Source organism: Pantoea sp. JZ29 (assembly GCF_035190385.1).
In the GTDB taxonomy this organism is placed as follows: domain Bacteria; phylum Pseudomonadota; class Gammaproteobacteria; order Enterobacterales; family Enterobacteriaceae; genus Pantoea; species Pantoea stewartii.
This window is the reverse complement of record NZ_CP045241.1, coordinates 1,267,320-1,498,005: the sequence shown is the minus strand read 5'-3', so window position 1 is coordinate 1,498,005 and position 230,686 is coordinate 1,267,320. Positions and strand designations below refer to the sequence as shown.

At 55.0% G+C, this 230,686-nt stretch carries 196 protein-coding genes, 8 tRNA genes, 3 other RNA genes and 2 pseudogenes (2 of these 209 only partly in view); 77 read left to right on the top strand and 132 right to left on the bottom strand.

Annotated features, from left to right (window positions below):
- From yeiB to GC090_RS07055, 3 genes are all read right to left on the bottom strand, one after another.
- Positions 1-620, bottom strand: partial view of a DUF418 domain-containing protein YeiB gene (gene yeiB / locus GC090_RS07065; RefSeq protein ID WP_324021200.1) — the 5' portion only. It extends 541 nt beyond the left edge of the window; the window shows 620 of its 1,161 coding nt (coding positions 1-620); the start codon lies at positions 618-620; its stop codon lies off the left edge, out of view.
- Between the two features lie 49 nt (positions 621-669).
- Entirely contained in the window at positions 670-1,335 is a 666-nt protein-coding gene (folE, locus tag GC090_RS07060) for a GTP cyclohydrolase I FolE (protein ID WP_006119934.1), read from the bottom strand.
- Positions 1,336-1,460: 125 nt separating this feature from the next.
- Positions 1,461-2,588: a YbfB/YjiJ family MFS transporter gene (locus GC090_RS07055; protein ID WP_324021198.1), complete on the bottom strand. Its 1,128-nt coding sequence runs from the start codon at positions 2,586-2,588 to the stop codon at positions 1,461-1,463.
- Between the two features lie 105 nt (positions 2,589-2,693).
- On the opposite strand from GC090_RS07055, the gene ptrR reads away from it, so the two are divergent.
- The 3 genes from ptrR (at position 2,694) to fghA (ending at position 5,665) form a co-directional block, all read left to right on the top strand.
- Positions 2,694-3,605: a putrescine utilization regulator PtrR gene (gene ptrR, locus GC090_RS07050; RefSeq protein ID WP_039338161.1), complete on the top strand. Its 912-nt coding sequence runs from the start codon at positions 2,694-2,696 to the stop codon at positions 3,603-3,605.
- A gap of 78 nt (positions 3,606-3,683) precedes the next feature.
- On the top strand, positions 3,684-4,808 hold the full coding sequence (locus GC090_RS07045) for an S-(hydroxymethyl)glutathione dehydrogenase/class III alcohol dehydrogenase (RefSeq protein WP_033740561.1): 1,125 nt from the start codon (positions 3,684-3,686) through the stop codon (positions 4,806-4,808).
- Positions 4,809-4,819: 11 nt separating this feature from the next.
- Positions 4,820-5,665 (top strand): S-formylglutathione hydrolase, encoded by an 846-nt coding sequence (gene fghA, locus GC090_RS07040; protein WP_006119939.1) that lies wholly within the window; start codon positions 4,820-4,822, stop codon positions 5,663-5,665.
- Positions 5,666-5,700: 35 nt separating this feature from the next.
- On the opposite strand, the gene GC090_RS07035 is transcribed toward fghA, so the two are convergent.
- From GC090_RS07035 to GC090_RS07015, 5 genes are all read right to left on the bottom strand, one after another.
- Positions 5,701-6,489: an ABC transporter ATP-binding protein gene (locus GC090_RS07035; protein WP_205950531.1), complete on the bottom strand. Its 789-nt coding sequence runs from the start codon at positions 6,487-6,489 to the stop codon at positions 5,701-5,703.
- Positions 6,489-7,565: a FecCD family ABC transporter permease gene (locus tag GC090_RS07030; protein ID WP_054633448.1), complete on the bottom strand. Its 1,077-nt coding sequence runs from the start codon at positions 7,563-7,565 to the stop codon at positions 6,489-6,491. The genes GC090_RS07035 and GC090_RS07030 overlap by 1 nt, the downstream gene beginning before the upstream one ends.
- Before the next feature lie 137 nt (positions 7,566-7,702).
- Positions 7,703-9,163, bottom strand: coding sequence for an amino acid permease (locus GC090_RS07025; protein ID WP_033740564.1), 1,461 nt, complete (start codon positions 9,161-9,163; stop codon positions 7,703-7,705).
- Between the two features lie 181 nt (positions 9,164-9,344).
- Positions 9,345-10,214, bottom strand: coding sequence for a DNA-binding transcriptional regulator YeiE (gene yieE, locus GC090_RS07020; RefSeq protein WP_039338163.1), 870 nt, complete (start codon positions 10,212-10,214; stop codon positions 9,345-9,347).
- A gap of 17 nt (positions 10,215-10,231) precedes the next feature.
- Positions 10,232-10,597 (bottom strand): YkvA family protein, encoded by a 366-nt coding sequence (locus tag GC090_RS07015; protein WP_172912923.1) that lies wholly within the window; start codon positions 10,595-10,597, stop codon positions 10,232-10,234.
- A gap of 102 nt (positions 10,598-10,699) precedes the next feature.
- Between GC090_RS07015 and GC090_RS07010 the strand changes: the two genes are divergently transcribed.
- The 3 genes from GC090_RS07010 to nfo all read left to right on the top strand — a co-directional run bounded on the left by GC090_RS07010 (position 10,700) and on the right by nfo (position 13,907).
- Positions 10,700-11,752 carry a YeiH family protein gene (locus GC090_RS07010; RefSeq protein ID WP_324021195.1) on the top strand — a complete coding sequence of 351 codons (1,053 nt, stop codon included), beginning with the start codon at positions 10,700-10,702 and terminating at the stop codon, positions 11,750-11,752.
- A 178-nt stretch (positions 11,753-11,930) separates the two neighbouring features.
- Positions 11,931-12,824: an Rpn family recombination-promoting nuclease/putative transposase gene (locus GC090_RS07005; RefSeq protein WP_324021193.1), complete on the top strand. Its 894-nt coding sequence runs from the start codon at positions 11,931-11,933 to the stop codon at positions 12,822-12,824.
- A gap of 240 nt (positions 12,825-13,064) precedes the next feature.
- Positions 13,065-13,907, top strand: a complete 843-nt coding sequence (gene nfo, locus GC090_RS07000) for a deoxyribonuclease IV (RefSeq protein ID WP_033740573.1) — start codon at positions 13,065-13,067, stop codon at positions 13,905-13,907.
- Positions 13,908-13,943: 36 nt separating this feature from the next.
- Here the strand turns inward: nfo and fruA are convergent, their stop codons facing one another.
- The 4 genes from fruA to GC090_RS06980 all read right to left on the bottom strand — a co-directional run bounded on the left by fruA (position 13,944) and on the right by GC090_RS06980 (position 18,468).
- Positions 13,944-15,641: a PTS fructose transporter subunit IIBC gene (gene fruA, locus GC090_RS06995; RefSeq protein WP_006119954.1), complete on the bottom strand. Its 1,698-nt coding sequence runs from the start codon at positions 15,639-15,641 to the stop codon at positions 13,944-13,946.
- 16 nt (positions 15,642-15,657) lie between these two features.
- Positions 15,658-16,596, bottom strand: a complete 939-nt coding sequence (fruK, locus tag GC090_RS06990) for a 1-phosphofructokinase (protein WP_006119955.1) — start codon at positions 16,594-16,596, stop codon at positions 15,658-15,660.
- Entirely contained in the window at positions 16,593-17,723 is a 1,131-nt protein-coding gene (fruB, locus tag GC090_RS06985; RefSeq protein WP_006119956.1) for a fused PTS fructose transporter subunit IIA/HPr protein, read from the bottom strand. The genes fruK and fruB overlap by 4 nt, the downstream gene beginning before the upstream one ends.
- Before the next feature lie 490 nt (positions 17,724-18,213).
- Positions 18,214-18,468, bottom strand: coding sequence for a YkgJ family cysteine cluster protein (locus tag GC090_RS06980; RefSeq protein ID WP_006119957.1), 255 nt, complete (start codon positions 18,466-18,468; stop codon positions 18,214-18,216).
- Between the two features lie 272 nt (positions 18,469-18,740).
- Between GC090_RS06980 and yeiP the strand changes: the two genes are divergently transcribed.
- From yeiP to yejF, 9 genes are all read left to right on the top strand, one after another.
- A complete protein-coding gene (yeiP, locus tag GC090_RS06975) occupies positions 18,741-19,313 on the top strand; it encodes an elongation factor P-like protein YeiP (protein ID WP_006119958.1) in 573 nt (190 codons plus the stop codon).
- Positions 19,314-19,391: 78 nt separating this feature from the next.
- Positions 19,392-20,369 (top strand): CobW family GTP-binding protein, encoded by a 978-nt coding sequence (locus tag GC090_RS06970; protein ID WP_324021190.1) that lies wholly within the window; start codon positions 19,392-19,394, stop codon positions 20,367-20,369.
- 42 nt (positions 20,370-20,411) lie between these two features.
- Positions 20,412-21,119 (top strand): phosphatase PAP2 family protein, encoded by a 708-nt coding sequence (locus GC090_RS06965; protein ID WP_006119960.1) that lies wholly within the window; start codon positions 20,412-20,414, stop codon positions 21,117-21,119.
- Positions 21,120-21,628: 509 nt separating this feature from the next.
- Positions 21,629-22,195: a bifunctional murein DD-endopeptidase/murein LD-carboxypeptidase gene (gene mepS / locus GC090_RS06960; protein WP_006119961.1), complete on the top strand. Its 567-nt coding sequence runs from the start codon at positions 21,629-21,631 to the stop codon at positions 22,193-22,195.
- A 208-nt stretch (positions 22,196-22,403) separates the two neighbouring features.
- On the top strand, positions 22,404-23,981 hold the full coding sequence (locus tag GC090_RS06955) for a cyclic di-3',5'-guanosine monophosphate phosphodiesterase PdeN (RefSeq protein WP_033740578.1): 1,578 nt from the start codon (positions 22,404-22,406) through the stop codon (positions 23,979-23,981).
- Positions 23,982-24,022: 41 nt separating this feature from the next.
- A complete protein-coding gene (locus GC090_RS06950) occupies positions 24,023-25,831 on the top strand; it encodes an extracellular solute-binding protein (protein WP_324021188.1) in 1,809 nt (602 codons plus the stop codon).
- Positions 25,832-25,840: 9 nt separating this feature from the next.
- Positions 25,841-26,935: a microcin C ABC transporter permease YejB gene (locus GC090_RS06945; RefSeq protein WP_205958641.1), complete on the top strand. Its 1,095-nt coding sequence runs from the start codon at positions 25,841-25,843 to the stop codon at positions 26,933-26,935.
- Positions 26,935-27,957 carry an ABC transporter permease gene (locus GC090_RS06940; RefSeq protein ID WP_039338172.1) on the top strand — a complete coding sequence of 341 codons (1,023 nt, stop codon included), beginning with the start codon at positions 26,935-26,937 and terminating at the stop codon, positions 27,955-27,957. The genes GC090_RS06945 and GC090_RS06940 overlap by 1 nt, the downstream gene beginning before the upstream one ends.
- Complete coding sequence (gene yejF, locus GC090_RS06935) at positions 27,958-29,562, top strand: microcin C ABC transporter ATP-binding protein YejF (protein WP_324021186.1); 1,605 nt, start codon at positions 27,958-27,960, stop codon at positions 29,560-29,562.
- Here the strand turns inward: yejF and GC090_RS06930 are convergent.
- The 3 genes from GC090_RS06930 to rsuA all read right to left on the bottom strand — a co-directional run bounded on the left by GC090_RS06930 (position 29,549) and on the right by rsuA (position 32,050).
- Positions 29,549-29,869: a YejG family protein gene (locus GC090_RS06930; protein WP_033740957.1), complete on the bottom strand. Its 321-nt coding sequence runs from the start codon at positions 29,867-29,869 to the stop codon at positions 29,549-29,551. The two genes, yejF and GC090_RS06930, sit on opposite strands and share 14 nt — an antisense overlap.
- A 253-nt stretch (positions 29,870-30,122) precedes the next feature.
- Entirely contained in the window at positions 30,123-31,319 is a 1,197-nt protein-coding gene (locus tag GC090_RS06925; RefSeq protein WP_006119971.1) for a Bcr/CflA family multidrug efflux MFS transporter, read from the bottom strand.
- An 11-nt stretch (positions 31,320-31,330) separates the two neighbouring features.
- Entirely contained in the window at positions 31,331-32,050 is a 720-nt protein-coding gene (gene rsuA, locus GC090_RS06920; RefSeq protein ID WP_033740587.1) for a 16S rRNA pseudouridine(516) synthase RsuA, read from the bottom strand.
- 155 nt (positions 32,051-32,205) lie between these two features.
- Between rsuA and GC090_RS06915 the strand changes: the two genes are divergently transcribed.
- On the top strand, positions 32,206-33,960 hold the full coding sequence (locus tag GC090_RS06915) for a DNA repair helicase RadD (RefSeq protein ID WP_324021184.1): 1,755 nt from the start codon (positions 32,206-32,208) through the stop codon (positions 33,958-33,960).
- Between the two features lie 131 nt (positions 33,961-34,091).
- On the top strand, positions 34,092-34,376 hold the full coding sequence (gene rplY, locus GC090_RS06910) for a 50S ribosomal protein L25 (RefSeq protein WP_006119974.1): 285 nt from the start codon (positions 34,092-34,094) through the stop codon (positions 34,374-34,376).
- Between the two features lie 92 nt (positions 34,377-34,468).
- Here the strand turns inward: rplY and yejK are convergent, their stop codons facing one another.
- Positions 34,469-35,473: a nucleoid-associated protein YejK gene (gene yejK / locus GC090_RS06905; protein ID WP_033740589.1), complete on the bottom strand. Its 1,005-nt coding sequence runs from the start codon at positions 35,471-35,473 to the stop codon at positions 34,469-34,471.
- A gap of 159 nt (positions 35,474-35,632) precedes the next feature.
- On the opposite strand from yejK, the gene GC090_RS06900 reads away from it, so the two are divergent.
- The 3 genes from GC090_RS06900 to GC090_RS06890 all read left to right on the top strand — a co-directional run bounded on the left by GC090_RS06900 (position 35,633) and on the right by GC090_RS06890 (position 37,784).
- Positions 35,633-35,857, top strand: a complete 225-nt coding sequence (locus tag GC090_RS06900; RefSeq protein WP_006119976.1) for a YejL family protein — start codon at positions 35,633-35,635, stop codon at positions 35,855-35,857.
- Between the two features lie 22 nt (positions 35,858-35,879).
- Positions 35,880-37,634, top strand: a complete 1,755-nt coding sequence (gene yejM, locus GC090_RS06895) for an LPS biosynthesis-modulating metalloenzyme YejM (protein WP_058708435.1) — start codon at positions 35,880-35,882, stop codon at positions 37,632-37,634.
- 73 nt (positions 37,635-37,707) lie between these two features.
- Positions 37,708-37,784, top strand: a tRNA-Pro gene (locus GC090_RS06890).
- Positions 37,785-37,868: 84 nt separating this feature from the next.
- On the opposite strand, the gene GC090_RS06885 is transcribed toward GC090_RS06890, so the two are convergent.
- The 3 genes from GC090_RS06885 to GC090_RS06875 all read right to left on the bottom strand — a co-directional run bounded on the left by GC090_RS06885 (position 37,869) and on the right by GC090_RS06875 (position 41,386).
- Positions 37,869-39,383 (bottom strand): arabinosylfuranosidase ArfA, encoded by a 1,515-nt coding sequence (locus GC090_RS06885; protein ID WP_324021182.1) that lies wholly within the window; start codon positions 39,381-39,383, stop codon positions 37,869-37,871.
- Positions 39,384-39,424: 41 nt separating this feature from the next.
- Positions 39,425-40,828, bottom strand: coding sequence for a glycoside-pentoside-hexuronide (GPH):cation symporter (locus tag GC090_RS06880; RefSeq protein ID WP_324021181.1), 1,404 nt, complete (start codon positions 40,826-40,828; stop codon positions 39,425-39,427).
- Positions 40,829-41,170: 342 nt separating this feature from the next.
- On the bottom strand, positions 41,171-41,386 hold the full coding sequence (locus GC090_RS06875) for a hypothetical protein (protein WP_324021179.1): 216 nt from the start codon (positions 41,384-41,386) through the stop codon (positions 41,171-41,173).
- On the opposite strand from GC090_RS06875, the gene GC090_RS06870 reads away from it, so the two are divergent.
- Positions 41,385-42,638: a mechanosensitive ion channel family protein gene (locus tag GC090_RS06870; RefSeq protein WP_039338178.1), complete on the top strand. Its 1,254-nt coding sequence runs from the start codon at positions 41,385-41,387 to the stop codon at positions 42,636-42,638. The genes GC090_RS06875 and GC090_RS06870 overlap by 2 nt on opposite strands.
- Positions 42,639-42,891: 253 nt before the next feature.
- A complete protein-coding gene (locus GC090_RS06865) occupies positions 42,892-43,095 on the top strand; it encodes a hypothetical protein (RefSeq protein ID WP_006119987.1) in 204 nt (67 codons plus the stop codon).
- A 162-nt stretch (positions 43,096-43,257) separates the two neighbouring features.
- Here the strand turns inward: GC090_RS06865 and GC090_RS06860 are convergent, their stop codons facing one another.
- The 3 genes from GC090_RS06860 to apbE all read right to left on the bottom strand — a co-directional run bounded on the left by GC090_RS06860 (position 43,258) and on the right by apbE (position 46,691).
- The gene (locus GC090_RS06860) at positions 43,258-44,910 is read right to left on the bottom strand and encodes a multidrug ABC transporter permease/ATP-binding protein (protein WP_054687467.1); all 1,653 of its coding nucleotides are present in this window, start codon (positions 44,908-44,910) and stop codon (positions 43,258-43,260) included.
- Positions 44,911-44,995: 85 nt separating this feature from the next.
- Positions 44,996-45,637, bottom strand: coding sequence for a DNA oxidative demethylase AlkB (gene alkB, locus GC090_RS06855; RefSeq protein WP_110268202.1), 642 nt, complete (start codon positions 45,635-45,637; stop codon positions 44,996-44,998).
- Positions 45,638-45,650: 13 nt separating this feature from the next.
- Entirely contained in the window at positions 45,651-46,691 is a 1,041-nt protein-coding gene (gene apbE, locus GC090_RS06850; protein WP_033740598.1) for an FAD:protein FMN transferase ApbE, read from the bottom strand.
- Positions 46,692-46,836: 145 nt separating this feature from the next.
- Between apbE and GC090_RS06845 the strand changes: the two genes are divergently transcribed.
- Positions 46,837-46,950, top strand: a complete 114-nt coding sequence (locus tag GC090_RS06845; protein WP_006119983.1) for a hypothetical protein — start codon at positions 46,837-46,839, stop codon at positions 46,948-46,950.
- Positions 46,951-47,097: 147 nt separating this feature from the next.
- Positions 47,098-47,253, top strand: coding sequence for a hypothetical protein (locus GC090_RS06840; protein WP_006119982.1), 156 nt, complete (start codon positions 47,098-47,100; stop codon positions 47,251-47,253).
- Positions 47,254-47,284: 31 nt separating this feature from the next.
- On the opposite strand, the gene ompC is transcribed toward GC090_RS06840, so the two are convergent.
- The 6 genes from ompC to GC090_RS06810 form a co-directional block, all read right to left on the bottom strand.
- The gene (gene ompC / locus GC090_RS06835) at positions 47,285-48,412 is read right to left on the bottom strand and encodes a porin OmpC (RefSeq protein WP_006119981.1); all 1,128 of its coding nucleotides are present in this window, start codon (positions 48,410-48,412) and stop codon (positions 47,285-47,287) included.
- 583 nt (positions 48,413-48,995) lie between these two features.
- Entirely contained in the window at positions 48,996-50,165 is a 1,170-nt protein-coding gene (locus GC090_RS06830) for a beta-barrel domain-containing protein (protein ID WP_033740600.1), read from the bottom strand.
- Positions 50,162-52,300, bottom strand: coding sequence for a type I secretion system permease/ATPase (locus tag GC090_RS06825; RefSeq protein ID WP_033740601.1), 2,139 nt, complete (start codon positions 52,298-52,300; stop codon positions 50,162-50,164). The genes GC090_RS06830 and GC090_RS06825 overlap by 4 nt, the downstream gene beginning before the upstream one ends.
- A gap of 26 nt (positions 52,301-52,326) precedes the next feature.
- Positions 52,327-53,682 (bottom strand): TolC family outer membrane protein, encoded by a 1,356-nt coding sequence (locus tag GC090_RS06820; RefSeq protein WP_110268200.1) that lies wholly within the window; start codon positions 53,680-53,682, stop codon positions 52,327-52,329.
- A gap of 502 nt (positions 53,683-54,184) precedes the next feature.
- On the bottom strand, positions 54,185-58,000 hold the full coding sequence (locus GC090_RS06815) for a beta strand repeat-containing protein (RefSeq protein WP_324021176.1): 3,816 nt from the start codon (positions 57,998-58,000) through the stop codon (positions 54,185-54,187).
- Between the two features lies 1 nt (position 58,001).
- Positions 58,002-69,215 carry an Ig-like domain-containing protein gene (locus GC090_RS06810; protein WP_324021174.1) on the bottom strand — a complete coding sequence of 3,738 codons (11,214 nt, stop codon included), beginning with the start codon at positions 69,213-69,215 and terminating at the stop codon, positions 58,002-58,004.
- 680 nt (positions 69,216-69,895) lie between these two features.
- On the opposite strand from GC090_RS06810, the gene GC090_RS06805 reads away from it, so the two are divergent.
- Genes GC090_RS06805 through rcsB form a run of 3 tightly spaced genes read left to right on the top strand, consistent with a single transcriptional unit; the run spans position 69,896 to position 74,385 of the window.
- Entirely contained in the window at positions 69,896-71,050 is a 1,155-nt protein-coding gene (locus GC090_RS06805) for an MFS transporter (protein WP_033740605.1), read from the top strand.
- A gap of 19 nt (positions 71,051-71,069) precedes the next feature.
- Positions 71,070-73,733 carry a phosphotransferase RcsD gene (gene rcsD, locus GC090_RS06800; RefSeq protein ID WP_033740607.1) on the top strand — a complete coding sequence of 888 codons (2,664 nt, stop codon included), beginning with the start codon at positions 71,070-71,072 and terminating at the stop codon, positions 73,731-73,733.
- Between the two features lies 1 nt (position 73,734).
- Positions 73,735-74,385: a response regulator transcription factor RcsB gene (gene rcsB, locus GC090_RS06795; protein WP_006120001.1), complete on the top strand. Its 651-nt coding sequence runs from the start codon at positions 73,735-73,737 to the stop codon at positions 74,383-74,385.
- A 43-nt stretch (positions 74,386-74,428) separates the two neighbouring features.
- Here the strand turns inward: rcsB and rcsC are convergent, their stop codons facing one another.
- Both rcsC and gyrA read right to left on the bottom strand, forming a co-directional pair.
- Complete coding sequence (gene rcsC / locus GC090_RS06790) at positions 74,429-77,275, bottom strand: two-component system sensor histidine kinase RcsC (protein WP_033740958.1); 2,847 nt, start codon at positions 77,273-77,275, stop codon at positions 74,429-74,431.
- Between the two features lie 221 nt (positions 77,276-77,496).
- Positions 77,497-80,139: a DNA topoisomerase (ATP-hydrolyzing) subunit A gene (gyrA, locus tag GC090_RS06785; protein WP_033740609.1), complete on the bottom strand. Its 2,643-nt coding sequence runs from the start codon at positions 80,137-80,139 to the stop codon at positions 77,497-77,499.
- Positions 80,140-80,315: 176 nt separating this feature from the next.
- Here gyrA and ubiG point away from each other — a divergent pair, with 176 nt between their 5' ends.
- The 4 genes from ubiG to yfaE all read left to right on the top strand — a co-directional run bounded on the left by ubiG (position 80,316) and on the right by yfaE (position 85,258).
- A complete protein-coding gene (ubiG, locus tag GC090_RS06780) occupies positions 80,316-81,044 on the top strand; it encodes a bifunctional 2-polyprenyl-6-hydroxyphenol methylase/3-demethylubiquinol 3-O-methyltransferase UbiG (protein WP_033740611.1) in 729 nt (242 codons plus the stop codon).
- Between the two features lie 456 nt (positions 81,045-81,500).
- Complete coding sequence (gene nrdA, locus GC090_RS06775; protein ID WP_033740614.1) at positions 81,501-83,786, top strand: class 1a ribonucleoside-diphosphate reductase subunit alpha; 2,286 nt, start codon at positions 81,501-81,503, stop codon at positions 83,784-83,786.
- A 78-nt stretch (positions 83,787-83,864) separates the two neighbouring features.
- The gene (gene nrdB / locus GC090_RS06770; protein ID WP_006120006.1) at positions 83,865-84,995 is read left to right on the top strand and encodes a class Ia ribonucleoside-diphosphate reductase subunit beta; all 1,131 of its coding nucleotides are present in this window, start codon (positions 83,865-83,867) and stop codon (positions 84,993-84,995) included.
- 2 nt (positions 84,996-84,997) lie between these two features.
- A complete protein-coding gene (gene yfaE / locus GC090_RS06765; RefSeq protein ID WP_006120007.1) occupies positions 84,998-85,258 on the top strand; it encodes a class I ribonucleotide reductase maintenance protein YfaE in 261 nt (86 codons plus the stop codon).
- Between the two features lie 71 nt (positions 85,259-85,329).
- On the opposite strand, the gene GC090_RS06760 is transcribed toward yfaE, so the two are convergent.
- Complete coding sequence (locus tag GC090_RS06760) at positions 85,330-85,719, bottom strand: RidA family protein (protein WP_039339659.1); 390 nt, start codon at positions 85,717-85,719, stop codon at positions 85,330-85,332.
- A 145-nt stretch (positions 85,720-85,864) separates the two neighbouring features.
- Here GC090_RS06760 and GC090_RS06755 point away from each other — a divergent pair, with 145 nt between their 5' ends.
- Positions 85,865-86,452, top strand: a complete 588-nt coding sequence (locus GC090_RS06755) for a TetR/AcrR family transcriptional regulator (protein ID WP_110268198.1) — start codon at positions 85,865-85,867, stop codon at positions 86,450-86,452.
- 74 nt (positions 86,453-86,526) lie between these two features.
- On the opposite strand, the gene GC090_RS06750 is transcribed toward GC090_RS06755, so the two are convergent.
- On the bottom strand, positions 86,527-87,723 hold the full coding sequence (locus GC090_RS06750; protein WP_324021171.1) for a nicotinamide mononucleotide deamidase-related protein YfaY: 1,197 nt from the start codon (positions 87,721-87,723) through the stop codon (positions 86,527-86,529).
- A 170-nt stretch (positions 87,724-87,893) separates the two neighbouring features.
- Positions 87,894-88,205, bottom strand: a complete 312-nt coding sequence (gene elaB, locus GC090_RS06745; RefSeq protein ID WP_033740963.1) for a stress response protein ElaB — start codon at positions 88,203-88,205, stop codon at positions 87,894-87,896.
- A gap of 332 nt (positions 88,206-88,537) precedes the next feature.
- Between elaB and GC090_RS06740 the strand changes: the two genes are divergently transcribed.
- Entirely contained in the window at positions 88,538-90,196 is a 1,659-nt protein-coding gene (locus GC090_RS06740) for a glucan biosynthesis protein D (RefSeq protein ID WP_006120012.1), read from the top strand.
- A 122-nt stretch (positions 90,197-90,318) separates the two neighbouring features.
- On the opposite strand, the gene GC090_RS06735 is transcribed toward GC090_RS06740, so the two are convergent.
- The 16 genes from GC090_RS06735 to lrhA form a co-directional block, all read right to left on the bottom strand.
- On the bottom strand, positions 90,319-90,780 hold the full coding sequence (locus GC090_RS06735; protein WP_039339662.1) for a GNAT family N-acetyltransferase: 462 nt from the start codon (positions 90,778-90,780) through the stop codon (positions 90,319-90,321).
- Between the two features lie 41 nt (positions 90,781-90,821).
- Complete coding sequence (locus GC090_RS06730; protein WP_058707802.1) at positions 90,822-91,727, bottom strand: alpha/beta hydrolase; 906 nt, start codon at positions 91,725-91,727, stop codon at positions 90,822-90,824.
- 193 nt (positions 91,728-91,920) lie between these two features.
- The gene (nuoN, locus tag GC090_RS06725; RefSeq protein ID WP_006120015.1) at positions 91,921-93,378 is read right to left on the bottom strand and encodes an NADH-quinone oxidoreductase subunit NuoN; all 1,458 of its coding nucleotides are present in this window, start codon (positions 93,376-93,378) and stop codon (positions 91,921-91,923) included.
- 6 nt (positions 93,379-93,384) lie between these two features.
- Entirely contained in the window at positions 93,385-94,905 is a 1,521-nt protein-coding gene (gene nuoM / locus GC090_RS06720; RefSeq protein WP_033740623.1) for an NADH-quinone oxidoreductase subunit M, read from the bottom strand.
- 209 nt (positions 94,906-95,114) lie between these two features.
- Positions 95,115-96,950 (bottom strand): NADH-quinone oxidoreductase subunit L, encoded by a 1,836-nt coding sequence (nuoL, locus tag GC090_RS06715; RefSeq protein WP_033740625.1) that lies wholly within the window; start codon positions 96,948-96,950, stop codon positions 95,115-95,117.
- On the bottom strand, positions 96,947-97,249 hold the full coding sequence (nuoK, locus tag GC090_RS06710) for an NADH-quinone oxidoreductase subunit NuoK (protein ID WP_028724970.1): 303 nt from the start codon (positions 97,247-97,249) through the stop codon (positions 96,947-96,949). The genes nuoL and nuoK overlap by 4 nt, the downstream gene beginning before the upstream one ends.
- Positions 97,246-97,797, bottom strand: coding sequence for an NADH-quinone oxidoreductase subunit J (gene nuoJ, locus GC090_RS06705; protein WP_006120019.1), 552 nt, complete (start codon positions 97,795-97,797; stop codon positions 97,246-97,248). Before nuoJ ends, nuoK begins: the two co-directional genes overlap by 4 nt.
- Positions 97,798-97,807: 10 nt before the next feature.
- A complete protein-coding gene (gene nuoI, locus GC090_RS06700) occupies positions 97,808-98,350 on the bottom strand; it encodes an NADH-quinone oxidoreductase subunit NuoI (RefSeq protein WP_006120020.1) in 543 nt (180 codons plus the stop codon).
- A 10-nt stretch (positions 98,351-98,360) separates the two neighbouring features.
- On the bottom strand, positions 98,361-99,338 hold the full coding sequence (gene nuoH / locus GC090_RS06695) for an NADH-quinone oxidoreductase subunit NuoH (RefSeq protein ID WP_033740629.1): 978 nt from the start codon (positions 99,336-99,338) through the stop codon (positions 98,361-98,363).
- Complete coding sequence (gene nuoG, locus GC090_RS06690) at positions 99,335-102,058, bottom strand: NADH-quinone oxidoreductase subunit NuoG (RefSeq protein ID WP_324021169.1); 2,724 nt, start codon at positions 102,056-102,058, stop codon at positions 99,335-99,337. Before nuoG ends, nuoH begins: the two co-directional genes overlap by 4 nt.
- Before the next feature lie 111 nt (positions 102,059-102,169).
- Entirely contained in the window at positions 102,170-103,510 is a 1,341-nt protein-coding gene (gene nuoF, locus GC090_RS06685) for an NADH-quinone oxidoreductase subunit NuoF (RefSeq protein WP_170317973.1), read from the bottom strand.
- A 2-nt stretch (positions 103,511-103,512) separates the two neighbouring features.
- Entirely contained in the window at positions 103,513-104,028 is a 516-nt protein-coding gene (gene nuoE, locus GC090_RS06680) for an NADH-quinone oxidoreductase subunit NuoE (protein WP_006120024.1), read from the bottom strand.
- Between the two features lie 2 nt (positions 104,029-104,030).
- Positions 104,031-105,830, bottom strand: coding sequence for an NADH-quinone oxidoreductase subunit C/D (nuoC, locus tag GC090_RS06675; protein WP_324021167.1), 1,800 nt, complete (start codon positions 105,828-105,830; stop codon positions 104,031-104,033).
- A gap of 115 nt (positions 105,831-105,945) precedes the next feature.
- Complete coding sequence (locus GC090_RS06670; protein ID WP_006120026.1) at positions 105,946-106,623, bottom strand: NuoB/complex I 20 kDa subunit family protein; 678 nt, start codon at positions 106,621-106,623, stop codon at positions 105,946-105,948.
- A gap of 15 nt (positions 106,624-106,638) precedes the next feature.
- Positions 106,639-107,082 carry an NADH-quinone oxidoreductase subunit A gene (locus GC090_RS06665; RefSeq protein ID WP_006120027.1) on the bottom strand — a complete coding sequence of 148 codons (444 nt, stop codon included), beginning with the start codon at positions 107,080-107,082 and terminating at the stop codon, positions 106,639-106,641.
- Between the two features lie 638 nt (positions 107,083-107,720).
- Entirely contained in the window at positions 107,721-108,644 is a 924-nt protein-coding gene (gene lrhA, locus GC090_RS06660) for a transcriptional regulator LrhA (RefSeq protein ID WP_033740635.1), read from the bottom strand.
- 961 nt (positions 108,645-109,605) lie between these two features.
- Here lrhA and GC090_RS06655 point away from each other — a divergent pair.
- Both GC090_RS06655 and yfbR read left to right on the top strand, forming a co-directional pair.
- Positions 109,606-110,823 carry a pyridoxal phosphate-dependent aminotransferase gene (locus GC090_RS06655; protein WP_033740636.1) on the top strand — a complete coding sequence of 406 codons (1,218 nt, stop codon included), beginning with the start codon at positions 109,606-109,608 and terminating at the stop codon, positions 110,821-110,823.
- A 70-nt stretch (positions 110,824-110,893) separates the two neighbouring features.
- Positions 110,894-111,493: a 5'-deoxynucleotidase gene (yfbR, locus tag GC090_RS06650; protein ID WP_006120030.1), complete on the top strand. Its 600-nt coding sequence runs from the start codon at positions 110,894-110,896 to the stop codon at positions 111,491-111,493.
- Between the two features lie 30 nt (positions 111,494-111,523).
- On the opposite strand, the gene GC090_RS06645 is transcribed toward yfbR, so the two are convergent.
- The 3 genes from GC090_RS06645 to yfbV all read right to left on the bottom strand — a co-directional run bounded on the left by GC090_RS06645 (position 111,524) and on the right by yfbV (position 113,283).
- A complete protein-coding gene (locus GC090_RS06645; protein WP_033740639.1) occupies positions 111,524-112,183 on the bottom strand; it encodes a sugar phosphatase in 660 nt (219 codons plus the stop codon).
- 13 nt (positions 112,184-112,196) lie between these two features.
- Positions 112,197-112,691 carry a YfbU family protein gene (locus tag GC090_RS06640; protein ID WP_006120032.1) on the bottom strand — a complete coding sequence of 165 codons (495 nt, stop codon included), beginning with the start codon at positions 112,689-112,691 and terminating at the stop codon, positions 112,197-112,199.
- A 142-nt stretch (positions 112,692-112,833) separates the two neighbouring features.
- On the bottom strand, positions 112,834-113,283 hold the full coding sequence (gene yfbV / locus GC090_RS06635) for a terminus macrodomain insulation protein YfbV (RefSeq protein WP_054633417.1): 450 nt from the start codon (positions 113,281-113,283) through the stop codon (positions 112,834-112,836).
- A 333-nt stretch (positions 113,284-113,616) separates the two neighbouring features.
- Between yfbV and ackA the strand changes: the two genes are divergently transcribed.
- A complete protein-coding gene (ackA, locus tag GC090_RS06630; protein ID WP_033740641.1) occupies positions 113,617-114,819 on the top strand; it encodes an acetate kinase in 1,203 nt (400 codons plus the stop codon).
- A 69-nt stretch (positions 114,820-114,888) separates the two neighbouring features.
- On the top strand, positions 114,889-117,036 hold the full coding sequence (gene pta / locus GC090_RS06625) for a phosphate acetyltransferase (RefSeq protein ID WP_006120035.1): 2,148 nt from the start codon (positions 114,889-114,891) through the stop codon (positions 117,034-117,036).
- Between the two features lie 55 nt (positions 117,037-117,091).
- Here pta and GC090_RS06620 read toward each other — a convergent pair whose 3' ends face one another.
- Positions 117,092-118,177 (bottom strand): ABC transporter ATP-binding protein, encoded by a 1,086-nt coding sequence (locus tag GC090_RS06620; RefSeq protein WP_033740644.1) that lies wholly within the window; start codon positions 118,175-118,177, stop codon positions 117,092-117,094.
- Between the two features lie 265 nt (positions 118,178-118,442).
- The gene (locus GC090_RS06615) at positions 118,443-119,936 is read right to left on the bottom strand and encodes a MocR-like pyridoxine biosynthesis transcription factor PdxR (protein ID WP_054633416.1); all 1,494 of its coding nucleotides are present in this window, start codon (positions 119,934-119,936) and stop codon (positions 118,443-118,445) included.
- Positions 119,937-120,053: 117 nt separating this feature from the next.
- Between GC090_RS06615 and GC090_RS06610 the strand changes: the two genes are divergently transcribed.
- The 4 genes from GC090_RS06610 to GC090_RS06595 all read left to right on the top strand — a co-directional run bounded on the left by GC090_RS06610 (position 120,054) and on the right by GC090_RS06595 (position 124,601).
- Positions 120,054-121,316 (top strand): 4-aminobutyrate--2-oxoglutarate transaminase, encoded by a 1,263-nt coding sequence (locus tag GC090_RS06610; RefSeq protein ID WP_039339696.1) that lies wholly within the window; start codon positions 120,054-120,056, stop codon positions 121,314-121,316.
- 113 nt (positions 121,317-121,429) lie between these two features.
- Entirely contained in the window at positions 121,430-122,455 is a 1,026-nt protein-coding gene (locus GC090_RS06605; RefSeq protein ID WP_324021161.1) for an ABC transporter substrate-binding protein, read from the top strand.
- Positions 122,456-122,500: 45 nt separating this feature from the next.
- Positions 122,501-123,766, top strand: a complete 1,266-nt coding sequence (locus GC090_RS06600) for an ABC transporter permease (protein WP_162286770.1) — start codon at positions 122,501-122,503, stop codon at positions 123,764-123,766.
- 10 nt (positions 123,767-123,776) lie between these two features.
- Complete coding sequence (locus GC090_RS06595) at positions 123,777-124,601, top strand: ABC transporter permease (protein WP_033740651.1); 825 nt, start codon at positions 123,777-123,779, stop codon at positions 124,599-124,601.
- A 317-nt stretch (positions 124,602-124,918) separates the two neighbouring features.
- On the opposite strand, the gene yfcD is transcribed toward GC090_RS06595, so the two are convergent.
- Both yfcD and yfcF read right to left on the bottom strand, forming a co-directional pair.
- A complete protein-coding gene (yfcD, locus tag GC090_RS06590) occupies positions 124,919-125,443 on the bottom strand; it encodes an NUDIX hydrolase YfcD (RefSeq protein ID WP_033740653.1) in 525 nt (174 codons plus the stop codon).
- Between the two features lie 110 nt (positions 125,444-125,553).
- Entirely contained in the window at positions 125,554-126,195 is a 642-nt protein-coding gene (yfcF, locus tag GC090_RS06585; protein ID WP_006120042.1) for a glutathione transferase, read from the bottom strand.
- Positions 126,196-126,378: 183 nt separating this feature from the next.
- Between yfcF and GC090_RS06580 the strand changes: the two genes are divergently transcribed.
- Positions 126,379-127,278, top strand: coding sequence for a TIGR01777 family oxidoreductase (locus tag GC090_RS06580; protein ID WP_324021159.1), 900 nt, complete (start codon positions 126,379-126,381; stop codon positions 127,276-127,278).
- Positions 127,279-127,307: 29 nt separating this feature from the next.
- On the opposite strand, the gene GC090_RS06575 is transcribed toward GC090_RS06580, so the two are convergent.
- Genes GC090_RS06575 through dalD form a run of 3 tightly spaced genes read right to left on the bottom strand, consistent with a single transcriptional unit; the run spans position 127,308 to position 131,487 of the window.
- Positions 127,308-128,588, bottom strand: coding sequence for an MFS transporter (locus GC090_RS06575; protein WP_033740658.1), 1,281 nt, complete (start codon positions 128,586-128,588; stop codon positions 127,308-127,310).
- Between the two features lie 34 nt (positions 128,589-128,622).
- Positions 128,623-130,086 (bottom strand): xylulokinase, encoded by a 1,464-nt coding sequence (gene xylB / locus GC090_RS06570; RefSeq protein WP_324021158.1) that lies wholly within the window; start codon positions 130,084-130,086, stop codon positions 128,623-128,625.
- Between the two features lie 9 nt (positions 130,087-130,095).
- Positions 130,096-131,487: a D-arabinitol 4-dehydrogenase gene (gene dalD / locus GC090_RS06565; protein WP_039339704.1), complete on the bottom strand. Its 1,392-nt coding sequence runs from the start codon at positions 131,485-131,487 to the stop codon at positions 130,096-130,098.
- A gap of 192 nt (positions 131,488-131,679) precedes the next feature.
- Between dalD and GC090_RS06560 the strand changes: the two genes are divergently transcribed.
- Positions 131,680-132,654, top strand: a complete 975-nt coding sequence (locus tag GC090_RS06560) for a sugar-binding transcriptional regulator (RefSeq protein ID WP_006120048.1) — start codon at positions 131,680-131,682, stop codon at positions 132,652-132,654.
- On the opposite strand, the gene hisP is transcribed toward GC090_RS06560, so the two are convergent.
- The 14 genes from hisP to pdxB all read right to left on the bottom strand — a co-directional run bounded on the left by hisP (position 132,647) and on the right by pdxB (position 145,944).
- Positions 132,647-133,420: a histidine ABC transporter ATP-binding protein HisP gene (hisP, locus tag GC090_RS06555; RefSeq protein WP_033740666.1), complete on the bottom strand. Its 774-nt coding sequence runs from the start codon at positions 133,418-133,420 to the stop codon at positions 132,647-132,649. The genes GC090_RS06560 and hisP overlap by 8 nt on opposite strands.
- 8 nt (positions 133,421-133,428) lie before the next feature.
- Positions 133,429-134,145, bottom strand: coding sequence for an ABC transporter permease (locus GC090_RS06550; protein WP_033740667.1), 717 nt, complete (start codon positions 134,143-134,145; stop codon positions 133,429-133,431).
- Complete coding sequence (locus GC090_RS06545) at positions 134,142-134,828, bottom strand: histidine ABC transporter permease HisQ (protein WP_033740669.1); 687 nt, start codon at positions 134,826-134,828, stop codon at positions 134,142-134,144. Before GC090_RS06545 ends, GC090_RS06550 begins: the two co-directional genes overlap by 4 nt.
- Before the next feature lie 167 nt (positions 134,829-134,995).
- Positions 134,996-135,778 carry a lysine/arginine/ornithine ABC transporter substrate-binding protein ArgT gene (gene argT / locus GC090_RS06540; protein ID WP_006120054.1) on the bottom strand — a complete coding sequence of 261 codons (783 nt, stop codon included), beginning with the start codon at positions 135,776-135,778 and terminating at the stop codon, positions 134,996-134,998.
- Between the two features lie 267 nt (positions 135,779-136,045).
- The gene (locus GC090_RS06535; protein WP_006120055.1) at positions 136,046-136,615 is read right to left on the bottom strand and encodes a UbiX family flavin prenyltransferase; all 570 of its coding nucleotides are present in this window, start codon (positions 136,613-136,615) and stop codon (positions 136,046-136,048) included.
- Positions 136,616-136,716: 101 nt separating this feature from the next.
- Positions 136,717-138,234: an amidophosphoribosyltransferase gene (gene purF, locus GC090_RS06530; protein WP_033740671.1), complete on the bottom strand. Its 1,518-nt coding sequence runs from the start codon at positions 138,232-138,234 to the stop codon at positions 136,717-136,719.
- A 37-nt stretch (positions 138,235-138,271) separates the two neighbouring features.
- Positions 138,272-138,757, bottom strand: coding sequence for a colicin V production protein (gene cvpA / locus GC090_RS06525; protein WP_026021019.1), 486 nt, complete (start codon positions 138,755-138,757; stop codon positions 138,272-138,274).
- Between the two features lie 252 nt (positions 138,758-139,009).
- Positions 139,010-139,789, bottom strand: coding sequence for a cell division protein DedD (gene dedD, locus GC090_RS06520; RefSeq protein ID WP_110268191.1), 780 nt, complete (start codon positions 139,787-139,789; stop codon positions 139,010-139,012).
- Entirely contained in the window at positions 139,779-141,047 is a 1,269-nt protein-coding gene (gene folC / locus GC090_RS06515) for a bifunctional tetrahydrofolate synthase/dihydrofolate synthase (RefSeq protein WP_039339708.1), read from the bottom strand. The genes dedD and folC overlap by 11 nt, the downstream gene beginning before the upstream one ends.
- Positions 141,048-141,138: 91 nt before the next feature.
- Positions 141,139-142,053: an acetyl-CoA carboxylase, carboxyltransferase subunit beta gene (gene accD, locus GC090_RS06510; RefSeq protein ID WP_033740674.1), complete on the bottom strand. Its 915-nt coding sequence runs from the start codon at positions 142,051-142,053 to the stop codon at positions 141,139-141,141.
- A gap of 155 nt (positions 142,054-142,208) precedes the next feature.
- A complete protein-coding gene (locus tag GC090_RS06505) occupies positions 142,209-142,865 on the bottom strand; it encodes a DedA family protein (RefSeq protein WP_205955521.1) in 657 nt (218 codons plus the stop codon).
- A 24-nt stretch (positions 142,866-142,889) separates the two neighbouring features.
- Complete coding sequence (gene truA, locus GC090_RS06500; RefSeq protein ID WP_006120062.1) at positions 142,890-143,693, bottom strand: tRNA pseudouridine(38-40) synthase TruA; 804 nt, start codon at positions 143,691-143,693, stop codon at positions 142,890-142,892.
- Positions 143,693-144,703 carry an aspartate-semialdehyde dehydrogenase gene (locus GC090_RS06495; RefSeq protein ID WP_039339710.1) on the bottom strand — a complete coding sequence of 337 codons (1,011 nt, stop codon included), beginning with the start codon at positions 144,701-144,703 and terminating at the stop codon, positions 143,693-143,695. The genes truA and GC090_RS06495 overlap by 1 nt, the downstream gene beginning before the upstream one ends.
- Positions 144,704-144,810: 107 nt before the next feature.
- Positions 144,811-145,944 (bottom strand): 4-phosphoerythronate dehydrogenase PdxB, encoded by a 1,134-nt coding sequence (pdxB, locus tag GC090_RS06490; protein ID WP_324021154.1) that lies wholly within the window; start codon positions 145,942-145,944, stop codon positions 144,811-144,813.
- Positions 145,945-146,092: 148 nt separating this feature from the next.
- On the opposite strand from pdxB, the gene GC090_RS06485 reads away from it, so the two are divergent.
- On the top strand, positions 146,093-146,992 hold the full coding sequence (locus tag GC090_RS06485; protein ID WP_039339713.1) for a DMT family transporter: 900 nt from the start codon (positions 146,093-146,095) through the stop codon (positions 146,990-146,992).
- Here GC090_RS06485 and GC090_RS06480 read toward each other — a convergent pair.
- Positions 146,973-148,361 carry a sensor histidine kinase gene (locus GC090_RS06480; protein ID WP_033740683.1) on the bottom strand — a complete coding sequence of 463 codons (1,389 nt, stop codon included), beginning with the start codon at positions 148,359-148,361 and terminating at the stop codon, positions 146,973-146,975. The two genes, GC090_RS06485 and GC090_RS06480, sit on opposite strands and share 20 nt — an antisense overlap.
- Complete coding sequence (tctD, locus tag GC090_RS06475; RefSeq protein ID WP_033740685.1) at positions 148,352-149,023, bottom strand: transcriptional regulator TctD; 672 nt, start codon at positions 149,021-149,023, stop codon at positions 148,352-148,354. The genes GC090_RS06480 and tctD overlap by 10 nt, the downstream gene beginning before the upstream one ends.
- A gap of 119 nt (positions 149,024-149,142) precedes the next feature.
- On the opposite strand from tctD, the gene GC090_RS06470 reads away from it, so the two are divergent.
- The 4 genes from GC090_RS06470 to flk all read left to right on the top strand — a co-directional run bounded on the left by GC090_RS06470 (position 149,143) and on the right by flk (position 153,235).
- Positions 149,143-150,123: a Bug family tripartite tricarboxylate transporter substrate binding protein gene (locus GC090_RS06470; RefSeq protein WP_415911237.1), complete on the top strand. Its 981-nt coding sequence runs from the start codon at positions 149,143-149,145 to the stop codon at positions 150,121-150,123.
- Positions 150,124-150,135: 12 nt separating this feature from the next.
- Positions 150,136-150,567 (top strand): tripartite tricarboxylate transporter TctB family protein, encoded by a 432-nt coding sequence (locus tag GC090_RS06465; RefSeq protein WP_324021152.1) that lies wholly within the window; start codon positions 150,136-150,138, stop codon positions 150,565-150,567.
- A 10-nt stretch (positions 150,568-150,577) separates the two neighbouring features.
- Positions 150,578-152,080, top strand: coding sequence for a tripartite tricarboxylate transporter permease (locus GC090_RS06460; protein WP_033740688.1), 1,503 nt, complete (start codon positions 150,578-150,580; stop codon positions 152,078-152,080).
- Between the two features lie 114 nt (positions 152,081-152,194).
- On the top strand, positions 152,195-153,235 hold the full coding sequence (flk, locus tag GC090_RS06455) for a flagella biosynthesis regulator Flk (protein ID WP_033740689.1): 1,041 nt from the start codon (positions 152,195-152,197) through the stop codon (positions 153,233-153,235).
- Between the two features lies 1 nt (position 153,236).
- Here the strand turns inward: flk and GC090_RS06450 are convergent, their stop codons facing one another.
- The gene (locus GC090_RS06450; protein ID WP_006120072.1) at positions 153,237-153,680 is read right to left on the bottom strand and encodes a rhodanese-like domain-containing protein; all 444 of its coding nucleotides are present in this window, start codon (positions 153,678-153,680) and stop codon (positions 153,237-153,239) included.
- Positions 153,681-153,768: 88 nt separating this feature from the next.
- Between GC090_RS06450 and GC090_RS06445 the strand changes: the two genes are divergently transcribed.
- Complete coding sequence (locus GC090_RS06445; protein ID WP_110268187.1) at positions 153,769-155,208, top strand: MocR-like pyridoxine biosynthesis transcription factor PdxR; 1,440 nt, start codon at positions 153,769-153,771, stop codon at positions 155,206-155,208.
- Positions 155,209-155,293: 85 nt separating this feature from the next.
- Here the strand turns inward: GC090_RS06445 and fabB are convergent, their stop codons facing one another.
- The gene (fabB, locus tag GC090_RS06440; protein ID WP_033740697.1) at positions 155,294-156,514 is read right to left on the bottom strand and encodes a beta-ketoacyl-ACP synthase I; all 1,221 of its coding nucleotides are present in this window, start codon (positions 156,512-156,514) and stop codon (positions 155,294-155,296) included.
- 151 nt (positions 156,515-156,665) lie between these two features.
- Between fabB and mnmC the strand changes: the two genes are divergently transcribed.
- Positions 156,666-158,678 carry a bifunctional tRNA (5-methylaminomethyl-2-thiouridine)(34)-methyltransferase MnmC2/FAD-dependent 5-carboxymethylaminomethyl-2-thiouridine(34) oxidoreductase MnmC1 gene (gene mnmC / locus GC090_RS06435; RefSeq protein ID WP_324021149.1) on the top strand — a complete coding sequence of 671 codons (2,013 nt, stop codon included), beginning with the start codon at positions 156,666-156,668 and terminating at the stop codon, positions 158,676-158,678.
- 28 nt (positions 158,679-158,706) lie between these two features.
- Here mnmC and GC090_RS06430 read toward each other — a convergent pair whose 3' ends face one another.
- The 6 genes from GC090_RS06430 to prmB are packed head-to-tail and all read right to left on the bottom strand — an operon-like array spanning position 158,707 to position 163,285.
- Positions 158,707-158,991 (bottom strand): YfcL family protein, encoded by a 285-nt coding sequence (locus tag GC090_RS06430; RefSeq protein WP_006120077.1) that lies wholly within the window; start codon positions 158,989-158,991, stop codon positions 158,707-158,709.
- A gap of 32 nt (positions 158,992-159,023) precedes the next feature.
- Positions 159,024-159,566 (bottom strand): elongation factor P hydroxylase, encoded by a 543-nt coding sequence (locus tag GC090_RS06425; RefSeq protein ID WP_039339723.1) that lies wholly within the window; start codon positions 159,564-159,566, stop codon positions 159,024-159,026.
- Positions 159,567-159,585: 19 nt separating this feature from the next.
- The gene (locus tag GC090_RS06420; RefSeq protein ID WP_006120080.1) at positions 159,586-160,389 is read right to left on the bottom strand and encodes a sulfite exporter TauE/SafE family protein; all 804 of its coding nucleotides are present in this window, start codon (positions 160,387-160,389) and stop codon (positions 159,586-159,588) included.
- Between the two features lie 8 nt (positions 160,390-160,397).
- Positions 160,398-161,216: a penicillin-insensitive murein endopeptidase gene (gene mepA / locus GC090_RS06415; protein ID WP_416381883.1), complete on the bottom strand. Its 819-nt coding sequence runs from the start codon at positions 161,214-161,216 to the stop codon at positions 160,398-160,400.
- Between the two features lie 4 nt (positions 161,217-161,220).
- Positions 161,221-162,306, bottom strand: coding sequence for a chorismate synthase (aroC, locus tag GC090_RS06410; protein WP_033740703.1), 1,086 nt, complete (start codon positions 162,304-162,306; stop codon positions 161,221-161,223).
- 46 nt (positions 162,307-162,352) lie between these two features.
- Positions 162,353-163,285, bottom strand: coding sequence for a 50S ribosomal protein L3 N(5)-glutamine methyltransferase (prmB, locus tag GC090_RS06405; protein ID WP_006120083.1), 933 nt, complete (start codon positions 163,283-163,285; stop codon positions 162,353-162,355).
- 160 nt (positions 163,286-163,445) lie between these two features.
- On the opposite strand from prmB, the gene smrB reads away from it, so the two are divergent.
- Together smrB and GC090_RS06395 are read left to right on the top strand one after the other, a co-directional pair.
- Entirely contained in the window at positions 163,446-163,994 is a 549-nt protein-coding gene (gene smrB / locus GC090_RS06400; RefSeq protein WP_324021145.1) for an endonuclease SmrB, read from the top strand.
- A gap of 274 nt (positions 163,995-164,268) precedes the next feature.
- Positions 164,269-166,089 carry a methyl-accepting chemotaxis protein gene (locus GC090_RS06395; RefSeq protein ID WP_039339725.1) on the top strand — a complete coding sequence of 607 codons (1,821 nt, stop codon included), beginning with the start codon at positions 164,269-164,271 and terminating at the stop codon, positions 166,087-166,089.
- Positions 166,090-166,160: 71 nt separating this feature from the next.
- Here the strand turns inward: GC090_RS06395 and sixA are convergent, their stop codons facing one another.
- The 4 genes from sixA to GC090_RS06375 form a co-directional block, all read right to left on the bottom strand.
- Positions 166,161-166,643 (bottom strand): phosphohistidine phosphatase SixA, encoded by a 483-nt coding sequence (gene sixA, locus GC090_RS06390; protein WP_006120087.1) that lies wholly within the window; start codon positions 166,641-166,643, stop codon positions 166,161-166,163.
- A gap of 201 nt (positions 166,644-166,844) precedes the next feature.
- Positions 166,845-168,965: a fatty acid oxidation complex subunit alpha FadJ gene (fadJ, locus tag GC090_RS06385; protein ID WP_205955525.1), complete on the bottom strand. Its 2,121-nt coding sequence runs from the start codon at positions 168,963-168,965 to the stop codon at positions 166,845-166,847.
- Positions 168,965-170,275: an acetyl-CoA C-acyltransferase FadI gene (fadI, locus tag GC090_RS06380; RefSeq protein WP_033740711.1), complete on the bottom strand. Its 1,311-nt coding sequence runs from the start codon at positions 170,273-170,275 to the stop codon at positions 168,965-168,967. Before fadI ends, fadJ begins: the two co-directional genes overlap by 1 nt.
- A 162-nt stretch (positions 170,276-170,437) precedes the next feature.
- Complete coding sequence (locus tag GC090_RS06375) at positions 170,438-170,734, bottom strand: YfcZ/YiiS family protein (protein WP_006120091.1); 297 nt, start codon at positions 170,732-170,734, stop codon at positions 170,438-170,440.
- A gap of 358 nt (positions 170,735-171,092) precedes the next feature.
- Here GC090_RS06375 and fadL point away from each other — a divergent pair, with 358 nt between their 5' ends.
- The gene (gene fadL / locus GC090_RS06370) at positions 171,093-172,367 is read left to right on the top strand and encodes a long-chain fatty acid transporter FadL (protein WP_205955526.1); all 1,275 of its coding nucleotides are present in this window, start codon (positions 171,093-171,095) and stop codon (positions 172,365-172,367) included.
- 125 nt (positions 172,368-172,492) lie between these two features.
- On the opposite strand, the gene mlaA is transcribed toward fadL, so the two are convergent.
- The 10 genes from mlaA to ccmA all read right to left on the bottom strand — a co-directional run bounded on the left by mlaA (position 172,493) and on the right by ccmA (position 180,339).
- On the bottom strand, positions 172,493-173,257 hold the full coding sequence (mlaA, locus tag GC090_RS06365; protein ID WP_033740717.1) for a phospholipid-binding lipoprotein MlaA: 765 nt from the start codon (positions 173,255-173,257) through the stop codon (positions 172,493-172,495).
- A 129-nt stretch (positions 173,258-173,386) separates the two neighbouring features.
- The gene (ccmI, locus tag GC090_RS06360; RefSeq protein WP_205955527.1) at positions 173,387-174,598 is read right to left on the bottom strand and encodes a c-type cytochrome biogenesis protein CcmI; all 1,212 of its coding nucleotides are present in this window, start codon (positions 174,596-174,598) and stop codon (positions 173,387-173,389) included.
- On the bottom strand, positions 174,598-175,053 hold the full coding sequence (locus GC090_RS06355) for a cytochrome c-type biogenesis protein (RefSeq protein ID WP_039339742.1): 456 nt from the start codon (positions 175,051-175,053) through the stop codon (positions 174,598-174,600). Before GC090_RS06355 ends, ccmI begins: the two co-directional genes overlap by 1 nt.
- The gene (locus GC090_RS06350) at positions 175,050-175,604 is read right to left on the bottom strand and encodes a DsbE family thiol:disulfide interchange protein (RefSeq protein ID WP_006120096.1); all 555 of its coding nucleotides are present in this window, start codon (positions 175,602-175,604) and stop codon (positions 175,050-175,052) included. Before GC090_RS06350 ends, GC090_RS06355 begins: the two co-directional genes overlap by 4 nt.
- On the bottom strand, positions 175,601-177,559 hold the full coding sequence (locus GC090_RS06345; protein WP_110268181.1) for a heme lyase CcmF/NrfE family subunit: 1,959 nt from the start codon (positions 177,557-177,559) through the stop codon (positions 175,601-175,603). Before GC090_RS06345 ends, GC090_RS06350 begins: the two co-directional genes overlap by 4 nt.
- Entirely contained in the window at positions 177,556-178,041 is a 486-nt protein-coding gene (gene ccmE, locus GC090_RS06340; protein WP_205955528.1) for a cytochrome c maturation protein CcmE, read from the bottom strand. The genes GC090_RS06345 and ccmE overlap by 4 nt, the downstream gene beginning before the upstream one ends.
- Positions 178,038-178,271, bottom strand: coding sequence for a heme exporter protein CcmD (gene ccmD / locus GC090_RS06335; protein WP_006120099.1), 234 nt, complete (start codon positions 178,269-178,271; stop codon positions 178,038-178,040). The genes ccmE and ccmD overlap by 4 nt, the downstream gene beginning before the upstream one ends.
- Positions 178,268-179,008, bottom strand: a complete 741-nt coding sequence (locus GC090_RS06330; RefSeq protein ID WP_039339751.1) for a heme ABC transporter permease — start codon at positions 179,006-179,008, stop codon at positions 178,268-178,270. The genes ccmD and GC090_RS06330 overlap by 4 nt, the downstream gene beginning before the upstream one ends.
- A gap of 54 nt (positions 179,009-179,062) precedes the next feature.
- On the bottom strand, positions 179,063-179,722 hold the full coding sequence (gene ccmB / locus GC090_RS06325) for a heme exporter protein CcmB (protein WP_033740735.1): 660 nt from the start codon (positions 179,720-179,722) through the stop codon (positions 179,063-179,065).
- Complete coding sequence (gene ccmA, locus GC090_RS06320) at positions 179,722-180,339, bottom strand: cytochrome c biogenesis heme-transporting ATPase CcmA (protein WP_205952095.1); 618 nt, start codon at positions 180,337-180,339, stop codon at positions 179,722-179,724. Before ccmA ends, ccmB begins: the two co-directional genes overlap by 1 nt.
- 243 nt (positions 180,340-180,582) lie before the next feature.
- On the opposite strand from ccmA, the gene GC090_RS06315 reads away from it, so the two are divergent.
- Together GC090_RS06315 and GC090_RS06310 are read left to right on the top strand one after the other, a co-directional pair.
- Positions 180,583-181,515 (top strand): formate/nitrite transporter family protein, encoded by a 933-nt coding sequence (locus GC090_RS06315; RefSeq protein ID WP_039339756.1) that lies wholly within the window; start codon positions 180,583-180,585, stop codon positions 181,513-181,515.
- Positions 181,516-181,588: 73 nt separating this feature from the next.
- Positions 181,589-181,663 (top strand) — tRNA-Arg (locus tag GC090_RS06310).
- 419 nt (positions 181,664-182,082) lie between these two features.
- Here the strand turns inward: GC090_RS06310 and tssJ are convergent.
- The 11 genes and pseudogenes from tssJ to GC090_RS06255 form a co-directional block, all read right to left on the bottom strand.
- The gene (gene tssJ / locus GC090_RS06305) at positions 182,083-183,357 is read right to left on the bottom strand and encodes a type VI secretion system lipoprotein TssJ (protein WP_324021140.1); all 1,275 of its coding nucleotides are present in this window, start codon (positions 183,355-183,357) and stop codon (positions 182,083-182,085) included.
- Between the two features lie 76 nt (positions 183,358-183,433).
- Positions 183,434-184,588 (bottom strand): type VI secretion system baseplate subunit TssF, encoded by a 1,155-nt coding sequence (locus GC090_RS06300; protein WP_324021139.1) that lies wholly within the window; start codon positions 184,586-184,588, stop codon positions 183,434-183,436.
- A gap of 12 nt (positions 184,589-184,600) precedes the next feature.
- On the bottom strand, positions 184,601-185,278 hold the full coding sequence (locus GC090_RS06295) for a DUF2726 domain-containing protein (RefSeq protein ID WP_324021137.1): 678 nt from the start codon (positions 185,276-185,278) through the stop codon (positions 184,601-184,603).
- Positions 185,279-185,291: 13 nt separating this feature from the next.
- A pseudogene (locus tag GC090_RS06290) lies at positions 185,292-185,957 on the bottom strand (type VI secretion system domain-containing protein); the annotation flags it as partial.
- A 90-nt stretch (positions 185,958-186,047) separates the two neighbouring features.
- Positions 186,048-187,592 carry a type VI secretion system contractile sheath large subunit gene (gene tssC / locus GC090_RS06285; protein ID WP_205955539.1) on the bottom strand — a complete coding sequence of 515 codons (1,545 nt, stop codon included), beginning with the start codon at positions 187,590-187,592 and terminating at the stop codon, positions 186,048-186,050.
- Positions 187,593-187,635: 43 nt separating this feature from the next.
- Complete coding sequence (tssB, locus tag GC090_RS06280; protein WP_205958697.1) at positions 187,636-188,136, bottom strand: type VI secretion system contractile sheath small subunit; 501 nt, start codon at positions 188,134-188,136, stop codon at positions 187,636-187,638.
- Between the two features lie 995 nt (positions 188,137-189,131).
- Positions 189,132-189,833, bottom strand: a complete 702-nt coding sequence (ugpQ, locus tag GC090_RS06275; RefSeq protein WP_324021133.1) for a glycerophosphodiester phosphodiesterase — start codon at positions 189,831-189,833, stop codon at positions 189,132-189,134.
- A gap of 19 nt (positions 189,834-189,852) precedes the next feature.
- Complete coding sequence (locus tag GC090_RS06270; RefSeq protein WP_205952101.1) at positions 189,853-190,959, bottom strand: ABC transporter ATP-binding protein; 1,107 nt, start codon at positions 190,957-190,959, stop codon at positions 189,853-189,855.
- Between the two features lie 5 nt (positions 190,960-190,964).
- Positions 190,965-192,029 carry a carbohydrate ABC transporter permease gene (locus GC090_RS06265; RefSeq protein ID WP_054633394.1) on the bottom strand — a complete coding sequence of 355 codons (1,065 nt, stop codon included), beginning with the start codon at positions 192,027-192,029 and terminating at the stop codon, positions 190,965-190,967.
- Entirely contained in the window at positions 192,029-192,940 is a 912-nt protein-coding gene (locus GC090_RS06260) for a carbohydrate ABC transporter permease (protein ID WP_058707745.1), read from the bottom strand. Before GC090_RS06260 ends, GC090_RS06265 begins: the two co-directional genes overlap by 1 nt.
- 45 nt (positions 192,941-192,985) lie before the next feature.
- A complete protein-coding gene (locus GC090_RS06255; protein ID WP_006120344.1) occupies positions 192,986-194,362 on the bottom strand; it encodes an ABC transporter substrate-binding protein in 1,377 nt (458 codons plus the stop codon).
- 93 nt (positions 194,363-194,455) lie between these two features.
- Here GC090_RS06255 and GC090_RS06250 point away from each other — a divergent pair, with 93 nt between their 5' ends.
- Positions 194,456-195,613 (top strand): ROK family transcriptional regulator, encoded by a 1,158-nt coding sequence (locus GC090_RS06250; protein WP_172912886.1) that lies wholly within the window; start codon positions 194,456-194,458, stop codon positions 195,611-195,613.
- A gap of 170 nt (positions 195,614-195,783) precedes the next feature.
- On the opposite strand, the gene GC090_RS06245 is transcribed toward GC090_RS06250, so the two are convergent.
- The 3 genes from GC090_RS06245 to GC090_RS06235 form a co-directional block, all read right to left on the bottom strand.
- Complete coding sequence (locus tag GC090_RS06245) at positions 195,784-196,314, bottom strand: RES family NAD+ phosphorylase (RefSeq protein WP_324021130.1); 531 nt, start codon at positions 196,312-196,314, stop codon at positions 195,784-195,786.
- Positions 196,315-196,811: 497 nt separating this feature from the next.
- A complete protein-coding gene (locus GC090_RS06240) occupies positions 196,812-197,141 on the bottom strand; it encodes an STN domain-containing protein (RefSeq protein WP_033740761.1) in 330 nt (109 codons plus the stop codon).
- A 331-nt stretch (positions 197,142-197,472) separates the two neighbouring features.
- Positions 197,473-197,712: a hypothetical protein gene (locus tag GC090_RS06235; protein ID WP_006120349.1), complete on the bottom strand. Its 240-nt coding sequence runs from the start codon at positions 197,710-197,712 to the stop codon at positions 197,473-197,475.
- Positions 197,713-197,978: 266 nt separating this feature from the next.
- Here GC090_RS06235 and GC090_RS06230 point away from each other — a divergent pair, with 266 nt between their 5' ends.
- Entirely contained in the window at positions 197,979-199,199 is a 1,221-nt protein-coding gene (locus GC090_RS06230) for an L-lactate MFS transporter (protein WP_324021128.1), read from the top strand.
- 33 nt (positions 199,200-199,232) lie between these two features.
- Here GC090_RS06230 and GC090_RS06225 read toward each other — a convergent pair whose 3' ends face one another.
- The 5 genes from GC090_RS06225 to GC090_RS06205 all read right to left on the bottom strand — a co-directional run bounded on the left by GC090_RS06225 (position 199,233) and on the right by GC090_RS06205 (position 203,157).
- Positions 199,233-200,108 (bottom strand): SMP-30/gluconolactonase/LRE family protein, encoded by an 876-nt coding sequence (locus GC090_RS06225; protein WP_039339825.1) that lies wholly within the window; start codon positions 200,106-200,108, stop codon positions 199,233-199,235.
- Between the two features lie 458 nt (positions 200,109-200,566).
- Positions 200,567-200,848: a hypothetical protein gene (locus GC090_RS06220; RefSeq protein WP_006120355.1), complete on the bottom strand. Its 282-nt coding sequence runs from the start codon at positions 200,846-200,848 to the stop codon at positions 200,567-200,569.
- A 244-nt stretch (positions 200,849-201,092) separates the two neighbouring features.
- A complete protein-coding gene (locus GC090_RS06215) occupies positions 201,093-201,902 on the bottom strand; it encodes a hypothetical protein (protein ID WP_033740770.1) in 810 nt (269 codons plus the stop codon).
- Between the two features lie 9 nt (positions 201,903-201,911).
- The gene (locus GC090_RS06210) at positions 201,912-202,364 is read right to left on the bottom strand and encodes a universal stress protein (protein ID WP_324021126.1); all 453 of its coding nucleotides are present in this window, start codon (positions 202,362-202,364) and stop codon (positions 201,912-201,914) included.
- A 7-nt stretch (positions 202,365-202,371) separates the two neighbouring features.
- Positions 202,372-203,157 (bottom strand): IclR family transcriptional regulator, encoded by a 786-nt coding sequence (locus tag GC090_RS06205; protein WP_006120359.1) that lies wholly within the window; start codon positions 203,155-203,157, stop codon positions 202,372-202,374.
- Positions 203,158-203,310: 153 nt separating this feature from the next.
- On the opposite strand from GC090_RS06205, the gene GC090_RS06200 reads away from it, so the two are divergent.
- From GC090_RS06200 to ypdK, 3 genes are all read left to right on the top strand, one after another.
- Positions 203,311-204,912, top strand: coding sequence for an MFS transporter (locus GC090_RS06200; protein WP_054687349.1), 1,602 nt, complete (start codon positions 203,311-203,313; stop codon positions 204,910-204,912).
- Positions 204,913-204,918: 6 nt separating this feature from the next.
- On the top strand, positions 204,919-205,947 hold the full coding sequence (locus tag GC090_RS06195) for an HlyD family secretion protein (RefSeq protein WP_324021124.1): 1,029 nt from the start codon (positions 204,919-204,921) through the stop codon (positions 205,945-205,947).
- 196 nt (positions 205,948-206,143) lie between these two features.
- The gene (ypdK, locus tag GC090_RS06190; protein WP_006120362.1) at positions 206,144-206,215 is read left to right on the top strand and encodes a membrane protein YpdK; all 72 of its coding nucleotides are present in this window, start codon (positions 206,144-206,146) and stop codon (positions 206,213-206,215) included.
- Between the two features lie 49 nt (positions 206,216-206,264).
- Here ypdK and alaC read toward each other — a convergent pair whose 3' ends face one another.
- Together alaC and GC090_RS06180 are read right to left on the bottom strand one after the other, a co-directional pair.
- Entirely contained in the window at positions 206,265-207,500 is a 1,236-nt protein-coding gene (alaC, locus tag GC090_RS06185) for an alanine transaminase (RefSeq protein ID WP_006120363.1), read from the bottom strand.
- 116 nt (positions 207,501-207,616) lie between these two features.
- Positions 207,617-208,141: a GNAT family N-acetyltransferase gene (locus GC090_RS06180; RefSeq protein ID WP_039339839.1), complete on the bottom strand. Its 525-nt coding sequence runs from the start codon at positions 208,139-208,141 to the stop codon at positions 207,617-207,619.
- A gap of 250 nt (positions 208,142-208,391) precedes the next feature.
- Between GC090_RS06180 and GC090_RS06175 the strand changes: the two genes are divergently transcribed.
- Together GC090_RS06175 and GC090_RS06170 are read left to right on the top strand one after the other, a co-directional pair.
- Complete coding sequence (locus GC090_RS06175; protein WP_039340149.1) at positions 208,392-210,062, top strand: sensor histidine kinase; 1,671 nt, start codon at positions 208,392-208,394, stop codon at positions 210,060-210,062.
- The gene (locus GC090_RS06170) at positions 210,059-210,787 is read left to right on the top strand and encodes a LytR/AlgR family response regulator transcription factor (protein WP_324021122.1); all 729 of its coding nucleotides are present in this window, start codon (positions 210,059-210,061) and stop codon (positions 210,785-210,787) included. The genes GC090_RS06175 and GC090_RS06170 overlap by 4 nt, the downstream gene beginning before the upstream one ends.
- 49 nt (positions 210,788-210,836) lie before the next feature.
- Here the strand turns inward: GC090_RS06170 and glk are convergent, their stop codons facing one another.
- Entirely contained in the window at positions 210,837-211,802 is a 966-nt protein-coding gene (gene glk, locus GC090_RS06165; protein ID WP_324021121.1) for a glucokinase, read from the bottom strand.
- A 162-nt stretch (positions 211,803-211,964) separates the two neighbouring features.
- Positions 211,965-213,617, bottom strand: a complete 1,653-nt coding sequence (locus GC090_RS06160; RefSeq protein ID WP_324021119.1) for a thiamine pyrophosphate-binding protein — start codon at positions 213,615-213,617, stop codon at positions 211,965-211,967.
- Positions 213,618-213,834: 217 nt separating this feature from the next.
- On the opposite strand from GC090_RS06160, the gene mgrA reads away from it, so the two are divergent.
- Complete coding sequence (gene mgrA / locus GC090_RS06155; RefSeq protein WP_006120370.1) at positions 213,835-214,824, top strand: L-glyceraldehyde 3-phosphate reductase; 990 nt, start codon at positions 213,835-213,837, stop codon at positions 214,822-214,824.
- A gap of 151 nt (positions 214,825-214,975) precedes the next feature.
- The gene (locus tag GC090_RS06150; protein ID WP_033740783.1) at positions 214,976-215,326 is read left to right on the top strand and encodes a DUF2502 domain-containing protein; all 351 of its coding nucleotides are present in this window, start codon (positions 214,976-214,978) and stop codon (positions 215,324-215,326) included.
- Positions 215,327-215,366: 40 nt separating this feature from the next.
- Here the strand turns inward: GC090_RS06150 and GC090_RS06145 are convergent.
- Together GC090_RS06145 and GC090_RS06140 are read right to left on the bottom strand one after the other, a co-directional pair.
- A pseudogene (locus GC090_RS06145) lies at positions 215,367-216,052 on the bottom strand (O-methyltransferase).
- 87 nt (positions 216,053-216,139) lie between these two features.
- A complete protein-coding gene (locus GC090_RS06140) occupies positions 216,140-217,381 on the bottom strand; it encodes an Nramp family divalent metal transporter (RefSeq protein WP_033740787.1) in 1,242 nt (413 codons plus the stop codon).
- Positions 217,382-217,741: 360 nt separating this feature from the next.
- Here GC090_RS06140 and GC090_RS06135 point away from each other — a divergent pair, with 360 nt between their 5' ends.
- Positions 217,742-218,932, top strand: a complete 1,191-nt coding sequence (locus tag GC090_RS06135; protein WP_006120376.1) for a NupC/NupG family nucleoside CNT transporter — start codon at positions 217,742-217,744, stop codon at positions 218,930-218,932.
- Positions 218,933-219,107: 175 nt separating this feature from the next.
- Entirely contained in the window at positions 219,108-219,869 is a 762-nt protein-coding gene (locus tag GC090_RS06130; protein ID WP_164482381.1) for a nucleotidyltransferase domain-containing protein, read from the top strand.
- 223 nt (positions 219,870-220,092) lie between these two features.
- Here the strand turns inward: GC090_RS06130 and GC090_RS06125 are convergent, their stop codons facing one another.
- From GC090_RS06125 to GC090_RS06100, 6 genes are all read right to left on the bottom strand, one after another.
- A complete protein-coding gene (locus GC090_RS06125) occupies positions 220,093-220,212 on the bottom strand; it encodes a DUF1493 family protein (RefSeq protein ID WP_080577421.1) in 120 nt (39 codons plus the stop codon).
- A gap of 732 nt (positions 220,213-220,944) precedes the next feature.
- A complete protein-coding gene (locus GC090_RS06120) occupies positions 220,945-221,601 on the bottom strand; it encodes a hypothetical protein (RefSeq protein WP_324021115.1) in 657 nt (218 codons plus the stop codon).
- A 30-nt stretch (positions 221,602-221,631) separates the two neighbouring features.
- Entirely contained in the window at positions 221,632-221,958 is a 327-nt protein-coding gene (locus GC090_RS06115; protein ID WP_185199120.1) for a DUF1493 family protein, read from the bottom strand.
- Positions 221,952-222,404: an STM2901 family protein gene (locus tag GC090_RS06110; protein WP_185199119.1), complete on the bottom strand. Its 453-nt coding sequence runs from the start codon at positions 222,402-222,404 to the stop codon at positions 221,952-221,954. The genes GC090_RS06115 and GC090_RS06110 overlap by 7 nt, the downstream gene beginning before the upstream one ends.
- 494 nt (positions 222,405-222,898) lie before the next feature.
- A tRNA-Ala gene (locus tag GC090_RS06105) sits at positions 222,899-222,974 on the bottom strand.
- Between the two features lie 45 nt (positions 222,975-223,019).
- Positions 223,020-223,095 (bottom strand) — tRNA-Ala (locus GC090_RS06100).
- 361 nt (positions 223,096-223,456) lie between these two features.
- Between GC090_RS06100 and GC090_RS06095 the strand changes: the two genes are divergently transcribed.
- Both GC090_RS06095 and GC090_RS06090 read left to right on the top strand, forming a co-directional pair.
- Positions 223,457-224,245, top strand: coding sequence for a formate/nitrite transporter family protein (locus GC090_RS06095; RefSeq protein WP_006120379.1), 789 nt, complete (start codon positions 223,457-223,459; stop codon positions 224,243-224,245).
- Positions 224,246-224,356: 111 nt separating this feature from the next.
- Positions 224,357-224,710, top strand: coding sequence for a YfeC-like transcriptional regulator (locus GC090_RS06090; protein ID WP_033740792.1), 354 nt, complete (start codon positions 224,357-224,359; stop codon positions 224,708-224,710).
- Positions 224,711-224,838: 128 nt separating this feature from the next.
- Here GC090_RS06090 and gltX read toward each other — a convergent pair whose 3' ends face one another.
- Positions 224,839-226,257, bottom strand: coding sequence for a glutamate--tRNA ligase (gene gltX, locus GC090_RS06085; protein WP_324021112.1), 1,419 nt, complete (start codon positions 226,255-226,257; stop codon positions 224,839-224,841).
- A gap of 269 nt (positions 226,258-226,526) precedes the next feature.
- Here gltX and GC090_RS06080 point away from each other — a divergent pair.
- The 8 genes from GC090_RS06080 to GC090_RS06045 all read left to right on the top strand — a co-directional run bounded on the left by GC090_RS06080 (position 226,527) and on the right by GC090_RS06045 (position 228,053).
- Positions 226,527-226,602, top strand: a tRNA-Val gene (locus tag GC090_RS06080).
- 47 nt (positions 226,603-226,649) lie between these two features.
- Positions 226,650-226,725: transfer RNA gene (locus tag GC090_RS06075), tRNA-Val, on the top strand.
- A 41-nt stretch (positions 226,726-226,766) separates the two neighbouring features.
- Positions 226,767-226,842, top strand: a tRNA-Val gene (locus tag GC090_RS06070).
- 4 nt (positions 226,843-226,846) lie between these two features.
- Positions 226,847-226,922 (top strand) — tRNA-Lys (locus GC090_RS06065).
- Positions 226,923-226,953: 31 nt separating this feature from the next.
- A non-coding RNA gene (locus GC090_RS06060) (RtT sRNA) lies at positions 226,954-227,086 on the top strand.
- A gap of 31 nt (positions 227,087-227,117) precedes the next feature.
- A non-coding RNA gene (locus GC090_RS06055) (RtT sRNA) lies at positions 227,118-227,250 on the top strand.
- 31 nt (positions 227,251-227,281) lie between these two features.
- Positions 227,282-227,414, top strand: a non-coding RNA gene (locus GC090_RS06050) — RtT sRNA.
- 285 nt (positions 227,415-227,699) lie between these two features.
- On the top strand, positions 227,700-228,053 hold the full coding sequence (locus GC090_RS06045) for a FlxA-like family protein (protein ID WP_006117791.1): 354 nt from the start codon (positions 227,700-227,702) through the stop codon (positions 228,051-228,053).
- On the opposite strand, the gene GC090_RS06040 is transcribed toward GC090_RS06045, so the two are convergent.
- On the bottom strand, positions 228,050-228,970 hold the full coding sequence (locus GC090_RS06040; RefSeq protein ID WP_033740794.1) for a LysR family transcriptional regulator: 921 nt from the start codon (positions 228,968-228,970) through the stop codon (positions 228,050-228,052). The two genes, GC090_RS06045 and GC090_RS06040, sit on opposite strands and share 4 nt — an antisense overlap.
- Before the next feature lie 95 nt (positions 228,971-229,065).
- Here GC090_RS06040 and GC090_RS06035 point away from each other — a divergent pair, with 95 nt between their 5' ends.
- Positions 229,066-230,073: a bile acid:sodium symporter family protein gene (locus tag GC090_RS06035; protein WP_006117793.1), complete on the top strand. Its 1,008-nt coding sequence runs from the start codon at positions 229,066-229,068 to the stop codon at positions 230,071-230,073.
- Between the two features lie 43 nt (positions 230,074-230,116).
- On the opposite strand, the gene GC090_RS06030 is transcribed toward GC090_RS06035, so the two are convergent.
- Positions 230,117-230,335 carry a DUF3820 family protein gene (locus tag GC090_RS06030; RefSeq protein WP_039339860.1) on the bottom strand — a complete coding sequence of 73 codons (219 nt, stop codon included), beginning with the start codon at positions 230,333-230,335 and terminating at the stop codon, positions 230,117-230,119.
- Position 230,336: 1 nt separating this feature from the next.
- Positions 230,337-230,686: the final stretch of an NAD-dependent DNA ligase LigA gene (gene ligA / locus GC090_RS06025; RefSeq protein ID WP_324021110.1), read on the bottom strand. 1,669 nt of this gene lie beyond the right edge of the window; only the last 350 of its 2,019 coding nucleotides appear in the window; the start codon falls outside the window, past its right edge; the stop codon is at positions 230,337-230,339.

The window sequence follows — 230,686 nt, the reverse complement described above, 5'->3', positions numbered from 1 at the left end:
CCGGCCAGTTGCCAGCCATACTGCGCCACCAGCGCCATTAAACTGGAGGAGAGGTTATCCAGGCGGATGCGTACCGCCGCCAGCCCGCCGTTGACCTTCCAGAACTGTTCATACTGAATGTCTGCGGCGCCGGGCAACCACGAGCGTGACGGCTCGGCGCTGCTAATCAGGGCAAAGATCAGCAACAGCGCACAGCCCACCAGATAAAGTAAAATCCCGGTATTGATTAGCCCACGCGTGGACGGCGCATGGCGCAGCATCCGCCAGACGATCAGGCCGATAATGCCGTAATCCAGCAGGATATCGCCTTCCCAGATAAAAATGCTGTGAAGAAACCCCAGCAGCACCAGTAATGACAGACGGGCGGACAGCCAGCGACTTCCGCGCGGCAGCTGCAGTTGCAACCCCGCGCCAAACAGCAGCGCAAAGAGCGTCAGAAATTTAAGCTGCGCGAAGATATCGGACAGCGCCCATGTCCAGGCATCAGACAAGGTGACGCTGCCCTGCCAGGCAGGATTGAGATAGGCCGCAGAAGGTAAGCCAAAACCAATAATATTCAGCAACAGGATGCCGAGAATGGCACAGCCGCGAATAAAATCCAGCGCAAGGTAGCGTTGCATAGCGGCTCCTGACGGACCCGGCAGGCGCATCTGCGCCCACCTGTCGATATTAACTGTGACGCACCGCGCGCAGAAATTCCTGACGGGTATTCTGGCTGGATTTAAACAGACCGCCCAGGGAAGTGGTCGTGGTGGCACTGGTGGCATCCTTCACACCGCGTGCTTTTACACAGTAGTGGACGGCATCAATGGAAACAGCAACGTTATTGGTGCCTAACAATGTTTGCAGCGCCAGCAGCACCTGCTGAGTCAGACGCTCCTGCACCTGAGGTCGCTGGGCAAAAAACTGCACGATGCGGTTAATTTTGGACAAACCAATCACTTTGTCTTTGGGAATATAGGCGACGGTGGCTTTGCCATCGATAATCACAAAGTGATGTTCACAGGTGCTGGTCAGCGTAATGTCGCGTACCGTGACCATCTCGTCCACCTTCATCTTGTTTTCGATAAGGGTGATTTTGGGGAAATTGGCGTAATCGAGACCGGAAAAGACCTCATCGACATACATTTTGGCAATGCGGTGCGGGGTTTCCATCAGGCTGTCATCTTCAAGATCCAGATTCAGCAGCTGCATGATTTCCGTCATATGGCCTGCAATCAGGCTTTTGCGCGTTTCATCGTCCATTTCACGCGTAGGTGCACGCAGCGGCGTTTCCAGCCCACGCGCCAGCAGCGCTTCGTGAACCAGTGCAGCTTCCTGACTTAAGGTACTCATCTTACTCTTCTCCGGCAGGTGTTGCGCCCGCAGTCTGTTACCTGCGGGTCATATTACTGAGCGCGTATTGTGAGACTTTCTGTGCAGGGAATCCAGCAATCAATCTGATTGGAGATGAAAGCTTTTCACGCGCCCCGCCGCCACACTAACAGGCCCGCCCAGACCAGACTGGCGCCTGCTACCCATAACGCAGGCTCAAGGTGGTGCAGAAACAGGGTTGAAAGTGAGGAAAGTAAGGGGCCAGCCAGTTGCCCAATCGCATAGCCGGTGGTCAGTAAGCCCGCCATATAGCGCGTATGCTGCGGAGCCAGTTCACGCGCGCAAAGCAGCGACAACTGCACGACACTCAAAAAGCCCCCGCCCACCAGCAGCGCACCAAGTAACAAACCACCGAACCCCGGCAACAAGGCGGCCGCCAGCACGCCCAGCGCCTGGGCCCAGAGCGTGATGGCCAGGCGGACATGCGCCTGCCCCATTCGACGCGTCACAATACCGATGACGATGCCCAGCATCGCCGCCCCGCCAAATACCGGCCAGACCAGCTGCGCCAGCGCACTGCCCGGAAAACGGGCTGCCGCCATTTGCGACAAAAAGGTGGCAGGCAAAATATAGCCAAACCCCGCCAGGCTGTAGCTCAGGACCAGCCGCCGCAGGTTGGGCGTCAGCGTCAGCGGCGCTGGTACCTGCCCTGCCCGGTGCAGCGCCCCCGTACGCGGCAGGTTGCGGCAGATGGCCGCCACCAGCACGGCGGCCAGCGCAGCGTAAATGCCCCACGCCAGCGTCACAGAGACCTGTAAACTGTGTAAGATGACCGCCAGCAGGCCGCTGATGAAAATGCCAGCGCCGGGACCGGCAAAGACCGCCGCCGACAGACCAGGACGACCGTGATGATGCAGTTGCTCGTTGCTCCACGCGGCCACCAGCACCATGGCCCAGCCGCTGGCCCAGCCAATCACAAAACGAATGATCCCGTGCAGCCAGGGGCCCCCGGCACAGGCTGACAACGCGGTTAACACCACCGCGCCCCAAACCCCCAGATGCAGCCGCCACTCCACACGCTGCTGCGCGCGCATCGCGTCAAAGGAGCCGCACAGGTAACCCAGGTAGTTTAATGCTGCGACCACACTGGCACTGGTCAGGGTTAACTGATCAGCCTGAATCAGTAAAGGCACCTGGGGCGTAAACGCAAAACGGCCGATGCCCATGACGACAAACAAAGTCAAAAACGCACTTATCGCGACGCGAAATGCCATTGGGCACCTCAGTTTTTTAAATTGAAACTTGCGTACAGCATGAACGATGCTTAGAATCACGAAAAGTGAATAATCTTAACTAACTTGTTTACAGGAAGAGAACACATGGATTTAGTCCAGCTACGTATGTTCTGTTCCGTGGCAGAGAGCGGTTCTCTTGCCCGTGCTGCGGAACAACTGCATCGGGTGCCTTCTAACCTCACCACGCGCCTGCGCCAGTTGGAAGAGGAACTGGGTGCCGATCTGTTCATTCGGGAAAAACAGCGCATTCGCTTATCCCCGATGGGCCATAACTTTCTTAACTATGCGCAGCGCATTCTGGCCCTGAGCGATGAAGCCTTAAGTATGGCGCGCACCGGTAAGCCTGGCGGGAATTTTGCGCTGGGCTCGATGGAAAGTACGGCGGCAACGCGCCTGCCTGGCCTGCTGGCTGCCTATCATCAGCGTTTTCCGGCGGTCGCCTTATCGCTGATCACCGGCACCTCCGGTGAAATTATCGATCGGGTTCGCGAAGGAACACTGGCCGCGGCGTTGGTCGACGGGCCGGTTCAGCACGACGATCTGAATGGCTGTATTGCGTTCCGTGAAGAGATGGTGCTCATCACTGACCTTGACCACATCCCGGTGACGAGCGCACGCGATACTCAGGAAGATACGTTGTTTGCGTTCCGCAACAGCTGCTCTTACCGGGTGAAACTGGAAGCCTGGTATCGCGACAGCCAGGCCGCGCCAGACAGCGTCATGGAGATTCAGTCTTATCATGCCATGCTGGCCTGTGTCGCAGGCGGTGCAGGCGTGGCGATGATTCCGGCGTCGGTCCTGAAACAGATGCCAGAGCGCGCACGGGTTCAGGTACACAGCCTGCCGGCGAAGTATCGTGATACTGCGACCTGGCTGATGTGGCGACGGGACGCCTTTACGCCCAATGTTGAGGCACTCAAGTACCTCATTATCGAACAATTTCACGATCGTCCGCTCAACGATGAGCTGATGCATCCTTTACAGGCGGCGGAATAAGATTTCCGCGCTATTTTTAATGAATCACGACCATCCAGACGCCATAACGCGTCACAATCTGACTGGAAGAGGGATTGCATGAACATGATCAAAACCCGTGCCGCTGTCGCCTGGGCCGCTGGCGAACCACTGAAAATTGAAGAAGTGGATTTAATGCCGCCGCAAAAAGGGGAAGTGCTGGTCCGTATCGTTGCCACTGGCGTTTGTCATACGGATGCTTATACGCTGTCAGGTAGCGATCCGGAAGGCGTGTTCCCGGCGATTCTGGGTCACGAAGGCGGCGGTATCGTTGAAGCGGTCGGCGAAGGCGTCACCAGCGTGGAAGTGGGCGATCATGTTATCCCGCTTTACACGCCGGAATGTGGTAAATGTAAGTTCTGTCTGTCAGGCAAAACCAATCTGTGCCAGGCCATCCGCACCACACAAGGTAAAGGCCTGATGCCTGACGGCACGACGCGTTTCTTTAAAGACGGTAAACCCATTTTTCACTATATGGGCACGTCAACCTTCTCCGAATACACCGTCGTCCCGGAAATCTCTCTGGCGAAAATCAGTAAAGAAGCGCCACTGGAAGAAGTGTGCCTGCTGGGCTGCGGCGTAACCACCGGTATGGGCGCGGTGATGAACACCGCTAAAGTTAAAGAAGGCGATACCGTTGCCATCTTTGGTCTGGGCGGCATTGGTTTGTCAGCGATTATCGGCGCGAAAATGGCGAAGGCCGGCCGCATCATTGGTATTGATATCAATACCAGCAAATTCGACCTGGCCCGTAAACTTGGTGCGACCGATCTGATCAACCCTAAGGATTACGATAAACCTATCCAGGACGTGATTGTTGAACTCACCGACGGCGGCGTGGATTTCTCCTTTGAATGTATCGGTAACGTCAACGTGATGCGTTCTGCCCTGGAGTGCTGCCATAAAGGCTGGGGCGAGTCGGTGATCATCGGCGTTGCCGGTGCAGGCCAGGAAATCTCTACGCGTCCGTTCCAGTTAGTCACAGGGCGCGTCTGGCGTGGCTCTGCGTTTGGTGGCGTAAAAGGTCGCTCGCAGCTGCCTGGGATTGTGCAGGATTACCTCGATGGTAAATTTGCGTTGAACGACTTCATTACGCATACCATGCCGCTGGAAGAGATAAACGACGCCTTTGATTTGATGCACGAAGGGAAGTCGATCCGCTCCGTCGTTCACTTCAATAAGTAATCGGGGGCGCTATGACATCTTCTCTTGAGTTACTGGAAGAACACCGTATTTTTGGCGGCTGGCAGCAGCGCTGGCGTCATCCCTCTCAGGTGCTGAACTGCCCGATGACGTTCAGCATCTATTTGCCCCGTCCGCGCGGGGATTCGCCCCCACCGGTGGTGTGGTTTCTGGCAGGCCTGACCTGCAATGATGAAAACTTTACCACCAAAGCGGGTGCGCAGCGCGTCGCCGCTGAACTGGGGCTGGTGCTGATCATGCCCGATACCAGCCCGCGCGGTGAGGCGGTGGCCAATGACGAGGGCTATGATCTGGGCCAGGGCGCGGGCTTTTATCTCAATGCGACGCAGCAGCCCTGGGCGAGCCACTATCGGATGTTCGACTACCTTAGTGAGGAGCTGCCTGCGCTGATTGCCGATAACTTTAAGGTCAGTGAACGTCAGTCGATCATGGGGCACTCTATGGGCGGACACGGCGCGCTGATGCTGGCGTTACGCCTGGCAAACCGCTTTGCCTCCGCCTCCGCCTTTGCGCCCATTGTGAATCCCGCCGATGTGCCCTGGGGACAAAAGGCGTTCACCGCTTATCTGGGAGAGGATCGCCAGGCCTGGCGGGCATACGACAGCTGTCAGCTGATGCGCGAGGTTCAGCATCGCCTGCCGTTATTGATCGATCAGGGCGACAGCGATCAGTTTTTGGCGGATCAGCTTCAGCCGGAGCGATTAGAGGCAGTGGCGCAGGAGATGGATTTCCCGTTAACTCTGCGTATTCAGCCAGGCTACGATCACAGTTACTTCTTTATCGCCAGCTTCGTGGAAGATCATCTGCGCTTTCATGCGCAGCACTTGTTGGTGGGATAACACAACCGGGGATGGCGTGCGCCATCCCCGTTTTTTTACATCAGCCCTTCCCGGACTAATCCGTCAATCATGACCTGCGGCATTCCGCGGGAACAGTGCTCAATGCGGCCCTGCACGCCATAAACCTGCGCCAGCGTAGTGGGCGTGATCACGCTATCCGGTGCGCCTTCTGCGATTAACCGTCCCGCTTTGAGCATCAGCGCATGCTGCGCGTGACGTAAAGCGATATTGATATCGTGGACCACGACCACCGTCACCATATTGCGTAGCGCCGTCTCACGCCGCACTAAATCCATAACGTGGAACTGGTAGTTTAAATCCAGCGCACTCAGCGGTTCATCCAGCAGTAACAGCGCAGGCCGGCGAATCAACGACTGGGCCAGGCCAACAAGCTGCTTTTGTCCACCCGAGAGCTGATCCAGATACCGCATTGCCAGATGGGCAATGCCCAGTTGATCCAGCAGTCTCATGACATCGGCTTCACTGGCGGGACTGTGCAGGCCCGATGACGCACGCTGCGCGACGATAATGGACTCCAGCACATGCAGATGCACCCCCGCGGGCAACGATTGCGGCAGGTACACAACCTGTCTGGCCCGGCGGGCAAAGGGCTGAGTCATCAGATCTTCGCCGTTTAACCACAGTTCGCCCTGCCCTTTATTCAGCCCGGCCAGCGCACGCAGTAAGGTGGATTTACCGCAGCCGTTCGGTCCCAGCAGGACCGTGATTTCGCCACGCGGTAACGGCTCGACGTGAAGGTTATCAATGACCTGACGTTTAGGATAACCGGTGGTGAAGCCGCGCAGGCATAATCCCTGTTCCATTACACATGCCCTCGGTGACGCAAAATGATACTCAGGAAAAACGGCACCCCAATGAGCGAGGTCACAATCCCGACCGGGATAATGGCTCCGGGAATCAGGTTTTTGGAAGCCACTGAAGCCAGCGACAGCACAAGGGCACCGGTCAGCGCACTGGCCGGTAGATAGAAGCGATGATCTTCGCCGAACATCATACGGGCGATGTGCGGTGCGACCAGGCCAATAAAACCAATCGGGCCGACAAAGGCGACCGCTAAGGCGGATAGCACACTAATACGCAGCAAAGTCGCCAGGCGCAGACGGCGCACGTCGATACCAAAACTCACGGCCCGGTCTTCCCCCAGGCGCAGTGCGGTCAGTTTCCAGCTACTGAGCAGGGAAAACGGCACCAACAGCACAAAAGCCGCGCTCAGTACGCCCAGTTTTTCCCAGGACGCACGCGCCAGGCTGCCCATGGTCCAGAACACCAGCCCCTGTAACGTATCTTCACTGGCGATAAACTGCATCATCGACACCAGCGCATTAAAGGTAAACACCAGGGCAATACCAAATAATACCACGCCAGATGACGAGACCTGCGTCCAGCGCGTAATGCCGTCCAGCATTAAGGCGGCCAGCAGAGCAAAGATAAACGCATTGGCTGAGATAAACCACTGACCGGAGATCCCCGGAATCCCCACGCCTAAAATAATGGCCAGTGCGGCACCGAACGCCGCCGCCGAGGAAACGCCCAGCGTAAACGGACTGGCAAGCGGGTTATTAAGGATGGTTTGCATTTCTGCGCCGGCAAGGCCCAGTGCAAGGCCGACCACGATGGCCATGAGCGCATAAGGCAGGCGGATATCCCAGACAATGACGCGCGTGCCTGCATCAACGCTCTCGGGTGAGAGCAGCGTGTGCCACAACGTCGATAGCGAAAGTCCGGCCGGGCCGAGCGTAAAGTCCAGAACCAGTGACGCAAGGATCGCCACCAGCAACGCCCCTATCCAGAACAGGCGGCGGCGCAAAACCTGATGATAATTTTTCAGTATGGGCTGATGGCCTGCTTCAGCACCAATCAACGAGGATTCCGTTGTCATGGTTCAATCCAGTAATGGCTCCAAAATTAAAAACGCAGCCACAATAGTGCAGGTGATAATAATTATCAATTCATGGAATGTTAATAGTGATGACGTAACGTAAAAGCGCACGGCGTTTACCGTGCGCTTTTAACCCGTTATGAGCGGGGAAATTCCATCTCACTGTATTTCACAATGCGTCCGCCCCGCACCAGCCTGTAACCCAGCCAGATCAGCAGGAACAAGGGCAGGCCAATATAGGTCGCTGCAACGCTGTACCAGTCAATGGTGTCCTGCAGGAAGGCCTGGTAATTCTGACCGAGCGTAATAATCAGACAGAGTACAAAGGCAAAAATGGGCCCCAGTGGGAAGAAGCCTGAGCGGTACGGCAAGTCGCTCAGATCGCGCCCCTGAGCCACATAACCGCGACGGAAACGATAGTGACTGATGGCAATCCCTAACCAGGCGATAAAGCCTGTCATACCGGAGGTATTCAGCAGCCAGAGATAGACTTCCTGATTACCAAATTTTGAGGTTAAAAAGCACAAACCCGCGACGACGGTGGTGGCCCATAACGCATTACGCGGTACGCCGCCTTTTGACAGCCGGGCAAAAATGCGCGGCGCTTTACCTTCACACGCCAGGTTATACAACATGCGCGTTGAGGCATACATCCCGGAGTTACCCGCCGACAGTACCGCCGTTAAAATCACCGCGTTCATGACCGCCGCCGCAGACAGCAGGCCGGCATTCTGGAACACCAGGGTAAACGGACTCACGCTGATATCTTTAATATCATTGTGCAGCAGTTGCGGATCGGTATAGGGCAGAATCAGACTGATAATCAGAATGGCCAGCACATAAAACAGCAGGATGCGCCAGAACACCTGACGCACGGCGCGCGGAATGTTTTTCGCCGGATCTTCAGATTCACCCGCCGCTATGCCGATGAGTTCAGTCCCCTGGAAAGAAAAGCCGACAATCATTGCAACACCGATCATCGCCGCGAAGCCTCCGGCAAACGGCGCATCGCCTACCTGCCAGTTATGCCAGCCTGCATTTTCCGCGCCACGCATAATGCCCACAATCATCAACACGCCCACCACGATAAAGATCACGACGGTGGCGACTTTGATCAAGGAGAACCAGTATTCGGTCTCGCCAAAGCCTTTGACTGAAATGTAATTGATCAGGAACATCAGGCTCAGGAACAGTGCGCTCCAGATCCAGCCCGGCGTGTCGGGGAACCAGTAATTCATAACCAGTTGCGATGCCACCAGGTCGACAGCAATGGTGACCGCCCAGTTGTACCAGTAATTCCAGCCCAGGGCGAAACCAAAGCCCTCTTCCACATATTTGGCACCGTAGGTGGCGAAGGAGCCGGAAACCGGCATAAAGGCGGCCAGTTCGCCGAGGCTGGTCATCAGGAAATAGACCATTAAGCCAATTAAGGCATATGAGAGTAATGCCCCGCCGGGGCCAGCTTGAGAGATGGTGGCACCGGATGCCACAAACAGACCTGTACCGATTGATCCGCCAATAGCGATCATGGTGAGGTGGCGTGCTTTTAGATCGCGTCGTAACGCAGGTTGTTGTGTTGTATTTGTGTCATTATGCATGTGTAAACATTACGCTGGGTAAAAATAAGGCGCGATTGTAGCAGCAAAGGCCACGCTGTATAGCGAATGCTACGCTGTTATTAGTTACCTTCATGATTGGCGCGAAATTATTAGCGGCGCCGCCTGTTTCCCTGAAATTCAAGGGGTTGAACCGCTGATTAAACCACCATTCATCGGGCGTTTACGTTTCCCGGCAGTACGATAAAAACCGCGACAGGGCCTTTGAGATGTGTTTTTGTCGATGGTGGATGCGATAAAGCGTGCGCGTCAGATTCGGCAAAGGCGTTTTCAGCTCAATCAGCGTCCCGGCGCTCAACTGCTCGGCAATCACCCGACGTGATAAGCAACTGATGCCCATCCCGTGCCGCACGGCATGCTTTATCGCTTCGGAGTTGCCCAGCTCCATGCCCAACTGAAATGTCGGCAAATGGGACAACAGCAGATAATCGACAATCTCGCGCGTACCTGAGCCGCGCTCGCGGAGAATCCAGGTGGCCTCAGCCAGCGAGGTCAGCGTGACGGGATGCTGCAAAATGGCGGCGTCCGGTGCGGCAAAGACCACCAGTTCATCTTCCAGCCAGGGCTCGCTGACCAGTTCTGTCATATGGCACGGCCCCTCAATTAATCCCACATCGACGCGAAAATCGGAAACGGCTGTGATCACGTCCTGACTGTTTCCCACGCTCAGCTCTAAAGGCAACGTGGGGAAATCACGGCGGTAACCGGCAATCATCCCCGGCAGCAGATAATTCCCGATGGTGCTGCTGGCATAAATACGAATAGCCCCGTTATCTTCTTTGAATAACTGTTCGATTTCTGTGGCCTGTTCGAGCAGGCCAACGGCACGGGGATAAAGTAACCGGCCATGTTCGTTGAGCACTAGCCGCTTTCCTACCCGATCGAAAAGCTGCACACCTAACTGGTTTTCCAGGTCAGCCAGGGCGGCACTGACAGCAGACTGGGAGAGCGCCAGCACCTGAGAAGCCTGGGTGGTAGAGCCGCTTTTAAGCACCTCGGTAAACACTTCAATTTGTCGCAGGGTAATATGCATGAAAACTCCGGAATCACTTAGCGCGCGACAAGGTAAACGATCAGGGCGATCCACAGCAGAAAAATCACACCCAGTACACCCAATACTTTTTTACCGCGTGCACGCTGTTGCTGCGCACGCGCGACGCTGCGGGCCCGAACCTCGCGCGGCAGCATTTTCAGCAGTAACATGACACCGGCAGGGATAATGACGGCATCGTCTACTAGTCCCACAACCGGGATAACATCCGGAATCAAATCGATCGGACTTATGCCGTACGCCAGCAACCCGGCGGCCAGGCCTTTACACCACAGCGGTGTTTGAGGATCGCGACAGGCAAAGGCGAGCGTCAGCACATCGCGTTTGATGAGCGCGATTAAGCGTTTCAGTCGTGCAAACAGCATAGTTCCTGCCTTATCACTTATAGCGGTAGATTATAAATATATAATCAATTTCACTTTTAACAAGCCCCGCATGATGATGAGCGCTCAACCAGGAGCGTAATCATGGCAGACATCACCCTCTCAAAAAATCCTTTCGTTCAGCAGTGGCTCCCCGGCCTGTTGTTATGCGGCCTGATCGCCAGCGTGACTGCCGCTGTGGCCCAGGTGCCAGGCATCGCTCGTCTGGGTCTGGGATCATTAACTCTGGCGATTATGCTGGGCATCATCGTCGGTAACAGCGTTTACTCGCCTCTTGCCGGCCAGTGTGACGCGGGCGTACAGCTGGCAAAACAAAAACTGCTCAGGCTCGGTGTGATTCTGTTTGGCTTTCGCATCACCTTGCAGCAAATCACCGACGTGGGATTAAGCGGCCTGCTGATTGATGTGCTGACCCTGAGCAGTACGTTCTTTGTGACCTGCCTGCTGGGCCGACGTCTGCTGAAGCTTGACCGCGAAACTGTATGGTTAATTGGTGCAGGCAGCAGCATCTGTGGCGCCGCGGCGGTGCTGGCCACGGAACCGGTGGTCAAAGCGGCGCCGTCAAAAGTGGCCGTTGCCGTCGCTACGGTGGTGCTGTTTGGTACCCTGGCGATTTTTATTTATCCCGTTTTGTGGCCACTGGTGCATGACTTTTTTCCCCGTGTCACGCTGACGCAGTTTGGCATTTTTACCGGTTCAACCATTCATGAGGTGGCGCAGGTCGTTGCTGCCGGCCACAGCATTGCGCCCGAAACCGAAAACAGCGCCGTTATCGCGAAAATGCTGCGCGTCATGCTGCTGGCGCCGTTTTTACTGTTGCTGAGCGGCGTCCTGCGACGTGAGCAGGCAGAACAGCAGAGCGCAAAGCCGGTGACGTTTCCATGGTTTGCCCTGATGTTTGTCGTTGTCGCCTTGTTCAACTCGCTGCACTGGCTGCCGGCCGGATGGGTGAATATGTTCAACACGCTGGGAGGAATATTGCTGACCATGGCAATGGCGGCACTGGGTCTGACCACCCGTTTCACTGCCCTGCGTGCAGCGGGCTATAAACCTGTCCTGTTGGGGGCACTGGTCTTTGGCTGGCTGGTGCTGGGCGGCGGCACGATTAACCTGCTGGTTCAGCGTTTTATCGCGTAAGGCACGTTCATGTCTTTATTAAACCGGCCGCATGCAGGCCGGTTAGCCCTTTGCTCGCGTGCTGAAGGTGTTCATCTCATCCAGCGTTGCGAGAAGCGTCGTAAATTAAACCATTGCTATTAGGTAAGATCCTCCCGTAGCTCTATTGTAGACCGGTGATTTTTACGAGCCGGAACTGATGAAGAGAACGTCCCCAATACCGACACCTCACGACGCGCTGTTCCGACAGTTTCTGACCGAGCCGGACGTGGCGCGGGATTTTATGGCGATCCACCTGCCACAAGCGTTGCGCGCCCTGTGCGATCTGACCACGCTTAAGCTGGAATCGGGTTCTTTTGTCGAGGACGACCTGCGGCAGTACTATAGCGATGTGCTGTACAGCGTGAAAACCGCGTCCGGCGAAGGCTATATCCACGTCCTTATTGAACACCAGTCTGGTCCGGATAAACACATGGCCTTCAGGTTAATGCGCTATGCGGTGGCCGCCATGCATCGCCATCTGCAAGCCGGACATCAAACGCTGCCGTTAGTCATTCCCGTCTTGTTCTACACCGGTAAACGTAGCCCCTATCCCTATTCTCTCTGCTGGCTGGATGGCTTTGCGTTACCGGATCAGGCGGGCAAACTTTACACGGCGGCTTTCCCTTTGGTTGACGTAACGCGTATTCCTGACGACGAGATCCTGCACCACCGCCGTATGGCCGCCTTAACGTTACTTCAGAAGCACATCCATCAGCGTAATCTGACCGTGATGCTTGACAGGCTGGTGGCTATTCTCACAAATGAATATCTCTCTTCATCACAGGTTATCTCGCTGGTAAACTACATGGTGCAGGCGGGCGAGGTGTCGGATGCGCACGCCTTAATCCATAAGCTGGCACAGCGGGTGCCGCAACACGGAGACGCACTGATGACCATTGCAGAACAGCTGGAACAAAGAGGGATTGAGAAAGGCAGAAAGGAAGAAGCGCTGAAGATTGCCCGGGTCATGTTAACTAACGGCTTTGACCGCCCTACCGTCATCAAAATGACCGGCCTGAGCGAAAAAGATATCGCGCAACTCCGCCACTGACAGGTTTGCCCAACCTTTTTAGTCCCCGCATCATTCTGTTGCAGACGCTTGCCAGCTCGCCATGCTGGCAGCCTGTCCTTTCTGACGCCGCTCTGTTCTGCGGGGCAGCAAATATTATCCTGTCGCGCTGCTGTTTGCCTGCCTAATCCGGGTGTAAAAATTTCCGCCGCGCTGCGTTTTGCCCCAGTGTCATCGTGTATCATGCCGTTCAGACTGAGTTGAACCCTTCAGGAGAACGGCATGAAGTATATTGGCGCGCACGTCAGCGCATCGGGTGGTGTGGATCAGGCAGTGATCCGCGCGCATGAACTGGAAGCCACGGCGTTTGCGCTGTTCACCAAAAATCAGCGCCAGTGGAAAGCCGCCCCGCTCTCGGATGAGACTATTGCTGCCTTTCGCGCTGCCTGCGAGAAATACCACTTTTCATCAGATCAGATTCTGCCTCATGACAGCTATCTGATTAATCTGGGGCATCCGGTTATGGAAGCCCTGCAGAAATCCCGCGATGCCTTCGTGGATGAAATGCAGCGTGCAGAGCAACTGGGCCTGACACTGTTGAATTTTCATCCGGGTAGCCATTTACAGCAGATTGACGAGCTGACCTGTTTAAAACGTATCGCTGAGTCCATCAATATCGCACTGGATCAGACCCGCAACGTCACCGCCGTGATTGAAAACACTGCCGGACAGGGCAGTAATCTGGGCTTTCGCTTTGAGCATCTCGCGACCATTATCGAACACGTTGAAGATAAATCTCGCGTAGGTGTTTGTATTGATACCTGCCATGCTTTCGCCGGCGGATATGACCTGTGCAGCGAAGCAGCCTGTACTGAAACCTTTGCCGAGTTTGATCGCATAGTCGGATTTAATTATCTGCGTGGCATGCACCTGAATGATGCCAAAAGTACGCTGGGCAGCCGGGTTGACCGTCACCACAGCCTGGGAGAAGGCAATATCGGTAAAACCGTATTTAGCTGGATAATGAAGGATTCGCGCTTCGATGGTATTCCGCTGATTCTGGAGACCATCAATCCGGATATCTGGAAAGATGAAATAGCCTGGCTCAAATCAGAGCAACGTTAAAAAAAGGAGCCTGGCGGCTCCTTTTTCCTTTTAAGATCAGGCTTTCGCCAGTTCTTCTTCCGGGCGTTTCAGCACCGCATACCCTAATCCGGCAATAGCTGTGCCGATAACAATCGACAGCAGGTAACCCAGTACCGGGGTAATTGCACCTGGAATCAACAGCACGAACAGGCCGCCGTGCGGTGCCATCAGTTTGGCACCAATCGCCATAGAAGTGGCACCGGTCACCGCACCGCCGACGATACAGCATGGCAGGACGCGCATGGGGTCACGAGCGGCAAACGGAATCGCACCTTCTGAGATAAAGCACAGGCCCAGAACCAGCGCGGCTTTACCTCCTTCCTGCTGACCTTTATTGAATTTACGACGGGCAACCAGCGTCGCCAGCCCCATTGCCAGCGGTGGCACCATACCCGCAGCCATAATGGCGGCCATCGGTGCATAGGTTTGTGAACTCAGCAGACCGACACCGAAAGCGTAGGCAACTTTGTTAACAGGACCACCCATGTCGGTACACATCATACCGCCGAGGATAGCACCCAGCAGGATAGCGTTAGCCGTTCCCATGTGAGCCAGCCAGCTGGTCAAACCGCTCATGATGCCCGCGACGGGTTTACCGACCACATAAATCATCAGCAAGCCGGTGATCAGGCTGGCAAACAGCGGAATGATCAGGATAGGTTTTAACGCTTCCATACTTTGTGGCAGCTTCACTTTGCCGCTAATGAGTTTGGCTGCATACCCCGCAATAAAGCCCGCGATGATGCCGCCAAGGAAGCCCGCGTTGATGCTGGTGGCGATCATCCCGCCAATCAGGCCCGGCGTCAGGCCCGGACGGTCCGCGATAGAGAACGCGATAAAACCCGCCAGTACCGGCACCATCAGGGCAAACGCGCTGCCGCCACCGATTTGCATCAGCGCAGCCGCCAGCGTACCCGGCTCTTTAAACGCCGTAATACCAAACGCAAACGACAGCGCGATACTCAGACCACCAGCCACCACCATCGGCAGCATGTAAGACACGCCTGTTAACAGATGACGGTAAGCGCCTGCACCGCCCTCTTTTTTCTCTTCCTGATTGCTGTTTTGCGCGCCGGACGGTTTAAACGGCTTCGCTTCAGCAACGGCTTTATCCAGTTCCTGAGCGGTCTTCTTCAGCGCCAGGCCGGTTGAGGTACGGTACATCGGCTTACCCGCAAACTTCGCCAGGTCCACTTCGATATCCGCCGCCACGATCACCAGATCGGCCGCCGCCACTTCTTCTGGCGTAATCGCGTTACCTGCACCAACAGAGCCACGGGTTTCAACTTTTACCCACCAGCCGCGTTTGGTCGCTTCAGCCTGAATAGCTTCAGCCGCCATAAACGTATGTGCTACGCCCGTTGGACAGGCCGTTACGGCAACCACGCGTTTTGGTCCGTTAGCTGACGCTGTTGCAGGGGTTGCAGCCGGAGCGGCTGCGCGGGCCTGCCAGGGTTTCGCTTCGGCTTTCGCACGGTTCAGGAACTGTTCTGGCTCACTGACCGCCTGTTGAACATCGCCCAGCCAGACGGATTTTCCGTTCAGCGCAGCATCGTCAGGCACATGTTGACCGGTGACAATCACCAGTTCGGCTTCCGCCGGGTTTTCTGTTAGCGTCAAACCCGCCTGCGCAGCCGCAGCAGCCAGACGTTGTTTTGCCATGTAGGCAGAGGCCAGTCCTGTTGAAGGATCTTTTATCAGCAGCGTTTTCACTATCGCTCTCCTGCTGTTAGTTAACGGGTTGTAAGTCGACGCGCGCCATCATTGCGGCCAACTGGGTACGATCGGTAACGCCAACGTTGCTCTGGCTCACGGCCATCGCGGCTACCGCAGTAGCCAGACGTAACGTATGTTCACTGGATTCACGCATTAACAGGCCATAAATCAGGCCACCTACCATGGAGTCACCTGCCCCAACGGTGCTGACAACCTCGCACACCGGCGGTTTAGCAATCCATTCACCTGAGGCATTGACCCAAAGTGCGCCTTCTGCACCCAGAGAAATCACCACATGTGCAATGCCCTGCTCACGCAACTCGTGCGCTGCGTTAATCACATCCTGCAACGTAGGGAGTTTACGTCCCGCCCAGATTTCCAGCTCGCGACGGTTGGGTTTGACCAGCCATGGTGCGGCCTTCAGGCCTGCGACCAGCGCTTCACGGCTGCTGTCGAAGATAATGCATGGGCAATGGGTGCGCAGTTCGGTCATCCAGCGGGTAAAGGCGTCAGGATCGACACCTTCCGGCAGGCTGCCACTAACGCAAACCATGTCGAACTGACCCAGCCAGGTTAATGAATCGCTGGTAAAACGATCCCAGTCCTGCGCGGTCACCCTGAAGCCGGAAAAGTTGAGATCGGTGACGTCCCCGTTTTGCTCGGTGAGCTTGACGTTGATGCGGGTACGGCCATTGACCACCTGAAAGCGGTTAGCAATCCCCAGTTCACTGAACAGCTGTTGGAAACCATCCTGGTTATCTTTCCCCAGAAAGCCCCCTACGGTGACATCAATCCCCAGATCTTTCAGCACTTTGGCAACATTGATGCCTTTACCGGCAGCATGCAATCCGGTGGTCTTCACCAGGTTCACTTCACCGCGCTCAATTTCAGGCGTATAGCCGACCAGGTCGTACGCAGGATTCAACGTGATAGTTGCCACACGTCTGGTCATGCTGCCCCCTCACCTAATCCGCTGTTGATTGCTTCTTCGATGGCGTCTAATGCCTGCTGTGCATCATCACCACTGGCAGTGAAACGCAGGCGATGGCCTTTTTTCACGCCCAGCGCGACCACTTTCATCAGGCTGCGTCCGTTCGCCGGTTTGCCGCTGCCGTCGAGGTTCGTAATCGTGATCTCACTGTTAAACTGCTTGATAACGCTCACCAGTGCCGTACCCGGACGCGCATGTAAGCCATGCTCGTTTCGGATCGTGAATTCTGCAGTCAGTTGGTCCGCCTGCTCGTCGACTTCGCTGGTCAGCAGGGCATAAACACCTGCCGCATCCGCTTTTAATAAACGATCGGCCTTATTACTCTGCAGCAGAGCGCTGAGGTAGCCCAGCACGTCCAGAGGACGCTCATCAACGGCTGCCACGCTTATCAGCATGTTGACCGGTTCGCCCTGGTGCTCAAACGCGCTCGCTGCGCGGCTGACGGCTACGCCGCTTTGCAGATTGCCTTTACCGCTGTCACTGAGCCAGATGCCCTGTCCCAGACTCAGAGGATGGCGGGACACCACATCCGCGACATAGCTGGCATCAACCACGCCCGCCGCCTGTAAACGCCCGGCATTTAAGGCCTGCAACGTCATCAAATCACGTGCATTGACGTCGAGGGTAATCAGGGAGGTGTCAAAGCTGAACGCCGCGGGCTGCTTCTCACCCATCAGCAGCGCACGCAGATCTTCCGCTGAGGCCGTTTTAAGCTGTTCGGCAACAGAGTCATCACTCAGCACATGCGTAAGCTGACGTAACAAGGCCAGGTGTTCATCGGATTTGGCCGCAATACCAATCGCGACATAGGCGGTCTGATCGTCGCCCCAGGCAATGCCCTGCGGAAACTGAAAGACCTGCACGCCGGTTTTCAGCACCAGATCGCGTGTGTCGGTGGTGCCGTGAGGAATGGCAATACCATTACCCAAAAAGGTAGAGGTCTGCTGCTCACGTGCCAGCATACCGTTGACATAACCTTCCGCCACGTTACCTGCAGCAGTAAGTGCCGCCGCAACCTGACGAATCGCATCTTCTTTATTTTGGGCGCTGGCTCCGGTATGGATGGCCTGCAATTCGAGCTGGAACATAATTCTCCTCGCTTGCTGATTGAATCGTTTCAGCTTACTGGTGTCGAATCTTGCTGTTCGTGCCAGTAAAGGCCGCTACAGCAACGCTGAAACGTTTCAAGAATTGTGCTGAACATGCGTGTCACTGGCAAGAAAATGCGTCAACGACGTAGCAGATCTTTGACGTTACGCACAATTCAGTGAGATCAGAGGATAATCTTAAAAAGCGTGCTGAAGTCTGGGTGACATGAGGTCGATTAACAGGAGGGGAATTTCAGCAACGTCAGCTCCTTGCCATTAATCGCATGCCTCTGCTCTGCTTCAGCGTCAGCAAACACTTTCACAAAGATACGAACAAATTCAGGACGCCATGCAGGCAGGGAGCGATTAACATGCACCAGAGGATAAATTATGCCGTCGACAATACAGCCAGAAATGCGGCGTTTTTAAACAGTGATGATGTCTCAAAAGACAACGAACGCAGCGAAGACGGGAACCTGCACCGGGGAAATCAGGGGGCGGTACTTTGCTCAAGGTGAATCAGATAATCCATCGCATAATGACGGTTACTACCGCACATCTCAACCGATGGCTGTAGTCCGGCGCACACTTTCGGACGCAGAGGCGATCCAAAAATTTTACAGAGGTTATTATCCGCAAGCTGAACGCACCGGGTATTAGCGGGTTTGCCCTGTGGCATTCCCGGAATGGGCGAGGAAATGCTCGGGGCAATACAACATGCGCCACAGTCTGTACGACATTCCATCTTTTACCTCCCCCGAACCGCTAAAGCGCGCACGATAACAGAACGTGCCTTACCCTGACATCACCTTTACAGAGAAACAGGCCAGGCACCGATCGCCGGTCAGGCTGTGATGTCGCGTTTGCAACGCCAATGACGTCATGATCCATGATGTATACTGAGGTGGCTTTATCCTGTTAGTCGCCATCAGGCACAAAATTTTTCGCGCTGTCTTGCCTGTTCACGTCCGCGCGAGTAACGTTGCGCGCACGATCACTCTGTCAGCGAGAACCGCAATGCCAAAAGCGAACGAAATCAAAAAAGGAATGGCCGTCACCCATAACGGCAAACTGCTGCTGGTGAAAGACATTGATGTCCAGAGCCCAAGCGCCCGGGGCGCGGCAACGCTGTATAAAATGCGCTTTACCGATGTGCGCACCGGCATGAAAGTAGAAGAACGCTTCAAAGGCGATGAAATTATTGATGCCATTTCGCTGAGCCGCCGCAGCGTCACCTTCTCTTATATTGATGGTGATGAATACGTCTTCATGGACGATGAAGATTACACGCCTTACGCCTTCAAAAAAGAGCAAATAGAAGAAGAACTGCTGTTTATCCCTGAAGGGGGCATTCCCGGTATCCAGGTGCTCACCATGGACGGACAGGTGCTGGCGCTTGAACTGCCTCAGACGGTTGACATGGAAATTGTGGACACCTCGCCCGGAATTAAAGGCGCGTCGGCCAGCGCACGCACAAAGCCTGCCGGGATGAGTACAGGCCTGGTCGTGCAGGTGCCCGAATATCTCAGTAACGGTGAGCGCATTCGCATCCATGTGGCAGAGCGCCGCTATATGGGACGCGCCGACTGATCCAGTCTGGCGCGTGCGGCAGGCGAATATTGTTATACTATAACAATATTCGCATAATGCTTTGCAGGAGCCTCAGGCATGACACGTGTTAACCTCCTTACCGGATTTTTAGGCAGTGGAAAGACCACTACGCTGCTTCACCTGTTAGCGCATAAGCCCGCCGGGGAAAACTGGGCTGTACTGGTCAATGAATTCGGTGAGATTGGTATTGATGGCGCATTACTTGCCAACCGCGGCGCCACGCTAAAAGAGATTCCCGGCGGCTGTATGTGTTGCGTTAACGGACTGCCCATGCAAATTGGGTTGAACAGGCTGTTAAAGCAGAATAAACCCGACCGTTTATTAATCGAACCCACTGGACTCGGCCATCCCCGCCAGCTCCTGACCATGCTGACCTCGCCTGCCTATGAGCCCTGGCTCACGCTTCAGGCGACGCTGACGCTGCTGGATGCGCGCCAGCTTGCCGACCCACGTATCCTCAATAATGAAAACTTTCGCGATCAACTCCTCGCCGCCGACATCATCATTGGCAATAAACGCGATCGCTGGAGTGACCATGATAAGCAGCGCCTGGCACAATGGCGGACAGCGCATCAGGCCGATCGCCCGTTTGTGGCCACGGAATTTGGCCGTATCCCTCCGGCCTTACTGGACAAACCGCGAGGTGCGCCGCGTGACATTCCGCATCCTGCACATCACTCTCATTCAACGCCCCCGGGCAGTGGTATTGCGGCAATGCGTCTTGACGGGCAGAGCGCGTGGCGTCGGGCGCTCAATCAGGGCCAGGGTTATGTCGCCTGCGGCTGGCTTTTTGACAATGAAACGGTGTTTGACGCTCAGCCTCTGCTTGAATGGGCGAGGCTTGCCCCTGTAGATCGGGTCAAAGGCTTCCTGCGAATAAAGGAAGGCTCAGTCAGTATCAATCGTCAGGGGGAGGATTTTCATTATGAATTGCTGGACACAACGTCGCCAGACAGCCGTGTTGAGATGATTCATTCCGCACCTGCCGACTGGAATAGTTTACAATCCGCCTTGTTGAAGATTCGTTTAAGCTGACATGGTTATGGTCGGCGGTTATTTTTTTACTGGGGCAGATTTATGCACGCAACACGTCTTGTCACCATCCTCCTGCTTAATGCACTGGGGATGATGCTGTTTTTTTCTTGGTACTTACCGCCTCATCACGGGTTTTGGTTTGAAATTGATAAAGGGATTTTTTTCGCCTTCAATAATGAGATGGTTGCTCACCCGGCGTTTGCCCTGCTGGTTGCCATCACTAATTTTCGCGGCTTTGATGCCGTGTCCTTGCTGGCAATGGGCTTGCTCTATCTGTGGCTGTGGTACCGCGAAACGCCCACCGGTCGACGTCGTATGCTGGCCATTGGCATTACCATGCTTGTGACTGCGGTCGTTCTGAATCAGGCCGGCCATCTGTTGCCGGTCAAACACGCCAGCCCGACGCTGTTTTTTGACGGCGTGCATCGTGTCAGTGAGCTGACCGGCATTCCCGCTAAAGATGCGTCAAAGGACAGTTTTCCCGGCGATCATGGCATGATGCTGATGATCTTTGCGGCATTTATGTGGCGTTATTTTGGCTTTCGCCCGTTTTTAGTCGGCGTGGTTATTGTCGTTTTATTCGCTTTGCCGCGCGTGATGGCTGGCGCACACTGGTTTACGGATATTACGGTAGGTTCGCTTTCTGTGGTTCTGGTGGGATTGAGCTGGTGGTTATTAACACCGGCAAGTGATTATCTGGTTAATTGGTTTTATCACAAATTACCGGGCAAAAATAAACCCCAAGGGTAATTAATTAGCGAGGGCGGGTTAATGATTAAATTTTAAACCGCCCTTACTTATAAAAAACTTAAAGTAACAATTAGCACGCTAACAAAAAATCACGCTGAAGCCGATGATATTACTGGATTTATCCTGTCTGATGAAAGCCAGCCGCGCCGCCGCCCTCCCCGTAACCCGCACTATGCCTGGAATTAGCGTGTGTTTTCCCCTTTCATCCTGTTATTACACTTGCATTCCTGTTGATAAAGTGAACAAGTCATTTAAGTTTGATAAGTATCAAAAAAACCTATCAGAATTTGATTAAAAGCACTCGCCACGGCCTCGGGAATCGGTTAATCTCGGTCGCAGTGAGAAAAAAGTCGCGGTATTAAGCATTCTTTAACAGATAAATTGTGGTGATTTACACATTTTTATAATTAAAGCGTTGTCTTGTTCTGGCTGGCTTATTAATCTCATTCCGTTTTGTCATCTGGCTGGCGACAATCTTGTCGTAAGGACTTCGAAGGAAAACCCGAATAATGGTCAAGTCTCAACCAATACTGAGATATATCTGGCGGATAGCGCCCGCTCTGGCGCTGGCAACACTCCTCTCAGCTTGTAGCAGTACCCATAACGCAAAAATCGAGAATCATGAAGTTAACAACCAGAATGGTTTTTTACTTCAAGCGTCTCAGGATGAGTTCGAAGAGATGGTGCGTAATGTCGATGTTAAGACACGCATCATGGATCAATACGCGAGCTGGAAAGGTGTACGTTACCGTCTTGGCGGTGATACTAAACGCGGCATTGATTGTTCCGCTTTCGTACAGCGTACTTTTCGTGAACAATTTGGATTAGATCTTCCTCGTTCGACCTCCGAACAGCAGGGAACAGGGAAAGAAATCGCACGCAGCAGACTGCGCCCGGGTGACTTAGTCCTCTTCCGTGCAGGTTCCACCGGCCGTCATGTTGGTATCTATCTTGGCAACGACAACTTTGTTCATGCCTCGACCAGCAACGGCGTGATGATCTCCAGCCTTAATGAAGATTACTGGAAAAAACGTTATCGCGAAGCACGTCGGGTATTAAGTCGAAATCCGAGCTAGTGTAGAACGAACGTCCTCTCAGCCAGAGAAAAAAGAACGCTGCCTATGCAGCGTTTTTTTTTCTGAATCCAGCGAATCAACGTAAAAAAATACTTGTTTATCAAAATAATAACGAGACATTACTAACTGACTCGTTATATTCTCAAACGCGAAAATGTGTGCGATTGTGCATCATTTAGTTTTGTATTTTGATCAGGGGAAGCACTTCATGCCATTGTCGCGGGCGCTGATACGCCAGGCAACTTATCCTCGTCGCATCGCGTGGAAGAGCGCGATTGTTGGTAGTTTGTTTTTCTTGTTGTTAACGTCTGTTTTGCTTATTCAGACCCAGCACCATCGCAAGCAACAACACAAGCAGTTGCTCATCGACAGCAGCACCGATTTTCAGCACAGCGTGAACGCCCTTATTTCAGATACCCTTATTCCGCTGCTTCCCTTAGTTAAGTCTGAATGCTACATCGTTAATCACGAATTAACCGCGCGTGCAGCCTTTGCGGGTGACATACGCGCCATTATCCTGGTTAAAGACGGTAATGCCTTTTGCTCCTCGGCGACGGGCAGTTTCTTTCAGCCGCTCAGCGCGCTCTCACCGCGCACCGATCCTACACGTGAACGGGATATTCGTTTACTGCCCGGAACGCCAATGCAGCCAACAAAACCGGCGCTGGCGATCTGGATCAAACAACCTGGCACCCAGCAGTCAGGCCTGTTTGTCACGCTGAATGTCAGCCTGTCACCTTATCAACTCAAAGCGTCATCTCACCCCGAAATTACCGGTATCGCGTTACTTGCGCATAATACTGCCCTGACAAGCTGGCAGCCCACGCTGGTGCGAAATCACCTGATCCCCTCACCCCTTATGCAGACGCCAATGGACGGATTGCCGTTTCAGTTTGCACTTTATGGTTCAACCTTATCGGCGAGCGACTACCAAACGATCATGCTGATTAGCCTGTTGTTTGCGTTAATTGTCAGCGGGATGAGCTGGGTGTTACTGTCCCGGGTGCGCCGTCCCGGTAAAGAAATCACGATGGGCATTCGACGTGGCGAGTTTCATGTTGAATATCAGCCCATCATCACAGCAGCAGACAGGCAATCGTACGGCATTGAGGCGCTGCTTCGCTGGACGCACCCTTCAGGCGAAGCAATCTCACCCGACATTTTTATCAGTTATGCCGAAGCGCAAAACCAAATCATTCCCCTGACCCGGCACCTTTTTGAGCTGGTTGCACGTGATGCACATCTACTGCGCCACACGCTGCCGAAAGGAACCTGCATCAGTCTTAATATTTCGCCGCTGCATCTGGGTGCCTGTAGCTTTCGCGATGATGTGCTGTACTGGCAAGACAGCATGCCGCACGATCACTTTCAGTACGTTTTTGAGATTACTGAACGTGCTGTGGTGGAAAACAGTAACGCGGCCGCACTGTTTAACTGGCTTCATCAGCGCGGAATTAAAATTGCGGTAGATGATTTCGGTACCGGGCACAGTGCATTAATCTATCTTGAAAAGTATGCGTTTGATTATCTGAAGATTGACCGTGGGTTTGTTCAAAGTATTGGCACCGAAACGATTACCTCGCCTGTACTGGATACAGTCTTACAGCTGTCAAAGAAACTGAATCTGATGAGCGTGGCGGAAGGCGTTGAGACGGATGAGCAGGCAAGCTGGCTGATCAACCGTGGCGTGACACATTTGCAGGGCTATCTGTTTAGCCGCCCGCTACCGCCCGAACAGGTCAAGGCGTTCTTTCTGCGCCAGACCAGCCAGTCCATCAGCCTGTAACACCGCTGCGGTGTCAAAACGTTCAGGAGACCGCCCTCTTTATGCCGTTCCGCTATGTTGTTTTGCTGCTGTGCTGCTGGTTGACCAGCCCGCTGCACGCCAGCCCGGTGCAGGTCAGTTACACGTTTGCTCAGTTGGGCACGCCGAAGTATGCCGTGGACTTTCATCATTACGACTATGTGAACCCTGACGCGCCGAAGGGCGGCAAAATTGTTCAGGCTGTGCCCGGCACCTACGACAATTTCAACCGCTACGCATCGCGCGGCAATCCGGCGGCGGGCACCGGCACACTGTATGACAGCTTATTTACCACGTCGGATGATGAACCCGGCAGTTACTATCCGCTGATTGCCGAATCCGCCCGTCATCCCGCTGATTTTCGCTGGATGGAGATCACCCTTAACCCGCGTGCGCGATTTCACGATGGCTCTGCCATTACCGCTGAGGATGTCGCGTTTACGTTTCACACATTCATGACCGAAGGCGTGCCCCAGTTTCGTCTCTATTATCGCGGCGTGACGATGGAGGCGGTTAATCGTCTGACGGTGCGTATTACGTTACCGGCACCCGACAAAGATTTGATGCTGAGCTTACTATCGCTGCCGGTGATATCGCATACCTTCTGGCAGAATAAAAAGTTTAACGAACCGCTCAGTCAGCCTCCTCTGTCGAGCGGACCTTACCGCATCAGCCGCTGGAAGCTGGGCCAGTTTATTGAGTACAGTCGCGTGAAGGACTACTGGGCAGCTGATTTGCCGGTCAACCGCGGGCGCTTTAATTTTGACGTCATGCGTTACGACTATTACCTGGATGACAACGTGGCGTTTGAGGCGTTTAAGGCCGGTGCTTTCGACCTGCGAGAAGAGACGTCCGCGAAAAAATGGGCAACGCAGTACCGTGGCCGTCACTTTGACGATCAGCAGATTGTGAAAGAATCTATGCCCAATACCGCGTCAATTGATACGCGCTGGCTGGCGCTCAATAATCAAAAACCCCTGTTTCAGGATCGACGGGTACGCCAGGCGATGGCGCTGGCCTTTGATTTTGAATGGATGAATAAAACGCTGTTCTATCATGCTTTTAAACGTACCAGCAGCTATTTCCAGAATACAAACTATGCTGCAAAGGGCCAACCTGATGCCGCACAGCAACGGCTACTCACCCCTTTCCGTGCGCAGTTACCGCCGGACATCTTTACCGACGCCTGGGCACCCCCGACAACCCATGGCAGCGGTTACGATCGCACGAACCTGCTTAAAGCCATGTCCCTGCTGAACCAGGCTGGCTGGCATGTTAAAAACCAACGCCTGGTGAACGATAAGAACGGAAAACCCTTTACGGCAGAGCTGCTGTTGCCCGGTGGCACCAACAGCGAATGGGCCCTTCCCTATCAGCATAACCTTTCCCGCCTGGGGATCACCTTAACGCTGCGTCAGATTGACAGCTCTCAGTATCTGCGTCGCCTGCGCAGCGGCGACTATGATATGGTCAGCACGGTGTATCTCGCGATGCCAACGCCCTCACGTAACCTGCAGGCTAGCTGGCAGTCGGACTATATTCAGTCCTCGTGGAACCACGCCAGGGTTCAGGATCCCGTCGTTGATCACTTCGTTAAAGCGATTGTCGACCATCAGGGTGACGCCGACGCCTTGCTGCCACTGGGGCAGGCGCTGGACCGCATTTTGCTGTGGAATGCGTACATGATCCCGATGTGGTACAGCGCCGACCAGCGCCTTGCCTTTTGGAATAAATTTTCCCATCCTGCGAGGAAACCTGATTACAGTACGGGACTGGATAACTGGTGGTATGACGTCAGTAAAGCCGGCCGCCTGCCCGCTAACCGACGCTGAGGACATCCTGTGGCAATGTACTTTTTTCGCAGACTGTTACTGATCATTCCGACCTTGTGGGCCATTATCACACTCAACTTTTTCATTGTGCAGATCGCGCCCGGCGGCCCGGTTGATCAGGCGCTGGCGAACATTCAGTTTGGCCAGACCAGCGGCTTGCCCGGCGCAGGCGGCGCTGACAGCAGCGGAACGCGGGCCAGCCTGAATCGCTCAACGCCTGGCGATAATCAGTATCGCGGCGCACGTGGTCTGGACCCGGAAGTGATCGCCGAAATTGAAAAGCGTTACGGTTTCGACAAACCCATCGGGCAGCGCTATCTTTCGATGCTGTGGAACTACCTGCGCTTTGACTTTGGTGACAGCCTGTTTCGCAGTGCGTCTGTGTTGCAACTGATTAAAGAGAGTTTACCGGTATCCATCAGCCTCGGCCTGTGGAGCACACTGATTATCTATCTGGTGTCGATTCCGTTAGGGATAAAAAAGGCCGTGCGGAATGGTAGCCCGTTTGATATCTGGAGCAGCACGTTCATCATCATTGGCTACTCGGTGCCTGCTTTTCTGTTCGGTATTATGCTGATAGTCCTGTTTGCCGGCGGCAGCTATTTCGACTGGTTTCCCCTGCGCGGGCTGACCTCGCCGCAGTTTGCCACCCTGCCCTGGTATGGCAAGGTGGGGGATTATCTCTGGCATATTGCGCTTCCGGTGCTGGCTACGGTCATTGGCGGTTTTGCTACTTTAACCATGCTGACCAAAAATGCGTTTCTTGATGAGATTCGCAAACATTACGTCGTCACCGCCCGGGCTAAGGGGGTTTCCGAGCGCCGTATCCTGTACCACCACGTGTTCCGCAATGCGATGCTGCTGGTGATAGCCAGCTTCCCCGCCACCTTTATCAGTATGTTTTTTACCAGCTCGGTCCTGATTGAGGTGATGTTCTCGCTGAATGGTTTAGGTCTGCTGGGATTTGATGCCACCGTCCAGCGGGATTATCCGGTGATGTTTGGTACCCTGTATATTTTCACCCTGATTGGGTTGCTGATGAATATCCTGAGTGATTTGACCTACACGCTGGTTGATCCTCGTATCGATTTTGAGAGGCGATAATGCAGATTTCGCGTTTAAACCAGCAACGCTGGCAGCGCTTCCGGCATCATCGACGCGGCTACTGGTCGCTGTGGATTTTTCTGTTTATCTTTGTTCTTTCCCTGTGTGCCGAGCTGGTTGCCAACGACAAGCCGCTGCTGGTGCACTATCAGCACCGCTGGTACGCGCCCCTGTTTTTTAACTACAGCGAAACTGACTTCGGCGGCGACTTTGCGACGGCAGCCGATTATCAGGATCCCTGGCTGCAACAGCGGCTGGAAAAAGCGGGTTGGGCGCTCTGGGCACCCATTCGCTTTGGAGCCAATACCCTCAATTTTGCGTCACAGGTGCCTTTCCCTTCACCTCCCTCGCGACAAAACTGGCTGGGTACTGACGCCAACGGTGGCGACGTGCTGGCGCGGTTGCTGTACGGTCTGCGTATTTCGCTTCTGTTCGGTCTGCTGCTTACGCTGTTTTCCAGCGTCATCGGTATCGTCATTGGCGCAATACAGGGCTACTTTGGCGGCAGAACAGATCTGATAGGACAACGACTTACAGAAGTCTGGTCCGGTATGCCTTCGCTGTTTTTACTGATTCTGCTGTCCAGCGTGGTTCAGCCCAGCTTCTGGTGGCTGCTGCTGGTGACCGTGCTGTTTGGCTGGATGAGCCTGGTCAGCGTGGTCCGAGCCGAATTTTTGCGTACCCGCAACTTTGACTATATTCGCGCGGCGCAGGCGCTGGGCGTCAACGACGCACGCATCATGCTGCGGCATATGCTGCCGAATGCGATGGTCGCTACGCTGACCTTTCTGCCTTTTATTCTGTGCGGTTCGATTACCACGCTGACGTCCCTCGATTTTCTAGGTTTTGGCTTGCCCATCGGTTCGCCTTCGCTGGGTGAATTGCTGCTGCAGGGAAAAAATAATTTGCAGGCACCGTGGCTGGGTTTATCTGGTTTTTTTACGCTAGCGATACTGCTGTCGCTGCTGATTTTCATTGGTGAAGCCGTACGCGACGCCTTCGATCCCAGTAAAGGAGTCTGAATGGACGCGCCGCTGCTTGCCGTTAATCACCTTTCCATCGCCTTTCGTCAGGGCAAACAGCTGCATCAGGTCGTGAAGGATGTTTCACTGTGCGTTGAGGCGGGAGAAACGCTGGCGCTGGTAGGCGAATCCGGCTCGGGTAAAAGCGTCACGGCCCTGTCAGTCATGCGGCTCCTGCATGAGGCCGCCGTCGTCTATCCGCAGGGAGAGATTCTGTTCGCCGGTGAGAACCTGTTAACGGCATCAGAGCAGCGCCTTCGCGGACTGCGTGGCAATCAAATGGCGATGATTTTTCAGGAACCCATGGTTTCTCTCAATCCGCTGCACAGCATCGAAAAACAGCTGTACGAAGTTCTGTCTTTGCATCGCGGGCTGCGGCGGGAAGCGGCACGGGCAGAGATTATTCGCTGTCTGGATCGCGTCGGTATTCGCCAGCCCGCCTCGCGACTCAATGATTTTCCGCACCAGCTCTCCGGCGGTGAACGCCAGCGCGTCATGATCGCCATGGCGCTGCTCACCCAACCGAAGCTGTTGATTGCCGATGAACCGACGACCGCACTGGATGTCACGGTACAGGCGCAAATCCTTACCCTGCTGCGTGAACTGCAACAGGAACTGAATATGGGGATGCTGTTTATTACGCATAACCTGAACATCGTTCGTCAGCTGGCGGATAACGTGAGCGTCATGCGCGCCGGTCAGGTGGTGGAGCACAACCGCAGCGCGGTTCTGCTTCGTCAGCCGGAGCACGCTTACACTCAGCAACTCCTTGCGGCCAACCCGGAAGGCCGCGCCGTGCCGCTCGCGGCCGAATCTCCTGTGATGCTGAACGTGGCGCATTTGCGCGTCACTTTCCCCCTGCATCAGGGGCTGTTTAAGCGTAAAACGGGCGAAAAGATTGCCGTCAACTCGATCAGTTTTCGCCTGAAACGCGGGGAAAGCCTGGGGCTGGTGGGCGAATCCGGTTCGGGGAAAAGCACCACCGGGCTGGCCCTGCTGCGACTGATAGCCGCTCAGGGCGAAGTCTGGTTTGATCATCAACCGCTGCATCAACTGTCACGTAAACAGCTGTTGCCGCTTCGCCGCCGTATTCAGATAGTGTTTCAGGATCCTGACTCTGCGCTTAATCCGCGCATGACCGTCCTGCAAATTATCGCCGAAGGGCTGGCGGTGCATTTTCCGCAGTTGAGTGCGGCACAGCAGGAAGAGCGGGTTATCGCGGTGATGGCAGAAGTCGGGCTGGACACGGAGAGCCGCCATCGTTATCCGGCAGAGTTTTCGGGCGGACAGCGGCAGCGAATCGCTATTGCACGCGCACTGATTCTGGAGCCTGAACTGCTGTTGCTGGATGAACCCACATCATCGCTGGATCGCTCGGTCCAAAAACAGATTCTGGATCTGCTGCGTGGGCTGCAACAGCAACGTCAGCTCAGCTATGTGTTTATCAGCCACGATCTGGAAGTGGTTCGCTCGCTCTGCCATCAGCTGATCGTCCTGCGACAGGGAGAGGTGGTGGAACAAGGTGACTGTGAAACGTTATTCGCCGCCCCACAGCAAGCCTATACTCGCGAGCTGCTCAGGTCAGTGGCGCTCAGCGACCAATAAAGGTCTCCGCAATCGCAACGCCCTGGTTTTTCAGACAGCAGTTAGTGGCGCTTTCATCACAACGGCGGATAAAAAGACAGGGTTGCCCTTCGCACTCGGCAATTTTGCCATCGACCTGAATGGCGGTCAGCATGTCTTTCAGTTCATGCAAAATCTCCCAGGCGGGCACGCCATCATGGCTTATCAGACGAAGCGCGATAACATCGTGCTCTTCTGAATCCGTATCGTCAGTCTCAATCACGCTATGACGATCGCTCAACCAGCGAAACCGCTGGGGTAAACGATGCACCACCGAAAGTTGCAACATAGTGATCAGTATCTCCAGAGAATGCAGCCAATTCACCACCAACGGTATCAGCATCGCGCGCCGAACCTGTCATGCGCGTTATCTGCCAAATTGCGAGTTGAATCTCATTTTGGGCTATATGTACCGCGTTTAATGATAACTAACAATCATTTTAGACCCAATGTGATTACTTTATTTGCTATTTTTTTTCACAAATAAGAAACATTATTGTCTTTGCAGGTCAGGACAGGCGACAGCGAAGGCTGCCGCCTGCTTAGCGGGCGGCAGAATGCGGACGTGACGCGTAGAGAAAGAGCGCAACGGAGAGCGTTGCACAGAGCGCAATGGTGCCCACCATAGGCCAGGCACTGTTAAAGCTGAACAGGGAGAGCAGCGCACCGGCCAGTGCGCCTACGCCGAAACGTAGCGTGCCCGCCAGTGAAGACGCCGTACCGGCCATGTGCGGAAATTCATCCAGAATTACCGCCATGGCATTTGATGACACCATGGACACACAGCCGATAAACATGGCGATACCGAAGACCAGCGGCAAGAACCCCAGATCAAACGCGCTGACCACCAGCAACCAGATGCCCATCGCAAACTGCACCAGTAACCCAAAACGGAACAGGGTGACAGGGCCAAAACGGCGCACCGCGCGGCTGTTAATCAGGGTCATGATGAACAAAAACACGATATTCAGGCCAAAATAATAGCCAAAGCTTTGCGGCGAAATATGATTGAGCTCGATGTAAACAAACGGGCCCGCATTGAGAAAGGTAAACAGTCCCGCAAAGGAGAACCCGCTCGACAGCATATAGCTGAACGCCCGTTTATGGCGAAATAAAGCCACAAAATTCCCTAGCGTCGTGCGCAGATGAAAACGCTGGCGCTGCGCAGGCTTCAGCGTCTCCCGAATCTGGGTCGCGACCAGAACGGTGGTAATCAGCGCGGCTATCGAGAGTGTCCAGAAAATGGCGTGCCAGCTCCAGAGCAACAGCAGCCAGCCACCGATAATGGGGGCCAGCAGCGGCGCAATGGTGGTGATTAACATCACGAAGGACATCATGCGCGAAAACTCCTCTTTCGAGTAGCTGTCGCGCATCAGGGCATTTATCACGACACTGGCAGCCGCAGCGGACAGGCCGTGCAAAAAACGCATCGCGATAAGCTGTTCTATTGACTGAGAAAGCGCGCAGGCTGCCGCCGCACAGGCAAATATCAGGGTGCCCAGCGTTATCACCGGTTTGCGACCATAGCTGTCGGCCAGCGGACCGTAGATCAACTGCCCAATGGCGAACCCCAGAATATAAAGATTGAGCGTCATCTGTACGCTGCCTGCGGATACCGCAAACTGACGCGCAATTTGTGGCATGGCAGGCAGATACATATCTATCGACAATGGCATCAACATCGCTAACAGGCCGAGAATGATCACCAACCCCATTGGCGAATTTTTTTCCTTGCGCACCGGCTTTCTCGCTATTTCTGTTTCAGTTCGTCAGGCAAGCCAATGCTGGCTATCTCTTCTTCTGTTAACGGGCGGTATTCTCCCGGTTCCAGGTCCTCGTCCAGGACGATGGCGCCAATGCGCTCACGGTGTAACTCCACCACCCGATTCCCCACGGCGGCGAACATGCGTTTGACCTGATGATAGCGCCCTTCGCTGATCGTCAGCAGGACTTCCGTCGGTGTGATGATCTCAAGCTGTGCGGGTTTGGTCAGGCTCTTTTCGTTATGCAGTTGTACACCTGCGCTGAACTGCGCAGCGGTATCGTCGCTTACCGGCGCTTCAAGCGTCACACGGTAGGTTTTCTCACAATGGTGACGCGGTGAAGTGATACGGTGCGACCACTGTCCGTCGTCCGTCAGCAGCACTAATCCGGTCGTATCAATATCCAACCGGCCTGCGGCGTGCAGTTTGAATGCCATCGGTTCTTCGATGAAATAGACGATGGTAGGATGATCGGGATCGTCCGTGGAGCAGACATAGCCCTGCGGTTTATTCAGCATGAAATAGCGCGGCCCGGTCTGCATCTGAAGCACGTTGCCGTCATACTCGACCTCGTGATCGGGCTGGAGTTTGAATGCGGTATCGCGCACCACCTCACCATTAACGGTGACACGTTGACCACGGATTTCGCGTCCGGCGATAGCACGGCTGATTTCCAGTTGCTGAGAAATGAATTTGTCGAGTCGCATGAATGTGTTTTGCCTGTTACTGCGGAGGGAAACTAAAACGGCGTTATTAACCGTTGAAAAAGTCTGGGAAGTATAGCCTGAACGGCGTCTCTCTGACAGCGCGTTTATAGACGATTCGTGGCATAATTGCAGCAGGTTTTCCAAAAGTGAGCAGCATGTCTTTTACTTTACGTCCCTATCAACAGGAAGCGGTGGATGCCACCGTCGCCCACTTCCGTCGTCATCATGAACCTGCAGTGATAGTGCTGCCCACCGGGGCAGGAAAAAGCCTGGTGATCGCGGAACTGGCACGCCTGGGCCGCGGCCGGGTGCTGGTGCTGGCGCATGTCAAAGAGCTGGTGGCGCAAAATCACAGCAAATATCAGGCTTACGGCCTGGAGGCTGATATCTTTGCGGCAGGCTTACAGCGCAAAGAGAGCCAGCGAAAAGTCGTGTTTGGCAGCGTGCAGTCCGTTGCGCGAAACCTCAGCCTGTTTGACAGCGCCTTTTCGCTGGTGATCGTGGATGAGTGTCACCGCATTGGTGACGACAAAGAGAGCCAGTATCAACAGATTTTTACGCATCTGCGTCAGCACAATCCCAACCTGCGTTTACTGGGCTTAACGGCCACACCGTTCCGTCTGGGCAAGGGCTGGATCTACCGTTTTCATTATCACGGAATGGTGCGTGGCGACGAAAAAGCCCTGTTCCGCGACTGCATCTATGAACTGCCCCTGCGCTATATGATTAAGCACCAGTTTCTGGTGCCCCCTGAACGGCTGGATATGCCGGTGGTGCAGTATGATTTCAGCCGCCTGACCGCGCAGGCGAATGGCCTGTTTAGCGAAGCCGATCTGAACCGGGAACTCAAACAGCAGCAGCGTATTACCCCACAGATCATTCGTCAGGTTGTGGAATTTGCCGACGATCGCCAGGGCGTGATGATTTTTGCTTCCACGGTCGAACACGCGCGGGAAATTCTGAGCCTGCTGCCGGAAAACAGCGCGCTGGTCTCGGCGGAAACCCATGCCAAAGACCGCGATGCCCTGATCGCCGCCTTTAAAGCCCAGCAGCTTAAATTTCTGGTGAACGTCGCCGTGTTAACGACCGGCTTCGATGCGCCGCATGTGGACCTGATTGCCATCCTGCGTCCCACGGAATCGGTCAGCCTGTATCAACAGATTGTGGGGCGTGGTCTGCGTTTGTCTCCCGGCAAGAAGGACTGCCTGATTCTGGACTATGCCGGTAATCCCCACGATTTGTTTACGCCCGAAGTGGGGACGCCAAAAGGGAAAAGCGACAATCAGCCCGTGCAGGTGTTTTGCCCTGCCTGCGGTTTCGCCAACACCTTCTGGGGCAAAACCACAAGCGATGGCATGGTGATTGAGCACTTCGGCCGGCGATGCCAGGGCGTTTTAGAGGACGACGAGGGCGAGCGTGAACAGTGCGACTACCGTTTCCGCTTTAAAAACTGCCCGGAGTGCAACGCAGAGAACGACATTGCTGCGCGTCGCTGCCGCGAATGCGACAAGATTCTGGTCGATCCTGACGATATGCTCAAAGCCGCCCTGAAACTGAAAGATGCCCGGGTTCTGCGCTGCGGTGGCATGACCCTGGAACAGGGCCGCGATGAAAAAGGCGAATGGCTCAACGCCACCTACTTTGATGAAGACGGCACCAGCGTCAGCGAGCGCTTTCGCCTGCAAACCCCTGCACAGCGCAAGGCCTTCGAACAGCTCTTTATGCGCCCGCACCAGCGCGCACCCGGCGTGCCGCTGGGCTGGCAAACCGCCGCCGATGTGCTGGCCTTACAGCCGCTGCTGCGTCATCCCGATTTTGTTGTGGCGCGCGCCAAAGGCCGCTTCTGGCAGATTCGCGAGAAGCTGTTTGACTATCAGGGCCGTTTCCGCCGGGCCAATGAACTCCGCTAGGTCGTATTAGCGTTTGCCCCGGTGGGGGATTACGGCTATAATGCCGCCCGCTTTTGCATGTGCATCAGCGGTGTTGAATAACCCTTCTGTTACTGGGTCGCCTGTAGCAGAAATTATAAAGAGACGTATTAATGTTCACTATCAATGCAGTAGAACGTAAAGAGCAGGGTAAGGGTGCGAGCCGCCGCCTGCGCGCAGCAAACCGTTTCCCGGCCATCATCTATGGTGGTTCAGAAGCGGCTGTTTCTATCGACCTTGACCACGACCAGGTAATGAACCTGCAAGCGAAGCCAGGCTTCTACGAAGAAGTTCTGACGCTGGTTGTTGATGGTAAAGAAACCAAAGTTAAAGTGCAGGCTGTTCAGCGTCACCCGTTCAAGCCAAAACTGCACCACATCGACTTCGTTCGCGCTTAATCGCCGGGTGAGTTGAAAGTAGAAGGGCCGGTTGCGAAACCGGCCCTTTTATTTTGTCTGCGGTCAGTCTGAACGCCGTGTCCGGCTCGCCATTACTTACTGCTGGTACGGCGCTGTAGCTGTTCGCGCAGGTTGGGCGGCGTGCCCTTGATGGTCAGGGTATCCGTCACCGGGTCCCAGAAAATGCGCTCGCCAAGCAGCATGGCATCAAAATTTAGCGTCAGCCCCCCGCCGCTCCCGGCAAATTTGGTTAACTGACGTAAGGTGCTGCGGTCGGCCGGGAAATGTTCTTCCAGTTCATAGCCCTGCTCCTGGGTAAAGGCTTCAAACGTTTTATCCCCCAGCGGTGGCAGTTCGCCAGACAGCGCCTTCAGCGCAATCTCTTCGCCTGCCTGAAGTTGCTCATTACAGTAGCTGTAAACCTGCTGGCGATAATTTTGCCGCTCATTTTTATCCAGATTCGACTCGTCACAGTAATCATCTACCGCCTGTAACAGGCCACGGTTTTGTGCTTTGGTATCCAGGCCGACTTCCGCGCCCAGGAAATCCATAAAGAAATCGGCCACTTTGCGCCCGACCCGGCCGCGCAAAAAAGTCAGGTAACGGGTGGATTCCGGATTGGTTTCCCATTCGGTGAGATCGATACGTGCCACGATATCCGCATGATTGATATCCAGATAGTGTGTGCTACTGATATCCATTTGTTCGTTGACGCGCATACTGGACTGGCTGTTCAATACCGCCACCAGTAAATACTCTACCGCCAGGTAACGATACTGAATAAACAGCACCACGCCGCCTTCTGCAAAGGGATATTTTGCCAGTTCATCACGCAGGCGTCCGGTCGCCGCCCGGCTGAAGGCGAGGAAATCATCATGTCCTTTGCGGCAGTTACGCAGCGCCTCGGCCAGTTCGCTTTCCGCATTAAACAGCCCGTAAGCTTTACTCTTCGCACTGTAAACACGGTGCAACTCTTCCGCCATTGCTTCGACCGTGCTGGTGGCCGGCAGTAACGAATCACGCAACACCAGCTCTAGCTGATTTTCATCACGTTTAATTAACTGATGCAAGGCAATCTGGTCGATATCCAGACTCATGGTAAACTCCTCCTGGTAGCACAGGCGCGTATTCAAACACCGCCAGCAGCAGCTTTCAACTCTCTGCATAACGCAGACCGGATGCTTTCGATAAATTTGCGGAAAAAAGTGCGTTGTTCCGGTACTATATCGCCTTTTGAGACGAGATAAGTTTTCGCTATGCCACAATCATCCCGTTACAGCGACCAACGCGTTGAACAACTCCTCGCGGAAATGGCGCAGGTTTTGCAAAAAGACCAGGCTCCCACCGATCTCTCCCTGATGGTTCTGGGGAACATGGTAACCAACCTGATTAACAGCGATGTTGCGCCTGCGCAACGTCGCGCTCTGGCTCGTTCTTTTGCTGATGCGCTACAGGCGTCGGTAGACGACAGTACTCATTAATTTGCCGGTCTGACGTAAAACTATGGTAACCAACCGACAGCGCTACCGCGAAAAAGTCTCCCAGATGATTAGCTGGGGACACTGGTTTGCTCTGTTTAATATCTTTTTCGCGCTCATTTTGGGTAGCCGCTATTTGTTGGTTGCCGACTGGCCTGCCTCCCTGGCGGGACGTATCTATGCGTACAGCAGTTGGATTGGCCACTTCAGCTTTATTGTCTTTGCCGCCTATTTACTGATTATTTTTCCGCTGACGTTCGTCGTTATGTCGCAACGTCTGATGCGGGTCCTGTCGTCGGTGGTGGCCACGGCAGGGCTGACACTGCTGATGGTCGACAGCGCGGTATTTAACCGTTTCCATCTTCACCTTAATCCGGTGGTATGGGAACTGGTGATCAATCCTGATCAAAGTGAAATGGCGCGCGACTGGCAGTTGATGTTTATCGGCGTGCCGCTGATTTTTCTGGTGGAGATTTTGTTTGCCACCTGGAGCTGGCAGAAGCTACGTAGCCTGAACCGCCGCTCTTTTGGCAAACCGCTGGCGGCCCTGTTTATCTGCGCCTTCTTTGCCAGCCACCTGATGTATATCTGGGCGGACGCCAACTTCTACCGCCCTATTACTATGCAACGCGCCAATCTGCCGCTCTCCTATCCGATGACCGCGCGACGTTTCCTGGAGCGCCACGGCTTACTGGATGCGCAGGAATATCAACGCCGCCTGGTACAGCAAGGCGATCCCGAAGCGGCGGCCGTGCAGTATCCGCTGAGCGATATCACCTTTGCGGATAAAGGTACGCGCGATAACCTGTTAGTGATCACGGTGGATGGCCTGAACAGCGCCAACACCGACACGGCGCTGCCCGCGCTAGGCGCGTTTGCCCGTCAGAACGTGCGTTTCACGCAGCACTTCAGCGCAGGCGATAACGCTGAAAGAGGGCTGTTTGGCCTGTTCTACGGTATTTCACCCAGCTATATGAACGGCGTGCTGGCGCAACGTACGCCTTCTGCCCTGCTGACGGCGCTGAGCACGCAGGGCTATCAGTTTGGTTTGTTCTCTTCTGACGGCTTCAACCAGCCGTTGTACCGTCAGGCGCTGTTGTCAGATTACTCGCTGCCTGCCAGCGGCGATCAGCCCAATGCCAGCACCGTATCGCAATGGCAAAACTGGCTGAGCACGCAAAAAGTTGACGGCACGCCATGGTTCTCCTGGCTGGCCCTGAACGGACCGGATATCAGCGGCAACAATGACAAAACCCGCCAGCGCAGCTATCTGCGCCAGGCACCGGCACTAAATGAACAGATTCAGGCGATCCTCACCACGCTACAGCAGCGTGATTTGCTGAAAAACACCGTGGTCGTGATTACTGCACAGCACGGTATCGCGCTGGAGGGCGATCCGGATAACGAGGGAAATCGCCAAAACCTGCAGGTGCCGCTGGTGATTCACTGGCCGGACACGCCCGCACAGACGGTGACGCGCCTTTCCGATCATCAGGACGTGATGGTGACGCTGATGCAGCGCTTGCTGCATGTGCGAACGAATCCGGTGAATTATGCGCAGGGTGAAGATCTGTTTGCGGCACAGCGCCGTCATGACTGGGTGACCAGTAGCGAAGACAATAAGCTGGTCATCACCACGCCGAAAGTCACGCTGGTGCTCAACAATAACGGTAGCTATCGCGCCTACGACGCAGACGGCAATACGTTGAAGGATCATAAACCCGAGCTGGCGCTGTTGTTGCAGGTGCTCACAGAAGAGAAGCGTTTTATCGCTAACTGATTAATAATAAGGCAGTTAGGCGTTAGAACGCTTGCATTCGTGCTGATAATCAGTAGACTAGCTCTCCAAAGTTCGGCACGTAGCGCAGCCTGGTAGCGCACTGTCATGGGGTGTCAGGGGTCGGAGGTTCAAATCCTCTCGTGCCGACCAAATTCTCCCGAAAAAACCAACCTTTACGGTTGGTTTTTTTATGTCTGTCTCCGGGCCCGCCAACCTGGCCGGCCCGACCTGTATTCAACCCCGCAGATCAATCAGCACCCGGTTCCAGCTCAGCGGCGGCAACGTCACCTGCATCTGACGACGTTCAGCCTCAGTGAGCGTGCGTGACGTTGGCACCACGTTGTCGGGCTGAGCAAAAGTGTTTTTTGCGTCCAGCGCATGACCTGCCAGTATGCTGTGTTCGGCTATCGTCCCTTCACCAAAGTCATCGAGCATAAAGGCCACATCCGCTGCCTCATGCGCGTGCATATTGAGCGCGAAGAAGGCAATTTGCTGTTTCTCTTCGTTGTACACCGCCGCGCTCTGTATCTGCCGGGTTTCGCCGTGCACCGTATTCAGGGTGGGAACATTGGCAAAATAGCGTAAGGCATGCCCTCGCCCGCAATGGCTCACCATCTGGAAAGGCCAGTAGATTGTCTGGCGAATGGCCTCCCCTCCCGGACGGGTAAAGATGGGGGCAATCACATTAACTAACTGGGCCAGAGAAGCCATTTTTACGCGGTCACAGTGATTGAGTAACGAGCACATCAGCCCGCCAAACGTCAGCGCGTCAAGGAAGGTGTAAGACTGTTCAAGTAACGGCGGTGCTTCCTGATAGCGATTAGCGGGATCGGTAAAGTAATCCTGCCAGGGCTCGCCTTCAATGGACCAGATATTCCATTCATCAAACGACAGCATCATTTTTTTATCGCTACGCAGTTTGGCTTTCACATAGTCGGCTGTGGCCGTGATGGTATGAATAAAATCATCCATTCGCTGGAAAGACGCCAGGAAGTCCTGCGGATTGCCGGTGCTGTTTTCAAAATAGTGGTGGCAGGAAAGGTAATCGATCTGATGATAAAGCCCTTCCAGAACGATGCGATCCCATTCCGGATAACTGTCCTGTAACGAGTTTGAACTGCCACAGGCGACCAGCCTGATATCCTGATCGACCCAGCGCATGATTTTTGCCGTTTCTCGGGCTTTTTTCACGTAATCTTCTGCACTCAGTTGCCCGGTTTGCCAGTCACCGTCCATCTCGTTACCCAGGCACCAGAGTTTAAAATTGTACGGCGCTGCCCGACCATGCTGGATACGCAAGTCGCTCAGCGCGGTCCCCGATGCCACATTACAGTACTCAATAAAGTAACCGGCCTCCTGCGGCGTGCCGGTGCCAAGATTTACGGCAATCATGGGCGTCAGCCCATAGCTTTCACACCAGGTCGCGAACTCATCAATGCCAAACTGATTGCTCTCTTTGGTAAGCCATGCGTAATCCAGCCGCACCGGACGCTCAGCTTGCGGCCCAATACCGTCTCGCCAGTTGTAACCAGAGACAAAGTTGCCGCCAGGATAGCGTACGGTGTTAATCCCCAGATCCTGCACCAGGGCCCCCACATCCTGACGAAAACCGTGCCGATCCGCCGTGACATGACCGGGTTCATAAATACCGCTGTAGACCGCACGTCCAAGATGTTCCACAAAAGAACCGTACAGCGCGTCATTGACCTGGCCGATGTAGTTTTGTTTTTGAAAAAAGTACTTAATCATTTTCTCCCCTTCTGTCTTCTCTGTGGCGAACGCGCAGAGGCTCACTCAGGATGCGTCGATAACAGGTCGTCTTCGATGGTTTTCATTTTGGCCGTGGTCAGTATGTAGCGCGTGCGGACCAGCCACACAGAAAGCAGATAACCCACGACCGGAATCCAGACCATCAGCGTATAAATGCCCGCAATCGCGCTAGCTTTTTGAATGGCGACATTGGCCTGATAACCGGTAACCGACAGCACGGCCCCCACCATCGCGCCACTGACGGCCAGCGCAATTTTGAGTGAAAACAGGTTACCGGAGGCACAGATGCCGGACAGACGTTTACCCGTTTTCCAGTCGCCATAGTCATCCACATCGCCAATAAACGACCACAGAATGGGCGCGCCAATCTGATGAATCACTGACAGAACAAAGAACCAGACAAAGACCACCAGCACATTCTGCGCGGGCAGAAAAAAGAACCCGACAGACATCATCAGCGCGATAGCTTTGCATGCCTGGTAAACGGTGACTTTGCACCTGCGGTTGGTAAAATACGGTGTGATATAGGAACCCAGAATCCCGGCGACAATCCCGGTGCTCAGAAATAGCGTGGCATAATAATCGTTTAGCCCCATCACGTATTTGGCAAAATAAATACACGCGGCCCCGCGCACAAACGACGGAATACAATCCAGGAACATGGCAAAGACACAGACGACCCACTGATCGTTTTTCATGATTTGCCGGATAATGTTAAAGATGGAATCCCCGGCGTTGCTTTTGGGGATCACGCGCTCCCGTGTCGTAGCCACGCAAAAGACAAACAGGAACAGGGAAATCACGGCAAAAATCGTAATGACCCAAAAGAAGCCCATTTGCCGGTTGCCGTTACCGAAGAAAGCCACCATCGGCAACAATGTCAGAGTACAGAATAAGCTGGCAAAGCCAGCGCCCATAAAACGAAACTGCTGACAGGACACCCGCTCCTGCGCATTGGTGGTGATAACACCGCCTAGCGAGCAGTACGGAATATTCACACCGGAATACAGCAGTGACAAAATCAGATAGGTAATAAACGCATACAGGATCTTTGCATTGCCCTGCAAATCGGGCGTGTAAAACATCACCATACAACTCATCGCAAACGGTACGGCGAAGCCAATGATCCACGGACGAAAGCGTCCCCAGCGTGTGGTGGTTTTATCAATCCAGGCGCCATAAAAAGGATCAAAAATCGCATCTGCAAAACGGACAACAAGGAAGATGGTCGCCACCACGCCCGGTGCCAGACCAAATATATCCGTATAAAAAAATGACAGGAACAGGGTTATCGGGTTGAACAGCATATTACAGGCTGCATCACCGGCCCCAAATCCGGCCTTCTCAATAAAGCCTACACGACCCGAGCGGTCTGACTGAACAGCGTAATCGGCATGAATGGTTGACGTTATGTGCGTTTTCATTTTCCACCTTCCTGAAAAGAGGTGGCGATAAGCATATGTTTTAGAGGTGTTTTTAACCTACGATAACGCTCTCATAAGCAAAATAATAACCATATATTCCATGTATTCAGCGTATATGGGCATATATTCAGCCATCATCTCGCCTGGGATAAAACCGACAGCAGCCTGGTTAATACGCGTCAGTCACCATCAAAAATTTAATTTTCTGCAAGTATAAAACCCGACGCTAATCACCTTCCCTGTGCAAAGGAGAAAAACGCCGACGATATTATCCCTTCTCTGATTCGCCTCTTCCCTGTCTTTATCTGCAATGCGGTTTGCTGCGATGGAGACCTCCGCGCGTTACCCGCACTCACCTTCATGAGACAATGCGATGCATCGACAAAACATCGCGGTTAACGACCCGCGCTGGAACAGATAGCCGCGCGGCTTAGGTTCATGCACAAACAACAATTTATTTAACCGCGGTCGCGCGAAGAGCAGGCGCACGCTACGCTTATCGCCATCAACAGGTTTGTGGTTGAATACCAGCAACATTTCCAGGCTTACGATTAACATGAATTATTTTAACGACATACAACACTTTATCGAGAATAAACCCGCCCTTTCTATTGCTGTTAACCTCCTGGTGTTGATTGTCGCGGGCCTGGTAGCCCATCTGATATGCAAATTTTTTGTGGTCAGAGTGGTGCGTAAAGTGTTCTTCAGCAGTCACAAGAATCAGGTGCCGCTGGATAAAGATGTCAGATTGTCTGAAAAACTATCCAATTTTATTCCGGTCATCACGGTCTACTTCCTGTTGCAGTTTATGCCGGACCTGCCCGAGCACCTGTTAATCGCCATAAAAACCATTTGCGGCATTTTATTTATGGTTTATCTGTCGCTGTTTTTTAATGAAGTACTGGAGATTGTGAACATCTCCTATGTCAAAAAATCAAAACGTAAAAATCATTCAATCAAGGGCTATATTCAGGTCGGTAAGATTCTGGTCCACATTATCTCTGCGATAATGATCCTGGCCATTATGTCGAATAAGTCTCCAGCCATTATCATCTCCAGTCTGGGTGCCGTGGCAGCGGTTCTGATGCTGGTCTTTCAGCACACCTTGTTATCACTGGTGGCGAATATTCAGCTCTCATCGAATGACGTGCTACAGCTTGGCGACTGGATTGAGCTGCCCGCGAATAATATCAGTGGCGAGGTCATTGATATCGCGCTGCACACCATCACCATTCGTAACTGGGACAATACACTTTCGCGTGTGCCCACAAAAACCTTTCTGACCGAAACGTACACCAACTGGCAGGCAATGTTTTCCTCCGGTGCACGACGCATTATGCGGAGTTTCTACCTTGATCAAACGTCAATACGCTTTGTAGATCATGCCATGCTGGAGCCGATGGTCCAGGTCCGCGGCATCAGCGAACAACTGTCAAAGCTGATGGATGGTCGGGAACTGAGCGCGGTCGGTGACCGTTGGTTTGTTGAAAACGGCATGACTAACCTGATGGTCTTTCGTCACTATCTTACTGCCTGGCTGACACAGCGGGAGGATATCCACAAAGACATGTATATCGTGGTGAGATCGCTGAAACCGTCAGCCGAAGGGTTACCGATTGAGATCTACTGCTTTACCTCCTCCGTACTCTGGGTGGACTATGAAAATACTCAGTCGGCAATCTTTGAATATATCTATGCCATCGCTAACGTTTTTTCATTACGTATTTATCAGCGCCCGTCCGGCAGCGATCTCAGTTTTCTGTCGCAGGGGCCTGTCCGGCAAGCAGCAGAAAGTGAACCCCAACCGTGAAAGTGGAAAACGCAGAACAGATAGCATGGCAGTGAGCGGATAGTGAGTCGGGCAATGCTGAGGCGGTTTCCCTCTGGCTTGCCAGAAAAAGGCCTGAAAGGGAGATTCAGGAAAAAAGTCATTGGGTTAACGTGACATGCAAAGTGTTTGTGGCTTCACAAAACGGGCAAATATGACAGCCATTCATGAAATTGAAACAATTTTGTAATAAAAATAACTTATTCTGTTTCCTCCTGAAATCGAGGATACAGATATGGTCATCAAAGCTAAGAACCTGAAGGATGCAGAAGACTTACTGCATTCAGGCATCAGTAAGGTGGAGCTGGCATACGACATCGGTTGTGACGATTTCTTCCGTCTGGCAAGTCAGTGGTGCGATCGCGGTGCGCGCATCAGTAAAGGCCAACACCACTTTGTCGTGTCACTAAAAAACTTTGCCATCCCACCCAATGATTGATTATCTCAAGCGACCAACCCACCGTTGTTGGCTCTGGCACTGTCAGGCCTGAGTGGAAGCTGAAAACGCCAACCCAACATTGAAAAGCCGCTGATTTGAGCGGCTTTATCTTTTGTCTTATTTCCGTTAATCGTCGATGCGCCGGCAACGGCTGCCACGCGTCTACAAGCCGGTGTCGGTAAGCTTTATCGCATCCTGCGTGGCCCGCTCGCGCTCACTGTCGGTTAACTCATACAGCCTGCCATCGCGCATCTCCAGCAGACGATCGGCATGAATGAAGTAGTGATCATCATGGCTGATTGCAAAGACGGTCTTGCCCGCCGCCTGCAACGCAGGCAGCAGTTCGCGGTAAAACACCCGGCGGAAATGCGGGTCCTGATCGGCGGCCCACTCATCCAGCAGCAAGACGTCGCGTTGTTCCGCCACCGCCAACAGTAACGCCAGCCTTTTGCTCTGCCCCTTCGACAGTTGCAGATTAAGTATCTTATTCCCCTCAATCTTCAGCTTGTCCTGCATTTTTAGCTTTTCAAGCCATAGCTGGACGCGGGCAGGCGAAGCCGGTTCGCCCTGACTGTTAATCAGGCGATCAAACAGGTGCACATCGGTAAAGACGGCTGAAAAATGCTGCCGCCAGGCATCCCGGTCGCCAGCATCGACCGGCTGACCGTCGATCACCAGACAACCGGACTGGGGCTGATACAGACCTGTCAGCAGCATCGCCAGCGTCGACTTACCGCTGCCGTTACCGCCAATCAAAAACACCAGTTCGCCACGACGAAGCGTCAGGTTGACCGGCCCCACCCGAAACCCGTTTTCACCGTAATGAAAGGTGACGTCGCGCAACTCAAGCGTTTGCCACGGAGTTGTTGCTGCGGGGACAGGAAAATCAGGTTGATAAGGTGCAAGTTCAAACAGCGCGAGTTTGCGAAAGGCCACCTGCGCGCTGAGCAATGTCGGCAAGGCCCCTACCGCCGACAGCAGCGGCGTGCGCAGAAACAGCAGCGTCAGGGAAAACGTTGCTGCGACAGCCGTATTCGCCCAGCCCAGACTGTTTGCCATGAAAAAGACCATGCCGATAGCACCCAGCGTCATGATATTGGACCAGTTGACGGCACTGAGGTGGAAAGTATCGGCGCGCACAATGTGGTGCCGGTAAGCGCGGGCATCCTGCTGATAAACCGTGTCATAAATCAGTCGGGCACGCGCGCGGTTAAGCTGCAGCTCTTTACGTCCTTCAATCACCGTCTGGTAGTCACGGTAAAGGTTGTCTTCAACTTCACGCAGTTTCGCCATGTGCTGATAAACCCGGGAAACCAGCATCCAGCCGCCCACCAACGTCACAGCCAGCCAGCCGCTGGTCACCAGCAACATTTTCGGCGACAGCCAGGCAAGATAGAGCGCTGAACCCAGCGTGATAATGATGCCCTGAATCAGCTCCGGCAGACGCACAAACGCAAGGGTAATGGCCCGGATATCGCTGGTTAATCCTGCCAGCAGTTGCGCACTGCCTGTTTGCTCAATGCGCTCCACGCGCGTATCCAGAATACGTTTGATAAATTCGCCGCGCAGCCGCCAGACAAACTGATGCCCCAGCCAGGTCAGCGACAGCTGTGAGGCCAGGGTCACCGCCATCAGCAGCGCGACCTGAGCCAGAAAAGCCGGCAACACGCTTAGCGAGGTATTCACCGCAACAATCATCTGGCTGTTAATAAACGCAATCATGCCTAATCCCAATGCCGCACTCAGCAGGGTGAGCAAAATCACGCCAATAAACGGCCAGCGATACTGATTAAAAACAACCTGTAACAACGCCATAAAACCTTACCCGGCAATCCAGTGAGCCTGCAGTGTAAAGTGATGGCAAATGATAGCAATAGTTATTCGCACTAACTTGCGCACGTTAAAACGCCCGGCGAAATGTCAGGTTATAGCGGAACGCGCCAGTCAGCGGATGAATACCGGCTTTCAGCGGCAATATTCCATGGTAACGCAGGCGAGACGGGCCGCCCCAGACCACCACATCCCCGTGTTCAAGTAGCACCCGTTGCGCCTGATCGCTGCGTTCAAAGCCACCAAACTGAAATACAGCAGGCAACCCCAGCGACACAGAAACGATCGGCTGACGCAGATCTTTCTCGTCTTTATCCTGATGCAAAGTCAGTTTTGCCCCAGGTTCATAGCGGTTGATCAGGCAGGCATCCGGGTTAAACGCCGGAAAGCCCGCCTCTTCTGCCGCCTGACGGGCCAGTAGCCGGAACGTCTCCGGCATCGCAGGCCACTGGCGTTGATGTGTGCTGTCCTGCTCACTGTAACGGTAGCCGCGCGCATCCGTGGACCAGCCAAAATCACCGCAGTTGGTCATGGCGACGGACATGCGGTGTCCTCCCGGCGTAATACGGTGTTCAAACGGATTGCTCGCCGCAATCGTCATGATCGCCTCATACAGTGCGTCGGCCTGATCGCGGGCACGTCGCCGCAATATCACGGCGCCGTCCGCCAGCGGTTCCTGCCAGGGTGAAGCGTCACTAAACAGATCCAGCATGCGTTTCTCTCTGTCAGTCAGATGGAATAATGAAAGCGGTAAATTGTGGCGACATCCAGCTCACAAATTTGTCCCCTTCCTTCGTAATCAGGTACACCGCCAGCTTCTCTTTCAGAGCCAGCGCTTTGGCTTTTTCTGTGCCTAGCACCATAAGCCCGGTATCCCAGCCGTCGGCTTCCATCGCGGTCGTGGCAATCACGGTTGCCGAAACCAGCTTGTGATCGACAGGCCGGCCTGTGGCCGGATCAATAATGTGGGAGAGGCGTTTACCGTCCAGTTCATAATAGTTGCGATAGCTCCCCGACGTACTGATCCCATGGCCCTGCAGATCGACTCTGGCCTGAACCGCATTTTCTCTGTCAGTCGGTTTTTGAATCGCAACCCGCCACGGCTGGTTCTGTGCATTCATTCCACGGGATAAGACGGCTCCCCCGACCGACACCAGATAGTTATTGATGCCTTCCTGCTCCATCAGGCGAGCCAGATGATCGGTGGCAAATCCTTCGCCCATAGTGGAGAGGTCGACATACAAGCCTGGCAGATCTTTCTGCAGCCATTGTCCGTTGCTGCCCTGTATGACGCGCAAATGCTGTAAGCCGGTCAACGCTCTGGCCGCAGCAATCTGTTGATCATCGGGAATATGCACGGGCTGTTTATCCGGCCCAAACCCCCATAAATTCACCAGCGGTCCCACCGTAATATCCATGGCGCCTGCTGTTTTTTTACCGATACGTAAAGCCATCGTCACAATATCAGCCATGTTTTCACTCACCGGCTGCGGCGTGGTGGCGCGGCTCTGATTAAAGCGAGAGAGCACGGAGGTAGCCTTCCAGGTTGAAAGTTCGGCATCGTCGGCATCCAGTTGTTGCTGAATGCGCTGCTGCAGATCGGCTTTACGCGTTTCATCCACGCCCGCCAGGCTCACCCGCCACACCGTTCCCATCGTTTTCCCTTCCAGCACCATTCCGTCTTTGGTTTTTGATGCGGGATGATCACATCCTGCTACCAGCAGGACCGCCGCCACTAACAGCAGATTAATCTTACTTCTCATCATTATTCATCCATAACGGGCGTTTTATGCCTGTTTCAAAGCATAAACATTAAGTAAATTAAATTAAAACTGGTTGATAAAGCTGAGTGAGTCGCACAGACTGGATCGTTCTCCTCAATACTGAGGGCGTAAGCATAAGGAGCAACAGATGATTTATATAATCCTTGCCGTTGCGCTGGGCCTGTTCGTTATTGGCAGTTATAAAACCTGGCAACAACGCCGTCACCGCCACATGGTTACGACTTATCTGCGCCGTCGTTGATCACGTCTGCACCATCAAAGGTCATTCTCTTCCCCTGAATCGCCGGCCATTGTAGCAAAACGGGCGAGATGTCCGTGGCTATGAGAGCGGTCGGACTGGCATGAATCCTGCACGTGTAATGCTATCTGCGTTGCCGGGAGAGAGAGGATGGAAAAGCCAGAAATCGGAATGACGGCGTTACAACGCTGGTTGAGTTACGCCGCGTTTACCTTGTCAGGTGTGGCGTTTGAAGGGGCGAGATACGGCAATGTTCTTGTGCCGTCAGACGAAAACCATCCGCCAGCCTCGGTGGGTGAGGAATAACGCAGGGAGCGCATAGCGCTCCCTGCTTTTATCAGAACTGGTAAACCAGTCCTACGCCCACCACATCGTCGGTATTGATACCGGCCGCTTTGGTAAAGTCATTATCGTCCAGCAGGTTGATTTTATAATCAACATAGGTCGACATGTTTTTGTTGAAGTAGTAAGTCGCCCCTACGTCGACGTATTTCTTCAGATTTTGTTTGCCCCAGTTCTGGACATCAGTACCGCGTGAGTTGATGTACGCCAGAGACGGACGCAGACCGAAATCAAACTGGTACTGCGCCACCAGTTCCCAGTTGTCGGCTTTATCGGCGTATCCGTAAGCGGTGTTCGCCTGGTTGCCGCTGGTGCTGTCGCCAAAGCTGATGGCGTTATAGGCGCGCGTGTACATCGCGGCCAGGTAAATATTGTTGGCGTCGTATTTCAGGCCACCGGTATAGGCTGCAGCTTTATCACCGCGTCCCAGAATGCCTGGCGCATTACCATTTTGGTTATTAGTACGATCGGACTGGAAGGTCGCGGCACCGATGCCGAAGCCCGATCCCAGATCGTACGTGGTGCTCAGGCCCCAGCCGTCGCCGTTCTCACCCAACACATCACGACCGCCTGACGTTTCAGTGGGGTTATCGTTCTTGCCTTGATACTGAACCGCAAAGTTCCAGCCATCGACCAGTCCGAAGAAGCCGTTGTTACGGTAGGTTGCCATGCCGTTACCGCGCTGGAACATAAAGTTATCCGCGCCATAGGTATCGCCACCGAATTCAGGCAGCACGTCTGTCCACGCGCCAATGTCGTAAGCGACACCGTAGTTACGGCCATAGTCGAATGAGCCCGCATCGCCGAATTTTAACCCGGCAAAGCCAACACGGGTATAGCTGTCAGCTGTTCCCTGGGCTTCTGAATTGTTGAGCGCGGCCTGGTATTCCCACTGGCCGTAGCCGCTCAGTTGATCGGTAACCTGGGTTTCACCCTTGAAGCCAAAACGCACATACGACTGATCGCCATTGCTACTGTCGTTGTCCGAGAAATAGTGCAGGCCGTCTACCTTGCCAAATAAATCTAATTTATTGCCGTCTTTATTATAGATTTCAGCCGCATTTGCCGATCCTGCCGCTGCGAGTAAAGCAGGGATCGCCAGGGAGAGAATGTGACGCTTCATTTTATTACCCTCTGTTATGTGCCTTTTATATTTGCCACTGCTGACCGATGATAAATCGGTTGAAGGCCCATTGTTATTTCAACAAGCGTAATAATCCATCGCTAAAATGATACGAAATTTCAGAAAGTGTTTCTTTAACTGTAAAATTTATTTCAGGATATGAATATTACGGAACTAATTAGCCGCACAGAGTGATAAAAAATAAAGCACAAATTGATAATCCCTTACTTAATAATAGTTATTCCTATGATTTTAGTGGGAATATTCCTAAGCACTCAATGATAAAACATCTTTCCCATAATCCCTATAATTACACCCGCTATCATCATTTATTTCTTATCTTCATTCACCCCCGAATGATTTCTTAAATGCTAATTAAGCGCCGGGCATATTGCCCGGCTTTTTTTTGCCTGCTGTTCAGTGTCTGGTCAGCTGTGCGGAAAATAGCACCGCTAAGTGCTGAATTATTCGTCACTTATGCCGCTTCGCCCTCGCCAAATTAACCCTCACCTCTTACAAAGTTTCCCCTGTATTTTATCACGGACCGAAACCAGCTAGGTTACCGGTCCGGTTCCACGCCTTATTAACGTTCACGCATCGATTCTTTAACCTTATTCAACGGCTTAAGCAAATAATCCATGACAGATTTCTGCCCTGTCTTGATCTCTACATTCGCCACCATGCCCGGCACAATGGGGAAGCGTCGTCCGGCCCGGTTTGTCAGCTCCGCTTTTTGTGTGCGGACATAAACACGGTAATAAAACTGATCGCGCTTAACCTCATCCTGCAAGGTATCTGGCGAGACCGTTTCCACCACGCCCGGCAGGTCACCGTAGATGGAAGAGTCATAGGCGGTCACTTTCACCACGGCTGGCAGGCCGGGCCGAATATAGGCGATATCACGAGGATTGATACGGGTTTCGATTAGCAGTTGATCTTCCAGCGGCACGATTTCCATCATCTTACCGCCCGGTTCGAGCACACCACCGACCGTGGTGACCTGGATATCCTTCACGATACCCCGAACGGGTGAAGTGAGCGTGGCACGCGTCAGCAGGTCTTCTTTGCCTGCGGCAACCTGCAGTTGGGCATCCAGTTCCGCATTGTTTTTTACCTGCTCTTCATGGGCACGGACCAGATAATCGTTACGTGCCTCATCAATTTTACCGCGCAGATCGCTGACCTGACGGCGCAGGCGAATGACTTCCACCTGCCCTGCGGCGCCCTTCGCCACCAGCGGTTCCGTTAAACGCAGCTCATCCTGAACCAGCCGTAAAGACTGTTGCAGGTTGCTGATCGTCTCTGTCAGGTTACGGCGACGTGATTCGTACAACTGCTTCTCACGCGCCACCAGTTGCGGCTCTTTTAGCGTCTCTGCGCTGAAGGTGAGCGGTGTACCAGACAGCTCTGCGCTCAGTCGCTCAGACGAAGCGCGCAGCGTCCTCACCCGTGCCTGCACTTCACCAAAGTTAGACTGAAAACGGGTGGGATCCAGAGTGGCCAGAATCTGGCCTTTTTCGACGATATCGCCCTCATGCACGTTAAGCTGCTTCACGATGCCGCCGTCCAGACTGTCAATTACCTGCGCACGGGTTGACGGCGTCACTTTTCCGGTGCCGACCGTGACTTCATCAAGAATGGCGAAATGCGCCCAGATCAGAAAAAGCACCAGCGCGGCGGTGCACAACCAGATGATGGTGGATGTGCGTCGCTCATGTTTGGCCAAATCTTTGTCTAACATGACGATGCTCATGCTGCACCTCCCTGACCGGCATCCACGGTCGCGCGCCGCAGGATCTGCTCTTTTGTCCCATCCGCAATGATGCGGCCGTTTTCCATCACCACGATACGATCAACCATCTTCAACAGTGCGGGACGGTGCGTGACCAGGATTAACGTTCGTCCACTGATCCAGCTCTGCATCTGGCGGATCACATGATCTTCAAGTTGCTCATCCATCGAGGCGGTGGGTTCATCCAGCAGCACAACCTGTGGCTGGCGCAGAATCATCCGGCTGAGCATAATCATCTGGCGCTGGCCGCCCGACAGCCCACGGCCACCTTCATTAATAATGCGATCCAGACTGGCCGCATCCTGCTGAACCAGCGACAACGCACCGCTGATACGCAGCGCCTGCAGCATCTCCTGTTCACTGGCGTGTGGATTCCCCAGCAGCAGATTCTGACGTAACGTGCCGAAGAACAGTCGCGAATCATGAGAAAGCCAGCCGAGCTGACGGCGGAGATCCGTGGGGTCGATTTGCGCCATATCCACGCCATCGACCAGCACTTTCCCCTGCGTGGCCTGTGCCTGACCGGCCAGAATTTTCAGCAGGGTGGATTTACCTGCACCGACCTTGCCCAGAATGGCGATTTTTTCACCGGGCCTGATGGTTAACTGCTGCACGTTGAGTACGTTCTTTTCGTTCTCTTCATCATAGGTGTAATGCACGTTGCGCAATTCATAGTGCCCGGTCAGCGTCGGACAGTGGGCCAATGTCGCGGTCTCAGGTTTATCGAGTGGTTTTTTCAGTAGCTCATCCAGCCCTTTCATTGCGGTTTTCGCATGCTGCCAGCGGGAAAAAACCATGGTGAGTTGCATCAGTGGCGCGATGGTGCGCGAGGAAAGCAAGCTACAGGCGACCAGCGTCCCGGTCGTGATTTGTGCGTCCAGCACCAGATAGACCCCAAAGACCAGCATGCCCGCATAGGTCAGCTGCTGCACGGTCGATGCCCAGCCCGTGAGTCTGGCCCCCCACAGGCGTTGCTGATTACCGATTGACGCACTGACCTCATGCGTTTGCTCCCACTGGCGTTGAAAATACGGCTCTGCCTGCAATGCCTTGATGTCTTCAATGCCTTCGATGGTCTCGACCAGCACCGCATTACGCAGTGCCCCTTCACGTAAGCCGGCTTTCGCCAGCCGGGCCATAGGAAACTGTACCAGCAGGCCTGGGATAATAATGAGGGGAATGGCGGCCAGCGGAATCAGGACCAGCCAGCCGCCAATAAACGACATAATAAACAGGAAGAGAATGACAAAAGGTAAATCTGCCGCCGCGCCGACGGTCGTGGAGGTCAGTAACTCGCGCACCTGATCGATCTCGCGCAGTTGCGAGATAAAAGAGCCGGTTGATTTAGGTCGGGATTCGTTACGAATATTCATCGCCCGGGCAAACAGCATGGCAGAGACTTTCAGGTCAATGCGTTTCCCCATCAGATCGGATACCTGCGTGCGCATCAGACGAATCAAATATTCAATGGCGGCGGCAATCAGCACGCCCACAAACAGCACCCACAACGTAGCTTCGGACTGCGCAGGAATGACCCTGTCGTAGACCTGCATGGAAAACAGAATCCCGGCCAGCGCCAGAACATTACTGATGATCGATGCCAGGGAAATCTCAGCAATACGGCGGCCCATGCCCCGAAAGTTTTTCCAGAACCAGTGCGGCTCATAGGGCTGAACAAACTCATCAATGCGGGCATCCCGCCCACGAGCGGCAACGCCAATAACGCCCACATCCCCTTGTGTACGCGAAAGCAGGCCCGCCAGCTCACCTTCGCGAATCACGTCACCGCCTTCGCTGAGCCAGTAACGTGCGCTTCCCTCCCCATCAATGCCTTCCAGCACCGCCACGCTATGGTTTTCCATAACCAGCACGACAGGCGTGATGTCCTGGCGCCAGCGCAGTTTGTTGGGGGACACCATGGTCAGGTGCAGGCCGAGCAAACCGCAAAGCCGTTCAAGTTGCTGTTCAGCAGGGAGATGTTCGAACCAGCGCATCTGCTGACGCAGCGTTTTGCCATCGGCAGGCTTGCCGAAACGCGCCGCCACACGCAACATCGCGGCAATCCAGTTTTCCGTCTTCAGGTTTTGTACACTCATTATTCACGCCTTTTAGTGCAGACTGGCTATTGCAGCGAAGGAAGAAGATCGCCACTGTTTTTCTGGCGGTCGATGCCCATGATATCGAGCAGGTTGTCAACGGCGGCCGCATAGCGGACGGTGGCATCCCAGCCGTCGTAGAGGGCGATGATGCGGGAACTGTCGGCCTGAAAGACATCCTGCTCAACGCTGAGCAGATCGTTCAGGCTACGTTTGCTGAGCCGGTATTCGTCGGCGTAAACATTGCGCGTGTGCTCCGCGCTGGCCAGTTGCACTTCCCCCGCCTGCTGGCGTTGCTGGGCGCCAATCATATCGGCGTAAGCCGTGGAGGCGCTTTGATTAATGGCCAGTTTGGCTTGCTGCACCGCCGCCTGTGCGGCCAGACGCTCACCCTCGGCGGCCTGCGTTTTGGCATTGACCAGCCCGCCCTGATAGAGCGGCGCCTCAACCTGGAGCTGCACTTCGTCGTCCCAGTATGAGCGTTGATCGTTTTCATAACGCGTCCGGCCCGCCTGCACTTTGATACTGGGCCAGTGGCCAGACTGGGCCTGCCTTACCCGCTCACGCGCGGCTTCCTGCTTAGACTGCGCGCTGCGCACCGAGGCGCTGTTTTCATAGGCAATACGATCAAGAGTGACCTGCTGCCTGAGCAGCGCCTGAGGAAGTTCAGGCAGCGTCGCCGGTACCACGCCGGTCAAGACCGTAAGCTGGGCTTTGGCCGAGCGAAGCTGTGCCAGATACTGTTCACGAGTCGCCTGCATCGCAGCAATGCGGGTTTCTGCCTGCAATACATCGGACTGAGAATTGAGACCGGCATCCGCCCGCATTTTGGCAATTTCGCGAACGTGCTCAAGCGACGCGATGTTTGTCTGGGCCGTCATGGCAAGTGACTGATAGCGTTTGACCTCAAGATAGGCCTGTAACGTATCTTTCGCGGCCTGCGTCATGGCATCGAACAGGCCAAAGCGATATGCCTCTGAAAGGGCATGCTGTTCATCGATGGCGCCGTTGGTGCGGCCAAAATCGTACAGGAGCTGACTGAGCATAATGCCGCCAGAGCCGTTGTTGTTCAGACTGCCGGAGGAATCCGTCTGATGTGAGCGCCCCGCTGCGCCCTGAAGCGATATCTGGGGATACCAGGCGCTCTGGGCCGCACTGAGATCCCCTTCCCCTACGTAAATCTGAGCGGCCGCTTCCGAAATCTTCGGATTGCGGGCAAACGCGCGCAGAATCGCCTCACGCAGGGTTAAGGTTGCCACCTGTTCTTCACTGGGCGCGGCACGCCAGTTAAATTCGGCTTCGGGTAAAGGCGCAGCCAGGGCTGCAGGGAGTACCATGCCATTCAAGGCACAACAGATCAGGACCAGACGCGCGTTCTTCATTCTTCATACCAACAGGGCTGTTTATCATCGTTAGAGGATTACCTGGTGATTTGGGGCGTAAAAAACAGCAATGCGACAGCAGAACACGCACTTTATTGTTAATTTAATTTATGTTTTTGAAAGCCTACCGCTAAGCGCGCGTTAATATTAATAGTATAAATTGGCGAGAGGTTCATGACAAAAATCGCCAGTTATCAAATATCTCGTCTGAAAGCTGTTTTTTTAGCCAAATTCAATCCCAAAAAGTCATTAGCATAAGTAAACAACCTGCCAGTTAATAAAGTTAAGGAATTACTCTATCCGTTGATGGACGAGGCGTCAGGACAGGGCGTGACGTTATATACCGCTTTATCCCGTGCCAGTCCTCCGCCTGGATGATGGATGACCGACACGCACTATCGAATGCGGCGTATTAACTGCGGTACGGTCAGTTAAAACGGATTAAAAAAGCGGGTGCTTGCGCACCCGCTGTGTTCTGCGTGTAACCATCAAACTGCACCGTTTAGACGATGGCGACCTGCAGGTTATGCTGGACCAGCACATCACCCAGCGTGTTGTCATTGGCAAGCGCCGAATTATGGTAGACCTCATAGGCCTGGCCATTCAGCATACGCTCACCACTGATTTCCCAAACGCCACCATCGCTATTGACCAGCGTGACCTGACTGCCGTCTGCGCCTTTAATCATCAAATCATCGCTCTGGTTGTCTGTAAGCGTAAGCGCCTCATTCAGATCAAGTTTGACCGAATTGGTGCCACTTTTACCCAGATCGAGAATTTCAATGTTTTCGACTTTCAGGCCAAGCGCAGTCAGATCCAGCGTGATGTGATCACCGCCCAGCACCAGGGTATCGGTACCGGCACCGCCATCAATATGGCTGAAATTCAGATCGTTGACGGTCACGGTATCGGCACCACTGCTGCCGCTTACCGTCGCCCCTTCAATCTGTCTGCCATCTTCCAGCGTAATCACCACCCCACCAATACTGTAAGCCTCCTCCGTTATGGGGGTTTCAGGCACGACAACGGCTTGCTCCGCGACATTCACCGACTCGGTACTGCTGGTCGGCACCACCGTATCGGCTTCCGTGGTCAGTGTAGAGACGGCATGGAGCGCCGGTGCTGTTTCCTCGCCAGACTGACTGTGATGCTGCGTTTCCAGACTGGCCGCCGTAACACTTTCGTCCGACACCGCGAAGGTGGCAAACGACTCCGCCGACAGCGTGGTCGTGGCAGGCAACAATGACCCCAGCAACAGCGTGTTTGTGGTGGTAAAGCTGTTACCGGCCACATCCGTAATGGTCACTTTCGCCAGCGTATTCACTGACAGCAAGAGTCCCCCTACAGAAAGCAGTGACGAGGCAAAATTAGCCGAGTAACGTCCCAGAGCATCGGTAGTCGTATTGATGGTTGGCCCGTTGCTGCCGTTCGCCAGCAGTAGCGTCACGCTGACTCTGGAACCCTGGGCTGCGTTCAGCGATCCGCCCTGCACCGTCAAACCCGTCAACAGTGCGGTCACGACGCTGAGCACCGGATCCACCCCGACGACAGGCTGGTTGTGCGACAACGCGGTAAAGGCACTGGTCGTCGTGGTGCTGTTACCGCCGATATCCGTGACGGTGACCGCGACCGAATGGCTGCCGTCCGAAATGCCTTTCAGTGTGGCTGACGGTACGCTAACGCTCCAGGTGCCGTTTGCGCCTACAGTGGTGGTCAGAATATTACCTGCCACGTTAACGGTCACGCGCCCGCCGACAGCATTACTGCTGGTGCCGCTGATGGTTTCAGCGATATTGGATTCAGAGATGTTCAGATAACCATCACCGCCAAAGTAGCTGTTCACCCCAACGGTCGGCGTACTGCGGCTGGCGACGCCCAGCGAAGCAGACGCGCTGCCGCTGTTGCCGATACCATTGGTGACGCTGGCGGTAACGGTATAGAGTCCGTCCGCAATCGCCGCCAGGTTTGTTGCGGAGATCGGCAGGCTCCAGGTCCCGTTACTGTTTACCGACGTGGTAAAGGTCTGGGTACCGATGGTGACCTGCACCAGCGATCCTTCCGCGTTAGTGGCCGTCCCGCTAATCGTCTGCGTGGTTTTCACATCTGCGACGCTCAGCGCGTTGTCACCAAACAGGGAGGTAATGGTTAACGCCGGCGCACTGTTACTGATGACGCTCAGGTTGCCCGAACCGGACACGGTATTACCGTTAAGGTCGGTCCCTGTCACGGCAACAGTTTTCGCACCATCGCTGATGCTCAGCAGATCGGCCTTCGGTACGCTGATCGTCCACCCACCGCCGCTCACCACTTTGGTGGAGTAGGTCACGCCGTTTAACGTGGCGCTGACGGTTGCGCCCGCTGACAGTGACGACGACCCACTGATGGTCTGATTAGTTGAAAGGTCTGCGGCGCTCAGGACACCGTCGCCAAACACCGTATTGACCGTCAGAGTTGGCTGCGTCACGGCCAGCTGCACGCCTGCGCTGGTGGAGGTGGTGTTACCGACCGCATCCGTTACCGATGCACTGACCGTAAAGTTGCCGCCAAGCAATGTCGAAAGAACTGCCGGGCTTAACGAAGCAGAGAACGTGCCGTCCGCATTCACCACCGCCGTCGCCGTGGTGTTGCCAATCGCCAGGCGCACGGTGCTGCCCGCCGCCACGCCGGTTGCGGTCCCCGTAATGGTCTGCGTCACGAGCGACTCGGCAATATTAAGCACACCGTCGCCAAACAGCGGGTTCAGCGTCACTTTCGGCAGATTGTTAATGCCTACGGTCGCCGTGGCCGAGCTGCTGCTGGTATTGCCTGCGGCATCGGTGACGCTGACGTCTACAGTGAGCGTGCCGTCGGACAAGCCTTTCAGCAAAGTCGGCGTTAAGCCGAGGCTGAAGTTGCCGCTGGCATCGGTGACGGTCACGAGCTGCTGGCCCACAATCGTCACAACCACGCGAGATCCGGCTTCCGCCCCGGTTACCGCGCCGCTAATCGTCTGCCCCTCCAGGGCATCAGCTACATTCAGCAACGTATCCCCAAACAGCGGATTGAGGGTGATGGTTGGTACCACGGTATCGACGCGAATGCCCGCGCTGGTCGAGGCCGTATTCCCGGCAGCATCGGTAACCGTTGCCCCGATGGTGAGGTTGCCCTGCGCCAGCGTGCCGAGGATATCTGGCGTCACCGTTGCGGAGAAGGTGCCGTTCGCTCCCACCACTGCGTTAATCTGCGAGGCGCCTACCGTAAGCGTGACTGTCGAACCTGCTGCGACGTTGTTGACCACGCCGCTGAGCGTCTGACTGGTCGCAATGTCGGCCAGGTTAAGCACACCATCACCGAACAGTGAGGTCAGACTGATAGTCGGCGTCTGGGTGAAAATGCCAATGGTGGTACTGTTGCTGGCCACGTTGCCGACAGCATCAATCACGCTGACGCCCAGTGTCTGGTTACCCGCCGTCAGCGCCGTCAGGTCGGCAGCAGGCAGCGTCAGACTCCAGCTTCCATTGGTGCCCACTGCGGTGGTGTAGGTGCGGGTGCCTAACGTCACCGTCACCTGCGATCCCGCCGCCGCATTTTCGATCGTACCGCCAATCTGTTGGTTGACGGCCGCTTCGGCAATATTCAGCAAGTTGTCGCCACCAAACAGGCCGGTCAGGGTTCCCACAACGGGTACGGCATCGACAATGGCCGTCACGGTTTCCCCCACGGTACGGACGTTGCCCGCAGCATCTGTCAGGGTGACGTCCAGCGCCAGCTGACCATCACTGATCAAACCCAGTACATTTGGTGGAACCACAATGGCCCATTTGCCATCCTGTCCGACCGCGCTGGTCAGCGTTGTGCCACCAATCGTGACCGCGACGGTCGCGCCCACGCCGGCCGATGTGGCCGTGCCGGTAATGGTCTGTGCAATCGTGGTATCGATCGCACTGAGTGTGCCGTCACCAAACACAGAGTCGACCACCAGATTTAACGCCGCGTTCACCACCTTGTTGACGGTGATCGTCGCATCGGTTTGGTTGCCTGCAACATCGCTGACGCGAAGACCAAAGACCAGCGGACCATCGTTAAGGCTGGCCAGCACGTCAGGCGTTAAGTCAATGCTCCAGGCACCGTCAGCACCGATAACCGCCGTAGCGATCGGCGCACCATCACCCACGAACAGGGAAATGGTTTGGCCCTCTTCTGCGCCCGTTGTGCGACCGGTCAGGACCTGACTGGTTGTGATATCGGCTGCATTAATCAGGTTGTCGCCCAGGAAGGCGTCAGTCTGAATCAATGGTGCGGTCGTATCTACAGTCACGGTGCGGTCGACGGAAGTCACGTTACCCGCAGCATCGCTGAGCTGGGCATTGATGACCGTTTGACCCTCGGCGAGTGCCCTGCATATCACTGGCCGGTACGCTGGTTGACCAGGTGCCGTCAGTCTGCACGACGGCGGTGTAGGTTTTGCCGTTGAGCGTCACCGTTACTGCGCGGCCCGCCTCACTGGTGTCCGAGGTACCGCTAATGGTCTGGCGTACCTGAGTTTCGCCGTCGTTAATGACATTGTCACCCGCAAAGTCATTGATAGTGAGTGACGGCGGTGTCAGATCCAACTGCACGGTGCCAGTGGCCGTGACGGTTTCCGAACCATTGGTCGCGTTGACCGTAATGGTGACCGGCCCGTCGGTGGTGCCGAAATCGGCGACGGACAGCGCTCCCGTCGTCCAGTTGCCGTTCGCATCCAGCGTGGTGGCGTAAGGGATCCCGTTGATGACAATGCTGACCTCGCCGGTAGCACCCAGGTTTTGCGATGTTCCGCTCAGCACGACACCATTTGCCTGATCGACCGTACTGATGATGTTGTCACCCGATACGGTGCCCAGCGTGACCAGCGGTCCCGGCGGTGGCGTCAGATCAACCGGAACTGACAGTTCCTGCGTCACCGGGTTACCGGCCTGATCGCTGACGGTCAGCGTCAGTGTGGTAGTCGGCTGCGTAAAGTCACGCATTTGTTCAGGCGTCAGTGTGAGGCTCCAGCTTCCGTCTGCCCCAACGATGCCCGTGCCCAGCACCGTACCCGCAAGGGAAACGGTCAACGAAGTCCCGATTTCAGCCCCTGTTACTACGCCACTCAGCACCTGCGGCTGAACACTTTCGGCGTAATCCAGTCCGTCATCCCCTGCAAAGGCCACCGTGGTGATCACAGGTGCGGTAGTATCAATGGTCAGCGTCTCTGTAAGGGTGGCACTGTTGCCAGCCGCATCCGTCGCGACCACAGAAAGACTGTAATTTCCGTCGGTATAAGCTTGCAGATCGGCTGTGCTCAGGGCTAATGTCCAGCTGCCATCTGCCTGTACCACCGCATCGAAGCTTGTCCCTCCTAAGGTGACCACAACCGTCTGCCCTTCACCGGGTTCCCCTGTGCTACCGGTCAGGGTGACGCCATTCGCGACATCCGCTGAATTAATAAAACCGTCACGTGCGAGCGGGGCCACGGTTGGCACCGGTGTCGTCAGATCGGCCGTGAAGTTAAACTGGGCAGTACCCGGGTTGCCGGTAGCATCAACGACGTTAACGGTGACGGTATACGGACCGCTCCCTAACGAATTTAACGCATTCGGCGGAATCGTCACGCTCCAGTTGCCATCGTTATCGACCGTACCGGGATAGCTGATGCCGTCCAGATTCACGATAATGCTGACGGCCTGATTTGCGCCGCTGCTGCCCGTCGTTCCCGTCAGCGTGACGCCAGCGGCGGCCTCACTGATGCTCAGCACATTGTCGCCACCAAACTGCGTGGCCGCAAAAGTCGGCACGGGCGCCGTCACCGCGGTCACCACGTTTAATGTGGTGTTGTCAGTGTTCCCCGCACTATCGGCTGCACTCACCGTAATGACATGGCTGCCGTTAGGAATTTGCGCCATCTGATCCGGGGTCAGCGTGAGCGACCAGCTTCCGTCATTCTGCACGACCGCATTCAGCGGTTCGTCATTGTTGAAGCCGCTGATCACCACCGTGACGGTTTGCCCCGCGCCACTGATGCCGGTGGTACCGGTCAGGGTCTGGTCCTGTGTCGCCTCAGTGGCATTCAGCGCACCATCGCCAAACGGCAGATTGAGACTCACATTCGGCAGCGTTTGCACAGCGACAATGATGTTGTCAACGGTGCTGGCCGTATTGCCATTCACGTCGGTGACGGTGATCGTCACCGGCCAGGTCCCATCCGGCAGCGTTTGCAGGACGCTCGCGGGCAGATCCAGTGACCAGGTGCCGTCGCCGTTAATGGCAGCCGCATAGAGCGTCCCGTTGACCGTAACGGTCACGGCGGCGGCGTTATCATTATTCAGATCGCCACTCAGGCTACCGCCAGCCTGCGCCTCGGCCGCGTTAATGCGTCCATCGCCAAACGGCGTATCAAGCGTAGGCGCGGCAATCGGTGCGGTTGCCGTCGTGAAATCCTGTGTGGTCGTCACCGAGGTATTGCCTGCCCGATCGGTCGTCACGATACTCAGGGTATGGCTGCCATCGGCCAGCCCCGCCATGACTTCCGGCGTCAGGCTGGCTGTCCAGTTACCCTGGGCGTCAACGGATACCGTCAGCGGTGTGCCGTCCACAGTCACGTTCACGGTTTGCCCGTCGCTCAGTGGTGTGGTGCCGTTAATCAGCTGTACTGACGCAGCTTCACTGGCATTGATGACGTTGTCGCCAAACAGCGTTTCCGCAACCGTTGGCGTCGCTGGTGGCGTCAGTAAGATCTCAACGCCGACGGATGCTTCTGCCGGATTGCCCGCCACATCACTGGCCGTCACCTGCACCTGCGTCACGCCATCGGGTAAACCGCTGAGCGCGTCCGGTGCCAGATTGAGCGTCCAGATACCGTTGGCAGCGACCGTCGTGGTAAAGGGTTGATCCCCAATTGTGACGGTGATTTCGCTGCCTTCGGCCAGATTGGTGGCTGTGCCCGTCAGCGTCAACGCACCCGCAGCCTCTGCCTGACTCAGCAGGCCATCGCCAAACGGGACGTCCAGCGTCAGGACAGGTACGTTTCTGATCGCCACATCCAGCGTCGTGCTGCTGTCGGTCGCGACGTTACCGCTGGTGTCCGTTGCCGTCACGGTGACAGTCTGAACACCATCAGTCAGCGCTTGCAGATCCGCTGCCGGGATGGCCAGCGTCCAGGCACCGTTTCCGTCGGCCAGGGCGGTGTAACTGATTTGATTTAGCGTCACGCTAATCTGTGCGCCAGGCGCACTGTTACCGGTGACCGTCAGATCCTGGAGCGATTCGGCCTGATTCAGCGACGTGCCGGCGCTCAGGGTAATATCGACCAGCGATGGCAGGGTCGTTTCGATGGCGACATTATGGCTGGCCTCCGCAGGATTGCCCGCAGCATCATTCGCCGTCACCACAAAGGCCTGTTCTGTCCCGGACGGCAGATCAGCAAGGGCATCGGCGGGCACGGTTACGCGCCAGTTGCCGTTGGCATCAATGGTGGTCGGGTACGCAATACCGTTAACGGTCAGCGTAACAGGCGTCCCTTCTGCCAGTAGCCTGCTGCTGCCCGTCACCTCCAGCGCCGTTCCGGCTTCGGTTGCGTTGATGATGTCGTCCGCTGCCACTACATCTACGCTAAGCGTTGGCTGCGCCGCCTCGCTGGCGATGACAGTGAGGCTGGCAGTGCTGCTGGCAGGATTGCCCGCCGTATCGCTCGCCACCACCACCACAGACAACGCACCATCTGGCAGCGCGCCAGCATCACCCGCAGGAACGGTCACGTTCCAACTGCCGTCTGCCTGTACGGCACCGGTGTAGCTCTGACCGTTCAGGGTGACAGTCACAACCTGCCCCGCCGTCAGGTTCGTGCTGCCACCGCTGATGGTGAAATCGGCAGCGGCTTCTGCCCGGTTCAGCAAGTTATCGCCGCTGACGGTATCGACTGTCAGCACGGGCAATGACGCGCTGTCGGCGACGCGGGTCAGATTTTGCGTCAGCGTGGTCTGGTTACCCGCCGCATCTGTCAGGGTAATATCCAACGCATACGTGCCATCCGGTAAGCCCTGCATGACGCTGGCAGGAATATTGACCTGCCAGCTTCCATCCTGAAGCACCAGCGTCTGATAAGTCTGGCCTTGTAAGGTCACGGTAACCGTTTGCCCTTCATCAGCCAGCGATGCCGTGCCGGAAACCGGAATGGTCTGCAGCACCTCCACTGCATTGATTTGATTATCTCCGGTAACCGGCGTCAGAGTCAGTTCAGGCGGTGTGAAATCCACGGTGATGTTACTGTCCAGGCTGCCCGTGTTACCCGCCGCGTCAGTCACATTGACGACAATGGGATTGACGCCTTCTGTCAGTGCCTGAAGGACATCACTACCCAGAGTCAGAGACCAGTTACCCTGTGCATCCACTGTCGCGCTGTAATCATTTCCCCCCACGGTCACCGTGACGGTCTGACCTGCGCCAGAAGCGCCGGTGGTGCCGCTGAGTGTCTGGTCAGTCGTGGACTCGATCTGGTTCAGATAGCCGTCTGTGAAAGGTGTAACGATACTGATCGGCAGACTGTTCGTTGATACGGTAATCTCGCGGGTTTCTGTCACGCTGTTTCCGGCCAGATCGCTGACGGTCACGGCCAGTGCATAGCTGCCTGCGGGAATACCTTCCAGTGCGCCAGCGGGCAATGTAAAGCTCCAGTTGCCTTCGGCGTCAACTGCCGTGGTCCATACCTGATTGTTTAAGGTGATCGTTACCGCCTGACCTTCCCCGGCATCACTGCTGCCGCTGAGCACAATCGGTCCGGTGCTCTCGGTCGGGTCGACAACATCATCGCCTGTCACCGGATCCAGCGTCAGCCCAGGCGGGGTGAGATCCACCTCGACAGTGCCCGCAACGGAACGGCTGTTACCGGCCGCATCCGTGACCGTCACCGTATAGCCGGTGCTGCCCTCAGTCAGAGCGGTAAGCGCATCAGCAGGCAGCGTAACGCGCCAGTTGCCGTTTGCGTCCACGGTTCCGCTGTAGATATTACCGTTAAAGGTGACGTTAACGGTTTGCCCAACGCCACTCACGCCAGTTGTGCCGTTCAGCGCCTGCGCACTGGTGACATCGTCTGCATTAATCACGCCGCCATCAAAAGCATTAATAACGACAGGGTTGGGTACATTGTTAATGGCCACGTTCAGCGTACCTGAGCTGCTGAGTACGGCCCCCGTGGTATCCGTAGCTGATACGGTCAACGTGGTCGGCCCATCCGTCAGGCTTGCCAGATCGGCAGGTGGGATCACAATGTTCCAGGTTCCGGTGGCTGAAACCGTGCCGGTATACGTGACGCCATTGAACACCAGCGTAACCGTGCTGTCGGGCGCGACATTGACCGTGGTTCCGCTAACAATCAGCGGGTCGGTTGCCTCACCGGCATTCAGATAGTTATCGTCGCTCAGGGGAGCCAGCGCGATGCCTGAGGCATTGCTGTTGAGCGTCAGATCCAGACTGCCAGTGGCGGTATTGCCTGCGGCATCACTGACGGCCACGGTGTAACTGGCGCTGCCGTCAGCCAGCGAAGCGAGGACCTCTGCCGGAACAGTCAGTTGCCAGGTGCCATCCCCCAATACTGTGCCGCTGAAAACATCGCTGCCTACAGTGAGGGTGACGGTCTGACCCTGCTCGACATTCGTGGTGGTGCCGGACAGCACCTGACTGACCTGACGCTCTGCGCCATCGACGACATTATCGCCTGCGAAGGGATTCAGGGTTAACGTTGGCAGCGAAGCCGCATCCGCTTTTACCGTCAGGTTACTGGTATTGGTAGAGACGTTACCGGCACTGTCTGTCGCCGTCACCGTTAAGGTATAGCTACCGTCAGACAATCCACTCAACGCAGCATCCGGTACATTCAGCGTCCAGGTGCCATCTGTATTAGCCGTTGTTGTGACGGTTGTACCATTAAACGAGGCGACGATGGTCGCACCGTTTTCACTGGTGCCGGTCAGCACAAGAGGCTGCTGAATTTCCGTGGCGTTGAGTACGCCATCGCCAGAAGGCGTGGCAACCTGCAGCACCGGCGGCACGGTATCCACCGTGACGGAGCCAGAGGCCGTACTGGTGTTGCCGGCAATATCGGTGAGCGTGACGGTATAAGGTACCGTTCCCTGATCCAGCGCAGCGAGGATGCCTGACGGAATGCTCACCTGCCAGTTACCTGCACCATCTACCGTGCCGTTGTAGTCAACCCCATTGAAGTTGACGACGACGCCTTGCCCGGCACCGGACACACCGCTGTTGCCCGTAATCGTGCCGTTGGCCGTGGCTTCAGCGCCATTCAGCACGCCATCACCAAAGGCGACGCCAGCCGTTGCGATCGGCAGATCGGTAGCAAAGACGTTAATATTCGTTGTATTGGTGGCAAGCGTGTTACCACCGGCATCGGTGATAGTGGTAATGACCGGCAGAGCACCGTTTGGCAGTTCAGCCAGCGAACCGGCAGGCAGCGTCACCGTCCAGTTGCCCTGCGCATCGACCGTGCCGGTATAGCTGGTGCCATTAACACTAACGGTCACCTGACTGCCCGCAGGAATGTTGATTGTGGTGCCACTCAACACGACATCGCTGGCCACATCCTCAACATTGAGGTAGTTATTTGTCCCTACAGGCGACAGCGCAACGCTGCTGCCCGTATTGTCCACCGTAAAGGCCAGCTCGGCACTGCTGGTGTTCCCGACGGCGTTTACGACCTCAACGGTCAGCGTCTGCGCACCATTCGGCAAGCCGGACAATGCGGTGGACGGCAGCGTGATTTGCCAGTTACCGTTGGGCTCTACTGTCCCCGTGTAGGTCACGCCATTCAGGGTAACGCTAACCTGTTGTCCCGCCTCAACATTGGTTGTGGTGCCGGTAAGGGTTTGTGGCTGCTGCTGTTCGGCACCATCCAGAATGCCATCGCCAGCAAAACTACCCGAATTAACCGTAATCGTAGGCTGGACTTCTGGTGCCGTCGCGACATTCAGATCGCTGGTGAACGTCGTCTGGCTGCCATTGGCATTCGTCACCGTGACCGTAAACGGATTGCTGCCTGACGGTAATGCAGCGAGATCAGACTGGTCAACTCTCAAAGACCAGCGGCCATTGGAGGCCACCAGCGTCCGGTAAAATCTGCCGTTGAGCGAGAGTGTGACCTGATCGCCATTCTGGCCGGTACCATTCAGGATCAGTGGCTGTGTCAGATCGCTGACGCTTAGCGTGTTATCGCCGCCCACGGGATCAACGCCCAGCACAGGTGACTGGGTATCCACCGTGAGGTTATTTGTCTGGGTAACCACGTTGCCAGCCTGATCAACCACACTGACAACCAGTGGGTTATTCCCCTGCGGTAAGGCAGACAGATCGGTGGCAGGAATCGTCGTACTCCAGCTGCCGTCCGTATTAACCGGAACGTTGTAGGTGTTGCCGCCGAGTTGAATCTGTACCTGTTGTCCGTCACCGGTAATGCCGGTATTCCCGCTCAGTACCTGATCGCTGGCGGCGTCCAGATTATTAAGGACACCATCGCTGATCGCGCCGCTGTCGAGGTTAACAGCAGGCAATGTTGTGGCCTGCAGGATCACGTCAGCTGTGCCGGTCACGAGGTTACCGTTAGCATCCACGGTGCTGACGGTAATCGATTTCAGCCCGTCTGCCACGCCGTCAAAAGCGGCTGCAGGCATCGTGACCGACCATAATCCGTCACCATCTACGGTACCGTTGTAATTGACACCGTTAAAGTTAACCGCAATCTGCTGACCCGGTGTCCCACCAAGGAACGCACCCTTAACGATAACGCCCTGGCTGGCCTCCAGCGCATTAATAAAACCATCTCCGCCCAGCGGTTGGGTAATCGTCAGCGATCCCGGTGTCCCCGCTGCGGGTTCAACGATAATGTCCTGGTTGCCCGTCGCGATGTCTCCGGCATTGTTAGCCACGCTGACGGCAATCGTCGTTGTGCCCGCCGCTAATGCGCCCAGCGCTGCCGACGGCACCGTCACGCTCCAGCCGCCGTCCTGGCCCACCGTGGTGGTATAGGTCTGCCCGCCCAGGGTCACGGTCACGGTCTGGCCCGGCTCCACATTGACGGTGGTGCCGGACAGAATCTGATCCGTTGCTTTTTCTGCATTATCCAGCACGTTGTCTCCGGCGAAAGGATCGACGGTCAACGTCGGATCGCCGGGCTGTGTTGCCGGTGCCTCCACAGTGATGGTTTCGGCAGTCGTGGCCGCGGTGCCCGCCGCGTTGCTCACCGTCGCCTCGATGGTCGTTGTGCCCGCCGCCAGCGCCTGCAGCGCCGCCGCCGGCACCGTCACGCTCCAGCTGCCGTCCTGGCCCACCGTGGCGGTGTAGGTCTGCCCGCCCAGCGTCACGGTCACGGTCTGGCCCGATTCCACGTTGCTGGTAACGCCTGAAATGAGCTGATCCGTCGTTTTTTCGTCGTTATCCAGTACGTTGTCCCCGGCAAACGGCGCAAGAGCTACCGTCGGATCGCCGGGCTGTGTTGCCGGTGCCTCCACGGTGATGGTTTCGGCAGTCGTGGCCGCGGTGCCCGCCGCGTTGCTCACCGTCGCCTCGATGGTCGTTGTGCCCGCCGCCAGCGCCTGCAGCGCCGCCGCCGGCACCGTCACGCTCCAGCTGCCGTCCTGACCCACCGTGGCGGTGTAGGTCTGCCCGCCCAGCGTCACGGCCACGGTCTGGCCCGGCTCCACGTTGCTGGTAACGCCTGAAATGAGCTGATCCGACGTTTTTTCGTCGTTATCCAGTACGTTGTCCCCGGCAAAGGGCGCAAGAGCCACCGTCGGATCGCCGGGCTGTGTTGCCGGTGCCTCCACAGTGATGGTTTCGGCAGTCGTGGCCGCGGTGCCCGCCGCGTTGCTCACCGTCGCCTCAATGGTCGTTGTGCCCGCCGCCAGCGCCTGCAGCGCCGCCGCCGGCACCGTCACGCTCCAGCTGCCGTCCTGGCCCACCGTGGCGGTGTAGGTCTGCCCGCCCAGCGTCACGGTCACGGTCTGGCCCGGCTCCACGTTGCTGGTAACGCCTGAAATGAGCTGATCCGACGTTTTTTCGTCGTTATCCAGTACGTTGTCCCCGGCAAACGGCGCAAGAGCCACCGTCGGATCGCCGGGCTGTGTTGCCGGTACCTCCACGGTGATGGCCTGGGTCTGGGTAACTGCGGTGCCCGCCGCGTTGCTCACCGTCGCCTCAATGGTCGTTGTGCCCGCCGCCAGCGCCTGCAGCGCCGCCGCCGGCACCGTCACGCTCCAGCTGCCGTCCTGGCCCACCGTGGCGGTGTAGGTCTGCCCGCCCAGCGTCACGGTCACGGTCTGGCCCGGCTCCACGTTGGCGGTGATGCCCGAAACGGTCTGATCCGTGGCCTTCTCCGCGTTGTCCAGAATGTTGTCCCCGGCAAAGGGCGCGAGGGTCACCGTCGGATCGCCCGGCGAGGTCACCGGCGCCTCCACGGTGATGGTTTCGGTAGTCGTGGCTGCGGTGCCCGCCGCGTTGCTCACCGTTGCCTCAATGGTCGTTGTGCCCGCCGCCAGCGCCTGCAGCGCCGCCGCCGGCACCGTCACGCTCCAGCTGCCGTCCTGGCCCACCGTGGCGGTGTAGGTCTGCCCGCCCAGCGTCACGGTCACGGTCTGGCCCGGCTCCACGTTGCTGGTAACGCCTGAAATGAGCTGATCCGACGTTTTTTCGTCGTTATCCAGTACGTTGTCCCCGGCAAACGGCGCAAGAGCCACCGTCGGATCGCCGGGCTGTGTTGCCGGTGCCTCCACGGTGATGGTTTCGGCAGTCGTGGCCGCGGTGCCCGCCGCGTTGCTCACCGTCGCCTCGATGGTTGCCGTGCCCGCCGCCAGCGCCTGCAGCGCCGCCGCCGGCACCGTCACGCTCCAGCCGCCGTCCTGACCCACCGTGGCGGTGTAGGTCTGCCCGCCCAGCGTCACGGTCACGGTCTGGCCCGGCTCCACGTTGCTGGTAACGCCTGAAATGAGCTGATCCGACGTTTTTTCGTCGTTATCCAGCACGTTGTCCCCGGCAAACGGCGCAAGAGCCACCGTCGGATCGCCCGGCGAGGTCACCGGCGCCTCCACGGTGATGGCCTGGGTCTGGGTGGCCGCGGTGCCCGCCGCGTTGCTCACCGTCGCCTCAATGGTCGTTGTGCCCGCCGCCAGCGCCTGCAGCGCCGCCGCCGGCACCGTCACGCTCCAGCTGCCGTCTGTTCCTACCGTGGCGGTGTAGGTCTGTCCGCCCAGGGTCACGGTCACGGTCTGGCCCGGCTCCACGTTGGCGGTGATGCCCGAAACGGTCTGATCCGTGGCCTTCTCCGCGTTGTCCAGAATGTTGTCCCCGGCAAACGGCGCAAGAGCCACCGTCGGATCGCCCGGCGAGGTCACCGGCGCCTCCACGGTGATGGCCTGGGTCTGGGTGGCTGCGGTGCCCGCCGCGTTGCTCACCGTCGCCTCAATGGTCGTTGTGCCTGCCGCCAGCGCCTGCAGCGCCGCCGCCGGCACCGTCACGCTCCAGCTGCCGTCCTGGCCCACCGTGGCGGTGTAGGTCTGTCCGCCCAGGGTCACGGTCACGGTCTGGCCCGGCTCGACGTTGGCGGTGATGCCCGAAACGGTCTGATCCGTGGCCTTCTCCGCGTTGTCCAGAATGTTGTCCCCGGCAAAGGGCGCGAGGGTCACCGTCGGATCGCCCGGTGAGGTCACCGGCGCCTCCACGGTGATGGTTTCGGCAGTCGTGGCCGCGGTGCCCGCCGCGTTGCTCACCGTGACCGCGATGGTCGCCGTGCCCGCCGCCAGCGCCTGCAGCGCCGCCGCCGGCACCGTCACGCTCCAGCTGCCGTCTGTTCCTACCGTGGTGGTGTAGGTCTGTCCGCCCAGCGTCACGGTGACGGTCTGGCCTGCCTCCACATTGGTTGTGGTGCCCGAAAGCGTTTGATCTGACGCCTTCTCGGTGTTGTCCAGCACGTTATCCCCGGCGAAAGGGTTGACGGTGAGCGTTGGCGCACCGGGCGTTCCCGGTGCGGCCGGGTTGTCACCACCACCACCTCCTCCTCCGCCCCGACTGGTACCCAGTGCAACGCCCGCCAGACCAAGCAGGCCCACACCGCTGGCGGTCATTAGTCCGGTAGAAATATTGCTGTTATCAGCCAGGAGAAGGGGATCGACACTGTCGAGAGATTCATAGGTGGGCGTCATGGTTGTGGCGGCGTAATCTGTTGCGTCAACCGCCGTGGGGAAAAGCGCATGCTCTGGGGGATTCACACCATCGTCAAACACCAGTTCACTGTGATCGCCGGCAGCATCATCCAGAAAGAAGTTTTTATAGCGAACCGTGCTGCCGTCACGCATCTGAACGATAAGGTCATCACCCTGCCGTTGAAATTGCGTCACCACTTCACGTGTGCCGTTAATACGGACAACGCTGGGTTCACTGAGGGTAATCGTTTGTGCTGAGACGCCATCGACCTGTGAAATGAGCGTACCATTTGCACGGGAAATGATATCCACCCGAGTTTGAGTGATTTCTGCCATCTTGACCTTACTCCACCAGAGAAGCTAATTAACTGAAATGAAAACCATAAAAATAATTTATGGGTAACTTTTCCACGTTTTACTTGCTGCGAATCTGAAAACGTTTCAACCTGGCGCGACAATAGGTAAAAAAATCAAGAGCGATGGCAAAAAATCTAAGCGAAGCGTAATAATTGTTTAAATTTTAATTAATCCGAACTTACTTTTGGCAACATCATGAAAATAATATTCATCACAGTCAGGGCAAAAATCAATCGTAATATGCAGTTTTATTTATGATTTAACCAAGATAACATTAGCCAAATTTTGGTTTTGTCAGTAAAAAAGTGGCAAAAATGTGCCGCGCATCGCTTTCAGATGTTGCTAAATGTTTCTAAAAAATGCGCAAAGTTACGGATTAACCTGTTTTTTTTAGGCCTTGACAGGCTGAAGGCATACTCAAATTTAACTAAGCAATACACGTAGCGAAAATGTGACCACGGTCATACAACGTCGCGGCAGGAGGGAAAGTAAGCCAGGAAAGTTCTGGAAAAATCATTGGCACCGCTAAAAGTCGGTACACTGGCGCTGCGCGAAAATCATCTACGTAAAATGATGAACTGTTAAGCCTGTGTTCTCACAGCGTTTTGCAGCAATTTGATGCTACACTTTTTTGCTTCGATACAGATGAAATAAGAGCCATGACAGCACTGGATGCCGCAAAATCAACCTGTTCTGAACGCCGCCTTAGCGCCGGTACGCGTACCATTTTTTTAATTAATGGACTGGGCATGTCAGCCTGGGCACCACTGGTACCTTATGCGCGCGATCGCTTGCAGTTAGAAGGAGCATCCCTCGGTGCCCTGCTGCTCTGCCTGGGGATTGGTTCACTGCTTGCGATGCCCGTCACAGGCACGCTGGTCGCCCGCTTTGGCTGCCGGCGGGTGATGATGAGTTCGACGCTGCTGGTCCTGTTGATGCTACCTGTGCTGGCAACCGCGCCTTCCCATCTGGTGATGGCCGCAGCACTCATGCTGTTTGGTGCCGGGTTGGGGATGCTGGACGTTGCAATGAATTATCAGGCGGTGGAAGTAGAAAAAGCCGCAGGACGCCCCATGATGTCAGGCTTTCACGCGTTTTTCAGCCTGGGAGGCATTTTAGGTGCCGGTGCGGTAAGTCTGCTGTTAGGTCTGACATTGACCCCTCTCTTATCGGTTCTGATCGTTATGGCGGTGATGGTCGCATTGCTGCTGTGGCGACTGTCCGGCTATATGAACCAGCGCTTACATCAGCCTGATCAGCCCTGGCTGGTGATTCCGCGCGGGCGTGTCGCCTTTCTGGGCGTACTGTGCTTTATCCTGTTTCTGGCAGAAGGCGCAGTACTGGACTGGGGTGCCCTGTTGCTGCTGCAAAATCCGTCAATGTCGACGGCACATGCAGGTCTGGGCTATGCCGTATTCTCTGTAGCGATGACGGCAGGACGCTTTACTGGCGATAAGATTATTCAACGTTTTGGCCGCTATCCGGTGATGGTCATGGGCGCGCTGGCCGCGGCGTCGGGCCTGGCGCTCGCCGTCCTGCTGCCCTGGCCGGAAGCGTCATTACTGGCTTTCTTACTGGTGGGATTTGGTTTATCCAATACCGTGCCTATGTTATTTAACGCGGCGGGTAATCAGCATGCAATGCCCGCTAACCTGGCGATTTCAGCCATGACAACGTTGGGATATGCAGGTATTCTTTCTGGTCCGGCGTTGATCGGGTTCATCTCTCAATGGATTAGCCTTAGCGGTGCATTTTTACTGATTGCACTGCTCTTGTTGGCTGTGGCTGTCAGTGCGCGCAACGTTGCGCGATAAATCAGGTATCTGAGACGCTATGTTGTATAAGTTTCCTCTGACATCCAGCAATGTCACCCGCTTTTTTATCGTATTTAACCTGGTACTGTTACTGGCGCTGGGTTGTATGGTGCAAAATTCAATTAATGCCTGGCTAACCGATAAACGCTATGCCATGGCCGATATGGCGCACGACGTACAAAAACGTATTGATACCTATCGTTTTGTGACCTGGCAAATTTATGAAAACCTCTCGGCCAGTGCGGCAGGTTCCGTCCCTGCCAGCAATTTACAAGAGACGCGTCTGCGTCCTGATGTCTATTACCTCGAAAAAACCCGACGTAAAACCGAAGCGCTGATCTTTGGTTCGCATGACAGCAGCACGCTGGATATGACGATGCGGATGTCCAGTTATCTTGATACGCTGTGGGGTGCCGAATCGCCGACCTGGTCGATGTATTTCTTAAATGGTCAGGACAACAGTCTGATTATGATATCGACCCTGCCGCTGAAAGATTTGGCCACTCGCTATAAAGAGAATGCGTTAAGTTCATTAGTGGATGCGCGCCGTGCTGAAATGCTGCAGCAGGCGAATGCGCTGGATGAACGCGAAAGCTTTTCGCCTCTGCGTCATCTTGCTTTCCAGAACGATCACTACTTTACCCTGCGTACGACGTTTAATCAGCCCGGCCATCTGGCTACTGTCGTCGCGTTTGATTTGCCTGTGAATGACTTAATCCCGCTTAATATGCCGGTAGAGAACTTCCAGTTGCGTCAGGATGCCAGCTTTACCAATAACACCAGTACAAACCAGGAAGGCCTTGAGACAACCCAGGTTTCGCTGGTCAGCCACGACATTGAGATAGCCGCAGCCCTGCCCAGCACCTCGCTGCAGCTGGTTTACCGGGTCCCCCTTGTTCGCCTGCTGCTCGACAGTGCGCATAACCTGATGTGGCCACTACTGATTAACCTGGTGCTGTTTTTACTTTCACTGAGTGGCGTATTGTTACTACGCAAACAATCGCTTCGTCCCAGTGAAAACCAGAGTGCTGAACTGGACTCCCTTCGCGTACTCAATCAGGAGATTGTGGCCAGCTTACCTGTGGGCCTGTTGGTGTACGACTTTGCGAGTAACCGTACCTTGTTAAGTAATAAGATCGCCGAGCATCTTTTGCCTCACCTGAACCTGCAAAAGATCATCAATATGTCCGATCAGCATCAGGGTGTATTACAGGCTACGATCAACAACGAAGTGTATGAAATACGCCATGCGCGTAGCGTTTTATCGCCGCATACACAGCTGTTTATGATGCGCGATCAGGATCGGGAATTACTGGTCAACAAGAAACTGCAAAAAGCACAGCAGGTGCTGGATCGCAACCACCAGATGCGTCAGCAGTTGCTGCATCACCTTGGCCATGCGTTAAACCAGCCGCTGGAAAAAATCGTCTCGCAGTTGGTGCAGTTGAGTCAGCGTGATAATGACGAAAGCGTGCTGGATATTCTGGATGAGAGCCAGTCACTGGCTCGTCTGGTGGACGATATCGTGCTGCTCAATCGTCTTGAAGCGCATGACTGGTCACCTGATGCGTCGGTATTTAACCTGCAAGAGTTACTGGACGAAATTACGCTGGAGAGCCTGCCGCTGCTGCGTCGCAAAGGCCTGTCCCTGGTGGTGAATAATCATCTGGCAAATGACGAGATGCGCTTTGGCGATCGACGTGCATTGCGCAAAATCCTCACCACGCTGATGCATTATGCGCTGATTACCACCCGCTGGGGCAAGATTACCCTGGCGGTGAAGACGGCAGAGAACCAGCCTGACCGGGTCTATATTGAACTGGTGGATACCGGTGCCGGACTGACCGTGGATGAACTGGCGAACGTGGACTTCCCGTTCCTGGGCGATACCAGTCAGGATCGTTATGGTCAGGCGTCCGGTATGGCGTTTTTCCTGTGCAAGCAGTTATGTAAACAAATGGGCGGTAGCCTGGAGATTGTGGCGAAAGCCGATATCGGCACACGCTATAACATTCAACTGCCCCTCACGCTTGAGGAACAGCGTGATGAGGAGGAAGAGAAAATCCTGGAAGGCGTAACCGCGCTGGTGGAGATCGCCGTTGAAGATGTCCACAAAATTGTTTGTCGCCATCTGGAAAACTGGGGCGCGCGCTGCCTGACGCCTGATGAACGTATTTCGGGTCAGGATCACGACGTACAGATCACCGACGATCCGGGCAAACTGAGTGGCTGGGCATTGTTACTGGCAGAAGACGAACCGGGCCATCATGCGCTGAACGATCAACAGTATCGCGTCAATTTCAATCTCAGTAATGCACTACTGGATGCATTACTGGCACTGATTGAGAAGCAATTGTCCCACGATGTAATGGAGGATAACACTGAAGAAGATGACGCCAGCACGCCACTGCTAAGTGGAGGCTATTTCCAGCTGTTTACTGAGACAGTACCGGATGATGTAAAGAGATTGTATACTGAGTCAGCGATAAACGATTATGCCTCGCTTGCTCAGACTGCCCATCGCCTTAAAGGCGTGTTTGCTATGCTTAATTTGACACCGGGCAAACAGCTTTGTGAAGAATTAGAACACCACATCAAAGTGTGTGACGATTCAAACATTAAAAATACCACCAGTAATATTGACGCTTATGTCAATCAACTGCTGCAGCAAGGTAACCAATAAGATGAATAACCTGAATGTAATTATTGCCGATGATCACCCAATTGTTCTTTTCGGTATCCGAAAATCTCTGGAACAAATTGAGTGGGTTAACGTTGTGGGTGAGTTTGAAGACTCAACAGCACTGATTAACAACCTGTCCAAGCTTGATGCCAATGTGCTGATCACCGACCTCTCTATGCCGGGTGAAAAGTATGGTGACGGTATTACGCTGATCAAATATATCAAACGCCATTATCCTGATCTGTCGATCATTGTTCTGACCATGAACAACAACCCGGCCATCCTCAGCTCCGTGCTGGATCTGGATATCGAAGGTATCGTTCTGAAGCAAGGTGCACCAACCGATCTGCCTAAAGCGCTGGCTGCGCTGCAGAAAGGCAAGAAATATACGCCGGAAAGCGTGGCGAAACTGCTGGAGAAAATCAGTGCCGGCGGTTATGGCGATAAGCGTCTGTCGCCTAAAGAGAGCGAAGTATTACGTCTCTTCGCTGAAGGCTTCCTGGTAACGGAAATTGCGAAGAAGCTGAACCGCAGTATTAAGACCATCAGTAGCCAGAAAAAATCGGCCATGATGAAGTTGGGTGTGGATAACGATATTGCCCTGCTCAACTATCTGTCATCGGTCAGCGCGACCCAGATCGACAAAGAGTAAGTTTTCAGGCGGTGCACTCGCACCGCCTCCTTCCGCTTCTCTTTTATCCCTGCCGGGCTTTACGTACCCGCTCCGCATAGAGACCCAGCGTTGATTTCAGCACATCCAGCGTCACGGGCTTCGACAAGCAGTTGTCCATCCCTGCGTCCATACAACGCTGCTTTTCTTCGGCCAGCGCGTTCGCCGTGACGCCTATCACCGGGAACACATGCCCTAACTGACGCAGGCGCTGAGTCAGACGGTAACCGTCCATATTGGGCATGTTCACGTCGGTCAGCACAATATCAATTGTATTACGGCTTAAGACATTTAAGGCGTCAACACCGTCCTGGGCGGTTTTCACCTGATAACCCAGCGTGCCAAGCTGCTCTGACAGCAGCATGCGGTTGATAGGATGATCGTCAACGATCAGCACCATAATGTCGTCATTATGGATTTTCTCTTCGACCGGCCCGCTCAGAGAAAGCGCGTCCGTGCTCTCGGTTTCCACGGCAATGCGGTAAATACGCGCCAGTAAAGTCGGCAGTTCATGCAGGGTTGCCGTGCTGTGGATCCAGCGCCCTGCCTGCGGCTCACGCGGCATATCCACATGCGCGCCGTCAAACGTGATAACCGCACGCACCTGGGGGAATGTCTCCATTGCATAGTCGGTTAACACCACATCATCACTGCCAGGGTTTGCCAGCATATCGGCGACCTGGAAGCCATGTTGCTTCAACAGCCTGTCTAGATACTGGGCCAGGTACTCATTGCGCATTGCCAGCCAGATTTTCTTATCCTGCAGCCCGTCAAGCAGTGGAATGGACGGCTGCTTACCATTGTAGATGGGGATACGCACGATAAACTGGCTTCCCATTCCCGGCTCTGACTCCACCTCGATATCCCCGTCCATCATGTTGATCAGCTTTTCACAAATCGCCAGGCCCAGCCCGGTGCCCTGGAAATTGCGCTGGACGCCATTTCCGACCTGGAAGAACGGATCGAATAACCGGGTGAGCTCTTTTGCCGGAATCCCGACGCCGGTATCACGCATACGAAAGGCCAGATAGCCCTGGGTGACGTATGCATGCAGGATAATGCAGCCGGTATGCGTAAATTTGATCGCATTATTGAGCAGGTTAGAAATCACCTGTTGCAGACGCAGGGGATCGCCATCGAGGAACTGCGGAACATCGTGCTCAATATAGCAGTACAGTGTCAGGCGTTTTTTCACCACCAGCGACAGATAGTTACCGACAATATGGGTAATCACTTCACGCGGGGAGAAAGGACGCGGTTCAATCTTCAACTGTTCCGACTCGATTTTCGAGAAATCGAGAATATCGCTGATGATTTTTAACAGCAGACTGGAGGAGTTGTTCATGGCGGTGACCAGCGAGTCGATACCGCTGGGCAACTGTCGTGTCTGTAATAAATCCAGATTACCAATAATGCCGTATAACGGCGTGCGCAGTTCATGGCTGACCGTGGCCAGAAACATCGATTTCGACTGGCTGGCCTGTTCAGCGGCATGCGCCATCTCCTGCAATGACTGCTCCATACGAACGCGCGCGGACACGTCAACCAGCACGCAGATGGCGACGTTTTCATTGCGATATCGGGAATGCACAAAGCTGATTTGCAGATTGGTGTTGCTGCCCGTCAGGACATCCACAAAGTTGACCTGTTGGCCGCCGATAATTTCATTTAACCGCTTGCGGTCTTCCTGCGTCAGCAACGTAAGATAGTTATGCGCCAGCTCATTGCTCAGAATGTTGGTGCCATCGCTGGTGCGCAGAATACAGATCCCGACCGGTGCTGACGCCACGATCTTACGGTTAAACTGCTCATGCTCTTCCAGCCTGTGTGCATTCTCTTCCGCAGGCAAAAACATGCGCCGCTCAAATAACCAGGCCAGCGTAAACAGCAGTACCGCACTCATGATATTGAGCAGCACCGCGTTAATCATCATGAGCCTGAGCTGATCGACCAGGACATCCGTTGACACCGACCAGATCACATTGAGTTCTGATGGCGGTAAGGGTTTCTTGAGCACCAGCTGGCGATAACCGTCCAGATAACCAAACCAGGTTTTATCGTCGGGTAATTCGTTTAGCGAGAAACCTACGCCTCCCCGGCGTGACGTCAGCAACGGCGTATAATTTTCGTCGGTTATGGTCGCGGTCACCGGCAGGCTGCCGGGCTGGATAAATTCATCAAGGCGGATATTTTGCTCTACGCCCAGCAAAGCCTGCAGTTTATCGGCCACATAGACCGGCATCACCACAGAGAAGCTGCCTACACCAGGCTGAGCGGAGCTGCTCACCCAGTAAGCCGGATTACGCTGGTCCTCTTCCGGGCTGTTACGGTAACGCTGCAGGTTTTCCCGCAGAAGCTTCAGACTGCGATCGCGACTGACATTATTATTGTTATTGCTGACGGTAAAGTCAGCCAGGCACCTGTTATCGCCGCCAATCAGGAAGACCCGGTTCAGCTCGTAGGAGGAGGCGAAATTGCTTTTCCAGTAGTTAATGTAGTTGCCTAAGGAATCAAGCGAGTTGCGCCAGGTGGTGCTCATGGAGGCACAGTCGTCACCGGAATATAACGGCATAAACTGTGGCTGAATCAGATTGTCCGCCTGGGACTGACCGATGGGTGCAGGTCTGGCGAGCCGGTTTTCAGCAATATATTTGAGTTCACGCATCATGCCCGCAGAATGACGGACGTACCAGTCAATGGTGCCGTAGTTACTGGCAAACTCCTGACGTACCTTGTTCTCTTTGTCATGCAGGACGCTGATAATATAGAACGTCGTCAGAACAGCGCCCAGCAACCAGATGAGCAGTGCCAGCGCGCGAAACAGATAGCGCGAAATGCGCAGCGTCGTGCGGAAAGAAACTAGATATTTCAAAGGTGACTCGCAGGTGGCAAGGTTAGTCGCATTGTTGGATTTTTGATGTTCATACACTAGCTTTATCGCAGCGAAAAAGCCAGTCGACTCCGGGCTCAGGGTGCAGTTTGAGAATGTTTGACCTGCCGCCCACCTCTCCTCTCGCTGTCTTCACAGCCAAAAAAAACGGCAGGCCGGGTTACCCCTGACCTGCCGTTGCGGTTTAACGTACGACGGGTAACTTACTCGTCGTCGTCCACTGCCGGTTCATCATCGTCGTCATTGTCGACTTCAGGTACGATATCATCGTCCCCTTCCGCCACGCTGCCATCGATAGCATCCAGCTCTTCTTCTTCCACCGGTTCCGCTACGCGCTGCAGACCGACAACATTCTCGTCTTCGGCTGTACGAATCAGGATCACACCCTGAGTATTACGGCCCACGATGCTGACTTCGGAGACACGGGTTCTTACCAGTGTGCCGGCATCGGTGATCATCATGATCTGATCGCTGTCGACAACCTGTACCGCACCAATAACCGGGCCATTACGCTCAGTTACTTTGATGGAAATCACGCCCTGCGTTGCACGGGATTTGGTCGGGTACTCACTGTTCGCGGTACGCTTACCGTAGCCGTTCTGCGTAACCGTAAGAATAGCGCCCTCTTCACGCGGCACGATCAGCGAAACTACGCGATCGTTTTGCGCCAGCTTAATGCCCCGTACGCCCGAAGCCGTTCGGCCCATGGCACGTACCGCGGATTCTGCAAAGCGCACCACCTTACCGGCCGCAGAGAACAACATCGCCTCATCGTTACCGTTCGTCAGCGCCACACCGATCAGCTCATCGTCATCACGCAGGTTAATCGCGATAATGCCTGCGCTACGTGGGCGGCTAAACTCCTGCAGACCCGTTTTCTTCACGGTCCCGCTGGCGGTAGCCATGAAGATGTTAAAGCCTTCGGTGTATTCACGTACCGGCAGAATCGCCGTAATACGTTCGTTGGCTTCCAGCGGCAACAGGTTAACGATAGGACGCCCACGTGCACCACGGCTGGCTTCAGGCAACTGGTAGACTTTCATCCAGTAGAGCCGGCCACGGCTGGAGAAGCACAGGATCGTGTCGTGGGTATTCGCCACCAGCAGACGATCGATAAAGTCTTCTTCTTTGATTCGGGCGGCAGACTTGCCTTTACCGCCACGGCGCTGGGCTTCATAGTCGCTCAGCGGCTGATATTTCACATAGCCCTGATGCGACAATGTCACCACAACATCTTCCTGATTGATCAGGTCTTCGATGTTGATGTCGGCGCTGTTAGCCGTAATTTCAGTGCGGCGGTCGTCGCCGAACTGATCGCGCATCAGCTCAAGCTCTTCGCGAATGACTTCCATCAGACGTTCTGAGCTGGACAGGATGTGCAGTAATTCTGCAATCTGATCCAGCAGCTGTTTGTACTCGTCCAGCAGCTTCTCATGCTCAAGGCCGGTCAGCTTCTGCAGACGTAAGTCCAGAATGGCCTGCGCCTGTTGTTCTGTCAGGTAATACTGACCATCACGGATACCGAACTGCGCTTCCAGCCACTCTGGACGGGCCGCATCGTCGCCTGCACGTTCCAGCATCGCGGCCACATTGCCCAGCGCCCACGATTGCGAGATCAGACCCGCTTTTGCTTCCGCTGGCGTTGGTGCGCGGCGAATCAGTTCGATAATCGGATCGATGTTAGCCAGCGCAATCGCCAGACCTTCAAGGATATGTGCCCGATCGCGCGCCTTGCGCAGTTCGAAAATAGTACGGCGTGTCACCACTTCACGGCGATGGCGAACGAAGGCTTCGAGAATCTCCTTCAGCGCCATAATCTTCGGCTGGCCCTGATGGAGAGCGACCATGTTGATACCGAAAGAGGTCTGCAACTGAGTCAGGGAATAGAGGTTATTGAGAACGACTTCACCAACGGCGTCACGCTTGATTTCAATGACGATACGCATGCCGTCTTTATCAGACTCATCGCGCAGCGCACTGATTCCTTCGACGCGCTTTTCTTTCACCAGCTCGGCAATCTTTTCTATCAGGCGCGCTTTGTTCACCTGATAGGGCAGTTCGTGAATGACGATGGTTTCACGTCCGGTTTTGGCATCCACTTCCACTTCACCACGGGCACGGATGTAAACTTTACCGCGACCGGTGCGATAGGCTTCTTCAATGCCGCGACGCCCGTTGATAATGGCCGCCGTCGGGAAATCAGGCCCCGGAATGTGTTCCATCAGCCCTTCAACGCTGATGTTTTCATCTTCAATATAAGCCAGGCAGCCGTTAATCACTTCGCGCAGGTTATGCGGCGGAATGTTGGTGGCCATACCGACGGCAATACCGGACGATCCGTTGACCAGCAGGTTAGGGATTTTGGTGGGCAGAACTTCAGGGATCTGCTCGGTACCGTCGTAGTTCGGTACGAAGTCAACGGTCTCTTTTTCCAGATCAGCTAACAGGTCGTGGGCGATTTTAGACATGCGCACTTCGGTATAACGCATCGCCGCAGCGGAGTCGCCGTCGATGGATCCGAAGTTGCCTTGACCGTCCACCAGCATGTAACGCAGGGAGAAAGGCTGGGCCATACGTACGATGGTGTCGTAAACGGCAGAATCACCATGCGGGTGATATTTACCGATAACGTCACCGACGACGCGGGCAGATTTTTTATAGGGTTTGTTCCAGTCATTACCCAGTTCGCTCATCGCGTAGAGTACGCGGCGATGTACTGGCTTCAGGCCATCACGCACATCGGGTAAAGCTCGGCCAACAATGACCGACATGGCGTAATCGAGGTAAGAATTTTTTAACTCTTCTTCGATATTAACCGGTGTAATTTCTCTCGCAAGGTCGCTCATGGAGCCGCTATCCCTCTACTAATCCCGGATTTTAAAGGTGCGAAAGTATATCACACCGCAATTCACTGGTGAACGTTAACCACCTTATTAAGGTGCTTTTACTCATGTTGATAAGATGCGCCATGATAAGTTAAGCGTTTATACTGATGTCACATTTTGTCAGGAGTCACGATTCAATGAATGCACAACCACAGAACCCTCAGCACAATGTCGATGCACAGGAAATTGCCAAGTTCGAGGCCGTTGCCTCGCGCTGGTGGGATCTGGAGGGCGAATTTAAACCGCTGCACCGTATTAATCCCCTGCGGCTGGGCTACATTGCGCAACACAGTCACGGGCTGTTCGGTAAAAAAGTGCTCGATGTCGGCTGTGGTGGCGGTATCCTGGCGGAAAGCATGGCCCGGGAAGGTGCAATCGTCACCGGGCTGGATATGGGCGCGGAGCCACTTGAGGTGGCACGACTGCATGCGCTGGAGAGCGGCGTGACGCTCGACTATGTGCAACAAACGGTCGAGGAGCATGCCAGCCAGCATGCAGGCCAGTACGATGTGGTGACCTGCATGGAGATGCTTGAGCACGTGCCGGATCCACGTTCGGTGGTGCACGCCTGCGCGCAGCTGGTTAAACCCGGTGGCGAGGTGTTCTTCTCGACCATTAACCGTAATCCCAAAGCCTGGCTGATGGCGATTTTCGGTGCGGAATATGTCCTGCGCATGGTGCCGCGTGGGACGCATGATGTGAAGAAATTTATCCGTCCCTCTGAGCTGCTGGGTTGGGTGGATGAAACCCCGCTGCGTGAACGCAACATGACGGGCCTGCACTACAACCCGCTTACCGATCGGTTCCGTCTGGGCAAAGGTGTGGACGTGAACTACATGATCCACACGCATCACGGCGAGGCGTAATTCCTGTGCAGCGTGCGGCTTTGCCCACGCTGCTGTCATCCCACTGTCATCACAAAACGCTATCCTCCCTGCCGCTACGCATTAAGCCCTGTGGCACGACGGCTATGGCTCAAAACAGGCTTTCGCATAGACCAATGCTGGAAAAAGTCGCGCAATGTTTGAAAAATCAGCGGTCGATCATAAATCGCAATATTTTCTCAGACTGGTTGACAAGACCTGCGGCCTTACGAGACGCGGCCTAAGAAAACCCGCAGAAAATACAACCCCCGCAGACATCATTTTTTCCTCTTGTTAAGCGCCAGCAAAATACTAGAATAAGCCTCCATATTGTTATACTTATCTTCGACAACCCCAAGATGTAGTGTTTATCCACAACATTATTCACAATGAATATGCTGTGTATAAATCGGGATTTCTTTTAATTATTGGATACTCACGCAAAGGTAAAAACGCGACATGAACCAAAGTCTGCTCGTTACTAAACGCGATGGCCGCCAGGAGCGCATTGATCTCGACAAAATTCACCGTGTCCTCGACTGGGCAGCTGAAGGGCTGAACAATGTGTCGGTTTCACAGGTAGAGCTGCGTTCCCACATTCAGTTTTATGATGGCATCAAAACCTCTGACATCCATGAAACGATCATCAAGGCCGCTGCAGACCTTATTTCTCGCGATGCCCCTGACTATCAGTACCTTGCCGCCCGTCTGGCGATCTTCCACCTGCGTAAAAAAGCGTACGGCCAGTTTGAGCCGCCCGCGCTGTACGATCAGGTCGTTAAGATGGTTGACCTGGGTAAATACGATCGCCATCTGCTGGAAGACTACAGCCGTGAAGAGTTCGAGCAGATGGACGGCTTCATCGACCACTGGCGCGACATGAATTTCTCCTACGCGGCCGTGAAACAGCTGGAAGGCAAATATCTGGTTCAGAACCGCGTCTCCGGTGAGATCTATGAAAGCGCCCAGTTCCTGTACATTCTGGTAGCCGCCTGCCTGTTCTCAGGCTATCCGCGTGCGACCCGGATGGATTACATCAAGCGTTTCTACGATGCGATTTCCACGTTTAAAATCTCCCTGCCGACGCCAATCATGTCGGGAGTGCGTACGCCAACCCGTCAGTTCAGCTCCTGTGTCCTGATTGAATGTGGCGACAGCCTGGATTCCATCAACGCGACCTCCAGCGCTATTGTGAAATACGTTTCACAACGCGCAGGTATTGGTATTAACGCGGGTCGTATCCGCGCGCTGGGCAGCCCGATTCGCGGCGGTGAAGCTTTCCATACCGGTTGTATCCCGTTCTACAAGCACTTCCAGACAGCGGTGAAATCCTGTTCGCAGGGCGGCGTCCGTGGCGGCGCAGCGACGCTGTTCTATCCGATGTGGCATCTGGAAGTAGAAAGCCTGTTAGTCCTGAAAAACAACCGTGGTGTGGAAGGTAACCGCGTACGTCACATGGACTACGGTGTGCAGCTCAACAAAATGATGTACCAGCGCCTGCTGAAGGGCGAGGACATCACGCTGTTTAGCCCGTCAGACGTACCTGGCCTGTACGATGCGTTCTTTGCCGATCAGGACGAATTTGAACGTCTTTACACCAAATACGAACAAGACAGCAGCATTCGTAAGCAGCGTGTGAAAGCGGTGGATCTGTTCTCGCTGATGATGCAGGAACGCGCCTCTACCGGCCGTATCTACATCCAGAACGTTGACCACTGCAACACACACAGCCCGTTTGACGCCAGTATTGCGCCAGTGCGCCAGTCGAACCTGTGTCTGGAAATTGCGCTGCCAACTAAACCGCTCAATGACGTCAACGACGAAAACGGTGAGATTGCGCTCTGTACGCTGTCAGCATTTAACCTTGGTGCGATTGACAGCCTGGACGATCTGGAAGAGCTGGCCACGCTGGCTGTACGCGCGCTGGATGCACTGCTGGATTATCAGGATTACCCGATTCCGGCCGCGCAGCGGGGTGCGATGGGTCGTCGTACGCTGGGCATTGGCGTCATTAACTTTGCTTACTACCTGGCGAAGCACGGCGTGCGCTACTCCGACGGCAGCGCGAATGGCCTGACGCACAAAACCTTTGAAGCCATTCAGTACTACCTGCTGAAAGCCTCAAATGAGCTGGCTAAAGAGCAAGGCGCCTGCCCGTGGTTCAATGAAACCACCTATGCACAGGGCGTGCTGCCAATTGATACCTACAAGAAAGATCTGGATGCGATTTGCAACGAGCCGCTGCACCTGGACTGGGAAACCCTGCGCGAGCAGATTAAAACCCACGGCCTGCGCAACTCGACGCTTTCTGCCCTGATGCCGTCTGAAACCTCGTCGCAGATTTCAAACGCCACCAACGGTATCGAACCGCCGCGCGGCCATATCAGTATTAAAGCGTCTAAAGACGGTATCCTGCGTCAGGTGGTGCCGGAATATGAGCGTCTTAAAGATCAGTACGAACTGCTGTGGGATATGCCGTCCAATGATGGCTACCTGCAACTGGTTGGCGTAATGCAGAAATTCATCGATCAGGCGATTTCGTCAAATACCAACTACGATCCGTCGCGCTTCCCGAATGGCAAAGTGCCGATGAAGCAACTGCTGAAAGATCTGCTGACCGCCTACAAGTTTGGCGTGAAAACGCTCTACTACCAAAACACCCGTGATGGTGCGGAAGATGCGCAGGACGATCTGGCACCTTCTATTCAGGATGATGGCTGCGAAAGCGGCGCCTGTAAGATCTGACGGTCGGGCGGGAGCCTTTCCCGCCCACATTTTTCCGCGAGGCCGGTGCTGAGCCTCGTCTACCATGGACAGTTTTTTATGGCTTACTCCACTTTTTCACAAAACAAAAATGACCAGCTGAAAGAGCCTATGTTTTTCGGTCAGTCCGTTAACGTGGCGCGCTTTGACCAGCAGAAATACGATATCTTTGAAAAACTGATCGAAAAGCAGCTTTCGTTCTTCTGGCGTCCTGAAGAAGTCGATGTCTCACGCGATCGCATCGACTACCAGGCCCTGCCCGATCATGAAAAGCATATCTTCATCAGCAACCTGAAATACCAGACGTTGCTGGACTCGATTCAGGGACGCAGCCCGAACGTGGCACTGCTGCCGCTGATCTCGATTCCGGAACTGGAAACCTGGATCGAAACCTGGGCGTTCTCCGAAACGATCCACTCTCGCTCGTACACCCACATCATTCGCAACATCGTGAACGATCCGTCTGTGGTGTTTGACGATATCGTCACCAACCAGCAGATTCTGGCGCGTGCGCAGGACATCTCTAAATACTACGATGACCTGATTGAGATGACTAACTACTGGCATTTGCTGGGTGAAGGTACGCATCAGGTCAATGGTAAGTCCATTACGGTTAACGTGCGCGCGCTGAAAAAGCAGCTGTATATTTGCCTGATGAGCGTCAATGCGCTGGAAGCGATCCGCTTCTACGTCAGCTTTGCCTGCTCTTTTGCGTTTGCTGAGCGAGAACTGATGGAAGGCAACGCCAAAATCATCAAGCTGATTGCACGCGACGAAGCTCTGCATCTGACCGGCACCCAGCACATGCTGAATCTGCTGCGCACCGGTGAAGACGATCCTGAAATGAAAGAAATTGCCGCCGAATGCCGTGAAGAGTGCTTCGAGCTGTTTAAGAAAGCGGCCTTACAGGAGAAAGAGTGGGCAGATTACCTGTTCAGCGGCGGCTCCATGATCGGTCTGAACAAAGATATCCTGTGCCAGTATATCGAATACATCACCAACATTCGTATGCAGGCGGTTGGCCTCGATCTGCCGTTCGAAACGCGCTCGAACCCGATTCCCTGGATCAACGCCTGGCTGGTGTCCGATAACGTTCAGGTTGCCCCGCAGGAAGTGGAAGTCAGTTCTTACCTGGTGGGTCAGATTGATTCAGAAGTGGGCGAAAACGACTTCGACGACTTCCAGTTATAACGATGAGCCGTTCTGTTGTTATTCTGCGCAGTTCCGGCACCCGACTGGAGTGCGCAGACGATCATCCTAATCTGTTGACCATGCTGGAAGCCAACAACCTGTGCGTGGAGTTTCAGTGCCGGGAAGGTTACTGCGGCTCCTGCCGTATGCGGTTACTGCGCGGCGAGGTCGACTACGCGGAAACCCCGCTGGCCTTTATTGAACAGGGGGAGATCCTGCCCTGCTGCTGTAAGGCGAAAGGTGAAATCGAGCTTGAACTCTAGTGGTTGAGCCAAAGCGTTTAAAAAAACCGTCATCCCAACCGGATGACGGTTTTTTTTCGCCGGGTGCTGACTCAGGGGATACGGGCAATGACTTTGATTTCAAAATCGAATCCTGCCAGCCAGTTAACGCCGACCGCCGTCCAGTTAGGATAAGGTGGCTGCGGAAATATCGCTTTTTTCACTTCCATAATGGTAGCGAACTGCGTTTCAGGGTCGGTATGAAACGTGGTGACATCAATAAGATCATCGAACGAACAGCCTGCCGCCGCCAGTGTCTGGCGCAGATTCTCAAAGGCCAGTTGCACCTGAGCAGCAAAATCCGGTTCAGGCGATCCGTCCGTGCGACTGCCAACCTGACCCGAGACGAACAGCAGGTCGCCCGAGCGGATCGCAGCGGAATAGCCATGCCTTTCATACAGCGCATGACGACCCGCCGGGAAAATTGCTTCACGATTGCTCATTGTTTTACCCTCTGGTGAGTTGTTATCAGGAAATCATGCGCCTCATGACGACATGATTTAATATACTTCCCGTATGTGAAATAAAACACACATACGCCCCGTATGTCAATTTCAGATACGCAACGTATACGAAAAGGAGAGAACCATGGCAGGACGACCTCGTGCGGTCACAATGGAAGAAAATCGCCTTAAGCTGATTGCCGCCGCACGTAAAGCCTTTGCCGAAAAGGGGTTTGCTGCCGCGTCCATGGATGAGCTGACGGCGAGCGTTGGTTTAACGCGCGGTGCGCTTTATCACAATTTTGGCGATAAACGTGGCCTTCTCGCCGCTGTGGTCGCGGAAGTCGACAGTGAAATCGCCCAGCGTGCAAAAGCGCGCGCGGCCAGTGCGGGCGACAGCTGGAACCAGTTGCTGGCGGAAGGTATCGCCTATATCGAGATGGCGCTGGACCCCGAAGTGCAGCGTATTGTATTACTGGATGGCCCGGCCTTTCTTGGCGATCCCTCGCTGTGGCCCAGCCAGAACGCCTGCCTGACCGCAACCCAACATGCACTGGAGGAGATGGTCACGAGCGGCGTGCTGAAGCCCGTGGATGTTGAAGCCGCTGCCCGCTTGCTGAATGGTGCGGCGTTTACTGCCGCCTTGTGGGTGGCCGCCAGCGCTGAGCCCCAGGTCACGCTGGCTAAAGTCACGGCGACCTTTACCGTCCTGGCGACGGGGCTACGGCGTTAAACAGCGTGTTAGTTGAGAAAAGGCGGGGAACAGAAAAGAAGGCGGTCGGTGCCGTTTGGCACCGGTCCGTATTTTTAATGCTTGATAGTTTCAAGCACATCAATCCAGCCGTGCCCTGTGCTGACCTCGCTGCCGTGTAACCAGCGCCGCAGCATGTTCATTGCCATCATCGCCACCACTTTCTGACGGGTTTCCAGGTTGTGACGACCACTATTGAATTTAACACGTTGTCCCCAGGTCGCTTCCGGTGTATGGAGCGCCACAGAGATCGCGTCTTCGCTCAGACTGCCGACGGACAGGGCAAGCTGAGTCTGCAAGCGCGTCGCCAGTGCCTGGGTGCGCATGACCTGAACATCCAGACTCTCGTCCTGCTGCGGCAGAATTTCGCTGGCGCTCAGGGGCACGTCAGCCGAAGCCAGTTGCCAGTAAAGTAACCCTGCGGTGTACTGTTCGCTGATCGCCAGCCGCCAGTGACGTTGATGCAGTTCCCGCGCCAGCAGTGCAGGCAGCCCCTCAGTGCCTTCAAATATCGTACACTCGGCCAGCAACAAACGTACCTGCTGCCAGACCTGCTCCATCGCGACGCGCTGTTCGGCTGGCCCCGTAAGTTTGATTTCGATAATCGGCATGGAAGAACGGTAGCCCATCAGCACGTTCTCCGGCAGCGGCAAGGGTTCAAGTTCATTCGCAATGTCGCTTTCTCCCCGGCCAAAGGTGGTCAGCCGCAGGCAAACGGGCGGTTCAGGCAGGTCGAACTTCGCTTTCAGACGCGGAATGATTTGTTGTTCGATCATCACCTTGAATTCAGAGGGAACGCCTGGCGTAAAGAACATCCAGCAGCGATTGAGTTGCAGTGCAAAGCCACAGGCGGTGCCGACCGGGTTATCCAGCATTTCGGCGTTAGCGGGAATTTCTGCCTGTTTACGGTTGCTCTCAGCCATAACCCGTCCTCGGCTGGCGAACCAGGCTTCCATCGTTTCCAGCCAGGCTTCCTGCATCACCAGCCCTACCCCGCTCGCTTTGGCCGCGGCCTGGGCGCTAAGGTCGTCAGTGGTTGGCCCCAGTCCACCATTCACGATGAGCACGTCCGCCTCAAGACTGCGGGCCTTTAGCGTTTCCACCAGCGACGACATTGCGTCACCCACCGTAGTCCGGCTGGTCATCGGCAGCCCGTGTTGAAATAACACATCAGCCAGCCAGGCGGCGTTGGTATCGACGATTTGTCCATGTAACACTTCATCGCCCGTGGACAGCATTTCAACTCTTATCACATTCATTCTCCTTGTGCCTGTCGCTTTACTTTAGAAAGCCCCTGAACAAAACACAATCTGCGGGCAGGAATTAACCGGGTAACGGCATTTTCAGGCAGGTGACAGAAGTGCGGAAGAACCAGAAAGGGAGAACGGACAGGACAGCGCCTGCCCGTTTTAGGCGATTGAGATTAGCGACGCGCCAGCAGCAGGCCTAATACCAGCCCTGCAGTAGCACCGATGCCAATGCCCTGCCACGGTTTTTCATGGACGTAATCATCAGCACGGTACGCGGCCTGTTTGGCACGGTAGTAATAGCTATCTGAGGCCTGGCTGACACGTGATTTAACATCTTCCAGCGCGCGTTCAGCTTTGGTTTTCAGTTCGATATATTTCTGATCGGCCGGATCACCTGATGACTTCAGCACTTCTTCCAGCGTTTCAGTCAGCAGTGCGATATCGTCGTCATAGCCCGTGTCGAAAGATTCAGTCTGTTTTACCATCATTTCCTCCATGTGAATTGCAATGCACCTGGTTAACTATAGCCATAAATGAGGGCTTTGCGCGGCCCCTTACCAGGAATCACCTGAAAATCGGCGCAAGGAAAGCGCACGCGCGTCAACTTATGGCAGGCTGTGATTACGCAAAGAAGTGTAAGAGATGACTTGCTTAAAGCAATTTCGCTTCGTTTATTTGATTTATCTGATAAATTTTCAGCGAACTGAATTTTTCTCTAAGCCGACTGTCGTACCCTGCTGTTGCCTGTAATAATCAGGCTCTGTGATTCGACACGACAGTCACAACAAACTCGAAAAGCTAAGGAATGATCTCCGGCATGAATCGAAGAATGTTTATGAAAGCGTCAATGGCCTTCTCCGCGGTGAGCGGTATGACAGGCTTATCAACGCTATTCGCGCAATCCGCCTGGGCAGATGATGGCATTGCTGACGGAATCGCAGTGCGCTTCGATTTCGACGAGTTAAAAAAGAACGCGGCCGCACTGGCCAAAAAGCCGTGGGGTGGTCCACCGGGCCCGCTGCCGCAAACGCTGGCTAACCTGACGCCGCAGGCTTACAACGATATTCAGTACGATGCTAATCACTCGCTGTGGAACAACATTCCGAATCGCGAGCTTGATGTGCAGTTTTTCCACGTCGGCATGGGCTTTAAACGCCGCATCCGCATGTTTTCCGTCGACAGTGCCAGCCGTGAGGCACGCGAAATCCACTTCCGCACCGAGCTGTTTAACTACAACGATGCGAAAGTCGACACTAAGCAGCTGGAAGGCAAAACCGATCTGGGGTTTGCGGGCTTCCGTGCCTTTAAAAAACCTGAACTGGCCCGCCGCGATATCGTCTCCTTTCTCGGTGCCAGCTACTTCCGTGCTGTCGATGATACTTACCAGTACGGCCTGTCCGCGCGTGGCGTCGCCATTAACACTTTCAGTAATGGCCAGGAAGAGTTTCCGGACTTTACAGCGTTCTGGTTTGAAACGCCGAAAGCCGAAGACACGACCTTCACCTGCTATGCCTTACTGGATGGGGCCAGCATCACCGGCGCATACAAGTTTGTGATTCACTGCGAAGCCGAACGCGTGGTGATGGACATTGAGAATCATCTCTTTGCCCGCAAGGATATTCGTCAGTTAGGCATTTCGCCGATGACCAGTATGTTCAGCTGCGGCACCAACGAGCGTCGGATGTGTAACACCTACCATCCCCAGATTCACGACTCCGATCGTCTGGCAATGTGGAGCGGGAAAGGGGAATGGATTGCCCGTCCGCTGAATAACCCTCAGCGCCTGCAGTTCAACGCCTACGAAGATGAAAACCCGCGTGGTTTTGGTCTGCTTCAGCTTGATCATGACTTTGAGAATTATCAGGACGTGATTGGCTGGTATAACAAGCGGCCAAGCCTGTGGGTTGAACCGGTTGGTAAGTGGGGTAAAGGTGCCATCAACCTGATGGAAATCCCCACGACCGGTGAAACGCTCGATAACATCGTCTGCTTCTGGCAGCCCGCCGAACCGATCAAAGCGGGCAACGCGTTTAGCTTTTCGTACAAACTCTACTGGAGCGCACTGCCGCCCGTACAGAGCCAACTGGCGCGTGTGGATGCAACCCGCACCGGCATCGGCGGCTTCCCCGAAGGCTGGGCGCCAGGCGAGCACTTCCCGGATGTGTGGTGCCGCCGTTTTGCTGTCGACTTTATCGGCGGCGATTTGCAGGCCGCCGCACCAAAGGGCATTGAACCGGTGATTACCGTGTCCTCCGGCACCTTTAAGCAGGTTGAGATTCTGTATGTTGAGCCGATCAAAGGGTACCGTATCCTCTTTGACTGGTATCCTGACAGCGACAGCGTACAGCCCGTTGAGATGCGTCTGTTCCTGCGCACCAAAGACGAAACGCTGAGCGAAACGTGGCTCTATCAGTATGTGCCGCCCCCGCCAGACCAGCGTAAATACGTTGACGATCGCCAGATGACCGTCAGCTAACACGGCCATCTCACGGCATAATGCATCTCAGGCCTGGCGCCGGGATGCATTTTTTTTGCGTACGTGAAAAGAACACGCGACAGGCTGAGGGAGGAATAAAACCGTCAGGCCGTTAGCGCGGTTTATTTCCCCCCTGCTCTGCGCATATCAATATGGGGAATACCGTCCTCAAGGTAGCTGTCGCTAACCGCGACAAAACCGTGACGCTGATAAAACCCCGCAAGATGTGCCTGGGCAGAAAGAAACTGTGCATGCTCCGGCCAGTGCTGTTCACAGCTGGCTATCGCCTGCATCATCAACTGGTTACCTAAATTCAGGCCACGGGCTTTGCTGGAGATGATGACGCGCCCAATTTTTACCTCTGTCTCGGCGCGCCGGGGCGACAGGATGCGCGCATAGGCCAGCAGGTCATCCTGCGCCATGCCGAGGAGGTGACGATTCTCGCCCTGCAAATCCTGACCATCCACATCCAGATAGGCGCACTGCTGCTCCACGACGAAGACTTCACAGCGCAACGCCAGTACTGCATAAAGCTGCGGGACGCTTAATGCCTGCTGGTGCAGATCCAGCCAACTGATATGCATGTCTCATCCTCATTCAATAACCGACCCCTCACTGTAGCCTGCTAGCGGCTTTGCAGCCAGTGTTGATAACGCGCAGGCCAGGCCATGGTGGGTGTGCCGGGTTTCCCCATACCAAAACCGTGACCGCCGGTTGGGTAGCGGATCATCTCCACATTTACGTGATGTTGCTGACAGGCTCGCGCCATGATCAGCGTGTTGTGGGGATCGGATATCGGGTCATCTTCGGCCTGCACCAGAAAAAAAGGCGGTGATGCTGCTGTCACCGTATTCTGCACCGACCAGGCGGCGTCTTCTGCCGCCGTAGGATGCGCCCCCAGCAAAACGCGGTGAGTAGATGTGTGCGTATAAGGCGCTTCCAGCGTAATGACGGGATAAATCAGCGCGGCACCGTCAACCTGAACAGGTGCGCTGTCCTGTGCCTCTGTCACCGCCCCCATGCGCGCGCCCATCGGGCTGATGGCCATCCCGAGCAAATGCGCACCGGCCGAAAACCCCAGCACCGTTAACCCTGTTGCCTGCGCTTTGACCAGTTGCAGGGCACGCAGCGCATCCTGCAGGGCAACCCGGTTACCATCGCCCCAGTGTTCGGACGGCAGACGATAACGCAATATCGCCGCAGTGTAGCCGCGCGCCGTTAACCAGCGAGCCGCGGGCCAGGCTTCTTTTGCCATTTCTATCCGTTTATAGCCGCCACCGCCGGCGATCAGGACAACGTGACCGTTCCCCATGCCCGGCCGTAAGACGGTTAAGGTGGGTACGGCGATATGACGCTCTGCGCCTGAAGGCGATGTCTCAACCGGCCCCTCTGGCCCGCCACCGCCGGGTGGCGTGCCGGGCCAAAGGGGAATAACGGTTTGGGCGACAGCGGCCCGCGCGGCGAATGACAGTGTGCTTTTTGCCGTCAGCAGCGTTGCGGTACACCCCAGCAGAAAATGTCGGCGATCCATAAGCAATGCTCCCCCTTATCTGTTCGCCCCATTTCAGCACGAAACTGTGGAAACAGAATGAAGATGCAGAATGAAAACGAAGAGAAAAGCGGACGCGACGTGATATTGCGAAGGCTATGCAAAAATCACCTGTGTCGATTTTCAGACAAAAAAAATCAGGCCCGAAGGCCTGATTGATCGCAACAGCGTGACATTACATCAGCGGCTGGGCCATCTGCACCAGTCTGATTAACGGCTGCGGATAAACACCCAGCACCAACACCAGAATCGCGGAGATCAAGACAACCACGCCACCGGCGGTGAAGGCCCAGTTGGCTGGCGTATCGCGGCTCAGCAATTCAGGCGGGCTGAGATAAAGACTGACGGTAACGCGCAGATAGTAGTAAAGACCAATCGCACTGCCGACCACCACCGCACCGGTCAACCACCACAGGTTGGCGCTCACGCCAGAGGCAATCACGTAGAATTTACCGATAAAGCCCAGCGTCATGGGAATACCCGCCAGCGACAGCATCATCACGGTCATCACGGCCGACAGAATCGGACGGTGCCAGAACAGCCCGCGATAGGAGTAAAGCGAATCGGCATCCGGGCCACGATAAGGACTGGACATCAGGCTTACCACACCAAACGCGCCGAGGCTGCTGAACAGGTAACCGGCCAGGTAAACCCCTGCGGTTTCCAGCGACAGCTGATGATCTTTCACCGCAATCAGCGCGACCAGCAGATACCCCAGATGCGCAATGGAAGAGTAACCCAGCAGGCGCTTGATATTGCTTTGCGAAATCGCCATCAGGTTACCGAACAGGATGGAGACAAAGGCAATCACGGCCAGTACCGTCCGTACGGCTTCGCTGTCGGTCACCGGCGCGTACATAAACAGGCGCATGATAACGCCGAAGATCGCAATTTTGCTGGCGGTGGCAAGGAAAGTAGAAACCGGTGCGGGTGCGCCCTGATAAACGTCCGGCGTCCACAGATGGAATGGCACCAGTGACAGTTTAAAGCCCAGACCGATAATCAACATGCCCAGACCGACCAGCAGCAGCGGCTCCTGAATCATGCTGTCCGTCAGACTTTTACCCAGGCTGACGAAGCCCAGGTTGCCCGAGTCAGCGTAAATCAGCGCGATACCAAACAGCAGGAAAGACGATGCCGCCGCCGACAGGATGGTGTATTTCAGGGCAGCTTCCAGCGAACGTTTCTGACGGAAGGCGTAACCAATCAAACCAAACAACGGCAGTGACAGCAGTTCAATCCCGATAAACAGTGATGCAAGGTGGTTAGACGCTGACAACACAATACCGCCCAGTGCAGCAATCAGAACCAGCAGATAAAACTCGTCCTTGTTGTCCGGGAACGTGGCCAGCCACGGATAGGCAAAAGTACAGGTTGCCAGGCTGGCGAGCATCACCAGGGCGGTATAGAACATCGAATACGCGTCTACACGCAGCAGCGGCGTGACATCCATCGCGCCAACCTGACCGACAAAATACAGTGACAGCAGTGCCAGGTTCAGGCCAACCACTGTTAGCGTGGCGTTAACAAAGTGGTTGCGTCGCCAGGCAATGGACAGCATCACAACCACCACCGTCAATCCGACGATTAACAGCGGCAGCAACGCGATCAATTGTTGAGGAGTTATTGTCATGGCGAATTACGGCCTTGTAGTTGAAATTGAAGCGGTAAACCACTGCTGAATATTGCTCATTGCAGCATGTGAGGTATCCAGAATCGGCTGAGGATAAACACCCAGCAGCACCAGCAGGACCACGAGCACCCCAATGGTCAGGAATTCACGCGCCGACATGCCCGGCAGCGGATCTTTCGATTTCGCTTCACCGTAGTAGGCACGTTGCATCATCACCAGCGAATAGACCGAGGCGAAAACCAAGCCAAAGGTCGCAATCACGATAATGACCGGAACGATCTGGAAACTGCCGGTCAGGATCATGAATTCCCCGACGAAGTTACCCGTACCTGGCATACCCAGATTGGCGACAGCAAAGAACAGGGATAACCCTGGAATCCATTTGATGCGCGACCACAAACCGCCCATCTGACGCATATCACGGGTATGCAGACGTTCGTACAGCTGTCCGCACAGGATAAACAGCGCCGCTGCTGACAGGCCGTGCGCGATCATCTGTACAACCGCGCCCTGGAAGGCCAACTGGCTACCGGTGTAAATCGCAATCAGGACAAAGCCCATGTGCGAAATCGAGGTGTAAGCAATCAGGCGTTTGATATCCGTCTGCGAGAACGCCATCCAGGCACCATAGAAAATCCCGATGATCCCTAACCACATCGCGATCGGTGCAAACTCTGCCGAGGCGTTTGGAAACAGCGGCAGGCTGAAGCGCAGTAAGCCGTAGGCGGCGGTTTTCAGCAGGATACCCGCCAGGTCAACTGAACCTGCGGTCGGAGCCTGACTGTGCGCATCAGGCAGCCAGCCATGAAGCGGGACAACCGGCATTTTCACCGCAAACGCGATGAAGAAGCCCAGCATCAGCAGGTACTCCACGGTGTGCGACATTGGCGTCTTCAGCAACTGCTCGTAGTTGAACGTCCAGACGCCCGTGGCGTTGTAGTGAACAAACACCAGCGCCAGAATCGCAATCAACATCACCAGACCGGATGCCTGAGTATAAATAAAGAATTTGGTCGCGGCGGTAATACGGGTTTTACCGTCCGATGCTTTATGTCCCCACAGCGCGATGAGGAAGTACATCGGCACCAGCATCATTTCCCAGAAGAAGAAGAACAGGAACATGTCAATGGCGAGGAACACGCCGATAACGCCGCCCAGGATCCACATCAGGTTCAGATGAAAGAAGCCCTGATACTTTTCAATTTCGTTCCAGGAACACAGCACTGCCATCAGGCCGAGCAGTCCGGTCAGCACCACCATTAACAGCGAAAGGCCATCAAGCGCTAAATGGAAATTAATGCCGAAACGGGGAATCCAGGGTACTGAGAAGCTCGATTGCCACTGCGGAATACCCGCTGCCTGCGTCAGTGAATAGCCCCCCTGCAACCAGAGTTGCAGCGAGAGCGCCAACGTCAGCCCCATGGTGATCAGTGCGATCCAGCGAGGCACCTTCGCGCCGAAGCGCTCGGTGAGCCAGCAGACGAAACCACCGAAGAAGGGTATGAAAATTAGCCAAGGTAATAACACGGCATACTTCCCTTTTTTTTGTCCTGGCTCGGGCTATCTCACTTGCCCGTTTCGCCCCCGGCAGTGCTCGCAATCCTCACGTACTTCAGTACGCTCCGGTTGCTGTGCGCTGGCGGTGGCAAAACGGACTGCGCCGATTACGCCCTTACATCAGACAATCTTTGACATTCTTAATGGGTAAGTTTTCACACCTACCCGCTCATCAATCTTTAAATTACCAGCAGCAGCGCCAGCACAACGACGGCACCAACGCTCATCGACGCGACATACCAGCGCAAATACCCGTTTTCACTGACCACCAGACCTTTATTGGCGATACGTGAAAGCAACGCAGGCAGGTTCATCAGGCCGTTAAGAGGATCGCGTTTTAACAACCACGCAATGCCCAGATACGGTTTGACAAAGACTTTGTCGTAGAGCCAGTCAAAGCCCCAGGCGGCGAACCACCAGGTGCCGAAGAAACGGCCCGGCGCACTGTTGGCCACGCTGCTGACCAGCTGACGCTTGCCCAGCCAGAGGGCAGCGGCGATAACGATGCCCGCAACCGCGACCAGGCCGGACGCGATCTCCAGCGTGACTTTACCGTTCTCACCAAACTCATTGGCCGGTAAAACGCCCGCCAGCGGTGGGGTAATTAATGCACCCACAAACGTTGAGAGCACCAGCAGCACAATCAGTGGCAGATGATGGGTAATGCCTTTGCCCGCGTGTGCATGGATTTTCTCTTCGCCGTGGAAGACGATAAAGATCATGCGGAAGGTGTAGATTGAGGTCAGGAACGCCCCTACCAGACCCGCGACCATCAGGTTCAAATGGCCGTTCGCCAGTGCACCAAACAGGATTTCATCTTTGCTGTAGAAACCGGCGGTAATCAGCGGCAATGCGGCCAGGGCAGCACCGCCGACCAGGAAGCAGGTGTACACCAGCGGGATGCTTTTACGCAGTCCGCCCATCTTAAAGATGTTCTGCTCGTGGTGGCAGGCCAGAATAACCGAACCTGAGGACAGGAACAGCAAGGCTTTAAAGAAGGCATGGGTCATCAGGTGGAAAATGGCGGCATCCCACGCCTGCACGCCCAGCGCCAGGAACATGTAGCCGATCTGACTCATGGTAGAGTAAGCCAGTACACGTTTGATATCCGTCTGGACCAGAGCAGCAAAACCCGCCAGTACCAGCGTAATCGCACCGATAATACCGACCAGATGCAGCACTTCAGGCGTCAACAGGAACAGGCCGTGGGTGCGGGCAATCAGGTAAACCCCTGCCGTCACCATGGTGGCGGCGTGAATCAGCGCGGAAACCGGCGTCGGACCTGCCATCGCATCGGCCAGCCAGGTCTGAAGCGGCAGCTGCGCAGACTTACCTACTGCGCCACCTAACAGCATCAGCGTGGCCCATTGCAGCATATGGTTGTCCGCCGCAAAGTGTGCCGGAGCCAGTTCCGCCATTTCGCGGAAGTTGAGCGTACCCAGTTCGTTGTAAAGGATGAACAACGCAAATGCCAGGAAGACATCACCGACGCGCGTGATGATGAATGCCTTCATCGCCGCCTTGCCGTTTTCCGGATTGCTGTAATAGAAGCCGATCAGAAGATAGGAGCACAGCCCTACCCCTTCCCAACCCAGATACATCAGCATCAGGTTATCCGCCAGAACCAGAACAACCATGCTGGCGATAAACAGGTTGGTATAAGCGAAGAAGCGTGAATATCCCTCTTCTCCACGCATATACCACGAGGCGAACATATGGATCAGGAAGCCGACACCGGTCACCACCGACAGCATGGTGAGCGACAGGCCATCCAGCGTCAGATTGACCTGAATATTAAAATTGCCGACATGAATCCAGGTCCACAGCGCCTGAGTGAAGACCTGCTGCCCGTGGGCAAAGAAGTCGAAACCCACAAACACCGTGGTGAGCGCGGCCAGCCCGACCGATCCCATGCCCACGGTCGCGGACAGGTTTTCTGACCAGCGGCCACGGGAGAACGCTAACAGCAGAAAGCCGATTAGCGGAAATAAGACAGTTAAATAGAGAAGGTTCATCCGCGCATCTCGCTCACAGTATCAATGTTCAGCGTCTGACGACGACGATAGAGCTGAAGCAGCAGGGCCAGCCCAATACTGGCTTCCGCTGCGGCGAGACTGATAGCCAGAATATACATCACCTGACCGTCAGCCTGTCCCCAGTAGCTGCCTGCAACAACCAGCGCCAGCGCCGCGGCATTGATCATGATTTCCAGGCTTATCAGCATAAACAGCAGATTACGGCGCAACACCAGCGAGGTCAGTCCCAGCACAAACAGCACCGCCGCCAGAATCAATCCATGTTGTAAGGGAATCATGCTTGCTCCTTATTCGCCTGCGCGGCATCGTTTGAACGGTTGCTCAGGACTTCGCCCTGGCGCTCTTCGCGGCCCAGGTGGAAAGCCACAACCAGGCCGGCCAGCAGCAGCATTGATGCCAGTTCAACCGCCAGCACATACGGGCCAAACAGACTGATGCCCACCGCTTTCGCATCGATAATTTTGCCGTCAATACCCTGGTCATGTGCCGTCATGATGGCGTAGATCATCACTGCCAGCAGCAGCAACGAAACCAGGCCCGGACCAATCCATAACGACGGACTTAACCATTCACGCTCCTGTTTCTGCGTGGCTTTGCCCAGGTTAAGCATCATCACAACGAACACGAACAGCACCATGATGGCACCGGCATACACAATAATTTCCAGCGCACCTGCAAAGTAGGCACCCAGAGAGAAGAAGACGCCAGCCACCGATAACAGCGAAACGATCAGGTACAGCAACGCATGTACCGGATTAGTGTGGGTGATCACGCGCAACGTCGTCACCACCGCCACCAGTCCGCAAAGATAAAACGCAAATTCCATGCCCTGCTCCTTAAGGTAGTAAGCCTTTGACGTCGATAGGTTTCGCTTCGTTCTCTGCGTCACCCTTATCTTTACCGTCAATTGCCATACCTGCCATACGGTAGAAGTTGTACTCCGGATATTTACCCGGCCCCGAGATCAACAGGTCTTCTTTTTCGTATACCAGATCCTGACGCTTGAACTCGCCCAGTTCGAAATCCGGCGTCAGCTGGATAGCGGTGGTTGGGCAGGCCTCTTCGCACAGGCCGCAGAAAATGCAGCGTGAGAAGTTGATACGGAAGAACTCTGGATACCAGCGGCCGTCTTTGGTTTCCGCTTTTTGCAGCGAAATACAGCCTACCGGACAGGCTACCGCACACAGGTTACAGGCAACACAACGCTCTGCACCATCAGGATCGCGGGTCAACACAATACGGCCACGGTAACGCGGTGGCAGGTAGACCGGCTCTTCTGGATACATCTGGGTTTCGCGTTTCGCGAAGGCGTGCATGCCAATCATCCAGATACTGCGCACTGTCGTGCCGAAGCCTACGACAATATCTTTTAACGTCATTTGTTACCCCTTACTGCGCTGTATAAAGAATCACTGCGGCGGTCGCCAGCAGGTTCAACAGCGTCAACGGCAGACACACTTTCCAGCCGAACGACAGCACCTGGTCATAGCGTGGACGCGGAAGCGCAGCACGAATCAGGATGAACATCATCATAAAGAACGCCGTTTTCAGGGCGAACCAGATGAACGGCGGCAGGAAAGGCCCGTGCCAGCCACCAAAGAACAGCGTCACAATCAGCGCTGAAACGGTGGTAATCGCGACATATTCGCCGACAAAGAACAGACCAAATTTCATACCGGCATATTCAATGTGGTAACCGTCAGCCAGTTCCTGCTCGGCTTCGGGCTGGTCAAACGGATGGCGGTGACAAACGGCCACGCCCGCGATACAGAAGGTCACAAACCCAAAGAACTGCGGGATGATGTTCCACAGATGCGTCTGACTGTTGACGATATCGGTCATGTTGAACGAGCCCGCCTGCGCTACCACGCCCATCAGTGACAGACCCAGGAACACTTCGTAACTCAAGGTCTGCGCAGAGGCACGCATCGCACCTAACAGCGAGTATTTGTTATTACTCGACCAGCCCGCAAACAGCACGGCATATACAGCCAGGCCCGCCATCATCAGGAAGAACAGCAACCCGATATTGAGATCGGTCACCACCCAGGTCGGTGAAACCGGGACGATAGCAAAGGCCAGCAGCAGGGAAACAAACGCGATGACCGGCGCCAGCGTAAAGATAAAGCGATCGGTGAACGGGGGAACCCAGTCCTCTTTAAAGAACATCTTGATCATGTCAGCAACCAGCTGCAACGATCCGCCCCAGCCCACACGGTTTGGCCCATAGCGGTTCTGAAACAGGCCGAGCAAACGACGCTCGGCGAAGCTCATAAACGCACCGCAGGCCACCACGACCAGCAAAATCACCAGCGCTTTACCAATGGCGATCAGAATGTCGATAACATCCGGTGTTAACCAGCTCATTGCGCCGCCTCCTGCAGAGAATCAATTTTTGCATTCGCCAGGAAGGGCGGGACACCCGGCATACCGAGTGGAAGCCCAACCTGCCCTGCCTGCAAAGAAGCCGAGAAACGCACTGGCAAACGTACGGTTTCACCTGCACAGGTTAATTCCACTGCTGCACCGTTATTCACGCCCAGCTTCGCGGCATCTTCCGGGTTCAGAACCAGGGTTGGTGCCGACATGCGCTGCTGGATAACCGGCGCACGCTGCGTCATTTCTTCACTTCCGAATAACTGGTAGTAAGGCGCGACGCGGAACTGACCTTGCGTGGCATAGGCTTCTGGCACGCTGCTGAACCAGGCAAGCTGCGCATCGCTGGCTTCGAACAAACGCACACCGGGATCGCCATGACGCAGTTTCCCGCCCACTTCATCCTGGAATTTGTTCCACGCCTGCGGTGAGTTCCAGCCTGGTGCCCACGCAAACGGAATTTGCGAACGCGGGGCGCTCGGCTGGTTGTTTCCTTCCATCGAGAAGGCAAACATGGTGTCCTGATCCTGCGGCTGACGCGGCTCGTGCACGCTGATATTCGCGCGCGCAGCAGTACGCCCACTGGCACGGTGCGGAGAACGCGCCAGCTTCTGACCACGAATACGGAAGCTGGCATCCGGCGCCGCATCCTTGATCCCTTTCAGCTGTGGCAGACTTGCCACAACGGCATCAATGACATGGTCCAGTTGCGTCCAGTCAACGTGACGGCTTTCCAGCGCGCTGTGCAGCGAGTGCAACCAGCGCCAGCTTTCCAGCATCACAATGCTGTTATCGTAGTAGGCAGGATCGTACACCTGGAAGAAGCGCTGTGCGCGGCCCTCATGGTTAATTGACGTACCGTCGCTTTCGGCAAAACTGGCAGCGGAAAGCACCAGTCCGGCTTTTTCCACCGTGGCGGTGCGCTGATGATCGACCACAATCACGTTAGCCGCATGGTTCAGCGCCGCATCGACCTGCGCTTTTGGCGCATGGCGATACAAATCGTTTTCCAGCACCACGACCGCATCGGCTTCGCCGTTCTGCAGTTGTTCCAGTGCCTGATCCAGCGTATTGCCACCCATCAGGCCCAGGCCCATGCTGTTAGCATGACCAGCCAGCAGGGTGATACCGACGTCTGCACCGCGCGCTTTCAGGGCTTTGGTCACGTTCGCGGCCGCTTCGATCATGGCACTGCTGCCTGAATGCACACCGGAAATGATTAGCGGTTTTTTTGCACCGGCCAGCGCCTGTACCACCACATCCAGCTTACCGTTCAGCGCACTGTCGAAATCGCTGACGGCTGGCGCACTGTCGTCCAGCGCGTGGGCAATCGCAAAGCCAAGACGCGCCTGTTCTTCAACCGGGGCACGGTAGCTCCACGCCGCGATGTCGTCCAGACGGGTTTCATCGACGTTGGTGACAAATAACGGATGCTTAGCGTGCTGACCGATATTGAGGATCGCGGCGATCTGCCAGTCTGCGACTTTCTGCGCAGCGGCCATTTCGCGGGCTTTGCCTTTTACTGCCTGACGCACTGACAGGGCCACGCGTGCGCCAACCTGTGTCAGGTCTTCGCCTAACACCAGCACCGCGTCGTAGCTCTCGATCTCGCGCAGTGAAGGCGTATAAATGCCGCCTTCACGCAGCACTTTCAGCAGCAGTTCAAGACGCGCCTGTTCGCCCGCGGGCATACCGGTAGAGAAGTTTTCCGCACCGACCAGTTCGCGCAGAGCAAAGTTACTTTCGATGCTGGCACGCGGCGAACCAATACCAATGACGCGCTTCGCCTGACGCAGGACATCGGCTCCGGCGTTAACGGCCTGCTCGGCATTCAGCTTCACGCTGTCGTTGCCACGCAACTGGACCGGATGGCGAGGACGATCTTTCAGATTGACATAACCGTAGCCAAAGCGACCACGATCGCACAGGAAGTAGTGGTTAACGCTGCCGTTGTAGCGGTTTTCGATACGACGCAGTTCGCCGTAGCGCTCACCGGGGCTGGTGTTACAGCCTACGCTGCACTGCTGACAGATGCTTGGCGCGAACTGCATATCCCATTTACGGTTATAGCGTTCGGAGTGGGTTTTATCGGTGAACACGCCGGTCGGGCAGATTTCGACCAGGTTACCGGAAAACTCGCTTTCCAGCGTGCCGTCTTCCGGACGACCAAAATACACGTTGTCGTGCGCACCATACACGCCCAGATCTTTACCGTCGGCATAATCTTTGTAGTAACGAACGCAGCGGTAGCAGGCGATACAGCGGTTCATTTCGTGCGAGATGAACGGACCGAGATCCTGATTGCGGTGAGTACGTTTGGTGAAGCGATAGCGGCGGAAGCTGTGGCCTGTCATGACCGTCATATCCTGAAGATGACAGTTACCGCCCTCTTCACATACCGGACAGTCATGTGGGTGGTTAGTCATTAACCACTCCACCACGCTTTCACGGAACTCTTTCGCTTCGCCATCATCAATTGAGATGAAGGTGCCATCGGACGCCGGTGTCATACAGGACATGACAAGGCGGCCGCGGGTGTCTTCAGCGTTCTGGAATTGCTTCACCGCACACTGGCGGCAGGCACCCACGCTTCCCAGCGCCGGATGCCAGCAAAAATAAGGAATATCAAGGCCCAGAGACAGACATGCCTGTAGCAGGTTGTCCGCTCCGTTCACATCATATTCTTTACCGTCTACATGGATTGTAGCCATAGTGACATGCTTCCGTCAGGCTCGTCAGAAACGAGCGTTAATCAAATTCTTGCCCCTGCACACTGCAACAGGGACGGCGGCACAGGGCCAGCTCCCGTGGATAACGGCGAATTACCAGCGCGCTTTCAGCAGGTTTGGCTGAATACCGCCGATAGATCGGGTATTGCCAAACACCTGCGGCGCAATGCCGGCTTCAAACTCTTCACGGAAATATTTAATGGCGCTCTGCAGCGGCTCGACCGCACCCGGCGCGTGGGCACAGAAGGTTTTGCCCGGGCCAAGCTGGCGGCAAAGCTGCTCCAGGGTCTCAATGTCCCCCGGCTGGCCTTTTTTCTGCTCCAGCGCGCGCAGAATCTTCACGCTCCACGGCAGGCCATCACGGCATGGCGTACACCAACCGCAGGATTCGCGGGCAAAGAACTCTTCCAGGTTACGCACCAGTGAAACCATGTTGATTTCATGGTCCACGGCCATTGCCAGAGCGGTACCCAGACGGCTGCCGGCTTTACCAATGCTGGCAAATTCCATGGGCAGATCGAGGTGCTGCTCCGTTAAAAAGTCGGTCCCCGCGCCACCCGGCTGCCAGGCTTTAAAACGCAGGCCGTCGCGCATACCGCCGGCATAATCCTCAAGGATTTCGCGTGCGGTGATGCCAAATGGCAGTTCCCACACCCCAGGGTTTTTCACCCGGCCGGAGAAGCCCATCAGTTTCGTACCGGCGTCGTCGCTTTTTGACAGACCTTTGTACCACTCGACGCCGTTGGCCAGAATAGCCGGCACGTTCGACAGCGTTTCAACGTTGTTCACGCAGGTCGGCTTGCCCCACACGCCCGCGCTTGCCGGGAAAGGCGGCTTGGAACGTGGGTTGGCACGGCGACCTTCCAGGGAGTTAATCAGTGCCGTTTCTTCACCGCAGATATAACGTCCCGCACCGGTGTGGACGAACAGTTCAAAATCAAAACCGGTACCCAGAATGTTTTTGCCCAACAGGCCTGCTTCAGTGGCTTCCGCAATCGCACGACGCAGATGCACTGCGGCTTCAATGTATTCGCCGCGCAGAAAGATGTAGCCCCGGTAAGCTTTCAGGGCAAACGCACTGATTAGCATGCCTTCCACCAGCTGATGCGGCATCTGTTCCATCAACAGGCGGTCTTTATACGTGCCAGGCTCCATTTCATCGGCGTTACACAGCAGGTAACGGATGTTCATGGATTCATCTTTCGGCATCAGGCTCCACTTCAGGCCCGTCGAGAACCCGGCACCGCCGCGCCCTTTCAGACCGGAATCTTTTACCAGTGAGACGATTTCGTCAGGTGCCATCCCTTTCAGGGCTTTTTCCGCACCGGCATAGCCGTTTTTGCTGCGATACTCATCAAGCCATACCGGCTGCTGATCCTCGCGCATGCGCCAGGTCAGGGGATGGGTTTCAGCAGTACGAATGATCTGTTTGATTGTCATTGATACTGCTCCAGCAAAGAGGCGATGCCTTCCGGCGTCAGATGAACGTGGGTATCTTCATCCACCATCATGGTTGGACCTTTATCACAGTTACCCAGGCAACAGGTCGGCAGTAAGGTAAAGCGACCGTCGGTTGTCGTCTGGCCAGGCTTAATATTCAGGTTTTCTTCCAGTGCCGCCTGAATCCCCTGAAAACCGGTGATGTGGCACACCACGCTGTCGCAGTAGCGAATCACGTGACGGCCAACAGGCTGACGGAAAATCTGACTATAGAACGTTGCCACGCCTTCTACGTCGCTTGCAGGAATCCCTAACACTTCTGCAATCGCATGGATCGCACCGTCAGGCACCCAGCCGCGCTGCTTCTGCACAATTTTCAGTGCTTCAATGGAGGCAGCGCGCGCATCTTCGTAATGGTGTTTTTCGTGCTCAATCGCATGGTGCTCTTCCGCACTCAGCACGAAGACCTCGTTAGGGTCGATCGTTTTAATAGCAATGTGTTGATCGTGCATAATTAGCGGTCCACGTCTGACATAACAAAGTCGATACTACCGAGGTATACGATCAGGTCGGATACCAGGCTGCCACGGATTACCGATGGAATCTGCTGCAGGTGCGGGAAGCTCGGTGTACGCACACGCGTGCGGTAACTCATCGTGCTGCCGTCGCTGGTCAGGTAGTAACTGTTGATCCCTTTGGTCGCCTCAATCATCTGGAAAGATTCGTTGGCCGGCATGACCGGGCCCCAGGAAACCTGCAGGAAGTGGGTGATCAGGGTTTCAATGTGCTGCAGCGTACGCTCTTTCGGTGGCGGCGTGGTTAACGGATGATCCGCCTTAAACGGCCCTTCCGGCATGTTGTTCAGGCACTGCTCCAGGATACGCAGCGACTGCCACATCTCTTCCATTTTCAGTTGTACGCGCGTATAGGCATCACTGATGCCGGCGCCCACAGGAACCTCAAAATCGAAGTTTTCATAGCCTGAGTAGGGGCGCCATTTACGCACGTCAAAATCGAGACCCGTTGCACGTAGTGCGGCACCGGTTGTGCCCCAGGCCAGCGCTTCTTCCATGTTATAGGCGGCTACGCCCTGCGAACGGCCCATCAGTACGGTGTTGCGCAGCGCCGCTTTGTCATACTCTTTCAGACGTTTTGGCATCCAGTCCAGGAAGTCACGCAGCAGGCGTTCCCAGCCTTTCGGCAGGTCATGTGCGACGCCGCCAATACGGAACCAGGCCGGATGCATACGGAAACCAGTAATCGCCTCCACCACGTCATAAATTTTCTGACGGTCGGTAAAGGCAAAGAACACCGGCGTCATGGCCCCGACGTCCTGAATAAAGGTGGAGATGTACAGCAGGTGACTGTTGATGCGGAACAGCTCTGAAAGCATCACGCGGATTACGTTAACGCGATCGGGCACCACGATGCCGGCCAGTTTCTCTACCGCCAGCACATAAGGCATTTCGTTGACGCAGCCACCGAGGTATTCGATGCGGTCAGTGTAGGGAATATAGCTGTGCCAGGACTGACGCTCACCCATCTTCTCGGCACCACGGTGGTGATAACCAATATCCGGAACGCAGTCGACAATCTCTTCACCATCCAGCTGCAAAATGATGCGGAACGCACCGTGCGCGGAGGGGTGGTTAGGACCCAGGTTAAGGAACATGAAGTCTTCACTGGCAGTACTGCGTTTCATGCCCCAGTCTTCTGGCTTGAACGTCAGCGCTTCCATTTCCAGATCTTCTTTCTGTTTGGTCAGCGTGAAAGGATCGAATTCGGTGGCGCGCGCAGGGTAATCCTTACGCAGCGGGTGCCCTTCCCACGTCTGCGGCATCATGATGCGGGTCAGGTGCGGGTGACCGTCAAAAGTGATGCCGAACATCTCCCAGGTTTCGCGCTCATACCAGTTCGCATTGGCGAAAATTTTCGTGATGGTCGGCACGTGCATATCGTTTTCAGACAATGCCACCTTGAGCATGATGTCGCGATTGCGTTCAATCGAAAGCAGGTGGTAGAAAACGGAAAAATCCGCGGCAGGTAATCCGGCGCGGTGGGTGCGTAAACGTTCGTCCATACCATGCAGGTCATAGAGCATGACGTAAGGCTTGGGTAATTTACGCAGGAAAGTGATGATTTCCAGTAGCTGTTCACGCTTAAACCATACCACCGGAATCCCGGTACGTGTTGCCTGAACAGTAAAGGCATCCGGCCCAAAACGATTACGCAATTCGCCAATTACCGGGTCATCCAGATGATCCCGGGTTTGCCATAGCGGCTGAGCGAGATCTTGCGTGGTCAAATCTGTCATACGTTACTCACCATTCCGGCCTGCTAACAGGCGCTCAAATGAAGGCGTCAGGATGGTGCCATGCATTAATTTGTGTATTGTCGCTGCAGGCACTGATTCCATCCATACGGTTAACTTAAACTTCGTCTGGTGTACGCAGGTTGGTTACTGCAATACGCTCGCCACGCTTACGTTCACGCTCAGACTGCATATTGGCACGGTAAACGCCCTGATCGCCGACCACCCAGGACAGAGGACGACGCTCTTTACCAATCGACTCCTGCAGTAACAGCAGAGCCTGCATGTAGGCTTCAGGACGCGGTGGGCAACCTGGAATGTAAACGTCAACCGGCAGGAATTTATCCACGCCCTGCACGACAGAATAGATATCGTACATGCCGCCTGAGTTAGCACAGGCCCCCATGGAAATGACCCATTTCGGCTCCAGCATCTGATCGTACAAACGCTGAATCACCGGGGCCATTTTAGTGAACGGCGTACCGGCAATAACCATAAAGTCGGCCTGACGCGGTGAGGCACGCATAACCTCAGCACCAAAACGCGCCACATCGTGCACGGCGGTGAAGGAGGTGGTCATCTCAACGTAGCAGCAGGAAAGACCAAAGTTGTAGGGCCACAGGGAATTCTTACGTCCCCAGTTCACCATGTCGTGCAGGGCATGTTCGAGCTTGCCCATGTAAACGCTGCGATGAACGTGCTGCTCCAGCGGATCGCTGACGATTTCCTGCTTTTGCAGAGGGTAACGGTCGTTCTCACCACCGTTCGGGTCTATGCGGGTGAGCGTATAGTCCATCTTATTGCCTCTCTTTTACTGCTTGTGAGGATTGGTGTGACTTACCGTGGGAGTTTTAACCACGATTCGGCGGCGTGCAGGAGTCCAGTCCAACGCGCCAATGCGCACCAGATAAACCAGGCCCGCCAGGAGCACCAAAATGAAAATTGCGGCTTCCACAAAGCCGACCCATCCACTTTCACGGATTGAGGTCGCCCATGCGTATAAAAAGAGAGCTTCGACGTCGAAGATAACGAAGAACATCGCCACCAGGTAGAATTTGGCGGATAAGCGGATGTGAGTATCACCCACGGATTCAATACCGGATTCGAAAGGCGTGTCTTTATGACGGGCACGAGCTCTGCCGCCTAACAGCCATCCTCCGGTCAACATAAACGCACAGAGGCCAAATGCGATGACGATAAAAACGATGAATGCCCAATGCTGAGCGATGATTTCGGTGGTAGTTGACATACTCATTGCTTACTCATCAAAAGTGGCGCTGGCATCCTGCTCTGGTTCTGGCAGCAAACTCACCACATCGATTCAAAGGGAAGGATAAAAACCTTACAAATTTTGCTGTTACTGTGCAATAAGCAGCAATTTTATGTGGTTTTTTACTCCTTTCTATAACCTTTTGTCAACTTTGACAAAAGTATCCAAACATTATTTTACACCTGCATCATATTATTAACATATGACGCGCGTGTTTCCAGCTAAATCGCTTCAGTCTGTAGGGGTAATTTCAGTGTAGCGGGTATTTCAACGTGTGGATCGCGTTATCAACGCGCATAGTTTGACAGGATTCGGCGAGATTGCCTTGCTTTTAGAAGGGCTATTTTGTTGATCCAGAACACAGAATTATCATTTTTGTGTTAAATTTAATCAGTTATCAGCCTGATTCGCATCAACAAATCTCCACTTCGTGCTTTCCCTTCCCCACTCGCCCTGTTGACCAGAGTATGAACAGGTAATTGACAGAACAGGACTGAAAAAGAAAACCACGGGTCAGAAAAGCAGCAAAAAAAAGCCTCTTGTTCCGGTTACAGAACAAAAGGCGCATTTACTCAGATTAACGTGCCGGCAGATTTCGCATTTTTTGCGAAAGAAGACGGGATTTACTCTTCGTCGTCCAGCAGTAAGGCACCATCGGCATTGCCGATCATGTTGTAGGGATCGTGGGTAGACTGCATGGCGTTGAAAATGGCCAGCGCCAGTTCGTTGTCGTTGTCCGCGTTGCGGCACAGCAGATACTGAGTATCTGGCAGCACCGGTAATCCTTCTGCTGCACCCATTACGCGCAGTTCAGGGCTCATCATCTCCACCGGACGCGCGGTCACGCCTAAACCAGCTTTAACGGCAGCACGCACCGCTGCCAGCGTTGAAGCGACGTAAGAGATGCGCCAGGGAATGCCTGCTTCGTTCAGATGGTCAATCGCCATATCACGGTAAGGGCTGGGTTCATCCAGCAATACCAGAGGGATCGCTTCCCCACGCTGGAACACATAGTCCGCTGCGCAATACCACAGGGTTGGCGATGTCCGCAGTACCTGATGTGTAAAGTTACCCGGACTGGAGGTGGTAACAACCAGATCGACTTCGCCCTGATTCAGCATTTCCATCATAAATGGATTGCGTTTCACACGAACGTCAATGGCCAGTTTGGGATAAACAGAGGTAACGCGGTTTAACAGGAACGGCAGAATGGTATCGGACGTATCGTCTGACGCCCCGATTGTCAGAACGCCCTGAATATTGCTGTACATCAGCGATGTGCAGGCTTCATCGTTAAAACGCAGAATTTTTCTGGCATAACCCAGAAGCTGAATGCCATGTTCTGTTAATAATTTGTTGCGGCCATGCCTGGCAAACAACTCTTTACCGACCAGTTGTTCCAGACGCTGCATCTGCTGACTTACTGCCGATTGCGTTCTGCATACCGCAGCAGCCGCGGCTGCAAAGGTGTTTAAATCCGCAACAGCAACAAAAGTTCGAAGCAGATCGAGATCGAGATTAAGTATCGGACGATTTGCATTAGTCATGTTTTTCTTCACTTATTAGAGTTTTAAGAACTACTATCCTGGTGTTATTACAAGCTTATCAAAGCGATAAGCGGTAATGATGCTTCATGCCGTCCCAACACAGGGCCGACATAAAATTTACTTACGAAGGCGCACGGCACGTTCCTGTAAAACACGGAAGCCGTGACCTGAAGACAGAGACAACTTCTGTACCGAAGGCACTGAATGCAAAATTGCGGGAAGCTGTGTAGTTGTCTTTTTCAACCCCAAAAAAGTCATTACGCCGGGGTAAATGGGTCTGTCATACACACACGCTGTATCGCGTTTAATCACATCAAATAGTAAATTATACTTAATCATTTTTGACCGCAAAATGGAAATGTTTTTATGAAAAGCATTGCAAATTTTGATCGGATCGCATTTTCCAACACGTCCTGCACGTCCTGTGCGCATTCAACCCGCCCAAAAACAGTGAATAAGACTTTTAGACAGGTAAACCTGTACTAAAGATGCTCTCTGTTTTTTAGCCTGGCTTCAAAAAACGGAAAAAAGTCCTTAGAGATAAAATAGTTAACCGTATTAACGATTAATGCACGGCTGTCACACCCTACTTACGCTATGCACTATCGTGCAAAATTTATGCATCAATAAAGCATAATTAAACTATTTCATTTATGACGCATTAGGCCTGTTCTGATTTCACTATGTCAATTACGTTCCCTGTCGGCATAAAAAAAACAGCAACGCGCCAAACAAAGCCTTTTTATCAGGCAGCATAAAAAACCATTAATGATGACTAAAGCAGACTTTTAAACCATACAGGGTCATAAGCAATATGCATTACGTCGTCTGGACGGAGACAAAGATGCTGAAGACGCCAAAACCACCTCGCGCCCTTCTTTTGTGTTCGTGAGGAGAGTACATTGTGCAGGTTTGTTTTCAGCGGCAGGCAAAAGGATTCTGCATATTAAGGCGGCCAAAAATGACTTTTCAAATTGATAAATCCGGCAAACTGGACAATGTGTGTTATGACATTCGTGGGCCGGTTTTAAAAGAGGCCAAGCGCCTGGAAGAAGAAGGTAATAAAGTTCTCAAGTTGAACATCGGTAACCCCGCGCCGTTTGGCTTTGAAGCGCCCGATGAAATTCTGGTGGATGTGATCCGTAACCTGCCCAGTGCACAAGGTTATTGCGATTCCAAAGGGCTCTATTCCGCCCGAAAGGCCATCATGCAGCATTATCAGGCGCGGGATATGCGCGATGTCACAGTAGAAGATATCTACATTGGAAACGGTGTCTCAGAACTGATCGTTCAGGCGATGCAGGCGCTGCTGAACAGCGGAGATGAAATGCTGGTTCCGGCACCGGACTATCCGCTCTGGACGGCAGCCGTGTCGCTGTCGAGCGGAAAAGCCGTGCACTATTTGTGTGATGAGTCCGCCGGCTGGTTCCCGGACCTGGACGATATTCGTAGCAAAATTACGCCACGCACTCGCGGCATTGTTATCATCAACCCCAACAACCCCACCGGTGCGGTTTACAGCAAAGAGCTGCTGATGGACGTGGTTGAGATAGCCCGTCAGCATAACCTGATTATATTTGCTGACGAGATCTACGATAAGATCCTCTACGATGCCGCACAGCACCACTCTATTGCCGCACTGGCACCGGACTTGTTAACGGTCACGTTTAACGGCCTGTCAAAAACCTACCGCGTGGCGGGCTTCCGTCAGGGCTGGATGGTGCTGAATGGTCCGAAAAAGCACGCAAAAGGCTATATAGAAGGGCTGGAAATGCTGGCTTCCATGCGCCTGTGCGCCAACGTTCCGGCGCAGCACGCAATTCAGACCGCCCTGGGGGGATATCAGAGCATCAGCGAGTTCATCGCACCGGGTGGTCGTCTCTACGAACAGCGTCAGCGTGCCTGGGAACTGATCAACGATATTCCCGGCGTCAGTTGTGTGAAGCCGGAGGGAGCGCTGTACATGTTCCCGAAAATTGATGCCAAAAAATTCAATATTCAGGACGACCAGAAGATGGTGCTGGACTTCCTGTTACAGGAAAAAGTGCTGCTGGTGCAGGGCACCGCGTTTAACTGGCCGTGGCCCGATCATCTGCGTATCGTAACCCTGCCGCGCGTCGATGACCTGGAAATGGCCATCAATAAGTTTGGCCGTTTCCTGCAAGGCTACCGCCAGTAGTCCTGTTGCATCTATACTGATGTCATTTTGGGGAGAGTTGACCTCTCCCCTGTCGTAAACAGGAACGACCATGACTCAAAGCCATTTCTTCGCCCACCTCTCACGCCTCAAACTGATTAACCGCTGGCCACTGATGCGTAACGTGCGGACCGAAAACGTCTCTGAACACAGTTTACAGGTGGCGATGGTCGCCCATGCGCTGGCCATCATCAAGAACAAAAAGTTTAACGGTAACCTGAATGCCGAGCGCATCGCGATGATGGCGCTGTACCATGATGCCAGTGAAGTGCTCACGGGCGATTTGCCTACCCCGGTGAAGTATTACAACGCGCAAATTGCCCATGAATACAAAAAGATTGAGAAAATCGCGCAGCAGAAGTTGATTGAGATGCTGCCCGACGAGTTGCAGGACGTTTATCGCCCGCTGATTGATGAACATCTGCACAGTGAAGATGAGAAAGCGGTAGTGAAGCAGGCCGACGCACTCTGCGCCTACGTTAAATGCCTGGAAGAGTTGTCGGCAGGCAACAATGAATTCTTACTCGCCAAGGCGCGGCTGGAAAAAACCCTGACTCAGCGTCGCTCGCCTGAAATGAGCTATTTTGTTGAGGTGTTTATCCCAAGCTTTAGCCTGTCTCTGGACGAAATCTCGCAAGATACACCGCTCTGATTCGGGCGGCCCGATGCCGCCACTCTGCACTTAAGGCTGGCTGTGAAAGGCAAACTTACCCGCTGGCTGTCTGGTAATGATTAGTGACGCCAGTGAAGTCAGGCGCAGCGCCACGTCATCCAGTCGCGGTGTCTCGTCTGGCGCATTGACAGCAATGACGGCACAGCCCGCCGACAGCCCGGCCATCACGCCAGCAGGCGCATCTTCAACCACAACACAGTCGGCTGGAGACAGTTTCAGCCTTTCGGCACCCAGCAGGTAGGGATCGGGTTCAGGCTTACCCTTTGCTACCTGCTCAGCCGTAATGAAGACCGCAGGCAGAGGCAGGCCCGCCGCTTTGTGGCGGGCATGAGCCACTGGCACAGAACCTGAAGTAACAATCGCCCAGGGGATCTGCAGTTCATTAAGCTGAGTGAGCAGCGCCAGGGCACCTGGTAACGCCTTCACACCGTCCGTATCTTCCGCTTCCGTTTTTTCCAGTGCCAGGAACTCGGCCTGAATCGCGGCCTCTGACTGACCGGCCATAAAATGACGCAGGGAGGTGATTGCCTGTTTACCGTGAATGAAGTCCAGAATCTCATCAGCCGCAATGCCATGACGTGCGCCCCAGTTAGACCAGGCACGTTCAACCGCCGGTAATGAATCCACTAAGGTGCCGTCTAAATCAAACAAAAAACCACTGTACTCCACACGTCACTCCTCATCAGGCGTTAATGATTTGCGCAATCTCGTTTACGCTTAAATGGTACTGGCGGGGACAAGTCTGCCATAAAGCCAGCATGCGTTGATACTTTTCCCACATCGGTGTTTGTGCATTGAAGCCGTGCGTGCCGGAATCAAAATGCGTGTAGCGCCCTTCCGTATTCACCATAAAGCGTACATAGCCAAGGTAGCGGGATTCCGTAGCCGCATCAAATCCCAGAAACGCCAGGCGCCGGGTATCGATCTCTCCTTCGGTTTTCAGATTAGACCAGGAAATCTGTAGCGCATGGTGCATTTCCATGATGTCGATGAGCGTACGGCAGGTGGCTTCAGAGAGTTCGCCGAACTCTTTATCCAGTTCACGCATCTGCAGGCTGTAGCCGCGCTCAATAATGGTCTGATAACGCCGAAAGCGCTCCGCATTCTCAGGCTCCAGCATCGCCATCATTTTGTACTGGTTCGCCAGAATTAAGCGTTGTGCGTGGGTCATTTCCATCTTTCTCTCCCTCAGCCCAGAGGCTGTTCAGGTTTTATACGATGGAAGGATGATGACACAGGGGGAGCGATGCGGAGGTTGCCACATCGCTTTTCATTGATTTAACCACAGATTCACATGCAATATTTCGGCACGCTGCAGGTTAGAGATCGTCCAGAAAAGTCCGGTCCAGTTGCTTAAAGGCGCGCTTCAGTAGATCGGCGAGCGCCTGATAGGTTGGCGTGCCTTCAACCGGCGCAATCGCCTGCCCTGCGGCTTCCAGTTTGGTGCGCACGTCATGAAACCAGCGCAGAAGCGTCGGCGGCAGCGGCGTGACTGAACGTTTGCCCAGCCACCACAATCCCTGCATCGGTAAACTGCAGGCGAAAAGCGCTGTCGCGACGGCAGGGCCCAGTTGCCCACCCATCGCGATCTGCCAGGTCAGTGTAAACACCGCCAGCGGGGGCATAAAGCGAATGGCAAAACGTGTGGCCGATGATACCCGGTTTTCGGGAAAGACCGGTGCCAGACGTTTATCATTGGGCCACGTCTTCATATAATGCTGTCCGCGCTGAAACATCCGGAACCAGCCCGTGTTAGATTGATTCGCCATGGCTCGCCTCAACTAATGCTGTATTTTTTGAAAAATAACTATAACGACACAACTTTACGTAACATCCTTCAAATCTTTTTGTCTTTAAAGGTGACTCCGGCTATTCTGACGCCGTTTTAGTCGCGTCAGTGTCGCAACCTTCTTTGTCACAGAGGCGATAAGACCCGTTTTAAGCGTGATTTAAAATTTATGCGTAAAAACTCAACTTTTTTTGCGTATAACGCATTATTTTGACCCGGGTATGACTTCTGTCATTAATCTGGCAGCTTCAATAGGCTACGCTGTATGTCTGATTGCGTTTTTTTTAGCCACTTTTAACAAATAGGTACTTCCATGTCGAGTAAGTTAGTACTGGTCCTGAACTGCGGCAGCTCATCCCTTAAGTTTGCCATTCTGAATCCCACCACCGGAGACGAATTTCTGTCAGGTCTGGCTGAATGTTTTCACCTGCCCGAAGCGCGGATCAAGTGGAAGCTTGACGGCCAAAAACAGGAAGCACCTTTAGGTGCTGGCGCTGCCCACAGCGAAGCACTGAATTTCATTGTTAAAACAATTCTGGCACAAAAACCAGAGCTTTCGGCACAAATCGCTGCAATAGGTCATCGCATCGTCCACGGCGGTGAAAAATTGACGCAATCGGTCGTGATCTCTGACGCTGTCGTTCAGGGTATCAAAGATGCCGCTTCTTTTGCACCGCTGCATAATCCTGCGGGCCTGATCGGCATTGATGAAGCGATGAAAAACTTCCCCCATTTGTCTGACAAGAATGTGGCGGTTTTTGACACCGCTTTCCATCAGACAATGCCGGAAGAATCCTATCTCTATGCGCTGCCCTATGCGCTCTACAAAGATCACGGCGTGCGTCGCTACGGTGCGCACGGTACCAGCCACTACTATGTGACCCACGAAGCGGCAAAAATGCTGAATAAGCCGCTGGAAACCCTGAATATCATCACCTGTCACCTCGGTAACGGTGGATCGGTTTCTGCCATCCGTAACGGCGAATGTGTGGATACCTCCATGGGGCTGACGCCGCTGGAAGGCCTGGTGATGGGCACCCGCAGCGGGGATATTGATCCGGCCATCATCTTCTTCCTGCACGATACATTGGGCATGAACGTGGATGCTATCAACAAGATGCTGACCAAAGAGTCCGGTCTGTTAGGGCTGACCGAAGTCACCAGCGACTGCCGCTACGTTGAAGATAATTACGCCACGAAAGACGATGCCAAACGCGCAATGGACGTATTCTGCCATCGCCTCGCCAAATACATCGGCAGCTATACTGCGCTGATGGACGGCCGTCTTGATGGCGTGATCTTCACCGGTGGTATCGGTGAAAATGCGGCGATGGTCCGCGAGTTAACGCTGAAGAAACTGGCTCTGCTGGGCTTTGAACTCGATCATGACCGCAACCTGGCCGCGCGTTTTGGTAAAGCGGGCTTCATCAACAAAGAGGGCACGCGTCCGGCACTGGTTATCCCAACGAATGAAGAGTTAGTCATCGCCAGGGACGCCGCGCGTCTTACCGCCTGATATCCTTTCTCCGTCAGCTCAGGCTGACGGTGTTATTTTGACACCCAGTGAACTCTGAGAGGTGCAATCGTGTCACGTACAATTATGCTCATTCCGACCGGCACCAGCGTCGGCTTGACCAGCGTTAGCCTTGGCGTTATTCGCGCCATGGAACGTAAAGGCGTTCGACTGAGCGTTTTCAAACCCATTGCTCAACCACGCGCCGGTGGCAATGCGCCCGACCAAACCACCAGCATCGTACGCAAAAATTCCGGTATTCCTGCGGCAGAACCGCTGCCCATGTCACGCGTTGAATCCTTGCTGGGGTCCAATCAGCAGGACGTGCTGATGGAAGAAATTATTGCCCGCTATCATGCGAATACGCAGGATGCAGAAGTGGTGCTGGTGGAGGGCCTGGTGCCCACGCGCAAACATCAGTTTGCCAGCGCCCTTAACTACGAAATTGCCAAAACGCTGAACGCTGAAATTGTGTTTGTGACCGCGCTGGGTAATGACTCGCCGGCCCAGCTTAAAGAACGTATCGAACTGACGCAAAGTAGCTTTGGCGGTGCGAAGAATAAAAACATCACCGGCGTCATTATTAACAAGCTGAACGCGCCGGTCGACGAACAGGGCCGGACGCGTCCCGACCTGTCTGAAATCTTCGATGATTCCACGAAGGCCAGCATTGCCAATATCAATCCCGACCAATTGTTTGCCAACAGCCCGTTGCCCATCCTGGGTTGCGTGCCGTGGAGCTTTGATCTGATCGCGACCCGCGCGATTGATATGTGCCGCCACCTGAACGCGCGCATCATTAATGAAGGTGAAATTCAGACGCGCCGCGTGAAGTCGGTAACCTTCTGTGCCCGCAGCATTCCTCATATGCTTGAGCACTTCCGTCCAGGCTCGCTGCTGGTCACCTCCGCAGACCGTCCGGATGTACTGGTTGCCGCCTGTCTGGCCGCCATGAACGGCGTAGAGATTGGGGCTATTCTGTTAACCGGTAACTACGAGATCGACGAGCGGATCGCCAAACTGTGCGAACGCGCGTTCCAGACCGGTCTGCCGGTCTTTATGGTCAAAACCAATACCTGGCAGACATCACTGAGTCTGCAAAGCTTCAATCTGGAAGTGCCGGTAGACGACACACAGCGCATTGAGAAAGTGCAGGAATATGTCGCAGGCTACATCAATGCAGACTGGATTGAGTCGCTGACCGCCACCTCTGAACGCAGCCGTCGTCTGTCCCCGCCGGCATTCCGTTATCAGTTGACCGAGCTGGCACGTAAAGCCGGTAAACGCATCGTCCTGCCAGAAGGCGATGAGCCTCGCACCGTGAAAGCGGCCGCGATCTGTGCCGATCGCGGCATTGCGACCTGCGTGCTGTTAGGTAACCCGGATGAAATTCAGCGCGTGGCCGCAGTACAGGGCGTTGAGCTGGGTAAAGGCATTGAGATTGTTGACCCTGAAGTGGTTCGCCAGAACTACGTTCCGCGTCTGGTTGAACTGCGTAAAAACAAAGGCATGACCGAAGTGGTGGCGCAGGAACAGCTGGAAGACAACGTGGTGCTCGGTACCATGATGCTGGAGCGTGGCGAGGTAGACGGCCTGGTTTCAGGTGCGGTGCATACCACGGCCAATACCATTCGTCCGCCGTTACAACTGATTAAAACCGCCCCGAACAGCTCTCTGGTCTCGTCGGTATTCTTTATGCTGCTGCCGGAGCAGGTGCTGGTCTATGGCGACTGCGCGATTAACCCGGATCCTACCGCTGAACAGCTGGCTGAAATTGCTATCCAGTCTGCCGATTCCGCCAAAGCCTTCGGTATTGATCCGCGCGTGGCGATGATCTCCTACTCGACCGGTAACTCCGGGGCAGGAAGCGACGTCGAAAAAGTGCGCGAAGCTACCCGTCTGGCACAGGAAAAACGCCCGGATCTGGTCATTGACGGTCCGCTGCAGTATGACGCGGCGATTATGGAAGACGTCGCGAAATCGAAAGCGCCAAACTCGCAGGTCGCGGGTCGCGCAACGGTATTTATCTTCCCGGATCTGAATACCGGTAACACCACCTATAAAGCGGTGCAGCGCTCAGCCGATCTGATTTCTATCGGACCGATGCTGCAAGGGATGCGTAAACCCGTCAACGACCTGTCGCGCGGTGCGCTGGTGGACGACATCGTCTATACCATTGCCCTGACAGCAATTCAGTCACTCCAGGCGGAAGGCCAGTAACAAACCGCCTGACCGGTAGTGAGAACAAAGAGCATGCAGCCCGCATGCTCTTTTTTTATTGCAATGTCACATCCAGCGCACGTAAATGCTGTGGCTGCCAGGAAAGCATAACCTCGCTCCCCGGTTTCCACTCAGGCGCGACATCGGATGAGGCCAGTTTCACCATAAAATTCCCCTGCCCGGCCACGTCGGTCAGCATGCGGACATGATCACCCAGATAGATAAACTGTTGAATGGTAGCCTGCACAGACTGGTCGCCCGGTTTTGGTGCGTTCACGTTGATGCGTTCGGGCCGGATGCTGAGCTGGATACGTTTGCCACGCGAACTGGGTCGGACTTTCAGCGCGTCCAGATGAACGCCATTATCCAGCGCCACCTGATAATACTCGCCCTTTTGACCCGATTGTGTGGCTAACAGGCAGTTATTTTCGCCGATAAACTGTGCAACAAAGGCATTATCTGGCTGCTCATAAAGCTTACTCGGGCTGTCCATCTGCTGAATCATGCCATCATTAAACACCGCGACCCGGTCTGACATGGTCATTGCTTCGCTCTGGTCATGCGTGACGTAAACGATGGTCAGCCCAAGCAGGTTGTGCAGTTGCTTGATTTCCATCTGCATATGCTCACGCAGCTGTTTATCCAGTGCCCCTAACGGTTCATCCATCAGGATCAGCCTGGGTTCAAAAACCAGTGCCCGCGCCAGCGCTACACGTTGCTGCTGGCCACCCGACATCTGGGCAGGATAGCGATCGGCCAGCGAGGTCAGTTTAATCATATCCAGCACGCGCTTAACCCGCACTTTGATATCCGCTTTGCTCAGGCGACGTATGGATAGGGGAAATGCCAGATTCTCTGCCACGGTCATATGGGGAAACAGCGCATAATTCTGAAACACCATGCCGATATCACGCTGATGGGGCGGCAGCGTGTGCAGGGGTTTATCACGCAGCAGAATCTCGCCATCGGTGGGCGTTTCAAAGCCCGCCAGCATCATCAGGCTGGTGGTTTTCCCCGATCCTGAGGGCCCTAACAGCGTCAAAAACTCCCCTTCTGCCACGTCCAGATTAAGGTTGCGCACCACCAGCTTGTCGCCGTCGTAGCTCTTTTTGATATTCCTGAAACTGACAAAATTTCTCATGGCGTACTCTCGAAAACAGGATGGAAAGGGTTTCGGCACGATTCATGCATCATCCGTTTGACATGCGAATCCTGGCGGGCCTTTTTTTAGCACTACCATAACGCCGCTGATTCGCACAAGCAGAATTTGACAAAATAAAACGAACAGGCTTGCAAAACCTTCTTGCAGGCCATTGTATTTTATTGTCTTTTTAAATTTAACATTACATTAACGTGAATGAGATCACAGAATCAGGCAAGGTAAGAGGTTGCACACTTGTGGTGCCTCAGGGGGAAACTGAGGCGATTTGCAGGTGGTGTTCCAGACGGGCAAGGACAGGCGCGAACGCATTGGGGATATCCGCTTCGTCAACGCAGGCATAGCCCAAAAGTAACCCACGCTGCGGCGTGCCTTGCAGGTAGTAGGAAGACAGCGGGCGCGTCAGCACACCGCACTGTTCAAGCTCAGCGCTGAACGCCACATCGTCGATGCTGTCGGGCAGTCTGAGCACCAGATGCAGCCCCGCATTGCTGTGATGCACAATCCAGTCGGCCCCCAGCGACTGGCTGATCACGGCGACCAGCGCCGCGCGGCGACGACTGTAGATCTGCCGCATCCGCCGTACATGAGCCGCATAGTGCCCTTCGCGGATAAACGCGGCCAGCGTGAGCTGCACCAGCCCATAACCGCCGCGATAGAGCTCGGAGTGCGCCATTTTCATACGCGTAGCCATGGATTTAGGCACCACCATGTAACTGAGTCGAATGCCGGGATACAACGTTTTGCTGAACGTCCCCAGGTATATGACAGGCGCATCCGCCGCCAGCCCTTGCAGCGCGGGCATCGGGCTGCCGGAAAAACGGAACTCGCCATCGTAGTCATCTTCCACCACCCAACTGCCGCTGCGCTTCGCACGCTCCAGTAACTCATGCCGCCGTTGCAGGCTCATCACCGCACCCAGTGGATACTGATGGGAAGGCGTCACGCAGATTAAACGCGGCGCAGGGCTGTCAGGCTGCTCCGGGGGCAGCACCAGCCCCTGCTCGTCAACCGGCGTAGGGATCAGCGTAACGCCGTTCACCGCCAGCACGTTACGAATGCCCCAGTAGCCAGGTTCCTCTACCAGCGCCCGGTCACCCGGATCGCACAGCATCTTTGCCAGCAGATCCAGCGACTGATGCGTGCCTGCGGTCACCAGTACCTGCTCGGGGCTGCAGTTGACGGAACGAATCACCCGCAGGTAATCGGCCAGCGCCTGTTGCAGCTCGGTGCAGCCGCCGTGGCTGGCATAGCTCAGGTTCTCAACGGGCAGGCGTCGGCTCAGACGAAGCTGGATTTTGCGCCAGATGTCGTGCGGCATGTGACTGACATCCGGTACGCCGGGCATAAACGCCCCCCACTGATGACTTCCGGCACCGCTGTTTGCCAGTAATCGCGATCCCCGACGGGACAGCCTGACGGGCTTCATTGGCGGCGAAACCGGCCTGACCAGCGGCCCGCCTGGCACCTCTTCAGGCAGCACCGCACTGACAAACGTGCCGCTGCCTGTGCGGGTTTGTAAGTACCCCTCTGACTGCAACTGTTCATACACGGCCAGTACGGTATTGCGTGAGACCGCGAGTTCGCGAGCAAGGTCGCGGCTGGCGGGCAGCCGTGTTGCGGTGGCAATGGATCCATCCTGAATCGCCGCCTGCAGCGCGTCATACAGTCGCTTATTCAGCGTACCGCCGGACAGCGCGGCCAGCCGTTGTGCAAGCAGGTCACCGAGTAAGCTTCGCAAAATTGGTACCTCAAAATAAAAAAAACTGGCTCTGGATTATAAAACCCTGAAAACGCTAAAACCAAGAAGGCAAATTCCACTGTAACAATATGGAAACAAACACCACGAGGTCGCGTTATGAGTAACAGTGAAGTGCAGGTCCGTCGTCTCAATGCCACGCCACGCGGCGTGGGCGTCATGTGCGATTTCTATGCGGTGAAAGCTGAAAACGCCACGCTGTGGGATCACCAGGGCCGCGAAATCATCGATTTCAGTGCCGGCATTGCCGTACTGAACACCGGACACCGTCATCCTAAGGTCATCGCCGCCATCAAGGAACAGCTCGACTGTTTTACCCATACTGCATTTCAGATCGTGCCCTATGAAAATTACATCGCCCTTGCGGAAAAACTGAATGCGCGGGTGCCCGTCAACGGCCCTGCTAAAACCACCTTTTTCTCCACCGGCGCGGAAGCGGTTGAGAACGCGGTAAAAATTGCCCGCGCGGCGACCGGCCGTCCCGGCATCATCGCGTTTAGCGGCGCGTTTCACGGGCGCACCAACATGACGATGTCGCTGACCGGCAAAGTGACCCCGTACAAAACCGGTTTCGGCCCTTTTGCTGGCTCAGTATTTCATGCCCGCTACCCGAATGCACTGCATGGCTGTAGCGTCGAGGACGCGCTGGAGAGTGTACAAACGATTTTTCGCTGCGATATCAGCCCGCAGCAGGTCGCAGCGATCATTTATGAGCCGATCCAGGGTGAAGGCGGTTTCAATGTCGCACCGGCGGCCTTCGTCACCGCGCTGCGTAAGCTGTGCGATGAACACGGCATCCTGCTGATTGCCGATGAGATTCAAAGTGGTTTTGCCCGTACCGGGAAACTGTTTGCCAGTGAGTACTATTCCGATGTGCAGCCTGACCTGATTACCATGGCGAAAAGCCTGGCCGGCGGGATGCCGTTGTCGGCCGTGTCCGGACGGGCTGAGATTATGGATGCCCCGTTACCCGGCGGGCTGGGTGGCACCTATGCGGGAAGTCCTCCTGCCATTGCAGCCGCACTGGCCGTACTGGAGGTGATTCGTGAGGAGAACCTGTGCGAGCGCGCCCTGCAACTGGGCGGGCAGCTGGCCGAAACGCTGAAAGGCGCGGGTTGTAACGCGCTGGCGGACGTGCGTGGGCGGGGTTCGATGATAGCGGCTGAGTTCTGCGACAGCACAGGAAAACCGCGCGCGGACATCGCCAAAGCCATCCAGCAGGCGGCACTGGACGAAGGCTTACTTCTGCTCACCTGCGGTGTCCACGGTAACGTGATTCGCTTCCTTTATCCGCTGACCATTCCGGATGCGCAGTTCCGCACGGCATTAAATCTGCTGAACCGCATTCTCGGTCAACACTAAGTTGAGCTGGCTGGCTGCCCGTTCCGCAGTCAGCTGAGCTGATGGCATCAGGATTGCAACGCAAACACCAGGCAGTGAATTCTGCCTGACAAGAATAATTCAGGAGTTCGGGGATGATGAAAAAAATAGCGGCAATGGTGCTGGCAGCCGTGGCGCTGCAGGCACAGGCGGAAACCCTCACGGTAGTGTCCTTCGGCGGGACGAATAAAGACGCACAGGATAAAGCGTTCTATAAGCCGTTCATGGCCGCGGGAAAAGACAGCATCGAAGCAGGCGAATATAACGGTGAGATGGCCCGCATCCGCGCCATGGTCGAAACCAAACAGATCGGCTGGGACGTCGTCGAACTGGAAACTCCGGAACTGGAGCGCGGTTGTGAAGAAGGTCTGTTTGAAACCCTGGACTGGAGCAAAATTGGCAATAAAGCGGACTTTGCCAAAGGCAGCGTCAGCGAATGTGGGGCCGGTTTCTTCGTCTGGTCAACGGTACTGACCTACGATGGCAACAAACTGAAAACCGCCCCCACGAGTTGGGCCGATTTTTGGGATGTAGAAAAATTCCCGGGCAAACGTGCGCTGCGTAAGAGCGCAAAATATACCCTGGAAATCGCGCTGATGGCGGATGGCGTGAAGCGTGAAGATGTTTATAAGGTGCTGGCCACACCTGCGGGCGTGGATCGCGCCTTTAAGAAGCTTGATGTACTCAAGCCCCATATTCAGTGGTGGGAATCCGGGGCACAGCCGCTGCAGTGGCTGGTATCAGGCGACGTGACGCTGGCCTCGGCCTATAACGGCCGTATCGGCACCGCCCAGGCAGAAGGCCATAACTTTAAAATCGTCTGGAATGGCAACCTGTATGACTTCGATAACTGGGCGATTGTGAAAGGTTCAAAACATAAAGCGCTGGCAGAGAAATTCATCGCCTTCTCGCTGCAGCCTGAGAACCAAAAGGTCTATGCCGAAAATATTCCTTATGGCCCCGCCAATATCAAAGCAGGCAAACTGCTGGCGGCGGATCGTCTGGCTCAACTGCCAACAGCGCCCGAAAACATGGCCAAAGCCGTACAGGTTAACGCCACGTTTTGGCTGGAGCATGGTGAAGAACTGGAACAGCGTTTTAACGCCTGGGCCGCGAAATAACCTGCTGCCGGACGCGATCCGGCAGCCCCTTTTCAGGAGGTCGGCATGAGTCAAAACCCCGTGATGGATTCAGCGCCAGTCAGCCGTACAGAACGCGCGTTCAGTCTGCGCCACTCGTTCAACCGGGCAGGTTGGTTAAAAACACAACGCTCTCTGTTTTTAGTGGCCCCGTTACTGATTTTCGTCGTGGTGTGCTTTTTATTCCCTATCGGCTCTATCCTCAGCATGAGCGTGAGCAATCCTGAGCTTAATGACGCCTTACCCCAAACCAGCCAGGCCCTGGCGAAATGGGACGGTAAAGCGCTACCGGATGAGAGCCTGTATGCACTGCTTGCAAAAGAAGTCAGCGCGGCACGCGAACAGGGCCAGATTTCGGGGATTGCGAAGCGGTTAAGTTATGAAGATAACGCGTTTCGCCGCCTGATCCTGGCCGTACCGCGCCAGGCGCCCGAGGATGGCCTTAACGTCAAAGCCACCCTTATCGACAAACAGCCCCTGTGGGGCGAGTTATCCACCTGGCAAACCCTGAAGCGCGTAGCAAAGCCTTATACCAGCTATTACCTGCTGTCGGTGTTTGACCATAAAGTCGATGCCAGAACGGGTGAAATCACCGCGCAGTCGCCGGATCAGGCGCTGTATGTCAACGTCCTGCTGCGCACCTTATGGATGGCCACCGTCGTGACGTTATTGTGCGTGGGGCTGGGTTATCCGCTGGCCTACTGGCTGGCGAAACAGCCTTCTAACCGGGCCAATCTGTTGATGATTATGGTGCTGCTGCCCTTCTGGACCTCACTGATTGTGCGGACGGCCAGCTGGATTGTGCTGTTACAGTCCGGCGGATTAATCAACCGCACGCTGATGGGCACCGGACTTATCGACAGCCCGCTCACCCTGGTGTTTAACCGGGTGGGGGTTTACATCTCCATGACACATATATTGCTGCCTTTTATCGTGCTGCCGCTGTATGCCGTAATGAAAGGCATATCCCCCAGCTATGTCCGCGCGGCGGTGTCGCTGGGCGCCCATCCGTTTGTCGCCTTCTGGCGCGTCTATGTGCCGCAGACCTTTGCCGGGATCACCGCAGGTGCGTTGCTGGTGTTTATGATGGCGATTGGCTACTACGTGACGCCAGCCCTGCTGGGCGGCCCGGACGACCAGATGGTCAGCTACTTTGTCGCCTTCTTTACTAACAGCACGATGAACTGGGGCATGGCCGCCGCCCTGGGCAGCCAGTTACTGATCATTGTCACGTTACTGTATGTGGTCTATTCGCGCGTTACCCGCACTTCTTCTGAAGCCGCGGTGCGTTAAGGAGCAAATGATGAGACAACAAGGTTCCACGCTGCTGCGGGTCTGGCGTTACCTGTTTAATTTTTACGGTGCCGCCGCCCTGCTGTTTTTAATAGTGCCGGTGCTGGTGATCGTGCCGTTGTCGTTTAACGCCAGTTCGTTTTTAAGCTATCCCCTCAGTGGCTTTTCATTGCGCTGGTACGACGCGTTTTTCCATTCTAACGAATGGCTGGGCGCGCTGATGAACAGCCTGCTGGTGGCTCCGCTGGCCACCCTGCTGGCCACCGTGCTGGGCGTACTGGCCGCGATGGGCCTGGTACGGGGCGACTTTCGCGGTAAAGCGCTGGTGATGGCAGTCATCATTTCACCGATGGTGGCACCGGTGGTGATCATCGCGGTGGGCATGTTTTTCTTCTTTGCCAAACTGTCCCTGCTAAACAGCTATCTCGGGCTGGTTCTGGCTCATGCGCTGCTGGGCGTCCCGTTTGTGGTGATCACGGTTGTGGCCGTCCTGAAAAGTTACGACACCAACCTGACGCGCGCCGCCGTCAGTCTCGGCGCCTCACCACTGCTGGCGTTTTGTAAAGTCACCCTGCCGCTGATTGCACCGGGCGTGTTTTCCGGGGCGTTATTTGCCTTCGCGACCTCCTTTGATGAAGTGGTCGTCACGCTGTTTCTTGCCAGCCCTACGCAGCGGACGCTACCGATTCAGATGTTTGCCGGTATCCGCGAGAACCTCGATCCCACCATTGCAGCGGCGGCCACCATTATGATTGCGGCCTCTCTGTTGCTCCTGATCGTGATGGAAGTGCTGCGCCGCCGTGGCGAAAAAATGCGTCAGCCGCAGCCGGTCTGACGCTCGTTACTTGCTTTCCGCACGCACCACACCGCCCTTTCCACTGAGAGGGCGATTTTTTATTGATCCCGGGCACAGGCGCGTGATGTCAGCCACGATCCTCACAATGGGTTAACGATCAAACGTCTTAATGCAATACCTGACTGAGACATCGTCAAGACAGACTGGCGCGGTGGCGGAAAAGCGAAAGCCGACGCCCGAGGAAGAATGACGCTGCCCGCCAGGAAAAGGCTGCCGTCAATCATCTTGTGGAGCGCGTTGCCGCAAAAGAAGGAAGGATGCTTTGCGAACGGCAAGGCGTTCGCAAAGCAGAAAACTCAGTTGCTGTTTTCGTTATTGCGGCTCAGCCACAACGACAGCGCTTTGAGTGAATCATCGGTAAACTCGTCGCAACGGGCGGTGATTTCATCCGGCGTCATCCAGAAGATTTCATCAACCTCTTCTTCCTGCATCGCAAACGGGCCGTGAGAGACGCAACTGAACAATCCGCCCCAGACGCGGCAGTGCTCATCTTCGAAATAGAACTTGCCATGCTCCGCAAAGGGCACGTCGGCAATACCCAGCTCTTCTTCCGCTTCACGTCGGGCAGATTCCAGCATATCCTCACCGCTCTGCACCACGCCGCCTGCCGTCGCATCCAGTTTACCCGGCATAAAATCTTTGATTTCAGTACGGCGCTGAACCAGTATTTTCCCCATACCATCGTGAACCACGATATAGGTCGCGCGGTGACGTAAGCATTGTGCACGCATCTGCGCGCGCGTAGCCTGCGCAACGACTTCATTCTCTTCGCTTACGATATCGACCCACTCGATCTCGCCACCAGCAGTTTGATCCACCATCCGTAACCCTTTCCTGTTTAGCGTGTCTTCATGCACGCGCTGTTTGCCACATCTATATCATAGTGTGTCGTAAGGTAATCACTTATGACAACTTGAGCAAGCGCCGATCGCTAGCGATGTTTACCGCTCTCCGTCAACCACAACTGCACCGATGCGCGCTGCCACTGAAACTCAGCATAATGCTGTAAACGGGCTGGCAGGGGATCACCGTGAAGCGCCAGTCGATTAAGCATGACAGCCAAATCGGTATCTGCAATCGACCACTCACCAAAAAGGTTTTGCTGCCCTTCCGGTAACAGCCGCTGTACGGCACTTATCAGCTTATCGGCCGCCTGAAGCGCAGCGGGCGAAAGCGGCGCAAAGCGCTCTGCGGCGAACAGCACTTCTGTGGGACGCTCCTGTCTGATCGGCAGCAAATCACTGCGTAGCCAGGCCTGAATCTCCCGGGCGCGCGCGCGTTTCTCGCGATCTTTAGGATAGAGCCGTTCAAATTCTGGCGCGGCAAAGCGCTCTTCAAGGTATTCACAAATGGCTGAGGACTCACTCAGCATAAACTCATCAACCTGTAACGTTGGCACACGGCAGGTCAGTGACAGGCTACGGTAGGTGTCGTCAAGCTGCTGGTTTTGGGATAAATCAATGCGCCTGACGCTAAAAGGGATCCCCTTTTCCGTCAGCGCAACGTAAACCGACATCACATAAGGACTGAAAAACGATGAATCTGACCACAGGGTAATGGAGGGGTAATTCATCTGCTACCTCGATATCGCTGACAGGGGTGCATCATGTTTACCGATTTTTATTTCTGAAAACAACCCGGTGCTGGTCCGATGTTTGCCGCCACCGCACGAAATTACGAAGCGGCTCACGCCAGCCGGGAACGACTCTTCTATGATGAAGTAAGCAAAAAATAAAAAATCAGACGGAGCCGCACTATGCATATCTTAATGACCGGTGGAACCGGGCTTATTGGCCGCCATCTTATTCCGCAGTTACAGGCGCGTGGTCACACGATCAGCGTGGTGACCCGCGATGTCGTAGCCGCACGGGAAACGCTGGGCGAAAATATCGCCTTCTGGTCTGGCCTCGCACAGCAGCATTCGCTGGATGGGGTGGATGCCGTGATCAACCTGGCCGGTGAACCGATTGCCGATAAACGCTGGACCGAGCCGCATAAGCAGCAACTGTGCGAGAGCCGCTGGCAAATCACAGAACGTATTGCCTCACTCATCAATGCCAGCACCACGCCGCCGCGCGTGTTGATTTCGGGGTCGGCGACCGGCTTTTACGGCAACAGTGGTGAAGTAGTCCTGACCGAAGAGGATCCCGGCCAGAATGAATTTACGCATACGCTCTGTGCCCGTTGGGAACAGCTGGCACTGACGGCACAAAGTGACCGGACGCGCGTCTGCCTGTTGCGCACCGGCGTGGTGCTGGCGCGTGAGGGCGGCGCCCTGAGCAAAATGAAACTGCCGTTCAGGCTCGGCCTCGGTGGCCCGCTCGGCAGCGGTAAACAGTATATGCCGTGGATCCACATCGATGACATGGTCAACGGCATCCTGTGGCTTCTGGATCATGACGACTGCCAGGGTCCGTATAACATGGTCGCGCCCTATGCGGTGCGCAACGAGCAGTTTGCCGCCACGCTGGGCGAGGTCATGCACCGCCCGGCTTTCATGCGCACGCCCGCCAGCGCCATTAAGCTGATGATGGGCGAATCCTCAGTGCTGGTGCTCGGTGGACAACATGTGCTGCCTAAACGGCTGGAGGCCGCAGGGTTTCGCTTCCGCTGGTATGACCTGCATGATGCCTTAAAGGACGTGGTTAAGGGGTAATGCCGGGGGAGCCTGTGGCTCCCCTTCTTCTATTGCGATGTTACTGCGGACCCTGACTTGCGCGCTGTACGTTGCGCGCCATGATGAGGCTGCGGCACACGGATAATAAACGTCAGCACCCCGGCAAACAGATACAAGCCGGTATAAGCCCACACCACCCCGACGATATCAAAAAACGGCAACAGCATAGAGGCGATGGCCGGCGCGACAAAATTGCTCATCCCCGCTGACAGGTTATAAACCGAGACCGCCGCGCCCTGATGATGCGGCTCCAGCGTGGGAAAGACGGCCGTCATCGGCACAAACGCCGCGACGAAAATCCCCAACATGACGGCCGGAATAAGGGCGACCATGAAGTTATGACCGGCATAAACGGGCAGATAGTAGAATGCCAGACTGGAGAGCGCCATGCCCAGACAGCCAAACCAGCGCACCTGACGGATCCAGCCAATCCGCTCGCCCATGATGCCCCAGAAGATATTGGTAAAGATGGTGACAAAGAAAAATACCGCCCAGATTTGTAACCATTCCGACAAGGTGAAACCCAGCCGATCCACAAACAGCAGCGGCATGATGATGGCAAAACCAAACAGCGACAGCGTATTAATAATGCGGATCAGGCAGGCGTAAAACACATGCTGATTAGTAAACAGGATGGTCACCGCCCGGGACATTTCCGTCATTTTCTCGCGCATCGGTAAGTTCACGCGTGAGCGGTCGACCGGCACATGGCGCAGGCTAAAAAACGCCAGTACGCCACCGCAGGCCACCCAGGCAATCGCCAGCCATAATGTCCCGGTTTCACCAAGAGAGGGAATAATCAGGCTGGGCAGATAGCTCCCGACCACACCAATCCCTACCGAATACATTGCCCAGAACCAGCCCGTCGCCGCCGCGAGGCGTTCACGCGGTAACACCTGGACCAGCAGCATCATAAAAGAATAGATAAACAGCGGATAAGCCAGGCCGCGAATGCCGTAGAACAGCAGCATAAGGGGATAATTACGCAGTCCCAGCCCCAGGCTCATGAACAGGGCATGCATGACAATCCACAAGACAAAACCGATTAACATGGCGCGCTGAGGCGTAATCAGTTCCGCCACCACGCCGGAGGCCCAGGCGGCCAGCGCGACCGCTAAACCGTAACAGGTAAACACCAGCGCCGACTGGCCCGGCGTGAAGCCCATATCGGTGATATGGCGTGACAGAAATGCCATTTCGAAACCGTCTCCTGCCATAAAAATCGCAATGGCGACGAATCCCCAGATCAGCTGTTTGGGCAAGCCAAACCAGTACGCAGTTGCATGCATAACGATGGTCCTTCTCTGTTCGGTTACAGGTTAATCAGGCCAGTGAACGGGTCTGAACTTGTTGGTGATATAGCGCGCGGAATCGTGCCAGACGTTGTTGCAGCACCGCGCGAACTTCAGGGTCCGGCAGATAGCGGGCCTGCACGGACGGTTTGCGGCATACGGTCGCTTCATCCCCGCCCGTCGCCAGCCAGGCCAGTCGCGCCGCGCCCAGCGCGCCGGACGCGCTGGCCGGATGCGTCACCACCGGAGAGTCCAGCACATCGGCAATCAGCTGCGCCCACAGGCTGCTGCGCGCGCCGCCACCGGTCAGGCTGAACTGCGTGATGCCCTGCCGTCCGTCGCCCAGAACGGCCAGACCGTCGGCCAGGCCAAACGCGACACCTTCCAGCACCGCGTATCCCAGGAGGGCGCGCTGAGTTTCGTGGCGCAGGTCATAAAACGCGCCCGTGGCATCAGGGTCGTTATGCGGCGTTCGCTCGCCAGAGAGATAGGGCAGGAAAAGTGGGGCCCGCTGTTTCTGTGTTGGGCTCAGCTCAGCCACGTCCTCAAGCAGTTGATTTTCACTGACCGACAGCAGTTGACATACCCAGCGCAGGCAGCTTGCAGCACTGAGCATGACGCTCATCTGGTGCCAGCGACCAGGCAGCGCATGGCAGAACGCATGCACACCGGACTGCGGATCGGCCCGTAGCCGATCGTTGACCACAAAAATCACGCCGGAGGTCCCAAGGGAAATAAACGCATCGCCAGGGTGGATGGCACCGACGCCGACCGCTGACGTAGCGTTATCGCCACCGCCGCCGGCAACGATCACCGCTGTCGACAGGCCCCATTCGCGGGCAAGGTCAGGTCGCAACGTGCCGCTGACCGCATTGCCCTCCACGATTTCTGGCAGCTGCTCGCGACGCAGCCCTGTCGCGGCCAGTAGCGCGTCTGACCAGTCGCGCGTCGCCACGTCCAGCCATAATGTCCCGGCGGCATCGGAGGGATCCGTCACCCACCGTCCGGTTAACCGCCAGCGCAGGTAATCTTTCGGCAACAACACTTTGCTGATGCGGCTAAAGCAGGCGGGCTCGTGCTGCGCAACCCAGCGCAGTTTGGGTGCCGTAAAGCCCGGCATGATCATGTTGCCGCTGATTTGCATCATCTCGGGATGGTGCTGATGTAGCCAGTTACATTCCACCGCGCTGCGCGTGTCGTTCCACAAAATACAGGGCCGCAAAATGTCGCCCTGTTCATCCAGCAGCACCGCACCGTGCATCTGGCCGGACAGGCCTATCGCCGTGACAGCCGACCAGGCCTGAGGCGCCTGCTGACGCAGACGCGCCATCACCTGTTGGCAGGCGTGCCACCAGTCATGCGGATGCTGCTCTGCCCAGTGCGGATGCGGCCGCTGCACCTGCAAGGTGGCGTGTTCAGATGCCACAATGTCGCCCTGCGCATTCAGAATCAGCGCTTTCAGCTCGGATGTGCCAATATCGATACCCAGGTACATGTCGTTCCCCTATGCCACAGCCAGTTTCTGTTCCGGCTGGGCCAGCCATGTGGTGAGCCCGGCTACGGTAGCGGTGAGGCGTGCATGAAAATCGGCGGAAGTCGCCAGCGCCCCAAACAGGGAAGGCTGCGTCATATAGGTCCGCAACGGATCGGGCTGGGTGAACCACTGCTGAATTACGTCGGGTTGCAGAACACCATCCTGATAGTCGTAAGGCAGTTCGCCCAGCGCCCAGCGCTGCAAAAACAGATAAAACAGGGCCGGTAACACCACGCTGGCCGCAGGTGGCGTTCCGCGCTGATAGCACGCCTGCAAAGTGGGCGTGACCATCGCCGGGATTTTCGACAGGCCATCCGCCGCCACACGCTGGTTGGTGTCTTTGATCCAGGGGTTACTGAAGCGCGACAGTACGACATCGCGGTATTCAGCCAGATTTAAGGGACTGGGGGACAACGACGGGATGACATCCTGCGAAACATACTCCCGGGCCATCTGATGAATCGCTTTCTGCCGGGTACTTTCGTCGATGTAGCGCAAGCCGATCAGCGTGCCCGCCCAGGCAATCGCGCTATGGGTGGCGTTGAGGATGCGGATCTTGGCTTCTTCCCAGGGCAACACCGACTCCACCAGCTCAACGCCGACCTGCTCCAGCGCCGGACGCCCGGCAATAAAGTCATCCTCAATCACCCACTGGATAAAGGATTCCGCCATCACCGGCACCGCGTCATCTTTACCCGTGGCCGCCAGCACACGTCCGGCAATATCCGCCGTAGGACGCGGTGTGATCCTGTCCACCATGGTATTCGGCGAGGTGGTGTGAGTCCGCACCCAGTCAGCCAGCGCCTCGTTCCCTTGTGCGTTAAGAAACGCCAGAAAGCCCTGGCGGAAACGCTCACCGTTATGGCGCAGATTATCGCAGTTCAGCAAGGTAACGGGGCCGCCGCCGTTCGCGACGCGCGCCGCCAGGATCCGCGCCAGCGCACCGTAAAGGGTGCGCGCCTCGCCCTGCAGATCCGCGCGAATATCGGGCTGCTGTAGATCCAGCGCATGTTCCGTCGTCAGGTAGTAACCGGCTTCCGTCACGGTAAAAGAAAGGATCCGGGTGGCGGGATCGGCCCCCTGATGCACCAGGGCGCGAAGCGCGTTATCCCAGGGCAGAATCTTGCGAATCGAGGTAATCGTTTCATAGTCGCGTTCGCCCTGCGGCGTGACCGTTTCCAGCACATACTCGCCGTGCTGCGCAGCCAACTGGGTCAACAGCGGTGACGCATCCTCACGGATGTTCCCCAGCGCAATGTGCCACCGACTGTCCCCTTGCTGCATCAGCCGGTGCAGATACCATGCCTGATGAGCGCGATGAAAAGAGCCTGCCCCAATATGCATCCACACGGATGTTGTCATAGTCACCTCAATAAGCATTTGTCATAACAGAGGGCAATTGCCCGAACGCTGTATGTTAATCAGAGGTTACGAGTATTATCTGTGACAGATCTCACGATAAAAGCAATTGCCCAATATCTGAGCTTTTGCCCTGATAGGTTTTTGCCGGCTATACGCGATAAACTAGCGATTCGCTGAGAAGGGAATGCCGTGATGAACAAAGAAGAAAAAAAGCAGGAACTGGCTGCACGCGCCGCCTGGATGTATTACGTGGCCGGGTTAACACAGCAAGAGATTGCCCGGGCGCTGGGACTCTCCAGGCAGGTTGCCCAGCGCCTGATTTCAGGCGCGCGCGAAATGGGTATGGTCAGCGTCAAGATTGACCATCCTGTCACGCACTGCCTGCGCCTGGCACACGCGGTGCAGGAAGCCTTTGGCCTGCAGCACTGTCGTGTCGTCCCTTCTGCCGGGCTGGATGACCACGCTATTCAGCAGATGCTGGCGGTCGAAGGCGCAGAGGTTATGTCGCAGTTTATCAACGATGACCAGCCGCAGGTGTTTGGTATCGGTTCGGGTAAAACTCTGCGGGCGATTATTGATGCCCTGCCCTGGGTGGAGCGGCCCCAGCACCAGTGCGTTTCCATGATTGGTGCTATTGCGCGAGACGACTCCGGCACCCGCTATGACGTGCCGCTCAAGCTGTCTGAAAAAATGCAGGGCAAGTATTTCTTTATTCCTGCGCCGCTGTATGCCGACAGTCCGGAAGATAAACAGATGTGGTGCCAGCATCAGGTCTATCAACGCGTGGTCAGTCGGGCCTTACAGGCCAGTATGACCTTTCTCGGCATCGGCGAAGTCACACCCGGCTGTCCGCTTCATGCTGAAGGGTTTATCACCGACAGCCAGGTTCAGGCACTCAACGCGCGCGGCGTCGTTGGCGAAATGCTTGGCCACTTTTTCAATCAACAGGGTGAACGTGTGATGGGCGAGACCGATGCGCTGCTCACCAGCGTCACGCTGGAAAGCCGGACAACGCGTCCGATCATCGGTTTTGCAGGCGGCGAGCGCAAATTTGCCGCCATTCGGGCGGCATTAACAGGTGGCTGGATCTCGGGTCTGGTCACGGACGAATCTACCGCCACGCGCCTGTTAAGCGATGGCTCAACAGGCGCGGATCGGCTTACTTAAGAGAACCTTTCAGGAACTGCTGAAGGCGCGGGCTTTTGGGATTGCCGAACAACTCTGTCGGCGGCCCCTGCTCTTCAATCTTACCCTGATGCAGGAAAATCACATGGCTGGAAACGTGACGGGCAAACTCCATTTCATGCGTCACCACCACCATGGTTTTGCCCTCTTCGGCCAGCTTCTGCATGATGCGCAGCACTTCCCCGACCAGTTCCGGGTCAAGGGCAGAAGTTGGCTCATCAAACAACAGCACCTCGGGCTCCATCGCCAGCGCGCGGGCAATCGACACACGTTGCTGCTGGCCGCCTGACAGATGCACCGGATACTTTGACTGCGCCCGCTCATCAATGCCGACTTTATTCAGATAGGTGACAGCGCGTTCGCGCGCCTGGGCTTTGCTCAGGCCCAGCACCTGAATCGGTGCTTCCATGACATTTTCCAGCACCGTCATGTGGCTCCATAAATTAAAGTGCTGAAACACCATCGTCAGGCGGGTGCGCAGCAGGCGCAACTGCTCTTTGTCGGCCACCTTTAGCTGACCGTCGGTATCACGGACCAGCGAAATGGCGGTGTTATTGACCGTAATGGTGCCTTCGCTCGGTTTTTCGAGGAAGTTAATACAGCGCAAAAAGGTACTTTTCCCTGAGCCGGACGATCCAATAATACTGATGACATCGCCCGCATTAGCATGTAAAGACACGCCTTTTAATACTTCATGTTCACCGTAACGTTTATGCAGTTCGGTGACGCTTAATTTGTTATCAGCCATAGTCTTACTCAATGCGATGAAGAAGGTTTCACATGGGCCAGCCAGCGACGCTCCGCCAGGCGGAACAGGCTAATCAGTGTGTAGGAAATAATCAGGTACAGGACGGCCGCAATGCCAAACGCGGTAAAGGGCTGATACGTTGCCGCGTTGATGTCCCGGGCGATTTTGAGCAAATCAGGCACGGTTGCCGTAAAGGCCAGCGCGGTCGAGTGCAGCATCAATATCACCTCATTGCTGTAAACCGGCAAGGCGGTGCGCAGCGCAGAAGGCAAAATAATGCAGCGATACAGTTTAAACGTTGAAAAACCATACGCGCGCGCGGCTTCAATTTCCCCGTGAGGCACAGCACGAATCGCACCGGCGAAAATCTCCGTCGTATAGGCGCAGGTATTCAGGGTAAACGCCAGTAAGGTACAGTTCAGTCCGCTGCGGAAAAACGCATTCAGCAACTCGGTGCCTTTCACGATCTCCAGCGTATACATGCCGGAATAGAATACCAGCAGTTGAACATACAGCGGCGTACCGCGAAAAACATAGGTAAAGAGCCAGACCGGCAGGCTGATAAAGCGATTCGGCGACACGCGTGCAATCGCCAGCAGTACCGCCATACAGCCGCCCAGCACCACCGAAACAATCAGCAGCCATAGCGTAATCGCCACGCCGGTGAAGCGGTAACCGTCAGTCCAGAGCAGTGATTTCCAGTACTCGTGGATAATCTCAATCATAGCTCTGCCCTCTTCACGCCAACCGTGTAGCGGCGATTGAGCCACCACAGCACGCCGTTAGACAGCGTGGTAAACACCAGATAGATCACACCCGCGACGATGGCGAAATAAAACGGCTGCCAGGTGCTCTTGCCCGCCAGCTGCGTGGCTTTAACCACATCTTCCAGCCCCAGCAGCGAGACCAGCGCGGTCGCTTTCAGGATCACCTGCCAGTTATTACCAATCCCGGGCAGCGCATAACGCATCATCGCCGGAAAGAGGATGCGACGGAAAACCTGGGAACCGGTAAAACCAAACGCGGTCGCGGCTTCGATTTGCCCTTTGGGCACGGCCATGAAGGCCCCGCGAAACGTCTCGGTAAAATAGGCCCCGTAGATGAAGCCCAGGGTGATAATGCCCGCGACCATAGGATCGATATCGAACTGCGCCAGACCCAGCGCATCGGTGATGTGGTTCAGCACTATCTGCAGACCGTAGAAGATCAGGAGCATCAGGACGAGATCGGGCACGCCACGAATCAGCGTCGTGTAGCCCTCAAAAATAAGCGACAGCAGGCGATGACGTGACAGCTTCGCGCCTGCGCCAATCAGCCCGAGAATCACCGCCAGCAGCACGGAACTCAGTGCCAGCTCCAGCGTGACCAACGTGCCTTTTAAAATGACATCAGAATAGCCATACAACATGGAAAAGATCCTGTCGTGGGGTGGAAACGGCGCTGAACCCGCCACGTGGGCGGGCAGCGTTGCTTCTGGTAAGGCATCAACCACAACGCAGAGGTTGCCGGGGCCAGTGCGGCCAGGGCAACCAGGCGTTATCCGGTCAGGCGATTACCAGAGGCAAAGTCGACAGGTTAGTCACCGTACACGTTGAAATTAAAGTATTTCTTCGCAATTTTGTCGTACGTACCGTCTTTGCGCATGGATTCAAACGCTTTATCAATGGCCGCTTTCAGCTCGGTGTCATCTTTACGTAATCCTATACCGGTACCGACGCCAAAAATCTTGTCATCTTTCACGGCCGGACCGGCAAAAGCGTAGTCTTTACCGACAGGCTGCTTCAGGAAGCCTTCAGCCGCCTGCACTTCATCCTGGAATGCGGCATCAATACGCCCCGCAGTCAGATCCTGGTACACCAGATCCTGGTTCGCATAAGGCGTGACGGTCACACCTTTTGGACGCCAGTACTGGTTAGCATAGGTTTCCTGCGTGGTGCCTTGCAGCACACCGACGTTTTTGCCTTTCAGCGATTCAACCGTCGGCAGAATTTTCGAACCTTTAGGCGCGACTAAACGGGCATTGGCCGCATAGAGTTTGTCAGAGAAAGCAATCTCTTCCTGACGTTTCGCGGTGATAGAGAGCGAGGAGATAATAGCGTCAATTTTTTTAGCTTTCAGCGACGGAATCAGCGCATCAAAGTCGCTTTCCACATAGGTACATTTGGTCTGAATACGTTTACAGATTTCGTTAGCCAGATCGATATCAAAACCGACTAACTGTCCTTGCGCGTTTTTTGACTCAAACGGCGGGTATGTTGGGTCAGTGCCGACACGAATCGAGGCCGGTACGGCTGCAAATACGCTGGCCACACTGGACAGGCCCAACATTAAAGAAAGAGCCAGAACACGCTTCTTCATAGATTACCCTCAGCAAATTATTGTTATGTGATGCATGATGTGTGTTTGCAACGAACACTGCCAGTAACCTGTGCACGTTTCGTGCCAGTTATGCAGGTCTGCCGCGCACCCAGCCCGCCGTTTTTGCCACATAAAGGCTGGGTTTGTGAAAGGAATATATCAGTGAAGTCACAGAGAAAAAGCGATGTTGTGAACTTTTAGTTCACCAAATGCAGGAACAGTGATCGCTCCCGCGCTTTTGCACTAAATAAGTGCACAAGCTGAACCTTATGCACCTTGCCAGCGCACAAACAAATCCTGAGGCAGTTCAATGTCGAACTGATCGATAACCCGGTTAATTGTTTGATCGACCAGTTCGTCAATGGTTGTCGGACGATGATAAAACGCCGGTACCGGCGGCATGATAATCGCCCCTAATTCAGCGGCAGTCGTCATCATCCGCAGGTGGCCAATATGCAGCGGCGTTTCACGTACGCAGAGTACCAGCTTGCGCTGCTCTTTAAGCACCACGTCCGCCGCGCGCGTCAGCAGGGAATCGCTGTAGCTGTGCACAATGCCCGACAGGGTTTTCATTGAACACGGTAAAATCACCATGCCCAGGGTTTTAAACGACCCGGAGGAAATGCTGGCGGCAATGTCGCGCACATCATGAACCACATCGGCCAGCGCCTGAACATCGCGCAGACTGTAGTCACTTTCCAGGCTCAGCGTCTGACGCGCCGCGTGACTGATGACCAGATGGGTTTCCACGTCGCTGACCTGCTGCAAGACCTGCAGTAACCGCACGCCGTAAATCACACCGCTTGCGCCGGAAATACCAATAATGAGTCGTTTCATCGTTCAACCTTGCAGTGGCAAAGTGCACCATAATAGCGCAGCGCGACAAAAAACACAGAGGGCGGGATAAGTCCCGCCCTCTTTTTTTGCATCAGGCCTGATTAGCCTTCGTTATGCAGTTCAAGATTTTCGACTTCGTTCTGCCGCGCAATGGCTTTCGCGTCGTCGTTACGCAGGGATTCCAGATATTCAAGGTAGCCCTGATCCACATCTTTAGTAACGTAAACCCCGTTAAAAACGGAGCACTCGAACTGAACGATATCGGGATTCTCTTCGCGTACGGCTTCGATGAGGTCATTGAGATCCTGGAAAATCAGCGCATCTGCTTTGATAATCTGACGAATCTCTTCGACTTCGCGGCCATGGGCAATCAGCTCAGTGGCGCTCGGCATATCAATGCCGTAGACGTTAGGGAAGCGCACTTCCGGAGCCGCAGAGGCGAGATAAACCTTTTTTGCCCCTGCTTCGCGTGCCATTTCAATAATCTGCTCAGACGTGGTGCCACGCACGATAGAGTCATCGATCAGCAAGACGTTTTTATCGCGGAATTCGGCGCGGTTAGCATTGAGTTTGCGGCGCACGGCGCTGCGGCGCAGCTGCTGACCCGGCATGATAAAGGTACGACCGACATAGCGGTTTTTCACAAATCCCTGGCGGTAAGGCTTATCAAGGATGCGGGCGATTTCCAGTGCCGTATCCATGGAGGTTTCCGGAATCGGAATCACCACATCGATATCCAGATCTTCCCATTCACGGGCAATTTTCTGGCCCAGCTTGGTGCCCATGCGGACGCGCGCGCTGTAGACCGAAATTTTGTCCAGGAAGGAGTCCGGTCGGGCAAAATAGACGTATTCGAACAGGCACGGATTGTTTTTGGGGTTCTCGGCACACTGGCGGGTCGAAAGCTGGCCCTGCTCCGTGATGTACACCGCTTCACCCGGCGCGACGTCACGGATGAATTCAAAACCCAGTGTATCCAGCGCGACGCTCTCTGAGGCCACCATATACTCGGTACGGCCATCCGCAATGACGCGTTTGCCCAGCACCAGCGGACGAATCCCGTTAGGATCGCGGAAGGCGACCATGCCGTGGCCGATAATCATCGAGACCACCGCATACGCGCCGCGAACCTGCTGATGCACGGCGGCGATAGCGGCAAAAATGTTGTCGGCTTCCAGCGGATAGTGCTGAAAACGATCCAGTTCCTGCGCGAAGATATTCAGCAGGATCTCTGAGTCTGACGTGGTGTTCACATGACGGCGGCCTTTTTCGAACAGCTGCTTACGCAGCTCATGTGCGTTGGTCAGGTTACCGTTGTGTGCAAGAGAAATCCCGTACGGCGAGTTGACGTAGAACGGTTGCGCTTCAGAAGCGCTGGAGCTGCCCGCTGTAGGATAGCGTGCATGACCAATCCCCATGTTGCCTTGTAAACGCTGCATATGACGGGCTTCGAAAACATCGCTGACCAGGCCGTTGGCCTTACGCAGGCGAAAGCAGTTGAGCGCATCAATCGTACAAATGCCTGCGGCATCCTGCCCACGATGCTGGAGCACCGTTAACGCGTCATAGATCGACTGGTTTACCGGCATGAAACCGGTGATACCGACAATACCGCACATGTTGTCATTTCCTCATTAAGCCGTACGCCCGATGGTCTCACCGGGGCAAAAAACTCGACGTGCTTTTCAGGTAGTCAAAAAACCACCTGATTATAGAACTGAACTCGGGAATAAGTTGAGACTGCTGCCAGTCCGGGCTTTTTGAAAAACCCGTGAATGTATCCAGGAAGAACAGCAAAGCGGCTACAATAAGCACACCACGCAAGGCCCCGAAACAAACGCCTAATACCCGATCGGTTCCCGACAGGCCGGTTTTTTCTACCAGCGAGCCGATAACGTAGTTCACTATCGCCCCCACAATCAGGGTCGCAATGAACAGCACCGCAATGGCGATTCCGTTCCGAACCAGTTCGTCGTCAAAACCTGTAAACCAGACAGCAAGGTAGGCATAGTAATGACTGGCGACAAAAAACGCGCATCCCCAGGTAACAAGAGATAAGGCTTCGCGGACAAACCCTCGAACCAGGCTGACCAAAGCCGAAAAACCAACTACCGCAATAATGACGTAATCAATCCAGATCATGAACTCTTCCAGCGCCAGTGCCATTGCACCCCTGCATCCAGTTCGGGGCGCATTCTAACAGAAAAAGAAAACGTTTGCGTAGGGGTTTTCAGGTTCTGCATCCATAAAAAAGGCGAAGAAAAAAACGAACTTCGCCTGTGAGATTGTTATCCGGTTAACCCGTTGAAAAGCCAGGCTAACCGTTGCCCGCCCCGCTTAGCCAGAGCTGATTGCCGCTGCCTGTTATTCTTATCGGCAGCGCCAATCACGGATTTAACGCGCGCTGTAGGGCTTAACCACGCCGCTTAGACCCGAGACGTTTTTCAGCTCGCCCACTGCCGCCTGCATTTTCGCTTTAGACGCATCCGGTCCCACATAAATGCGGGTGATTTGTCCCTGCACCGGCGTTGACGGCACCGTATAGGCCCGGTAACCCGACAGGCGCAGCTTCGCGACAATCTCGTTGACCTTGCTGGCGTTCTTCAATGCGCCCAACTGGACAACATACGCCTGTCCCGAGGGTTGCGTCTCTTTCGGTTGCTCTGCCGGGGCCACTTCCTCGGTGCGCGCTGCCTGCTCGGCCGGCCTGGTTTTTTCAACGGGCTTCGCTTGCTCAACCGGTTTGGTTTTCTCGACCGGTTTGCTCTGCGTCTGTTCTACCGGCTTCGGTTTAGCCTGCTCGGTATGTTTCGGTTTTGTCGTCTCAGCTGGTTTTTCTTTCGCTGTCGTCGAATGTACAGGCGGCGGTGATACGACACTCGGCGCACTGTTTTGCTCGGGCTGCGTGCTGCCCTCTTGCGCCTGTGAGTTGCCCCCGTCAGGATGACTTACCGCACTGCCCGCGCCGGCAGGCGGATGGGCTGGCAGCGACTGGGTGACCGGCGGCACCATTTCGCTGTCCTGCTGGTCGTCCGGTTTCGGGACCAGTGGAATCGCCGCAAACTCTTCTTTATAGTGTTTTTTCTTACCATCCAGCAGCCCCGGCAACACAATCACGCCGATGGCCACCAGAATAACGGTACCGACTAAACGGTTTTGAAACTTACTCGCCACGTCCTCTCTCCGTTTCAATCGATTCCATCACCTGCGCGACGGTCAGGAAAGAGCCGCATACCAGGATGATGTCCTGCGGTTCAGCCTGCTGCCGCGCCTGTTGCCAGGCCTGTTCGACATCTGCGAATGCCCGGGCAGACGTTACGTGTGCCATGAGTTGTTCTGCACTGGCACCGCGCGGGCCGGACAGCGGCGCGCAGTACCAGAAGTCGACCTGCGGGGCCAGCGCGGACAGCGTCCCGGCGATATCCTTATCATGCAGCATCCCGACCACGGCGTGAACGTGCCCCCGCGTCGGCAAGGCAGCCAGGCGCGATGCCAGGTAGCCTGCTGCATGCGGGTTATGCGCCACATCCAGAATCACGCGAGGCGACTCACTGACGGTCTGAAAGCGCCCGGGTAGCACCGCCAGCGGCAGGCTGGCGCGGATATGTGCGTCGCTGACGTTGAGCCCCGAGGCACGCAGCGCCACCAGCGCCGTTGCCGCATTCGGCAGGGGCACCTGCGGCAGCGGTAGATCGCTCAGTTCACCGTGCGCATCGCGCAGAGACCAGCTTTCTGCCTGCGCATGATAGTGCCAGTCACGGCCAAGCTGAATGAGCTGAGCGCCCTTTTCCCTGGCGACATCGGCAATCGTCACCGGCATAGCAGGCTCACCCACCACCGCAGGTTTACCCTGACGGAATACGCCCGCTTTTTCCCGACCAATGCTGTCGCGATCCGGGCCAAGCCAGTCGGTATGGTCCAGCGCAATACTGGTCACCACCGCGACATCGGCATCCACAATATTCGTTGCGTCCAGCCGCCCACCCAGCCCGACTTCCAGAATGACCACGTCAAGTTTCGCCTGCTGGAACAGGTTAAGCGCCGACAGCGTGCCGAATTCAAAATAGGTCAGGGAGATAGTACCGCGTCCCGCTTCAATGTCAGCGAAACTGGCGCTGTGTTGCGCTTCACTCAACTCCTGTCCCTGCACCCGGACACGCTCTGTGTAACGTACCAGATGCGGCGAGCTGTAAACGCCCACGCGATAGCCCGCGGCCATCAACAGGGTTTCAAGCGTCCGACAGGTAGTGCCTTTACCATTGGTACCGGCAACGGTGAAAACAAAAGGGGCAGGCTTCAGCAGGTCCAGACGTTGCGCCACCTGGCGAATACGGTCCAGGCCCAGTTCAATTGCCTGAGTGTGGAGGTGCTCAAGATAATAAAGCCACGTGGCCAAAGGCGACGTGGCTTGAGGGAGGTGAAGATTGTCCATATGTCCCGTTTTGCAAATTTATACCTGGTGAAAGCAACAAGGTATAGGGTGCATGGGTGGAAGGCGCGACCGGCGCGCCTTCTGTCTCCTGTCAGGCCTCGTTACTCTCCGGGTGGGACGTCGCAGGTGCGAACTCTTCACCATCGTGCAACGGTGCCGGCAGGTTCATCATTTTTGCCAGCAGACTTGCCAGTTTAAAGCGCATTTCCGGACGACGAATGATCATGTCAATCGCGCCTTTTTCAATCAGAAATTCACTTCGCTGGAAGCCCGGTGGCAGTTTTTCACGCACGGTCTGCTCAATAACGCGTGGACCCGCAAAGCCAATCAGCGCTTTCGGTTCGGCCACGTTCAGATCGCCCAGCATCGCGAAGCTGGCGGAAACACCGCCCATGGTTGGGTCAGTCAGCACCGAAATATAGGGCAGACCGCGTTCCTGCATTTTCGCCAGCGCCGCAGAAGTTTTCGCCATCTGCATCAGTGACATTAACGCTTCCTGCATACGGGCACCGCCGCTGGCGGAGAAGCAGATAAGCGGACAGTTGTCTTCCAGCGCCTGCTCGACCGCGCGAACAAAACGCGCCCCGACAACAGAGCCCATTGAACCGCCCATAAACGCGAACTCAAAGGCTGCCGCGACAACCGGCATACCGTGCAGTTGGCCTTTCATGACGATCAGCGCATCTTTTTCATCTGTCGCTTTTTGTGCCGCAACCAGACGATCTTTGTACTTTTTGGAATCCCTGAACTTCAGCAGATCTTTGGGTTCCAGCTCACTGCCCAGTTCAACCAGCGTGCCCTGATCGAGCAGGCTCGCCAGACGCTCACGGGCGTGCATGCGCATGTGGTGGTCGCACTTCGGGCAGACCTCAAGATTACGCTCCAGCTCGGCACGGTAAAGTACCTGGCCACAGCTGTCGCATTTCGTCCACACTCCTTCCGGAATGTTGGCACGACGTGCAGGCGTAATATTGCTTTTATTAAGAATGCGTTCAATCCAGCTCATTGATGACCTTTCTGTTAAAAACTGACCTGGTCCAGTCGTCTTGATGCTGCTGAAAACCGCTTCAGCAGACGGTAAATGTCGCTCATTAAACCACAACCAGTTAAGACTGTGGATAAAAATCTGGTCTTACCCCTGAGCGGTAAGCCTGCTCAGGGTTAATTTTGCTGCTTAGCCTGGCGGCGATGACGCCAGATTTCGATAATGCCCGGCAGAACCGATACCACGATAATGCCCAGGATGAGCAGCTTAAGATTTTCCTGCACCACTGGCAAATCGCCAAACAGATAGCCTGCATAGGAAAACAGCAGCACCCATGCCAGCGCACCGGTAACGTTAAACAGGGCAAAATGCCGATAGGACATGTGGCCCATGCCGGCGACAAAAGGGGCAAAGGTACGCACAATCGGCACGAAACGGGCAAGAATAATGGTTTTTCCACCATGACGGGTATAAAACGCATGGGTTTTATCCAGATAGCTGCGGCGGAAAATTTTCGAATTCGGGTTGCTGAACAGGCGTTCACCGAACAGTTTACCGATGGTGTAGTTCACCGCATCACCCAGGATCGCCGCGATAACCAGCAGCGCGACCATCAGGTGGACGTTCAGATCGTTACCGGGCAATGCCGCCAGTGCCCCCGCGACAAACAGCAGCGAGTCGCCTGGCAAAAACGGCGTGACCACTAAGCCGGTTTCGCAGAATAAAATCAGGAACAAAATGGCGTAAATCCAGATGCCATACTGCGCGACTAATTCGGCCAGATGCACATCAATGTGCAAAATAAAATCGACCACAAAATGGATGAACTCCATAACGATCCCTTTAGCTAAGGTTGATTAATCCGCGAGGAACAACGGCCCCATCGGCGGCTGAGGTAAAGCAAAGTGCGCGGGATAATCCACCGCCACCAGGTAAAGCCCTTCGGCTTTTGCCGTGGCCGCCGCCAGCGTGCGATCTTTGGCGGCCAGCAGTTCTGCCATCCAGGATTCTGGCTGATTACCACAGCCAATTTCCATCAGACTACCGACAATGTTGCGCACCATATGGTGCACAAAAGCGTTGGCTTTAATGTCCACAATGACATAGGGCCCGTGACGACTGACGTTCAGGTGCATCACGTTGCGCCATGGCGTACGCGACTGGCACTGTACGGCGCGAAACGAGGTGAAATCGTTCTCGCCCAGCAGGCTCTGCCCGGCGCGCTGCATCTTTTCCACATCCAGCGGATAGTAAAAGTGCGTCACGCCCTTGCCCAGGATAGCCGGACGTAAGCGCTGGTTGTAAATCAGGTAACGGTAACGCCGGGCTGTGGCGCTGAACCGTGCATGAAACTCGTCCGGCACGGCTTTCACCCAACGTACAGCGATATCGTCCGGCAGATTGGCATTGACACCCAATGTCCAGGCGGCATCCGCTCGCTGCGCCACGGTCTCAAAATGCACCACCTGTCCGGTGCCGTGCACGCCAGCATCGGTACGCCCGGCGCAAAATACGCTCACCGGATGGTCCGCGACCTTCGACAGCGCCCGCTCCAGCTTTTCCTGCACGCTGCGCACTTCCTGCTGCCGTTGCCAGCCGTAGTATCGGCTGCCGTCGTACTCAATGCCCAGTGCCAGCTTTCTTGTCTGACCTTCCGACATCAGTACATATACTCCTGCACCAGCTTCTCTGCGGTTTTCACCGCCATCAGCGCGCCACCGAAACGAACGTTGTCCGCCACGGACCAGAACTGCAACAGCTCCGGAATACCGTAGTCATTACGTACACTGCCGATACTCAGCGCATCGCTACCTGAGGCATCCGTTACCGGCGTGGGAACGTCCTCTTCGTCGCTCAGGCGAATATCGGCGGCCAGGGCCAGCTCTGCTCTGGCTTCGTCTGCCGACAGCGGGCGCAGATTTTCAATGTGGACGATCTGGGCATTGCCATAAAACACCGGTGCCTGAACGCTGCTGACCGCCACGGGCAAACCGTCGTCCTGCAACACTTTACGCACCTGATCAACCAGGCGACGCTCGCTCTCCACGCTGCCCTCTGCATCGGCCTGTTGTGGCAGCAGGTTAAAAGCCAGCTGACGACCAAAATGGTGGTCATCCGCCGGTACGCCGTTCAGCAGGCGGGCGCTCTCCCCGGCCAGCGCATCCACAGCCACTTTGCCGTGCGTGGAGACGGAGATCAGATTGGTGACCTGCAAACGGCCTAAACCGGCGGCATCGACCAGCGGTTTGATAGCCGTCAGCAGCTGGCTCACCAGATTATCGGCCACGCTGATGATATTGCGATTACGGTAATCGGCCAGCACCTGCGGATTCACATCCGGCACCACCAGCGGCACATCCGGCGACAGGGCAAACAGCTCACTGCTGTCGATAACCAGGCAACCCGCACTCGCCGCCTCTTCCGCATAACGGGCCGAGGCGTCACGACCGGCAACAAAGAAGGCCAGCTGCGCCTGTGACCAGTCAAACTCCGCGGCGTTTTCAACCCGCAGAGAGCGCCCTTCAAAACGTTTACTTTCACCGGCGCTGTTATCGCTTGCCAGCAAATACAATTCACCAACCGGGAACTGGCGTTGAGCCAGCAGTTCCAGTACAGCGTTCCCTACTGCGCCTGTTGCGCCAAGAAGCGCAATATTCCAGCCGTCAGACATGTTGGTTTACCTCAGACAATGACATAAAAACAGAAGGCGGTGATGCCACCGCCCAGGGATTCAGATTTATCCCTGCACCTGTGCCCGCGTTTTACGCAGGCTGACAATCAGGTGGAGGATAATACGGCGTTAAAGCCCAACTGAGTGAGCATTTCTGCGGTCGCGGCCTCATCGCAGTTCACCTGCAATGATGACCACTCGCGACGCTCTTCATACTGCTTGCGCAGGCGGTCAAATTCACCCGGTTTTGCCGCCACTTTTCGCAGGGGCGCATCATCGCGGCGCACATCATACACCAGATGCACAAGACGTTTCAGCGTTGGCTGATCGAGCGGCCCATTCAGGCTGATCTGGCTGAACTCTGGCGTAGGCAACAGGCTGCTCAGGGGCACCTGCTGCGGCTGACCAATAAAGTCGCACCAGGCTTCGAACACCTGGGTGGTGCCGCGCGCCTTGCCCTCAAGGGTGTAACCGGCAATGTGCGCCGTGGCGATATCAACCCGATCCAGCAACGCGAGGGAGAGATCCGGCTCCGGTTCCCAGACGTCCAGCGCCACGCTCAGATCGTGACGCAGGTTCAGCACCTCAAGCAGTGCGGCATTGTCGACCACCGGGCCACGGCAGGCGTTAATCAAAATCGTCTTCGGTTTCAGGGCCATCAGCAGCGCGGCATCGGCCAGATGCCAGCTTTTATAGGGGCCGGATTTAAACAGCGGCGTGTGAAAGGTCAGAATATCGGCCTGTTGCACCAGCGCATCAAGCGAGAGAAACTCGCCGTCGTCACCCCGATCGGCGCGCGGGGGATCGCATAACAGGGTTTTTACGCCCCAGGCTTCCAGCCGCTTCTGCAGGCGTCCGCCCACATTTCCCACGCCCACGATGCCAACAGTACGATCGCGCAACTGGAAACCGTCCCGCTCTGCCAGCAGCAGCAAGGCAGAAAACACGTATTCAACCACCGCAATCGCGTTACAGCCGGGGGCCGCAGAGAAGGCGATGCCCGCCTGCTGCAGCCACGCTTCGTCAATATGATCCGTGCCCGCCGTGGCGGTGCCGACAAACTTAACGGGTTTGTCCTGCAACAACGCGGCGTTGACCTGGGTGACGGAACGCACCATCAGACCATCGGCATCCGCCAGTTCGGCTTCAGGAAGCGGTCGGCCAGGTACGGCGACCACATCGCCCGTACGACTAAAGAGTTCACGGGCATACGGCATATTTTCATCGACGAGAATTTTCACCACGGCTTTCCTGTCTGTGTATTGAAGGCCGCTATTCTGGCACAAAAGCCTGACATTCGCCTAACCACGCAGTGCAGGGGCGGGTAAGGCTGGCAGAAAGGGGCATCACAGGCGTACACTGCCGCGGGTCTGAGACGGGAGCCTTGTTATGGTCTTTTTATTTCCGCTGTTTGCGGTGTTGATTTGGTCGGTTAACGCTATCGTGAATAAATTATCGGCAGGTGCCATTGAGCCTGCCGCAATTTCGTTCTATCGCTGGCTGCTGGCGTTGCTGGTGCTGACGCCTTTTGTCCTGCCGGGCGTGCTGCGGCAATGGCAGACGATCCGGCCGCATCTGGGACGACTGATGATTCTGGGCCTGCTGGGCATGGCGCTGTATCAGAGTCTGGCCTATTACGCCGCCCATAGCGTGAGTGCCCTGTTTATGGGCATTATCGCCGCGCTCATCCCGCTACTCACCGTGCTGCTCAGTGTCCTTATTCTGCGGATTGCCCCGACTGTGGGGATTCTGGCCGGCAGTCTGATCTCCTTCTGTGGCTTAATCTGGCTGGTCAGTGAAGGCAAGCCTGACCAGCTGCTGCATCACGGTATCGGTACGGGCGAAGCTCTGATGCTGGCGGCCTCAGCCTGCTATGCGCTTTACGGCGTGATGACAAAACGCTGGTCGATTCCCCTGCCCGTCTGGCAGAGTCTGTATGTGCAAATTGCCGCTGGCGTGATGCTGTTGCTGCCCGGTTTTCTGATGACACCGGATGTCTCGCTCACGCCACGGAATCTTCCCCTGGTGGCCTTTGCCGGCCTGTTCGCCTCCATTCTGGCCCCCTGGCTGTGGATTCATGGCGTACAAAAGTTGGGGGCCAGCATCACCAGTATTTTTATGAATCTGACACCGCTCTTTACCGCCCTGATTGCGGTGCTGTTTTTGCATGAACATCTGCACAGCTATCACTGGATTGGCGGCGGTCTGACGCTGGCGGGCGTTCTGCTGGCACAGCGTCTGCGCAGGCCGTTAACGCGACGGGAATCGCTTAAGGCCGATCCGCATTAAACCGGATAGTGACACGCAGCCCACCGAGTGACGGGCTGCTATCCAGCGTGACGGTTGCGCCATGCCAGGCGCAAATATCGTGCACCAGCGCCAGCCCGATACCTGCTCCCGTCTGCATCGCGGCGTTATCCAGCCGGATAAATGGCCGTAACGCGCTTTGCTGCTCTTCCGGGCGAATGCCCGGCCCTGAATCCTCAATGTATAATCTGCCGCTCTCCAGGCGCGCCGTCACCGTACCCTGCACCGGCGTATAGGTAATAGCGTTATCCAGCAGGTTGGCGCACAGCTCGCCCAGCAGCAGCGCATCGCCTTTGACGTCGCCGTGCGCATCACCTTCGTAACCCAGGTCAATCTGTTTCGCACGCGCAGCCGCATAGCGGCTCAGGCACGCCTCGCGCACCACCGTCGCCAGATCCACTTTCACCATGGGTTTATCTTCGCCGTGTCGGGCTTTGATACGCGCCAGTTGCAGCAGCCGGTCGGTAAGCAGGATGGTGTCATCCAGCGTGTAGCGCATGCTCTGCAGGCTTTCCCGCCACTGTTCGGGCTGATGGCTGTCCAGCGCCGTGCCGATCTGGGTTTTCAGAATAGTGAGCGGCGTGCGAAGCTGATGAGCGGCGTCGGCGCTGAACCGATCCTGACGCGCCAGCAATCCCCGCAGCCGTTCCAGATAGCGGTTAAATGCCACGATAAGCGGCTGTAGCTCCGACCACGGCAGGGACGGCAGCGGCGTCAGTTCAGCACCATCGCGGCGCAGCACAATGCGGGACAGACGGCGTAAAGGCCGCAACACCCGGCGTAGCATCAGGCTTGCCAGCAACACGGCAATTAACACCAGCGCGCTCTGGCTGAGCAAAGCCGTGCGCATCAGCCCTTTCGCGAAAGCCTCACGGGAATGGATGGTTTCCGCGACCAGCACCAGCGCCATACCTTCCGCGCCCGTCTCGCTGACGGGCTGCCACAAGGCCGCCACCCGGATGCGCTGCTTTTGATAATAGCCGTCATAGAAATGGACCAGCGCGGGATAGGTCTCTGACATCGCGCTGGTGACGGGGATCGGGGGAAGCCCGTCATAGCCGGACAGCGTTTTCCCCTGCGGCGAAATCACCTGATAAAACAGGCGATCATTCATGTTGCGCTCAAAGCTGTCGAGCACCACCCAGGGCACGTCGACCTCCAGGTGTTGGTTACGCACCACCAGCCGTTCAGCGACTGTGCGCGCAGAGGCCAGCAGAGAGCGATCGTAGGCCTGATTCGCCGCCGCCAGTCCGCTCTGATAGTGCGTGTAAACAGAAAGCACCCACAGCAGGGAAAGCGGCAGCCCCAGCCAGGCCAGTAACTCGCCCCGTAGCGAGGTGATCAGTCGCATGCCAGGGTTTCCAGGCTGTAGCCCAGTCCGCGCAGCGTCACAATGCCCACGTTACTGCCCGCCAGCTTTTTGCGTACCCGGTGTACATACAGCTCGATGCTTTCCGGGCTGGCGTCATCCGCCAGGGTGAAGGTTTGTTCATACAAATGCTGCCGCGAGACCGGGCGGCCCCGACGCTGCATCAGCGTGGTCAGTACGCTGGATTCACGCGGTGTCAGCGCCAGCGGTTTCTCTGCCAGCAAAAAGTAGCCTTCACCGTTCAGCACCAACTGGCCCAGGGTCTGGTGCCGGGCCGAGTGCCCCTGCGCACGACGCAGCAACGCACGCAGGCGCGCATCCAGCTCATCCAGTTCGAAGGGTTTGGTCAGATAGTCATCCGCGCCGGTATTCAGGCCGCGCACGCGGTCGTCCAGCGTTGTGCGTGCGGTCAGCAGCAACACCGGGACATTTTGTCCACGCCGACGTAACCGGGTTAACACCTCAATGCCGTCCAGACGCGGCAGGGAAACATCCAGTACGACCAGCGCATAATCTTCACTTTGCAGGCTGTGATCCGCCGAAACGCCGTCCGCGACCCAGTCCACAGCAAACCCTTTTTGCGTTAACGCCTTCTGTAACCATCGCGCCAGCTCGGCCGTGTCTTCCACCAGTAAGAGACGCATATCACATCCTTTCACTAAACCTGATGGCTGAAAGGTAAATGAAAGGTTACCGATTTAACAATTCAATAACGCCGAATTGTAGGTAGTAATCACACTCTGAAAGAAAGATGGAGCGCACGATGAAAAAAATAATCCACACCGCCCTCGCCTCTGCCCTGTTGGCTCTCATGTTGCCGTCGCCAGGTAATGCCGCTGCCCCCGACAGGACCGAATGCATTGCCCCCGCCAAACCGGGTGGCGGTTTCGATCTGACCTGTAAGCTGATTCAGGTTTCACTCATGGAAACCAAACAGATCGAAAAACCGATGCGCATTACCTACATGCCTGGCGGCGTGGGTGCTGTGGCCTATAACGCTATTGTGGCTCAGCGCCCGGCTGAAGCAGGCACTGTGGTCGCCTTTTCGGGCGGCTCACTGCTGAATCTGTCGCAGGGAAAATTTGGTCGTTACTCGGTCGATGATGTGAAGTGGTTAGCGGCCATCGGCACAGATTACGGCATGATCGCCGTGCGGGAAGACGCGCCGTGGAAAAATCTGGGCGAATTAATGGCGGCCATGAAGGCAGATCCGACCAACGTGGTGGTCGGTGCGGGTGCCTCCATCGGCAGTCAGGACTGGATGAAAACCGCGCTGGTGGCGAAAGAAGCCGGTATCGATCCGCGTAAGATGCGCTATGTCGCCTTTGAAGGCGGGGGCGAAGTCGTCACCGCGTTGTTGGGCAATCATATTCAGGTGATGTCGGGCGATCTCAGCGAAATGGTGCCGCACCTGCAAGGCGGTAAACTGCGCGTCCTGGCGGTGATGGCCGACAAGCGTCTGCCCGATCAGCTGGCCACGATTCCGACGGCGAAAGAGCAAGGGTTTAACGTGGAATGGCCCATTATTCGTGGCTTCTATCTGGGGCCGAAGGTCAGCGACGCGGATTACCAGTGGTGGCAGAACGCGTTCGAAAAAATGGTGCAAACGCCCGAATTCAGGCAACAGCGCGAACTGCGTGGCCTGTTTGAGTTCAATCTCTTTGGCGCAGAACTGGATAAATACGTGAAGAATCAGGTGGCCGCTTACCGTGAGCAGGCGAAATCCTTTGGTCTGGCTAAGTAACCGGAGCGCATCATGAGCGATCGTATTTTTGCCACGCTGTGGCTGGTGTTATGTCTGGCAGGGTTAGTCGTCGCCTGGCAAATCCAGAGTGAATACAGTTATGAACCCGTCGGCCCGCGGCCTTTTCCGTTGGCGCTGCTCACCCTGATGGCGCTGTGTGCCGTCATGCTGCTGCTGAGAAAGCCCGATGCTATCCAGTGGCCCGCACCGCAGACGATGAAACGTCTGGTGGCGCTGGCCGTCATGCTGTTCGTGTATGGCTGGCTGTTTGAACGTCTGGGGTTCCCGTTATCCAGCGCGCTCCTGACCTTCGGCATCGGCATGCTGTTTGGCGCGCGCTGGTGGGCCGCCGTCCTGTCCGGCGCGGTTATGGGGTGGGCGCTGTTTTACGCCTTTGACCATCTGCTGGATGTCACCCTGCCGGCTGGCAGCCTGATGAGCTAAGGAGAAAAAAATGGATATCTGGTCTTTTCTCATGCAGGGTTTTGCCGTTGCCATGACACCGCAAAACCTGCTGATTGCCTTAACTGGCTGCTTTATCGGAACGATTGTTGGCCTGCTGCCCGGTCTGGGTCCGATCAACGGCGTGGCCATTCTGATGCCGCTGGCCTTTGCGCTGCACCTGCCTGCGGAGTCTGCCCTGATTTTACTGGCAACGGTGTATCTGGGCTGCGAATACGGCGGACGCATCTCGTCGATACTGCTCAATGTGCCCGGCGACGCTGGCGCGATTATGACCGCGCTGGATGGCTACCCCATGGCACAGCAGGGAAAAGCGGGCGTAGCGCTGTCTGTCTCTGCCGTGAGTTCGTTTGTCGGCTCCACCATTGCGATTATCGGCATCATCCTGTTCGCCCCGCTGCTGGCGCGCTGGTCGCTGGCGTTTGGCCCGGCGGAGTATTTTGCGCTGATGGTGTTTGCCATTGCCTGCCTGGGCAGCATGATGAGCCAGAATCCGCTCAAGTCATTTCTGTCCGCCCTGATTGGCTTAAGCATGGCGACCGTTGGCGTGGATGCCAACACCGGCGTTTACCGCTTTACCTTTGACAGCGTTCACCTCTCCGACGGCATTCAGTTTGTCGTGGTGGTCATTGGCCTGTTCTCGGTGAGCGAAATTTTGCTGATGCTGGAATCCACCCATACGGGACAAAAGGTGGTGCGCGCCAGTGGCCGCATGATGTTCAACATGAAAGAAGCCGCTCAGTCGACCGGGGCGACGCTGCGATCATCGTTTATTGGTTTCTTTGTCGGTGTCTTGCCCGGTGCCGGTGCCACCATCGCCAGCGCAATCGCCTACATGACAGAGAAAAAAATCAGCGGCAGCGACCAGTTTGGTAAGGGCGATATTCGTGGTGTCGCTGCGCCGGAAGCCGCCAACAACGCTTCGGCGTGCGGATCGTTTATTCCGATGCTGACGCTGGGCATTCCGGGCTCTGGCACCACCGCGGTGATGGTCGGCGCGTTGACGCTATATAACATCACGCCCGGTCCGGCGATGTTTACCGAACAGCCGGATATCGTCTGGGGGCTCATTGCGGCGCTGTTAATTGGCAACGTGATGCTGCTGATTATGAACATCCCGATGATCAACGTGTTCGCGCGTATGCTGACCATTCCGCTGTGGTTTCTGGTACCGGCCATTGCCGCCATTTCTGCGGTTGGCGTTTACGCCGTACACAGCACCACCTTTGACCTGCTGTTGATGGTCGGGCTTGGTGTTTTTGGCTATATCCTGCGAAAAATGGACTTTCCGATGTCACCGCTGATCTTAGGTTTCGTCTTGGGCGAAATGCTGGAGCAGAACCTGCGCCGTGCGCTGTCTATCAGCAATGGTGAAATGGCGATTTTGTGGGAGAGCCCGATTGCCAAAGTGCTGCTGATCCTGGCCGTGGCGGTATTGATTGTTCCGTTTGTATGGAAACGTCTGCGCCGTAAAGCCACGCCTGCGCATCAGTAAGTAAATCTTTGGTTGAAACACATCAGCCCCGTGGATTTCCAGGGGGCTTTTGTTATCATAGCGTATTCTGTTTCCGGCGCACCCCACGCTAGTCTGTTTTCCAAGGAATCCGCCATGCAACCTGTCAGCGGCCCCGGTGTGCCGGTCGGCGATCGTTCATCTGTTAATCCCCAAACTGACACTTCACGTCCGGGCAGCGTTGCCGGTGAACAACCGCTGTCGCCTGCCCAGCGTACGACGCTTGAGCGTTTGATTGTGCGCATCATGTCCCTCAGCACGTTAAAAGCGCCGGAGCTCTGGGCTGGGCTGCGCCATGAAGTGGGTGTGAAGAGTGAAGCGGAACTGCAGTCGCGCCACTTCCCGGCTGCCGAGCAGTTTCTCAACGCCCGCCTGGCGCAGGTGCAAAATGGCCATGCCACACGTCAGCTGATGACGCAACTGACCGAATTGCTGCCGAAAGGAAACAATCGTCAGGCTGTCAGTGATTTTATCCGTCAGCAGTTTGGTCAGACGGTGCTGAGTGCCCTGACGCAGGACCAGCTGCGTCAGGTGTTAACCATGCTGCAAAATGGTCAGATGGCAATCCCCCAGCCGCAACAGAGTCGCACCAGCGATCGCTCTCTGCTGCCCGCCGAACACCAGGCGCTGAATCAGCAGATCGTCCGCCTGGCGGCCGCCACCGGCGAATCCAGCGGCAAAATCTGGACGGCGGCGCTGAAGCTGGTGAACCTGACCAGTGGCGATCCGATTCCTTCACGCCATTACCCGTTACTGACTCAGTATCTCCAGGTGCGTCAGACGCTGAGCCAGCACAGCGCGCCAACGCTGCAGCTGATTGAAAGCTCACTGAAACATCCTCTGGACAAGCGTGAACAGCAAATGCTGGAGGATTACAGCCAGCAACGGTTCCAGGCTACCCCGCAGACGGTGTTGACGCCGACCCAGACACAGGATCTGCTTAACTTCCTGTTTTCACGGCGCGCAGAGCGAGCCCATGAGCAGGCGCTGGCCGACAGTGAGTTGAATCCGCACCCCATCTGGGCACCGATTTCCGCCTCGCTGCCGCCCGCACTGAAACCGCTGGCTGAGCGCCCCTTACTGGCCGCGGTCGTCGGGCTGATCGTACTGGCCTTTCTGCTCTGGCTGGTGCTGTAAGTCAGCAACCACAGGATGCCGCAGCCGTTGTCTGCGGCCATTCGCCCGCCTCATCGCCCCATGCCATGGGGTGACCATCCCGCTTCCAGAAATCCAGCCCGCCAGTCAGCTCTTTCACCTGAAAGCCCAACAAGGCTAACTGATGCGCCGCTTTGGTTGAGCCATTGCAGCCAATCCCATCGCAGTAGGTGACGTACACTTTATTACGATCCAGGCGGGCCGTGCTGGCTTCGTTCATTTCCCGGTGCGGGAAAGAGATCGCGCCACAGATATGACCGCCGCGATATGCCTCTGCCTGGCGCGCATCCACGACCACAATCCCCTGAACCTGACGGGAAAGATCCTCAGCCAGATCCCAGGCATCGGTGTAATACGCCAGTTTAGCCTGCAGATACGCCACGCTTTGCGACGGTGAGGCGGGAGGGAAACGTAAAACGGATGACATCGGCATTTCTCCTGTTGTGTGATGACGGCAGTGTACGGCAAAGTGGATGCCTGACTAAGACCCATCTGAACCTGTTGATAAGACCATTATGTCGTCACCGCTTCTGCAACTGTTTCATCATCAGACCACGGGCGGTCTGCGTGACCGCCTGTGCGCCACGCTGCGTCAGTGGATAGAAACCGCGCACCTTCAGGCCGGACAGAAACTGCCCTCTACACGTCAGCTGGCCACGGATTTAACGCTGTCACGCGTGACGGTGGAAGCGGCTTACGCCCAGCTCGAAAGCGAGGGTTATCTGCGGCGGGAAACAGGCCGGGGCAGTTTTGTTGCCATCACTCTCCCTGACAAAGCTCCCCGCATTCGCGCCAGCCGCATGGCCCGGTTGTCACGACGCGGCCAGCAGGTCCTGGCGACAGGCGGCTGCCAGGACGCGCCGTTTCCCTGTGCGTTTGCAGCGGGTTCTCCGGAGTTGCGGGCGTTTCCTCATGCGGTCTGGCGGCGGTTAACCGCACGTATCCAGCACAGCGAAGGCCAGAGCGTGATGGGCTATGGCGATCCGTCAGGCTATATGCCACTGCGCCACGCGCTGGCTGATTACCTTGCGTTGTCGCGCGGCATTCACTGCCAGCCTGAGCAGGTCGTGATTCTGACCAGCTCGCAGCAGGCCCTTCAGCTACTGGCGCTGATGCTGGTCGACCCTGGCGATAACGTGTGGATGGAGGAGCCGGGTTATGCGGGCGCACGCAACGCCTTTCTGGCTGCGGGTGCCCGCGTGAGCGGAATAAGTGTGGATGGCCAGGGCGCCGTCCCTCAGCCTGGCGCGGCAAAGCTGATGTACCTGACGCCCTCCCATCAGTATCCGACAGGTGTTGCCTTGAGTCTGCCACGTCGTCTCGCCTGGCTCGACTGGGCACGCCGCAACGGTAGCTGGCTCATCGAAGACGATTATGACAGTGAGTTTCACTATGATGAGCGCCCCGCTCCCGCGCTGCACGCACTCGACAGGGATCAGCGGGTGATAACCTTAGGCACGTTTTCAAAATCCCTGTTCCCGTCCCTGCGCCTGGCATGGATGGTCGTGCCCGAGGCGCTGGTGGAACCCTCGGGTCGCGTACGCAGCATTCTGGATGGTCATAGCGCCCTGCTTCCCCAGGCGGTGACCGCCGCGTTTATGCAGCAGGGGCACTTCGCCAGTCATCTGCGCCTGATGCGTCAGCTTTACCAGAGCCGTCGCGATCGCTTACTGGAACAGATTGAACAGCGTCTGACGCCGTGGCTCACCCCCTTTCCCTGTCCGGGCGGACTGCAGCTGGCTGTTAACCTGTTACAGGGGGATGAAGGCGCTTTGACCGTACAGGCGGCAAACGCGGGCTTATTGTTACCCCGGCTCAGCCCGCTGTATAGCGAAAAAACAAACCGGCAAGGCTGGCTATTAGGTTTTGCGGCGCTCACGCCGGATGAAATTGTGGCGGGATGTGACAGGCTGGTCAGGCTGCTGTCACGTAGCGCATCCCGTCAACGTGACTAATGGACCGAAACAAAAAAGGCCGGCAATCGCCGACCTTTTGGATGTGTGTGCATCATGCTGCGCGCAACATGACGCTTCGCCACACTTATGCCTGGTATTTACGCAGGGTCAGGGTGGCGTTGGTGCCGCCGAAACCAAAGCTGTTAGACATCACGGTGGTAAGGGCTTTTTCCGTCGGCTCTGTCACGATGTTCATGCCTTCTGCCGCGGCGTCCAGCGAGCTGATGTTAATGCTTGGGGCGATAAAGCCGTGCTCCAGCATCAGCAGTGAGTAAATCGCTTCCTGCACACCCGCCGCTCCTAAGGAGTGGCCGGTCATGGCTTTGGTCGCAGAGATGTACGGTGTGTTTTCGCCAAACACTTCACGAATAGCACCCAGCTCTTTGACATCGCCCACTGGCGTAGAGGTACCATGGCTGTTCAGATAGTCGATTGGCGTGTCCACGCCCTGCATCGCCATCTTCATGCAGCGTACAGCGCCTTCACCTGACGGTGCGACCATATCAGCACCATCAGAGGTGGCACCGTAGCCCACGATTTCAGCATAGATGTGCGCGCCACGAGCCAGCGCATGCTCCAGCTCTTCCACCACGACCATACCGCCGCCGCCTGCGATAACGAAGCCGTCGCGCTCGTTGTCATAGGTACGTGACGCTTTTTCTGGCGTGTCGTTGTAACGGGTCGACAGGGCGCCCATCGCATCGAACTCACAGGCCATTTCCCAGCACAGCTCTTCGCCGCCGCCGGCAAAAACGATATCCTGCTTGCCCAGTTGAATCTGCTCAACCGCGTTACCAATACAGTGTGCAGAGGTCGCACAGGCTGAACTGATAGAGTAGTTTACGCCGTGGATTTTAAACGGTGTGGCCAGGCAGGCAGAAACACCGGATGCCATCGCCTTGGTCACCACATAAGGGCCAACGGCTTTCAGGCCGCGTGGGCTGCGCATCGCATCCGCGCCAAAAACCTGAAAACGTGGAGAACCGCCGCCGGAACCTGCAATCAAACCTACGCGAGGGTTGTTCTGGTAGGCTTCGTTGCTCAGACCAGAATCTTTGATAGCTTCTTCCATTGACAGGTAAGCATAGATGGACGCATCACTCATGAACCGCACAATTTTGCGATCAATGAGGCCGGTGGTATCGAGTTTAACGTTACCCCAGACGTGACTACGCATGCCGGAATCTTTCATCTCCTGGGAAAAAGTGATGCCTGAGCGGCCTTCACGCAGAGATGCCAGCACCTCTTGCTGGTTATTACCAATACTGGAAACGATCCCTAAGCCAGTAATCACAGCACGTTTCATTCAATCTTCCTCAACACTTCTGTTATTTGACGAGCACTCTAGCTTACACTTGTACGCCGAACAAGTCCGATCAGCCAATTCCTTTGTAAATTTGCGTCATCTTCCTCCGACCGATAAACTCCTGCCATTCCCTGAAAAATGAGCCTTTACTGTGAAACTGTCTCCGGTTGAACATGCCCAACTGAGCTGGAATGAACAGGGTACACCTGTTTCCCGAGCCTTCGGCGACGTCTACTTTTCCAACGACAATGGTCTGGAAGAGACGCGCTACGTGTTTCTGGGTGGCAATGATTTCCCCCAACGATTTCACCACCACCCACGCGACCTGCTGATTGTGGCCGAGAGCGGCTTCGGCACCGGCCTTAACTTTCTTATGCTCTGGCAGGCGTTTGACCAGTTCCAGCGTCATCATCCCGATGCGGCGCTGAAGCGACTGCATTTCATCAGCTTTGAAAAATTTCCGTTGACCCAGGCCGATCTGATAGCGGCCCATCAGCACTGGCCTGAACTTGCGCCCTGGGCCGACCAACTCCAGCGTCAGTGGCCACAGGCCCTGCCCGGCTGCCAGCGGCTGTTATTCGATGCCGGCCGCATCACGCTGGATCTGTGGTTAGGCGATATTAATGCGCTAATTAATAATTTTGATGACAGTCTGCATCGTCAGGTCGACGCGTGGTTTTTAGATGGCTTTGCGCCGTCGAAAAATCCCGATATGTGGACGCCGGAACTGTTTCAGTCGATGGCGGCGCTGGCCCGGCCTGGGGGCACATTTGCCACCTTTACGGCCGCCGGTTTCGTGCGTCGTGGCTTGCAGGAAGCGGGCTTTGCGGTCACGCGCCGTAAAGGATTTGGTCCAAAACGGGAAATGCTGTGCGGCTCGCTTGAACGGGCACCAGCACAGTGCCCGCGCCAACCCTGGTATGCCCGGCCTGCGCCGTCTGAAAAAGAGGTTGCTCTGGTGGGCGGCGGTATCGCCAGTGCGACGCTGGCGCTGGCTTTACTGCGCCGCGGCTGGCGCGTTACGCTGTATTGCGCCGACGAAGCCCCCGCGCTGGGCGCATCCAGCAATCGTCAGGGCGCACTGTACCCTTTGCTTAATCAGCACGATCCGGCGCTTGCCACCTTTTTCCCCGCCGCCTTCACGTTTGCCCGTCGCCTGTATGACGCGCTGGATTTGCCGTTCGAACACGACTGGAGCGGCGTCCTGCAGCTCGGCTGGGACGATAAAAGTGCCAGCAAGATTGAACAGATGCTGGCGATGGGATTACCTGAAGAAATTGCCCATGGCGTGACGCAACAGGAAGCCGAGGCGCTGGCGAAGGTTGCGCTGCACTGCGGCGGCATATATTACCCGATGGGCGGCTGGTTAGCCCCGGCCGAACTGACCTCTTCCCTGCTGTCCAGGGGCGAGCAACTGGGATTGCGTGTACACTGGCTGCATCGCGTCACCGCGCTCAGTCAGAATGCGCAGGGCTGGACGTTAACCTTTAGCGAACAGCCCGATGTGCATCACGCTGCCGTGGTGCTGGCGAACGGCCATCACCTCACCGACCTGCCCCAGACCGACGCGCTGCCCGTGTATCCGGTGGCCGGTCAGGTCAGCCATGTTCCCGTATCGCCTGCGCTGTCGGCGCTCAGGACGGTGCTCTGCTACGATGGCTATCTCACGCCCGCCAGTCCCCAGTTTGCGACGCACTGTATCGGGGCCAGCTATCACCGGGGCGAGACCTCCACCGCCTTTCGTGAAGCGGATCAGCAGGAGAATCACCGCCGCCTGCAGCATTGCCTGCCGCACAGCGACTGGGTTAATGCGGTGGATGTCAGTCAGAACGCAGCGCGCAGCGGCGTACGTTGTGCCACGCGGGATCACTTACCGATGGTGGGCTGTGCGCCGGATTACGCAGCGACGCTTGCGCTTTATGCCGATCTGGCGCAGCAGAATGCCCGCGGAGCGGCGATCCCAGCGGCGCCGTACTTTCCCGGCCTTTATCTGTTCGGCGCACTTGGCTCGCGCGGGCTGTGCAGCGCACCGCTGGCGGCAGAAGTCCTGGCGGCACAGCTGAGCGGCGAACCTCAGCCGCTGGATGCCAGCATGCTGGCGGCGCTGAATCCTAATCGTTACTGGGTCAGAAAGCTGCTGAAAGGCAAAAAAGCGGGGAAATAGCACCAGGGCGGCATGCCGCCCTGCTCACTCAGGCAGTCTGCTGACGCGCCTGTAAAAACAGATTATCCCACATGCCAATGACCAGCGCCTGATCCCGTGGCGATAACTCTCCGGCGGCAATGGCGTTTTGCAGGCTGCGGGTGACCTGAATCTGCAGCGCCTGCGGCGTGTGGTCATCCAGTTGCTCCACTTCCGCGACTGCCAGGGTTAAATGGCCACGCAGATAACCGCTGGCAAACAGCTCATCGTCACTGGCGTGCTCAACCATATCGTCAATCAGGGCCAGAATACGCGCTTCAAATTCTGCGATCATCTCAATTCCTCTGTTAAATAATCCCTTCTGCATTACACATCTTCCGGCCATGGAAACTGTGATGCGGTCAGAGAAGGCCTGCCATAAAATTCAGCCAGGGCTGAAATAAAGCGTGCGGGACGGGCAGGAATGCCCGACGCCAGGTAGCTCATGACCTGGGCATGAACTTTACGCTGAAAAGCAATGCGATCGGGCTCACAATCGCCATCGAGATTGTCACAACTGACATTGAAGGGAAAGCCTGCGGCAACGCAAAACATCCACTCCAGGGCCTGCGGCTTCACCTCAACCGATTCAAACTGGCTTTGCGTTTGCGCATCCCGCCCGTCCGGGCAATACCAGTAGCCAAAATCGACTAACTTGCGCCGGGCTTCACCGGCAATGCACCAGTGCGAAATTTCATGCAGCGCACTCGCGTAAAAACCATGGGCGAACACCACCCGGTTCCATGGTGATTCGCTGTCTGCAGGAAGATAAATCGGTTCATCATCGCCTTTAATTAGACGGGTCTGAAAGTCTTCGCTAAAGCAGCGGTCAAACAGCGTAATGAGCTGCGGGTAGTCATGTGTTGTCATTCAATATTCACGTAAAGTATTACAGATTCAGCGCCGCCAGCCAGGCCAGAACCTCACTGCCGTGGCTGTCCCAGAGCAATTTCATGCTCATGACCGCCGAAACGATCACCACCATCGGACGAATCAGCTTTTGCCCACGCGCCAGAACCAGCCTTGCGCCCAGTCGTGCGCCACAGACCGCGCCCAGCATCATGATCAGGCCGGTGCCCCACACCACTTTCCCGCCAAAGATAAAGAACAGCAGGCTGCCAAAATTTGAGGTGAAGTTAAGCAGTTTGGCATGCGCAGTCGCTTTCGCCAGGTTAAAGCCACACAGCGTCACAAAGCCCAGCGCATAAAACGAGCCAGCTCCCGGGCCAAAAAAACCATCATAAAAACCGATACAGCCGCCGCCGATAAGGGCAAAAGGCAGCCCCCTGAGACGATGCACCCGGTCTTCCTCGCCAATGCGCGGCATTAACAAAAACCACATACCGATGGCGATCAGCAGCAGCGGCAGGATTTGCCGCAGGAAATCGGCCTGAAGATGCTGAATCAGCACCGCGCCGCCCACCGCGCCCAGAAAGGTCATGGCGATATTCAGCCGTTGCTCACGCAACGTAATGGCTCCCCGCCTTACAAAATACAGGCTGGCAGAGAAAGAGCCGCCGACCGACTGGAGTTTGTTGGTCGCCAGCGCCTGCGCCGGCGACAGCCCTGCCGCCAGAAGAGAAGGAAGCGTGAGCAGGCCACCGCCGCCCGCAATCGAATCAATAAATCCAGCCAGTAGCGCAATAAAAAACAGCAGGACAACCGCCAGCGGGCTGGCAATGAACCACTCCATGGGAACCCTTACAGTAAATGTTTATCCAGCAGCGCCTGACAGGCAGGCGGCAGCGGCGGGGGTTCACGCTTCACAGGCGCAGAACCCGGCTGCTTTGGCAGGAACCAGCTCTGCAACTCTGCCCCGCAGCCATCCCCGGGAGGTGGGGGAGCCTGCTCCTCACAATCCGGGCTGCCCTGTGGACAGCGCAAACGGACGTGCATATGGGCGCGGTGCGCGAACCAGGGCCGTACTTTATGTAACCAGCTTCGATCTGTACCCGCATCCGCGCAAAGCTGCTTTTTAATCGCCGGATTGACGAAGATGCGCGTGACATCTTCATCTTTCGCCGCCAGTTTAATCAGACTGGCGATTTCAGGCTGCCAGTGACGCGCAACGACGTTCCTGCCATCGGCGGCCACCAGATCCAGCGGCTGAGGTTTCAGTAACTGCTGTGCGCTCCAGCGGGTTTTCGGCAGTTGTAGCCAGATATCCACGTCGAGCCCGGTCTGGTGGCTGGCATGGCCGCTGCTGAAGCGTCCGCCGGCAGCCATGCCCATATCGCCAATCAGCACGTTGCCCAGTTGCAGATTGTGCGCCTGCATGGCCAGGCGCTGGATAAACAGAATCAGGTCGGGATGACCGAAATAGCGGCGCTGATCCTGACGCATGACCTGATAATCCGGTGAGTTAAGCGGCAGAGCCTGCGCGCCGACAATACAGCCGTTGGCAAAGCCGCCAATCGCATTCGGTGCACCCGCGACAGGGTGCTGAATACGCTGCCACGGCGTCGCCGCCAGGCTTGCCGCGCTGAGTAACAGCGCGCTGAGCACCAGCATCACTTTCATCAGGTTACCAACGTGGCACGGTGGAGTTGACATCGCCACACTGCGCACGCTGGCGCAGCAGATGGTCCATCAGCACAATTGCCATCATGGCTTCGGCAATCGGCACCGCACGAATGCCCACGCAGGGATCGTGACGGCCTTTCGTGATCATCTCCACTTCTTCCCCGTCGCGGGTGATGGTTTTGCCTGGCACGGTAATGCTGGAGGTCGGCTTCATCGCCAGATTGGCGCTGATAGTCTGACCGCTGCTGATACCGCCGAGAATGCCGCCTGCGTGGTTACTCTGAAAACCGTTAGCCCGAATTTCATCGCGATGCTGACTGCCGCGCTGATTCACTACGGCAAAGCCGTCGCCAATTTCAACGCCCTTCACGGCGTTAATGCTCATCAGCGCATGCGCGAGATCCGCATCCAGGCGATCAAAGACCGGTTCGCCCAGGCCCGGCGGAACATTTTCCGCCATGACCGTGACTTTGGCACCGACAGAATCGCCCTCTTTTTTCAGCGCGCGCATCAGTTCATCCAGCGCCTCAAGCTTATCGGCGTCCGGGCAGAAGAACGGATTCTCTTCAACGATGGTCCAGTCTTTAAGTTCACAGGCCACGTCGCCGATCTGCGCCAGATAGCCCCGCACCACGATCCCGTGCTGCATGTGCAGGTATTTTTTGGCGATGGCGCCCGCCGCCACGCGCATCGCCGTCTCACGTGCCGATGAACGGCCACCGCCGCGATAGTCGCGCGTACCGTATTTTTGTTCGTAGGTGTAATCCGCATGGCCGGGTCGGAACAGATCTTTAATGGCGCCGTAATCCTGCGAACGTTGATCGGTGTTCTCAATCAGCAGGCCAATCGAGGTCCCTGTGGTGACACCTTCAAACACACCTGACAGAATTTTGACCTGATCCGGTTCACGGCGCTGCGTCGTATAACGCGAAGTGCCCGGACGGCGGCGGTCCAGATCGTGCTGGATATCGGCTTCGGTCAACGGAATGCCGGGCGGCACGCCATCAACAATACATCCCAGAGCAATGCCGTGAGATTCGCCAAAGGTGGTGACGCGAAAGAACTGTCCGATGCTGTTTCCGGCCATTGAGATTCCTTGTTACGGTTTGACGGGCGAACGCTCGCCCCTCTTTTTAGTCTTTATAGAATGAGAAATGGTGCTGTGCATCAACGATTTGCTGACGGGTGAGCATAAAGACACCGTCACCACCGTTGTTAAATTCCAGCCAGGTGAAAGGCACATCGGGATACTGCTCCATCATGTGCACCATACTGTTGCCGACTTCGCAAATCAGCACGCCGTTTTCGCTCAGGTAACCCGGCGCACAGGCCAGAATACGGCGGACCAGCTTCAGGCCATCGCTTCCGGCCGCCAGACCCAGCTCAGGCTCATGGTGATATTCGCCCGGCAGATCGTCCATATCTTCGGCATCCACATAGGGCGGATTGGTTACGATCAGATCGTATTGCACAGGCGGCAATTCGCGGAACAGATCGGCGCGAATCGGCGTGACATGGTGGATCAAACCATGCTCTTCGATATTTTGTTCCGCCACCGCCAGCGCATCGTGGGAGATATCCACCGCGTCAACTTCGGCGTCCGGGAAGGCGTAAGCACAGGCGATGGCAATACAGCCGCTTCCGGTGCACATGTCCAGAATATGACGCGGCTTTTCAGGGATTAAGCCGGCAAAACGGTTTTCAATCAGCTCCCCAATCGGCGAGCGGGGAACCAGAACGCGTTCATCGACATAGAATTCATGGCCGCAGAACCAGGCTTTATTAGTCAGATAGGCAACCGGGATGCGTTCGTTAACGCGACGAATGACGCGTTCGACAATGCGATGACGTTCACTGGCGGTCAGGCGGGCATTGCGCATGTCTTCCGGAATATCAAGCGGTAACCAAAGCGTGGGCAGAACCAGCTGGACGGCTTCGTCCCAGGGATTATCTGTGCCGTGTCCGTACCAGATGCCAGCCGCGGTAAAGCGGCTGACCGACCAGCGCAGCATATCCTGAATGGTGTGCAGTTCGTTCACTGCCTCATCGACGAAAATTTTGTCCACATAGCCCTCCGCAGGCCTTTAACTAAATCGGCCGATAGTTTGCCACGAAGCCGAGCAGAATTCAGCGCAGCAAGGTGAAAAAGCTGACAATTAATGACAGTAAACGGTAAGGTAATGGCTTCTGCTGTTAATCAGCCACCTCATACATGATTCACGACCCATGCGTAAAAAACCGACCCTGAGCCAGGATGATCAAGCGCTGTTCCGTCAGTTAATGACCGGCACGCGAGAACTGAAACAAGATACTATCGTGCATAAGCCGGTGGTCAAAACCCGCGACGTGCCGGTTAAACGCCTGCTGTCTGAGCAAGCGGACAACAGCCATTATTTTTCCGATGAGTTCCAGCCGCTGCTGTCCACAGAAGGGGCGACGCGCTATGTCCGTGCGGACGTGAGCCATTTCGAGCTGAAAAAGCTGCGTCGGGGCGATTACACGCCAGAAATTTTTCTCGATCTGCATGGACTCACACAAATGCAGGCTAAACAGGAACTGGGCGCGTTGATTGCCGCCTGCCGTCGCGAACACCTTTTTTGTGCCAGCGTGATGACCGGACATGGTAAACATATTTTAAAGCAACAAACGCCGCTGTGGCTGGCCCAGCATCCCTGGGTAATGGCATTTCATCAGGCACCCAAAATGTTTGGTGGCGACGCCGCGCTGCTGGTCCTGATTGAAGTCGAAGAGTGGCACCCGCCAGAGCTGCCTTGATATTCCTGCCCTGAGACGTCTTTTCCACCCCGCCGTTTCGCCCCGTTTCTTCCCCCCTTTGCCGGGGGAAACCGGTTTAACCGACACCCGCTTTCTTTCACTTTTGCGCCTGTTTTTGGTCCTCTGTTCTGCCCGTTTTTGTTCAGACTGACGCAGACTATTTGCTTATGTAATTATTTATACTGAATACAATTTACTCGCTGCCGATAACGTCTAAGCATTTAGGCACATTACGTTTGATTATTTCGGCACATTGACCAAGGGAACTTTTTGAATGAGCGGGTTAAGTCATTTTTTTGAGAATTTGAAAGTGGGCAAAAAGCTGATGCTCGGTTTTGGACTGATTTTACTTTTGAGTCTGGCCGTAGCGATATGCGGGATTAAAAATCTGAACGACATCAGCGTCCGGGCCGAAAAGCTCAGGGAGCTGAAAAGCGTTAATGACCGGTTTTCACAGGCCAAAGATGCCCGACTGCAGTTCGTGAAAACGCATGATGAAAAATTCATCGACGTTAACGAAAATCTGCTGAAAGAGGTGGATCAGAATCTGAAAAACCTGGGCGTTTTTCACTGGGATGACAGTCAGCAGGCGATGATTACGGCGATGCCGTCCGCTATTGCCACTTACCGGCAGAAACGCGCCGATACGGTACAGGCTGTCCGTAACGGGGCACAGGCGCTTCAGAACCTGTCCGTGGCGGATGAGATGCGGGCTATCAGCCAACTGGCCGCAAGCAACAGCAGTGACCCGCAGACGAGCGCGGCGTTACAGGAAATCAATAAACACCTGGGCGGCGTGGCGGTACGTGTCAAACTCTTTGGCCTTGAGCACAAAGAAGAAGATCGCAATGCCCTGAGCAACTTCCTGTCGGAAACCGTGCAGCTGATGGCTCAGGTCAAACCGCGCCTTAACGCCGCAGACAGTGCTGCGCTTGAAAAAGTCAGCGCACAGCTTGAGACCAAACAGGGCGATATCAATGCGCTGATGGCGTCGGTGGCGGCTGGTGACGCAGCCACTGTGCAACTGGCGGCTGCGGGCAAAATCCTGACCGACATGAGCAACGCCTTGTTTACCCAGCAGTTAGATGCGACCAATCACGACGCGAATCAGGCCGTCTGGCTGATGACGGTGATTATCATCGCCGCTATCGTAGCAGGCATTCTTATCGCCCTGTTTATTACCCGCCAGTTGACGCGTCCTCTCGCTGAACTGCTGCACGTCGCTAATCAGATGGCGCGTGGCAACCTCAGCACCGTGCTGAAATCGTCCCGTCGGGATGAGCTGGGCGAACTGATGCATGCAGTCGGTGAAATGAGCGATGAGCTGCGTCGCATTATCAGCGGTATCCGCAGTGGCGTGACCAGCGTCAGTCAGGCTTCAGCGGAGATTGCCTCCGGCAATAATGATCTGTCAGCCCGCACAGAAAGCCAGGCCGCCGCCCTTGCGCAGACCGCAGCCAGCATGGAGCAACTGACCGCAACGGTTAAGCAGAACGCAGACAACATTCATCATTCCAGTCGACTGGCGCAGCAAACCTTCGACACCGCCAGCCGCGGTGGGCAGCTGGTTACGGATGTGGTCAGCACCATGAATGAGATCACCACCAGCTCTGGCAAAATCTCAGAAATCACCTCCGTGATAAACAGTATCGCGTTTCAGACTAATATCCTGGCACTCAATGCCGCCGTAGAAGCGGCACGGGCCGGAGAACAAGGTCGGGGCTTTGCCGTGGTAGCCAGCGAAGTGCGTAATCTGGCACAACGCAGTGCGCAGGCGGCGAAGGAGATTGAAGCGCTGATTCATGATTCTGTGGCGCGTATTAATGCCGGTTCGCAACTGGTGAGTCAGACGGGGAACACCATGGGGGAGATCGTCAACTCAGTCAGTAACGTGACGGATCTGTTGAACGAAATTTCTCATGCGTCGGAAGAGCAGAATCGCGGCATTGCGCAGGTAGGCGTCGCGATTGTTGAGATGGATAACGTGACGCAGCAGAACGCCGCGCTGGTGGAGCAGTCGTCCGCTGCCGCCAGTGCGCTGCACGATCAGGCGCAAACGCTGGCAGGATCGGTGTCGCGTTTTGTGATTGCGTAACGTGTGGAAAGAAAACGGGTGAAGTGAGTCAAACGTTTTCAGTGTCGGGCCAGAGGATGGCCCGACAGCGTTTACATCGCTTTTGCCAGTTTTTTAGGACTGACCTGCCAGAGCAGCTTGCCCTGGCTTTCCGCCGGGTCAAAATCCACGCAGGCAATGGCCGAAGTAGCGAACATCGGTGGCGTTTCCTGAGGGCACAGCTCCGACACCAGATAACCGACCAGCGGCAGGTGAGAGATCACCAGCACTGATTTCACCCCTTCGTTTGCCAGCGTCTGCAAATAGCAGCCCACCAGCCCCGGATCGCCGCCAGGCGTTAACTCCGGCAGGATATCCGCCCCGTCTGGTAAGGGCAGCGCCTCACGAACTGTCGCGAGCGTTTGTTGTGCACGCAGATAAGGGCTGACCAGGACACGTTCAATGTCAACAGCCTGATCTTTTAACCAGTTCGCCATCTGGCGTGATTCATCACATCCACAAAGCGTTAAGGGCCGGACTGAATCACTGGCAGCGTCGAGCGCCGCATCGCCGTGACGCATGATAAAAACTTGCATAAAGCACCGCTGTTGTTTGTCGACATCGCCTGACACCTTCGTGTCAGGCGCTTCATTCTGCGAATGAACGTCGTGTTTTACCCTAATGGCTTCAGTATAGTCAACCGGTTGTTTATTAAATAAGCACCTGCCCGATTACGGCGTCGCATCATGATGGTGCGACACACGACTAACCCCCTGAATCAGGATGGATATTCATATTTATGAAGAAGTGTAAAACTTTGTCTGCTGTTGCGCTGCCCGCTGCAGTCTTTCACAGGGTGCAAAGCGGTCACCATATTGCTGCTCAAGCCGCGTTAATCTGTTGACGATTTCCCCAGCACCAAGGCGATCAATATAGTGAAATGGCCCACCCAGAAACGGGGGAAAGCCAATACCAAACACCGCACCAATATCACCGTCACGGGGCGAGCGGATAACCTGCTCATCCAGACAGCGCACCGCCTCATTTAACATCATCATCACGCAGCGCTCTGCGATGTGTGCCCCACTCTGCACGCTTGCGGGTTTAATCTGCAATACGTCGTACACGGTGGGATCCGGCTTTTTACGTTGCAAACGTGACGATTCATACAGATAGAACCCTTTATGATTTTTTCGCCCTTTGCGTCCGTCGTTGATCACAGCCGCCAGAGCAGGCGGTGCCGCAAACCGTTCACCGTAAGCCTGCTGCAACCCGGGCGAGATTTTACTGCCGACATCGATGCCCACCTCATCCAGCAGTTGAACCGGCCCAACCGGAAAGCCAAAGGTTACCAGTGCGCGGTCAATATGTTCAACAGGTTCGCCCTCCAGCAGACAGCGCATCGCTTCGTTGATGTAGGGCGTCAGAATACGGTTGACGTAAAAGCCCGGTCTGTCAGCGACCACAATCGGCGTTTTGCCCTGTTTACGTGCCAGCGTGACGGTGCTGGCGAGCGTTTCAGGCGAGGTCTCCGCATGCGGGATAACTTCAACCAGCGGCATTTTCTCCACCGGACTGAAGTAGTGCAGGCCAATAATATTCTCAGGACGCGCGGCCTTCGCCGCAATGTCGGCAATCGGGAGGGAAGAGGTATTGGACGCAAAAATCGTCTGGGGCTGACAGTGCGTTTCCACCTCTGCCACCATTTGCTGTTTCAGCGCCAGATCTTCAAACACCGCCTCGATGACGATGTCACGTTGGGTAAACCCCTGATAGTCGGTACCGCCGCTGATGCGCGCCATCTGCTGCTGGCGCTGCGCCGGGGTGAGCTGACGACGCTGCACTTTTTTACTCAGCAGCGCCCAACTGGCCTGCAGCGCATGATTAATGCCGTTCAGGCTGATGTCTTTGATGCGCACGGGCAGACCGGCATGAATTGCGCTGACGCAGGCAATGCCGCCGCCCATCAACCCGCCGCCCAGCACACCGACACGTTCGACTGGCCGGGGCTGCGCCTCAGTTCCGTTCTCTTTTTTCAGCGCGGTGGAGGCAAAAAACAGGCTGCGTAGCGCCGCCGATTCCGGCGTCATGGCCAGCTCGCCAAAGGCGCGCGCCTCGGCGGCATAACCTGCCTGACTGCTTTGCTCAAGCCCAATGCGCACCACATCGATGATACGTTGCGCGGCCGGATAGTTCCCCTGGGTTTTGCGTTCCGTTTCCCGCCTGACCAGCGCAAACAAGGCCTGGCGGGCGATCGGCCCCTGCAGCAGACGGTCGCGCAGCGGAAGCGGTGCGCGGCGGCGTTTGCCTTTTTTAACGCTTTCGATAGCGGTATCCAGCAGGATCGCCTGCGGCACCGCGTCATCGACAATCCCCAGTTTTTTCGCCTGCTTCGCGCGCAGGCTTTTCCCCGTCAGGATGAGAGGTAAAGCCTTTTGCACACCAATCAGATGCGGCAGACGCTGCGTGCCACCCGAACCGGGCAGTAATCCCAGTTGCACTTCCGGCAGTCCCAGACGGGTTTTATCATCCAGCGTACAGATGCGTGAATGACAGGCCAGCGCCAGCTCAAGACCGCCGCCTAAGCAGGCCCCGTGAATGGCGGCCACCACGGGAAACGGCAAGGCGGCAATCGCGGCCATTACCTCCTGCCCTTGCCTTGCCAGAGCTTCGGCTTCATCCGCACGCTGACAGCGATCAATCATGCTGATATCGGCACCTGCTACAAAGTTGTCAGGCTTGCCGGAAATCAGTACCAGCCCGAGCAGCTGCGGATGCTGGCGTGCCTCGCTAATCAGGCTGGCAATCTGGACCGCAAATTCCGCCTTCAGCGTATTCATTTTTTCATTGGGCACATCAATGGTGATTACGCCAACATGATCGTCCCGCATCTGCAAAGTAAACGCGCGCTGTTCCATTATTCGGCCTCCAGAACCATGGCTGCACCTAATCCTCCGGCGGCACAGGCCGTGACCAGTCCCAGCCCGCCTCCGCGCCGACGCAATTCATTTAAGGTCTGCGTGATCATGCGCGCGCCGGTCGCCGCAAAAGGATGACCATAGGCGATGGAGCCGCCCAGGACGTTAAAACGTGCATCGTCGATTTCACCCAGCGCGTGCGAGCGGTTTAATACCTCGCGGGCAAAACGTTCGTCACGAAACAGCTTGATATTACTCAAGGTCTGCGCCGCGAACGCTTCATGCATATCAATAAGCGTCAGATCAGCCAGCGTGATGCCAGCACGATCAAGCGCCAGCGGCGAGGCGTAAGCGGGCCCGAGCAGCATGTCCTGCCAGACATCAATGGCGGTAAAGGCGTAGCTGCGCAGATAGCCCAGCGGCTGTAATCCCAGCGCTTTGGCCTGGCCTTCACGCATCAATATCACCGCCGCCGCCCCGTCCGTTAACGGCGTGCTGTTGGCTGCCGTTACCGTGCCGTGCTGGCGATCAAACGCCGGACGTAAACGGGCATAGTCAGCCGCTTTCGCATCCATTCGCACGTTATTATCCTGGTCTATGGGGGCCTTAAAGGGCGGGACGAAGGCGGCCATGACTTCCTGATTCAGCACGCCCGACTGCCAGGCCTGCGCTGCGCGCTGATGCGAACGCAGAGCCAGCGCATCCTGTTCTTCCCGGCTGATGCCGTGCGTTTTCGCCATCTGTTCTGCGGTATCGCCCATGCGTAATCCTGTGGAGTATTCGGCCACGGCAGGCGGCACCGGTAACAGATCGCCGGGACGCAGGCGGCGCAGAATCTGAAACTTTTGGGAAAGGCTTTTTGCTTTGTTCATATCCACCAGCGCACGAGCCAGCGTTTTACTGACGCCAATCGGCAGGACAGAAGAGGAATCCGCGCCGCCCGCAATACCGACCGAAATCGTGCCTGCCAGCAGGCTTTCCGTGACGTTAGCCACCGCCTGGAAGCTGGTCGCACAGGCTCGGCTGACGCTGTACGCATCGGTACTGACGCTGAGGCCACTGCTCAGCACAATTTCCCGCGCGATGTTGGGCGCCTCTGGCATCTGCACCACCTGACCAAACACCAGTTGCTCAATCATCCCGACCGGTAACTCACTCCGGGCCACCATTTCACTGACCACCATCCGGCCCAGCTCTACGGCGGGAATGCCGTGAAATCCTGTCGCCTGACGGAGAAAAGGCGTACGTAATCCGTGAGTGATAGCGATGCGCTCGCCCGTACGCGTCAACAGTGACTGCGCTTTGCTCATTGTATCCACCTGTGCATCGTGACCGGGGCATCATTGCCAAAAGAGGTCTGACCTGATCCACAGTGTTAACCACAAGCGGCTACGCCGCCAACATCAGGAAGAGAAAAGTGAGATGAGAAACACGAAAATGACAAACGCCGCCGGGCAGCGGCGTTAAGCGGTTCAGCGTAAACCTAACTGAAAAATCAGGGTTTCTGCCTGACAGCTAAAAGTAAAAGCAACATCAAGCCGCACGCCGCCCGTCTCTTCTGTGAATCGCGCATCTATGACACAGGGATCGGACTCGACCTGACGCGCCCTTTCGCTCAGTTCAGCCAGTTTGCTGTCGGCTTCCGCGCGCTGGCCAAACCACGCTGACCAACTGGCGGTACAATCGGTGTTGTCCATTACGGTACCGACATCCACACAACAGCATGCCGCCGTTTCGGTCGCGCGACATTTTTTCAGAGCATCCGTCATGGTAATCTCCTGGTTTCACAACTAAAGGGAAAAGCCTTCGCTGCGAAAAATTCTACGCTTTGGATTTCTCCCCCGCTATGCACGCGACGCTAAGTGACGAATATCACAATATAATTTGATCTGAATCAGTTTTGCGCCTGCTGCCTGCCTCGTTTCCCGCAGAGAAGTGTTAAGCAGATCGAATTTTCATCTATCAAATTGGAAATAATTTAAAAACAATATTGCAACATGTGTACAGGTCGGACCTATACTCTCCGCACTGGTCTGATATGTCCGACCGTCATCAGTCCATACAATCCGCCGTTCCTTGTTACACGACGTCACAACGTTAAATAATAATTCACATGAGGTTGTGGTCATGAACCATAAAAACCTGTTCGCAAAGTCAGCCGTGGCAGCTGCGGTAGCGCTTATTTCCTCTAACGTTTACGCAGCCGGATTTCAGTTAAATGAATTTTCTTCCATTGGTTTAGGTCGTGCTTATTCAGGCGAGGGTGCAATGGGTGATACGGCGGCCTCAGCCAGCCGTAACCCGGCGACCATGGCGCTGATGGATCGCCCTGAATTTTCACTCGGTGCGGTTTATATCGATCCTCAAGTGGATATCAGCGGCCAGAGTCCAACAGGACGGAGCCTGGATGCGAAAAATATCGCGCCTAATCAGTGGATCCCTGATCTGCACTATGTCCAGCCGATTAATGACCAATGGTGGGTAGGGGCCTCTGCCACCTCAAACTACGGTCTGGCGACAGAATTTAATAACGGTTATACCGCAGGCGGATTCGGCGGTAAAACAGACCTGACGACCGTGAATCTTAACCTCAGCACCGCCTACCGCCTGAATGAACACTTCAGCTTTGGTGTGGGTTTTGATGCCGTTTATGCTAAAGCGAAAATTGAGCGTTATGCCGGAGAGGCGTTCTCCGCGCTGGGCATTCCTGCGGATACCCAAATTACCCGACTAAAGGGGAATGAATGGGGTTACGGCTGGAACGCCGGTGTACTTTATGAAGTTGATGATAATAACCGTTTTGGTTTTACCTACCGCTCTGAAGTGAAAGTTGACTTTGATGGGGATTACAAAAGTAATCTTCCTGCGGCCATCAACGCATTTAACATTCCCGGCGCACCTTTTGGCACAAGCGGAAACACGATTCCGGGTTCATTAACCCTGAATCTGCCAGAAATGTGGGAAGTTTCAGGCTGGCATAAAGTCGCGCCACAATGGGCCGTTCACTATAGCCTGGCCTATACCAGCTGGAGCCAGTTCCAGGAGCTGAAAGCGACCGGTTCGAATGGTCAGACGCTGTTCTATAAAGATGAAGGCTTCCATGATGCCTACCGTATCGCCCTGGGTACCACTTACCAGTACGATAAAAACTGGACCTTCCGCAGCGGTATCGCCTTTGATGACAGCCCGGTTCCGGCTGACAAGCGTTCCATCTCCATCCCGGATCAGGATCGCTTGTGGCTGAGTGCGGGTGCCTCCTATGCATTCAATGACGATGCTTCCGTCGATGTCGGCGTCTCTTATATGCATGGTCAGAAAGTTACCATTCAGGAAGGCAATTACACCTTTAATTCCAGTGGTAAAGCCTGGCTGTACGGCGCGAGCTTCAACTACAAATTCTGATATGTTGACCGCATAAAAAAAGCGACACACTGTGTCGCTTTTTTTTGCTCCGCCTGGCGAGCCCTGACAGAACATTCGTATAAATCACTTCAGCCTGAAGCCGCCCTTTTCCGGGCGGCCTCACATTACTGAGAATCGATATCTTTGAGATCGTCCTGAATTGCCGCTGCGTTCGGATTATCTTCGGGCTTCAGCTTGCCACCACGCGCCAGGAAGTCATAGCGCTCAAAATAGGCGTTACGCATAAAGGCGTAAGGATCGCGCTGCTGTTTCAGGATGGCATCGGAGTCCAGCAGTTGCGCACGCGTTTCCACCCCTTCAAGTGCCCATTTACCCACGGACATCGGCCAGGTCAACCAGCCCAGCACCGGATAAAGCGTATCCACATAATCGCCGCCGTCCTGACGCACCGTAAAGCTGCCATAGCCAGGCAACTGCACGTAAGGACCGTAGCCCACGCCATAGTGCCCAAGCGTGGTACCGAAGCGTTGCGGCCCCTGGCGCGCCAGCTCAGGGTTCGCTTTGCCTGCAACGTCGATAAAGCCGCCCAGGCCCAGCACGGTATTCAGGAAGAAACGCGTGAAGTGAATACCGGCATTGCGCGGCTCACCGACCAGAATAGCGTTCACCATACTGGCGGGTTCGCTCAGGTTGCCCAGGAAGTTGCTCAGGCCAGCACGTGCCGGGACGGGCACATAGTCGCGCCAGGCCACAGCCACCGGACGCACCACGTACGGGTCCAGCACATTGTAGTTAAAGTTAAACATTGTGCGGTTAAAGCCTTCAAACGGATCGCTACGCCCGGCTGGCGCATCGGTCTCCGGCTTTGAACTGGCACAACCCACCAGAAGCACACTGGCCAAGGCCAGGCTGGTCAGGCGGTGATCCATTTTTTTCTCCCTGTGCATATAAGTGATGTATACCCTGCCGCCTTTCTCGGGTAGATCAGCGCGTTAAGCAAGCATAGCTGATATCCACGGTGCGGTTCACAGATTCAGACAGAGCCAGAGAATATCGGTCTAAGGCTGCTGCGCATTAATCTCAACGGTCACATGCTGATGACCGTCCCAGGGCACGACGGCGCTGACACCGAACCAGTCACCCGGCTCAGGGTTCGCGCGGCCATTACGTGAAATCCTGACGCGAACCTGGATCTGTTTCTGCGCCGAAAGACGGCGCCCCTGCATCATGGCATTACTGTCATCCAGCGTCAGCGACACGGGAAAATGCCCGGCAGCAAGACGCTTCACGGCCACCGGCACGGGCGACATACCGTCAGTAATCGAAATATACATGACTCCGCCCGGCGGTAACATGTTTTCTGCCTGGGGAGAAAGCGTCACATCTACCGTCAACTGGCTCGCTTGTTGTCCGGCGTCCGTTCTGGCTTGCTCAATACTGCGCGCAATGTTGTCGCGCCGGGGATCGTCCGCCGGCAGCGCGTTCAGTAAGGTTTGCCAGGCCGCAATCGCCTGAGCATAGTGTTGCTGTTCAAAGGCAGCGTAAGCCAGCAGGCTCAGCGTCCGGGCATTATGCGGATCCTGTTTACGCAGATCCTGCAACACAAGTTCTGCCTGACGGTTTTCCTGTGGATCGCCCGACCGGGCCAGAACCTCGGCGTAATCCTGTTTTAATACCTGATTATTCGGTGCCAACTGCAGCGCGTGCTCGAACGCCTGACGGGCGGTCGTCGCGTTATTCAGCACCATACCAAGACGGCCAAGCATTGCCCAGTCGCTAAGGTTATCAGGCTCGGTTTGCAGATGGCTGCGCAAACCGAGCTGTAAGCGTGAAAGCTGTTCCGGCGTCAGCGGCTTAGCGTGAGGATCCAGCACCTGCGCACGCAGCGCAGGATACGCTTTCTGCACCTGCAGCCAGCCGCTGAACGGCACAAAACCGCCGGTGTTGAGATAGCACACCAGCGGCACGACCAGTAAGACAATAATGCCCGGTAACAATACCCAACGGCGACTGCTGCGCGACTGTGCATCCGGTGCGGGCGGAATATCACTCAGCAGTGACTGCTGTAGCTCGCGCGCCATCACGTCCCGCTCGGCAATCACGCCCTGATCCTCATCCTGCGCCAGTTCGGCCAGCCGTTGGTGATAAAAATCTTTATTAAGGCTGTCACGCGTGACTATGTGGGACGCGCGCGGACGCCAGCCTGCGGCCAGGAACAGCACACAGGCCGCGAACAGCAGTACCAATATCGCGATTAAAAAGGCTGCCATTATGCTTCCCTGTCCGATTTCAAAATGGCTTCAAGCCGCTGTTGCTCTTCATCACTCAGTTCGCTACAGGTCTTACGCTGGCGACTGCGCCAGACGATTACGCCCGCGCCGCCTGCGACAAACAGCGCAGGTCCCAGCCACAGAATCACGGTGGATGGCGTTACGGGCGGTTGGTAGCTGACGAAATTGCCGTAGCGCGCCACCATATAGTCGAGGATCTGCTGACGCGTTTGTCCCTGTTTCATCAGCTGATAAACTTTCAACCGCATATCCGCCGCAATCATGGCGTTGGAATCCGCAATGCTGTTGTTCTGACATTTGGGGCAGCGCAGGGAGGCGGTGATATCACGGTACTGTTCTTCCTGCGCGACGGAGTCAAATGCATAGGTATCGATGGCCGCCCACAGGCTGGCGCTAAACAGCAAGCCGCAAAGCATCGTCACCAGCGCTTTCATGAGCCGCTCTCCGTGTTGTATTTATCCCATAAAGGCTTTACTTCCTGCTGCCAGACGCGCGGATTCAGATCTCCGGCATGGCGATAGCGAATAATGCCGTTGCCATCGATCAGAAAGGTTTCCGGTGCGCCATATACGCCAAGATCCAGGCCCAGCATACCGTCGCCATCATACAGGCTGAGCGCATAAGGATTACCCAGCGTGTTTAACCAGGTCACCGCCTTTTGCCGATCGTCTTTATAATTGAGCCCGACTACCCGCACGCCCTGCTCTGCCAGCGTATTCAGATAGTGATGTTCTGCCCGACAGGTCGGGCACCATGTTGCCCAGACGTTGAGTAAAAGCGGTTTGCCGGTGATAAGCGTTTGCTGGTTGTAGGTTTTACCGGGCGTTTCCAGGGCTTCGAGCCGGAACACCGGCAACGGTTTACCAATTAACGCCGACTCCAGCCGCGTAGGATCGTCGCCCGCCGCATTGCGTGACAGTTGCCAAAGCAGCGCGGCGGCCAGCAGTAAAAACAGGATCAGGGGAATAAACAGAATCTTTTTCATGCCCGCACCTCGCGCTCGCCTTTTTTACGCGCACGATAACGCGGATCCAGTAAACAGAGCAGACCGCCGGCAGCCATAAACAGTCCACCGAACCAAATCCAGCGCACAAAGGGTTTATAGTAAATGCGCACCGCCCAACTGCCGTCATCGAGTTCCTCACCCAGCGCCGCATAGAGATCGCGGGTAAAGCCACCATCAATTGCCGCCTCGGTCATCATGGTGCGCGCCGCTGAATAAAAGCGTTTTTCCGCATACAACATCGCTTCAGGCTGCCCGTCCCGCGTCACATCAATCACCGCCACGCCGCCGCTGTAGTTGGGCCCTTGCAGATCCTGAACATCGCGGAAGACAAAGTGGTAGTGATGGATATCAACACTGTCGCCCGCTTTCATGCGCACATCCCGTTCAACGCTGTATTGCGTGCTAAACGCTATCCCAATCACGGTGACGCCGACACCTAAATGGCCGAGCACCATGCCCCAGTGGCTGCGTGACAAGTGGCGCAGTCCGGTGAAAAAAGAATGACGATGCGTCGCACGTTCATGCAGTTCCATCAGGGTTAACACGATGATCCATACCGCCATCAGCAGGCCCACTACCGTCATTGCCTCTACCCGATCCTGTAGCCACCAGGGCAACAGCACGGAGGCCAGCAGCGTGACGACCAGTGCTAACAGCAAACGCCGTACCAGCTTCTGGGGTTCATCACGGCGCCAGCGCACTAACGGCCCAATCCCCAACATTAAGGCCAGCGGTGCCATCAGCCAGCTGAACAGCGTATTAAAAAAGGGCTGGCCCACGGAGATGCTGCCCAGACCGAGTTGTTTATGGACCAGCGGTAACAGCGTACCGAGCAGCACCACCAGCATGGCCGCAATCAACAGGACGTTATTGCCCAGCAGAAAGGATTCGCGCGACCACAAGGCGTTTTGTACCCTGCTGCGGACCTGCCCTCCTTTGAGGGCATAGAGCAGCAGCGAGCTGCCAATAACAATCACCAAAAAGGCCAGAATAAACATGCCCCGCGCCGGATCGGAGGCAAACGCGTGCACCGAGACCAGCACGCCGGATCGCACCAGGAAGGTCCCGAGCAGACTCAGGGAGAACGCGGTAATCGCCAGCAATACGGTCCAGGCTTTAAAGGTGCCGCGCTTTTCGGTCACCGCCAGTGAGTGCATTAACGCCGTGCCAGCCAGCCAGGGCATAAAGGACGCATTTTCAACCGGATCCCAGAACCACCAGCCGCCCCAGCCCAGCTCGTAATAGGCCCATGCAGAGCCCAGCACAATACCTATGGTCAGGAACAGCCAGGCTGCGGCGGTCCAGGGACGCGACCAGCGCGCCCAGGCGGTATCCAGTCTTCCGGCCATCAAGGAGGCAATGGCAAAAGCAAAGGCCACCGAGAAACCGACATAGCCCATGTATAACAAAGGCGGATGGAAGATCAGGCCAATATCCTGCAGCATGGGATTGAGGTCGCGGCCATCAACGGGAAAGTCCGGCAGGGTACGGCTGAACGGATTAGAGGTGAGGATGATAAATAACAGGAAGCCCAGCGTAATCATGCCCATCACCGCCAGCACGCGCGCCAGTGCGTCCTGCGGCATGCCGCGGCTGAAGATCGCCACGGCCAGCGTCCAGCCACTCAGCAGCAGCACCCACAGCAGCAGGGAGCCTTCGTGCGCCCCCCAGGTGGCCGCAATGCGGTAATAGACCGGCAGCAGGGAATTCGAGTTGTTAACGACATAGCTAACGGTAAAGTCGTTAACGATAAACGCCCAGACCAGCAACCCGAAAGCTCCCGCCACACAGCCGAACAGGCCAACGGCCAGGGGACGCGCCATGCCCATCAGGCGCGCATCCTGACGCCAGGCGCCCCACAGCGGATATACGCTGAGCAGCAGCGCCAACGCGACGCCGAGACAGAGTAAAAAACTGCCCAGTTCTGGCATCATGGTGTCTGTCCTGCCGGGTGAGTCGCGGCCTGTTGCACGGGTGGTGCGGGCTTCATCGCGGCGGTGATTTCAGGTGGCGTGTAGTTTTCATCATGTTTCGCCAGCACTTCTTTGGCGTTGATCAGGTTGCCGGGTTCAAGGACGCCTTGTGCAACGACGCCCTGCCCCTCGCGAAACAGATCGGGCAAAATGCCCACAAAGTTTACACTGACCACACCACGGCCATCGTAAAGCTGAAAAGAGACGGCCAGCGTTCGGGGATCTCGCGTGACGCTGCCGGGCATCACCACGCCGCCCACGCGCAGACGCTGTCCGGGTTCCGGCCTGATGTGTGAATCACCTTTCCCCTCCAGGATTTCACCTGGCGTATAAAACAGATCGATATTGGACCGCAGCGCATACATTACCAGCGCGGTAGCCAGTCCAAGTCCGGTAAGTATCGCCACGACGACATACAGGCGATTACGACGGCGGATATTCACTTCGCTTCTCCTGCCGTTTTAGTCCCGGCACGTTTAACACTGGCCGCGCGCAGACGGCGCTCCCGGGCATCACGCTGGCGAATGTCCGCCAGCAAACGTCTGTGTGACCACCAGCTGTGTACAATCAGGCCACAAAGAGGCACCAGCGCCCCTGCCACAGCCAGCCAGACGTAAAAGGCGTAACCGCCCATGGCAATGAAGTCATGCCATGAGGCAAAAGCGGGCGTCATTCTTTGCTCCTTGTCTTTGCCTGGGCAATCGCCCAGGGACGTTTACGTTCCGTCAGCAGAATCAGGTTGCGTAAGCGCATCAGCGTTAACGTGATAAACAACAGCAGGTCACCCAGGATGGCCCAGCGCAGCGGCGTGCGCATCGGCGGCGCGATAGCCTGTTGCAGTAAGCCGGACGATCCCTGATGCAAGGTATTCCACCACTGCACAGAGAAATGAATGATGGGCAGATTGATCACGCCGACCAGAATGAGCACGCCTGCGGCGCGCCCGGCCATGCGACGGTCGTCGAACGCCTGATACAGCGCAATGACGCCCAGATATAAAAACAGCAGCACCAGTTCTGATGTGAGCCTGGCGTCCCATATCCACCAGGTTCCCCACATCGGCTTGCCCCAGGCAGAACCGGTAACCAGCGCAATAAAGGTAAACACCGCACCGATCGGTGCCATCGCCGCTGAGACTAAATCGGCCATTTTCATCTGCCAGACCAGACCAGTAAACGCCGCAACGGCCATCGCGCTGTATATCCCCATCGACCACATGGCCGCCGGAACATGAATATACATAATGCGAAAACTGTCACCCTGCTGGTAGTCTGCCGGTGCATAGCCAAATCCCCATATCCAGGCCAGCAGCAGTACCGCCGCACTGGCCAGGGCGAACCCCGGCACCAGCCGACCGCACAACTGATACAGCCGTTCGGGCTTCGCCAGCTGATGTAATCCTTTCCACATGTTTACTTGCTCACTTTTAAATAAACGCGAATAACACGTCTGATGCGTGCTGATTTAGTGCAGCGTAATCCGCAACGCCGCGGCGGTGGCAAACGGGGCCAGCGTCGCACTCGCGACCAGCATCGCCCCCAGCAACGCCAGGTAACCGCCAATGGCTAACCCCTGACCTGCGGCGTCGATGGCCGCGCTGGCAAAAATCAGTACCGGAATAGCCAGTGGCAGAACCAACAGGCTGAGCAGCACGCCGCCGCGACGCAACCCAACGGTCAGCCCCACGCCAATCGCGCCGAGAAAACTCAGCGTCGGTGTTCCTAACAGCAGCGTCAGTGCCACCGCCCGCCAGCCCGGCATATCCAGGGACAGCAACAGGGCCGCCAGGGGCGAAAGCAGAATTAACGGCAAGCCCGTGACCAGCCAGTGGGCGATGATTTTCCCCAGCACCGTGACCGGCAGCGGTACAGGCGACAATAAAAGTTGCTCCAGCGTGCCGTCGTTAAGGTCATCACGAAACAGCCTTTCCAGCGCGAGCAGCGAAGAGAGCAATGCCGCAACCCAGACAATGCCGGGTGCGATCCGTGCCAACTGATGAGGATCGGGACCGATACCCAACGGGAAGAGCGTGATGACAATCAGGAAAAACCACAGTGGATTCATCACTTCGGCGCCGCGACGACAGGCGATACGTAATTCGCGCTGAATAAGACGACACAACATTACTGCCACTCCACGGCATGCAGGCGGATAGTATTGATCTGCCCCGTCAGCCCCGGCAGCGCCTGATGGCTGGTCACGATGACAGAACCCCCCTGCTGCGTGTGCGCCACAAAGCGGCTCATTAACGTCTCCACCCCCGTGTGATCGAGGGCGGTTAAAGGTTCGTCCAGGATCCATAAGGTTGCCCGGGTCAGCCACAGCCGGGCCAGGGCGATGCGCCGCTGTTGTCCGGCAGAGAGCTGCGCGGCCGCGACCTCTTCATAACCTGCCAGGCCGACGCTGGCCAGTGCAGTAAAAAGGTGTTCATCGCGGCAGTCTGGATGATAAAAGCGCAGATTTTCCAGCGCCGATAACGCCGATGAGATCCCCGGCAGATGCCCCAGGTAAAGCATGGCCTGATGCCAGGTGTCGCGTTGCCGGTTAACCGGCTGCGACTGCCAGCGCACCTCACCATGTTCAGGCGTGCTCAGTCCGGCCAGGATCCGCAGCAGCGACGTTTTCCCGGCCCCGTTTGGCCCTTCAATTTGTACGATGTCACCTGCCGACACGCGAAACGTAAGCGCCTCAAAGAGCGCGCGCTCATCACGCACACAAAGCAGATTAATGATTTCCAACATGGAGGGGTAAATCGCGCCAGCCAAATAAGGCGCAAATGATAGCACAATGTTACAGCGTGCCGAAGGCTGTGCGCGCTCCCCTTTTGCGCAGGGCTTAGATATTCGTGCTTTTCAGCGCGTCTGGTGGATAAAAAGCGCACCACGGCAGAAGGTTGTCACGTTTGTTCGCTGTCGCAGAAACAGTTTCGTTAGCCAAAAAACGACTACGCTTATAACGCATTTGTACTGTTACCAGGAGAAAACATGAAGCCTTCATCAAGCATAAGTCAGGGACCTAACGATGTAGACAGCGAAGAAAAAGAACAGGGAAAGGAGGATATTGAAGTAGATGAAGACGCCCTGCCCTCGCGTGCCGCCGCTATCCACGAAGAGATTCGACAGGACGGGGAAAAAGAGCTGGAGCGGGATGGCATGGCGCTGCTGTGGTCAGCGATTGCGGCCGGGCTGTCAATGGGGGCTTCTCTGATGGCCAAGGGCATTTTTCAGGTTCATCTGGACGGCGTCCCCGGCGCCTATTTACTGGAAAACCTTGGCTACACCTTTGGCTTTGTGATTGTGATTATGGCACGGCAGCAGCTTTTCACTGAAAACACCGTGACGGCCGTTCTGCCCGTTATGCACAAACCCACCACAAGCAATCTTGGTTTATTGCTTCGCCTGTGGGGCATTGTGCTACTGGGCAACCTTATTGGTACCGCGTTCGCCGCCTTAGCGTTTAACGAAATGCCCATTTTTGATGAAGCCACTCGCCAGGCCTTTACGGATATCAGCATGAAGGTGATGGAACATACGCCGGGCGAGATGTTTGCTAACGCGGTGATCTCCGGCTGGATCATTGCCACAATGGTCTGGATGTTCCCTTATGCGGGAGCGGCCAAACTGTTTGTCATTGTGATGATGACCTGGCTGGTCGCACTGGGCGATCTGGCACATATCGTGGTGGGTTCCGTTGAGGTGCTTTACCTGGTGTTTAACGGCAGCGTGCCCTGGACCGCGTTTCTCTGGCCTTTTGCTGTTCCAACCCTGTTGGGTAACCTGACGGGCGGTACGCTGATTTTCGCCCTGATAAGTCACGCCCAGATTCGCAATGATATGGGCGAAGCTGCTCAGGCAAAGGCGAAGGCAGAACGGCGCAAAGCGGAGAAAAAACGTCAGCAGCAGCAAGAAGAACGCTAAATTGCTGACAGAATGAGCAAACGCGCGGCAGTGTAGTGAATCCTGCCGCTTAACTGCGGTATACTGCGCTGGCGTCTCCTTAGTTAAATGGATATAACGAGCCCCTCCTAAGGGCTAGTTGCAGGTTCGATTCCTGCAGGGGACACCACGTACAGCCTTCTGACATTCACCAAATTCACTCATCCTTCTTATCTTTAATACCGCCTCTGCTCTGCCTGGGTGACGACGGCCTGTTTCTGCGCATTTCAACATGAACGATTACACATTTCCTGTTTAAGCATTCACGCTCTATTAAGGCTCAGAACGGCCGGCACTTTTAGGCAAGCGGTCAACATCTCATCGTGTTTTTTGCGACCAGCTTGCCCCTGTCGACAGACTGAAGAAAAGTGTAACGCCTGGCCGATAACACGCAATCTTCCTAAATAATCAAGTCGGGGACATTCTCAGAATCAGAAAGAAAATGAAGCGCCTTTATGTGGATCGCTACCCACTCATTTCTTAAGCGCCCTGCGTAAATCAGAAAACCCGACAGAAAACGGCGTGCTCGCTTTTGCCAGACGAGAGGTTTTATTTTTCTGCCTGCTGTTTCAGTTCGGCATAGCGGGCTGTCAGTTGTTTCAGGTGCATTTCCAGCTGAGATTGGGCAGCAGCAGGTAACGGTTTGCCCGCTGGATGTTGCGACAGTACGCGCAGCTGTTCTTCAGCCGGTATGGACTGATTAAAGAACTGCATCGTGGCAAAAACCACTGATTTCAGCTCACTGACCGTTATGTATTTACCCTTCTGTTCATCAAGGCCATTTAATCTGTCGCTCAGTTTTTGTAGTGTCATCATTCCCTGAGACCAGCCATTAAGCTGCTCTGCCGGTAATGCGACAGCACTGCGTTGTTGTTGCCATTGCTGTGCCAGAGACTTTGCCTGCTCCGGCCAGAGCGCCTGAGCCTGCTCTATAAGTTGTCGGCTGTAGTCAATGCTCCAGCCCGGCGGAAGCTTATCCAGACGGTTCAGCTGTTGCTGTGTCTGGGCGATCACGTTCTGCGGCAAAGCAGTCTGCTGACGCAATAGATCCACCTGTTCTGGCGTGAGCGTTGCAGGTAAAGGTGCCAGAGATGCCGCCAACTGAGCCTGCAGCGGATTTGGCCGGTTTACATATTGCCAGCTTCCCACTGCGGCCACGCTTATCGCCAGCATGGCACCCATACCGGCAACGAAAGATTTCCACTTTTTTACCGGCGCGGGAAGAGTCGCCAGTACTTCCACATTCGCCTGATATTCAGGGCGGGCAACATACATCCATTTCATCGCGCTGGCGGTTTCTTCTGCACCGTCGGCTGCGAAGGCGGCTGCATCGTTGATCACACTAGCTGGCAGCACAGCTGCCCCTGCCCGGGTTGTGTCGTCACTGTTTTCCAGCCGGACAGCGCTGTTATCCGGGCGGTTGAACAATCCCACCACCGCCACAAATTTTGCCTCTTCGTTCATCGGCATATTGAGGGTCACGCTGCCTTTGGGCATTACCAGCAGCGACTTGCTGGCCACTATGTCTTCCTTGAGCGTGGTGTCCGCATCGCGCAGCAGTTTCTGGTAGTCGGCCGCATCCACCTTCTGGCGGTCCCGGAGCTGGTAAACCTGCACCATGGTGGCCAGTGGTGTCTGCCCTTCATCGGCATTGGCAGCGGCACGTGGCTCGAAGTCCAGGTGCAGCACCTTTATTTTTTTGTAGAAAATGGCTCTGGTTGCGCTGACAGTGCCGTCCGACACGGCCTGAGTCAGGCCACATGCGGTCAAAAGGGAACAGAGCAGCATCAGTGCGGCGCTGCGCGACAGGGAAGCGAAAGTCATTCGTGGAGTCCTTTTCAGCGTTCAGAAACAGGGGCGTGTTGAATGTGTCTGGTATTGGGTATTGCTTTCAGGAATATCAGTCGAAGCGATAGCCGCCGGGCTCGGCCAGCCGCAGGGTCTCACAGGTCAGGCCTTCACAGGTGCCCAGACTTACGGTGAGGTGCGTACGGGTCGTGGGACGGTCGCGCCTGAGACCCAGTACGCCGGTGCGACCCAACTGAACCCGGCTTGTCTTACCCAGGCGTGGTTCAGGCAGACAGCTTACCGGTACCGTGAGGCGAAGGCGTACATCGGAGCGATAACCCATGTACACCCGCAGCAGTACCATCAGGTCAGTGTGCAGCTGACCGCCGGGCAACCAGCCCTGCGCCTCCTGCGGATTGTCAGTCGCCAGCATCAGGAGGATACGGCTGCAGGCTTCTTTCCCGGTCCTGCCGAGCGTGGCCCGCTGTGACAGCGACACGCGGCTGGCTTTGCCGAGCCCACTGCGGCTCTCCACGGGGACTTTCACCGGGTCCGGGCTGATAACCGTGCTCAGGGTGTCCGGGGCCAGCAGACTCACCAGCTGGCGGATGCCTTCGGCGTTTCGGGTTGGCAACCGCATGGTCCCCAGTAGCGCCAGGAAGCGGGAGACCGGCGTGGCAATCTGCTCCGCCGTTCCCGGGATGCCAAGCCCCACCAGACCCAGCAGACACTGAGAAGTGTCATCAACGCCACCGGCTTCGAAGGTCGCCGGGTAAGCGTACTTGCGCCAGATACGGTAGTACTGGGTGTGGACATCCGGTTCGGTCTGCAGGCGGGCCTCAGCCAGGTGCAGGGGCTGCAGGGGCACTTCGCGGGTGGTGCGGTACTGGCAGACCGTATTATCGGGACCGACCGGACGCGACAGGACGGAAAAGCCGTTTTCAAGCACTTCCATTTTGCGAAGCTGGCGCCAGTCCGGCGTGAATGCCACTACCGACAGCGACGGAATGGTGCGCATGTAATGGGGCCACAGCAGGCTCACCAGCCCTTCTGTCAGTTCCGGCAGGTCATCATCGAGCTTTTCACGCAGACGGCCCATCAGGAAGGCGAAGCCCTCGAACAGGCGCTCCACATACGGGTCACGGGCCCCGGTTTTATCTAGATTGAGCATCGCTGCCCGATCGGGGTGGGCACGAGCAAATTCTTTACCGGCTTCGCGCAGGTAACGCATCTCGGCTTCGTAATAGCGAAGGGTTAGATCATCCATGGGAGAAAGTACTCAATTCAGTAAATTTCTGGAAACGGCCATTCTTTCTTCTACAGCCTTACGACGCTCCCACACGGGAGGTTGAGCGTTCATTTCGTCAACGTTGACACGAAGTAACGGAACACCGGCCATTTCAAACAGATGTTCGAGCCGTTTATCACGTGCAATGCGCTCATCAAGTTCATGGCTTTTATCATCCAGTTCAATGACGCAGACAATCTTGTTATTTTTTCTGGAGACCAGAACATAATCCACGGACATCGCATTAAACTGGGTAAAGAAACGCGCTCTTTCTTCAGCACTGAACGCCTCCTGCTCCGGTAACTTCAGGAAGCGCCCGGGACTCACCTGGCAAAATATCCGACAATATTGACCAAACCACGCTTCGAGCTTTTCCAGATATTGTCTTTCGGTCGGGGTTGTCATGTATTTTTTGTTTTCAAGAATGACACCTTCTTCCACCATTCCCCAGAACAGGTCCTCCTTCTCTTCCCAGCGAGAGTTTCTGTATTTTACGGCTGGATGTGGCGACGATGCAGGGGGACAAGTTGTTGGCTGAGCTTCGCTTCGGACAGTACGGTTCTTCGATGTGGACTGCCGAAAGGATTTTCGCTGACTTTTTCTGTGCTGCACTCCAACCCAGACGCCAGCACCAAAGCTGGCCGCGCCCCAGAACAAAACATCCATCATGTTTACCTCTTTTCTAACCGCACAGCACCATCGCCCGGGCGGGGTCAATGGAAATCAAGCCAGCCAGCAGTTCATCCATTTCCGGGGTGAGCCGGGCTTTGTCGCTCTCGCTGCGACCAGCTTTCAGACGCAACAGCCGAAGACGGCGGGCAAGCACGTCAAACAACAGTCCAGGCTCCCAGTCACTGAGGGTCAGCTGCGGTGCACTGGCTGTGAGCTCACCGAGCAGGTGCAGGGCAAGCTCGTTGCGGCCGTACTGCTCTGCCACCCGCGCCATGAGTAAACGAATTAACCAGCGGTTCCGGGGTGAGGCCATGTGCGGACGATTCTGAAGCCAGGTCAGCGCTGCCTCCGGGCCATCGCGGTCACCTTTTTCCATCGCTTCCACTTCCAGCGCAGATATGTCATCTGTCTGGCCTCCGTTTGCCACCGCAGGTGCATCGGCAAACCCGGGCATGTCATCGTTGACCTTTTCGGCTATCCAGTTCAGTGTCACCTCATCGGCCAGCGGCGTGCCATCGTTCCAGGCAAGAGTCTCCAGGCCTGGCAGCCAGAGACGAAGTGACTGCGCCTGCACGCGGCCGGAGGCCAGCATCGCGTCATCAAGCTCAACCCGACCAACGCCCCAGGGGAACGCATTTCCGCGGGCGGCAATACCGGCCCGGGAAAATGCATCCCATTCAGACTGCTGCTGGAACTGCTGAGGGGCCAGAAGCGCCCCTTCATTCCATAACGGACGATGAATTTTCATCCCTGATATCCTCTCGCCTTAAGACTTGGCCTTCGGCATCTGAGCAACCAGTGACAGGTTGACGTCCATCCCTTCGACCTGGAAGTGCGGCACGGCATACAGCTTCACACGGAAGAAGCCCGGATTGTCCTCAATATCTTCCACCACCACTTTCGCGTCGCGCAGCGGGTGAGAAGCCTGCAGCTCGTCGCCGGGATCGGTCATCTCCGTGACCAGACTGCGCACCCAGGTGTTCAGCTCAAGTTCCAGCAGACGACGATCTTTGGTGGTCCCGATATTTTCACGCTGGATCAGCTTCAGGTAGTGGGCGATCCGCGACAGCAGGAAGATGTACGGCAGACGGGCATTGATACGGCTGTTGGCGGTTGCATCCGCGGTGTCGTACAGTGCCGGTTTCTGGGTGGAGTTCGCGCTGAAGAAACAGGAGTAATCTCTGTTTTTATAGTAACTCAGAGGAATAAAGCCCAGGTTCGCAAACTCAAATTCGCGGGTTTCCGGGATCATCACCTCTGACGGGATCTTCACCTGGTTGCCGGTGCCCAGATCGTACAAATGGATAGGCAGGTCCTGAACGGCACCACCGGCCTGCGGGCCACGAATCTGCACGCACCAGCCGTTGTTGATAAAGCTGCGTACCATATTGGCTGCAAACGCAAATGAGGCGTTGGTCCACAGGTATTTGTTGTGATCCGGGCCTTTCACCTCTTCCACATAGTTGAAGCTGCGTACCGGCGTGGTATCCGGACCATACGGCAGGCGGCCCAGTACACGCGGCATCACCAGACCGATATAGCGCGAATCATCCGTTTCGCGGAAAGATTTCCACTTGATGTACTCCGCACGATCAAAGTAGTTGCCGATATCCCTGATAGCCGCCACGTCCTCCATTGACTCTTTGAGGAAGAATTTCGGGCCAGCAGAGCCGATAAACGGCATATGCGCCGCTGCAGAAACTTTCGAAATATTGCGCAACAGGGCAACATCCTGCGCAGAAGCATCAAATTCATAGGCGGAAATCAGCGCGGCAATCGGTTCGCCACCCGGCGTGTCATATTCATCAATGTAGGTGTGTTTATACAGGCCGCTCTGGATAATTTCCGGGCTGTCTTCGAAGTCCTGACGCAGATCTTCTTTAGCCATATCCAGCAGTTCGACTTTCACGTTCTGACGGAAGTCGGTTTTGTCGACAAGGGATTTCACGCCGCGCCACAGGCTTTCTACCGCCTGAAAGTCCTCATGGTGCATAACGGCATCAAGCTGGCGACTAATCTGGTGGTCCAGCTCCGCGATATGATGATCAATCAGGTTTCTGTCGAGTTTCTCCACTTTTGAGCCCGATTTTGTCAGGCATTCCAGAAACACCTGCATCCCGGCCGTCAGACGCTCATCGGCTGTCGCATCCGACATCGCCTGTGCATCCTGCCAGATGTCCAGTGCACTCAACTCGGACACTGGGTTCAGATTGATTTTTTCAAACAGTGACGCATAAACCCCGGCAGCAGGACGCTCCAGCACCACACTCTCGCCACCCGCGGCATTTTCATTTTTTACAGACATCAGCATCTTCCTTATTAATCCGTTATTAATCCGTTAAAGCACCGTGAGCCTATGGCTGTTTCGGGGCCAGCGCAGACAACTCAGACCGGAGTTCGGCGCTTAATGCCGGATCGAGCAGGATTTTTTCCAGCTCTTTTCGGAATGCCTGGTTGTCCAGCAGGTTGGCCTTTAAATCACGAAGTAAATTGCGCATGGAAAGCATGGCTTTGAGCTGAGGTATTTGTCGGGAGACCTGCTCCGGCGAGAAATCCTTCATGCTCTGAAAGGTCAGACGGATATTTTCTTCGCTACCGTCACCAGCAAGCGTGTTTTTAACGGTAAGACTGACTTTCGGGGAATATTCGGAAAGCACAGCGTCGAAATTATTTTTGTTCAGATTAACTTTTTTTCGCTCAGATAACGGTGCTGTCTCCTGCCCATGGCTGAAATCGCCCGCAATCAGCAATTTCAGAGGGAGCTCGGTTTTCTTGCTCGCGCCGCCGGTATGCAGATCAAGTTTCAGATTAATACGTGCTTTGGGTATTTCGGACTGAAAGGAAGAATTAGACATAGCTGTCCCTGTTCTATGAAGTTATAGAAGCGGTGACTGCCAGCGAGAAATTAAAAGAAAAGCAAACCCTTTATTAGCACTATCCCGGTTCCCGTCATCTGACAGGAATCAAAACCCCGGGATGTAAAGCGGGCGCATTCCATTCACCAGCACGTCGACACGGTATTTTTCAGGTACTTTTCAGAAATAAAAAAACGTCCAGCAAGCACCTGGAGACGGAGTTTATGAACGTTTCACGCATGACAGGAAATAAAAATATGTAACTAAAGATTACAGAGATATGCTTTAACAATATTTTATCATCTTTATGATTTGCATGACTTTTATTTAAAAATCCCTTCAGAGCTTATGGAATAAGGATGTTCAGTAAGTGATCAATGTATTTCAGAGCATGACATGTGCAAAATCCCACCAGTCACATGAGAACGTTAATTTTTCATTGTTAAAAAAATAACTTTCAGGAAGCGAGTGTGAAAAGGGGGAATAGGACGAGACCGTCATGTCAGCATAATTTCTTTTATTGACGTAAATCAATTCTGGTTATTTTCGCTTAAAAAAAACTGAAATCAATGTATGTCACCTGTCTGTATAAACGTATTTCAGACATCGGAGAGAAGAAAGATTATCGTTATCTGCGTGCTTGTGACCTGTCACCGCATCTGACCGCGAGTTATGCGATGCCATCACTTACGTCAGCCAGAATAAATCCGGCCGGTGCACTCGCCTGCAGCGATCGCAGACGATAAAGTCAGCTAGTGTCACGATGTTGTTTGCGTTGGGAACGAGAGGTTTACAATTAACGGAAGGGAACGGTGCAGGGCATATTTACGCGATCAAAACGCGTCGATATAACATCATTGTCAGGCGCCCTCCAGGGCCGGGGCCTGCCAGATAATGTCGAAGGGCAGTACCGCAGCTGCCCTTCTCTGTTTACCCGTCATACCCGTAAACACGGGTAGCGACGCAGAACCTTATCGTTCAGTCGTTCTGTAAACCTATCGCCGTGTGTGGCTAAAGAGATCCGGGCGATTGAGGTTAATATAATCGACGCCCGCCGCCGCAATTTCCTGATGAATCGCTATATCGTCATCACCGTAATAAACCATAATCTCAAGCCCGGTCTTACGGCTTGCTTCAAGAATACCGGGATGACGCATCTGCTCTACGTTTACCTCAATGATCGATGCATGATGCACGGTGACAACGAGAGAGGGAGACATCGCGATATTGAGGGTCATCATTTTGCGCAAGTCCGGCGCAACGGCCTGAAGGCCAGCGCGCATCGTTTCGGAAAACGAAAAGAAAAACGTATCACGGACCATACCGAGATCGCGTACCAGTGCAGCCACTTTTACCGGATCGCAGTATTTCAGCTCAATATAAACGCCCGCGCGGCCGCGCAGATGTTCGAGATAGGCATCAAGTCGCGGCACCCTGGCGTCTTTAAAACGCTCATCGAACCAGCTTCCCGCATCCAGTGCATCAATATCGCGCGACAGAGCATGCCCAACAGGGCCCGTCCCGTTCGTGGTGCGATCCAGCGTCTCGTCATGGATAACGTAGAGCACACCATCGGCGCTCTCCCGTACATCCAGCTCAATGTAATCAGCCCCCTGTTCAAGCGCCAGATCGGCGGCAAAGAAGGTGTTCTCTGGCGCAAAATGGTTGGCGCCACGGTGTGATACGATTCGGGTCATGGAAATCTTGTCCTGTAAGCTAGCCAGCGTGAACCTGTCTGCTGGGGTGGCCGGTTACGGCGAGGTTGGCATGAAGATCGACGATGCGTTTACCGACAGCATTGAAGATCAGAGTCAGTTCGGGTTGGCTCGCTATTCCTACCCGGGAACCAGGCGCATGACGCACCGCTTCACCATATTCCAGCGCGCGAAGCGTGCCGGCCGGCGTGTCAATCGTGTAGAAAACTTCACGTCCCATCGGCTCAACGGTCATGATCTCCCCACACAAGGCAGCCTCGTCAGCGGCAATAAGGTTGATATCTTCCGGACGCAGACCAAAACAAACGGGGCCGTCGTATTCGTGGTTCAGTTCGAGTGTCGTTTGCCCCAGGTGCAGAAACCCGCCGACGGCCTGTCCTTCCACAAGATTCATCGGCGGCGAGCCGATAAACCCTGCAACAAAGCGATCGGCCGGACGTCTGTACAGGTCATCAGGTGTCCCAATCTGCACTATCTCGCCATGATTCATACAGATGATCCGATCGGCCATGGTAATGGCTTCCAGCTGGTCATGGGTGACGATCAAGGTAGTGAAGCCGAGACGTTTCTGGAGATTCTTGAGTTCCGTCCGCATGGTGATACGGAGCGTCGCGTCGAGGTTAGAAAGCGGTTCGTCGAGTAACAGAATATTCGGTTCCTTGACCAGAGCCCGCGCCAGCGCCACGCGCTGTTGCTGCCCCCCTGAAAGCTGCGACGGGCGTCGATCAAGCAGTGCGCTTATTTGCACCAGATTAGCCGCCTCTTCCACGCGCCTGGCAATGTGCTCCTTACCTGTTTTTTTAAAACGTAACGGAAAAGCGATGTTTTCACGTACCGTCAGGTTTGGGTAAAGCGCATAAGACTGGAAGACGATACCGACGTTGCGATCGCGGGCATCGATGCGATTGACGTTGTGCCCGTCAAACGCGATCTCACCGCTGGTCGGCGCATAGAGCCCTGCCAGCAGAAACAGCGTTGTCGATTTACCGCATCCTGAGGGGCCGAGAATGGCGACGAATTCGCCGTTCTCAATGGTAAGATTCATCGGTTTCAGGACCTGAGTCTCGCCCCAGTTTTTGCTGACATTGTTAAGAGTGATCGAGGCCATGACAATTATCCCTTGATACCGCCAAAACTCATTTGAGTGATGTATTTCTGCGTAAAGGTGTAGAGAACGAGCACAGGGAGTAAATAAATGATGCCCACAGCGGCGATCATGCCGTAATCCGCACCCGTATTATCCTGTGCGACAAAGAACAGGTAGAGGCTCATCGTCATCTGGCTTTTGTCGATAAGTAACGTCTGAACAAAAACGTACTCCTCCCAACCACGTAAAAAGGTGAAGGTGGCAATCGCAATCAGTCCGCTACGCACCTGGGGCAATACCACCATACGAAAAGCCTGAAAACGGGTCGCACCGTCGGTCACCGCGCTCATTTCAATATCCCAGGGCACTGCGTCGAAAAAGCCCTTCAGAACGAAGATCGCATAAGGCAGCTCCAGCGCACTCATCACCATCACCACACCGAAAAGATGGTTGAGCAGGCCCATAAAGTGAAGCTGGATAAAGATGGCGATGGTGAGCGCCAGCGCGGGGAAAGCATGTAACAGCAGCAAGCCACGCAGAAAATTTTGCCGCCCGGCAAAGGCAAAGCGCGATAACGCGTAGGCGGCTGGGGTAGCGACGATCGTGACAATCAGCGTTTGTGAAACGCCAAAGATCAGCGAGCTTCCAAGTGCCGTCCAGGCCGATGGCATCAGGTCCACGCGCGTGGTGCCCGTATTCGCGATGTCGCGCATCCAGAGAAAACGGTAGTTGTGCAACGTCATGTGTGGCATCAGAAAAATCATCACAAGCAGCAGCACAACGATCCCCAGCGCAGCCCAGGACAATACCGGTCTGCGTAAACGCTCTGCCAGGAAAGCAAGCGCGATCGCTCCGATATACGCGACGCCCGCAATTGCGCTGGTGCGCCACAGAACAAGCCGGCTGACGGACGCATCAGACGTGGTCAGCGATTTGGCCAGAAGCCAGAGGTAAGGCAGCAGAATCGGCACTGACATCACCGTCAGGAAGAGAATGAGCGCAGAAAGGAAGCCGACACGGTTGATTGTGCCTCTGCGTTCAAGACGCGCCCATTTCGATTTGGCCACTGCCGGGTTTGGGACGAGTGACATCACAATACCTCGATTTTCGGCGCGGCAAACGTCGCGCGCATATTACTGACCCGCCATTGCATTAAGGTCACGCCTACGCCGATCACCATCAAGCCAAGCGCCAACGCCGCGCCATAGGCGTAAGCCCCATTTTCAAAGGCGCGACGGTAGATATAGAGCGCATAAGGCGTCGAATCGTAGACGGGACCGCCACCGGTGATGAGCAGAATGTACTCGTAGGTCGTCAGCAAGGAGAGCCCCTGATAGATGGTGATAAACCGAATGGGCTGAGACAGTGCGGGGGCCACTACATAGCGCAGCACGCCCCATTCGCTCGCCCCATCCACTCGCGCCGCATTGGCAAGATGTGCAGGGATGGAACGAATGGATGAAGTCAGAATGACCATGGCAAACGATGCCCCGACCAGGCCATTTGCCACAATGATGAGAAACAAGGGGAAATCATTACGCAGATTCATGAGCGGCAGACCGAAGGATCCGGTTACCTGATTGAGCAAACCAGACGGCGTGGGATCGGCAACCCATATCCACAGAATACTGTAGAGGACGGCCGGCGACATGCGTGGCAAAAGCCAGAGACCGCGAAAAAGATTACCCAGCCTGTCGGGAATGGCCGTCGTTGTTATCGCCAACAGGACACCCAGCCCGACGTTAAAAATAAACAGCGTCGCCGTGACATAAATCAGCGTCGTCAGCAGCACCGCAGGCATGCGCGCATCGCGTAAGACAATCCGCTCGATGTTTTGCAGCGTGAAGTGACCGACCCGCAGATCAGCGCCCATATCGGTAAAGGCGATGACGGTATTGACGATAATGGGCGCCAGGAAAAAGACGGCCAACAGCGCGATAGCAGGCGCGAGATAGAACACAGGTCGGGCCGGCCGGTGCGCCCGAGGCTGAAACTGAGACATGACCACATCTCCCTGGAGAGTAAGCGACGCTTTACAGGCTAAGCACTATTTTTTGGCGACAGACGACCGGATTTCTATATCGTCGCCAAACTGCAGTTCGAGCTCTTCGGCGATAAAATCAACGGCCTGTTTTGCCGTCATTTTTCCTGTTTCAACCGCCTGGAGACCGCTGAACAGCACCTTGTTATAGCTGCCAAACTGGATATGATTGGGCACGAACTTCGCATGTACCATCATGGGCGAAGCGGCTGACAGCACCCAGTTATCGCGGTATTTCGGCATCGCCGTTTGCGCGTTGCTGATGGCCGTGTGATAGGACGTCACAGCATGTTCGTTGTTGAAATAAGGCAACGTCGCCAGTGCCACCAGTTCGGCAGCAATGTCAGCATTTTTGCTTTTGGCGTTCACCGTATAGAGAAGCGGATGCGACAGGTTTGAGGGCTGACCGCCCTTTTTGGCCGCAGGCGCCGGGATCCAGCCTATCTTATGAAAATACCCTTCTTTGTCTGTCGGCCAGACCGCGCCATTTTTGTCGCCCAGTTGCCAGGCAACCGCCCAGACGCCCTGGTGAAAGATAAAGGCCTTCTCCTGCTTGAACGCGTTCTGAATGGCATCCCAGCTCATCGCCGTGTTATCGACCGGCGTCACTCCCTGCTTCGCATTGCGCTCATACCAGCCAAGCGCATCCGCCATTTCTGCTTTAGGGAAGATGAGCTTGCCGGTCTTGTCATCCATAAATTTCACGCCGTAAGACTGAAAAACCATCAGATAATCAATACCGACATTCGGCCGGTGCAACATGCCGTACTGGGCCGCTTTACCGTCCACGACCTCTTTGGCAAGGGCCGTCAGATCGTCCAGTGTAAAATCACCGGACTCCACCCTGGCCGGTATGGCGTTGATAAAGGCTTCATCCTTGCCGATTTTTCTCAACATATCTTTGTTGTAAAAAAACATGCGTATTTCAGCATCCTGCGGTATGCCATAGATCTTTCCATCGTTTGCCTTTGCCGACGCCCACAGGACGGGCAGGATGTCGCCATAGACCCACGGTGCCGCCGCGATCTTATCGTTCATTTGCATGGCATAGCCGTCCTTCGCAAACTGACCAATCCATTCATGGGGCAGCACATAGATATCCGGCCCTTGTCCGACGGACATCGCCTTCAGCATATCCATGGCGAAGTCGTCCCAGCCTTTGACAGCACTGCTATTGGCCTGAATCACAATATGTTTGTCGACGCCCGCAGCCTTAAATTGCTTGTTCATGATGTCGGCTGCATCTTCAATGTTGGTAATGCGGTTCGGTGCGCTACGCTCGGCGAGCGTGGCGAGTTTGATCGTTATCTCTTCTGCGTGGGTCATGCCAACACACAACGCGGACATCACGAGGGTGGCGAGGACTGTGAGTTTTTTTGACATGGTGTTTATTCCCGTTGTGCCTATTATTTAAGTAAGTTAATTTATTTAAATGACAGGTTCATGACCATGTGAAAACGACAGGGAGAAGGTGCGTTGACTTCATCAAAACATTGGGAAGGAATCGGTACGACCCAGTCGGCCGTACTACGTTATCTGCGTCGCAACGACGCCGCATCACGTGCTGAGATCGCCGATTGTTGCGGGGTGACAGCGGCGGCCGTCAGCATGATGACCCGCGATCTCATCAAGCGAGGTATCATCATCGAAGGAGCCCGGCGTTCATCTGGCCGGGGCGCGCCCCACATTGATCTGATGCTTAATTCCTCCATCGGCTATGCCGTTGGGATTCATGCCAGCCGCTTCTCTGTTACGCTGATGCTGCTTGATTTCAAAGGGAAACGGGTCGACGAAATTGAACTGACCGGCCACTATGATACCTTTGCCCGCGCCCGCTCAGAGATACAGAAGGGCCACAAAACGTTGCTTGAGAGAAACCACATACCGGATCATTTACTGATTGGCGCAGGCATTGCCATGCCGACGCGCTTCCAGCGCGGTCAGGCTCCGCTCCATCTGGCTCCCGAAGTGCTTTCCTGGGATGAACCCGGGCTGTTCGAAGCCATTCAGCAGGCGCTGGGCTGTCCGGTGTTAATCGAAAATGATGCCAATGCTGCCGCCATGGGCGAAATGACGCTAGGTAATGCGGCTAATCATGACGATTTTATCTATCTCTATCTGTCAGAGGGCGTCGGCAGTGGCCTTATCCTGGGCAAACAACGTTATCGCGGTCATCTGGGCAATGCGGGCGAAATTGGGCTGCTGCTGCCACTCGACAGGCCCCGCCCCTCTTTTACTGACCTTGCGGCGTGGTGTAAGCATCGCCTTGGCCAGATACCTGAAGGCCGCGCTGAGGCTGTCTGGCACCATTTTCTTAGCGAAAACACAGCGGTTCTCGACGAATGGATCGCACGTACTGGCCCGGAGATCGCCCGGCTGGGCTTTATGCTGAATGCGGTCCTCGCGCCAGCGGCGATCTATCTGGGTGGGACACTTCCGCAGATGGTGCGTGAACGGCTTGCGGCCTGGCTCGACTTTTCCACTGTGGATACGTTAAACGGCACACCTGTCGTGCAGCCTGAAATCTGTCTGCCGGACGTCGCGGCCACGGATACGGTCGCATTCGGAGCCGCCGCCATGGTCCTGCATAATGTTGCTCAGCAGGATAACGGGCATCGCGACGGGGTCAACTGACCGCTCAGCGGCGGTGACGGAATGAAGGAAACCGACGCGGCAAACATCGGCGACGGTTCTCTGAGTTGGCCGCGGATAAACAGGTCTCTGTGAAATGAGAGCCAGTCCGCAGCGAGCGTCGGTTTATTTGCGACCGCAGCGTGGGACAGGTTTGGTTTAATTTGCCCGCACTATAATCCCCACTTGGGGCCAGCCGGTGAAAGCGTGATCGGGATGGGCTTGCCGCTTACCGCCACGCGTGGTGCAGAAGGCGTGTTCCACTGAAAAAGACAGATATGCCAGCCGCCGGGAATAAGACGCGAACGGTCAATAATCCCATCCGCGCCTGTTGCTCTGGCTTTATCTGCGTTGTGCCATGAATCCGGGATTCGCCCCTGCTGCAGCGCCATTCGCCAACTGCCATCAGCGGCTTCTGGCAGGATTCCCAGTTGCTCACATTTTGCCTTATCGCGCTGATCTACCAGCCAGGCCCCTGACAGGCGTAGTGGAATCAGGACGCGTGAAAAGCCATCCTCACGCATATAGCCCGATACCGCCATGATGGACCATTCCGGCAGCGGACTCATATACAAGGCCGGTTGCCCGAGGCGATGATAACGCCCCGCGCTTTGCGGGCCGGGTGCGGCAAGCACCGCCTGCGCCTTCGAGGTTAACACAGCGCGATAAAAAAGGCCGCCCACGGGCAATAGTGCGTGATGCATGTTTGTCTTTTCTCCCGCAACAACCCCATCCCTGCGATTGCTGAACGCGCCAGTTAATCGCTTAGTGCGTAGCCACGAACCAGCCCGACCTGTCGGCGCATGTCTGCCTTGCCTGCGCACAAGCCGGTGATACACAGGCGCGGGGCCAGCCGATCATCAGATTCGTTCCATCTGCCCGGACGACACGGTGTGATGCCGTTTAGGATGCGACTTTGGATGCGCCGGATTACATTGCTCATGTGTGCCGGGCAGATAAAATCTGCCGTCCTGAGAGGGCGCAGTTCCGCCGGGACAACCATTCATGCCGTGCTGACCATTGTGGCCAGGCAACCCAGCACCGCCAGGTTGATTGTCCATACTTCCGCCGTTACCGCCCGCTCCGCCATTTCCACCTTCCCCACCGTTCCCCCCTGGCGCGGCATAGCAGACTGATGCGGTTAACAACAAAATAAGCAAAGCAGCGCCTCTGCGCATGGTGTGACCTCCGTGATTCGCGATTATTTTTCGACAGTAATGACATCCGGCGTTTGCGCCACAATCTTCAACGGCGTGCCTTTTATAGCCTGTCCGAGCGCTTCACGAAGCGTCATGGTGCCCTCTACAGGATTCACCTGAACAGCCCCAGTGCGCGACAAATCCGTCTGGATAAAACACCCGGTACCGTGCGCCAACTGTTGCGCCGTTTCGTCAAAGCGCGACAAATGAAGATTGTAGGTCGCTTCCGCATCACATTTACCCGCAGGGATGTGACCAGAAGATGACTGGCTGCACGACGTACACGTCAGCGCCAGCAGCAAGCAGGCTGAGTTGAAGGATGTGAAATGCATAACGCCTCCGGGCACAGGAAAACTTGTGTCTTTGTCCCATAGTCAACTGTTTCTGTCAGCGTGCAGAGTATGTCTGAGTGTGATCGCAGGCGAGGAGGTGGGAAATGTGCGGCTCGCTATCGTGCCGCTTCGCACTGGCGGTAATGACCTGTCTTTGCAGAGAAAGCGAGAGCAGCGATGCACAGAGAAAGTCACGTTTACGGTGTCGTGCTCACCGGGCGCGACGGAACGCGTCTTCGCCGTCCATGGCGCTACCATGATTTTACGGTGATGTGTCCTGTGTACACAAAACGGAACCGTAGCGGGCATGGCGCCCTTTCCTGTCTGGGCGTCATGCCCGTTTTTGCTGCGCATTGACAAGATGCTGGGGTTGATTGATCGCTTTGCGCGCAATCCAGTAGAGCAGAACCCGCTCATCGTCACTGTCGCGGTCCGCCATTGACAATAATTTCAGTGCCAGGGTAGATTTCGTGACAGGCTGCTGTTCTGCGCTCAGTTCGATCACTGCCTGACCGATAATGCAGCAAACTTCATCCTCACTGGTGATGGATTCATATGTCCGGTCTTTCATATTTCCTCCTGTTGAATGGACTTTAAGCCTGGCAAAAAAATGCTAAGCCTGCCGGGAAAACAGGTTGGCCGTAACATTCCCTTACTGCTGTTTACCTGCCTTCATTACCTTGACTCACCTCGTTACACTTACCCCACGCGGCCATTCATTCCGCCCTGACAGCATTTCATTCCGCGTTGCATTCCGTTCATGCGCTTTCCGCCCTCGCGCGTAGGGGTTTTGGTTATTCTGACGCCAGTATTCAGTTTCCCCCTGGGAGTAACATAATGAACGCGACTCAACAGACTGCCCACCAGCGTACACGCTGGCTCACACTTATCGGTACGGTGATAACCCAGTTAGCGCTGGGGTCCGTTTATACCTGGAGCTTATTCAATGGTCAGCTCGCGCAAAAACTGGATGCGCCCGTAAGCCAGATCGCATTTTCATTTGGTTTACTGAGCCTGGGGCTGGCCATCTCTTCTTCACTGGCTGGCAAGCTGCAGGAGCGTTTTGGCGTCCGTAAGGTCACTATCGGCGCAGGTATATTGATGGCGCTGGGATTAGGGCTGACCGCCCATGCAGATAATCTGATGATGCTGTACCTGAGCGCGGGCGTGTTGTTAGGTCTGGCCGATGGCGCAGGGTATCTGATGACGCTATCCAACTGTGTGAAATGGTTTCCTGAACGCAAAGGCATGATATCGGCCTGCGCCATTGGCGCTTACGGTCTGGGAAGTCTGGGATTTAAATTCATTTGCGGGGCACTGTTGGCACGATTTGGGCTTGAACAGACCTTTGTGCTCTGGGGCCTGCTGGCAATGGCGATGATTATTGCTGGCGGACTGATGATGCGCGATGCGCCGCTGCAATCTGCGTCAGCTACCCAGGCAGAAGCGACGCGTCAGTATACGTTGGCCGAATCGGTGCGTCTGCCACAGTACTGGATGCTGGCGTTGATGTTTCTGACTGCCTGTATGAGCCGGCTGTATGTGATTGGCGTTGCAAAAGACATCGGGGAAGGTTTGGTTCACCTCAGCACCCAGACCGCCGCTAACGCAGTCACGGTCATCGCGGTAGCAAACCTGAGTGGTCGGTTAGTACTGGGCGTGCTGTCCGATAAAATGGTGCGTATTCGCGTGATCTCACTGGCCCAACTGGTTTCACTGATCGGTATGAGCCTGATGCTGTTTACACAGATGAATCAAACCACGTTTTTCCTGTCCCTGGCCTGCATTGCGTTTAGCTTCGGCGGCACCATTACCGTCTTCCCTTCGCTGGTCAGTGACTTTTTCGGCTTAAATAATCTGACCAAAAATTATGGCCTGATTTATCTCGGCTTTGGCATTGGCAGCGTAATGGGTTCGCTGGTGGCCTCACTGTTTGGCGGCTTTACGGTCACTTTCAGCCTCATTATGACCCTGCTGGTTATATCACTGGTGCTGTCACTGACAATCCGCCTGCCGCAGAGCCAGCCAGCCCATGAACCGCTGTTGCAGCGTCAGTAACGTTACAGGGCCAGATAAGCCTGGCCCTCATCATCAGCCGCGAAAACGCGGCTCTTCCATACCGGCCACGTCGACATCCACCGCAAAAATATCGCCCGACTGCGGATAGCGGGCGAGATCCTCTTCGCTGAGGTTTTCGCGTGAGCTGGTGATGAACAGCGTCTTGAGATCGCTGCCGCCAAACGTCACCATGGTGGGCCATTTCACCGGCAGTGTAATCTCATCGACGATTTCACCGTCGTGCGGATCAATACGCACGACGCGTCCGCCGTCAAACAGGGCTGACCAGTAATAGCCCTCACTGTCGACAGCCGCCCCATCGGGCAAGCCACCACGGGCATCAAACCGCCGGAAGATTTCACGCTGCCCCGGCTCGCCCTGAGCATCAAGCGGATAGCGATAGAGCACTTCATTCGGCGTATCGCTGTGATACATCCATTGACGGTCAGGAGAAAAGGCAACGCCATTGGAAATTTTGATGTCGCGTGCCTTCACCTCAAGCGTCAAATCAGGCGTTACGCGACAAAGCAAGCCGCCGTTTTTATCCTGTGGCTCCCATAAACTGCCGCACCAGAAATTACCCCAGGGATCCACACGGCCATCATTGAAGCGGCTTTTCCCGGCGATACCGGGATTATCCGCCACTTTTTTTTGCGGTTTCCCCTGCTCGTCCAGCAGCCAGACGCCGCTACGCAGTGCGGCAATGATACCGCCCTGTTCCCGCAGGCCGATGCATCCGACTTCTTCTGCCTGAGGAAATGTAGAGAGCTCACCACTCGCCGGATCGAAACGATGGATGGCCGGTGCCAGAATATCCACACACCACAGCACCTGTTCCTGCACAGACCAGAGCGGACATTCTGCCAGCTCTGCCTGAAGCGGCAGAACGTTTTTTACCCTATGCGTCATGTTTGTCTCCCTTTAATTGTCCTGATATTACTGTAGCGCTAATTTCCATCTTCACACATGCACGTCAGCCTTGTTTTTAAGACAGGTCTCACGCATATTAATACCTATTCGGTCTATTCCGATTGGAATATGCGCTCACCCTCTTTTTCGCGTTCTTTTTTGAAATATCGCGACATATTTATCGAAATAACTCTACACAGGCTGCATTTTTGCTGCACTTTTTCGGCGTATTATCCTGAGTATTGAAAAAGAGGAGGTGCCGTATGCCAGACATCGTTACCGCCGCGCTGTTCCCTCAGTCGGTAGCCTTTATTTCTCCTGGACAGGAGGCGTTATCCGCAGACGTTCCAGCGCAGCAGAAAGGAGGCATAAAACAAAATGATATTCACTGAAGGGCAAAGATTTCACACAGCATAATATAAAAAGAAGGTGGGATATAATCCCACCTCATTTATTCATTAACTTTTCACTGCGTAATTACACTGATACCAGGTTTTCTTTAAACCTGGTATTGTGCTGTCCTGAACAGGGAGTGACTCTACTTTATCAAAACCTTTATTGCTGCAGTAATTCGCGATATCAATTTCCATTGCATCACGATTCACTTTCAGCGGGTCGAAACGATATTGTACGGTATTTGAACTGGGATCTTCATCAACACGTTCAAACGCCCCGGGTTTACTGGCGGTACAACCGCTCAGAAAAATAAGTGCAAATGCACCCATGATTGCCATTTTCATTTTATTTCCTCACATTTTGACGCAGTGTAAGGCGCTGCAAAATGCGCATCTATAGGATTAGTACGCGAACAACTGCGTATTTACGAAGTTTTACCAATTGATTCAATACGGTTAAACAACTGGCAGGTTATGCCAATAAACTGCGACACTGATTCCAGTGAAAAGCCTCACGAACAACACCAGGAATTACTCTAAAAAAAGCCTCTCTCAGCATTTAGCCCGCCACTGGCGGGCTTTTTTCTTTTTAACCTTCGCCTGAAAGCGCAATCATTCTACGAAGCAGATTGGCGGCTTGCTTGTCCGGGAGTGCGAGGATGGCACTATAAAGATCGACAGACATGGCACACATGGAAGACCGATCAACGGCGGCATCGGCAGGCATATTCAGCTGTTGCAGCTTATTGCCCCACTTCAGGTAGAGATGGTCGACGATGGTTTTGAGATCGTGCTGCGCCTGCTTGCGGTCCAGCGGTTGTTCGTCCCCCAGACTGTTAAGCAGCAAATACTCGGTGGCATCGGCATCTTTTTGGTTCAGGCTGGCGGGCAGAGTTTCAACCAGATTGATACCGCCCTTCACCTGCGGATAAAGGAACTGAAAACAAAGGCCCGGGTCAATTTTATTGAGCGTCTGCATTTCTTCCACCGAGACGCCAATATATTTCAATACGGCCGCGTCAGTACCCCGCATAAGGCGCTGATTGATCACATCCGTCAATAACCCGCGCAGTTCGCCCGTTGCCTGCAACATGGGTTCGCCTTCACGCAGTTTGCGCGCCAGATCGCGCGTCAGTATTTGCCACAGCGCGGGTTCCTGAGTGCGTAGCACCCGATACACCGTAGCCTGTGCCATATAATCTGCCGCGCGCTCGTAGCGTTTCTCCTGCTGCTGCTGAGGCTGGATCCAGCTGAACCATAAAACATTCGACAACAACAGCGGCAGGATAAAAAGAACCACGCCCTGCCACGCTTTAAGCCGGGTGGTTCTGACTAACATAACGATGATAATCGCCAGCAGCACAAAGGCGGCCAGCGTAAGAAAAAGCAGGAGAGTCATACTACGTTGTTAATCCTTACGCACATCGATCAGTACCGGGCAATGCGCGCGTTCAACCACAGCGGCACTCACAGATCCTTTTAATAACCGGTTAAAGGGCGATAAATGACGTCGCCCCATAATAATCATGCTGGCATTGAGCTGCTGGGACTGGGCCACGATTGTATCCGCCGCTTCGCCGGCCAGAATCATACCTCGCGCCTTAATGCCGGCCTGGAGCAAGGGGGCCAGGGCATGACGCACCACCATTTCAGCGGTATTTTGCTCATCCTGCGCGGCCACAAAATCTGCCGGATCTTCACCGGCATCAATATCAATGGGCTGGCTACAGGATGAATAGGCGGGATCGATACAACACAGCACAATCACTTGTGCATCATGCGCCTGTGCTTCTTCGATCGTTAACGACACCACTTTCTTCGCGACCGGTGAATTATCGATAGCCATTAATACTGTTTTCATTGAGCACTCATCCTTCAACAGCGGCAATTTTGCCAATTTCACGAATCAGAGCCTGTTTGCACAGCAACATTTCTTCACGATAGCGTGATTCATGCTTCTTAAACCGCGCCGTGGGCACCAGTAAGGAGACCGCAAAGCGGCCAAATAGTGTATCGAGCGCAAAGGCCATGGTTGAAACGCCTTCAAGGGTTTCACCACGGTCGTAGGAAATGCTGGTTTCACGCACTTCCCGAAGCATCTCTAACAGTGCTGCCTGCGTCTTAACCGTCTTGTCCGTGAGTTCGCGCCAGGCATCTCCCACCAGCGTCCGGACGTCTTCATCGCTTTCCAGCGCCAGCAAGGCGCGGCCACCCGAGGTGCTGTAGAGCGGCAGCTCCAGTCCGATACGGGGAACCACCCGCAGCTCGCGCGACGCCACAACATAATGAATGACGGCAAGCTGCGCACCACTGGCGCGGGACAGGGAGACCGTTTCATTGGTATCCGCCGACAGTTTTTCCAGCAGCGGCTTGACCAAATCGACCACATCCGTGTTCACGCTGGCGAGCAGCTTCAGTAAAGCTGGCCCGAGACGCAATCCGCCCGCCCCACTGCTTCGAACCAGTTCGGCGCTGTCCAGCGCGGCCACAATGCGCTGTACGGTAGAACGCGGCAGATCAACCGCATGCGCGATTTCGCCCAGACTCATGCCACCGGGATGCTCGCCCAGAGCATTAAGAATTTTAGCCGCGCGCGCAATAACCTGAATACCGCCCGTTTTTTCATCTTCGCGGCTGGATGATTGTTGAGTCATAGCGTCGTCCTTTTTGAGCTGGCTTACTGTAACCCGAAAAGCGCACGTTTTACAGCGTGTACCACATTGCAATACAGCATATTGCCATGTAATATCGCCCCGCCTGTATCGCATCGCAATACATCGAACCAAAAAAACAATGAGACACCTGCTATGACGACCCAGCCTGGCACTGCGCCGCCGCTGCATCCCTTTACCTTACGTCTCGCCCTGGGCCTGCTTGGCGTCTGGATCGCGGCGCTGACCTCCGGGCTCAACGATCGCGTCAGTGATATTGCGCTGGCCGATATTCGTGCTGCCCTCGGTATGGGCTACGACGACGGAAGCTGGATTGTTTCGGCTTATCAGGCTGCCGAAGTGGCCGCCATGATGATTGCGCCGTGGTTCGCGGTGACGTTTTCCCTGCGCCGCTTTACGTTATTTGTTTCGGTCGGCTTTATGCTGTCCGGAATACTGTTACCGCTGATGACCGATCCTGTGCTCTTTATGGTATTACGCGTGATCCAGGGGCTCTTTGGCGGCGCGCTGCCGCCGATGCTGATGACCGTCGCCCTGCGTTTTCTGCCACCGCCGTTCAAGCTCTATGGATTAGGCGCCTATGCCCTTACTGCCACCTTCGGGCCGAATATGGCCGCGTCGCTGGCCGCCTTCTGGACCGATCAGGTCAGCTGGATGTTTGTCTTCTGGCAGGTTGTGCCCGGTATGCTGATAGCCCTCGTATTAACCGGCTGGGGATTGCCTCAGGATCCGTTGCGCACAGAACGTTTTCAGCAGATCGATCTGTTCGGGATGCTCACAGGCTGTAGCGGGATGGCGTTAATCATTCTGGTACTCAGCCAGGGCGAACGGCTTGACTGGCTGGATTCTCCGCTGATTGCCGCTATGCTGCTGGCCGCCGTGCCGTTACTCATCGTCTTTTTAATCAATGAGTGGTTCCATCCCCTGCCGCTGTTTAAGTTGCAGATGCTGCGGCGACCTAACCTGCTGCACGGCCTGCTGGTGCTGGCCGGCGTCCTGATCGTGTCGCTGTCTGGCTCTGCCCTGCCTTCCAGCTATTTTGCCCAGGTCGATGGCTTTCGCATCGCCCAGTTCGCGCCGCTGGCGTTGACCATTGGGTTGCCCCAGCTCATTGTGGCGCCGTTGCTTGCCGCCCTGCTGAATATCCGCTGGATTGACTGTCGCTGGATGCTGGCAGTGGGCTTGTGCTTCCTGATTGCCTCCTGCCTGCTCGGTATGCAGATCACAACGGACTGGGCGCGGGATAACTTCTGGTTGATTCAGGCGTTGCAGGCCGTAGGCCAGCCGATGGTGATTCTGCCCGTGCTGATGAGCGCGACCAGCGTGGTAGCACCGCCTGAAGGACCTTTTGCCTCGGCGATGTTCAACACGGTACGCGGGTTTTCCAGCATTGCGGCCTCTACCCTGGTGTCATGGTTTGTCAGCCATCGTGAACAGTTTCACTCCAGTATCCTCGTCAACCAGGCGGGCAGCAGGCCGTGGCTGATGACCGCCCCCAACAGCAGTCAGGCCAGCAGTCAGTTTCCGCTGTTGCCCGATGGCAGCGTGAGTTCCGTCGAGAATCTGCGCGGCTTTGCTACCCAGATAAAGCACCAGGCGCTGGTGCTCGGCCTGAGTGATACCTGGCTGCTGCTGATCGGTTTTGCGCTGCTGCTGCTGGTCGTCACCGCCTGGCTGCCCAAACGCGTCTGGCCGCCCCAAACCTTGATTCAACCTGCAACCTCCACGTCGAGATAACTGTATATGCGTGCTTTAGTAATGAGAAAAACCGTGCTGCTTTCCCTGCTGCTGCTGGTTTTGCTGGCGATGGCGCTGATTGTCTGGTCCGTGATGACCCGTAACGATCACCGTACCAATGATGCCTGGGTCAATGCCGATTACACCCTTGTTGCGCCCAAAGTGTCGGGGTACATCGCCAGCGTCAGGGTGAAAGATAACCAGCAGGTTGCCGCCGGTGAACTCCTGGCGACGCTGGACGATCGCGATTACAAAGTGGCACTGGAAAGCGCGGAGGCCGCATTGCAGGTCAGTGAAGCCAAACTGTTGAGCAGCAAAGCACAGCTGGAGCAGCAGGAGTCGGTCATTGATGAACAGAAGGCCAGCGTTTCCGCCAGTCAGGCTTCGGCGCAATATGCCGGACAGAGTGCCGAACGCTATAACCGTCTCTATCAGCGCGGCACCGTTGCCGCTGACGAGCAGCAAAAAGCCAGCTCGGCGCAGCGCTCTGCCAGCGCCGCGGTGCGTCAGAGTGAAGCCGCGCTCGCTTCTGCGATTAAGCAGGTTGGCGTGCTGCAGGCAGCCGTCCGATCCGCCGAAGCGGATGTTGCTGCCGCCCGAGCCAGCGTCGACCAGGCACGTCTTAATCTGTCTTACACCCGCATTGTGGCCCCGGTGGCCGGCATGGTGGGACAGCGCGCAGTGCGCCTGGGCGCCTATGTTTCCGCCGGTACCCGTTTGCTGGCGGTGGTGCCGTTACAACAAACCTATATCACCGCGAATTATCTGGAAACGCAGTTGCAGGATGTGCGTCCGGGTCAACCCGTCCGCATCAGGGTAGATGCTTTGCCTGACCAGATTTTTACCGGTCACGTCGACAGTCTTGCCCCCGCGACAGGCGCGACATTTGCGGCGATTGCTCCCGATAATGCGACCGGCAACTACACGAAAGTGGTTCAGCGATTACCGGTTAAAATTGTCCTGGACCAGAACCAGAAAAACCTGGCGCAACTCCGCGTGGGCATGTCGGCAGTGCCGGACATTGACGTTCGATAAAAATGTGAACAAACTCTCAGAACCAAACTATTTATTTTCGGTCTGAATACGCGTAGATTAGCCCCGATCCTGTTCTGAGTTATTCAGTTCGTACGGGAGATCGTTGACCGTAAATCTGAACGGCGACCTTATCCTTTCTGTCCGCGTTGCGCTGGATGGGATCGCCAATATCGTAACCGCTCAGAGGAGTTCGCTTGTGAAATATGCGCTGATGGGAATTTCTTTCTTTGTACTACTTTGGGTCGGCACCTTTGTGCTGATGCTGTAGTCTCTGCAGGCATTCCACAGGGGCGACAGGTGGTCGCCCCAATGGGATGTTAAATCTGTTCTTCCATACTTTTCACGCTGCCCGGCAAAATGCCGTCGGCGCGAAACATCGCCTTAATGCCTCTTACCGCCTGTCGGATACGATCGCTGTTTTCAATCAGTGCAAAACGGACGTGCGTATCGCCATAATCACCGAAGCCCACGCCGGGTGAAACGCATACTTTCGCTTCCTGCAGCATGTGCTTGGCAAATTCCAGCGAGCCCAGATGCGCATAATGATCCGGAATCTTTGCCCAGACGTACATCGACGCTTTGGGAATATCCACCATCCAGCCCGCTTCATGCAGCCCTTTCACCAGCACGTCGCGGCGACGTTTATACTGTTCGGCAATATCGCGCACGCACTGCTGATCCCCTTCCAGGGCCGCAATCGCCGCGACCTGTAAGGGCGTAAAGGTGCCGTAATCGTGGTAGCTCTTGATTCGGGCTAAGGCGGCGACCAGCTCTTTGTTGCCCACCATAAAACCTATGCGCCAGCCGGCCATGTTATAGCTTTTTGACAGGGTGAAAAATTCGACGGCCACATCCCGTGCGCCAGGCACCTGCATAATGGACGGCGCTTTCCAGCCATCATAGACGATATCGGCATAGGCCAGATCGTGAATGACCAGCACGTTGTACTGTTTGGCCAGCGCGATGACGCGCTCAAAAAAGTCCAGCTCTACGCACTGAGAAGTGGGATTCGACGGGAAACCCAGCACCATCATTTTAGGTTTGGGATAGCTCTCGCGAATAGCACGCTCCAGCTCATTGAAGAAATCAATGCCCTCCACCAGCGGGACGGAGCGCACCTGAGCGCCTGCGATAACGGCCCCATAGATATGAATGGGATAGCTGGGATTCGGCACCAGCACCGTGTCGCCATGGTCAAGCGTGGCCAGCATCAGGTGAGCCAGACCTTCTTTGGAACCAATGGTGACTATCGCTTCCGATTCGGGATCAATATCTACCTGATAACGCTCCTGATACCAGCGTGAAATAGCACGCCGCAGGCGAGGAATACCGCGCGATGTGGAATAGCCGTGCGTATCTTCACGTTGAGCCACCTGGCACAGTTTTTCGACAATGTGCGGCGGCGTCGCGCCATCGGGATTACCCATTGAAAGGTCGATGATATCTTCGCCGCGCCGACGCGCAGCCATCTTCAGTTCAGCGGTAATGTTAAAGACGTAAGGGGGCAGGCGTTCAATACGCGAGAAACGACGAGTGGTGCTGTTATCAGCCATGGTATCCTCTGGAAACGTTAGCGCCCGGACCGTCCGAGCGACGCTGGTCACTGCGGTGACCTCAACAAGAACATAACGCGCTAATAACAACTTTGTCGAGAGGAGCAGAAAATTTTTTATTTTCCCGGATTGAGCCGCTCGAGCAGCCAGTCATTCACCCAGCGGTCATTCAGCAGATAATTATTTTGCAGCGTCCGTTTCAGCAGAAAGCCGTTTTTTTCCAGAATTCGCCGGGAAGCCCAGTTTCCTTCCACCACCAGCGCCCGGAGTTTGAGAAAATCGGCGTCGAACAAACACGCACACAGCGCTTCCAGCGCTTCACTGCCAAACCCCTGACCACAGTGGCGATGCAGCAGCATATATCCCACCTCCGCCTGACGGGCGGGCTGCCATTCAGGCGTACAACCCAATAACCCGATGGCTTCCCCGCTGTCGCGCCGCCTGATGACCAGGCATAACATGTGAAAACTGCCGGGTTGCCAGGGTGCCAGACGCTGACGAAACCGCTCACGGATATCATCTTCATCGGGAATGTCACTTACCCAGCGCATAGTATCGCGATCTTCATGTACCGCACGAAACAGCTGCCAGTCTTCAGGCTGCAAAGAGGTTAACGTCAAACGCGAGGTAGTCAGATGCATACATCACTCCAGGCGATAACACGTAATAAAGTCACCGGGCCTGACCACAGTGGACCGGGCCGCAATGGCAGCGGAAAAACGTTCCTCTTAAATGAGCTCAACATTTCCTCTTTTTCAGCTTTTGAATAAATTGATCTAAAACATGAACTGCCCGGCTGGCTGTCAGGCACGCTGGCACAACATCATCACATTTTTTATCATAACCTTCTTTGACCTCGCTGAAGAGTCGCCTGTGACTTCACACTTTACTATGCTTCTGGCCGTCTTTGACCGTGCGGCGCTGATGCTGATTTGCCTGTTTTTTCTGACGCGAACCCCACCTTTTCGTCAGATCCTGCAGAAAGATGAGCATACGGCGCTGGAAAAAGCGGCCGTGATTGCCATTTTTTCACTGTTTGCACTTTTCAGTACCTGGTCAGGGGTCAATGTCGACGGTTCATTGCTCAACGTACGGGTGATCGCCGTGATGGCTGGCGGTATTTTGTTTGGTCCCTGGGTTGGCATTACCACCGGTGTGATTGCCGGTCTGCACCGCTTCCTGATAGATATTCATGGTGTGACGTCAGTGCCCTGCCTGATGACCAGCATCATCGCCGGCATTGTCGCCGGTGCCATTCATCGCCGGGTGCAGCGCGAACGGCGCTGGCTGGTAGGGATTCTGGGCGGCATGTTTTGCGAAAGTCTGACCATGCTGCTTATCGTGTTGTGGGCCACGCCCACCGCGCTCGGGCTGACCATTGTTTCTGAAATTGCCCTGCCGATGATTCTGGGCGCCGCCAGCATTGGCTTAATCGTGTTGCTGGTGCAGAGCGTGGAAGGTGAAAAAGAGGCTATTGCGGCACGTCAGGCAAAACTGGCGCTGGATATCGCTAACCAGACCCTGCCGCTGTTCCGTCAGGTCAACAGCGATTCCCTGCGCCGTGTCTGTGACATCATTCGACGGGAAATCAAGGCCGATGCCGTCGCGATGACCAACAAGCAGAAGATTTTGGCCTATGTTGGCTACGGTGAACACAATTACCAGCATGGTGACGACGGGATCAGCCCGACGACGGCGCAGGCGATGCACAGTGGGAAGATCATCATCAAAAACAATGACGAAGCCCACCGGACGAAAGATATTCACTCCATGATCGTCATCCCCTTGTGGGAAAAAGGCAAGGTGACCGGCACGCTGAAGATTTATTACCGTCGTGCGCACCGCATCACTGGCTCGCTGAAAGAGATGGCGGTAGGCCTGTCCCAGATTATTTCGACGCAGCTGGAAGTCTCGCGTACGGAGCAACTGCGCGAAATGGCCAATAAAGCGGAACTGCGTGCCCTGCAGAGCAAAATTAATCCGCATTTCCTGTTCAATGCGCTGAATGCCATTTCGTCATCTATCCGGCTCAATCCCGATACGGCGCGCCAGTTGGTCATCAACTTATCGCGCTATCTGCGCTACAACCTCGAACTGAATGACGATGAGCTTATCGATATCAAGAAAGAACTCTGGCAGGTAAAAGATTATATAGCGATTGAGCAGGCGCGCTTTGGCGATAAGTTAACCATGATTTATGACATTGACGAGGATTTGCATTTTTCCCTGCCCAGCCTGCTGATTCAGCCGTTGGTGGAGAATGCTATTGTTCATGGCATTCAGCCCTGTAAAGGTAAAGGTGTGGTGACGTTAAGTGTGCGAGACCTGGGCGACCGCGTGCGCATCGCCGTGCGTGATACCGGTAAAGGGATCAGTGACGAGGTGATTGATCGTGTGGCTCGCAACGAAATGCCCGGCAATAAAATTGGCCTGTTAAATGTCCATCACCGGGTGAAGTTACTCTCGGGCGAAGGGCTGCACATTGCGCGTCATCAGCCCGGCACCGAAATCGCGTTTACACTGAGCAAAACCGGGCAGTTACTGGTGGGGAACCTTGCATGAAAGCCATCATCGTCGAGGACGAATTTCTGGCCCAGCAAGAGCTGAGCTGGATGATTCAGCAACACAGTAAGATTGAGATAGCGGCCTGCTTTGATGACGGTCTGGATGTCCTCAAATATCTGCAGCAGCATCGGGTTGATGTGATCTTTCTCGACATCAATATTCCCTCTCTGGATGGCATGTTACTGGCAAAGAGTATTCATCAGTTTGTTCATAAGCCCCTGATTGTGTTTATTACGGCCTGGAAAGAGCATGCCGTGGAAGCCTTTGAACTCGAAGCGTTTGACTATATTCTGAAACCGTATCATGAATCCCGTATCGTCACGATGCTGAACAAGCTGGAAGCCACCTGGCAGCAACAGCACGCGCCCGCTCAGGCGCCAACGGCGCAGAGCGTACTGACCGTGAATCTGACTAAAGATGAACGCATTATCGTGACCGACGTGAATGACATTTACTACGTTGAGGCGCACGAGAAGTTAACCTTCGTCTATACCCGCCGTGAAGCCTATGTGATGTCGATGACAATGACGGAATTCTGCTCACGCCTGCCCGAACACCTGTTCTTTCGCTGCCACCGGTCCTACTGCGTCAACCTCAACAAAATCCGGGAAATCGAACCCTGGTTTAACAATACCTATCTGCTGAAGTTGCGGGATATGGAAGTACAGGTACCGGTCAGCCGCAGCAAAGTAAAAGCGTTTCGGCTACTGATGCGGTTGTGAGAGGGAAAGGCGGCTCTGCCCTTGCGTCGGGCAGGACAGAGCCTGCAAACTAGAGAATACGGCCCAGCGTCTGGCGCAGGTGCGCACCGGCACCCAACAGCCCGGGTTGGTCATGCGTGATCATATAAACCGGGATATCGGCAACATAGTCACGGAAGCGCCCTTTGTCTTCAAAAGCGGCACGAAAACCCGAGGCTTTGAAGAACTCCAGGAAACGCGGCACGATCCCGCCCGCGATGTAAACGCCACCGAAGGTCCCGAGGTTCAGCGCCAGATTACCGCCAAAACGTCCCATGATGACGCAGAACAGCGATAAGGCACGACGGCAGTCGGTGCAGCTGTCCGCCAGGGCGCGCTCACTGACTTCGCGTGGCTTCAGATTCTCCGGCTCACGGTTATCGACTTTTACAATCGCACGGTAGAGATTGACCAGACCAGCGCCTGACAACACACGTTCTGCTGAAACATGACCTAATTCTTCCCGTAAGACTTCCAGAATTTGATCTTCTTCTTCGCTGTTAGCGGCAAAATCAACATGTCCCCCTTCACCGGGTAAACTGACCCAGCGCTGGTCGACGTGTACCAGATGGCTGACGCCGAGGCCGGTTCCCGCACCGTAAATCGCGATCGGTTTATCCTTCACCGCCGATTTACCGCCAAACTGGATGACATGCTCTTCGCCGAGCATAGGAATCGCCATGGAGACAGCGGTGAAATCGTTAATAATTTCCAGGTGTTCAAAACCGATGTTCGCCTTCAACTTTTTAGTCGAGAAGGCCCAGTCGTGGTTGGTCATTTCAACCCAGTCATCGGTAATCGGGCAGGCAATGGCGATACAGCCGTCTTTAATATCCTGCTTTTGTTCATCAAGATAATGGCGGATGACGGCTTCGAGGCTGTCGTAGTCTGATGTTGCGAATGTTTTGGTCTGGGAGATGCTGCCGTTTTCCACCTCACACAAAGCGAGGCGGGCATTGGTGCCGCCGACATCGCCGACCAAGGCATAAGTTGTCATTCTTCTGGTGCTCCGCTTGGGGGTCTTAAAGAGTTGGAGGACACTATAAAATCCTGCCGATAAAACAACAACGCCCACCGAAGCTTGAGGTGAGCGTCTGACTCGTGTGTGCAACAGCCTAACCGCGTTAGTCTGGCCTGCACAGAGGCAACTTTCCGAATCTCATCCGCCGTTGCGCTGGCTCAGACAGGCTGAGACTTTACGTAACAGGGGCGGCAGGTCATCTTTTTGCATCACGACTTCAATAAACGACAGTCTGTGTTGTTGTGTCAGTTGCGCCATCAGTGCGGTCAGTTGCACGGTTTCACTGATGCGCCAGCTTTGTGCCTGACAGTGTAAACTGAATGCCTGCGGCAGCGCTGTCCAGTTCCACTGGGCAATATCATTATAACGCTGGTGTGCGCCATGAATGGCCCGCTCCACAGTATAGCCTTCATTATTGAGCAGAAAAATGATTGGATGCTGATCATCCCGCAGCATCGAGCCGAGTTCCTGAATGGTCAACTGTGCCGAACCATCGCCAATGATCAGGATGACGCGCTGTGACGGGCGTGCCGTCTGGGCACCAAACGCGGCTGGCAGAGTATAACCGATGGATCCCCATAACGGCTGTACCAGCAGCTGCGCCCCGGCAGGCAGGCGCAGCGCCGCCGCGCCAAACGCCGCGGTGCCTTGATCCGCCAGAATAATATCGCCGGGCTGAATAAAAGACTGCATGGCCTGCCAAAAGGCAGACTGGCTGATGATGGCCGCGTCAGGGACAGGCGCCGCCGGTTTCACTGGCCCGGCGGACTGCCAGCCTGCGCCATAGCGTTCGAACAACGGCAGTAATGTCTGCAACGCATCGGCCATCGACAACGGGGCAAACGTCTGTCCCGCGACGCTGGCGCTGTGTGGCTGCACGTCGATCAGCCGATCGGGGCGAAATTGCTGAGTGAATCCAGCGGTAATCGTATCCGTAAAGCGCACGCCGACGCAGAGCGTGACGTCTGCCTCTTCAATTTGCTGGCGTACCCAGCCTTCACTGCCCTCACCTGCGTAAGTGCCCACAAGCCCCGACTGCTGCTCATCCAGCACGCCTTTGCCCATCAGCAGTGTGGCGCACGGAAAAGCACGCCCGGCACGTAACGCAGCCAGCGCCGGTTGCTGTTGCCAGCGCTGCGCCAGAAAATCGGCCAGGAGTGAGACGCGTTGCGCCGGTGCCAGTAACCGCTCGGCGGCCTGGCGAAACGCGCTGCGCAGGGATTCGGGTGACGAAGCCGACGATACCAGGGGATGAACGGGCGCAGCGGTTTCGGCCTGGGCAACATCGACAGGCAACAGCAGATAGCCCGGACGATGTTGCTGGATCACGCTGCACAAAACCCGGTCAATTTCGGCGGTGGCATTCTCAGCGGTCAGTTGCGCGGTGGCGACGTTAACCTCTTTTGCCATGCGGATGAAATGGCCAAAATCGCCATCCCCTAAGGTGTGGTGCACGCAGTCTCCCTGCTGCATCGCCTGGCTCGACGGCGCGCCCACGATATGAATCACGGGCACGTACTCTGCGAAGCTGCCTGCCAGACCGTTGATTGCGCTGAGCTCCCCTACGCCAAAGGTAGTCAGCAACGCCGCCATACCCGAACAGCGTCCATAGCCATCCGCAGCGTAAGCGGCATTCAGCTCATTGGCACATCCCACCCAACTTATTGTCGGATGCGCAATCACCCGATCCAGAAACTGCAGGTTAAAGTCACCCGGTACGCCGAACAGATGTCGAATACCGCACGCCTGCAAACGCGCCAACAGATAATCACCAACCGTATAAGAGGACATAGCGAATTCCTTTAGGGGAGTGTATTGATAAGTATCTGACATGGCGTTAATTAAGCGAACAGTGCCTGTCATTTCGCCAACGGATTACATGGCAAGCAAGCGTTACGACCGTGGATTATTCGGCAGATATGCGATCTGACACGGATTAATCCTGAGTGTAACCGTATACACTCCCACTGTTTTGGCACATTTAATCGTTTTCACTCAGGACTTTTCTATGACAGCTTTTCCTCGCCCCGACAGGTATCAGCATATGCAATGGCGTCGAAGTGGACGCAGTGGACTGAAGCTTCCTGCGATTTCACTGGGCCTGTGGCATAACTTTGGTGACAGCACCCAATTAGCAACCAGCCGGCAGTTGCTGCGCCATGCGTTTGACTGCGGCATCACCCATTTTGACCTGGCGAATAACTACGGTCCGCCGCCCGGTTCCGCAGAAAGCAATTTTGGTCGCATTATGCGCGACGATTTTCAGGCGCATCGCGACGAGCTGATTATTTCGACCAAGGCCGGTTATACCATGTGGGAAGGCCCTTACGGCGACTGGGGTTCGCGCAAGTATCTGGTCGCGAGTCTGGACCAGAGCCTGCGTCGAATGGGCCTGGATTACGTTGACATCTTTTACCATCACCGTCCCGATCCGGAAACGCCGCTGGAAGAAACCATGCGGGCGCTGGATCACGTTGTCCGTCAGGGCAAGGCGCTGTATGCCGCCATTTCCAACTATCCGGCAGAGCGGGCTGCTGAAGCGATGACGATTCTGCGCGATCTGGGGACACCCTGCCTGATTCATCAGCCCCGCTACTCCCTGTTTGAACGCACACCGGAACAGGGCTTATTGCAGACGCTGGATGAGCATGGCACAGGCTGTATCGCATTTTCGCCCCTCGCGGGTGGTGTGCTGACCGATCGCTATCTGCAGGGTATTCCCTCCGATTCCCGCGTCGCCAGCGGCAGTAAGTTCCTGAATGAAAATCAGCTGACGGAAGAGAAAATGGCCAGGGTGCGTAAGCTGAACGATCTGGCAGAACAGCGTGGGCAGAAACTGGCGCAAATGGCGTTAACGTGGGTGCTGCGCGATCCGCGCATTACCTCCGTGCTGATCGGGGCCAGTAAAACGGCACAAATTGACGACGCGGTGCAGATGCTGACCCAGTCACCGCTCTCGACAGACGAACTCGCCGCCATTGAGGCGATACTGGCCTGATACGGGTTGCCCGCGTACGCGGGCGGCTGTGCCAGAAAACTCTCAAAGCCCTGTTTTTCGCGTATTTTCAGACAACATGTGCAGGCTTCTTTGTGCAATACCGTCAGAATGACGTGACAGCAGTAATCATAAGCTGCTGCAGGAGAAGATAATGATACGTGGAGTATGCTTTGCTGCTTTCATAGCAGTGTTAACGCCGCTGGCGATGCACACAGCACAAGCCTCGGGAAATGAAATACGCCTGGCTCCAGGCGTCACGCTGCATCTGGGCGACCGGGACCGCCGGGGTTATTACTGGGATGGCGACCGCTGGCGTGAACCGCGCTGGTTTAACGATCGCTACGCTTATAAGGAAAGACGCTGGTGGCGGCATGATGCCTGGCGACGTCATCAGGAAGCGGAACGGGAACGTCGCTGGCACGCGCGTGAACGGCAACGCCAGTGGGAACATGAACGACGCCACTGGCGTCATGCGCACCCTGAGCCGCATCGCTACCGCTAACCGTCCTCTGCCGGCCTGCGTGCCGGCAGACAACCTGCGGTTACTCCTCGCGGCTTTTCACCCGGGCGAGCGCAAAGCCATCCCAGCCTTTTTCGCCCACGGTCTGAATCGCGGTCGCCTCCAGTCGGGGATCGCTGGCCAGCAGCCGCAGACACTCACGTACCCCTGCACGTTGCCGTCGGTAGAACCGGCATCAATCACGGCACCGCCGCGAACAATGTTATCGACGATAATGAGACTGCCGGGCCGGGAGAGCCGAATGGCCTAGCGAAGATAGCCGGGATTTTTTTTGTCCGCATCAATAAAAATGAGATCAAAGGGAGCCTGCAGATGCGGCAGGACATCCAGCGCCGCCCCCACATGCAGCCTAACCCGTTCGGACAGGCCAGCCTGATGAATATTTTCGCGGGCAACCTGCGCATGGCGGGGATCGGCTTCTATCGTGGTGATGGTTCCCCCCTCACCCAGCGCCTGCGCCATCCAGATCGTGCTGTAGCCGCCGAGTGTGCCGATTTCGAGCACACGTGAGGCATTCTGAATGCTGATTAACAGCGCCAGCATTTTACCTTGCACCGCCGAAACATCATGCGCTGGCAGCCCGGCCTGACTGTTTGCCTGGAGGGCCGCGCTGAGGTGGTTATCGGGCGGCGCTAACAACTGTGAAAAATAATCGTCAACGGCGGCCCATTTCACATGGTCGTCTGAAGGGTAATCTGGCGTGCGCATGATGTCACTTCTGACTCGGGAAGAGAGTGACATTATAAACTTTGGCATTCAGCGCTTAAAGCCGTGCCCGATCGCTGCCGGGTAAGGCTACATGCCCATGGCCTGTCCGACGAGCAGGTAAATATTCAGGCTGACCACCAGCACCACAATGATTCGACCGGTATTCTGCATCAGACGACTGTTTACCAGGGCTTCGCCCATCAGCTCACGGTTCCCCGTAAAGACCAGCAAAGGGATCAGCGCCAGTGCAATACCAAAGCTCAGCAGGACCTGGCTCATCACCAGCACACGCGTGGGATCCCAGCCCGCCCAGATCACGATAAATGACGGCACCATGGTGACGGCACGACGGACCCAGAGAGGGATATGGAAATTGATAAAGCCCTGCATTACCACCTGGCCCGCCAGCGTACCCACCACGGTGGAGGATAACCCCGCCGCGACCAGGCTCAGGCCGAATACCGTCGCGGCAGCATGACCGAGCAAGGGCTGCAAGGTGGTGTAAGCCTGATCGAGTTCCGCAATACCGCTGTGGCCGCTAAAGTGAAAAGCCGCAGCGGCCGTGGCCATCATCGCCAGATTAACAAAACCGGCAATGGTCATCGCGATCGCCACATCCAGCTTAGTGGAAGAGTAACGTTGCGCCTGGCTGTCGCGGCTTTTTCCCTGCGTTAAGGCAGAATGCAGGTAGATGACGTGCGGCATAATGGTTGCACCCAGCACACCGGCCGCCAGGAAAACCGCATCGGCATTCGGCAGTGAAGGCAGCGCCATGCCTGTCACCAGTTCGCTGACTTTTGGCTGGGAAAAAAACAGTTCAACAATATAAGCGGCCGCAACAAACAGGAGTAATCCGCCGATCACCAGCTCCAGCGGCTTTTGCCCGCGGTTTTGCAGCATCAAAATCAGAACGGTGGCCACACCGGTAAGGACCGCGCCCTGCATCAGTGAGACGCCCAGCAGCAGTTTGAATCCCAGAGCCGCGCCAATAAACTCCGCCAGGTCGGTCGCCATCGCGATGATCTCTGCCTGCACCCAGTAAAACCACACGGCCGGACGCGGGAACCGATCGCGAATGTGTTCCGCCAGATTCTTGCCCGTGGCAATACCGAGCTTTGCTGACATCAGCTGGATAAGCATGGCCATAATGTTGGCCCACACCACCACCCACAGCAACTGGTAGCCATACGCGGCACCGGCCTGAATATTGGTCGCGAAGTTGCCCGGATCGATATAGCCGATCGCGGCGATAAAGGCAGGCCCCAGTAAAGCGAGTTTGATTTTTCTGGCGCCACGCGCTGCGCGTTCTGCGGCACGGCTTTCTAGCATATCGGGTACCCTGTCTGAGTTAACCTGTGTAGCTTAAGGCGACACAGGTACGAGTGAAATTCGGTTTCGCTAATCGCTATGATAGATAATGCTATAAAGTATAGCCATTGCTATAAATCAGGGCTAAGAAAGCCCTACTTATACAACGTATTTTAGTCACTCTACGTGTTGTGCAAATTACAGACAATAGATTTAAGTAAAATCCATGTGAATATTTTGGTTACAGGACGTGATCGCTGAGAGTTTTCTGAGAAATTTGGCGATAGTGAATACTTATATTGTGGATGAGATCTCGTTTTTCGGTAAGCCGTTACATAGAATACGCAGCAAAATACAATCCTCCTCAAATTTGGAGCAAACATGTCCCATATTTTGCAGTTTCTTTTAGCACTAGTGGTAGTCAGTGTGCTGGCCTTGCTGGTCAGCCACGACAGAAAAAGTATTCGGGTTCGCTACATTATTCAGCTTCTGGTTATCGAAATCATTCTTGCCTGGTTCTTCCTGAACTCAGAAGCCGGTCTGGGATTCGTCAAAGGCTTCGCCGGTTTCTTCGACCATCTTCTGAAATATGCGGCTCAGGGCACCAACTTTGTCTTTGGCAACATGAACGATAAAGGTCTGGCCTTCTTCTTCCTGAACGTCCTGTGTCCGATTGTGTTCATTTCGGCGCTGATCGGGATTCTTCAGCACTTCCGCATCCTGCCATGGGTGATTCGCGGCATCGGTACGGTGCTGTCTAAGATCAACGGCATGGGTAAACTGGAATCGTTTAACGCCGTAAGCTCTCTGATTTTGGGACAGTCTGAGAACTTTATCGCGTATAAAGACATTCTGGGCAAAATGTCACAGCGTCGTATGTACACGATGGCGGCGACCGCGATGTCCACCGTGTCCATGTCGATTGTGGGTGCCTACATGACCATGCTGCAGCCTAAGTATGTGGTTGCTGCGCTGGTGCTGAACATGTTCAGTACCTTTATTGTACTGTCGCTGATCAACCCTTACCGCGTCGATAACGAAGAAGACCTGCAGTTGCAGGATCTGCACCAGGGTCAGAGCTTCTTTGAAATGCTGGGCGAATATATCCTGGCTGGTTTCCGTGTAGCCATCATCGTCGCAGCAATGCTGATTGGTTTTATCGCCCTCATTTCTGGCCTGAATGCGCTGTTTGACTTCATTTTCGGTATCACGTTCCAGGGCGTGCTGGGTTACGTCTTCTATCCTTTTGCCTGGGTGATGGGCGTGCCATCAGGCGAAGCGCTGCAGGTTGGCAGCATCATGGCAACGAAACTGGTTTCCAATGAGTTTGTGGCGATGATGGATCTGCAGAAAATCGCCAGCCAGCTGTCGCCAAATGCCGAAGGTATTCTGTCGGTATTCCTGGTGTCTTTTGCTAACTTCTCGTCTATCGGCATCGTCGCGGGCGCGATTAAAGGCCTGAATGAAGAGCAAGGCAACGTCGTTTCGCGCTTCGGCCTGAAACTGCTGTATGGCTCAACGCTGGTCAGCGTGCTGTCCGCAGCCATTGCAGGCCTGGTGCTGGCATTCTGATTCCGGGCTTACGCAACAGACAAGGCGAGCCAACTGGCTCGCCTTGTTGCTTTTAACCAGAGACGGTTTAACGCTTACGCTTTACCCTTCCTGAGTCACCCTGCTACTTTGCATTGACAGCAGCTTGCAGCCTGCCCCTTGCCACACAGTCCTCTCTCTTCTTAAAGGAGCGTTTATGGCGTTGGATGCCGAGGGTTACATCGCCGTTCCACCTGTGACCGCCTTTCAACCGGCGTTTCAGGCAATCGTTGACGATACTATTCATCAACTCCGTCTGACCGTCGGCGATGATCTTCACAGCCTGTGGCTCTATGGCAGCGTTGCGTTTGGCACAGCCGTCGAAGGGCAGTCTGATCTGGATGTCTGTCTTGTCTTTCGTCATCCGCTCGCGCCCGCTACGCGCGACAGCCTGGCGGCCGTAAAAGAGAGGCTTACGGCAAGGCATCCTGTCGTCAGTAACATTGACGTTGATAAAGGCACGCTAAGTGAGGTGATGGATCCGAACAACCTTAATACATGGGGATACTGGCTAAAGCATCACTGCCGCTGCCTTTACGGTGAAGATTTATCGGTGCGTTTTAACCGGTTCAGACCCTCGAAAGCGCTGGCGAGGGCACTAAATGGCGATTTCACAGAGGTTTTAGACGAGTATGTCGCGAAACTGTCCTGCGCCTTGCCCGGCCGCCAGCAGTGGCAACGCGCCGCCGCCAGAAAAGTCATTCGCTCAACGAATATGCTGCGCCAGGATAGCGACGCGGACTGGCCTGCAACGCTTGCCGAGCATGTATCGCGCTTTGTTCTGCGTTATCCCGACCAGGAAGCTGCCATCGCCTTCTTTCTCGCCGAAAGTTATCAGCCCGGCGCATCAGCCAGGGAATTTATCTCGCAGCTTGACGCGTTCAGGGGATGGCTGGTTCAGCAGTTAGAACAATCGTAACGAGAACGTACGAGGGAAATATGAAAAGCGCCCGATAAAACGAGAAGGCGATGCAGGCTCAACTCACCCGTCCGTATGAGCCAGGCGGTGTTTTAAAATGAATAGTTAATTTACAGGTGAAACTGACAGGTTAACCCCCACTAACAGGATCGTTTTATCGCTTATTAGCAACGTCCCTCCCTGACTGGCACCCTTTGAATTCTTATTTCATTAAAAGGATAAATCATCTCCCCATTAGCCAACGCCCTGCCTTTACTGATTCAGCAAACATTTTTACCGTCAGAGAATTTTTGTCTTGCTTAACTGGTTCAGTCGTAAACCATTTTCTGAAAAACCATGACATTTTCCAGGGATAGTCATTATCAATATTCAGTGTTGAACACCGATTTGGAACTGGTCAGAATACTGATCTAGCGCTTCAACTAAATCATCAAATTCTGCGCATTCCTGTAACCTGTCATTGATTTGAAGTGGAACGATGATGCCTGTTCGGGAGATGTGACTACAGACCAAAGCGGATTATTTTCACAAACCGCCACTAACATTCTGTGGAAAAGTATGAATAAAGTCACTCACTCGGTATTTTCGGGCTGCTTTGACTCTGACCCAAAATCCTGCTCCATTCATAAACAGAATTCCGGCATGATTAATACTCCCCGAGCGGACATAGAGCAGGGGGAGAAAATGTAGTTGCCTGGAGCGGGGAGGTGGTAATTGTGATTATTTTTATGTGGTATGTCATTGAGGGGATATGAGGCACACCCGCCCACAGTAGGATGAAGATTAAATAATTGTAACTCACTAATATTTTAGAATAAATCAACCATAATAAGGTATAATCTCTTACACATCACCCTGTGAGGGAGATTGATTTTCAATCAAATTTAAATAGCCTTCAATAGGATTAAAACACATATAATTAACTCATAAAAAAATATCAATATTTTTTCAAAGTGCTGCTAATTACTATTATCCTCTTATCATACTATTGAATAAATCAATTAACGTTTTGCTTTGGGTAATCTCTACTTTGAGGATTTTTTGGTGACTTCCCTTTTTGAGTTGGAATAAAAACTTAGTTGCTCTTATCTCGTGAAAGTCTTTCCCTATGAAAAAAATTATAATAGATAATAAACCCCTCAACTATAAAATACCAAGTTATTCCTTTATGAGTTTCACTCATTTTCTGTACAAAGTTTGATAATATATCTTTGATAATTTCATCTGAGATATGAAATGTACTATCAACAATTCTAAAAACTGAAACCTTGATAAAATGGTCTAACCTTAAGCCGCTAAGCTTGTTAATCCTTAGTTTCTTCTCCGCAATAAAATGTCTAAATAAATCATCTAAGCTCTCTGTGCCCTGCACAGTATCATAATAAGCGTCCTTTGCAATTGAAGCCCTCCAAAGGATACTGAGTAGATAGAGGTAAAATCTTTCATACTGAAAAGATCCTATGATGATGTGGTCTGCATTTTTCCTGAAATTTTTGTGATCTCTTAATACTCTAATTCCGTACTGCTCGTAATTAATAGACAAAAATTGCTCACAATTCCTGCATAGCATAGGCTCTTTAGGATCAAAATTGCCTACTAAGGATTTTATCCCATCTTCAAAAACAACAATTTTACCATTTTCTTTTTTAAGCCGCTTAAAATAGCTTCTGGGGATAACGTGCGATTGTTGTAAATCACTTTCCGCTAAACATAATTTGCACATCCCTCTCATTATTTGTTCCTGTCAAATATTATAAAGCAACTATTCATAGATCCAACGACCTGCCTTTGCTGATTCAGCGAACATCCTTACTGTCAGAGGCTTCTTATTTTGTTTTACTGGCTCTTTTTTAAACCATTCATGGAAGAACCAAGGGGTTTTCCATGGGTAATAATTGTCAATATTCAACTTTGAAACATCGATATTGAATTGGTCAGAATACTTATTAATAGCTTCAACCAGATCATCAAATTCTGCGTATTCCTGTAACGTATCATTGATTTCAAGTGGAACGATTTTGAAGCTGAACGTTCTGACCTGCGGTAAATTTTGGCGAAAAAAATCCAAGACTTGCTCGTCAGTTACCATAACTTATCATTACCTCGTGCTATGCGGTTGTAGTTAGTCGTGGCATTGAAAGCAATTTTTGATATGTCTGAAGCGACAATAACCCAGCCCAATATCGGCACAGTCCGTCCGACAAAAGCGCCAAGATTGGTAACGAATGAAAACCTCAATCTTTTTATGCTGGAATTAGTGAGTGTGGGAAGTCTGAAAGGAAGTTCAACATTGATATAGCGTCTTGCTGTCTCTGAGATTAGGGAAGTGCCTTTAGTCGTCATTGTACCGCCAATTTTGCCACGTGTTGGACGATTTGGTTGTCCAACGATGATGAAAGTAGCAGCAGCAATATCTGATACCCCAAGTTGCTCATCTACAGCATCAAGAAATACCCAGAAAAACAACTCGCCTGCTGAAAGGTTAGATACACCTTTATAGAAGTACGTCCCGTTTAACTCTTCTGTTGTATCCATGCTAGCAGTCTCACAGATAAGATTGTTTTATCATATGAGTCAGTTTTGAAGGTGTCTATATAAAAAAACCATAGGAGCCAATAAGCCCCGTTGGTAATACTACCAACAAGCGGAGCGTAGCGACTTCATCAATTGTCCAGAACGACCACACCTCATCAGGATAACCGTGTACCCTTGCGGGAGCGTGGCTGAGACGCTGGCAGAGCCGGATCTGTAGCTACCGGAGCATTACCACCATAAACCTGTTTAGTGGCCGTGTATGGCCGCACATCCGGCTTAAATGCGTGTGATCAGACTGTTTTGTAAGAAGTGTTTTGAGACGGAGGCGCGTCATTAGCTTTCGAGTTTTGAACTGCTACCTGTTCGAGCTATTAACTACAGGCCACAGGGATGTTATTCTCACAAATCGCCACTAACAACACTGTGGCAGTATATGAGTAAAGTCACTCACTCGAAATCTTTTAACTTATTGATTTTGAAGAGAAAAAGATGATTGGTGGAGATAAGCGGGATCGAACCGCTGACCTCTTGCATGCCATGCAAGCGCTCTCCCAGCTGAGCTATACCCCCACATCTGGAAATCGTTTTTTCAGTGCCAAACTTTTGGGAGAAGTTTGGTGGAGCTAAGCGGGATCGAACCGCTGACCTCTTGCATGCCATGCAAGCGCTCTCCCAGCTGAGCTATAGCCCCGAACCGAAAAAACCGTCGTGTTACGCGACGGACGGCATAATATGAAACCCCCCAGGGAGTGTCAACGGCAAAATCACATTCTGTGTTTGATCGCTGAAAAAGACGGCAAACTTAACGCGATGACGTCCGTTTGCGCAGAAAAAGAGCTTGTTAATATGATGTAAGGTGTCTGGTCGGGGTTAAACCTTTTTGATCGGCGTTAAGTTAATGCATCGTTAAATATGTTATAGGAATTATCTTGTCTTCCCTGTAATGTCGTGTAAAACTTAGCCCGCTATTTAATACGGCTGCATGGTTTTCTCCAGCGCACCGTTCTTCAACCAGGCGTTTTCGCTCCACCACTAAAATCAATAGAGAATATATGTCGCTGCATACACCTAAAGAGATCGCCCAACTGGCGATTCAGGCAGGGGTGGCCAAAAGCCATGCCTCCATTAGCTCCCTTATCATTCTTGGTTTCATGGCCGGTGCCTTTATTGCTACAGGGTTCCTGCTGGATGTTCACGTCATTAACTCTTTACCCGCAGACTGGGGGTCATTTGGTGGCTTTTTAGGGGCTGCCGTGTTCCCGGTGGGATTGATCCTGACCATTCTGGCCGGGGGCGAGCTGCTAACGGGTAACATGATGACGCTGCCCATTGCCTGGTTTGCCCGCCGTGTTAGCGGTTACAGCGTATTACGTAACTGGTTCTGGGTAACGATTGCGAACTTCCTCGGCAGCATCGCGATTGCCTGGTTCTTTGGTCACATGCTGGCCATGACCGAAGGTGATTACCTGAAAAAAACGCTGGCGATTGCGAATGCGAAGGTGCATGCCGATTTCCTGCATGCCTTTATCTCCGGCATTGGCTGTAACTGGCTGGTGTGCCTGGCCGTCTGGCTGGCATTCGCCAGTAAAGATGTCGTCGGTAAAATTTTTGGCATGTGGTTCCCGGTGATGGCGTTCGTGGCGATTGGTTTCCAGCACGTTGTCGCCAACATGTTCATTATTCCTGCGGCGATTTTCGCCGGTCAGATGACCTGGGCTGAATACTTCCCGAATTTTGTGGCGGTATTTTTAGGTAATGCTGTAGGCGGTGCCGTCTTCGTGGGTCTGGCTTACTTCCTGGCGTTCCGCCCCGCTGCCGAACAGGCACACACTGCGCAATAATTCCTCATTGCCTTTTGTTGAGAGACAAAAGGCAATTTCGTTTTCCGTTACTTTCACCCGTTACGATTTCCTGTAATATGTATAGCTAATGTATTGAACAGGGACAGCATCGTGAAAAAGGAATGGCTTACTCCGGAAGAACTGGCAATCGAAACGGGCTACAGTCGGCAGACGGTGAACAAATGGATCAAACGCGAGAACTGGACGACGACGCCAAAACCCGGCGTTCAGGGCGGAAAAGCGAGACTGATCCACATTGATGAGCGCGTAAAAAGCTTTATTCAGTCGACACGTAATCTCAATGAACCTACAGGCAATTATACTCCTCCACCTAATTCATTACCTGCGTTATTAATAAGTTCTGTCCAGCAAATGAGCCAGAATGAACAGGATCAACTTATGGCCCTGATTTTGCGGGAAGGGATAAAAGGTGTGCTTGAGCGTCTGGGCATTCGTGAAGAATAAGAAAACCGGAAGCGCGAGGCTTCCGGTTTTTTTGCGCCGCTGACAATCACGTCCCGCGGCTCAGACTTTAGTCGGGTGTTGTCAGTAAGTGTCCTGATAACATCACCCCCTGCCGTCAAAAAGAAAGATTATTCGCTCTGCGCTTCGCGCTCAGCAATAAAGGTCAGCGCTTTCTCAATACGCTCAACGCTACGGCTGCGGCCAATCGCTTCGACCGTCACATCCAGTCCCGGTGACTGCCCTGCTCCGGTAACGGCTACACGCAATGGCATACCGACTTTACCCATACCGACGCCTAACTCATCGGCAGCCTGCTGGATAGCGGCATGCACCGTTTCGGCATTCCAGTCAGTCAATGCAGCCAGTTTATCGCGAACCAGTTCCAGTGGCTGGCGGGCGACCGGACGTAAATGCTTTTTCGCGGCATCCGCATCGAACTCTGTGAAGTCCTGGTAGAAATAGTGGCAGGATGCCGCCATCTCTTTCAGCGTTTTGCAACGTTCCCCCAACAGCGTAACCAGTTTCGCCAGCTCCGGGCCGGTACGCGTATCAATGTTTTGCTGCTCGATGTGCCATTGCAGATGCGTGGCAACGTACTCCGGTGGCAGCGCATTAATATAATGATGATTTAACCACTGCAGTTTTTCCGTATTAAAGGCGCTGGCAGATTTGCTCACCGCGTCCAGGCTAAACAGCTCTGTCATTTCTTTAACGGAGAACACTTCCTGATCGCCATGGGACCAGCCCAGACGCACCAGATAGTTGAGCAGCGCTTCCGGCAGGTAACCATCATCACGGTACTGCATAACACCGACTGCACCATGGCGCTTAGACAGTTTTTTACCGTCATCGCCCAGGATCATGGAAACATGCGCATAAACCGGTACCTGAGCCCCGATGGCTTTCAGAATGTTGATCTGACGTGGTGTGTTATTGATATGGTCTTCACCGCGCACAACATGCGTAATGCCCATATCCCAGTCATCAACCACGACACAGAAGTTGTAGGTTGGCGAGCCGTCGGTACGGCGAATAATCAGGTCGTCCAGTTCCTGATTACTGAATTCAATCGGGCCACGAATCTGGTCATCAAAAATGACCGAGCCTTCCTGCGGGTTACGGAAGCGCACCACATGAGGTTCGTCTGCGGCATGGTGCTCGTAGCTGTCGCGGCAACGGCCGTCGTAACGCGGTTTTTCACCGTTCGCCATTTGGGTTTCACGCAGCGTTTCGAGACGCTCTTTAGAGCAGTAGCATTTATAAGCCGTGCCTGCTTCCAGCATTTCATCAATGACGGCGTTGTAGCGATCAAAGCGTTTGGTCTGATAATACGGGCCTTCATCCCAGTCCAGACTCAGCCAGTTCATACCGTCCATAATGGCTTCAATGGCTTCCGGTGTTGAACGCTCCAGATCGGTATCTTCGATGCGCAGCACAAACTCGCCCTGATGATGACGAGCAAAGAGCCATGAATAGAGTGCGGTACGAGCACCGCCTACATGTAAAAAGCCAGTAGGGCTTGGCGCGAAGCGAGTTTTGATTTTCATTCAGTATTGCCTTAAATGCGCGGGTTCTTGTCTGGATGACAAAAAACAGGTTAGACGCGAAAACAGTGCGCACATTCTAGCATCTGATGATGAATCCTCAATGCATGCAACGTAGCAGAGCGGCAGCAAAGCCCGCATTTCTGCTAAGAAAACCAGCATATTGGATAAAATCCCTGCGAGATGTTTAAAATTAAACCGAACGCACAATTAAGTTTTAAAAAGCGTTGACTCAAAATCAACTATCCCTATAATGCGACTCCACACAGCGGGGGTGATTAGCTCAGTTGGTAGAGCATCTCCCTTACAAGGAGGGGGTCGGCGGTTCGAACCCGTCATCACCCACCACTCTTAAGAAGGTTTAAGATGGCCCGCAGTGACAAGAGATAAGATATGGGTGATTAGCTCAGTTGGTAGAGCATCTCCCTTACAAGGAGGGGGTCGGCGGTTCGAACCCGTCATCACCCACCATATCTTAGTCAGATGACACTCTTGTGAAGCAGTACCGAAGTGGGTGATTAGCTCAGTTGGTAGAGCATCTCCCTTACAAGGAGGGGGTCGGCGGTTCGAACCCGTCATCACCCACCACTTCGGGTCGTTAGCTCAGTTGGTAGAGCAGTTGACTTTTAATCAATTGGTCGCAGGTTCGAATCCTGCACGACCCACCAATGTAGAAAGGCGCCCTAAAGGCGCCTTTTTGCTATGCGCAAAAAGTGCAGGATGAGAACCTGCTGCAGGTTCGACTGAATCGCGCAGCGATTCAGGCTGATGCGCCAGCATCACCCGAAGGGCGAGGCCCGCCGGGCCGAAGGCTATCCTGCACGACCCACCAATGTAGAAAGGCGCCCTAAAGGCGCCTTTTTGCTATGCGCAAAAAGTGCAGGATGAGAACCTGCTGCAGGTTCGACTGAATCGCGCAGCGATTCAGGCTGATGCGCCAGCATCACCCGAAGGGCAAGGCCCGCCGGGCCGAAGGCAATCCTGCACGACCCACCAATGTAGAAAGGCGCCCTAAAGGCGCCTTTTTGCTATGCGCAAAAAGTGCAGGATGAGAACCTGCTGCAGGTTCGACTGAATCGCGCAGCGATTCAGGCTGATGCGCCAGCATCACCCGAAGGGCGAGGCCCGCCGGGCTGAAGACTATCCTGCACGACCCACCAAATTCAGAAAAAAGCGCCTTCTGGCGCTTTTTTCGTTTCTGCGCTCCGCTGCCTGACGTGCGGAATGAGACTCTGCCGCAGGTTCAGTTACCCGCCCTGCTTTTTCCCACTGCCGAAATAATGAAACCAACAGCCGTATCCGCCACCGTTACCCGTCTACTCAACTGAATGGTAAGGACTAACGTTAATCTGTAAAAATCTTTTCGTAAATTTAACATTTTGAGGCATTAAGCTTTTGCCGCGCGCATCCGATAACCTAAAACGTCTAATTGCAAGGAGATCATCATGACAACTATTTCAACCAGCACACCGAGCATCGGCAGTGGCTCAACGTCAGATACGACAAGCGCGTCATCAGACACGGCAGCACAAATTGCCAGTCTGAATAAGCAGATTTCGCGCCTGAACGACCAGTTAAAAAGTCTGGGCGATGATAAGACACTGACCACCGAAGAAAAGAAGAAGCAGCAGGATACAATCAAAGCGCAGATTCAGGTTTTAGAAGCGCAAATCCAGCAGCTGCAACGCAAAGAGCAACAAAAAGCCGAAGCGAAACAGGCGGAAAAAGAAGGTAAAACCGTGTCAGCCGACGGCGTCAATCGCCCTACCCAAAATAATCAGCTCGACGTCTATATTTAAAACGCAGGACTGGAAGCACGTTGTTGCGTCAGCAGAGCTCCCTGCTGACGCACCTCCTGCCATATGGCCTCGCCCGCAGGCGTTAACGAGCGATTCTTGCGCTTAATTAATGTCAGGCTGCGATTGATCTCAGGATAGAGACGTCTTACCGTTAACGCGCGCCCCGCAGGAAGCGGTAACGCCAGCGCGGGTAAAATGCTGATCCCGATACCTGCATCAACCATAGGAAACAGCGTGGCCGGATGACCGATTTCCTGAACCACATTGATACTGATGTTCTGCTGACGTAACGCCGCGTCAATTAATATCCGGCTGCCCGACGCATAATCCTGAAGCACCATCGTACGTCCCTCCAACATCGGCCACCTTGCCTGCCCGACCTCAGCAAGCGGATCATCCTCCCGGCACAGCAGTAAAAAGGGTTCATCCAGTATGGCGCAGCAATCGAATTCACTGTCATTCAGCGGGCCAATCACAATGCCAAAATCGACTTCGGCGTGACGTACGCTCTGAAGCACGGCCTGCTGCACCCGATCGTGCAGGATGATCTTTATTTCCGGGTAGCTCTGCTGACTGGCGGCAAGGCATTGCGGCATCAGGTGGGCTGAGATCGTCTGACTCGCTGCGATGCGTACCGTACCACTGCGTTGTTCGCCATAGCTACGAATATCCAGCAGCGTGGTGTTTATCTCTTCCAGCAACCTTTCCATACGCGAAGCCAGCTGCTGCCCGGCTTCGGTCAGCACCACCTCGCGCGTCGTGCGATCCAGCAAGCGGACGCCCGTTTCCGCTTCCAGCTCTTTAATGCTGTGGCTGACCGCAGACTGACTCAGCCCAATCGCCTGCCCTGCCTGGCTAAAGCCACCATAATGCGCAACGGCCACAAAGGTGCGTAACTGACGTAGGGAGTAATTCATTAATTTCTCGCATAGATTCATTTAATAAATCAATTTTATTTCTAAACCCTCATCGCGCACAATCACTCCAGACTTAATTTAACCGGATTTTAACGATGGGATTTCTCCGTATTGACCCGATGATGATCAAGCTGATCATCACTGTACTTCTGGCCTCTTTCATTCCGGCGAGAGGCGGCTTCGTGGACTTTTTCACGTACCTGACCACCGCCGCCATCGCCCTGCTGTTCTTCATGCACGGTGCCAAACTGTCACGCGAAAAAATCATCGCAGGCAGCAGCCACTGGCGGCTTCACCTTTGGATCATGTGCAGTACGTTTGTTATGTTCCCGGCGCTGGGGCTGCTGATTGTCTGGTGGCATCCGGTTAACGTCGGCGCAGAAATTTATACCGGCTTCCTTTACCTCTGCATTTTGCCTGCCACCGTCCAGTCGGCCATCGCCTTCACCTCAATGGCTGGCGGCAATGTGGCTGCGGCGGTGTGCAGCGCATCGGCATCCAGCCTGTTAGGTGTTTTCGTCTCCCCGCTGCTGGTTAATCTGGTGATGGACGTCAACAGTAACGGACCAGGCGATGGCCTTGAGCAGGTGGGTAAAATCATGCTGCAACTGTTAGTGCCGTTTGTTTTAGGTCATCTGTCACGCCGCTGGATTAGCGGTTGGGTGGAAAGGAACCGTAGCCTGATTGGCATCACCGATCAGACGTCCATTCTGTTGGTGGTTTATTCCGCGTTCAGCGAAGCGGTGGTGAACGGCATCTGGAAACGCGTCGGGATTGATACGCTGCTGTGGATTCTGGCGGGCTGCATCCTGCTCCTGACGCTGGTGCTGATTATTAACTATCTAGCTGCGCGCCTGTTTGGCTTCAGTCGTCCCGATGAAATCGTGGTGTTGTTCTGTGGCTCGAAAAAGAGCCTGGCGAACGGCGTGCCGATGGCCAATATCCTGTTCCCCGCCAGCGCGGTGGGTATCATCGTCTTGCCACTGATGATTTTTCACCAGGTTCAGTTGATGGTGTGCTCGTTTATTGCCGGACGTTACAAGCGAACCAATGCGTTGCAGGCGGAGAAAAGCAAAGCGGCTGTCGTGGAATCGCAGAAATAACGGAAACACGTTCAGACAAGCGGCCTCATGCGAGGCCGCGAACTCAGTCACCACGCTTTAAAGGTTTAACTAACCCTTCCAGCCCTTCAATTTTTATCGCCAGGGTAAGCTGCATCAGCTCCCCCAAACGACCAGCCGGAAACTCGCCGCTGCGGGCGAACCACAGCAGATAGGGCTCTGGCAAATCAATCAGCATCCGGCCTTTATATTTGCCAAACGGCATGGCCGTATTCGCAATCTCGATCAGCGCCTGCTTATCCATCTCAGGTACCGAGTCGCCGGATCATTTCGGCTTCATCAATGATCTCGATGCCCAGCTCCTGCGCTTTTGCCAGCTTCGAACCCGCAGCTTCTCCTGCGATCAGCAAATCGGTTTTCTTCGATACGCTGCCGCTGACTTTGGCACCGAGTTCGATGAGTCGCGCTTTGGCATCGTCCCGGTTCATCTGCGAGAGTGAGCCCGTTAACACTACGGTCTTGCCTGCAAACGGACTGTCGATCTCGCCGGGGTTCACCGCCACCACCTGGGGCCAGTGGATACCAATATCTTCAACCAGCTGCCGGATCACCTCGCGGTTGCTCTCTTCTTCCATGAAGTGACGTACGTGCTTCG

What these genes read in the sequence shown, in the direction of transcription:
- folE (WP_006119934.1), bottom strand. Translation starts at nt 1,335, where the DNA reads ATGAGTACCTTAAGTCAGGAAGCTGCACTGGTTCACGAAGCGCTGCTG.
- GC090_RS07055 (WP_324021198.1), bottom strand. Translation starts at nt 2,588, where the DNA reads ATGGCATTTCGCGTCGCGATAAGTGCGTTTTTGACTTTGTTTGTCGTC.
- ptrR (WP_039338161.1), top strand. Translation starts at nt 2,694, where the DNA reads ATGGATTTAGTCCAGCTACGTATGTTCTGTTCCGTGGCAGAGAGCGGT.
- GC090_RS07045 (WP_033740561.1), top strand. Translation starts at nt 3,684, where the DNA reads ATGAACATGATCAAAACCCGTGCCGCTGTCGCCTGGGCCGCTGGCGAA.
- fghA (WP_006119939.1), top strand. Translation starts at nt 4,820, where the DNA reads ATGACATCTTCTCTTGAGTTACTGGAAGAACACCGTATTTTTGGCGGC.
- GC090_RS07035 (WP_205950531.1), bottom strand. Translation starts at nt 6,489, where the DNA reads ATGGAACAGGGATTATGCCTGCGCGGCTTCACCACCGGTTATCCTAAA.
- GC090_RS07030 (WP_054633448.1), bottom strand. Translation starts at nt 7,565, where the DNA reads ATGACAACGGAATCCTCGTTGATTGGTGCTGAAGCAGGCCATCAGCCC.
- GC090_RS07025 (WP_033740564.1), bottom strand. Translation starts at nt 9,163, where the DNA reads ATGCATAATGACACAAATACAACACAACAACCTGCGTTACGACGCGAT.
- yieE (WP_039338163.1), bottom strand. Translation starts at nt 10,214, where the DNA reads ATGCATATTACCCTGCGACAAATTGAAGTGTTTACCGAGGTGCTTAAA.
- GC090_RS07015 (WP_172912923.1), bottom strand. Translation starts at nt 10,597, where the DNA reads ATGCTGTTTGCACGACTGAAACGCTTAATCGCGCTCATCAAACGCGAT.
- GC090_RS07010 (WP_324021195.1), top strand. Translation starts at nt 10,700, where the DNA reads ATGGCAGACATCACCCTCTCAAAAAATCCTTTCGTTCAGCAGTGGCTC.
- GC090_RS07005 (WP_324021193.1), top strand. Translation starts at nt 11,931, where the DNA reads ATGAAGAGAACGTCCCCAATACCGACACCTCACGACGCGCTGTTCCGA.
- nfo (WP_033740573.1), top strand. Translation starts at nt 13,065, where the DNA reads ATGAAGTATATTGGCGCGCACGTCAGCGCATCGGGTGGTGTGGATCAG.
- fruK (WP_006119955.1), bottom strand. Translation starts at nt 16,596, where the DNA reads ATGACCAGACGTGTGGCAACTATCACGTTGAATCCTGCGTACGACCTG.
- fruB (WP_006119956.1), bottom strand. Translation starts at nt 17,723, where the DNA reads ATGTTCCAGCTCGAATTGCAGGCCATCCATACCGGAGCCAGCGCCCAA.
- GC090_RS06980 (WP_006119957.1), bottom strand. Translation starts at nt 18,468, where the DNA reads ATGGAATGTCGTACAGACTGTGGCGCATGTTGTATTGCCCCGAGCATT.
- yeiP (WP_006119958.1), top strand. Translation starts at nt 18,741, where the DNA reads ATGCCAAAAGCGAACGAAATCAAAAAAGGAATGGCCGTCACCCATAAC.
- GC090_RS06970 (WP_324021190.1), top strand. Translation starts at nt 19,392, where the DNA reads ATGACACGTGTTAACCTCCTTACCGGATTTTTAGGCAGTGGAAAGACC.
- GC090_RS06965 (WP_006119960.1), top strand. Translation starts at nt 20,412, where the DNA reads ATGCACGCAACACGTCTTGTCACCATCCTCCTGCTTAATGCACTGGGG.
- mepS (WP_006119961.1), top strand. Translation starts at nt 21,629, where the DNA reads ATGGTCAAGTCTCAACCAATACTGAGATATATCTGGCGGATAGCGCCC.
- GC090_RS06955 (WP_033740578.1), top strand. Translation starts at nt 22,404, where the DNA reads ATGCCATTGTCGCGGGCGCTGATACGCCAGGCAACTTATCCTCGTCGC.
- GC090_RS06950 (WP_324021188.1), top strand. Translation starts at nt 24,023, where the DNA reads ATGCCGTTCCGCTATGTTGTTTTGCTGCTGTGCTGCTGGTTGACCAGC.
- GC090_RS06940 (WP_039338172.1), top strand. Translation starts at nt 26,935, where the DNA reads ATGCAGATTTCGCGTTTAAACCAGCAACGCTGGCAGCGCTTCCGGCAT.
- yejF (WP_324021186.1), top strand. Translation starts at nt 27,958, where the DNA reads ATGGACGCGCCGCTGCTTGCCGTTAATCACCTTTCCATCGCCTTTCGT.
- GC090_RS06930 (WP_033740957.1), bottom strand. Translation starts at nt 29,869, where the DNA reads ATGTTGCAACTTTCGGTGGTGCATCGTTTACCCCAGCGGTTTCGCTGG.
- rsuA (WP_033740587.1), bottom strand. Translation starts at nt 32,050, where the DNA reads ATGCGACTCGACAAATTCATTTCTCAGCAACTGGAAATCAGCCGTGCT.
- GC090_RS06915 (WP_324021184.1), top strand. Translation starts at nt 32,206, where the DNA reads ATGTCTTTTACTTTACGTCCCTATCAACAGGAAGCGGTGGATGCCACC.
- rplY (WP_006119974.1), top strand. Translation starts at nt 34,092, where the DNA reads ATGTTCACTATCAATGCAGTAGAACGTAAAGAGCAGGGTAAGGGTGCG.
- yejK (WP_033740589.1), bottom strand. Translation starts at nt 35,473, where the DNA reads ATGAGTCTGGATATCGACCAGATTGCCTTGCATCAGTTAATTAAACGT.
- GC090_RS06900 (WP_006119976.1), top strand. Translation starts at nt 35,633, where the DNA reads ATGCCACAATCATCCCGTTACAGCGACCAACGCGTTGAACAACTCCTC.
- yejM (WP_058708435.1), top strand. Translation starts at nt 35,880, where the DNA reads ATGGTAACCAACCGACAGCGCTACCGCGAAAAAGTCTCCCAGATGATT.
- GC090_RS06885 (WP_324021182.1), bottom strand. Translation starts at nt 39,383, where the DNA reads ATGATTAAGTACTTTTTTCAAAAACAAAACTACATCGGCCAGGTCAAT.
- GC090_RS06880 (WP_324021181.1), bottom strand. Translation starts at nt 40,828, where the DNA reads ATGAAAACGCACATAACGTCAACCATTCATGCCGATTACGCTGTTCAG.
- GC090_RS06870 (WP_039338178.1), top strand. Translation starts at nt 41,385, where the DNA reads ATGAATTATTTTAACGACATACAACACTTTATCGAGAATAAACCCGCC.
- GC090_RS06875 (WP_324021179.1), bottom strand. Translation starts at nt 41,386, where the DNA reads ATGTTAATCGTAAGCCTGGAAATGTTGCTGGTATTCAACCACAAACCT.
- GC090_RS06865 (WP_006119987.1), top strand. Translation starts at nt 42,892, where the DNA reads ATGGTCATCAAAGCTAAGAACCTGAAGGATGCAGAAGACTTACTGCAT.
- GC090_RS06860 (WP_054687467.1), bottom strand. Translation starts at nt 44,910, where the DNA reads ATGGCGTTGTTACAGGTTGTTTTTAATCAGTATCGCTGGCCGTTTATT.
- alkB (WP_110268202.1), bottom strand. Translation starts at nt 45,637, where the DNA reads ATGCTGGATCTGTTTAGTGACGCTTCACCCTGGCAGGAACCGCTGGCG.
- apbE (WP_033740598.1), bottom strand. Translation starts at nt 46,691, where the DNA reads ATGATGAGAAGTAAGATTAATCTGCTGTTAGTGGCGGCGGTCCTGCTG.
- GC090_RS06845 (WP_006119983.1), top strand. Translation starts at nt 46,837, where the DNA reads ATGATTTATATAATCCTTGCCGTTGCGCTGGGCCTGTTCGTTATTGGC.
- GC090_RS06840 (WP_006119982.1), top strand. Translation starts at nt 47,098, where the DNA reads ATGGAAAAGCCAGAAATCGGAATGACGGCGTTACAACGCTGGTTGAGT.
- ompC (WP_006119981.1), bottom strand. Translation starts at nt 48,412, where the DNA reads ATGAAGCGTCACATTCTCTCCCTGGCGATCCCTGCTTTACTCGCAGCG.
- GC090_RS06830 (WP_033740600.1), bottom strand. Translation starts at nt 50,165, where the DNA reads ATGAGCATCGTCATGTTAGACAAAGATTTGGCCAAACATGAGCGACGC.
- GC090_RS06825 (WP_033740601.1), bottom strand. Translation starts at nt 52,300, where the DNA reads ATGAGTGTACAAAACCTGAAGACGGAAAACTGGATTGCCGCGATGTTG.
- GC090_RS06820 (WP_110268200.1), bottom strand. Translation starts at nt 53,682, where the DNA reads ATGAAGAACGCGCGTCTGGTCCTGATCTGTTGTGCCTTGAATGGCATG.
- GC090_RS06810 (WP_324021174.1), bottom strand. Translation starts at nt 69,215, where the DNA reads ATGGCAGAAATCACTCAAACTCGGGTGGATATCATTTCCCGTGCAAAT.
- GC090_RS06805 (WP_033740605.1), top strand. Translation starts at nt 69,896, where the DNA reads ATGACAGCACTGGATGCCGCAAAATCAACCTGTTCTGAACGCCGCCTT.
- rcsD (WP_033740607.1), top strand. Translation starts at nt 71,070, where the DNA reads ATGTTGTATAAGTTTCCTCTGACATCCAGCAATGTCACCCGCTTTTTT.
- rcsB (WP_006120001.1), top strand. Translation starts at nt 73,735, where the DNA reads ATGAATAACCTGAATGTAATTATTGCCGATGATCACCCAATTGTTCTT.
- gyrA (WP_033740609.1), bottom strand. Translation starts at nt 80,139, where the DNA reads ATGAGCGACCTTGCGAGAGAAATTACACCGGTTAATATCGAAGAAGAG.
- ubiG (WP_033740611.1), top strand. Translation starts at nt 80,316, where the DNA reads ATGAATGCACAACCACAGAACCCTCAGCACAATGTCGATGCACAGGAA.
- nrdA (WP_033740614.1), top strand. Translation starts at nt 81,501, where the DNA reads ATGAACCAAAGTCTGCTCGTTACTAAACGCGATGGCCGCCAGGAGCGC.
- nrdB (WP_006120006.1), top strand. Translation starts at nt 83,865, where the DNA reads ATGGCTTACTCCACTTTTTCACAAAACAAAAATGACCAGCTGAAAGAG.
- yfaE (WP_006120007.1), top strand. Translation starts at nt 84,998, where the DNA reads ATGAGCCGTTCTGTTGTTATTCTGCGCAGTTCCGGCACCCGACTGGAG.
- GC090_RS06760 (WP_039339659.1), bottom strand. Translation starts at nt 85,719, where the DNA reads ATGAGCAATCGTGAAGCAATTTTCCCGGCGGGTCGTCATGCGCTGTAT.
- GC090_RS06755 (WP_110268198.1), top strand. Translation starts at nt 85,865, where the DNA reads ATGGCAGGACGACCTCGTGCGGTCACAATGGAAGAAAATCGCCTTAAG.
- elaB (WP_033740963.1), bottom strand. Translation starts at nt 88,205, where the DNA reads ATGGTAAAACAGACTGAATCTTTCGACACGGGCTATGACGACGATATC.
- GC090_RS06740 (WP_006120012.1), top strand. Translation starts at nt 88,538, where the DNA reads ATGAATCGAAGAATGTTTATGAAAGCGTCAATGGCCTTCTCCGCGGTG.
- GC090_RS06735 (WP_039339662.1), bottom strand. Translation starts at nt 90,780, where the DNA reads ATGCATATCAGTTGGCTGGATCTGCACCAGCAGGCATTAAGCGTCCCG.
- GC090_RS06730 (WP_058707802.1), bottom strand. Translation starts at nt 91,727, where the DNA reads ATGGATCGCCGACATTTTCTGCTGGGGTGTACCGCAACGCTGCTGACG.
- nuoN (WP_006120015.1), bottom strand. Translation starts at nt 93,378, where the DNA reads ATGACAATAACTCCTCAACAATTGATCGCGTTGCTGCCGCTGTTAATC.
- nuoL (WP_033740625.1), bottom strand. Translation starts at nt 96,950, where the DNA reads ATGAACCTTCTCTATTTAACTGTCTTATTTCCGCTAATCGGCTTTCTG.
- nuoK (WP_028724970.1), bottom strand. Translation starts at nt 97,249, where the DNA reads ATGATTCCCTTACAACATGGATTGATTCTGGCGGCGGTGCTGTTTGTG.
- nuoJ (WP_006120019.1), bottom strand. Translation starts at nt 97,797, where the DNA reads ATGGAATTTGCGTTTTATCTTTGCGGACTGGTGGCGGTGGTGACGACG.
- nuoI (WP_006120020.1), bottom strand. Translation starts at nt 98,350, where the DNA reads ATGACGTTAAAAGATATTGTCGTAGGCTTCGGCACGACAGTGCGCAGT.
- nuoH (WP_033740629.1), bottom strand. Translation starts at nt 99,338, where the DNA reads ATGAGCTGGTTAACACCGGATGTTATCGACATTCTGATCGCCATTGGT.
- nuoG (WP_324021169.1), bottom strand. Translation starts at nt 102,058, where the DNA reads ATGGCTACAATCCATGTAGACGGTAAAGAATATGATGTGAACGGAGCG.
- nuoE (WP_006120024.1), bottom strand. Translation starts at nt 104,028, where the DNA reads ATGCACGATCAACACATTGCTATTAAAACGATCGACCCTAACGAGGTC.
- nuoC (WP_324021167.1), bottom strand. Translation starts at nt 105,830, where the DNA reads ATGACAGATTTGACCACGCAAGATCTCGCTCAGCCGCTATGGCAAACC.
- GC090_RS06670 (WP_006120026.1), bottom strand. Translation starts at nt 106,623, where the DNA reads ATGGACTATACGCTCACCCGCATAGACCCGAACGGTGGTGAGAACGAC.
- GC090_RS06665 (WP_006120027.1), bottom strand. Translation starts at nt 107,082, where the DNA reads ATGAGTATGTCAACTACCACCGAAATCATCGCTCAGCATTGGGCATTC.
- lrhA (WP_033740635.1), bottom strand. Translation starts at nt 108,644, where the DNA reads ATGACTAATGCAAATCGTCCGATACTTAATCTCGATCTCGATCTGCTT.
- GC090_RS06655 (WP_033740636.1), top strand. Translation starts at nt 109,606, where the DNA reads ATGACTTTTCAAATTGATAAATCCGGCAAACTGGACAATGTGTGTTAT.
- yfbR (WP_006120030.1), top strand. Translation starts at nt 110,894, where the DNA reads ATGACTCAAAGCCATTTCTTCGCCCACCTCTCACGCCTCAAACTGATT.
- GC090_RS06640 (WP_006120032.1), bottom strand. Translation starts at nt 112,691, where the DNA reads ATGGAAATGACCCACGCACAACGCTTAATTCTGGCGAACCAGTACAAA.
- yfbV (WP_054633417.1), bottom strand. Translation starts at nt 113,283, where the DNA reads ATGGCGAATCAATCTAACACGGGCTGGTTCCGGATGTTTCAGCGCGGA.
- ackA (WP_033740641.1), top strand. Translation starts at nt 113,617, where the DNA reads ATGTCGAGTAAGTTAGTACTGGTCCTGAACTGCGGCAGCTCATCCCTT.
- GC090_RS06620 (WP_033740644.1), bottom strand. Translation starts at nt 118,177, where the DNA reads ATGAGAAATTTTGTCAGTTTCAGGAATATCAAAAAGAGCTACGACGGC.
- GC090_RS06610 (WP_039339696.1), top strand. Translation starts at nt 120,054, where the DNA reads ATGAGTAACAGTGAAGTGCAGGTCCGTCGTCTCAATGCCACGCCACGC.
- GC090_RS06605 (WP_324021161.1), top strand. Translation starts at nt 121,430, where the DNA reads ATGATGAAAAAAATAGCGGCAATGGTGCTGGCAGCCGTGGCGCTGCAG.
- GC090_RS06600 (WP_162286770.1), top strand. Translation starts at nt 122,501, where the DNA reads ATGAGTCAAAACCCCGTGATGGATTCAGCGCCAGTCAGCCGTACAGAA.
- GC090_RS06595 (WP_033740651.1), top strand. Translation starts at nt 123,777, where the DNA reads ATGAGACAACAAGGTTCCACGCTGCTGCGGGTCTGGCGTTACCTGTTT.
- yfcD (WP_033740653.1), bottom strand. Translation starts at nt 125,443, where the DNA reads ATGGTGGATCAAACTGCTGGTGGCGAGATCGAGTGGGTCGATATCGTA.
- yfcF (WP_006120042.1), bottom strand. Translation starts at nt 126,195, where the DNA reads ATGAATTACCCCTCCATTACCCTGTGGTCAGATTCATCGTTTTTCAGT.
- GC090_RS06580 (WP_324021159.1), top strand. Translation starts at nt 126,379, where the DNA reads ATGCATATCTTAATGACCGGTGGAACCGGGCTTATTGGCCGCCATCTT.
- GC090_RS06575 (WP_033740658.1), bottom strand. Translation starts at nt 128,588, where the DNA reads ATGCATGCAACTGCGTACTGGTTTGGCTTGCCCAAACAGCTGATCTGG.
- xylB (WP_324021158.1), bottom strand. Translation starts at nt 130,086, where the DNA reads ATGTACCTGGGTATCGATATTGGCACATCCGAGCTGAAAGCGCTGATT.
- dalD (WP_039339704.1), bottom strand. Translation starts at nt 131,487, where the DNA reads ATGACAACATCCGTGTGGATGCATATTGGGGCAGGCTCTTTTCATCGC.
- GC090_RS06560 (WP_006120048.1), top strand. Translation starts at nt 131,680, where the DNA reads ATGAACAAAGAAGAAAAAAAGCAGGAACTGGCTGCACGCGCCGCCTGG.
- hisP (WP_033740666.1), bottom strand. Translation starts at nt 133,420, where the DNA reads ATGGCTGATAACAAATTAAGCGTCACCGAACTGCATAAACGTTACGGT.
- GC090_RS06550 (WP_033740667.1), bottom strand. Translation starts at nt 134,145, where the DNA reads ATGATTGAGATTATCCACGAGTACTGGAAATCACTGCTCTGGACTGAC.
- GC090_RS06545 (WP_033740669.1), bottom strand. Translation starts at nt 134,828, where the DNA reads ATGTTGTATGGCTATTCTGATGTCATTTTAAAAGGCACGTTGGTCACG.
- argT (WP_006120054.1), bottom strand. Translation starts at nt 135,778, where the DNA reads ATGAAGAAGCGTGTTCTGGCTCTTTCTTTAATGTTGGGCCTGTCCAGT.
- GC090_RS06535 (WP_006120055.1), bottom strand. Translation starts at nt 136,615, where the DNA reads ATGAAACGACTCATTATTGGTATTTCCGGCGCAAGCGGTGTGATTTAC.
- purF (WP_033740671.1), bottom strand. Translation starts at nt 138,234, where the DNA reads ATGTGCGGTATTGTCGGTATCACCGGTTTCATGCCGGTAAACCAGTCG.
- cvpA (WP_026021019.1), bottom strand. Translation starts at nt 138,757, where the DNA reads ATGATCTGGATTGATTACGTCATTATTGCGGTAGTTGGTTTTTCGGCT.
- folC (WP_039339708.1), bottom strand. Translation starts at nt 141,047, where the DNA reads ATGGACAATCTTCACCTCCCTCAAGCCACGTCGCCTTTGGCCACGTGG.
- accD (WP_033740674.1), bottom strand. Translation starts at nt 142,053, where the DNA reads ATGAGCTGGATTGAACGCATTCTTAATAAAAGCAATATTACGCCTGCA.
- GC090_RS06505 (WP_205955521.1), bottom strand. Translation starts at nt 142,865, where the DNA reads ATGGAGTTCATCCATTTTGTGGTCGATTTTATTTTGCACATTGATGTG.
- truA (WP_006120062.1), bottom strand. Translation starts at nt 143,693, where the DNA reads ATGTCGGAAGGTCAGACAAGAAAGCTGGCACTGGGCATTGAGTACGAC.
- GC090_RS06495 (WP_039339710.1), bottom strand. Translation starts at nt 144,703, where the DNA reads ATGTCTGACGGCTGGAATATTGCGCTTCTTGGCGCAACAGGCGCAGTA.
- GC090_RS06485 (WP_039339713.1), top strand. Translation starts at nt 146,093, where the DNA reads ATGGTCTTTTTATTTCCGCTGTTTGCGGTGTTGATTTGGTCGGTTAAC.
- GC090_RS06480 (WP_033740683.1), bottom strand. Translation starts at nt 148,361, where the DNA reads ATGCGACTGATCACCTCGCTACGGGGCGAGTTACTGGCCTGGCTGGGG.
- tctD (WP_033740685.1), bottom strand. Translation starts at nt 149,023, where the DNA reads ATGCGTCTCTTACTGGTGGAAGACACGGCCGAGCTGGCGCGATGGTTA.
- GC090_RS06470 (WP_415911237.1), top strand. Translation starts at nt 149,143, where the DNA reads ATGAAAAAAATAATCCACACCGCCCTCGCCTCTGCCCTGTTGGCTCTC.
- GC090_RS06465 (WP_324021152.1), top strand. Translation starts at nt 150,136, where the DNA reads ATGAGCGATCGTATTTTTGCCACGCTGTGGCTGGTGTTATGTCTGGCA.
- GC090_RS06460 (WP_033740688.1), top strand. Translation starts at nt 150,578, where the DNA reads ATGGATATCTGGTCTTTTCTCATGCAGGGTTTTGCCGTTGCCATGACA.
- flk (WP_033740689.1), top strand. Translation starts at nt 152,195, where the DNA reads ATGCAACCTGTCAGCGGCCCCGGTGTGCCGGTCGGCGATCGTTCATCT.
- GC090_RS06450 (WP_006120072.1), bottom strand. Translation starts at nt 153,680, where the DNA reads ATGTCATCCGTTTTACGTTTCCCTCCCGCCTCACCGTCGCAAAGCGTG.
- GC090_RS06445 (WP_110268187.1), top strand. Translation starts at nt 153,769, where the DNA reads ATGTCGTCACCGCTTCTGCAACTGTTTCATCATCAGACCACGGGCGGT.
- fabB (WP_033740697.1), bottom strand. Translation starts at nt 156,514, where the DNA reads ATGAAACGTGCTGTGATTACTGGCTTAGGGATCGTTTCCAGTATTGGT.
- GC090_RS06430 (WP_006120077.1), bottom strand. Translation starts at nt 158,991, where the DNA reads ATGATCGCAGAATTTGAAGCGCGTATTCTGGCCCTGATTGACGATATG.
- GC090_RS06425 (WP_039339723.1), bottom strand. Translation starts at nt 159,566, where the DNA reads ATGACAACACATGACTACCCGCAGCTCATTACGCTGTTTGACCGCTGC.
- GC090_RS06420 (WP_006120080.1), bottom strand. Translation starts at nt 160,389, where the DNA reads ATGGAGTGGTTCATTGCCAGCCCGCTGGCGGTTGTCCTGCTGTTTTTT.
- mepA (WP_416381883.1), bottom strand. Translation starts at nt 161,216, where the DNA reads ATGAAAGTGATGCTGGTGCTCAGCGCGCTGTTACTCAGCGCGGCAAGC.
- aroC (WP_033740703.1), bottom strand. Translation starts at nt 162,306, where the DNA reads ATGGCCGGAAACAGCATCGGACAGTTCTTTCGCGTCACCACCTTTGGC.
- smrB (WP_324021145.1), top strand. Translation starts at nt 163,446, where the DNA reads ATGCGTAAAAAACCGACCCTGAGCCAGGATGATCAAGCGCTGTTCCGT.
- GC090_RS06395 (WP_039339725.1), top strand. Translation starts at nt 164,269, where the DNA reads ATGAGCGGGTTAAGTCATTTTTTTGAGAATTTGAAAGTGGGCAAAAAG.
- sixA (WP_006120087.1), bottom strand. Translation starts at nt 166,643, where the DNA reads ATGCAAGTTTTTATCATGCGTCACGGCGATGCGGCGCTCGACGCTGCC.
- fadJ (WP_205955525.1), bottom strand. Translation starts at nt 168,965, where the DNA reads ATGGAACAGCGCGCGTTTACTTTGCAGATGCGGGACGATCATGTTGGC.
- fadI (WP_033740711.1), bottom strand. Translation starts at nt 170,275, where the DNA reads ATGAGCAAAGCGCAGTCACTGTTGACGCGTACGGGCGAGCGCATCGCT.
- GC090_RS06375 (WP_006120091.1), bottom strand. Translation starts at nt 170,734, where the DNA reads ATGACGGATGCTCTGAAAAAATGTCGCGCGACCGAAACGGCGGCATGC.
- fadL (WP_205955526.1), top strand. Translation starts at nt 171,093, where the DNA reads ATGAACCATAAAAACCTGTTCGCAAAGTCAGCCGTGGCAGCTGCGGTA.
- mlaA (WP_033740717.1), bottom strand. Translation starts at nt 173,257, where the DNA reads ATGGATCACCGCCTGACCAGCCTGGCCTTGGCCAGTGTGCTTCTGGTG.
- ccmI (WP_205955527.1), bottom strand. Translation starts at nt 174,598, where the DNA reads ATGGCAGCCTTTTTAATCGCGATATTGGTACTGCTGTTCGCGGCCTGT.
- GC090_RS06355 (WP_039339742.1), bottom strand. Translation starts at nt 175,053, where the DNA reads ATGAAAGCGCTGGTGACGATGCTTTGCGGCTTGCTGTTTAGCGCCAGC.
- GC090_RS06350 (WP_006120096.1), bottom strand. Translation starts at nt 175,604, where the DNA reads ATGAAAAAGATTCTGTTTATTCCCCTGATCCTGTTTTTACTGCTGGCC.
- GC090_RS06345 (WP_110268181.1), bottom strand. Translation starts at nt 177,559, where the DNA reads ATGATGCCAGAACTGGGCAGTTTTTTACTCTGTCTCGGCGTCGCGTTG.
- ccmD (WP_006120099.1), bottom strand. Translation starts at nt 178,271, where the DNA reads ATGACGCCCGCTTTTGCCTCATGGCATGACTTCATTGCCATGGGCGGT.
- GC090_RS06330 (WP_039339751.1), bottom strand. Translation starts at nt 179,008, where the DNA reads ATGTGGAAAGGATTACATCAGCTGGCGAAGCCCGAACGGCTGTATCAG.
- ccmB (WP_033740735.1), bottom strand. Translation starts at nt 179,722, where the DNA reads ATGTTGTGTCGTCTTATTCAGCGCGAATTACGTATCGCCTGTCGTCGC.
- ccmA (WP_205952095.1), bottom strand. Translation starts at nt 180,339, where the DNA reads ATGTTGGAAATCATTAATCTGCTTTGTGTGCGTGATGAGCGCGCGCTC.
- GC090_RS06315 (WP_039339756.1), top strand. Translation starts at nt 180,583, where the DNA reads ATGAAGCCTTCATCAAGCATAAGTCAGGGACCTAACGATGTAGACAGC.
- tssJ (WP_324021140.1), bottom strand. Translation starts at nt 183,357, where the DNA reads ATGACTTTCGCTTCCCTGTCGCGCAGCGCCGCACTGATGCTGCTCTGT.
- GC090_RS06300 (WP_324021139.1), bottom strand. Translation starts at nt 184,588, where the DNA reads ATGGATGATCTAACCCTTCGCTATTACGAAGCCGAGATGCGTTACCTG.
- GC090_RS06295 (WP_324021137.1), bottom strand. Translation starts at nt 185,278, where the DNA reads ATGATGGATGTTTTGTTCTGGGGCGCGGCCAGCTTTGGTGCTGGCGTC.
- tssC (WP_205955539.1), bottom strand. Translation starts at nt 187,592, where the DNA reads ATGCTGATGTCTGTAAAAAATGAAAATGCCGCGGGTGGCGAGAGTGTG.
- tssB (WP_205958697.1), bottom strand. Translation starts at nt 188,136, where the DNA reads ATGTCTAATTCTTCCTTTCAGTCCGAAATACCCAAAGCACGTATTAAT.
- ugpQ (WP_324021133.1), bottom strand. Translation starts at nt 189,833, where the DNA reads ATGACCCGAATCGTATCACACCGTGGCGCCAACCATTTTGCGCCAGAG.
- GC090_RS06270 (WP_205952101.1), bottom strand. Translation starts at nt 190,959, where the DNA reads ATGGCCTCGATCACTCTTAACAATGTCAGCAAAAACTGGGGCGAGACT.
- GC090_RS06265 (WP_054633394.1), bottom strand. Translation starts at nt 192,029, where the DNA reads ATGTCACTCGTCCCAAACCCGGCAGTGGCCAAATCGAAATGGGCGCGT.
- GC090_RS06260 (WP_058707745.1), bottom strand. Translation starts at nt 192,940, where the DNA reads ATGTCTCAGTTTCAGCCTCGGGCGCACCGGCCGGCCCGACCTGTGTTC.
- GC090_RS06255 (WP_006120344.1), bottom strand. Translation starts at nt 194,362, where the DNA reads ATGTCAAAAAAACTCACAGTCCTCGCCACCCTCGTGATGTCCGCGTTG.
- GC090_RS06245 (WP_324021130.1), bottom strand. Translation starts at nt 196,314, where the DNA reads ATGCATCACGCACTATTGCCCGTGGGCGGCCTTTTTTATCGCGCTGTG.
- GC090_RS06240 (WP_033740761.1), bottom strand. Translation starts at nt 197,141, where the DNA reads ATGCATTTCACATCCTTCAACTCAGCCTGCTTGCTGCTGGCGCTGACG.
- GC090_RS06235 (WP_006120349.1), bottom strand. Translation starts at nt 197,712, where the DNA reads ATGAAAGACCGGACATATGAATCCATCACCAGTGAGGATGAAGTTTGC.
- GC090_RS06230 (WP_324021128.1), top strand. Translation starts at nt 197,979, where the DNA reads ATGAACGCGACTCAACAGACTGCCCACCAGCGTACACGCTGGCTCACA.
- GC090_RS06225 (WP_039339825.1), bottom strand. Translation starts at nt 200,108, where the DNA reads ATGACGCATAGGGTAAAAAACGTTCTGCCGCTTCAGGCAGAGCTGGCA.
- GC090_RS06220 (WP_006120355.1), bottom strand. Translation starts at nt 200,848, where the DNA reads ATGAAAATGGCAATCATGGGTGCATTTGCACTTATTTTTCTGAGCGGT.
- GC090_RS06215 (WP_033740770.1), bottom strand. Translation starts at nt 201,902, where the DNA reads ATGACTCTCCTGCTTTTTCTTACGCTGGCCGCCTTTGTGCTGCTGGCG.
- GC090_RS06210 (WP_324021126.1), bottom strand. Translation starts at nt 202,364, where the DNA reads ATGAAAACAGTATTAATGGCTATCGATAATTCACCGGTCGCGAAGAAA.
- GC090_RS06205 (WP_006120359.1), bottom strand. Translation starts at nt 203,157, where the DNA reads ATGACTCAACAATCATCCAGCCGCGAAGATGAAAAAACGGGCGGTATT.
- GC090_RS06200 (WP_054687349.1), top strand. Translation starts at nt 203,311, where the DNA reads ATGACGACCCAGCCTGGCACTGCGCCGCCGCTGCATCCCTTTACCTTA.
- GC090_RS06195 (WP_324021124.1), top strand. Translation starts at nt 204,919, where the DNA reads ATGCGTGCTTTAGTAATGAGAAAAACCGTGCTGCTTTCCCTGCTGCTG.
- alaC (WP_006120363.1), bottom strand. Translation starts at nt 207,500, where the DNA reads ATGGCTGATAACAGCACCACTCGTCGTTTCTCGCGTATTGAACGCCTG.
- GC090_RS06180 (WP_039339839.1), bottom strand. Translation starts at nt 208,141, where the DNA reads ATGCATCTGACTACCTCGCGTTTGACGTTAACCTCTTTGCAGCCTGAA.
- GC090_RS06175 (WP_039340149.1), top strand. Translation starts at nt 208,392, where the DNA reads ATGCTTCTGGCCGTCTTTGACCGTGCGGCGCTGATGCTGATTTGCCTG.
- GC090_RS06170 (WP_324021122.1), top strand. Translation starts at nt 210,059, where the DNA reads ATGAAAGCCATCATCGTCGAGGACGAATTTCTGGCCCAGCAAGAGCTG.
- glk (WP_324021121.1), bottom strand. Translation starts at nt 211,802, where the DNA reads ATGACAACTTATGCCTTGGTCGGCGATGTCGGCGGCACCAATGCCCGC.
- GC090_RS06160 (WP_324021119.1), bottom strand. Translation starts at nt 213,617, where the DNA reads ATGTCCTCTTATACGGTTGGTGATTATCTGTTGGCGCGTTTGCAGGCG.
- mgrA (WP_006120370.1), top strand. Translation starts at nt 213,835, where the DNA reads ATGACAGCTTTTCCTCGCCCCGACAGGTATCAGCATATGCAATGGCGT.
- GC090_RS06150 (WP_033740783.1), top strand. Translation starts at nt 214,976, where the DNA reads ATGATACGTGGAGTATGCTTTGCTGCTTTCATAGCAGTGTTAACGCCG.
- GC090_RS06140 (WP_033740787.1), bottom strand. Translation starts at nt 217,381, where the DNA reads ATGCTAGAAAGCCGTGCCGCAGAACGCGCAGCGCGTGGCGCCAGAAAA.
- GC090_RS06135 (WP_006120376.1), top strand. Translation starts at nt 217,742, where the DNA reads ATGTCCCATATTTTGCAGTTTCTTTTAGCACTAGTGGTAGTCAGTGTG.
- GC090_RS06130 (WP_164482381.1), top strand. Translation starts at nt 219,108, where the DNA reads ATGGCGTTGGATGCCGAGGGTTACATCGCCGTTCCACCTGTGACCGCC.
- GC090_RS06125 (WP_080577421.1), bottom strand. Translation starts at nt 220,212, where the DNA reads ATGTCATGGTTTTTCAGAAAATGGTTTACGACTGAACCAGTTAAGCAA.
- GC090_RS06120 (WP_324021115.1), bottom strand. Translation starts at nt 221,601, where the DNA reads ATGAGAGGGATGTGCAAATTATGTTTAGCGGAAAGTGATTTACAACAA.
- GC090_RS06115 (WP_185199120.1), bottom strand. Translation starts at nt 221,958, where the DNA reads ATGGTAACTGACGAGCAAGTCTTGGATTTTTTTCGCCAAAATTTACCG.
- GC090_RS06110 (WP_185199119.1), bottom strand. Translation starts at nt 222,404, where the DNA reads ATGGATACAACAGAAGAGTTAAACGGGACGTACTTCTATAAAGGTGTA.
- GC090_RS06095 (WP_006120379.1), top strand. Translation starts at nt 223,457, where the DNA reads ATGTCGCTGCATACACCTAAAGAGATCGCCCAACTGGCGATTCAGGCA.
- gltX (WP_324021112.1), bottom strand. Translation starts at nt 226,257, where the DNA reads ATGAAAATCAAAACTCGCTTCGCGCCAAGCCCTACTGGCTTTTTACAT.
- GC090_RS06045 (WP_006117791.1), top strand. Translation starts at nt 227,700, where the DNA reads ATGACAACTATTTCAACCAGCACACCGAGCATCGGCAGTGGCTCAACG.
- GC090_RS06040 (WP_033740794.1), bottom strand. Translation starts at nt 228,970, where the DNA reads ATGAATTACTCCCTACGTCAGTTACGCACCTTTGTGGCCGTTGCGCAT.
- GC090_RS06035 (WP_006117793.1), top strand. Translation starts at nt 229,066, where the DNA reads ATGGGATTTCTCCGTATTGACCCGATGATGATCAAGCTGATCATCACT.
- GC090_RS06030 (WP_039339860.1), bottom strand. Translation starts at nt 230,335, where the DNA reads ATGGATAAGCAGGCGCTGATCGAGATTGCGAATACGGCCATGCCGTTT.